The 225,134-nt window shown below is 72.1% G+C and carries 207 protein-coding genes and 4 pseudogenes (1 of these 211 cut by a window edge); 110 read left to right on the top strand and 101 right to left on the bottom strand.

The genetic code is table 11. The annotated features are described in order from the left end of the window. A protein-coding gene (locus ABZ833_RS19525) for an amidohydrolase (RefSeq protein WP_361048227.1) crosses the window boundary here: on the top strand, positions 1–175 show its final stretch. It extends 1,073 nt beyond the left edge of the window; 175 of the gene's 1,248 nt are visible here — the last part of the coding sequence; its start codon lies off the left edge, out of view; the stop codon is at positions 173–175. 16 nt (positions 176–191) lie between these two features. Here ABZ833_RS19525 and ABZ833_RS19520 read toward each other — a convergent pair whose 3' ends face one another. The 5 genes from ABZ833_RS19520 to ABZ833_RS19500 all read right to left on the bottom strand — a co-directional run bounded on the left by ABZ833_RS19520 (position 192) and on the right by ABZ833_RS19500 (position 6,792). After that, a complete protein-coding gene (locus tag ABZ833_RS19520) occupies positions 192–1,400 on the bottom strand; it encodes an acyl-CoA dehydrogenase family protein (RefSeq protein WP_361048225.1) in 1,209 nt (402 codons plus the stop codon). Between the two features lie 2 nt (positions 1,401–1,402). Next, positions 1,403–2,647, bottom strand: a complete 1,245-nt coding sequence (locus tag ABZ833_RS19515; protein ID WP_361048222.1) for a CoA transferase — start codon at positions 2,645–2,647, stop codon at positions 1,403–1,405. Further along, the gene (locus ABZ833_RS19510) at positions 2,640–4,313 is read right to left on the bottom strand and encodes an acyl-CoA dehydrogenase family protein (RefSeq protein ID WP_361048219.1); all 1,674 of its coding nucleotides are present in this window, start codon (positions 4,311–4,313) and stop codon (positions 2,640–2,642) included. Before ABZ833_RS19510 ends, ABZ833_RS19515 begins: the two co-directional genes overlap by 8 nt. Positions 4,314–4,326: 13 nt before the next feature. Further along, on the bottom strand, positions 4,327–5,712 hold the full coding sequence (locus tag ABZ833_RS19505) for an MFS transporter (protein ID WP_361048216.1): 1,386 nt from the start codon (positions 5,710–5,712) through the stop codon (positions 4,327–4,329). A gap of 165 nt (positions 5,713–5,877) precedes the next feature. Next, positions 5,878–6,792 carry a LysR family transcriptional regulator gene (locus ABZ833_RS19500; protein WP_361048213.1) on the bottom strand — a complete coding sequence of 305 codons (915 nt, stop codon included), beginning with the start codon at positions 6,790–6,792 and terminating at the stop codon, positions 5,878–5,880. Positions 6,793–6,928: 136 nt separating this feature from the next. Between ABZ833_RS19500 and ABZ833_RS19495 the strand changes: the two genes are divergently transcribed. Further along, positions 6,929–8,152, top strand: coding sequence for a metallophosphoesterase (locus ABZ833_RS19495; RefSeq protein WP_361048211.1), 1,224 nt, complete (start codon positions 6,929–6,931; stop codon positions 8,150–8,152). On the opposite strand, the gene ABZ833_RS19490 is transcribed toward ABZ833_RS19495, so the two are convergent. Continuing rightward, positions 8,149–8,523, bottom strand: a complete 375-nt coding sequence (locus tag ABZ833_RS19490) for a DoxX family protein (RefSeq protein WP_361048209.1) — start codon at positions 8,521–8,523, stop codon at positions 8,149–8,151. The two genes, ABZ833_RS19495 and ABZ833_RS19490, sit on opposite strands and share 4 nt — an antisense overlap. A gap of 56 nt (positions 8,524–8,579) precedes the next feature. Continuing rightward, on the bottom strand, positions 8,580–9,155 hold the full coding sequence (locus ABZ833_RS19485) for a TetR family transcriptional regulator (protein ID WP_361048206.1): 576 nt from the start codon (positions 9,153–9,155) through the stop codon (positions 8,580–8,582). Between the two features lie 209 nt (positions 9,156–9,364). On the opposite strand from ABZ833_RS19485, the gene ABZ833_RS19480 reads away from it, so the two are divergent. Further along, the gene (locus tag ABZ833_RS19480) at positions 9,365–10,099 is read left to right on the top strand and encodes an SDR family oxidoreductase (RefSeq protein WP_361048204.1); all 735 of its coding nucleotides are present in this window, start codon (positions 9,365–9,367) and stop codon (positions 10,097–10,099) included. Between the two features lie 11 nt (positions 10,100–10,110). On the opposite strand, the gene ABZ833_RS19475 is transcribed toward ABZ833_RS19480, so the two are convergent. Then, on the bottom strand, positions 10,111–10,773 hold the full coding sequence (locus ABZ833_RS19475; RefSeq protein WP_361048201.1) for a M23 family metallopeptidase: 663 nt from the start codon (positions 10,771–10,773) through the stop codon (positions 10,111–10,113). Between the two features lie 82 nt (positions 10,774–10,855). Next, positions 10,856–12,379 (bottom strand): phosphatase PAP2 family protein, encoded by a 1,524-nt coding sequence (locus ABZ833_RS19470; protein ID WP_361048199.1) that lies wholly within the window; start codon positions 12,377–12,379, stop codon positions 10,856–10,858. Between the two features lie 79 nt (positions 12,380–12,458). Here ABZ833_RS19470 and ABZ833_RS19465 point away from each other — a divergent pair, with 79 nt between their 5' ends. From ABZ833_RS19465 to ABZ833_RS19455, 3 genes are all read left to right on the top strand, one after another. Further along, positions 12,459–13,085, top strand: a complete 627-nt coding sequence (locus ABZ833_RS19465; RefSeq protein ID WP_361048196.1) for a PadR family transcriptional regulator — start codon at positions 12,459–12,461, stop codon at positions 13,083–13,085. Positions 13,086–13,162: 77 nt separating this feature from the next. Next, positions 13,163–13,297 (top strand): hypothetical protein, encoded by a 135-nt coding sequence (locus ABZ833_RS19460; RefSeq protein ID WP_283779131.1) that lies wholly within the window; start codon positions 13,163–13,165, stop codon positions 13,295–13,297. A gap of 74 nt (positions 13,298–13,371) precedes the next feature. Next, positions 13,372–14,055: a glycerophosphodiester phosphodiesterase family protein gene (locus ABZ833_RS19455; RefSeq protein ID WP_361048193.1), complete on the top strand. Its 684-nt coding sequence runs from the start codon at positions 13,372–13,374 to the stop codon at positions 14,053–14,055. Between the two features lie 26 nt (positions 14,056–14,081). On the opposite strand, the gene ABZ833_RS19450 is transcribed toward ABZ833_RS19455, so the two are convergent. Then, the gene (locus tag ABZ833_RS19450) at positions 14,082–14,633 is read right to left on the bottom strand and encodes a GNAT family N-acetyltransferase (RefSeq protein ID WP_361048190.1); all 552 of its coding nucleotides are present in this window, start codon (positions 14,631–14,633) and stop codon (positions 14,082–14,084) included. Positions 14,634–14,726: 93 nt separating this feature from the next. Here ABZ833_RS19450 and ABZ833_RS19445 point away from each other — a divergent pair, with 93 nt between their 5' ends. Beyond that, on the top strand, positions 14,727–15,113 hold the full coding sequence (locus tag ABZ833_RS19445; RefSeq protein WP_361048187.1) for a VOC family protein: 387 nt from the start codon (positions 14,727–14,729) through the stop codon (positions 15,111–15,113). Positions 15,114–15,410: 297 nt separating this feature from the next. Next, positions 15,411–15,686, top strand: coding sequence for a hypothetical protein (locus tag ABZ833_RS19440; protein ID WP_361048773.1), 276 nt, complete (start codon positions 15,411–15,413; stop codon positions 15,684–15,686). Positions 15,687–15,742: 56 nt separating this feature from the next. Here ABZ833_RS19440 and ABZ833_RS19435 read toward each other — a convergent pair. Next, positions 15,743–15,844 (bottom strand): annotated as a pseudogene (locus tag ABZ833_RS19435) (IS5/IS1182 family transposase); the annotation flags it as partial. A gap of 89 nt (positions 15,845–15,933) precedes the next feature. On the opposite strand from ABZ833_RS19435, the gene ABZ833_RS19430 reads away from it, so the two are divergent. The 5 genes from ABZ833_RS19430 (at position 15,934) to ABZ833_RS19410 (ending at position 21,851) form a co-directional block, all read left to right on the top strand. After that, complete coding sequence (locus ABZ833_RS19430; protein ID WP_361048184.1) at positions 15,934–16,530, top strand: TetR/AcrR family transcriptional regulator; 597 nt, start codon at positions 15,934–15,936, stop codon at positions 16,528–16,530. Next, positions 16,527–17,339 carry an MBL fold metallo-hydrolase gene (locus ABZ833_RS19425; protein WP_361048181.1) on the top strand — a complete coding sequence of 271 codons (813 nt, stop codon included), beginning with the start codon at positions 16,527–16,529 and terminating at the stop codon, positions 17,337–17,339. The genes ABZ833_RS19430 and ABZ833_RS19425 overlap by 4 nt, the downstream gene beginning before the upstream one ends. Positions 17,340–17,473: 134 nt before the next feature. Beyond that, positions 17,474–18,862 carry an NAD(P)/FAD-dependent oxidoreductase gene (locus tag ABZ833_RS19420; RefSeq protein ID WP_361048178.1) on the top strand — a complete coding sequence of 463 codons (1,389 nt, stop codon included), beginning with the start codon at positions 17,474–17,476 and terminating at the stop codon, positions 18,860–18,862. A 57-nt stretch (positions 18,863–18,919) separates the two neighbouring features. Further along, on the top strand, positions 18,920–20,782 hold the full coding sequence (locus tag ABZ833_RS19415) for a hydantoinase/oxoprolinase family protein (protein ID WP_361048175.1): 1,863 nt from the start codon (positions 18,920–18,922) through the stop codon (positions 20,780–20,782). Further along, entirely contained in the window at positions 20,775–21,851 is a 1,077-nt protein-coding gene (locus ABZ833_RS19410; protein ID WP_361048172.1) for a DUF917 domain-containing protein, read from the top strand. The genes ABZ833_RS19415 and ABZ833_RS19410 overlap by 8 nt, the downstream gene beginning before the upstream one ends. Here the strand turns inward: ABZ833_RS19410 and ABZ833_RS19405 are convergent. The 7 genes from ABZ833_RS19405 to ABZ833_RS19375 form a co-directional block, all read right to left on the bottom strand. Continuing rightward, the gene (locus ABZ833_RS19405) at positions 21,824–24,748 is read right to left on the bottom strand and encodes a penicillin acylase family protein (RefSeq protein WP_361048169.1); all 2,925 of its coding nucleotides are present in this window, start codon (positions 24,746–24,748) and stop codon (positions 21,824–21,826) included. The two genes, ABZ833_RS19410 and ABZ833_RS19405, sit on opposite strands and share 28 nt — an antisense overlap. Before the next feature lie 7 nt (positions 24,749–24,755). After that, positions 24,756–26,378 carry an amidohydrolase gene (locus tag ABZ833_RS19400; RefSeq protein WP_361048166.1) on the bottom strand — a complete coding sequence of 541 codons (1,623 nt, stop codon included), beginning with the start codon at positions 26,376–26,378 and terminating at the stop codon, positions 24,756–24,758. Further along, entirely contained in the window at positions 26,375–27,919 is a 1,545-nt protein-coding gene (locus ABZ833_RS19395; protein ID WP_361048163.1) for a sodium:solute symporter family protein, read from the bottom strand. Before ABZ833_RS19395 ends, ABZ833_RS19400 begins: the two co-directional genes overlap by 4 nt. Then, complete coding sequence (locus ABZ833_RS19390; RefSeq protein ID WP_361048160.1) at positions 27,916–28,287, bottom strand: DUF3311 domain-containing protein; 372 nt, start codon at positions 28,285–28,287, stop codon at positions 27,916–27,918. The genes ABZ833_RS19395 and ABZ833_RS19390 overlap by 4 nt, the downstream gene beginning before the upstream one ends. Before the next feature lie 84 nt (positions 28,288–28,371). After that, entirely contained in the window at positions 28,372–29,178 is an 807-nt protein-coding gene (locus ABZ833_RS19385) for an SDR family oxidoreductase (RefSeq protein ID WP_361048158.1), read from the bottom strand. An 81-nt stretch (positions 29,179–29,259) separates the two neighbouring features. Beyond that, on the bottom strand, positions 29,260–30,711 hold the full coding sequence (locus tag ABZ833_RS19380) for an aldehyde dehydrogenase family protein (protein ID WP_361048155.1): 1,452 nt from the start codon (positions 30,709–30,711) through the stop codon (positions 29,260–29,262). After that, a complete protein-coding gene (locus ABZ833_RS19375; protein ID WP_361048152.1) occupies positions 30,708–31,985 on the bottom strand; it encodes a M20 family metallopeptidase in 1,278 nt (425 codons plus the stop codon). The genes ABZ833_RS19380 and ABZ833_RS19375 overlap by 4 nt, the downstream gene beginning before the upstream one ends. Positions 31,986–32,142: 157 nt before the next feature. Between ABZ833_RS19375 and ABZ833_RS19370 the strand changes: the two genes are divergently transcribed. After that, complete coding sequence (locus ABZ833_RS19370) at positions 32,143–32,919, top strand: FadR/GntR family transcriptional regulator (RefSeq protein ID WP_361048149.1); 777 nt, start codon at positions 32,143–32,145, stop codon at positions 32,917–32,919. 15 nt (positions 32,920–32,934) lie between these two features. On the opposite strand, the gene ABZ833_RS19365 is transcribed toward ABZ833_RS19370, so the two are convergent. Both ABZ833_RS19365 and ABZ833_RS19360 read right to left on the bottom strand, forming a co-directional pair. After that, on the bottom strand, positions 32,935–33,615 hold the full coding sequence (locus tag ABZ833_RS19365) for a MarR family winged helix-turn-helix transcriptional regulator (protein WP_361048146.1): 681 nt from the start codon (positions 33,613–33,615) through the stop codon (positions 32,935–32,937). A 37-nt stretch (positions 33,616–33,652) separates the two neighbouring features. Continuing rightward, the gene (locus ABZ833_RS19360; protein WP_361048143.1) at positions 33,653–35,335 is read right to left on the bottom strand and encodes an FUSC family protein; all 1,683 of its coding nucleotides are present in this window, start codon (positions 35,333–35,335) and stop codon (positions 33,653–33,655) included. A gap of 167 nt (positions 35,336–35,502) precedes the next feature. On the opposite strand from ABZ833_RS19360, the gene ABZ833_RS19355 reads away from it, so the two are divergent. The 4 genes from ABZ833_RS19355 (at position 35,503) to ABZ833_RS19340 (ending at position 39,195) form a co-directional block, all read left to right on the top strand. Continuing rightward, positions 35,503–36,066: a DUF5134 domain-containing protein gene (locus tag ABZ833_RS19355; protein WP_361048140.1), complete on the top strand. Its 564-nt coding sequence runs from the start codon at positions 35,503–35,505 to the stop codon at positions 36,064–36,066. Between the two features lie 165 nt (positions 36,067–36,231). Beyond that, positions 36,232–37,167, top strand: a complete 936-nt coding sequence (locus ABZ833_RS19350; RefSeq protein ID WP_361048137.1) for a M56 family metallopeptidase — start codon at positions 36,232–36,234, stop codon at positions 37,165–37,167. A 95-nt stretch (positions 37,168–37,262) separates the two neighbouring features. After that, entirely contained in the window at positions 37,263–37,961 is a 699-nt protein-coding gene (locus tag ABZ833_RS19345; RefSeq protein ID WP_361048135.1) for a phosphatase PAP2 family protein, read from the top strand. 532 nt (positions 37,962–38,493) lie between these two features. Beyond that, the gene (locus ABZ833_RS19340; RefSeq protein WP_361048132.1) at positions 38,494–39,195 is read left to right on the top strand and encodes an HAD-IA family hydrolase; all 702 of its coding nucleotides are present in this window, start codon (positions 38,494–38,496) and stop codon (positions 39,193–39,195) included. A 4-nt stretch (positions 39,196–39,199) separates the two neighbouring features. Here the strand turns inward: ABZ833_RS19340 and ABZ833_RS19335 are convergent, their stop codons facing one another. After that, positions 39,200–39,622: a (4Fe-4S)-binding protein gene (locus tag ABZ833_RS19335; protein WP_361048129.1), complete on the bottom strand. Its 423-nt coding sequence runs from the start codon at positions 39,620–39,622 to the stop codon at positions 39,200–39,202. A 48-nt stretch (positions 39,623–39,670) separates the two neighbouring features. Then, on the bottom strand, positions 39,671–39,916 hold the full coding sequence (locus ABZ833_RS19330) for a DUF2630 family protein (protein WP_361048126.1): 246 nt from the start codon (positions 39,914–39,916) through the stop codon (positions 39,671–39,673). Between the two features lie 192 nt (positions 39,917–40,108). On the opposite strand from ABZ833_RS19330, the gene ABZ833_RS19325 reads away from it, so the two are divergent. Further along, positions 40,109–40,789 carry a TetR/AcrR family transcriptional regulator gene (locus tag ABZ833_RS19325; protein ID WP_249591439.1) on the top strand — a complete coding sequence of 227 codons (681 nt, stop codon included), beginning with the start codon at positions 40,109–40,111 and terminating at the stop codon, positions 40,787–40,789. Here ABZ833_RS19325 and ABZ833_RS19320 read toward each other — a convergent pair. Then, positions 40,777–42,279 carry a hypothetical protein gene (locus ABZ833_RS19320; RefSeq protein ID WP_361048124.1) on the bottom strand — a complete coding sequence of 501 codons (1,503 nt, stop codon included), beginning with the start codon at positions 42,277–42,279 and terminating at the stop codon, positions 40,777–40,779. The two genes, ABZ833_RS19325 and ABZ833_RS19320, sit on opposite strands and share 13 nt — an antisense overlap. Positions 42,280–42,456: 177 nt before the next feature. Here ABZ833_RS19320 and ABZ833_RS19315 point away from each other — a divergent pair, with 177 nt between their 5' ends. Beyond that, positions 42,457–43,110 carry a DUF305 domain-containing protein gene (locus ABZ833_RS19315; RefSeq protein WP_361048121.1) on the top strand — a complete coding sequence of 218 codons (654 nt, stop codon included), beginning with the start codon at positions 42,457–42,459 and terminating at the stop codon, positions 43,108–43,110. 46 nt (positions 43,111–43,156) lie between these two features. Here ABZ833_RS19315 and ABZ833_RS19310 read toward each other — a convergent pair whose 3' ends face one another. Beyond that, on the bottom strand, positions 43,157–44,407 hold the full coding sequence (locus ABZ833_RS19310; RefSeq protein ID WP_361048119.1) for an MFS transporter: 1,251 nt from the start codon (positions 44,405–44,407) through the stop codon (positions 43,157–43,159). A gap of 141 nt (positions 44,408–44,548) precedes the next feature. Here ABZ833_RS19310 and ABZ833_RS19305 point away from each other — a divergent pair, with 141 nt between their 5' ends. After that, complete coding sequence (locus ABZ833_RS19305; RefSeq protein WP_361048117.1) at positions 44,549–45,478, top strand: LysR family transcriptional regulator; 930 nt, start codon at positions 44,549–44,551, stop codon at positions 45,476–45,478. Between the two features lie 43 nt (positions 45,479–45,521). On the opposite strand, the gene ABZ833_RS19300 is transcribed toward ABZ833_RS19305, so the two are convergent. Continuing rightward, positions 45,522–46,067, bottom strand: a complete 546-nt coding sequence (locus ABZ833_RS19300) for a DUF6214 family protein (protein WP_361048115.1) — start codon at positions 46,065–46,067, stop codon at positions 45,522–45,524. A 179-nt stretch (positions 46,068–46,246) separates the two neighbouring features. On the opposite strand from ABZ833_RS19300, the gene ABZ833_RS19295 reads away from it, so the two are divergent. Continuing rightward, positions 46,247–47,596 carry an FAD-dependent oxidoreductase gene (locus ABZ833_RS19295; protein ID WP_361048112.1) on the top strand — a complete coding sequence of 450 codons (1,350 nt, stop codon included), beginning with the start codon at positions 46,247–46,249 and terminating at the stop codon, positions 47,594–47,596. A gap of 118 nt (positions 47,597–47,714) precedes the next feature. Here the strand turns inward: ABZ833_RS19295 and ABZ833_RS19290 are convergent, their stop codons facing one another. Then, positions 47,715–48,080 carry a helix-turn-helix transcriptional regulator gene (locus ABZ833_RS19290; RefSeq protein WP_361048110.1) on the bottom strand — a complete coding sequence of 122 codons (366 nt, stop codon included), beginning with the start codon at positions 48,078–48,080 and terminating at the stop codon, positions 47,715–47,717. 136 nt (positions 48,081–48,216) lie between these two features. On the opposite strand from ABZ833_RS19290, the gene ABZ833_RS19285 reads away from it, so the two are divergent. From ABZ833_RS19285 to ABZ833_RS19270, 4 genes are all read left to right on the top strand, one after another. Then, on the top strand, positions 48,217–49,314 hold the full coding sequence (locus ABZ833_RS19285) for an NADH:flavin oxidoreductase/NADH oxidase (protein ID WP_361048107.1): 1,098 nt from the start codon (positions 48,217–48,219) through the stop codon (positions 49,312–49,314). A gap of 134 nt (positions 49,315–49,448) precedes the next feature. Beyond that, positions 49,449–49,658 (top strand): hypothetical protein, encoded by a 210-nt coding sequence (locus ABZ833_RS19280; RefSeq protein WP_249591431.1) that lies wholly within the window; start codon positions 49,449–49,451, stop codon positions 49,656–49,658. Positions 49,659–49,813: 155 nt separating this feature from the next. Next, complete coding sequence (locus ABZ833_RS19275; RefSeq protein WP_361048103.1) at positions 49,814–52,654, top strand: AAA family ATPase; 2,841 nt, start codon at positions 49,814–49,816, stop codon at positions 52,652–52,654. 140 nt (positions 52,655–52,794) lie between these two features. Then, the gene (locus ABZ833_RS19270) at positions 52,795–53,541 is read left to right on the top strand and encodes a BTAD domain-containing putative transcriptional regulator (RefSeq protein ID WP_361048100.1); all 747 of its coding nucleotides are present in this window, start codon (positions 52,795–52,797) and stop codon (positions 53,539–53,541) included. 334 nt (positions 53,542–53,875) lie between these two features. Here the strand turns inward: ABZ833_RS19270 and ABZ833_RS19265 are convergent, their stop codons facing one another. The 6 genes from ABZ833_RS19265 to ABZ833_RS19240 form a co-directional block, all read right to left on the bottom strand. Beyond that, positions 53,876–55,297: a hypothetical protein gene (locus tag ABZ833_RS19265; RefSeq protein ID WP_361048097.1), complete on the bottom strand. Its 1,422-nt coding sequence runs from the start codon at positions 55,295–55,297 to the stop codon at positions 53,876–53,878. Beyond that, the gene (locus ABZ833_RS19260) at positions 55,281–56,351 is read right to left on the bottom strand and encodes a caspase family protein (protein ID WP_361048094.1); all 1,071 of its coding nucleotides are present in this window, start codon (positions 56,349–56,351) and stop codon (positions 55,281–55,283) included. Before ABZ833_RS19260 ends, ABZ833_RS19265 begins: the two co-directional genes overlap by 17 nt. Positions 56,352–56,383: 32 nt before the next feature. Then, positions 56,384–57,895 (bottom strand): hypothetical protein, encoded by a 1,512-nt coding sequence (locus ABZ833_RS19255; RefSeq protein WP_361048091.1) that lies wholly within the window; start codon positions 57,893–57,895, stop codon positions 56,384–56,386. 63 nt (positions 57,896–57,958) lie between these two features. Further along, positions 57,959–58,789 (bottom strand): transporter substrate-binding domain-containing protein, encoded by an 831-nt coding sequence (locus ABZ833_RS19250; protein WP_361048088.1) that lies wholly within the window; start codon positions 58,787–58,789, stop codon positions 57,959–57,961. A gap of 98 nt (positions 58,790–58,887) precedes the next feature. Next, positions 58,888–60,486, bottom strand: coding sequence for a M81 family metallopeptidase (locus tag ABZ833_RS19245; RefSeq protein WP_361048085.1), 1,599 nt, complete (start codon positions 60,484–60,486; stop codon positions 58,888–58,890). Then, positions 60,483–61,715, bottom strand: coding sequence for an ROK family transcriptional regulator (locus ABZ833_RS19240; protein ID WP_361048083.1), 1,233 nt, complete (start codon positions 61,713–61,715; stop codon positions 60,483–60,485). Before ABZ833_RS19240 ends, ABZ833_RS19245 begins: the two co-directional genes overlap by 4 nt. Before the next feature lie 169 nt (positions 61,716–61,884). On the opposite strand from ABZ833_RS19240, the gene ABZ833_RS19235 reads away from it, so the two are divergent. The 9 genes from ABZ833_RS19235 (at position 61,885) to ABZ833_RS19195 (ending at position 72,614) form a co-directional block, all read left to right on the top strand. Next, the gene (locus ABZ833_RS19235) at positions 61,885–63,756 is read left to right on the top strand and encodes a peptide ABC transporter substrate-binding protein (protein WP_361048081.1); all 1,872 of its coding nucleotides are present in this window, start codon (positions 61,885–61,887) and stop codon (positions 63,754–63,756) included. Next, entirely contained in the window at positions 63,753–64,703 is a 951-nt protein-coding gene (locus tag ABZ833_RS19230; RefSeq protein ID WP_361048079.1) for an ABC transporter permease, read from the top strand. The genes ABZ833_RS19235 and ABZ833_RS19230 overlap by 4 nt, the downstream gene beginning before the upstream one ends. Next, entirely contained in the window at positions 64,700–65,614 is a 915-nt protein-coding gene (locus ABZ833_RS19225; RefSeq protein WP_361048076.1) for an ABC transporter permease, read from the top strand. The genes ABZ833_RS19230 and ABZ833_RS19225 overlap by 4 nt, the downstream gene beginning before the upstream one ends. 15 nt (positions 65,615–65,629) lie before the next feature. Beyond that, positions 65,630–67,708: an ABC transporter ATP-binding protein gene (locus tag ABZ833_RS19220; RefSeq protein ID WP_361048073.1), complete on the top strand. Its 2,079-nt coding sequence runs from the start codon at positions 65,630–65,632 to the stop codon at positions 67,706–67,708. After that, positions 67,705–68,610, top strand: a complete 906-nt coding sequence (mmuM, locus tag ABZ833_RS19215) for a homocysteine S-methyltransferase (RefSeq protein ID WP_361048070.1) — start codon at positions 67,705–67,707, stop codon at positions 68,608–68,610. The genes ABZ833_RS19220 and mmuM overlap by 4 nt, the downstream gene beginning before the upstream one ends. Positions 68,611–68,743: 133 nt before the next feature. Continuing rightward, a complete protein-coding gene (locus tag ABZ833_RS19210) occupies positions 68,744–69,835 on the top strand; it encodes an exo-alpha-sialidase (RefSeq protein ID WP_361048067.1) in 1,092 nt (363 codons plus the stop codon). Positions 69,836–69,868: 33 nt separating this feature from the next. After that, positions 69,869–70,546, top strand: coding sequence for a uracil-DNA glycosylase (locus ABZ833_RS19205; RefSeq protein WP_361048064.1), 678 nt, complete (start codon positions 69,869–69,871; stop codon positions 70,544–70,546). After that, positions 70,543–71,550, top strand: coding sequence for a BadF/BadG/BcrA/BcrD ATPase family protein (locus ABZ833_RS19200; RefSeq protein WP_361048061.1), 1,008 nt, complete (start codon positions 70,543–70,545; stop codon positions 71,548–71,550). Before ABZ833_RS19205 ends, ABZ833_RS19200 begins: the two co-directional genes overlap by 4 nt. Positions 71,551–71,669: 119 nt before the next feature. Next, positions 71,670–72,614, top strand: a complete 945-nt coding sequence (locus ABZ833_RS19195) for a hypothetical protein (RefSeq protein ID WP_249591416.1) — start codon at positions 71,670–71,672, stop codon at positions 72,612–72,614. Between the two features lie 94 nt (positions 72,615–72,708). On the opposite strand, the gene ABZ833_RS19190 is transcribed toward ABZ833_RS19195, so the two are convergent. From ABZ833_RS19190 to ABZ833_RS19175, 4 genes are all read right to left on the bottom strand, one after another. Beyond that, positions 72,709–73,764: a lactonase family protein gene (locus ABZ833_RS19190; RefSeq protein WP_361048058.1), complete on the bottom strand. Its 1,056-nt coding sequence runs from the start codon at positions 73,762–73,764 to the stop codon at positions 72,709–72,711. Positions 73,765–73,852: 88 nt separating this feature from the next. Continuing rightward, a complete protein-coding gene (locus tag ABZ833_RS19185; RefSeq protein WP_361048055.1) occupies positions 73,853–75,166 on the bottom strand; it encodes a nitric oxide synthase oxygenase in 1,314 nt (437 codons plus the stop codon). A 171-nt stretch (positions 75,167–75,337) separates the two neighbouring features. Next, a complete protein-coding gene (locus ABZ833_RS19180) occupies positions 75,338–75,571 on the bottom strand; it encodes an XRE family transcriptional regulator (RefSeq protein ID WP_361048053.1) in 234 nt (77 codons plus the stop codon). A gap of 89 nt (positions 75,572–75,660) precedes the next feature. Continuing rightward, positions 75,661–76,074 carry an ATP-binding protein gene (locus tag ABZ833_RS19175; RefSeq protein WP_361048050.1) on the bottom strand — a complete coding sequence of 138 codons (414 nt, stop codon included), beginning with the start codon at positions 76,072–76,074 and terminating at the stop codon, positions 75,661–75,663. Positions 76,075–76,287: 213 nt separating this feature from the next. Between ABZ833_RS19175 and ABZ833_RS19170 the strand changes: the two genes are divergently transcribed. Further along, entirely contained in the window at positions 76,288–77,133 is an 846-nt protein-coding gene (locus ABZ833_RS19170; RefSeq protein WP_361048048.1) for an RNA polymerase sigma factor SigF, read from the top strand. A 106-nt stretch (positions 77,134–77,239) separates the two neighbouring features. Then, on the top strand, positions 77,240–77,662 hold the full coding sequence (locus ABZ833_RS19165) for a DUF6003 family protein (RefSeq protein ID WP_361048045.1): 423 nt from the start codon (positions 77,240–77,242) through the stop codon (positions 77,660–77,662). A 6-nt stretch (positions 77,663–77,668) separates the two neighbouring features. Here ABZ833_RS19165 and ABZ833_RS19160 read toward each other — a convergent pair whose 3' ends face one another. The 4 genes from ABZ833_RS19160 to ABZ833_RS19145 form a co-directional block, all read right to left on the bottom strand. Continuing rightward, positions 77,669–78,229 (bottom strand): VanZ family protein, encoded by a 561-nt coding sequence (locus ABZ833_RS19160; protein WP_361048042.1) that lies wholly within the window; start codon positions 78,227–78,229, stop codon positions 77,669–77,671. Between the two features lie 93 nt (positions 78,230–78,322). After that, positions 78,323–78,715: a DUF2267 domain-containing protein gene (locus ABZ833_RS19155; RefSeq protein ID WP_361048039.1), complete on the bottom strand. Its 393-nt coding sequence runs from the start codon at positions 78,713–78,715 to the stop codon at positions 78,323–78,325. Next, positions 78,687–79,442: a GAF domain-containing protein gene (locus ABZ833_RS19150; protein WP_361048036.1), complete on the bottom strand. Its 756-nt coding sequence runs from the start codon at positions 79,440–79,442 to the stop codon at positions 78,687–78,689. The genes ABZ833_RS19155 and ABZ833_RS19150 overlap by 29 nt, the downstream gene beginning before the upstream one ends. A 191-nt stretch (positions 79,443–79,633) precedes the next feature. Continuing rightward, positions 79,634–81,142: an FUSC family protein gene (locus ABZ833_RS19145; protein ID WP_361048033.1), complete on the bottom strand. Its 1,509-nt coding sequence runs from the start codon at positions 81,140–81,142 to the stop codon at positions 79,634–79,636. A gap of 283 nt (positions 81,143–81,425) precedes the next feature. Here ABZ833_RS19145 and ABZ833_RS19140 point away from each other — a divergent pair, with 283 nt between their 5' ends. After that, a complete protein-coding gene (locus tag ABZ833_RS19140) occupies positions 81,426–81,572 on the top strand; it encodes a hypothetical protein (protein ID WP_361048030.1) in 147 nt (48 codons plus the stop codon). Between the two features lie 33 nt (positions 81,573–81,605). On the opposite strand, the gene ABZ833_RS19135 is transcribed toward ABZ833_RS19140, so the two are convergent. Together ABZ833_RS19135 and ABZ833_RS19130 are read right to left on the bottom strand one after the other, a co-directional pair. Further along, positions 81,606–82,295 carry a response regulator transcription factor gene (locus ABZ833_RS19135; protein WP_361048027.1) on the bottom strand — a complete coding sequence of 230 codons (690 nt, stop codon included), beginning with the start codon at positions 82,293–82,295 and terminating at the stop codon, positions 81,606–81,608. After that, positions 82,292–83,626, bottom strand: coding sequence for a histidine kinase (locus ABZ833_RS19130; RefSeq protein ID WP_361048024.1), 1,335 nt, complete (start codon positions 83,624–83,626; stop codon positions 82,292–82,294). The genes ABZ833_RS19135 and ABZ833_RS19130 overlap by 4 nt, the downstream gene beginning before the upstream one ends. A 217-nt stretch (positions 83,627–83,843) precedes the next feature. Here ABZ833_RS19130 and ABZ833_RS19125 point away from each other — a divergent pair, with 217 nt between their 5' ends. Together ABZ833_RS19125 and ABZ833_RS19120 are read left to right on the top strand one after the other, a co-directional pair. Further along, positions 83,844–84,536 (top strand): ABC transporter ATP-binding protein, encoded by a 693-nt coding sequence (locus ABZ833_RS19125; protein WP_361048022.1) that lies wholly within the window; start codon positions 83,844–83,846, stop codon positions 84,534–84,536. Continuing rightward, complete coding sequence (locus ABZ833_RS19120) at positions 84,533–86,908, top strand: FtsX-like permease family protein (protein WP_361048020.1); 2,376 nt, start codon at positions 84,533–84,535, stop codon at positions 86,906–86,908. The genes ABZ833_RS19125 and ABZ833_RS19120 overlap by 4 nt, the downstream gene beginning before the upstream one ends. 31 nt (positions 86,909–86,939) lie before the next feature. On the opposite strand, the gene ABZ833_RS19115 is transcribed toward ABZ833_RS19120, so the two are convergent. After that, complete coding sequence (locus ABZ833_RS19115) at positions 86,940–87,335, bottom strand: STAS domain-containing protein (RefSeq protein ID WP_361048017.1); 396 nt, start codon at positions 87,333–87,335, stop codon at positions 86,940–86,942. A gap of 89 nt (positions 87,336–87,424) precedes the next feature. Continuing rightward, the gene (locus ABZ833_RS19110) at positions 87,425–88,318 is read right to left on the bottom strand and encodes an RNA polymerase sigma factor SigF (protein ID WP_361048014.1); all 894 of its coding nucleotides are present in this window, start codon (positions 88,316–88,318) and stop codon (positions 87,425–87,427) included. A gap of 322 nt (positions 88,319–88,640) precedes the next feature. On the opposite strand from ABZ833_RS19110, the gene ABZ833_RS19105 reads away from it, so the two are divergent. The 8 genes from ABZ833_RS19105 to ABZ833_RS19070 all read left to right on the top strand — a co-directional run bounded on the left by ABZ833_RS19105 (position 88,641) and on the right by ABZ833_RS19070 (position 93,945). Beyond that, entirely contained in the window at positions 88,641–89,228 is a 588-nt protein-coding gene (locus ABZ833_RS19105; RefSeq protein WP_361048011.1) for a PRC-barrel domain-containing protein, read from the top strand. After that, complete coding sequence (locus ABZ833_RS19100) at positions 89,225–89,662, top strand: PRC-barrel domain-containing protein (RefSeq protein ID WP_361048009.1); 438 nt, start codon at positions 89,225–89,227, stop codon at positions 89,660–89,662. Before ABZ833_RS19105 ends, ABZ833_RS19100 begins: the two co-directional genes overlap by 4 nt. A 68-nt stretch (positions 89,663–89,730) precedes the next feature. Continuing rightward, positions 89,731–90,159, top strand: coding sequence for an FhaA domain-containing protein (locus ABZ833_RS19095; RefSeq protein ID WP_361048006.1), 429 nt, complete (start codon positions 89,731–89,733; stop codon positions 90,157–90,159). A 284-nt stretch (positions 90,160–90,443) separates the two neighbouring features. Next, the gene (locus ABZ833_RS19090) at positions 90,444–90,647 is read left to right on the top strand and encodes a cold-shock protein (RefSeq protein WP_249591397.1); all 204 of its coding nucleotides are present in this window, start codon (positions 90,444–90,446) and stop codon (positions 90,645–90,647) included. 292 nt (positions 90,648–90,939) lie between these two features. Next, a complete protein-coding gene (locus tag ABZ833_RS19085) occupies positions 90,940–92,493 on the top strand; it encodes a DEAD/DEAH box helicase (RefSeq protein ID WP_361048003.1) in 1,554 nt (517 codons plus the stop codon). 159 nt (positions 92,494–92,652) lie between these two features. Then, positions 92,653–92,832, top strand: coding sequence for a hypothetical protein (locus ABZ833_RS19080; protein WP_361048745.1), 180 nt, complete (start codon positions 92,653–92,655; stop codon positions 92,830–92,832). 47 nt (positions 92,833–92,879) lie between these two features. Next, positions 92,880–93,188 carry an SCO5918 family protein gene (locus ABZ833_RS19075; RefSeq protein ID WP_361048000.1) on the top strand — a complete coding sequence of 103 codons (309 nt, stop codon included), beginning with the start codon at positions 92,880–92,882 and terminating at the stop codon, positions 93,186–93,188. Positions 93,189–93,606: 418 nt separating this feature from the next. After that, positions 93,607–93,945 carry a MerR family transcriptional regulator gene (locus ABZ833_RS19070; RefSeq protein ID WP_361047997.1) on the top strand — a complete coding sequence of 113 codons (339 nt, stop codon included), beginning with the start codon at positions 93,607–93,609 and terminating at the stop codon, positions 93,943–93,945. A gap of 11 nt (positions 93,946–93,956) precedes the next feature. Here the strand turns inward: ABZ833_RS19070 and ABZ833_RS19065 are convergent, their stop codons facing one another. Beyond that, on the bottom strand, positions 93,957–94,538 hold the full coding sequence (locus ABZ833_RS19065) for a PAS domain-containing protein (RefSeq protein ID WP_361048743.1): 582 nt from the start codon (positions 94,536–94,538) through the stop codon (positions 93,957–93,959). A 187-nt stretch (positions 94,539–94,725) separates the two neighbouring features. On the opposite strand from ABZ833_RS19065, the gene ABZ833_RS19060 reads away from it, so the two are divergent. Beyond that, the gene (locus ABZ833_RS19060) at positions 94,726–97,956 is read left to right on the top strand and encodes a cytochrome P450 (RefSeq protein WP_361047994.1); all 3,231 of its coding nucleotides are present in this window, start codon (positions 94,726–94,728) and stop codon (positions 97,954–97,956) included. Positions 97,957–97,994: 38 nt separating this feature from the next. Here the strand turns inward: ABZ833_RS19060 and ABZ833_RS19055 are convergent, their stop codons facing one another. Both ABZ833_RS19055 and ABZ833_RS19050 read right to left on the bottom strand, forming a co-directional pair. Next, the gene (locus ABZ833_RS19055; protein ID WP_361047991.1) at positions 97,995–98,645 is read right to left on the bottom strand and encodes an HAD family phosphatase; all 651 of its coding nucleotides are present in this window, start codon (positions 98,643–98,645) and stop codon (positions 97,995–97,997) included. An 11-nt stretch (positions 98,646–98,656) separates the two neighbouring features. Beyond that, positions 98,657–99,232, bottom strand: coding sequence for a PadR family transcriptional regulator (locus ABZ833_RS19050; RefSeq protein ID WP_361047988.1), 576 nt, complete (start codon positions 99,230–99,232; stop codon positions 98,657–98,659). Positions 99,233–99,333: 101 nt separating this feature from the next. On the opposite strand from ABZ833_RS19050, the gene ABZ833_RS19045 reads away from it, so the two are divergent. Further along, positions 99,334–99,726 carry a nuclear transport factor 2 family protein gene (locus ABZ833_RS19045; RefSeq protein WP_361047985.1) on the top strand — a complete coding sequence of 131 codons (393 nt, stop codon included), beginning with the start codon at positions 99,334–99,336 and terminating at the stop codon, positions 99,724–99,726. Positions 99,727–99,739: 13 nt separating this feature from the next. On the opposite strand, the gene ABZ833_RS19040 is transcribed toward ABZ833_RS19045, so the two are convergent. Further along, the gene (locus tag ABZ833_RS19040; RefSeq protein WP_361047982.1) at positions 99,740–100,741 is read right to left on the bottom strand and encodes a LysR family transcriptional regulator; all 1,002 of its coding nucleotides are present in this window, start codon (positions 100,739–100,741) and stop codon (positions 99,740–99,742) included. Positions 100,742–100,850: 109 nt separating this feature from the next. Between ABZ833_RS19040 and ABZ833_RS19035 the strand changes: the two genes are divergently transcribed. From ABZ833_RS19035 to ABZ833_RS19015, 5 genes are all read left to right on the top strand, one after another. Continuing rightward, on the top strand, positions 100,851–101,546 hold the full coding sequence (locus ABZ833_RS19035) for a type 1 glutamine amidotransferase domain-containing protein (RefSeq protein ID WP_361047980.1): 696 nt from the start codon (positions 100,851–100,853) through the stop codon (positions 101,544–101,546). 5 nt (positions 101,547–101,551) lie between these two features. Then, positions 101,552–102,118 carry a TetR/AcrR family transcriptional regulator gene (locus ABZ833_RS19030; protein ID WP_361047977.1) on the top strand — a complete coding sequence of 189 codons (567 nt, stop codon included), beginning with the start codon at positions 101,552–101,554 and terminating at the stop codon, positions 102,116–102,118. Positions 102,119–102,187: 69 nt separating this feature from the next. Beyond that, entirely contained in the window at positions 102,188–103,531 is a 1,344-nt protein-coding gene (locus ABZ833_RS19025) for an aldehyde dehydrogenase family protein (RefSeq protein ID WP_361047974.1), read from the top strand. Positions 103,532–103,669: 138 nt separating this feature from the next. After that, entirely contained in the window at positions 103,670–105,994 is a 2,325-nt protein-coding gene (locus ABZ833_RS19020) for a molybdopterin cofactor-binding domain-containing protein (RefSeq protein ID WP_361047971.1), read from the top strand. Between the two features lie 28 nt (positions 105,995–106,022). Beyond that, on the top strand, positions 106,023–106,499 hold the full coding sequence (locus ABZ833_RS19015; protein ID WP_361047968.1) for a (2Fe-2S)-binding protein: 477 nt from the start codon (positions 106,023–106,025) through the stop codon (positions 106,497–106,499). Positions 106,500–106,614: 115 nt separating this feature from the next. On the opposite strand, the gene ABZ833_RS19010 is transcribed toward ABZ833_RS19015, so the two are convergent. Beyond that, a complete protein-coding gene (locus ABZ833_RS19010) occupies positions 106,615–107,409 on the bottom strand; it encodes a TetR/AcrR family transcriptional regulator C-terminal domain-containing protein (RefSeq protein ID WP_361047965.1) in 795 nt (264 codons plus the stop codon). 123 nt (positions 107,410–107,532) lie between these two features. On the opposite strand from ABZ833_RS19010, the gene ABZ833_RS19005 reads away from it, so the two are divergent. From ABZ833_RS19005 to ABZ833_RS18975, 7 genes are all read left to right on the top strand, one after another. Beyond that, on the top strand, positions 107,533–109,362 hold the full coding sequence (locus tag ABZ833_RS19005; protein ID WP_361047962.1) for a glycosyltransferase family 2 protein: 1,830 nt from the start codon (positions 107,533–107,535) through the stop codon (positions 109,360–109,362). Positions 109,363–109,368: 6 nt separating this feature from the next. Next, the gene (gene galE / locus ABZ833_RS19000) at positions 109,369–110,433 is read left to right on the top strand and encodes a UDP-glucose 4-epimerase GalE (RefSeq protein ID WP_361047960.1); all 1,065 of its coding nucleotides are present in this window, start codon (positions 109,369–109,371) and stop codon (positions 110,431–110,433) included. Positions 110,434–110,458: 25 nt separating this feature from the next. Then, positions 110,459–111,823 carry a UDP-glucose/GDP-mannose dehydrogenase family protein gene (locus tag ABZ833_RS18995; RefSeq protein WP_361047957.1) on the top strand — a complete coding sequence of 455 codons (1,365 nt, stop codon included), beginning with the start codon at positions 110,459–110,461 and terminating at the stop codon, positions 111,821–111,823. Further along, a complete protein-coding gene (locus ABZ833_RS18990) occupies positions 111,820–112,782 on the top strand; it encodes a UDP-glucuronic acid decarboxylase family protein (protein WP_361047955.1) in 963 nt (320 codons plus the stop codon). The genes ABZ833_RS18995 and ABZ833_RS18990 overlap by 4 nt, the downstream gene beginning before the upstream one ends. 5 nt (positions 112,783–112,787) lie before the next feature. Next, complete coding sequence (locus ABZ833_RS18985) at positions 112,788–114,464, top strand: right-handed parallel beta-helix repeat-containing protein (RefSeq protein WP_361047953.1); 1,677 nt, start codon at positions 112,788–112,790, stop codon at positions 114,462–114,464. Positions 114,465–114,623: 159 nt separating this feature from the next. Next, positions 114,624–119,066, top strand: coding sequence for an aminotransferase class I/II-fold pyridoxal phosphate-dependent enzyme (locus tag ABZ833_RS18980; protein ID WP_361047950.1), 4,443 nt, complete (start codon positions 114,624–114,626; stop codon positions 119,064–119,066). Between the two features lie 6 nt (positions 119,067–119,072). Continuing rightward, the gene (locus ABZ833_RS18975) at positions 119,073–119,810 is read left to right on the top strand and encodes a class I SAM-dependent methyltransferase (RefSeq protein WP_361047947.1); all 738 of its coding nucleotides are present in this window, start codon (positions 119,073–119,075) and stop codon (positions 119,808–119,810) included. 9 nt (positions 119,811–119,819) lie between these two features. On the opposite strand, the gene ABZ833_RS18970 is transcribed toward ABZ833_RS18975, so the two are convergent. Together ABZ833_RS18970 and ABZ833_RS18965 are read right to left on the bottom strand one after the other, a co-directional pair. Beyond that, a complete protein-coding gene (locus tag ABZ833_RS18970) occupies positions 119,820–121,616 on the bottom strand; it encodes a glycoside hydrolase family 15 protein (protein WP_361047944.1) in 1,797 nt (598 codons plus the stop codon). 94 nt (positions 121,617–121,710) lie between these two features. Beyond that, positions 121,711–121,797, bottom strand: a pseudogene (locus tag ABZ833_RS18965) (DNA-binding response regulator); the annotation flags it as partial. Positions 121,798–122,148: 351 nt separating this feature from the next. On the opposite strand from ABZ833_RS18965, the gene malX reads away from it, so the two are divergent. Together malX and ABZ833_RS18955 are read left to right on the top strand one after the other, a co-directional pair. After that, a complete protein-coding gene (gene malX, locus ABZ833_RS18960; protein WP_361047941.1) occupies positions 122,149–123,768 on the top strand; it encodes a maltose/glucose-specific PTS transporter subunit IIBC in 1,620 nt (539 codons plus the stop codon). 3 nt (positions 123,769–123,771) lie between these two features. Beyond that, positions 123,772–124,974: a MalY/PatB family protein gene (locus ABZ833_RS18955; protein WP_361047938.1), complete on the top strand. Its 1,203-nt coding sequence runs from the start codon at positions 123,772–123,774 to the stop codon at positions 124,972–124,974. A gap of 80 nt (positions 124,975–125,054) precedes the next feature. On the opposite strand, the gene ABZ833_RS18950 is transcribed toward ABZ833_RS18955, so the two are convergent. Then, on the bottom strand, positions 125,055–125,879 hold the full coding sequence (locus ABZ833_RS18950) for a hypothetical protein (protein ID WP_361047935.1): 825 nt from the start codon (positions 125,877–125,879) through the stop codon (positions 125,055–125,057). Positions 125,880–126,259: 380 nt separating this feature from the next. On the opposite strand from ABZ833_RS18950, the gene ABZ833_RS18945 reads away from it, so the two are divergent. Together ABZ833_RS18945 and ABZ833_RS18940 are read left to right on the top strand one after the other, a co-directional pair. Then, complete coding sequence (locus ABZ833_RS18945; RefSeq protein WP_361047932.1) at positions 126,260–126,742, top strand: Lrp/AsnC family transcriptional regulator; 483 nt, start codon at positions 126,260–126,262, stop codon at positions 126,740–126,742. A 49-nt stretch (positions 126,743–126,791) separates the two neighbouring features. Then, positions 126,792–127,481, top strand: coding sequence for an HAD family phosphatase (locus ABZ833_RS18940; protein WP_361047929.1), 690 nt, complete (start codon positions 126,792–126,794; stop codon positions 127,479–127,481). Here ABZ833_RS18940 and ABZ833_RS18935 read toward each other — a convergent pair. Together ABZ833_RS18935 and ABZ833_RS18930 are read right to left on the bottom strand one after the other, a co-directional pair. Then, a complete protein-coding gene (locus tag ABZ833_RS18935; protein WP_361047926.1) occupies positions 127,432–129,189 on the bottom strand; it encodes an AMP-binding protein in 1,758 nt (585 codons plus the stop codon). The two genes, ABZ833_RS18940 and ABZ833_RS18935, sit on opposite strands and share 50 nt — an antisense overlap. Positions 129,190–129,201: 12 nt before the next feature. Next, positions 129,202–129,828 carry a helix-turn-helix domain-containing protein gene (locus ABZ833_RS18930; RefSeq protein WP_361047923.1) on the bottom strand — a complete coding sequence of 209 codons (627 nt, stop codon included), beginning with the start codon at positions 129,826–129,828 and terminating at the stop codon, positions 129,202–129,204. A 70-nt stretch (positions 129,829–129,898) separates the two neighbouring features. Here ABZ833_RS18930 and ABZ833_RS18925 point away from each other — a divergent pair, with 70 nt between their 5' ends. Continuing rightward, positions 129,899–133,108: a carboxyl transferase domain-containing protein gene (locus tag ABZ833_RS18925; RefSeq protein ID WP_361047920.1), complete on the top strand. Its 3,210-nt coding sequence runs from the start codon at positions 129,899–129,901 to the stop codon at positions 133,106–133,108. A gap of 115 nt (positions 133,109–133,223) precedes the next feature. On the opposite strand, the gene ABZ833_RS18920 is transcribed toward ABZ833_RS18925, so the two are convergent. Beyond that, a complete protein-coding gene (locus ABZ833_RS18920; RefSeq protein WP_361047918.1) occupies positions 133,224–133,844 on the bottom strand; it encodes a TetR/AcrR family transcriptional regulator C-terminal domain-containing protein in 621 nt (206 codons plus the stop codon). Positions 133,845–133,907: 63 nt separating this feature from the next. Between ABZ833_RS18920 and ABZ833_RS18915 the strand changes: the two genes are divergently transcribed. After that, positions 133,908–135,374 (top strand): FAD-dependent monooxygenase, encoded by a 1,467-nt coding sequence (locus ABZ833_RS18915; protein WP_361047915.1) that lies wholly within the window; start codon positions 133,908–133,910, stop codon positions 135,372–135,374. A 38-nt stretch (positions 135,375–135,412) separates the two neighbouring features. Here the strand turns inward: ABZ833_RS18915 and ABZ833_RS18910 are convergent, their stop codons facing one another. After that, a complete protein-coding gene (locus tag ABZ833_RS18910; protein WP_361047912.1) occupies positions 135,413–136,018 on the bottom strand; it encodes a hypothetical protein in 606 nt (201 codons plus the stop codon). 351 nt (positions 136,019–136,369) lie between these two features. On the opposite strand from ABZ833_RS18910, the gene ABZ833_RS18905 reads away from it, so the two are divergent. Continuing rightward, positions 136,370–136,837: a DNA-binding protein gene (locus tag ABZ833_RS18905; protein WP_361047909.1), complete on the top strand. Its 468-nt coding sequence runs from the start codon at positions 136,370–136,372 to the stop codon at positions 136,835–136,837. Here the strand turns inward: ABZ833_RS18905 and ABZ833_RS18900 are convergent. Continuing rightward, entirely contained in the window at positions 136,818–137,285 is a 468-nt protein-coding gene (locus ABZ833_RS18900; RefSeq protein WP_249591364.1) for a MarR family transcriptional regulator, read from the bottom strand. The two genes, ABZ833_RS18905 and ABZ833_RS18900, sit on opposite strands and share 20 nt — an antisense overlap. Before the next feature lie 143 nt (positions 137,286–137,428). On the opposite strand from ABZ833_RS18900, the gene ABZ833_RS18895 reads away from it, so the two are divergent. After that, positions 137,429–138,046, top strand: coding sequence for a hypothetical protein (locus ABZ833_RS18895; RefSeq protein WP_361048741.1), 618 nt, complete (start codon positions 137,429–137,431; stop codon positions 138,044–138,046). Between the two features lie 35 nt (positions 138,047–138,081). Further along, complete coding sequence (locus ABZ833_RS18890; protein WP_361047904.1) at positions 138,082–138,666, top strand: NAD(P)H-dependent oxidoreductase; 585 nt, start codon at positions 138,082–138,084, stop codon at positions 138,664–138,666. Here ABZ833_RS18890 and ABZ833_RS18885 read toward each other — a convergent pair. Continuing rightward, positions 138,626–139,108 carry a GNAT family N-acetyltransferase gene (locus ABZ833_RS18885; protein ID WP_361047901.1) on the bottom strand — a complete coding sequence of 161 codons (483 nt, stop codon included), beginning with the start codon at positions 139,106–139,108 and terminating at the stop codon, positions 138,626–138,628. The two genes, ABZ833_RS18890 and ABZ833_RS18885, sit on opposite strands and share 41 nt — an antisense overlap. Positions 139,109–139,125: 17 nt before the next feature. On the opposite strand from ABZ833_RS18885, the gene ABZ833_RS18880 reads away from it, so the two are divergent. Then, positions 139,126–139,905: an SGNH/GDSL hydrolase family protein gene (locus ABZ833_RS18880; protein WP_361047899.1), complete on the top strand. Its 780-nt coding sequence runs from the start codon at positions 139,126–139,128 to the stop codon at positions 139,903–139,905. Positions 139,906–139,949: 44 nt separating this feature from the next. Here the strand turns inward: ABZ833_RS18880 and ABZ833_RS18875 are convergent, their stop codons facing one another. Both ABZ833_RS18875 and ABZ833_RS18870 read right to left on the bottom strand, forming a co-directional pair. Beyond that, positions 139,950–140,375 (bottom strand): hypothetical protein, encoded by a 426-nt coding sequence (locus ABZ833_RS18875; protein ID WP_361047896.1) that lies wholly within the window; start codon positions 140,373–140,375, stop codon positions 139,950–139,952. 254 nt (positions 140,376–140,629) lie between these two features. Next, positions 140,630–140,980, bottom strand: coding sequence for a hypothetical protein (locus ABZ833_RS18870; RefSeq protein WP_351172320.1), 351 nt, complete (start codon positions 140,978–140,980; stop codon positions 140,630–140,632). A 206-nt stretch (positions 140,981–141,186) separates the two neighbouring features. Between ABZ833_RS18870 and ABZ833_RS18865 the strand changes: the two genes are divergently transcribed. Further along, positions 141,187–141,591 carry a DUF4259 domain-containing protein gene (locus tag ABZ833_RS18865; protein WP_361047891.1) on the top strand — a complete coding sequence of 135 codons (405 nt, stop codon included), beginning with the start codon at positions 141,187–141,189 and terminating at the stop codon, positions 141,589–141,591. Positions 141,592–141,728: 137 nt separating this feature from the next. Further along, the gene (gene purB / locus ABZ833_RS18860) at positions 141,729–143,171 is read left to right on the top strand and encodes an adenylosuccinate lyase (protein WP_249591359.1); all 1,443 of its coding nucleotides are present in this window, start codon (positions 141,729–141,731) and stop codon (positions 143,169–143,171) included. 99 nt (positions 143,172–143,270) lie between these two features. On the opposite strand, the gene lysA is transcribed toward purB, so the two are convergent. Together lysA and ABZ833_RS18850 are read right to left on the bottom strand one after the other, a co-directional pair. Then, positions 143,271–144,611 (bottom strand): diaminopimelate decarboxylase, encoded by a 1,341-nt coding sequence (gene lysA, locus ABZ833_RS18855; protein WP_361047888.1) that lies wholly within the window; start codon positions 144,609–144,611, stop codon positions 143,271–143,273. A gap of 82 nt (positions 144,612–144,693) precedes the next feature. Continuing rightward, positions 144,694–145,098: an SAV_915 family protein gene (locus tag ABZ833_RS18850; RefSeq protein WP_361047885.1), complete on the bottom strand. Its 405-nt coding sequence runs from the start codon at positions 145,096–145,098 to the stop codon at positions 144,694–144,696. Between the two features lie 241 nt (positions 145,099–145,339). On the opposite strand from ABZ833_RS18850, the gene ABZ833_RS18845 reads away from it, so the two are divergent. From ABZ833_RS18845 to ABZ833_RS18810, 8 genes are all read left to right on the top strand, one after another. Then, positions 145,340–146,275, top strand: coding sequence for a GNAT family N-acetyltransferase (locus ABZ833_RS18845; protein WP_361047882.1), 936 nt, complete (start codon positions 145,340–145,342; stop codon positions 146,273–146,275). A 100-nt stretch (positions 146,276–146,375) separates the two neighbouring features. Continuing rightward, positions 146,376–146,933 (top strand): hypothetical protein, encoded by a 558-nt coding sequence (locus tag ABZ833_RS18840; RefSeq protein ID WP_361047880.1) that lies wholly within the window; start codon positions 146,376–146,378, stop codon positions 146,931–146,933. Between the two features lie 142 nt (positions 146,934–147,075). Further along, entirely contained in the window at positions 147,076–148,938 is a 1,863-nt protein-coding gene (gene mutA / locus ABZ833_RS18835; protein WP_361047877.1) for a methylmalonyl-CoA mutase small subunit, read from the top strand. Then, positions 148,938–151,154, top strand: coding sequence for a methylmalonyl-CoA mutase (scpA, locus tag ABZ833_RS18830; protein WP_361047874.1), 2,217 nt, complete (start codon positions 148,938–148,940; stop codon positions 151,152–151,154). Before mutA ends, scpA begins: the two co-directional genes overlap by 1 nt. A gap of 2 nt (positions 151,155–151,156) precedes the next feature. Further along, a complete protein-coding gene (meaB, locus tag ABZ833_RS18825; RefSeq protein WP_361047872.1) occupies positions 151,157–152,170 on the top strand; it encodes a methylmalonyl Co-A mutase-associated GTPase MeaB in 1,014 nt (337 codons plus the stop codon). Positions 152,171–152,255: 85 nt separating this feature from the next. Further along, entirely contained in the window at positions 152,256–153,557 is a 1,302-nt protein-coding gene (locus tag ABZ833_RS18820) for an alpha/beta hydrolase (protein WP_361047870.1), read from the top strand. Between the two features lie 120 nt (positions 153,558–153,677). Further along, positions 153,678–154,757 carry an enoyl-CoA hydratase/isomerase family protein gene (locus ABZ833_RS18815; protein ID WP_361047867.1) on the top strand — a complete coding sequence of 360 codons (1,080 nt, stop codon included), beginning with the start codon at positions 153,678–153,680 and terminating at the stop codon, positions 154,755–154,757. Next, positions 154,748–155,290, top strand: a complete 543-nt coding sequence (locus ABZ833_RS18810) for a GNAT family N-acetyltransferase (protein ID WP_361047865.1) — start codon at positions 154,748–154,750, stop codon at positions 155,288–155,290. The genes ABZ833_RS18815 and ABZ833_RS18810 overlap by 10 nt, the downstream gene beginning before the upstream one ends. On the opposite strand, the gene ABZ833_RS18805 is transcribed toward ABZ833_RS18810, so the two are convergent. The 3 genes from ABZ833_RS18805 to ABZ833_RS18795 form a co-directional block, all read right to left on the bottom strand. Continuing rightward, the gene (locus ABZ833_RS18805; RefSeq protein ID WP_361047863.1) at positions 155,268–155,747 is read right to left on the bottom strand and encodes a hypothetical protein; all 480 of its coding nucleotides are present in this window, start codon (positions 155,745–155,747) and stop codon (positions 155,268–155,270) included. The two genes, ABZ833_RS18810 and ABZ833_RS18805, sit on opposite strands and share 23 nt — an antisense overlap. 87 nt (positions 155,748–155,834) lie before the next feature. Further along, on the bottom strand, positions 155,835–156,572 hold the full coding sequence (locus ABZ833_RS18800) for an ABC transporter permease (protein WP_361047860.1): 738 nt from the start codon (positions 156,570–156,572) through the stop codon (positions 155,835–155,837). A gap of 2 nt (positions 156,573–156,574) precedes the next feature. Continuing rightward, a complete protein-coding gene (locus ABZ833_RS18795; RefSeq protein ID WP_361047858.1) occupies positions 156,575–157,507 on the bottom strand; it encodes an ATP-binding cassette domain-containing protein in 933 nt (310 codons plus the stop codon). 108 nt (positions 157,508–157,615) lie between these two features. Between ABZ833_RS18795 and ABZ833_RS18790 the strand changes: the two genes are divergently transcribed. The 3 genes from ABZ833_RS18790 (at position 157,616) to ABZ833_RS18780 (ending at position 160,774) form a co-directional block, all read left to right on the top strand. Further along, a complete protein-coding gene (locus ABZ833_RS18790) occupies positions 157,616–158,833 on the top strand; it encodes a histidine kinase (RefSeq protein ID WP_361047855.1) in 1,218 nt (405 codons plus the stop codon). A gap of 14 nt (positions 158,834–158,847) precedes the next feature. Further along, positions 158,848–159,510, top strand: a complete 663-nt coding sequence (locus ABZ833_RS18785) for a response regulator transcription factor (protein ID WP_249591344.1) — start codon at positions 158,848–158,850, stop codon at positions 159,508–159,510. A gap of 106 nt (positions 159,511–159,616) precedes the next feature. Continuing rightward, positions 159,617–160,774, top strand: a complete 1,158-nt coding sequence (locus ABZ833_RS18780; RefSeq protein WP_249591343.1) for an ROK family transcriptional regulator — start codon at positions 159,617–159,619, stop codon at positions 160,772–160,774. 21 nt (positions 160,775–160,795) lie between these two features. Here ABZ833_RS18780 and ABZ833_RS18775 read toward each other — a convergent pair whose 3' ends face one another. Next, complete coding sequence (locus tag ABZ833_RS18775) at positions 160,796–161,557, bottom strand: GntR family transcriptional regulator (RefSeq protein WP_361047852.1); 762 nt, start codon at positions 161,555–161,557, stop codon at positions 160,796–160,798. Positions 161,558–161,824: 267 nt separating this feature from the next. After that, positions 161,825–162,718 (bottom strand): RNA polymerase sigma factor SigJ, encoded by an 894-nt coding sequence (sigJ, locus tag ABZ833_RS18770; protein WP_361047850.1) that lies wholly within the window; start codon positions 162,716–162,718, stop codon positions 161,825–161,827. A 182-nt stretch (positions 162,719–162,900) separates the two neighbouring features. On the opposite strand from sigJ, the gene ABZ833_RS18765 reads away from it, so the two are divergent. Next, positions 162,901–163,746, top strand: a complete 846-nt coding sequence (locus ABZ833_RS18765) for an alpha/beta hydrolase (protein ID WP_361047848.1) — start codon at positions 162,901–162,903, stop codon at positions 163,744–163,746. 24 nt (positions 163,747–163,770) lie between these two features. On the opposite strand, the pseudogene ABZ833_RS18760 reads toward ABZ833_RS18765, so the two are convergent. After that, positions 163,771–164,607 (bottom strand): annotated as a pseudogene (locus ABZ833_RS18760) (EamA family transporter); the annotation flags it as partial. A gap of 112 nt (positions 164,608–164,719) precedes the next feature. Between ABZ833_RS18760 and ABZ833_RS18755 the strand changes: the two are divergent. After that, positions 164,720–166,177: a PLP-dependent aminotransferase family protein gene (locus ABZ833_RS18755; RefSeq protein ID WP_361047845.1), complete on the top strand. Its 1,458-nt coding sequence runs from the start codon at positions 164,720–164,722 to the stop codon at positions 166,175–166,177. Here the strand turns inward: ABZ833_RS18755 and ABZ833_RS18750 are convergent, their stop codons facing one another. Beyond that, on the bottom strand, positions 166,178–166,588 hold the full coding sequence (locus ABZ833_RS18750) for a VOC family protein (protein ID WP_249591339.1): 411 nt from the start codon (positions 166,586–166,588) through the stop codon (positions 166,178–166,180). A 298-nt stretch (positions 166,589–166,886) separates the two neighbouring features. Between ABZ833_RS18750 and ABZ833_RS18745 the strand changes: the two genes are divergently transcribed. Beyond that, positions 166,887–168,470 carry an alkaline phosphatase D family protein gene (locus tag ABZ833_RS18745; RefSeq protein WP_361047843.1) on the top strand — a complete coding sequence of 528 codons (1,584 nt, stop codon included), beginning with the start codon at positions 166,887–166,889 and terminating at the stop codon, positions 168,468–168,470. 153 nt (positions 168,471–168,623) lie between these two features. Then, positions 168,624–170,087, top strand: a complete 1,464-nt coding sequence (locus tag ABZ833_RS18740; RefSeq protein ID WP_361047840.1) for a GNAT family N-acetyltransferase — start codon at positions 168,624–168,626, stop codon at positions 170,085–170,087. Here ABZ833_RS18740 and ABZ833_RS18735 read toward each other — a convergent pair. Continuing rightward, positions 170,035–171,309, bottom strand: a complete 1,275-nt coding sequence (locus ABZ833_RS18735) for a PLP-dependent transferase (protein ID WP_361047837.1) — start codon at positions 171,307–171,309, stop codon at positions 170,035–170,037. The two genes, ABZ833_RS18740 and ABZ833_RS18735, sit on opposite strands and share 53 nt — an antisense overlap. A gap of 60 nt (positions 171,310–171,369) precedes the next feature. On the opposite strand from ABZ833_RS18735, the gene ABZ833_RS18730 reads away from it, so the two are divergent. Both ABZ833_RS18730 and ABZ833_RS18725 read left to right on the top strand, forming a co-directional pair. Beyond that, entirely contained in the window at positions 171,370–171,882 is a 513-nt protein-coding gene (locus ABZ833_RS18730; protein WP_361047835.1) for an Lrp/AsnC family transcriptional regulator, read from the top strand. Between the two features lie 35 nt (positions 171,883–171,917). After that, positions 171,918–173,636 (top strand): DUF885 domain-containing protein, encoded by a 1,719-nt coding sequence (locus ABZ833_RS18725; protein WP_361047832.1) that lies wholly within the window; start codon positions 171,918–171,920, stop codon positions 173,634–173,636. 99 nt (positions 173,637–173,735) lie between these two features. On the opposite strand, the pseudogene ABZ833_RS18720 reads toward ABZ833_RS18725, so the two are convergent. Next, positions 173,736–173,858: pseudogene (locus tag ABZ833_RS18720) on the bottom strand (3-ketoacyl-ACP reductase); the annotation flags it as partial. A 41-nt stretch (positions 173,859–173,899) separates the two neighbouring features. After that, the gene (locus tag ABZ833_RS18715; protein ID WP_361047829.1) at positions 173,900–174,472 is read right to left on the bottom strand and encodes a rhodanese-like domain-containing protein; all 573 of its coding nucleotides are present in this window, start codon (positions 174,470–174,472) and stop codon (positions 173,900–173,902) included. Positions 174,473–174,566: 94 nt separating this feature from the next. On the opposite strand from ABZ833_RS18715, the gene ABZ833_RS18710 reads away from it, so the two are divergent. Then, positions 174,567–175,013, top strand: coding sequence for an Lrp/AsnC family transcriptional regulator (locus ABZ833_RS18710; RefSeq protein ID WP_361047827.1), 447 nt, complete (start codon positions 174,567–174,569; stop codon positions 175,011–175,013). Between the two features lie 10 nt (positions 175,014–175,023). Here the strand turns inward: ABZ833_RS18710 and ABZ833_RS18705 are convergent, their stop codons facing one another. The 3 genes from ABZ833_RS18705 to ABZ833_RS18695 form a co-directional block, all read right to left on the bottom strand. Continuing rightward, complete coding sequence (locus tag ABZ833_RS18705; protein WP_361047824.1) at positions 175,024–178,140, bottom strand: SMC family ATPase; 3,117 nt, start codon at positions 178,138–178,140, stop codon at positions 175,024–175,026. Continuing rightward, positions 178,137–179,300 (bottom strand): exonuclease SbcCD subunit D, encoded by a 1,164-nt coding sequence (locus ABZ833_RS18700; RefSeq protein ID WP_361047822.1) that lies wholly within the window; start codon positions 179,298–179,300, stop codon positions 178,137–178,139. The genes ABZ833_RS18705 and ABZ833_RS18700 overlap by 4 nt, the downstream gene beginning before the upstream one ends. 127 nt (positions 179,301–179,427) lie before the next feature. Next, entirely contained in the window at positions 179,428–180,609 is a 1,182-nt protein-coding gene (locus ABZ833_RS18695) for a DUF6777 domain-containing protein (protein ID WP_361047820.1), read from the bottom strand. Between the two features lie 325 nt (positions 180,610–180,934). On the opposite strand from ABZ833_RS18695, the gene ABZ833_RS18690 reads away from it, so the two are divergent. Next, positions 180,935–182,134, top strand: coding sequence for a streptophobe family protein (locus tag ABZ833_RS18690; protein WP_361048739.1), 1,200 nt, complete (start codon positions 180,935–180,937; stop codon positions 182,132–182,134). Here the strand turns inward: ABZ833_RS18690 and ABZ833_RS18685 are convergent. From ABZ833_RS18685 to ABZ833_RS18670, 4 genes are all read right to left on the bottom strand, one after another. Then, a complete protein-coding gene (locus ABZ833_RS18685; RefSeq protein ID WP_361047817.1) occupies positions 182,131–183,153 on the bottom strand; it encodes a serine/threonine-protein kinase in 1,023 nt (340 codons plus the stop codon). The genes ABZ833_RS18690 and ABZ833_RS18685 overlap by 4 nt on opposite strands. Further along, a complete protein-coding gene (locus ABZ833_RS18680) occupies positions 183,153–184,091 on the bottom strand; it encodes a hypothetical protein (protein ID WP_361047814.1) in 939 nt (312 codons plus the stop codon). The genes ABZ833_RS18685 and ABZ833_RS18680 overlap by 1 nt, the downstream gene beginning before the upstream one ends. Before the next feature lie 11 nt (positions 184,092–184,102). Continuing rightward, positions 184,103–186,460 carry an FHA domain-containing protein gene (locus ABZ833_RS18675; RefSeq protein ID WP_361047812.1) on the bottom strand — a complete coding sequence of 786 codons (2,358 nt, stop codon included), beginning with the start codon at positions 186,458–186,460 and terminating at the stop codon, positions 184,103–184,105. A 113-nt stretch (positions 186,461–186,573) separates the two neighbouring features. Beyond that, the gene (locus tag ABZ833_RS18670; RefSeq protein ID WP_361047810.1) at positions 186,574–187,200 is read right to left on the bottom strand and encodes a YigZ family protein; all 627 of its coding nucleotides are present in this window, start codon (positions 187,198–187,200) and stop codon (positions 186,574–186,576) included. A 112-nt stretch (positions 187,201–187,312) separates the two neighbouring features. On the opposite strand from ABZ833_RS18670, the gene ABZ833_RS18665 reads away from it, so the two are divergent. After that, entirely contained in the window at positions 187,313–187,981 is a 669-nt protein-coding gene (locus tag ABZ833_RS18665) for a 4'-phosphopantetheinyl transferase superfamily protein (protein ID WP_361048737.1), read from the top strand. Here ABZ833_RS18665 and ABZ833_RS18660 read toward each other — a convergent pair. Then, complete coding sequence (locus ABZ833_RS18660; protein WP_361047809.1) at positions 187,956–189,584, bottom strand: amidohydrolase; 1,629 nt, start codon at positions 189,582–189,584, stop codon at positions 187,956–187,958. The two genes, ABZ833_RS18665 and ABZ833_RS18660, sit on opposite strands and share 26 nt — an antisense overlap. A gap of 17 nt (positions 189,585–189,601) precedes the next feature. Further along, positions 189,602–191,050, bottom strand: coding sequence for an APC family permease (locus ABZ833_RS18655; protein ID WP_361047807.1), 1,449 nt, complete (start codon positions 191,048–191,050; stop codon positions 189,602–189,604). Positions 191,051–191,176: 126 nt separating this feature from the next. Here ABZ833_RS18655 and ABZ833_RS18650 point away from each other — a divergent pair, with 126 nt between their 5' ends. Beyond that, the gene (locus ABZ833_RS18650) at positions 191,177–191,821 is read left to right on the top strand and encodes a TetR/AcrR family transcriptional regulator C-terminal domain-containing protein (protein ID WP_361047804.1); all 645 of its coding nucleotides are present in this window, start codon (positions 191,177–191,179) and stop codon (positions 191,819–191,821) included. 38 nt (positions 191,822–191,859) lie between these two features. On the opposite strand, the gene ABZ833_RS18645 is transcribed toward ABZ833_RS18650, so the two are convergent. After that, complete coding sequence (locus ABZ833_RS18645) at positions 191,860–192,537, bottom strand: transcriptional regulator (RefSeq protein WP_361047802.1); 678 nt, start codon at positions 192,535–192,537, stop codon at positions 191,860–191,862. Between the two features lie 92 nt (positions 192,538–192,629). Here ABZ833_RS18645 and ABZ833_RS18640 point away from each other — a divergent pair, with 92 nt between their 5' ends. Further along, the gene (locus tag ABZ833_RS18640; RefSeq protein WP_361047800.1) at positions 192,630–193,085 is read left to right on the top strand and encodes a TerB family tellurite resistance protein; all 456 of its coding nucleotides are present in this window, start codon (positions 192,630–192,632) and stop codon (positions 193,083–193,085) included. An 86-nt stretch (positions 193,086–193,171) separates the two neighbouring features. Here the strand turns inward: ABZ833_RS18640 and ABZ833_RS18635 are convergent, their stop codons facing one another. Further along, positions 193,172–193,567: a BlaI/MecI/CopY family transcriptional regulator gene (locus ABZ833_RS18635; protein WP_361047797.1), complete on the bottom strand. Its 396-nt coding sequence runs from the start codon at positions 193,565–193,567 to the stop codon at positions 193,172–193,174. 218 nt (positions 193,568–193,785) lie between these two features. Between ABZ833_RS18635 and ABZ833_RS18630 the strand changes: the two genes are divergently transcribed. After that, on the top strand, positions 193,786–194,361 hold the full coding sequence (locus tag ABZ833_RS18630; RefSeq protein ID WP_361047795.1) for a TerD family protein: 576 nt from the start codon (positions 193,786–193,788) through the stop codon (positions 194,359–194,361). A 45-nt stretch (positions 194,362–194,406) separates the two neighbouring features. Further along, positions 194,407–194,814 (top strand): CoA-binding protein, encoded by a 408-nt coding sequence (locus tag ABZ833_RS18625; RefSeq protein WP_361047793.1) that lies wholly within the window; start codon positions 194,407–194,409, stop codon positions 194,812–194,814. Between the two features lie 105 nt (positions 194,815–194,919). On the opposite strand, the gene ABZ833_RS18620 is transcribed toward ABZ833_RS18625, so the two are convergent. Beyond that, positions 194,920–195,777 carry an ABC transporter permease gene (locus tag ABZ833_RS18620; protein WP_361047790.1) on the bottom strand — a complete coding sequence of 286 codons (858 nt, stop codon included), beginning with the start codon at positions 195,775–195,777 and terminating at the stop codon, positions 194,920–194,922. Continuing rightward, complete coding sequence (locus ABZ833_RS18615) at positions 195,774–196,670, bottom strand: ABC transporter ATP-binding protein (protein WP_361048735.1); 897 nt, start codon at positions 196,668–196,670, stop codon at positions 195,774–195,776. The genes ABZ833_RS18620 and ABZ833_RS18615 overlap by 4 nt, the downstream gene beginning before the upstream one ends. Before the next feature lie 202 nt (positions 196,671–196,872). On the opposite strand from ABZ833_RS18615, the gene ABZ833_RS18610 reads away from it, so the two are divergent. Then, positions 196,873–197,736 carry a MarR family transcriptional regulator gene (locus ABZ833_RS18610; RefSeq protein WP_361047788.1) on the top strand — a complete coding sequence of 288 codons (864 nt, stop codon included), beginning with the start codon at positions 196,873–196,875 and terminating at the stop codon, positions 197,734–197,736. A 78-nt stretch (positions 197,737–197,814) separates the two neighbouring features. Here ABZ833_RS18610 and ABZ833_RS18605 read toward each other — a convergent pair whose 3' ends face one another. Continuing rightward, positions 197,815–198,402: a hypothetical protein gene (locus ABZ833_RS18605; protein ID WP_361047786.1), complete on the bottom strand. Its 588-nt coding sequence runs from the start codon at positions 198,400–198,402 to the stop codon at positions 197,815–197,817. A 293-nt stretch (positions 198,403–198,695) separates the two neighbouring features. Here ABZ833_RS18605 and ABZ833_RS18600 point away from each other — a divergent pair, with 293 nt between their 5' ends. Continuing rightward, complete coding sequence (locus ABZ833_RS18600) at positions 198,696–200,336, top strand: BTAD domain-containing putative transcriptional regulator (RefSeq protein WP_361047783.1); 1,641 nt, start codon at positions 198,696–198,698, stop codon at positions 200,334–200,336. 41 nt (positions 200,337–200,377) lie between these two features. Here the strand turns inward: ABZ833_RS18600 and ABZ833_RS18595 are convergent, their stop codons facing one another. From ABZ833_RS18595 to ABZ833_RS18575, 5 genes are all read right to left on the bottom strand, one after another. After that, complete coding sequence (locus tag ABZ833_RS18595; protein ID WP_361047780.1) at positions 200,378–200,971, bottom strand: sigma-70 family RNA polymerase sigma factor; 594 nt, start codon at positions 200,969–200,971, stop codon at positions 200,378–200,380. 163 nt (positions 200,972–201,134) lie between these two features. Then, positions 201,135–201,872, bottom strand: a complete 738-nt coding sequence (locus tag ABZ833_RS18590) for a hypothetical protein (protein WP_361047778.1) — start codon at positions 201,870–201,872, stop codon at positions 201,135–201,137. Between the two features lie 150 nt (positions 201,873–202,022). Next, on the bottom strand, positions 202,023–202,529 hold the full coding sequence (locus tag ABZ833_RS18585; RefSeq protein ID WP_361047775.1) for a copper chaperone PCu(A)C: 507 nt from the start codon (positions 202,527–202,529) through the stop codon (positions 202,023–202,025). Further along, positions 202,526–204,829, bottom strand: coding sequence for a heavy metal translocating P-type ATPase (locus ABZ833_RS18580; RefSeq protein WP_361047772.1), 2,304 nt, complete (start codon positions 204,827–204,829; stop codon positions 202,526–202,528). Before ABZ833_RS18580 ends, ABZ833_RS18585 begins: the two co-directional genes overlap by 4 nt. Continuing rightward, positions 204,826–205,047, bottom strand: coding sequence for a hypothetical protein (locus tag ABZ833_RS18575; RefSeq protein ID WP_361047770.1), 222 nt, complete (start codon positions 205,045–205,047; stop codon positions 204,826–204,828). Before ABZ833_RS18575 ends, ABZ833_RS18580 begins: the two co-directional genes overlap by 4 nt. A gap of 175 nt (positions 205,048–205,222) precedes the next feature. On the opposite strand from ABZ833_RS18575, the gene ABZ833_RS18570 reads away from it, so the two are divergent. Next, positions 205,223–206,170, top strand: a complete 948-nt coding sequence (locus tag ABZ833_RS18570) for an erythromycin esterase family protein (protein ID WP_361047767.1) — start codon at positions 205,223–205,225, stop codon at positions 206,168–206,170. A 24-nt stretch (positions 206,171–206,194) separates the two neighbouring features. Here the strand turns inward: ABZ833_RS18570 and ABZ833_RS18565 are convergent, their stop codons facing one another. From ABZ833_RS18565 to ABZ833_RS18550, 4 genes are read right to left on the bottom strand one after another with little or no spacing between them, the layout of a single operon-like run. Further along, the gene (locus ABZ833_RS18565; protein ID WP_361047764.1) at positions 206,195–207,010 is read right to left on the bottom strand and encodes a lysophospholipid acyltransferase family protein; all 816 of its coding nucleotides are present in this window, start codon (positions 207,008–207,010) and stop codon (positions 206,195–206,197) included. Then, on the bottom strand, positions 207,007–207,807 hold the full coding sequence (locus ABZ833_RS18560) for a GNAT family N-acyltransferase (protein WP_361047762.1): 801 nt from the start codon (positions 207,805–207,807) through the stop codon (positions 207,007–207,009). The genes ABZ833_RS18565 and ABZ833_RS18560 overlap by 4 nt, the downstream gene beginning before the upstream one ends. Positions 207,808–207,837: 30 nt before the next feature. Next, positions 207,838–208,626, bottom strand: a complete 789-nt coding sequence (locus tag ABZ833_RS18555) for an ABC transporter permease (protein ID WP_361047760.1) — start codon at positions 208,624–208,626, stop codon at positions 207,838–207,840. Continuing rightward, a complete protein-coding gene (locus ABZ833_RS18550; RefSeq protein WP_361047757.1) occupies positions 208,623–209,540 on the bottom strand; it encodes an ABC transporter ATP-binding protein in 918 nt (305 codons plus the stop codon). The genes ABZ833_RS18555 and ABZ833_RS18550 overlap by 4 nt, the downstream gene beginning before the upstream one ends. Positions 209,541–209,717: 177 nt before the next feature. Between ABZ833_RS18550 and ABZ833_RS18545 the strand changes: the two genes are divergently transcribed. The 3 genes from ABZ833_RS18545 (at position 209,718) to ABZ833_RS18535 (ending at position 213,263) form a co-directional block, all read left to right on the top strand. Beyond that, a complete protein-coding gene (locus ABZ833_RS18545) occupies positions 209,718–210,374 on the top strand; it encodes a response regulator transcription factor (RefSeq protein ID WP_361047754.1) in 657 nt (218 codons plus the stop codon). Between the two features lie 72 nt (positions 210,375–210,446). Beyond that, positions 210,447–211,985 (top strand): histidine kinase, encoded by a 1,539-nt coding sequence (locus ABZ833_RS18540; RefSeq protein ID WP_361047751.1) that lies wholly within the window; start codon positions 210,447–210,449, stop codon positions 211,983–211,985. A 60-nt stretch (positions 211,986–212,045) separates the two neighbouring features. Continuing rightward, complete coding sequence (locus ABZ833_RS18535) at positions 212,046–213,263, top strand: CaiB/BaiF CoA-transferase family protein (RefSeq protein ID WP_361048733.1); 1,218 nt, start codon at positions 212,046–212,048, stop codon at positions 213,261–213,263. Positions 213,264–213,284: 21 nt separating this feature from the next. Here ABZ833_RS18535 and ABZ833_RS18530 read toward each other — a convergent pair whose 3' ends face one another. Both ABZ833_RS18530 and ABZ833_RS18525 read right to left on the bottom strand, forming a co-directional pair. Continuing rightward, positions 213,285–213,842 carry a YbaK/EbsC family protein gene (locus tag ABZ833_RS18530; RefSeq protein WP_361047747.1) on the bottom strand — a complete coding sequence of 186 codons (558 nt, stop codon included), beginning with the start codon at positions 213,840–213,842 and terminating at the stop codon, positions 213,285–213,287. An 86-nt stretch (positions 213,843–213,928) separates the two neighbouring features. Then, on the bottom strand, positions 213,929–214,513 hold the full coding sequence (locus ABZ833_RS18525; protein ID WP_361047744.1) for an XRE family transcriptional regulator: 585 nt from the start codon (positions 214,511–214,513) through the stop codon (positions 213,929–213,931). 94 nt (positions 214,514–214,607) lie between these two features. Between ABZ833_RS18525 and ABZ833_RS18520 the strand changes: the two genes are divergently transcribed. Continuing rightward, complete coding sequence (locus tag ABZ833_RS18520) at positions 214,608–215,471, top strand: DMT family transporter (protein WP_361047741.1); 864 nt, start codon at positions 214,608–214,610, stop codon at positions 215,469–215,471. Positions 215,472–215,488: 17 nt separating this feature from the next. On the opposite strand, the gene ABZ833_RS18515 is transcribed toward ABZ833_RS18520, so the two are convergent. Further along, positions 215,489–216,226, bottom strand: a complete 738-nt coding sequence (locus tag ABZ833_RS18515) for an acyltransferase (protein ID WP_361047738.1) — start codon at positions 216,224–216,226, stop codon at positions 215,489–215,491. A gap of 133 nt (positions 216,227–216,359) precedes the next feature. Here ABZ833_RS18515 and ABZ833_RS18510 point away from each other — a divergent pair, with 133 nt between their 5' ends. After that, entirely contained in the window at positions 216,360–216,890 is a 531-nt protein-coding gene (locus ABZ833_RS18510; RefSeq protein ID WP_361047736.1) for a gamma carbonic anhydrase family protein, read from the top strand. Between the two features lie 3 nt (positions 216,891–216,893). On the opposite strand, the gene ABZ833_RS18505 is transcribed toward ABZ833_RS18510, so the two are convergent. From ABZ833_RS18505 to ABZ833_RS18495, 3 genes are all read right to left on the bottom strand, one after another. Further along, on the bottom strand, positions 216,894–217,589 hold the full coding sequence (locus ABZ833_RS18505) for a DedA family protein (protein ID WP_361047734.1): 696 nt from the start codon (positions 217,587–217,589) through the stop codon (positions 216,894–216,896). Between the two features lie 82 nt (positions 217,590–217,671). Continuing rightward, the gene (locus ABZ833_RS18500) at positions 217,672–219,369 is read right to left on the bottom strand and encodes a carboxylesterase family protein (protein WP_361047731.1); all 1,698 of its coding nucleotides are present in this window, start codon (positions 219,367–219,369) and stop codon (positions 217,672–217,674) included. Between the two features lie 214 nt (positions 219,370–219,583). Then, complete coding sequence (locus tag ABZ833_RS18495) at positions 219,584–220,036, bottom strand: DUF4442 domain-containing protein (protein WP_361047728.1); 453 nt, start codon at positions 220,034–220,036, stop codon at positions 219,584–219,586. An 81-nt stretch (positions 220,037–220,117) separates the two neighbouring features. Between ABZ833_RS18495 and ABZ833_RS18490 the strand changes: the two genes are divergently transcribed. The 4 genes from ABZ833_RS18490 (at position 220,118) to ABZ833_RS18475 (ending at position 224,776) form a co-directional block, all read left to right on the top strand. Then, on the top strand, positions 220,118–221,086 hold the full coding sequence (locus tag ABZ833_RS18490) for a hypothetical protein (protein ID WP_361047726.1): 969 nt from the start codon (positions 220,118–220,120) through the stop codon (positions 221,084–221,086). A gap of 77 nt (positions 221,087–221,163) precedes the next feature. Continuing rightward, the gene (locus tag ABZ833_RS18485; protein ID WP_361047724.1) at positions 221,164–222,207 is read left to right on the top strand and encodes a hypothetical protein; all 1,044 of its coding nucleotides are present in this window, start codon (positions 221,164–221,166) and stop codon (positions 222,205–222,207) included. A 99-nt stretch (positions 222,208–222,306) separates the two neighbouring features. Continuing rightward, a complete protein-coding gene (locus tag ABZ833_RS18480; protein WP_361047722.1) occupies positions 222,307–223,344 on the top strand; it encodes a hypothetical protein in 1,038 nt (345 codons plus the stop codon). A gap of 100 nt (positions 223,345–223,444) precedes the next feature. Next, a complete protein-coding gene (locus tag ABZ833_RS18475) occupies positions 223,445–224,776 on the top strand; it encodes an MFS transporter (RefSeq protein WP_361048731.1) in 1,332 nt (443 codons plus the stop codon). Positions 224,777–225,134: the final 358 nt, after the last annotated feature.

Raw genomic sequence — 225,134 nt, 5'->3', positions numbered from 1 at the left:
GTTCGTGCCCTCGACGCCGAAGGACGCCTGGGAGGCGGCCGCGGGCCAGGAGCTCAGCCAGAAGATCACCGGGGTGCCGGCCAACCACAGCCCGCTGTTCGCCCCGCACCTCTCGGTCCTGTTGCCGGGCGTGCGGACGCTGGTGGGCGCCGCGCTGCACAAACTGGGCGCCTGAGACCTGGGCCCGGCGGTCAGCGGAAGGCCGCGTGGCAGGTGAGCGCCTGGCCGAGGGCCAGCGTGTGCATCTCGCTCGTGCCCTCGTAGGTCAGCACCGACTCGAGGTTGTTGGCGTGCCGGATCACCGGGTACTCCAGCGAGATGCCGTTCGCGCCGAGGATCGTGCGCGCGGTGCGGCAGATCTCGATGGCCTCGCGTACGTTGTTCAGCTTGCCGAAGCTGATCTGTGCCGGGTGCACCCCGGCCGGTGAGTCCTTGAGGTCGGACAGGTGCAGGGCGGTCAGCGTCGCCTTGTGCAGTTCGAGGGCCATGTCCACCAGCTTCTGCTGCGTCAGCTGGAAGCCCGCGATCGGCCTGCCGAACTGCTCGCGCTGCAGGGCGTAGTCGCGGGCCGACCGCCAGGCCGAGCGTGCGGCGCCCGTGACGCCCCAGACGATGCCGTAGCGCGCCTCGTTCAGGCAGGTGAGCGGGGCGCCGACACCCCTCGCCCCGGGGAGCAGCGCGGATGCGGGCAACCGGACGCCGTCCAGGACGAGTTCACTGGTGACGGACGCGCGCAGCGACATCTTGTGCTTGATGACCGGCGCGGAGAATCCGGGGGTGTCGGTGGGCACGACGAAGCCGCGTACGCCGTCCTCGGTCCGCGCCCAGACGACGGCGACGGCCGCCACCGAACCGTTCGTGATCCACATCTTGCGGCCGTCGAGGATCCAGTCTCCCCCACTCTTCGAGCGGGAGGTGCCCCCACCGTCACGCCGGGCGCGGGTGGTCATGGAGGACGGGTCGGAGCCGTGGTCGGGCTCGGTCAGGCCGAAGCAGCCGATGGCCGATCCTTCCGCCATGCGCGGCAGCCACTCCTGCTTCTGCTCGTCGGAGCCGAAGCGGTGCAGGGCGAACATCGCCAACGACCCCTGCACGGAGACGAAGGAGCGCAGGCCGGAGTCGGTCGCCTCCAGCTCGCGGCAGGCGATGCCGTAGGCACGCGCCGACATCCCGGCACACCCATGGCCCTCCAGGTGCATGCCGAGCAGGCCCATCTTGCCGAATTCCCGGGCGAGTTCGGGAAGGCCGGGCAGCTCGCCGGACTCGAACCAGCCGGCGATGTGCGGCTCCACCTCGGCGTCGAGGTACTGGCGGACCGTGTCGCGCACGGCGCGTTCCTCGTCGGTGAGGAGGGCCTCCAGGTTCAGCGGGTCGACGGCGTCGAGGGCGGGGAACGGCATGGTCAGGCTCCTTGCGGGTTCTTCGGGCTGTTCGGGTTATTCGAGTGCTGCGGGTGGTCGAGCAGACGGTCGATGGCCGCGTCGTCGTAGCCGAGTTCGGCGAGTACGTCCCTGCTGTGCAGGCCGAGGGTGGGCGGGGCGGTGCGTACGGCGGGGCGCTCGCCGCGGAAGCTGACGGGGAAGGCGACCTGCTGGAGCGGGCCCACGTCCGGGTGGTCGACCTTCTGGACCATGCCGAGCGCCTCGGTCTGCGGGCAGTCGTAGACCTCGTCGAGGGTGCGGATGGGCGCGACGGGCACGCCGCGCGGCTTGAGCAGCGCGCACCAGTGGGCCACCGTCTCGTCGGCCAGGACCGCCTCCAGCTTGGCGTTGAGGGCCCTGCGGTGGGTGACGCGGGCGCGGTTGGTGGCGAAGCGCGGGTCGTCGGCCCACTCCGGGTGCCCGAGTGACTCGCTGAGGCGACGGAAGAGGCCGTCGCTGCCCACGGCGATCACGAAATGCCCGTCGGAGGCCGGGTAGGCCTGGTACGGGACGAGGCTCGGATGCCCTGAGCCAAGACGGGTGGGCCGTTCCCCGGTGGCGAAATAGCCGGTGGCCCAGTTGATGTGCAGGGCGAGTTGGGACTCGTACAGGGAGGTCGTGACGTACTGGCCGCGTCCGGTGCGTTCGCGCTCGACGAGGGCCGAGGTGACGCCGATGAGCCCGAAGAGGGCGGCGCCCAGGTCGCCCATCGCGTAACCGGCCTTGACGGGCGGTCCGTCCGGTTCGCCGGTGAGGGACATCAGGCCCGCGCTCGCCTGGGCGACCATGTCGTACCCGGGCTCGTCGCGCAGCGGTCCCGTGTCGCCGAACGCCGAGATGTGGAGCAGGACGAGGCGCGGGTAGCGCTCGCTGAGGGTGCGGTAGTCGAAGACGTCGGCCAGGGAGCTGCCGGGGCGGAAGTTCTCCACCATCACGTCCGCGTCGGCGAGCATCCGGTGGACGGCCTCCTGCCCCTCGGGGGACTTGAGGTCCAGGGTCACCGAGCGCTTGTTGCGGTTGGCCGCCAGGTAGTAGGTGGCGTCCGGGCCGTTGAAGGGCGGGCCCCAGGCGCGGGTCGGGTCGCCGCCCTGGGGGTGCTCGACCTTGATGACGTCCGCGCCCAGGTCGGCGAGGGACATGGTGACGTAGGGCCCGGCGAGGATCTTGGAGAGGTCCACGACCTTCATTCCGGCCAACGGGGATGCGGGGCGGGTCTCATCAGGCATGTGCGGCGGCCTCCTTGGCCGTGGCGAGCGGGACCTGCCCACCCTCGGCCAGCTCGGCCAGGTGGTCCAGGGCGGTGCGGGGCAGGGCGTCCGGGTCGTCGAGGAGCGTCGCGTAGGTGCGGGCGACCAGGAGGGCGCGGCCATTGCCGGTCGTCCGCTCCTCGTGGTCGGCCTGGTCGTACAGAAGGGTCGCCATGACGGCGCGCGTGAGCCGGTCGGCGTACCGGCCGATGCTCATCTCCTGTTCCTCTTCCGGGAGTTCGAGAAGAGCGTCACCCTGCTTGCGCAGGAGTTCCCAGCGGTGCCTCACCGGACCGCGGTCGCCGTAGGTGTCGGCGAGGGTGCGGTGGGAGCCGAAGCGGCGCATGCAGCGCAGCACGTCGAGCGCGATGACGTTCGAGGAACCCTCCCAGATGGATCCGAGGTGGGCGTCGCGCACGAGCCGCGGGTTGACCCAGTCCTCGATGTAGCCGTTGCCGCCGCGGATCTCCATGGCCTCGCCGGTGACGGTGCGGGCGCGCTTGCACAGGGTGTGCTTGGCCAGCGGCGTGAGGACGCGGACCAGCGCCTTGGCCCGCTCGTCCCCGTCGTCGGCGGCCGTGAGCCGGGCCGCCGCCTCCAGGACGAGGCCGAGTGCGGCCTCCGTGTCGAGGATCAGCGGCAGGAGCGTGGCGCGCATCAGGGGCTGGTCGAAGAGGGGCTTGCCGAAGACGTGGCGGGTGCGGGTGTGGTCGACGGACTCGCAGACGGCGCGCCGCATCAGAGCGGTGGCGCGCATGGCGTTGGAGAGGCGGGAGACGTTCAGCATCTCGGCCATCTGCCGGAATCCGCCGGAGAGTTGACCGACCGGGGTCGCGTAGGCCTCCTCCAGCGTCACCTCGCCGCTGGCGATGGACCTCGAACCCAGCTTGTCCTTGAGGCGGTCGATGCGGACGGCGTTGCGGGTGCCGTCGGGCCGCAGCCGCGGCACGAGGAACATCCCGAGCCCGCGGGTGCCGTCCCCCTGTCCGGGGACGCGGGCGAGGGTGAGGATCACGTCGGCGGCGGGGTTGGACGCGAACCACTTCTTGCCGGTGAGCGTCCAGTGCGTGCCCCGGTCGGTGGCGACGGTCCGCGTCAGGCCGACATCGGTTCCGCCCTGCTGCTCCGTCATGAACATCGCTCCTGTGGAACGGAGTTGGGGATCCGTCGAGGAGAGCGCGGCGATCTCGGCCGCGTACCGCTCGGGGTCGAACAGGCGCAGGATGCGGGCGGCCGAGTCGGTCATCGACAGCGGGCAGGCCATGCCGAACTCGGACTGTACGTAGAGGTAGGAGAGGGCGTACTTGACCGTGTGCGGGATCTTGGTGGGCCAGCCGTGGACGCCGGGCCGGTGGGACATGGCGGCGAGGCCGAAGCGTTCGTAGGCGAGGGCGGCGGCGCGGTCGTGGGCCGGGTGGTACTCGATCGCGTCGACACGGGTGCCGTCCGGGGCGTACGGGAACAGGCGCGGCGGATGGGCGTCGGCGAGGGCGGCCTGCCGGTCGAGGTCGCCCGCCGCCAGCTCGCCCAGTTCCGTGAGCAGGGGCTCGACGCGGGCGCGGTCGTCGGCGGGCAGGAGGCGGTCGAGCAGGGGGCGCAGGGCGGGGTCACGGTCGGCGAAGTTCACGGGAGACGGCGAGGACACAGGTGGCTCCAGGTCAGGCGGGCTGTGCGGTACGGGAGTCGGCGACGTCGGCGGTGTCGTCGGCCGCGTCGCCGGTGCGGGCGAGGAGGGGCAGCACACCGGCGAGGGTGAGCGCGGTGTAGCCGAGGCCGAGGGCGACGACGGGCCAGATCGAATGGAAGGTCGTCAGCAGGTACTGCGAGACGATCGGCGCGGTCCCGGCGAACAGGGTCGTGCACAGCTGGTACGAGAGGGACATGCCGGTGTAGCGGACCTCGACGGGGAAGACGCGGGCGAGGATTCCGGCGAGCGCGGCGTAGTACATGGCGTGCGGGAAGGTCGCGAGGCCCATGCCGAGGACGGCGAGCCAGAAGTCGCCCGTCCCGACGAGGACGAACATCAGCGGCAGCAGGACGAATTCCGGCAGGAGCATCCACAACACGGCTTTGCGCACCGGCCACTTGGTGGCGAGCACGGCGCCGAAAGGCTGCACGATCACCTGCACGACCAGGGCGAGCGAGATGACCGTGAGGAACGTCGTGCGGTCGAAGTCCAGGTCGGCGGTGGCCCAGGAGAGCGCGAAGGTCGTCTTGACGTAGGTGATCGCGACGCCTGCCGTGCCCGCGAGCACGCCGAGGAACACGAGCATCGGGGAGCGCGTGAGCACTTCCTTGATGGGCAGCTTGATGGTCTTCTTGCGGGCGAGCGCGGCCTGCATCTCGGGGGTCTCCGCGAGCCTGAGCCGGATGAAGAGCCCGACGGCGACCAGGACGGCGGAGAACAGGAACGGCACGCGCCAGCCCCACGACTCGAAGGCGGCGTCGGGGAGTTGGGCCATGCCCAGGAAGGCGAGGGTCGCCAGGAGGTTGCCGACCGGGGAGCCCTGCTGGGCGAAGGCGCCGTAGAGGAGCTTGCGGCCCGGCGGGGCGTACTCGGTGGCGATGAGGACGGCTCCGCCCCACTCGCCGCCCATCGCCACGCCCTGGATCATGCGCAGCAGGACGAGGAGGACCGGCGCCGCGGCGCCGATCTGCGCGTACCCCGGGAGCAGTCCCACGCAGAACGTGGCGCCGCCCATCATCGTCAGGGTGGTGACCAGGGCCTTCTTGCGGCCGTACTTGTCGCCGAAGTGCCCGAATATCAGCCCGCCGAGGGGGCGGGCGAGGAAGCCGACCCAGAAGGTGGCGAAGGCCGCGAGGGTGCCCACGGCGGGTGAGGCCTCGGCGAAGAAGATCTTGCCGAGGACCAGGGCCGACGCGGACCCGTAGATGTAGAAGTCGAACCATTCGATGGTGGTGCCGACGAACGCGGTGACGCCCGCGCGGCGCGCCTCGCGGACGAGTCGTGGATCGGGGGCTTCCTGTGCCCCCGGGGCCGGGGCACCGTTCGGGTCCCCGGAAGCCGGGGCGTCTTGCTGCATGACGAGCGTCCTCTCGTGGCGGCAGATCCCGCGACGGAGGGCGACGAGGTGGGGATGGGGAGCCGAGCGGCCGGCTGCCGGTCCTCGCTCCGTCGCGAGACGTGGATCACTCTGCCTTCCGGCATTAGGAGGTGTCCAAGACCAATAACGGCCCGCACTGAGACGTCATCCAGCAGAATCAGGGGCGTCGGCGGGTACGGGCAGGACCTCGTCGGCCACCCGGAGCACCGCGTGCAGCGCCGCCGACCGGTTGCCGGTGCGCCAGCCGAGCGCGATCGGAAGGACCGGCACGTCGTCCCCGGCGAGCGGCCGGAACACGACGTGCTCCAGGTGGATGTTGCGGGCCGACTCCACCACCACCGCGAGGCCCACGCCCGCCCCCACCAGGGCCAGCATGTTGTACGAGTCCGGCGCCTCCTGCACGATCCGGGGCGCGAACCCGGCCTCGTGGCAGGCCTGCACCATGGCCTCGCGCACCGCGGACTCGCGGGACAGCGGGAACGTCACGAGCGGCTCGCCGGCCAGTTCGCTCACCGGGACCTCGGGCCGCGCGGCCAGCGGATGACTGTCGGGCAGGGCGAGCACGAGCCGCTCCATGCGCACCACGCGGGCCGTGATGCCGCGCCGCACGGGAAGCGCCACGAACCCGATGTCGAGCGTCCCGTCGGCGACCCGGCGCAGCGCCTCGCCCGTGTACGTCTGGCCCTCGAGGACCAGCTCGATGCCCGGGAGCTGGGAGTTGACGGCGCGGGTGAGCAGCGGCAGGGCCGAGTAGCTGCTGGCCCCTGCGAAGCCGACGCTGACGCGGCCGACCTCGCCCAGATGCGCGGCCCGCACCGTGCGCCGCACCGCCGAGGCGTCGGCGAGCAGCCGCCGGGCGGGCTCCAGGAGCGCCTGGCCTGCGGGGGTGAGGCGGACGGTGCGGGTGGTGCGGTCGAACAGCTTGACCCCGAGGTCGCGCTCCAGGAGCTTGATCTGCTGGCTCAGGGGCGACTGGGCGATGTGCAGGCGGTCGGCGGCGCGGCCGAAGTGCAGTTCCTCGGCGACGGCGACAAATCCGGACAGGTGTCTGAGCTCCACGCCGGTGACCCTACGGCGCCGGTCGGGGGCCCGCCGGGCAGGGGCGCGCGGCCCGCACCACCCTGATGGCCAGGTCGCCACCGGCAATTCGCCTGATCGTCTTCCCCTGTCCGCGCCGATGTGGGAGAACGCTCTGATGTGCGATGACGAACTGATACCGCCCCGCGCGGACTTGACCGAGAAGCAGTGGCTGCGGGCCGACGCGCCGCTCGCCCGGGACCTCGCCGACCGGTGGGGGCCGCAGGCCCTCACGCTGCACCGGCGCACGCTGCTGGGCGGTGCGGCCGCCGGAGCCGCGCTCGCGGTCCTGCCGTTCGGCGGGCGGCAGGCCACGGCGGCGCAGGGCGTGGCGAAGTTCCCGTTCCCCGACGGGCCGAACCAGAAGGGGGAGTTCGCCGTCCTGGTGACCGGCGACGCGGGCACGGGCGGCGAGGAGCAGCTTGCCGTGACGGAGGCCGCCCGGCGGGTCTGCCGTGACGAGGGGATATCGCTGGCCGTCGGCCTGGGCGACAACATCTACGAGAACGGGCCCGAGTCCGACCACGACTCCGAGTTCCGGACCAAGTTCGAGACCCCCAACACCGGCATCGACGTCCCCTGGCTGATGGTCCTCGGCAACCACGACTGCTCGGGCCTGATCCCGGGCAGCGGCGGCGATCCCTCGCGCGGGGACCGCGAGGTCTCCTACGCGGCCTCCTCACCGCGCTGGTACATGCCGAGCCGCTACTACAACGTCACGCTGCCGTCCTCCGAGGGCCAGGGTGCCGGTGACGACCCGGTGGTGGAGTTCTTCGCCCTCGACACCAACCCCGTCGCATCGACCGTCGCCCAGATCTCGCCCCACTACCGGTGGGACGGCCCCTACATGCGCGCCCAGCGCCAGTGGCTCGACGCCGCGCTGTCCGCGTCCCGGGCCCGCTGGAAGGTGGTCCTCGGCCACCACCCCTACCTGAACAACGGGAAGCACGGCAGCGCCGGTTCGTACGACGGATTCGTCATCGGCCACTACACGAGCGGGATCCACCTCAAGGAGCTGTACGAAGAGGTGGTGTGCGGCAGGGCCGACCTGATCCTGTCCGGGCACGACCACACCCTCCAGGTCCTGGAGCCCACGACCCGTACGGCGGGCACCCGCCAGATCGTCTGCGGGGCCGCCGCCAAGTCCGGTGACGGAAAGGCCCACTTCGACCACCCCGCCGCCTGGCAGAACTTCTCCGACGTGGGCTTCATGGTGCTCAAGGTCTCCGAGCGGGCCATGACCGTGGACACCTACACGGTCGACGTCCCGGCACAGACCGCGCACCTCGCGCACACCACGACGACCTCCACCGCGGTCGCGGGCCGGAGCAGCGTGGGCTAGGAACGGGCGTTCCCCGCCACGTTCCTGGCCCACAGCACGAGCGGGACCTGGAGCGGGAGGCGGCCGATCGCCGCGGCCCTGAGCGGGGCGGGGCGGCGCCGCCAGTCCACCGCCATTTGTACGTTGGCGGGGAACACGCCCACGAAGAAGGCCGCCGTGGCGAGCGCCGCCGTGCGCCGGGTGCGGGGCAGCGCCACTCCGGCCGCGAGCGCCAGCTCGACCGCGCCGCTCGCGTACGTCCAGCTGCGCGGCGATCCGGGCAGGACGCGCGGAATGGTGGCGTCGAACGGCTTCGGGACGGCGAGATGGGCGACCCCGGCCCCGGCGAGCAGACCGGCAAGGAGCAAGGGGGAACGGGGCGCCGGCGGCATGCTGCCTCCTCGAGCGGGGACGGGAAGGCCGACCTTACTCGACAGTAAGTACCGAGTCACCGGTCCCTGGGCGTCAGTCCGTCCAGCGTGAGGTCGACGAGGCGCTCGGCCTGCTCCCGCTGTTCGGGCTCGGCCGAGGTGAGGCCGATGCCGGCCAGTGCGGCGAACAGGTCGGTCGGACGGATGTCGGAGCGGATGGCACCGGCGGCGACCCCCGCATCCATGAGCGAGGTGAGGGCCGCCTGGATCATCTCGCGGCTCTCGCCATAGGGGTTGACCCCCGAGGCGACGACGGACCGCAGCGCTTCGGCCATACCGAGCTTGGCGGTCACGTAGTCGAGGAAGCGGCGCATCCACGCGTGCAGGGCGTCCCGCGGCGGCATCGTCGCCAGGAGGTCGGGGACCGCGTCGCACAGCCGGGCCACTTCGTTGCGGTAGGCGGCCTCGATCAGCGCCTCCCGCGTCGGGAAGTTCCGGTACAGGGTGCCGGTGCCCACGCCCGCCTCCCGTGCGATGCGCTCGAAGTGCGCGTCGAGCCCCTCCTCGGTGAACACCCGCACCGCGGCGGCCAGGATCTTGTCCCGGTTGCGCTGCGCGTCCGCCCTCAGCGGGCGGCCTGCCTCTCGGACCATCGGCGGTTCTCCCCTGCCTTCCTTCGGCTTCCCAAGTCTCCGCGCACCGTCGCACGCCTGCGTACGCCGTCGCTTGCTAAGTGGAGGCGCCTCCACTTAGCCTGGCCGAGCGAAGTGGCGGCGCCTCCACTTTAACCATCCCAGGGCACAGAACTGCCCCGCACCTCCCCATTTCCGCGGGAGGACCCCTCAGGAAAGGACTGCCGATCATGTCGGGAATCGCAGGCAAGGTCGTGGCGATCACGGGCGCCAGCAGCGGCATCGGCGAGGCGACCGCACTGCTCCTCGCCGAGCGCGGCGCGAAGGTCGCCCTCGGGGCGCGCCGCCCCGAACGTCTCCAGGCGCTCGCCGCCCGCATCGAACAGACCGGCGGCGAAGCCGCCTGGGCGCGCACGGACGTGACGCGGCGCGCGGATCTGACCGGCCTCGTCGAGCTGGCACGCGAACGGTTCGGGCGGCTCGACGTCCTCGTCAGCAACGCCGGGGTCGGGCCCATCTCACCCCTCGACGACCTCCGCGTCGAGGACTGGGAGCAGATGATCGACGTGAACCTCAAGGGCGTCCTCTACGGGATCGCCGCCGCCCTGCCCGTCTTCCGCGAACAGGGCTCCGGACACTTCGTCAACACCGTCTCCACCGCCGGGCTGCGCATCGTCCCGCTCCAGTCGGTGTACGCCGCCACCAAGAACGCCGTCCGCACCGTCTCGGAGGGCCTGCGCCAGGAGGCCGGTGACAGTCTGCGCGTCACCGTCGTCTCCCCCGGCTTCGTACGGACGGAGTTCGCGGACCACATGGACCCCGAGGTGAAGGCCCAGATCCGCGACAGCATGGACACGGTCGGCCTCTCGCCGGACGCGGTGGCCCGCGCCATCGCCTTCGCCGTCGAGCAGCCGGACGGTGTCGACGTGGGCGACATCGTCGTCCGCCCCACCGCGCAGGCCTGAGCCCTCACGCCTCAGAGCAGCCGGGCACCTCGCCTCGCGAGATAGCTGACCGGATTGACGTCCGATCCGTAGCCGCGCCGGGCCCGGATCTCCAGGTGGAGGTGGGGTCCGGTGGCCCGCCCTGTGGCCCCGCTGCTGCCGAGCCGGTCGCCGGTGCCGATGCGGGCTCCTGGGCGTACCGAGAGGCGGGAGAGGTGCGCGTACACGGCGTAGTGACCGTCCTTCAGGCGCACGGTCACCGCCTTGCCGTACGCCCCCGACCAGGCCGCGAGGACCACGGTGCCCGCGCCGACGGCGTGCACCGGGGTTCCCGAGGGGACGGCGAGGTCGATGCCGGTGTGGTGCCCGGCGAGCCAGTTGCCCCGTACTCCGTACCGGGCGGTGACGCGGAAGCGTCTGCGGAGCGGCAGCGCGAATTTTCCGGGAGGCCCCTGGGGGGCGAGCGCGCGGTCCTCGGGGATCGCCTCGTCCGCCTCGGCGAGGGCTTCCTCGAACTCCTCGTCGTAGCCGGCGCCGCAGCCGCCGTCGCCGCCGTCATCTTCGGATTCCGCGGCGGCGTGCGGCGCGGGTCCCGCCACCGTGAAGGCGCCGCCGGCCAGGAGGACCGCGGCGACGCTCAGTACGTCACGTCGTGTGGTGCCCGCTTCACGCGGGCTGTCTATGTCGTAGCCCATGCCCGCCAGCACACGCGCGACGGGCCCGGCGCGCACGCCGAATGCGCCGCTTGGCGTAACGCTTTCGGCGCGCGCGACGCGGTCAGTCGGAGCTCGGCCGGTACACGGTGAGCGCTTCGGGGAGCTTGTCGAGGAGCAGCGCGGCGGGCGCGGGGGCGAGTTCGCCGTCGTACGCCATTTGTGTGTCGTCGGGCAGGCCGGAGATGACCAGGCGCTGGGCCTTGGCGGACGCGTACACGCGGGTCTTGGCCAGCTGCCCTGCCAGCGCCGCGACCAGCAGGCGGGTGCGCGCGAAGTGCCCGCCGTGCGCGATGCGTACGTCGAGCACGCCGTCGGCCAGGTCGTGCCTGCGCACCGGGGCGATGCCTGCGCTGCGGTAGGCGCCGTTGCCCGCGAAGAGCAGCCACATCGAGCGCGCCTTGCCGTTCACCACCGCGCGCAGCGGCTGTCCGGTGTGCAGGATCTGGGCGACGCCGAGCAGCGCGGCGGGCGGACCGCCGACCTTCGGGGACCATTCCTCCCTGATGCGTACGAGCTCCGGGTAGGCGCCGAGGCTGAACGTGTTCAGGAAGTACACCGGCTCGGAGTTCGTCCGGCCGTCAGGTCCTGTCCCGGCCAGGGACTTGATCCGGCCGACGTCGGCCCGTACGGCGCTGCCCTCGGCGAGCGCGGCGCAGGCGTCCGCGACCGTGTCGACGCCGAGGTCCGCGGCGAAGTGGTTGAACGTTCCGCCGGGCAGCACCATCAGGGGCACGTCGTGGCGCAGGGCCGGTGTCACGGCGGCGTTCACCGTGCCGTCTCCCCCGCACACGCCGAAGACTCCGCCGCGCCGGGCCGCGTCCCTGGCCGCTTCCTCCAGGACCTTGGGCAGCGGCCCCGCGTCCTCCTCGTACAGCACGACCTCCGCACGGGGCAGGGCCGTCTTCAACTGCCGGACGGGGTCCAGGAGTTGCGGCTGGGCGCCGGAGGAGGGGTTGACCACCACGACGAGGCCCTCGCCGTCCGGCAGCGCGGGCGCGTCCGTCCGGGGCCGCGCGGGCGGCGGCATCTGCGCCCTGGAGGGCACCATGCCGCGCACGGCGTAGGCGGCGCCCACGCCGAGGGCCGCGCCGACCAGGACGTCACTGGGGTAGTGCACGCCGGTGTAGACGCGGGAGAAGGCCACCGACGCGGCGACCGGGGCCACGGCCGCGCCGAGCCCCCGTGACTCCAGTGCCACGCCCGTGGCGAAGGCCGCCGCCGATGCCGAGTGCCCGGAGGGGAAGGAGCTGGTGATCGGCTGGCTGGAGAGGTGCCGTATCACCGGCACCGCGTCGAGTACGGGCCGCGAGCGGCGCACCGCGCTCTTGCCCAGGGTGTTCACCGTGCCCGACGCGAGGGCGAGGGAGGCGACGCCGCGCACCGCGGCACGCCTGCCGCGCGCACCGCCGAACGCCCACATCCCCGCGGCGATGCCGAACCACAGCAGTCCGTGGTCGGCGCTCCGGCTCAGCCGTGGCAGGACGGGCTGCGCCGCCGGCCAGGAGCGGGCGGCCACGCGGTGGAACGCCAACCGGTCGGTGGCCCCGAACAGTCTGCGGATGTGCGGTCGCGGAAGATCACTCATGAACCCCCTATACCCCCGCACGCCCTTCGCACTGCACACATCTTGCGCGGGCGCTGTGACGTTCACTTCAATCAGTCATATGGCAGCCCCTCACCCCACCCCGCAGCGCCCCTCCGAGCTGCCCCCGACCGCGTGGGCCGTGCTCGGCCTGCTCTCCTTCCCCGGGGAGCGGACCGGGTACGAACTGAAGAAGTGGGCCGACGCGTCGCTGCGCCACTTCTACTGGTCACCCGCCATCAGCCAGATCTACGCCGAACTGCGCCGCCTCGAAGCGCTCGGGTACGCCACGTCACGGCGCTCGGGCCCCGAGGAGCCCCGCGCGAAGCGGTCGTACGCCATCACCCCCGAGGGGCGCGCGGCGCTCGTCGGATGGGCGGGGGGCGCCGAGGAGGCGGGGCCGCCCGTCCTCAAGCACCCGCTGCTGCTGCGGGTCTGGCTCGGGCACCTCGCGGCGCCCGATCACCTGCGGGCCCTGGTGAGCGAGCACATCGCGCACACGCGGGGCGAGCTGAAGGAGGTGCACGACGCGCTCGCCCGAGCGGACGGGCAGGAGGCGTGGACGCACCCGCAGATCGCGCTCCGGTGGAGCGGGCGGCGGTTGGAGGCCGAGATCGAACTGGCGGAGGCGATGCTCGCCGATCTCGCTCGCGCCGACCTCGCGGAAGCCCCCGGTCAACCCTCCGAGGACTCGCCCACCCACGGGTGATGTGGCTCGCGGCGCCGGGCCCTCAGCCGGTAGGACGGGCGGGGTCAGCCGACCCCGCCGTATGGAGCAGTGCACCTGTGACCACCCGTGCCGTACTTGTCGCCGCCGTCATCACCGGGCTCCTCCTCGGGATCGTGGGAAGCAGAGCGGACGACTCCGATTCTTCGGGGCACCCCGGTACGGGCGGTTCCTTCACGGAGGCGGGCCGTTAGGCTGCGACCGCCGCGTGGCACCTCCGTCCTCGCCGCGTGGCCACCGAGCCGCCGTCGACGGAAGCGAGTGAACCTTGAACTTCCTCACCATCGGTCATCGCGGGGTCATGGGTGTCGAACCCGAGAACACCCTCCGGTCCTTCATCGCCGCGCAAGCCGCGGGCCTCGATCTCATCGAGCTCGATCTGCATCTGAGCAAGGACGGCGCCCTCGTCGTCATGCACGACGCCGACGTGGCCCGTACGACCGACGGCAAGGGACCGATCGCCGAGAAAACCCTGGCCGAGCTGCGGGAGCTCGACGCGGGACGCGGCGAGCGCATCCCCGTCTTCGAAGAGGTCCTCGACGCCGTGAAGGCGCCGCTGCAGGCCGAGATCAAGGACGTGGCCGCCGCCCGCGCCCTCGCCGAGGTGATGCACCGCCGCGATCTGGTCGGCCGCGTCGAGGTGATCTCCTTCCACGACGAGGCGATCGCCGAGATCGCGCGCCTCGTCCCCGGCGTACGCACCGCACTCGTCGCGAGCCGCTACGGCACCGACGTCGTGGAGCGCGCCACGGCGGTCGGTGCCACCACTCTCGTGCTGAACATCAGGCGCCTGACGCTGGAGATCGTCGAACGTGCCAAGAAGGCCGACCTGCGGATCATCGGCTGGGTCGTGAACACGCAGGACGATCTGCGACTCGTGCGCGCGCTGCAGCTGGACGGCGCGACCACGGACTACCCGGAGATCAAGCGGACGGGCCGCTTCACGGCCTGAGCGGCCCCGCGCTCGGACCAGGGACCTCAGCCCAGGGACTTGACCAGCAACTCGAACTGCAGGTCGTCCCGCTGCGGAATGCCGAAGCGCTCGTCGCCGTACGGGAAGGGAGTCATCTTTCCCGTACGGCGGTAGCCGCGCCGCTCGTACCAGGCGATGAGGTCATTGCGTACGGAGATCACGGTCATGTGCATCTCCTGCGCGCCCCACGCCTCGCGGACGGTGCGCTCGGCCTCCGCCATGATCACCTTGCCGAGGCCCGCGCCCTGGAGCGCCGGGCTCACCGCGAACATGCCGAAGTAGGCGTGCTCGCCGCGGTGTTCGAGCTGGCAGCAGGCGACGACCTCGCCGTCGCGCTCGACGGCGAGCAGCTTGCTCGCGGGCGACTTGATGACGTCGACAACACCCTGCGGGTCGGTCCGCTGCCCCTCCAGGATGTCCGCCTCCGTGGTCCAGCCCGTCCGGCTGGAGTCACCGCGGTACGCCGACTCGATGAGTGAGACGAGCACGTCGACGTCAGCGTCGGTGGCATCCCGGAAGGTGAGGTCGCTCGTGCTGGGGCGCGGTGCGGTGTCCATGGGACGGATTCTCCGATCTCTCTGGCCCACCGCTGTCGGCCGCGGCGTGGGCGAGGCACCGCCGAGCGTATCGCCCCACTAAGGTGCGGCTGCATGGTGCATGTACTGAGCAGCAGGATCCTTCTCCGCCCCACCGACCCCGAGCGCTCACGTGCGTTCTACGGCGAGGCGCTGGGCCTGGCCGTCTACCGCGAGTTCGGCACGGGCCCCGAGCGCGGCACGGTCTACTTCCTGGGCGGCGGCTTCCTGGAGGTCTCCGGCCGCTCCCAGACACCGCCCGCCCCCGGCCTTCAGCTGTGGCTGCAGGTGGCGGACGCACGGGCGGCACACGCGGACCTCGTGGCGCGAGGGGTGGAGGTGGTGCGGGAGCCGGTGAAGGAACCCTGGGGCCTGGTCGAGATGTGGATCGCGGATCCGGACGGCGTCAAGATCGTCATCGTCGAGGTGCCGGAGGACCACCCGTTGCGGTACCGCCCATAGCTCAGAAATCACGGCTCGCGCAGAGCCCTCACCGCCCCCGGGCTGGGGACGCTCATCACGGATGGCGCGCGGCGGGGCGGCAGGGGCCCGGCGACGCTGGTGGGTACGTCAGTCCCAGCGGTACACGCCGCCGCCAGCAGTCAATGGTGGCGATGGCCGGGATCGCAGACTGCCGCACCCTCAAGAACCGCGTCATGTCCCGCAGTCGGGCTGCCCGTATCACCCTTTAGGCCAATCAGGGGAAGGCGGAGCGGTCTCCACCGATGTGGGCCCGCCGGCTGCGGAAGGATGCGTTCCATGCGAACCATGAAACGCGTTCTCCTCGCGGCTGCGGCCGTGTCACTGCTGGTGGCGAGCCACGGCGCAACTGCCGCGGCCTCCGCGCCCGCACCCACGCCCGCACAGTCCACGCCGGCAGCCGGGCCGGGCTGGCACCACGTGGCGGACTTTCCTCCGGCCGAGGAGAACCGCTGCCATGAGCGCGGCCGGTGGTACTTGGAGAACGGCGTACGCGCCTACGAGTGCCGAGCCGCCGGAGTCTGGGAGTTGTGGGTTCTCACCGAGCCCTCCTGACCAGGGGGCGGGGCCGGATCGTTGCCCTCAAGGCGGTGCAGTCCGCGGCAGCCGGTGAGCCAGGCGAGGGACCGCTCGACGACCCGGCGGTGTCGGCCCCGCCCTGCTGAGTTCTCGATGCCGCGCCTGGCGATGCGTGGCGTGATGCGGCGTGAGCGAAGACGCGGAAGGCCGTTGCGGTCGCGGCTTTCGGTCATGCACTCTGACCTCTTGTTCTCTCTAGACCGGTCGGTCTAGAGTCTCCTGTGTGACCAAGACACGCGGCGACACCCGCGCCCGCATCCTCCGTACAGCCGCCGATCTGTTCCAGCGGCAGGGGTACGGCGCGACGGGACTCAATCAAGTGCTTGCGGAGAGTGGCGCCCCCAAGGGGTCGTTGTACTTTCACTTTCCGCAGGGCAAGGAGCAGTTGGCCGCCGAGGCCGTGGCGCTTGCCGGGGGTGAGATGGGGGCTCGTATGGCCTCCGTCGTGGGCTCCGCGGGCGGGGCGGCCGATGCCGTCGTCGGGGTCGGCGAGTTGCTCGCCGGAGGGCTGCGGGCGTCCGACTTCCGGGACGGGTGTCCCGTCGCCACCGTCGCGCTCGAACAGTCCGGGGGCGACGGGCCCATCAGCGATGCCTGTCACGCCGCCTATGACTCCTGGCTTGCGGGGCTCGCCGAAGCCTTGCGGGGGTGGGGGGCCGCCGATGACGAGGCCGCCGAGCTCGCCGAGCTCGTGATGTCCTCGTTGCAGGGGGCGCTCCTCCTCGCACAGGTGCGGCGTGACACCGCGGTCATCTCGTCGGTCGCCCGGCGTGTCGGCTCGGTCGTCGCGCAGAGCCTTGAGAAGGGGAGGGACGCATGAGGGTTCACCATCTCAACTGCGGGTCCATGATGAAGATCGAGGCCACCTATGACGGGCCGCCTCCGCTGCACGCCGTATGTCACTGCCTGTTGGTGGAGACCGACACGGAGGGGCTCGTGCTCGTCGAGAGCGGGCTCGGCCGTGACGATGTGCGCAGGCCGCTCGAGTCCCTCGATCCGGAGTGGACCGAACTCGCCGCTCCTGAACTGGACTTCGCCGAGACCGCGCTTTCCCAGGTCGAGCGGCTCGGGTATGCGGCGTCCGACGTGCGGCACATCGCCCTCACGCATCTCGACGTCGACCACAGCGGCGGTCTTCCCGACTTCCCCGAGGCGCGGGTGCACCTCATGGCCGCCGAACTCGACGCGGCGCTCACCGAGGCGCCCAGCCGTCGCTACCGGCCCGCGCACTGGGCCCACGGCCCGCGCTGGGAGACGTACGAGGAGAACGCGGGCGAGGAGTGGGCCGGGTTCTCCGGAGTGCGCCAACTGGCCGGGCTCAGTGAGGATTTCCTCATCGTGCCGCTCGGCGGGCACAGCGCCGGGCATGCCGCCGTGGCGGTGCGGGATCGCGGGCGGTGGCTCGTGCACGCCGGGGACGCGTACTTCTACCACCGCGAGATCGCGCAGGACGCCCCGCACTCGCACCCCCTGATGGACATCATCCAGCTGGACGCCCAGGTGGACGCCGAGCTGCGGGTCGCCAATCAGGAGCGGCTGCGGGAGGCGGCAACCCGGACGGACGAGTTCACCGTGCTCAACGCCCACGATCCGTGGGACTATCTCCGGCTCGCGGGGGCAGGGGGCTGATCCGACGGTTCGGGTGTGGTCGTCCGGCGGTTCGGGGGTACTCGGGTTCCTCGCCCGGCGCATCCGACGTGCGCCGGGCCACCCCTCGTCGGAGGATTGACCGGACCCCTCGCCCAACCCTGGAGCGATCTCTTATGCAACGTCCCCGGATTCTGATCATCGGCGGCGGTTTCGCCGGTATGGAGTGCGCGCACAAGCTGGAGCGGACGCTCAAGGCGCAGGACGCCGAACTGCGGCTCATCAGCCCGCAGGACCATCAGCTGTATCTCCCGCTGCTCCCCCATGTCGCCTCAGGCGTCCTCACCCCGCAGTCGGTCGCGGTGCCGCTGCGCCGCATGCTGCGCCGTACGGCGATCGTGCCGGGCGGGGCCATCGGGGTCGACCCGCACGCGAAGGCCGTGATCGTACGGAAGATCAATGGCGAGGAGGTCGTGGAGCGCTACGACTATCTCGTCCTGACCCCGGGCAGCGTGACCCGGCAGTTCGACATCCCCGGTGTCGACCGGCACGCCGTGGGCGTGAAGACGCTGGCCGAGGCCGCCTGGATCCGTGACCACGTGATCTCGCAGCTCGACCTGGCGTCGGCGAGCTCGGACCGCGCCGAGCGGGAGGCCCGGCTGCAGTTCGTGGTCGTCGGCGGCGGGTACGCGGGTACGGAGACGGCGGCCTATCTGCAGCGTCTGACGAGCGCCGCCGTCAAGCGGTACCCGGGGCTCGACGCCTCGCAGATCAAGTGGCATCTGGTCGACGTGGCGCCGAAGTTGATGCCCGAGCTGGGCGACCGGCTCGGGGAGAAGGCCCTCGCCATCGTGCAGCGGCGCGGGATCGAGGTGTCGCTCGGGGTCACGGTCGACAAGGCGACGGAGGACACCGTCACCCTGACCGACGGGCGCACGCTGCCCTGCCACACCCTGATCTGGACCGCAGGCGTGGCGCCGAGCCCGCTCATCGCCACGCTGGGCGCCGAGACCAACCGGGGGCGCCTGGTCGTCGACCCGGAGCTGACGGTGCCCGGCCTCGACGGCGTGTTCGCGCTCGGCGACGCGGCGGCCGTCCCCGACCTCGTCAAGGGCGGCGACGCGATCTGCCCGCCGACCGCGCAGCACGCGATGCGGCAGGGATGGGCCGCCGCGAAGAACGTCACCGCGGCACTGCGGGGCGCGCCGCTGACCCCCTACCGGCACAAGGACATGGGTCTGGTCGTCGACCTGGGTGGTATTCAGGCCGTATCGAAGCCGCTGGGCGTGCAGTTGACCGGGCTCCCAGCTCAAGTCGTGGCGCGCGGCTACCACTTGGGTGCCCTGCGCACCGTCACCGCGCGTTTCCGCACGGCCGCGAACTGGGGGCTCAACGCCCTCGCCGGCGACGACTACGTACGCACCGGGTTCCAGACCCAACGGCCCGCCACGCTCAAGGACTTCGAGATGACGGACGTCTATCTCTCGCCCGAGGAGATCCACGCGCGAGTTTCGGCGGAGGTGGCGGGACGTTCGATGGCCCCGGAGAAGCCGCTGCTCCCGTAGCGGCGGCAACCGGAGAGGCCGCCGGGCAGTGGCCGGGGCCGCACCACCGAGGAACACGTGCACGCCGGGGCGGTCGCCGCCTCCCTGGTCGTGCGGCTGAGCGGCGACTACCAGTGGTGGGTGGTCGCCGCTCTCAACGTGCCCCGGTTCCGGCTGCGTCGGAGCGAAGGGCGCACGCGCAGGGCTCCGGAAAGGGGCGGCCGTCGTCTGAAGGTCGATGCCGCCGTCAGGTGGCTGATGGACGCCCCTCCAAGGCGCCGTCTCGCCGCCTGGTTGATCACGGCGTGCGTCACGTCCGTACTACGCATCACCCGTCGTCACACGAAGGACTCCACCACCATGCGTATCGGCATCGATGTCGGTGGGACCAACACCGACGCCGCCCTCCTGGGGCACGACGACCGCGTGCTCGCGGCCGTCAAGTCACCGACCACCCCCGACATCACCTCCGGTGTCACCGCCGCGATCCGGGCGCTCGCACCGCCCGTCGAATCCGTCACCGCGGTGATGATCGGCACGACGCACTTCGTCAACGCGCTCGTCGAGGGCGCCCGGCTCACTCCCGTGGCGGCCGTACGCCTCGGCCTGCCCGCCACCGCCGCCCTGCCCCCCATGGCGGACTGGCCCGCGCGGCAGCGGGACGCCGTCGGCGGGCACGGCTACCTCTGCCACGGCGGGCGGGAGTTCGACGGGCGGCCGCTCTCGCCGCTCGACCCGGACGAGCTCAAGCGGACGGCCGCCGACATCGCCGCGCGCGGGCTCACCTCCGTCGCCGTGTCGTCGGTGTTCTCGCCGGTCGCGAAGGCCGACGAGCAGCGCGCCGCCGAGATCCTGCGGGACGAGCTGGGCGAGGGCGTGCACTTCTCGCTCTCGCACGATCTGGGCCGGGTCGGGCTGCTCGCGCGGGAGAACGCCACGATCATCAACGCCTCGCTGCGTGACCTGGCCACCGTCATCGTCGAGTCGTTCGGGAAGGCGCTGGCCGAGATGTCGATCACGGCGCCGTTCTTCCTGTCGCAGAACGACGGAACGCTGATGGACGCCGACTTCGCGCGCGCGTGCCCGGTGGCGACGTTCGCGTCGGGGCCGACCAACTCGATGCGGGGCGCGGCCTTCCTCTCCGGGCTCAGAGACTGCGCGGTCGTCGACGTGGGCGGCACGACGGCCGACATCGGCATCCTCGCCGGCGGCTTTCCTCGCGAGGCGGCGGGCGAGAGCGAGGCCGCGGGGATCCGCACCAACTTCCGCGTCCCCGACGTCCTTTCGCTCGGCATCGGCGGCGGGTCCTGGGTGTCGCCCGACGGCGAGAGCGGGCCCCGGTCGGTCGGCTACCTGCTCACGGAGGAGGCGCTCGTCTTCGGCGGCACGCGGCTCACGGCGACCGATCTCGCGGTGGCCGCGGGCCGGGCCGACATCGGGGACAGCTCCCATGTCGCCCATCTGGACCGGGAGTTCACCGAGCGCGCCCTGGAGCGCATCGCCGAGCGGCTCGCCGAGGGCATCGACCGGATGCGGACCTCGGCCGCGGTGCTTCCGGTGGTCGCCGTCGGCGGCGGTTCCATCCTCGTCCCCGACGGGCTGCCCGGCTTCGCCGATGTGCGCAGGCCCTGGCACTTCGACGTGGCCAACGCGGTGGGCGCGGCGATCGCGCAGGTCGGCGGCGAGGTCGACCGGGTCTTCCACGTCCCCGAAGGGCGCCGGGACGCGGTGCTCGCCGGGGCCCGCGAGGATGCCGTCGGACGTGCGCTGGATGCCGGGGCACGGCCCGGCAGCGTACGCGTCGTCGACATCGAGGAGGTGCCGCTCGCCTATGTGCCCGGCGGTGCGACGCGCATCCGCGTCAAGGCGGTGGGCGATCTCGACCTGGGGCGTCTGCCCGCGGCCACGGGGGCCGGTGCCGGGGCGATCCGCGATGCGTGAGGTCAGCCTCGACAACCTCGACGACATCGCCCGGGGCGCGGGCATCCTCGGCACGGGCGGCGGTGGTGACCCCTACATCGGAAAGCTGCTCGCCCGCGAGGCGATCCGCGCGCACGGTCCGGTGCGGGTCGTGCACATCGACGAGGTCGACGCCGACGCGACCGTCGTCCCCATCTCCGGCATGGGTGCACCCACCGTCCTCCTGGAACGCATACCCAACGGAAGCGAGGAACTGGCCGCGCTGCGCGCCCTGGAGAGACACCTCGGGCGCCGGGCCACGCACCTCACCGCGCTGGAGGTCGGCGGGGTCAACTCGATGCTGCCGATCGCGTGTGCCGCGCGGGCGGGGCTTCCCCTCGTGGACGGGGACGCGATGGGGCGGGCGTTCCCCGAGGCGCAGATGGTGCTGCCCGGCCTCGCCGGGATCACCAACTCGCCGATGGCGCTGGCCGACGACAAAGGCAACACGGTCATCGTCGAGGCCGTCGACAACCACGCCGCCGAGCGGATCGCGCGCGCGGTGTGCGTGGAGCTCGGCTGCCAGATCAGCTGCGCGGACACGGTGCTGCGCGGCGATCAGCTCGCCGACGGCCTTGTCCCGGCGACGCTGACGCTCGCCGCGCGGCTCGGCGCCGTGGTGCGCGAGGCGCGCGCCGCGCACGGCGATCCGGTGGAAGCGGCGCGGGCGACGCTGGACGGCAAGGTCCTCCTGGCGGGCAAGGTGCTCGACGTCGACCGTCGCACGGAGGGCGGCTTCGCGCGGGGTCACGCCCGCGTCGCAGGGACGCGGGACGACGCGGACCGGGTGCTCGAACTCGGCTTCCAGAACGAGCACTTGATCGCCACGCTCGACGGGGCGACGGTGGCGACCACGCCCGACCTCATCTGTGTCCTGGACAGCGACACCGGTGACCCGGTGACCACAGAGGGCCTGCGCTACGGCCGGCGCGTGAGCGTCGTCGCCGCCCGCTGCGATCCGCGCTGGACCACTCCGGACGGCCTCGCGCTCGCCGGTCCCCGCTCCTTCGGGTACGAGGTGGACTACCTGCCCTTCGGGTCGGCCGCCTGAGCCGCCCCTTGAGCCGCTCCCTGTGCGTCCCCGGCGGACGGTCGCAGCGTGATCGTCCGCCGTGTGTGCTTCTCCACCGCCTCCCGCGAGTAGAGCAGCGGGAAGGACCCGTCGGCGGCCCAGCTCGCGAACAGGTCGTCGTAGTGCGGGCTGCCCGGAACGCCGGACTGCCCCGGTGAGTTCATCGCCACGGAGTCGTCCCAGGAGCCGACGTCCACGACGATCCGGAAGGTGGCCCCCGCGGTCTGCCGGAACCCGGCACCGTAGGCGGCGGCCCCCACGGTGTCCCCGCTGCCGCCGCGCGGCACGGGGCCCACGGAGGCCCACCGGGGGGCGGGCCCGTCGAGCAGGGCGGCGATGGGGTGGTGCGGGTGGGCGTGGTGGAGCGCGCCCCAGGACCAGGCGTCCGGATCGGCGCCCAGGAGCCCGGTGAGTTCCTCCACGGCCGCGGCGAGCGTGCCGAGCAGCAGTTCGGGATCCGGGTCGCCGTCCAGGAGCTCCAGATCGACGCGGGCGTCCGCCGCCGCGTCCTCGGCGGGCAGGATCCGCGCCAGGGCCCGCTCGCGCTGCCCCTCGTCCACGACCGCGTCGAGGGCCCGCGTGAGGAGGGCGGGGCGCAGATGCCGCCGGTACCAGACCTCGAAGAGGGCGGCGGCCGGGGATTCGGCGGTGAGGCGGGCGTCCCAGCCGCGGAGGAGGGCGAGGGCGGCGGCGAGGCGGACGCCGGGGGTGGTCGCGCGCCCCAGGGAGGTCGCGTGCCCCGAGCCGGTCACGTGCCCCGAGCCGGTCACATCCGCCGCCATACCGATCCCCCTGCCGCCAGCACCCTCCACCGCCGCGGTGCCCGTGCCGGCACCACCACCGGTCGCCCCGCCCGCCGCCGCACGCGGACCGCCACCAAGGGCGGCGGAACGGCCGCGCACGGCCGCGCCCGCCGCCGTGCCGATACCCCTGCCGCCAGCACCCTCCACCGCCGCAGTGCCCGTGCCGGCATCACCACCGGTCGCCCCGCCCGCCGCGGCAGCCCCGCCCGCCGCCGCACGCGGACCGCCACCAAGGGCGGCGGAACGGCCGCGCACGGCCGCGCCCGCCGCCGTGGCGGTGCCCCTCTCGGCAGCACCCGCCACCGCCGTGCCGTCGCCTGCATGACCGCCCCTCCGCGCGGGCGCGGGCGCGACGTCGCCGGTCATGCTCCCCGCCGTCACTCCATCACCGGACGGGACTCGGCCCGGCGCAGAGGCATCGGCCGACGGATCGCCGGGCGCACGAGCACCGGCCATCGAGTCGCCCTCCGCGCCCGCCTCCCCCAACCCGGCGAGCAGACGCTGTATCCGTCGCCCCGGCAGGCTCACGTAGTCGGTCTGCAGTTGTACGCACTCCTCGACCGTCCAGGCCTCGTGCGCGCTCAGTTCCTCCGTGATGCGGTCGTGGCGGGTCGGTGCGTACCAGTCGTACGTCACCGTCTTCTCCGCGTTCGGGTACGTCGGCGGCAGGTTCAGCTCGTTGGCCGTGGCGAACCAGCCCTGGGCCGGGTCGCGGACCGAGGGGAGTTCCTCCACGTCCAGGAAGCCGTCCCATTCGTAGCGGCCGTCGCCCGGCACGGGGAGTGTGCCGTCCCAGCCGGGGCGGACGGGGACGCGGCCTGCGGGGCGCCAGCCGATCGTGCCGTCGGGTGACGCGTAGACCTGGTTCTCGCCGGGGGCTCCCCAGCGGCGCATCGCCGCCACGAACGCGTCGGGGCTCGCCGCCCGCATGTAGTCCATGCTGCCGAGGTAGGGGGCCATACCGGGGCCGAGCCAGGCCGCGCGGACCGCGAACGCGGCGTTCCGGCCGGGGAGTTCGCGGATGACCGGGCCGTGGCGGGTGAACCACAGCTCTGCCTCGACGGGTTCGCCGCCACGTACCGGGATCGGCTCCGTGACACGCGTCATCGGCTCCCAGTGGTCCTGGTACCAGTACTCGTGCGGGTTCGCCGGGTTCGTGCGGTAGACGTACAGGTCCTCCTGGTCGATCGGGAAGATCGTCAGGCCGAAGGCGACGTGGCCGTTGTGGCCGATGGAGATGCCGGGCAGGGCCGGTTCGCCCGCTCCGACGGCGTCGATGCCGGGTGCCGAGAGGTGTGCGAGGTAGCGAAGGGCGGGCAGGGCGATCCCGCGGTGCGGGTCGTTCGCCAGGAGCGGGCGGCCGGTGGCCGTGCGGGACGGGGCGATGACCCAGTTGTTGGAGCCGTCGAGGCCCTGGCGGGGCGCCGCGCCCGCCGCCCACGGGGGCGTGGTGGCCATCTCGTACACGCGCAGGACGTCGGCCGGGATGACGGACAGGTCGAGGCCCTCGGGGACGCGCAGCCGGTGCGGGGCGGGCTCGCGGCGGCGGCGCAGCTCCTCCGCGTCGGGGCCGTGGTCACGCAGGGTGAAGGCGCGGGCGACCTCGTCGCGGAGGTTGTACTGCAGGCCGTGGCTGCGGATGCGGGCCACGTCGGAGGGCTGCCAGTAGGCCGGTTCGTACTTCAACAGGGCAAATTCGGGCGGGAGTTGTATCGCGTCGGCGCGGCACAGCGCCACGAACGCGTTGATGCCGTCGACGAACGCCGTCGTCACCCGCTCCGTGTCGTCCCCGTACGCACGCCACTCCTCGGCCATGTCCCCGCGGTAGAGGAACAGCCGTGCCGCACGGTCGTGTTCGGCGTACTTCTCCCCCAGCACCTCGGCGAGCAGACCGAGTCCGCGGCGCCGCCACAGGTCGAGCTGGAAGAGCCGGTCGCGGGCGGCGTTGAAGCCCTGGGCCAGGAAGAGGTCGTCCTGCGATGCGGCGTACAGGTGCGGGACGCCCCACTGGTCGATCCGGATCTCCACGGGCTCCCGGAGGCCCGGCACCTCGTAGACGTCCCTGTCGGTCATGCGCGCCTCACTCCCCCTTCATCGCGTGCACCCGCTCGCCACCCACATAGGTGGCCCGTACCGCGATCCCCGCGATGCCGTGCGGATCGATCATGAGCGGATTCTCGTGCAGTACGACGAAGTCCGCCAACTGCCCTGCGGTGAGGCGTCCCTTGTACTGTTCGGTGCCCTCCGCCTCGGCCGATCCGAGCGTGAAGATCCGCAGCGCTTCCGCGGCGGAGACCCGCTGGCCGGGGCCCACGGGCACGCCGTCGTCCATGCCTTCGCGGGTGACCATCGACTGGAGGCCGAGCAGCGGCTGGTAGGGACCGCAGGGGTAGTCGGAGGATCCGGCGACGGCCACCCCCGCGTCCAGGAACGAGCGGTGCGCGAACATGCGCTCGGTGCGGTCCGCGCCGTACCAGGTGTTCAGGGCACCTCCGTGGTAGCCGGGGTATCCGGCGAACGGCACCGCTATCGCGCCCAGTTGCCTCATCCGGCCGAGGATCTCCTCGTCCACGAGGCTGCAGTGCTCGATGCGGTGGCGCAGGCCCGGCCGCGGCAGTTCGCGTGCGGCTTCCTCGAAGGCGTCGAGCACGAGACGGATGGCGGCGTCGCCGTTGGCGTGCACGCCGATGCGGTTGCCGTCGCGGTGGACGGCGCGCACGTGGGTGAACAGTTCCTCGGTGGAGGTGGTCTGCAGGCCGTGCCCGCCGTGATCGGCGAAGGGCTCGCTGAGCAGGCAGGTGCGGCCGCCGACGGCACCGTCCAGGAAGGCCTTCACCCCGACGAGCCGCAGCAGATCGTCGCCGAAGCCGCTGCCGACGCCGAGCGCCCGCGCCTTGGCGTAGTGATCGATGGAGAGCAGCATGCCGACGCGCAGGGTCAACTCCCCCGCCGATCTGGCACGTTGCAGGAGCGCGATGTCGTCCGGAGCGATCAGCGCGTCGCACACCGAGGTGAGCCCGGCGGCGTGCCACAGCTCCTGCGCGCGGCCAAGGCCCCGCAGTTTGTCCTGGACCGAGCTGGGCGCGAGCGCGGTGTCGCCGCGTGCGGTGGCGGGGTAGACGACGTTCATCAGGGCCCGCTCGACCAGCCGCCCGTCGAGACGGCCGTCCGCGCCCCGCCCGTACGCGCCGCCGTCCGGGTCGGGCGTGTCCTCGTCGATCCGCAGCTCGCGCAGCGCCGCGGAGTTGACGACGCCCCAGTGTCCGGCGACGTGCACGACGAGCGCGGGGTGGTCGGGGGCCACGCGGTCGAGTTCGGTGCGGGTGAGGGGGCCGGTCTTCACGTCGTCGTAGCGGCTGCCGCGCACCCAGGCGCCCGCGGGTGTCCTCGCCGCCTCGGCGGCCACGGTGGCTAGCAGGCCGTCGACGCCGTCCACGGCCGCCGCCGACAGGTCGAGGTGGAGCAGGTCCTCGGCCGTCATGACGAGGTGGATGTGCGCGTCGTTCAGGCCGGGTACGAGGGTGGCGTCCCCGAAGTCGACCTCCTCCGCGCCGGGGAACCGGTCCCGCAGCACGGCCACCGAACCGGTCGCCCGGACGCGGCCGTCGGCGACGGCGATCATCTCCGGCTCGGGGCGCCCGTCGGCGCGCTGGCTGACGATGTGGGCGGCGCGGTGGAGGACGGGTGCGGTCTCGTCGATCATCGGGACTCCTTCACCGAGGCCTGCGCCGAACTCTCGCCCGGAACGGCCGGGTCGGCGGCCGCCGCCGCGGCCGGTCCGGGCCCCGGTGCCAGCCAGACGACCCCGAGCAGCACGACGAGGTTGGCGGCGAGCGCGATGATGCCGCCGTTCACGCCGTGGTACGGGTCGTTGTCGGTGGCCCACAGCGCGGTCATCACCACGAGCCCGGTGACCATCCCCGCGACGGCGGCCCTGGCGGTGAGACGCCACCAGAACAGGGCGAGCAGCACGACCGGCACGAGCTGCGCCAGACCCTCGTACGACAGGACGGAGAGCTCCACGAGGGTGTTCGGGTAGAAGAGACTGCCCGCGAGGGCGATCAACCCCGCGATGACACAGACCAGTTGGGAGAGCCGCTTGGTGCGCATGTCGTTCGCGTCGCCGGACTTCCCGGGCGCGCGGCGGCGCGCCCGCGGGTCCGCGCCGTTGCCGCCGCCGAGGACCGTGCGGCCCCACAGCGTGCCGATGGAGAGCATGAAGACGCTCATCGGCACGATCGCCGAGAGGGCGCCCGCGACGCCGATGAGCGCGACGACGGGCGAGGGCAGGGAGTCGGTGACGAGGCTGAAGAGGGCCAGGTCGGGATTGCCCAGGGTCGGCATCACGAACAGCGCCGTGGCGCCGACCACCATCGGGACGAACAGGAGCAGCTGGTACCAGGGCAGGAGCAGCGCGTTGCGGCGCAGCGCGTTCGGGCTCTTCGCGCTGAGGTAACCGGCCACGGTGGTCGGGAAGATGGTGATCGTCACGGCGTTCAGGACCACGGTGCTCAGGAACCACATGGCGTTGCGCCCGCCGGACTCGTGCCCGGGGAAGGTCAGCCACTCGGGCTTCTCGGTCACCATGCGCTGCATGAAGTCGCTGAACCCGCCGAGGTAGTGCATCGGGATGTACACGGCGAGGAACACGACGGCGGTGATCACCAGCATGTCCTTGAGCGCGCTCACCCACGCGGAGCCGCGCAGACCGGACACGAGGATGAACACCTCGGCCACGACGAAGGAGATGACGGCGGCGACCTTGAGGTCGACGCTGCCGTACGTCATCGCGTTCACGACGACGCCCATGCCCTGAATCTGCACCTGGATGTAGGGGACGATGAAGACGGTCGCGACGACGGCGACGAGGATCCCCACCGGGCGTGAGCGGAACCGGAATTCGGCGATGTCCGCGATCGAGATGAGGCCGTGCCGGGACGCGTACGTCCACAGGGCGGGGCCGACGACGTACGCGACGGCGAAACCGACGGTCAGATAGGCGACGAGGTAGAGGATCGGCGCGCCGAAGGAGTACGACCAGCCCGCGGTGCCGAGGAACGAGAAGCTCGTGTACGTCTCGCCGGCCATGAGCAGCCAGATGAACAGGACGCCGAGCCCGCGGCTGGAGACGGACCACTCGGCGAGGCCCTTGGACCGGCCGCGGGCGCTCCATACGCCGATCCCGATGGTGGCGACCATGGCGATCCCGAAGATGGTGGTCGCCACTGCTGCGGAGCCGTTCATCGGCGGCCTCCTTCGGTGTCGGGGCCGGTGCCCGCGAGGTCGTCGGCGAGGTCGTCGGCCGGGATGGGCTCGACGGCGTTCGTGCGGTACGCCGGGTCGAGCCGGGCGGCGAGCCAGATGACCAGAGGGCTGATCACCGTGGCGGCGATGACCCAGGCCAGGAGGAAGGGGACGCCGAGGATGCGCGGCTCGATGCGGTTGGCCACGAGCGGGGCGGCGCCGTAGAGCAGGACGGGGACGAGGAGCAGCCAGAGGGAGGGGCGGGCGACGCCGCGGACGGTGGGGAGGCCGTCGAGGGGCGAGGCCGCGTGGTCGCTCGTGCCGTCTCCGGCGCTGTCTTTCGCGCCGTCATCAGCTGTCGGGGGCATGGGGGGACTCCTTGTGGGGTGGCATCAGGGGCACACCCGGGGGAAACGGAGGGGGAAACGGGGGGAGAAGCAGCAGGGGGAGGGCTACACGGAGGGGTCGTAACGGCCGTCGACCGCGGTCCAGCCGCCGTCGACGCTCAGCACGGTGCCGGTGACGAACGTGGACGCGTCCGACACGAGATACGCGACGGCGCCGGCGAGTTCGTCGGCACGGGCCCACCGCTTGAGCGCGGAGGCCTGGGCGTAGGCATCGAACCATGCGGGGTCGGCGGCGATCTGATCGGTGAGCGGGGTACGGACGACGCCGGGCGCGACCGCGTTGAAGCGCACGCCTTGCGGCCCCCATTCTGCGGCGGCGGTCCGCAGCAACTGGACGAGGCCCGCCTTGGACGCGGCGTAGGGCCCCTGCCCCGGCTCCACCTGGAAGGCCCGCATCGAGGCGAACCCGACCACGCTCCCGCGGCCCCGCTCGGCCATGCCGGGGGCGACGGCCTGGATGAGCGTGAGATAGGAGCGCAGGTTCAGTGCGATGACGCGGTCGAACTCGTCGAGGCTGTAGTCGGCGATGCGCTTGCGCACGTTGGCCCCGACGGTGACGACGAGCCCGTCGAGCGGCCCCCATGCGGCGACCGCGGCACGGACGGCTTCCGGGTCGAGCACGTCCAGGGGGTGGGTCTCGGCGGTACCGATGCCCTGGGCCGCCGCCTCGCCCTCCCCCTCCCCCACCGCGAGCGCCGCCGTCCGGGCCGCGCCCTCCGTGTCCCGGTCGGCGACGACGACGTGCGCGCCCTGGGCGACAAGGGCGCGGACGGCCTCGCGGCCGATGCCGCTCGCGCCGCCCACGACCGCGACGCGGCGGCCGTCGAGCCGGAACAGATTGCCGTAGTCCATGGTGGTGATGCCTCTCTTGCCGGGCCGTCGGTCCGTGGGGTCGGTCGGGTCGGTCGGGTGCCTGCTGTCGCTGCTGAAGGCCTAGGGGCGTACGACGACCATCCGCGTGACCGTCAGTTCCTCGATGGCGAACCTGGGACCCTCGCGGCCGATGCCCGAGTCCTTGACGCCTCCGTAGGGGGCGATGTCGCTGCGGTAGCCGGGGACTTCGTTCACCACGACACCGCCGACCTCCAGGCGGTCCACGGCGCCGAGTGCGGCCCGCAGGTCGCGGGTGAAGACGGCCGCGTGCAGGCCGTAACGGCTCGCGTTGACGAGGTCGTACGCGGTGTCCAGATCCGGCACCGCGCGCAGGCAGACGACCGGGCCGAAGATCTCCTCGTCCCAGGCGGGTTCGCCGTCGGGGACCTCCGCGAGCAGGGTCGGGGCGATGCACCGGCCACCCGCGTCACGGACTCCCCCGGCCACCAGGCGTGCTCCCGCCGCCCGCGCCCGCTCGACCCAGTCGAGCACCCGCCGCGTCGCCGTCTCGTCGATGAGCGCTGAGACGCGGGTCCCGGGGTCCCGGGGGTCGCCGACCACCACGTCCGGCAGCCGCTGCGCGAGCAGCTTCTCGAACTCCTCCGCCACCGCGTCCACGACGATCACCCGCTGTACGGAGATGCAGGCCTGGCCCGATGCGTAGAACCCGCCGCGCACCACCGCGTCCGCGGCCGCTTCGAGGTCGGCGTCCGCGGCCACGACGAGGGCCGCGTTGGAGCCGAGTTCGAGGACCACCTTGCGGGGAGCCGCGTCGCGCGCGATGTGGTGGCCGACGGCCGCGGACCCGGTGAAGGAGACCGCGGCGACCTCAGGGTGCGTGGTGAGCGTACGGCCGACCTCCGCGTCCCCCGTGACGAGTTGCACCGCCCCCGCGGGCGCGCCCGCCGCCACGAGCTGCTCCCGTACGAGATGGACGAGCCGCAACGTGGCGAGCGGTGTCGCGGGGGCGGGCTTGACGATCACCGGGCAGCCCGCGGCGAGCGCCGGTGCGATCTTGTGGGAGGCGAGCAGGACCGGGTAGTTGAAGCCCGCGATGCCGACGACGACGCCGACGGGCTTGCGCGTCCAGAAGCCGAAGAGGCCCTCCCCGGAGGGCTGGAGGTCCAGCGGCACGGTCTCCCCGTGCAGATGGGCCACCTCGTCCGCGGCCGACTGCCAGGTGGCCACGGCCCGTTGCATCTCGACCCCGCAGTCGACCCGCGGCTTCCCGGTCTCCAGGACGAGCAGGTCCACCAGCTCCGGCGCCGTGTCGGCGAGGGACGCGGCGACCCCGGCGAGCACCTGCCGCCGCACCCCGGCGGTCAGCCTGCCGACCTCCACCCGCACCGCCGCGGCGTGCTCGACCGCGCGCCCCGCGAGGTCCTGGTCACCGACAGGCGCCACGGCGATCTCACTGCCGTCGTACGGAAAACGGACGGGCTGACCGGCGGGCGCTGTCACCCAGCCGTCCCCGACCGGCAGCCCTTCGGGGCACGTCCCGGGGCGGGTCATCGCGCACCTCCGGTGGCGCCGTTCAGGAACGAGCGCGCCGCGGCGGCGTACACCCGCGTGTACTCGACGATCTCGCGCACCTCGACGAACTCGTCCTTCTGGTGCGCGATCCACTTCCCGCCGGGTCCGTAGACGACGGTCGGCAGACCGGCGTCGCGAGTCAGGATGGTCCCGTCCGTGGTGCCGGGCACGGCCCCGAACGGCGGTGGCTCACCGTGCACGTGACGGTGTCCGTCGACGAGCGCGGCGACCACCGGGTGGTCCTCGGGGAGCTCGATGGCGGGCCGGTCGTCGACGACGGTGAGCCCGACGCCCACCCCCACGCTCCCGGCCGCCTCGACCGCGAACTGCCGTACGCGCTCGATGAGTTCCGCGTGATCGGTGCCGGGGATCGTGCGTACGTCGATGCCGACGAGCCCATGGGCGGGGATCACGTTGAGCTGGTCCGGGTCCCCGCCGAGCAGCACGGTGGGCGTGACCGTCACGCTCCCGGCGTGCGGGTGAGTGCCGTACCGCTCCCGGGCCCAGTCCTGCGCGCAGCCGAGCGCCTCGACGATGCGCGCGCCTGCGACGATCGGGCTCTTGGCCTCCTGCGGCATGGCGCCGTGGGCCATCACCCCGTCGAGATCGAGCCGGAGCCGGATGCCGCCACGGGCGGAGGTGCACACCTCGTACCCCTCCGGCTCGCAGACGATCACCCCGTCCACCTCGCGCGCGAGCGGGGTGGCGGCGAACGCCTTCGCGCCGAGCATCAGCCCTTCCTCGTCGCAGAGCACGCCGAGGACGACGCGGCCCGGGAAGGGACCGGCGAGCTGCAACGCCCGCACTCCGTAGATCATCGCCGCGACACCGGACTTCATGTCGGCGGAGCCGCGGCCCCACAGCTTGCCGTCCCGGATCTCGGCCCCGTAGGGATCGACGCTCCAGTCGCCCGGATCGCCCTCCGTGACGACGTCGATGTGCCCTTCGAACATCAGGGTCGGCCCGTCGCCTCCCCCGCCCTCGATGACGGCGACGGTGTTGGGCCGGCCCGGCGCGACCTCCGCCACGTCGTAGGTCCAGCCGAACTCGGTGAAGAGCCGGGCGACGAGTTCGGCGGCGGGCCGCTCGACCTCGGTGGCCCCGGCCGCGTTGACGGTGCGCAGCCGGACCAGGTCCTGGGTGAAGGCGACGACGGCGGCGGAGTCGACGGCCGGGTCGGCGAGGGGCGCGGCGGATCCGGTGTGCCCTGAGCCCGTGTCCCGTGAGCCGGTGTGCCGTGAGCTGGTGTGCATGGAACCTCCAAGTCGGCCGACCACGAGGCCAGTCGACTGGTCAGACCAGTTGAGTTCCCGTACTCTGCCTCCACGTTCACGGCCGGGTCAACCACCAGATCTTGGATTTCCCGCGCCGATGTCGCGTATCAGCTACGTACGTGGAGGGGGCGGGCCGATGGCCGCCGACGACACCGGCCTGTTCCGGCCGGTCACACCGGTCCGCGCCTATCAGCGGGTGGCGGAGCAGATCGAGGAGCGCATCCTCAGCGGTGATCTGCCGCCGGGCTCCCGGCTGCCCGCCGAGCGCGAGCTGGTCAACCGCTTCGGCGTGGGCCGCTCCACGGTCCGCGAGGCGCTGCGTGTCCTGCAGTCGGCGGGTCTGATCCGCTCCCGGCCCGGCGATCCGCTGGGTGCCGAGGTGCTCGGCGTCTCGCCCGACAACCTCAGCCAGGCCCTGGGCCGCCTCACCCGCTCCAGCGTGTCCACGCTCGGTGAACTGGTGCAGTTCCGCATGGTGTTGGACGCCGAGAGCAACCGCCTGGCGGCGCGCCTGCACGGCGCGGATGACCTCGCCCGGATGCGCGAGCAGATCACCCGGATGGAATCCCTCAGCGGCGGCGGTCCCGCGTCCCTGCACGCGTTCAGCGAGGCGGACGCGCTCTTCCACCGCGCGATCGCCGAGGCGAGCGGCAACTCCCTCCTCGGCCTGTGCGCACGCGCCGTGCACGAGGCGGTGGTCGAGGTCATCGAGAAGAAGATCGCGGGCGTCACGGACACGACGGCCTGGATGGAGCGTTCCATAGCCCATCACCGCGAGGTCCTGGCGGCGATCACCGCGGGCGACGGCCCCCTCGCGGCCCGCCTGGGCCGCACCGCGCTGCACGAGTACTACGCGGATCATGTCGAGCCCGAGACAAGGGAGTTGCTGGCGGCTTCGGCCGAGGATCACTGACGACGGAAGACGCCCCTACCCCCGGAAGCCCGGCGAGAGCCCGAGCCGTCCCTCCAGCTGCGCCAGCAACTCGCCCAGCAGGTCGCTGAGTTGCCCCTGGCCGTTCTCGTCGAGCCCCGCGAGGACCACCGTCTCGTACGCCAGTTGGTCGGGCAGGATCGAGTCGACCAGTTCGCGGCCCGTGTCGGTCAGACCGACGTGCGAGACACGGCGGTCGCGGGTGTCGGCGCGCCGGTCGACCAGGTCGCGCTCCTGGAGCTGCTTGAGGCGCTTGGTGACGGCGGCGCCCGACGAGAAGGTCTCGCGGGCCAGTTCGCCGGGCGTCAGCTCGTGGCCGGTGCGGCGCAGCGCGCCGAGGAGGTCGAACTCGGGGCGGGTCAGGCCGACGCGGCGCAGCGGGGCGTCCTCGGCCTGCTGCAGGAGGGCCGCGCAGCGGTTGATGCGGCCGATGACCTCCATGGGGCCGGTGTCGATGTCCGGCCGCACCGCCTGCCACTGCCGTACGACGGCGGCGACGGTGTCGCGGGGCACGCCCGGGGCACTTCCCGTCGCGCCCGCGGCACTGCTCGCGGTGCTGCTCGCGGCACTGCTCGCGGGACCGCCCGCGTCGCTCGCACCGCGTACACCACCCGCGCCCCCGTCTCCCGCACGAGCCGCGGCGTCCGCCGCCGTGTCCCGTTCGCTCCCGTTCCTCATGTGCCCCTGTCCTCGCCCTTGCGCCTCGCCCGGCTCGTCACACCCGTACGCGCTCGCCGCGCTCGCCATGCTCCATGCCGCGTACCGTCGCCGCGAGCGTACGGTGTCCTGCCTGCTCGGCGACCATCACCCGCTGCTCCGGCAGGGCGCGCTGCCACCATTCGCCCGCCGCCGCGTCATGGGCGGTCCGCAGGTCCACGAGGGCGGCCGTCAGGCCGCGGCGCGCCGGGCGCAGGGGGTCGGGGCCGGTGAGCGGGGCCGCCAGGGCCTGCTCGGCGCGGGCGCGGGCCCGGTCGGTGGCGTCGATGGCCAGCTCGATGTGGTCGGCGGCGCGCCGGTTGGTGACGGCGATCGCCGCGACGATGCCGAGCAGCGCCCCCACGAAGGTGTCCACGACCCGGTCGAGGATCAGCTCTCCGGGCTGCTGGAACCGCGCGAACTCGGTGACCAGGAGCGCCATCGGCGTGACGCACACGCTGCCCATCCAGTAGTTGCGGCCGATCAGCGCCTCCGCCCCGAAGGCCAGGGCCAGGCAGCAGACGATCAGCGCGGCCTGGCTCAGATGGGCCAGCGGGACGATCGCGGCGAAGGCGAGCACCCCGACGAGGTTGCCGACCACGCGCTGCACCCCCCTGTTCCAGGTGAGCGTGACGTTGGCCTGGTAGAGCGAGGCCGCCGTGACAAGCGCCCAGTAGGGGCGGCCGACGCCGAGCGCCAGCGACGCGTACCCCGCGAGCGCGCAGCCGACCGCCGTGCGCAGCGCGATGGGCAGCAGCGGCGATCCGGGGCCGAGGCGCCGCCACAGGGAGCCCTTGGCCGAACCCGCCGCCAACTCGGCTTCCACTCCCAGGAGTTCGTCCTCCGCTTCAGGCCGTACGTCGCCGGGGCGCGGCACCGCGCCCGTGCCGCGCAGGCCCGCCGCCCAGTCGCGCAGCTGGGCGGGGTCCGCCGCCGCGGGGGCCGCCAGGGCCTCCTCGGCGCGGATCACCAGGCGCTCCAGGGCGCGGCGGGCCGCCGTGCGGGCACCGGTGGCGAGCAGTGACTGCCAGGCCGCGTGGACGGCTGCGGCCGCCCCCGGCCGGGCGCGCTCACGGCCGGGGCCCGAGGCCTCGGCGTAGGCGGCCGCCGCGCGCAGGGCCCGCGCGGTGGCCCTGCGCTCGGGGCCGTGGGGCCGGATCAGGGCCGGGGCCATGCCGACCAGCCAGGCCACGGCGCCCGCGCCGAGCGTCAGGGCCAGGTGGCCGGGGACCTGCCCGATGGCCTGCGGTGCGAACAGCGTGGCGGAGCTGATGAACGTGAAGATGAGGTGGCCGGGCGGGCCGATGCGGGTCGCGTCGCAGAGCGTCTTCTGCGCGGCGGCGAGCAGCGCCCCGATCGCCACGAGCACCACCGCCGACGTGGTGAGCGAGGCGGCGACCATCGCGATCCCGACGCTGGCCAGCATGCCGACGACGACTCCGGCGAGGGCGCGGGCCCGCGCGGCGTAGGGGAGGTTGTGGGTGTAGAGCGCGCAGAACGATCCGGCCATCGTGTACATGACGAGGTCGAGGCGGCCGATCGCGAGGAGCGTCAGATTCGGTATCGCGGTGGCGACGACGACGCTGGACGCGGGCTTGAACCAGATGTCGGAGGGCTTGCCCGGACGCAGCACACCGGCGAGCGGGAGTCGGCGGACGCGGGAGTGGCTGAGGGTGCGGGGCGTACTGGGTGTCCTGCTCATACCGAGAACCTTAGCAAGTGTTTTACTCGAAAACGATTTAGGTCACTACGGCTCACCGCGGCCCCGTCCGCTCCCCTCCGCGCTCCCCGCGTACACCCATGCGCTCGCGTACGAGGCCCCGTGCGAGGGCATCGACCCGACGACACCGTCGATCGGGGAGGTGCGCGGTGCACGGACCGGTGCAGGCCGGCTGGCTGCTCGTCGCGCTGTGCGCGGCGACCGGGTCCTACTGCCTGCTGCGGATGCGCAGCAGGATCGAGGAACAGCGCCGGGCGGCCGGCGGCGAGGCGCTCATGGGGTTCGGGATGGCCTTGATGGCCCTGCCCGCAGCCGCGCTGACCCCACCGCGGTGGTCCTGGCTCGCCTACGCGGCCGTGTTCGGCGCGGCGGCTCTCCGCGCGCTCTGGGCGGCCCGGCAGAACCGGCACCACCTGCATCATCTGGTCGGCGCCTGCGCCATGGTCTACATGGCGGTGGCCATGGCCGCGACCCCCACCGCCCACGCGGGCCACGGCGGCGGAGGCACACCGGCGCTCACCGGAGCACTGCTGCTCTACTTCGCCGGGTACGTGCTCTGGTCGGGGGTGCGCCTCCTGCCCGTACCGGCGCTCGCGGCGGCGGAGGGAGGTGGCGGCGGTACGGTCACGGGGTGGGCCGATCGCACGGAGCTCGCGATGGCGTGCCGTCTCTCCATGGGGATCGCCATGATCGCGATGCTCCTGACGCTGTAGACCGCCACGGATGACGCCGCGGCCCGCCGGGGAAGGCCCAGGAGCGCGGAAGGCGCGAGGCCGTGCGGGCCCGTAAGGGGTGATATCCCGCGATCGGCCGTGGCGTGCGTCACTTGAGGCGATAGGCCATACCCTCCGGCAGCGCCGCCCTCATAGTCTTGACGCATGTTGCTCCCCGTTGCGCTGTTGCTGCTGGGCGCCCTCACCGCCGTCGTCGCCCCGCGCCTCCTCGCACGCGCCGACTGGCCGGAGCGCGAACCGGTGGTCGCGCTGTGGGCGTGGCAGTGCGTCGTGGCGGGTGTGCTCATGTGCTGTGCCCTGTCGATGACCCTGAGCGCCGCCGCCGCGTGGCAGGCCGTGCGGGGTCACGTCTTCGCCCCCGCGCCGCACGACGTGGTCGACGCGTACGCGCTCGGGGCGGGCGGCGTCTGGGCGCCCGCGACCGCCGTGGCGCTGGCGCTGGGCGGCGTGTGGACCGCCGCGATGCTGACCCGGGAGATCGCCCGCGCGCGGGCCAGGCGCCGCAAGGGGCGCAGCGAACTGCTTCTGCGCGCACCGCTGTTGCCCGGCGAGGAGCCCGGCGCCGACCGTCTCGTCGTCCTGGAGGGCGAGCGCCCCGACGCCTGGTGGCTGCCGGGTGCGGCGCCCCAACTGGTCATCACCACAGCGGCGTTGCGCCGCCTGAAGGGCCGTCAGCTCGATGCGGTGCTCGCCCATGAGCAGGGGCACGCGCAGGCGCGGCACGACTGGCTCCTGCACTGCTCGGGCGCGCTGGCCACGGGGTTCCCGCAGGTGCCGGTCTTCGCCGCGTTCCGGGGCGAGATGCACCGCCTGGTCGAGCTGGCCGCCGACGACGTGGCATCGCGGCGCTTCGGGCGCCTGACGATCGCCCTCGCGCTGATCGAGCTCAACGAGGACCGGGGCGTGTTCGGGCCCTGCCCGACCCCGCAGGCGCACGTGCCGCAGCGGGTGCACCGGCTGCTGTCCGCACGGCCGCGGCTCACGGCGGGGCGGCGGCTTCGGCTGACCGCGGCCGCGGCGCTGGTGCCGGTGGTTCCGCTCCTGGTGACGTTCGTGCCGGGGCTGCGCGCGCTGGGCTAGTGGCCCGCCGCCGGAGAGCGAGGCCACCGGGGCTCACCCCAGGGGAGCACGCCCCGGGATGGCCTCCGGCACCGCTCGTCGGCGAGGATCTCCCCATGCACTCCGCCGCGCCCCTCGACTCGCCGCCCAGTCCGCCCCGCCCGCGAAAGTCCCGTGCCGCGCTCGTCGCCGCGGTCCTGTGCGTCCCCTCGCTCCTGCTGATCCTCCTGGTGGAACTGGAGTGGGGCCCGTTGGGCACCCTCGACGGCGACATCGCGCGCACCACGCACCGCTGGGCCGTCGCGCACGACGGCCTCACCCATGCGAGCCGCATCCTGACCGACTGGGTGTGGGACCCGTGGACGATGCGCGCGCTGTGCGCCGTGGCCGTGGCGTGGCTCGCCCTGCGCGGGGCGTACCGGCTGGCGCTGTGGATCGCCGCCACCTGCGCGGTGGGCACCCTGGCGCAGCAGGGCCTCAAGGCCGCGGTCGACAAGCCGCGCCCGTCATGGCCGGACCCCGTGGACTCCGCGCACTTCGCGGCCTTCCCCTCGGGGCACGCCATGACGGCGACGGTCGCCTGCGGGCTGCTCCTGTGGCTGCTGCGCATGTACGGCGCCGGGCCCGCCGTGTGGCGCACCGGGGTGACGGTCTCCGTGGTCTCCGTGGTCGGGGTCGGCGTGACCCGGATCTGGAACGGCGTGCACTGGCCGTCGGACGTCGTGGGCGGCTGGCTCCTGGGCGCACTGATGGTGGCCCTCGCGATCGCGACGTACGCACACCGACCGGGCACGCACACACCAGAAACCACGTAGCCAGCACACCCACCCACAGCCGCCCCGCACCCCGGGCCGGACCGGGACCGAGAACAGCGCACACCGCCCGCCCAGCGACACCGGCAGCTGACTCCTGGGCACCGCTGATGGCGGCACTCACGAATCCCGACGCACGCACACCGACCGGGCACCCACACACCCGAGACCACGTAGCCAGCACACCCACCCACAGCCGCCCCACACCCCGGGCCGGACCGGAACCGAGAACAGCGCACACCCCCCGCCCAGCGACACCAGCGGCTGACTCCTGGGCACCGCTGATGGCGGCACTCACGAATCCCGACGCACCCGCACCGGACCGGCGCCCGCATGCCCCCGCCCCCCGGCGCGCCCGTGCAGCCGAGCTCTTTTCCTCTCCCCACGGTCGTGACGCGAAGGCAGCTCCGTCGCGGCGGCGCTCGCCACCGCCTCGTACGCCGACGGGCGGGAAGGTGTGCGGCCACAACCGCTTAACGCGCCTGCCGCCGACCGCACTTGACTGCTCATCGGGCGGTCCCGGAGGATCCTTGCCATGACGATCAAGGGCGCGCTCTTCGACTTCTCCGGGACCCTCTTCCGCATCGAGTCCGCCGGGTCCTGGCTGCGCGCGGTGCTCCAGGAGGCCCGGGTTCCGCTCCCCGTGGCCGAGTCGGAGCGTCTGGCCGCCGACCTGGAGCGAGCGGGCGCACTGCCGGGCGGGGCGCGTCCCGATGTCGTGCCCGACCGGCTCGCCGAGCTGTGGGGCAGGCGCGACCGCAGCGCCGCGGAGCACCGCGCGGCGTTCACAGCCATGTCGCGCGAGGTCCCGCTGCCCGATCCGCGGCTGCACGACGCCCTGTACGAACGCCACATGCGGCCCGAGGCCTGGCGTCCCTACGCGGATGCCGCCGAGGTGCTCACGGCGCTCCGTGAGCGGGGCGTCCGCGTCGCGGTGATCAGCAACATCGGCTGGGACCTGCGTCCCGTCTTCCGTGCCCACGGCCTTGACGGATACGTCGACGCGTACGCCCTGTCGTACGAGCACGAGATCCAGAAGCCGGACCCGCGCCTGTTCGCGCGCGCCTGCGAGGAGCTCGGCGTCGATCCGGCGGACGCGCTGATGGTCGGCGACGACCGGCACGCGGACGCCGGCGCAGCCGCGCTCGGCTGCGCCGTGCACTTCGTGGACCCGCTGCCCGTGGACCGGCGGCCGGACGGACTGCGCCCCGTCATCGGCCTCGTCGACCGGGGCTGAGGCATCAGGCCTCGCCGGACGTTCCGCAGGGGCCCGAGTGATCGCAGTACGGCTGGTTCCCGCTCGCGCCGCAGCCGCACAGCATCACGCGCGTCTCCCGCACCTCGGGGCCGCCCGCCGCCGCGATCCGCAGATCGCCGCGGAGCACGAGCGTGCCGTCGGCCGTGCGCTCCACGGTGGTGGGCCCGGTCGGCCGCTCCGTCGTCCCGTCGGCCTCCTCGTACTGCAGCGCCCCGGACGGACAGCGGCGCACCACATCGGCGACCTCGTCCGCGGGGGCCGCGTCGGGGGAGATCCAGGGGCGGCGCCCGGTGTCGAAGACCTGGGGCAGCCCGCGTACGCACTCCGCGGCGTGCAGACACCGCCGCGCGTCGAAGCTGACGGTGATGCGCTGTCCTCGGTACGGCTTGCCCCGCTCGGCGCCCATACGGCTCCTCGGCCTGCGGTTCGGCTGACGGCTAGAGCGCGGGGCTGTTCATGAGCGGTAGCCCTCGACCTCGGCGGCGGGCCGCACCCGCGCCTCGTCCGGGTTCTCGCCGAACTCCGCCTTCGCGCGCCGCTGGCGCAGCAGGTCCCAGCACCGGTCCAGTTCACGTTCGAGCACGCCGAGCCTCGCGCGCTCCGTCGCCTCGTCGATGGCTCCCGACGCCAGGGAGTCCCGCAGCGTCCGCTCGTCGTCGACCATCGACGAGATCCGGGACAGAATCTGCTCTTGATCCATCTCAGTACGCCTCCTCGGCCCCCCGGCCCACTGTAAGGAGGGTTCGGCCGATCGGCACCTGTGAGCAGGCAACACTCCCCCGCGGTGTTGCCTGCCCCAGGCCACACCGGACCATGAGCGACCCACTGGGGGTCTTGGTCCGAGACACGCTGAGTATACTGGCTCGAAGCCAGTCAACGCAGGAGTTACAGGATGTCCCCGCGTAGCGCATCGGTCAATGAAGAGTTGCGAAGGCGTTCCAGGGAACGGCTCCTGCAGGCCACGGTCGAGCTGGTGAGCGAGCGCGGCTATGAGGCGACGACACTCGGCGACATCGCGGACCGCGCGGGCTCGGCCCGAGGTCTGGTGTCGTACTACTTCCCCGGCAAGCGCCAGCTCCTGCAGTCGGCGGTGCACCGCCTGATGCACCGCACGCTCCAGGCCGCCCTGGAACGGGAGCCGCGGACGACGGACGGGGACGAGCTCCTGGCCCGCGCCATCGACGCGATCCTGGGCCTGGCCCGGGATCAGCCGCTCCTCATGCGCACGCACATGGCGGGGATCCTCCAGGCGGACGGGTTCGTGCGCTGCCCGGAGCAGCAGCACCTCGCCGAACTGCTCCGCGACACCGTCGTACGCCATGGCTCGCCCGACGTGGACACCGACTATCCCTTGCTGCGCGCTCTGTTGATGGGCGCGGTCTTCGCGGTGCTGCTCCCGGGGGCGCCGATGCCCGCGGGCGCGCTGCGGGGCGAGCTGTTCCAGCGGTACGGGCTCGCGTGGGAACTCGGCGTCCCGCCGGGCGATGAGCCGCCCGACGGGACGCATGCGCGAGTGGACGATCAGGCCGCGCAGGAGACGCGGTCCGCTCGGCGGCCGACTCAGTCGAAGTAGTCCGGCTGGGTCTGGACGTTGAGCTCACGGACGCGGACCCGCTCGGCGGGATCCGTCCGCTTGTCGTCGATCTTCAGGACGTCGAGGCCCTTCTCGATGTCGTTCGAGTAGACGTAGCCGTTGTAGTAGTACGCCGACCAGGAGCCGCCGATCTGGATCGCGTCAGTGGTGAGGGGACCGCGCTCGAAGTAGCCGATCTCCTTCGGCTTCGAGGAGTTGGTGAAGTCCCAGACGGAGACGCCGCCTTGGTACCACGCCTGGACCATCAGGTCCTTGCCCTTGACCGGGATCAGCGAGCCGTTGTGGGCCACGCAGTTCTCGGTCGCGGCCTGGTGGCGCGGGATCTTGTAGTAGCTCTTGAAGACGAGCTTGCGGTGGTTGCCCTTGCCGGTGACGTCGTAGATGCCGTTGGCGCCGCGCTCCGGGCCGGTCGCCTCGTCGCAGGTGGCGCCGCCACCGCCGCCCAACTCATCGGTGAAGACGACCTTGTTGGCCTTCTGGTTGAAGGTCGCCGAGTGCCAGAACGCGAAGTTCTTGTTGTCCTGGACGCGGTCGATGACCTTCGGGTTCTCCGGGTCCTTGATGGAGAACAGGATGCCGTCACCCATGCAGGCGCCCGCCGCGAGGTCCTTGGAGGGCAGCACGGTGATGTCGTGGCAGCCGGTGGTCTTGGAGACACCCGGGTTGGTGGGTCCGCCCGGGTTGCCGCCGCCGTCGGGGCCTTCACCCGGGAAGAGGACGGGGAAGTCGACGACCGCCGCCTTCTGCGGGGCCTTGCGGGGCACCTTGATGACGGAGATGCCGTCGTGCGGCGGCTGGCAGTCCGGGAACGTCGCGCTCGGGGAGTACGAGGAGACGTACACGTAGACGCTCTTCTTCTCCGGCACCAGGGTGTGCGTGTGCGAGCCGCAGGCGGTCTCGACGGCGGAGACGTACCTCGGGTTGGCCTTGTCGCTGATGTCGAAGACCTTCATGCCCTCCCACGAGGACTTCTCGGTCGCGGGCTGCGTGGTGCTGCTGCAGGAGTTGTCGCTGCGCGAGGAGTCGGTGGAGAGGAAGAGCAGGTTCCCGGAGACGGAGACGTCGTTCTGCGAGCCGGGGCACAGGACCTGGGAGACGGTCCGCGGCTTCTTCGGGTTGCTGATGTCGTAAATACGGAAGCCGTCGTAATTGCCCGCGAAGGCGTACTTCCCCTGGAAGGCGATGTCGGTGTTGAGACCCGGCAGCGCGTCCTTGGGGATGTTGGCGAGATGTTTGATGTTGTCCGAGTGCACGATCTCGTCGGGCGCCGGTATCTTGCCGCTCTTGATCGCCGCCTTCGCGTCGGCGGCGTCACTCTTCGACACGCTCTTGGGCGCGGCGGGCGAGTCGCCCGGGTCGGGCGTCGCTCCGGCGGGCGCCGCGCTGAACAGCGCGGCAATCAGACCGAGCGCGGCCGCGCCGACGCCGAAGCGTCTGCGCCGTGTTCGGGGGTTGTTCAACAGGGTCACTGCGTCCTCCCTAGTCGCCGTTCGTAGTTGAACGGTTCACGGACACCCCGCAGTATCGTGCTCATCATGCACAGATCAACAGATGGCAACGCATCTGTAATGAAAGTTTTTGATCATCCACGCACGTAAGCGTGCTAGGACGGTCCCCAACTCCCCCGCGCGCCACAGGAGGCAGCCGTGCTCAACCGTCGTACGCCCGCCGTCACCGTGTTCCTCACGGCCGCCGTTCTCGCGCTCGGCGCCTGCGATTCAGGTGGTTCCGACGCCGGCTCGGAAACAGCCGAGAAGGCCGCGCCAGGACCCTCGGTGATCGCTCCGGGCAAACCGGGCGAGACGGCCGCGACGATGTCCGCCGAGGACGCGGCCAAGAAGAGAACCGACGACGACAGCCCCAACTCGGCCGACTTCACCTACACACAGATGATGATCACGCACCACGGCCAGGCCCTGACGATGACCGAACTCGCCCCGAAGCGCGCCGATTCCGCGAAGGTCAAGCGTCTGGCCGACCGCATCGCGGCCGCGCAGCGCCCGGAAATAGGCGCCATGAAGGGCTGGTTGAAGAGCCACGGCGGCGCGAAGAAGCAGCAGGGGCACGACCACGGGACGATGCCCGGCATGGCCACGGCGGGCCAGCTGAAGCAGTTGCGCGCCGCGGAGGGCAAGACGTTCGACGAGCTCTTCCTGAAGCTGATGATCACGCACCACAACGGCGCGATCACGATGGCCACGGAAGCGCTCACCGACGGCAACAACATCCAGGTCGAGGAGATGGCCAACGACGTGATCGCGCAGCAGACGGCGGAGATCGGCCGGATGCGCAAGATGTGAGGTGCCCGTCGGGAGAGCCGCCGGGAGAGCCGTAGGGCGCGGGACGTCAGGCGTGGCTTCGGGCGGCGGCGTCCCGCTCGTCGTGCGGCGCGTGGTCGCGTCGCGGCAGCAGCAGCGGGGTGGCCAGGATGAGGATCCCGGCGATCCCGACCGCGGTGCGCGGGCCGGTCGCGGCGGCCAGCAGGCCCCACAGGCCGGTCATGGCCGCGATGCTGAGCTTGCTGGTGACCGACCACGCGGACAGGGTGCGGGCGACACGGTCAGCGGGGGTGTGGTCGAGCCGGTAGGTGGCGAACACCGGGTTGAAGACCCCCGAGCAGGTGATCAGGCCGAACTCGACGACGATGACCAGGACGAGCCCGGCGGCACCGGGGCCGATGAAGGCAAGGCCGATCAGCCAGCACGCCCGCAGCGTCCCGGCGGTGCGCAGGACCCGGTGGCGCCCGAACCGCTCGACGAGCGGCCGGGCGAGCCGCGAGCCGAGCAGGCCGCCGACGCAGGGCACGGCGAAGGCCAGGCCGTACTGCCAGGGCGCGAAGCCGAGTTCGCCGACCATCAGGACGATCAGCAGGGGCGATGTCGCCATGATCAGGCCGTTGTTCAGCACCGTGTTGAAGAACAGCGGGCGCAGCGCCGGGCCCGCCAGGATGTAGCGCCAGCCGGCGAGCAGATCGCCCGCCCGGAACCGGGCTTGCGGCTCGGTGCGTACGGGGTGCGGCTCCTTGCCGCCGATCGCGCGGATCCCCAGGGCCGAGAGCAGGAAACTGACCGCGTCGGCCACCACGGTCATCACCGGGCCGAAGAGCCCGATCACCGCCCCGCCCAGCGGCGGCCCGATCACCAGGGCGGTCCAGTTCGTCGATTCGAGGCGGCCGTTCGCGACGAGCAGGTCCTGTGGCTCCACGAGCGCCTTGAGGCACGCACCGCTCGCCGAGCTGAAGGCGATGTCGGCCGCGCCGACGACGACCGCCACGAGCAGGAGCTGGCCGAAGCCGAGCAGGCCGAAGGCGTACGCGGCGGGGATGCTGAGCAGCGCCACGCACCGGACCAGGTCCGTCGCGATCATCACCGCCCGCTTGCGGCGGAACTCCACCCACGGCCCGAGCGGCACCGCCACCACCGCGCCGACCGCGAACCCCGCGGCCGCGAGGACCGACACCTGCGTCGGCCCCGCGTCCAGGGCGAGGATCGCGATCAGGGGGAACGCGTCGAACGCGAGCCGTGTCCCGAACGCACTGACCGTGTAGGCCGCCCACAGCCATCCGAACTGCCGCCCGAGGGACCTCCTGGCTCCCATGCCCGGTGCCACCCCTCGCCGTCACTCTCGAACAACCTCACCTTGACCTGCGGCATCCAATCCGGCGGCGGGTCCGCGGGTCAAACAACCGCATCGCGTGGGCGGCCACAACCGCTGGTTGTACCTCTTAGGATGTCCGGCGTGGACCTTCATGCCGTGCGCACCTTCGTCGCCGTCGCGGACGCCGGTCAGTTCCAGGAGGCGGCCTCCACGCTCGCGGTGACCCAGCAGGCCGTCTCCAAGCGTGTCGCCGCGCTGGAGAAGGACCTCGGTGTGCGGTTGTTCACGCGGACCGCGCGCGGGGCGCGGCTCACCATCGACGGGCAGGCGTTCCTGCCCCATGCCCGCGATCTCCTGCGGGCCGAGCAGCGGGCGGCGGACTCCGTGCGGCCCGGCCGCCGGGCGCTGCGCGTCGACGTGATCGGCCGGCGGCTCGCGCCCGCGGGGCTCCTGAGCGGCTTCCGCCGTGCGCATCCCGGCACCGAGCTCGACGTCGTGACGCTCTTCGACGCCGACACGGCGCTCGCCGCCGTCCGGTCGGGCACGATCGACGCGGCCTTCCGCGCCCTCACCCTGCCCGCGCGGCAGCTGCCCGACGGCGTCGAGGCGGCCCGGGTGTACGACGAGCCGGTGCAGCTCCTCACCGGGCCGGACCACGCGTTCGCGGCTGCCCGCGCGGTGACGCCCGCCGAGCTCGCCGGGCACAGGATCTGGATGCCCGGCATCGTCGCCGGCACGGAATGGGCCACGTACTACGAAGATCTCGCCGCGGCGTTCGGGCTCACCATCGAGGTGACAGGACCCGATTTCGGCACCGAGCCGCTCCTCGACACGATCGCGGGATCCTCGGTCATCGCGACGTTCGTCGGCGAGCGGACCCGCCTCGTCTGGCCCGCCGACCACGACCTGCGGCGCGTCCCGGTGCACGGCCCGACCCCGGTCTACCCGCACTCGCTGATCTGGCGCGGCGACAACCCGCACCCCGCGCTCACCGCGCTCCGCGACCACCTCGCCGCCACGCGGCCCGAACGCCACGACGCCGATACATGGACGCCGAGATGGGCGCGGTGATCAGCGCGGAGACCGCCGCGGCGTTCGGCGCACCGGGCGCGGGCTAGCGGCGGTTGTGGCGCGGGGGCAGGGCGCCCGCGTCCCGCGCGGAGGCGATGAGCTTGAGTGATCTGCGGCGGCTGCGGCCGGTCGCGTACATCACGGCGAGCACGGGATCCCGGCCATCGGCCTGCGCCGCGCGGTACTCCTGGGCCACCATGAGGCGCCCTTCGCGCCCGCGCGGCCACGACGGGCGGGCGCGCTGCACGGCGGGCGGCTGGTCCTGGGTGGGCGCGAGCACGTGCGGATACGGATGCGGATGCGGATGCGTGTACGCCGGTTCGCAGCGCGGCTGCGCGGTGACGTCGTGACCGGGCAGGGCAGAGAAGTCATGTCCCGACGGAGCGGGAAAGTCGTCGGCCGGATGCGGATGCGGCGGCCGGGCGTGCAGGCCCTCCAGGGTGATCCGCCCTTCCGACACCACGGCCCGTGCGTCGACGGCGGCTCCGTCACCGAAGGTCAGCCGTACATGGAATGAGGGCGAGCCAGTCGAACAGGCAGGATTCGGTCGATAGTGATCAGAAACGCCAAGAAAGGGGCTCTCAAGCACAATCAAAAGGTAGCCGTGCGATCGCATTAGGTCACGAACGGCACGCAGAGCCGCGCGGCGGTCCGCGCTGGAGCGAGGCACCCGGATCAACGCGCCCCCTCACCGCATCTCCCCCTCGACGCACCTTGGTGCGATGCTGAACCCATCCCCCGAGGCCGCCTCGCGGAAGGAGCACCGCCGTGCTGCAGGTCGCCGTCGTCGGATCGGGCCCGAGCGGGGTCTACACCGCGCAGTCCCTCGTCCAGCAGGACCGCGTGCCGGGGGTGCGCGTCGACGTCATCGACCGGCTGCCCTGCCCCTACGGCCTCGTGCGGTACGGCGTCGCACCCGACCACGAGAAGATCAAGTCCCTCCAGAACAACCTGCGTACGGTCCTGGAACACGACCGCGTCCGCTTCCTCGGCGGCATCGAGATCGGCCCCGGCGGCTTCCCCGTCGCGCGGCTGCTCGACCTCTACCACGCGGTGGTCTACTGCGTGGGCGCGGCAGCCGACCGCAGGCTAGGCGTACCGGGCGAGGATCTGCCGGGGAGCCACTCGGCCACGGAGTTCGTGTCCTGGTACAGCGCGCACCCGGACGCGGCGACCGACGGTTTCGTGGAGGGCGTGGAGTCCGCCGTGGTCATCGGAGTGGGGAACGTCGCGGTGGACGTCGCGCGGATGCTGGCCCGCGGCGCGGCCGAGCTGCGGCCCACCGACATGCCGCAGGCAGCGCTCGGCGTGCTTGCCGAGAGCCGGGTGCGCGAGGTCCACATGGTGGGGCGGCGCGGACCTTCGCAGGCGCGCTTCACCACCAAGGAGCTGCGCGAGCTCGGTTCCCTCCCGGACACCGAAGTGATCGTGGATCCCGCGGAGTTGGTGCTCGATCCCGCGTACGCCGACCCCTCAGGACTGCCCCCGGCGGGCCGCCGCAACGTCGAGGTGATGCGCGGCTGGGCCGAGCGCCCGGCGCAGCACCTGCCGCGCAGCATCCGGCTCCGCTTCTTCCTGCGCCCCGTGGCCGTCACGGAGACGGCGGGCCGCGTCGGCGGGGTGCGGTTCGAGCGGACACTGCCGGACGGGCGGGGCGGGGTGACGGGGTCGGGGCAGTACGAGGACATCGCGGGGCAGCTCGTCCTGCGCTCGGTCGGCTACCGCGGGGTGCCGATCGACGGACTTCCGTTCGACCCCGGGCTCGGCACGGTTCCGCATGCGGCGGGGCGGGTGCTGCGGGAGGGCGCGGCATCCCCCGGCGAGTATGTGGCGGGCTGGATCAAGCGGGGCCCGACGGGCGTCATCGGGACCAACCGCCCGTGTGCCAAGGAGACGGTGCTGTCCTTGCTCGACGACGCCCCTGCCCTCGTACGCAGAGGGGTACCCGAGGATCCGCTGCCCGCTCTCCTCGACGCGGGGCTGCACCCCGTCGAGTGGCAGGGCTGGCTGGGGATCGAGCGTGCGGAGGCCGCGGTCGGCGCGGCGCTGGGGCGCGGGCCCGTGAAGATCCCCGACTGGCCGGGGCTGCGGGCCGCTGCGCGGGGCGTTGAGCACTGAGCCCTGAGCCTGGACTGTGCAGTGAGGGTGATCTGCGGGTCCGTGGGGGCTGGGCGCGCAGTTCCCCGCGCCCCTTACGGGGCGTCCTCCCCCGCGCTCCCTTCGTGCCGCGTCCCCCTTACGGGGCGCCCGTGCGCTCCGCCTGCGCCGTCGCCGCGGCCAGGACGCTGTCGAGGAGCCCGGGGAAGAGCGCGTCCAGGTCGTCGCGGCGCAGGCCGTTGAGCTTGGCCGTGCCGCGGTAGATCTGCTGGATCACGCCGCTCTCGCGCAGCACCCTGAAGTGGTGGGTGCTCGTGGACTTCGTGACGGGCAGGTCGATCTGCGAACAGGAGAGACCGTCGAGGCCCGGCTCGCACCCGGCCAACTGCCGTACGACCCGCAGGCGCATCGGGTCCGACAGCGCGTGCAGCACACCCTCGAGCCGGATCTCCACCCGCGCCGGATGGTCGAGCGCGCGGGTGCTGATCGGTGCGGCGGTCGTCATGACGGCTCCACTTCGTCCGGGCTTCACGTCTTCTCGAAGGCCTCCATAGTACGAGAGTCATCGTAGTTTGACATCCGGCGTACTACGAGGGCTACCGTACGAGCCGTACCGAAGTCCGTCACGAATGGAGTCCGCCGTGAGCGCGCTGTTCGAGCCCTGCACCCTGCGATCCCTGACCGTCCCCAACCGGGTGTGGATGGCGCCGATGTGCCAGTACTCGGCCGAGGTGTTCGGGCCCGACGCGGGTGTGGCGAACGACTGGCACTTCGCCCACTACGGAGCGCGCGCCGCCGGCGGCACCGGCCTGATCCTCGTCGAGGCGACGGCCGTGAGCCCCGAGGGCCGCATCAGCCCCGCGGACCTCGGCATATGGAACGACACCCAGGTCGATGCGCTGCGCCGCATCACCGGATTCCTGAAGACCCAGGGCACCACTCCGGGCATCCAGATCGCCCACGCGGGCCGCAAGGCGTCCACCGACCGCCCCTGGAAGGGCGGCGGACCCGTCGGCCAGGAGGAGAATGGCTGGCAGCCGCTCGCGCCCAGCGCGCTCCCCTTCGACGAGGGCCACCACCTGCCGCACGAGCTCACCACGGACGAGATCCACGACGTCGTCGGCCAGTTCGCCGCCGCGGCCCGGCGCGCCCTTGACGCCGGATTCCAGGTGGTCGAGATCCACGGCGCCCACGGCTACCTCATCGGCGAGTTCCTCTCGCCGTTCACCAATCACCGCACGGACGAGTACGGCGGCTCCTTCGAGAACCGCTCCCGGCTCGCCCTCGAGGTCGTCGACGCCGTCCGCGCCGTCTGGCCCGAGGAACTGCCCCTCTTCTTCCGGATCTCCGCGACCGACTGGCTGACGGAGAACCCCGAGGACGAGCGCGACGGCTGGACCGCCGACGACACCGTCCGCCTCGCCAAGGAACTGCACGCCCACGGCGTGGACCTTCTCGACGTCTCCAGCGGAGGCAACGCCCCGAAGGCACGCATCAAGACGGGCCCTGGTTACCAAGTCCCCTTCGCAGCGCGGGTGAAGGCCGAGACGTCCCTCCCCGTGGCGGCCGTCGGCCTGATCACCGACCCCGAGCAGGCCGAGAAGATCCTCGCCAACGGAGAGGCGGACGCCGTGCTCCTGGGCCGCGAACTCCTGCGCAACCCCTCGTGGGCCCGGCACGCCGCGAACGAACTCGGCGGCGATGTGGCCACTCCCCAGCAGTACCACCGCATGGTGTGAGCCTTGGCCAAGGGTTGCCGACTGGGGACATCCCTAGGTGACTCCCCGAAGCGACGGGCGGGCCAGGGTTCGTACCGTGGCGCTGTCGCGATGTGTCACGGTTCGGGGCCCGTACCGGCCCTCAGGAGGGCGTTGTGCGCTACGTCATCGAGGTGTTCCGCTCGCCTGCGGGCGTGCACGGGAACGTGGTGGATGAGTGTGAAGAGGAAGGGGACACGGGCCGCTGCACGCCGTTCCACGGCTGGCTCGAGCTGCTCTCGCTCCTCGAACCGCCACCGGACCCGGCGTCCACGGAGACCGGAGAGCCGGCCTCCGCGACGGATGGCGACTCCTGTGACGCCTGATCCCACGGCACGGCAAACAGCTCCGCGGGAGCGGGGAATCTGCTTGTACCGGGACCCGTTCGGGCATCATCGTGGACGTTCGGGGCCATGCGCCCGGCACGGGCCGCCGTCACAGTCCTGGCGTCCGTACCGGGTGCCGACATGTGGGGGCGGTGATGACGTCCGGCGGCATTCTGAACGACCATGCCCACACACCGGCGCCCCATGAGGCGTTCTCCGGTCGCCGCCACGAACTCGCGGCGCTCCAGGAGGAGTTCCGCCAGGCGTGCGACGGTGTGCCGCGGCTCGTCCTGATCGACGGCCCTGGCGGCATCGGCAAGTCCGCGCTGGTGCGCAGGTTCCTCGACACGGCGGGCGACGCCTGTGTGCTCCAGGCCAGCGGCGAGGAGAACGAGAGCGCGCTGCCCTGCGGGGTGCTCGCCCAGTTCGTCGGACAGAGCCCCATCCCGCTGCCGGACTGCCTCGGCTCGCTGGTCCGCACGCCCCGCTCGGCGCCCGGCACCCTGCCGCCGCTCGCGGCGGGCTTCGGGCTGCTGGACCTGCTGAGCGAGCTGCAGGACAAGGGTCCCGTCATCCTGGTGCTCGACGACGCCCACTGGGCCGACTCCGCCTCGCTGAACGCGCTGACGTTCGCGCTGCGGCGGCTGCGCGTCGACAAGGTCCTCGCGATCGTGACGGCCCGGGACCCGCAGGCTCCCCAACTCCCGGACGGCATCCGCAGGTTGCTCTCCGACGTCCGCACCCGGCGGATCCCGCTGCACGGGCTCACACCGGACGAACTGGGCTCCCTCAGCGCGCAGATGGGCTCCGACCGGCTGCCGCACTCCGCTTCCGTACGCCTCCACAGTCATACGCACGGCAATCCGCTGCACGCCCGTGCGCTGCTCGACCAGGTGCCCGCGCACGTCCTGCGGGACGTCGCCACGCCCCTGCCCGCGCCCCGTTCGTACGCCATGCTGGTGCTCGCCAATCTCGCGGAGTGCGGCTCCCAGGCGCAGCGGCTCGTCCAGTCGGTCAGTGTGCTCGGGCTCTGCTGCCCGCTGGGCGTGGCCGCCTCGCTCGCCCGTGTCACCACGCCCCTGCCCGCGCTCGAACGGGCCGTCAAAGCAGGCCTGTTGAAGGAGACACATCCGGGGGCCGCGCCCGAGATCGCCTTCCCGCACCCTCTCGTGCACGCCGCGGTCTACCAGGACATCGGGCCCGCGCACCGGGCCGACCTGCACACGCGGGCCGCGGCCCTGGTCGACGACGAGTACGCGAGCCTGCGGCACCGCGTGCTCGCGGCCACCGGCCCCGACGAGCATCTCGCCGCCGCCCTCGCCGCGTGCGCCCGGCGCGAGGCGGCCACCGGACAGTGGGCGGTCGCGGGCACGCACCTGCGGCACGCCTCACGGGTGGCGACGACCGGCATGGAACGCGACCGGCTCGCCGTCGAGGCCGTCGAGGCGCTGCTGCTCGACGGCCGGGTGCACGAGTCGGCCGAGCTCGCGACCGGTCTTCCGGCCGGCGCTGACCCGGCGCTGCGCGGGTACGTACGCGGTTATGTGGCCCGCGTCCAAGGGCGCATGGAGCAGGCGCAGACGCTGCTCGTCGACGCCTGGAACCAGTGCGATCACGAGAGCGATCCCTCGCTGGCCGCGCGGGCTGCCGAGCAGCTGAGCTACGCCGCCGTGATGCGGGGGCGCTCGGCCGACGCCGCCCAGTGGGCGGAGCGCGCACAGCGGCTCTCCACCCTCCAGGGGCCGAGCCGGATGCTGCGCTTCAACCACCTCCTCGCGCTCGGCCTCAGCGGGTTCGCCAAGAAGGGCATCGAGCTCGCCGGCGACCTTCCCGACCCCCTCCTCGTCCCTCCCGTGAGCATCGATCTGCTGCTCGCTCGCGGCCAGTTGAGGCTGTGGTCGGACGATCTCCTCGGCGCGCGATCCGACTTGCTGGGGGCTGTGGCCAACTGCCGCAGGGGAACAGTGCCGTTGCGCCTGCTTTCCGCCTCCGCTCTCGCGCAGACCCTGCACCGGCTCGGCGACTGGGACGAGGCGCTGATCCACGCCGAGGCGTCCGCGTCGATCGCCGACGACACCGAGCAGTCCTGGCTCAAGCCCGTCACGCACGCCATCGCCAGCTGGATCCTCTCGGCACGCGGCACCTGGGACCGCGCTTCGGCGCACCTGCGGCTCGCCCTGGACGCGCCGGGCTGCGACGAGAGCGCCCTCGCCTACGCGTACGCGGCATCGGCGCACGGCGCCTTCGCCGAGGCGCGCGCGGAGCCGGAGCGGGTCGTCGAGGCGCTGCGCCCGCTCCTCGACTTCGCCTCGCACGACGGCGTGAACGAACCCGGCGTGGTGTCCTGGCGTGAACTCCTGGTCGACGCGCTCATCCAGCTCGGCGACTTCGACGAGGCGGAGGCGGTGCTCCTCCCCTACGAGGAGCGGGCATCGGCGCGCGGGCAGCACTCGGCGCTGTCCGCCGCGGCCCGGGTGCGCGGCAATCTGCACGCGGCGCGCCGGGACACGGACCGCGCCCAGGCCTCGTTCCTGCGCGCGCACGACCAGGCGGCGCAGATCCCCTCGCCTTTCGGCCGCGCCCGCGTGCAGCTCGACCACGGGGCGTTCCTGCGCAGGATCGGCCGCCGCTCGGTCGCCGTGGCCCAGCTCCAGGCGGCGTACACGACCATGCGTGAACTGGACGCCGCGCCCTACCTCGCGCGGTGCGAAAGGGAGTTGGACGCCTGCGGGCGTGCGGCGCCGCCGCGGCCCGCGCACGATCCGGCGGCCGCCGACCCCGCCTCCGCGGCCGAGGGGCTCACGCCGCAGGAGCTGGCCGTCGCGCGTCTGGCGTCGCAGGGCTTCACCAACCGGCAGATCGCCACCGCGCTCGCGCTGAGCGTCAAGACCATCGAGTACCACCTGGGCCACACCTATACGAAGCTCGGCATCGCCTCGCGCATCGGGCTCGTGCAGCACTTCGCCCCTCAGGAGCGGCGCACGTCCTCCTCCTAGCCCGACCTCCTAGCCCGTCCCCTGGCCGGAGCCCTGGCGCACCGGGGTTATCCCTGGGCGGTTCCCTGAGGCACCCCTGCCCTGCCCGGCGTAGGTTCTTGGCTGGTCAGGGCACGGAATGCACAACTGGGGGTGCACAGATGGCTGTCACGGAATGTCCGGCGGTACGCGACGACGCGCCACCGGTCCTGCGTCTGCGGCTGCTGGGGGGATTTCACCTCAGCCGCGGCGAGGGCGACGGCGGCGAGCAGGTCGACGTGTCCGCCAGCGGACAGCAGTTGCTGGCCCTGCTCGGGCTTCGTGGCCCCACGACGCGTTCGGTGCTCGCGGGGACGCTGTGGCCCGAGGTCACCGAGGAACGTGCACGTGCCTGCCTCCGTACCGCCATCTGGCGCCTGAACGCGGCGGGTTCGGCCGTCTGCGACCCCCGGCCCGGGGTGCTCGCGCTCAGCCGGCGCGTCCGGATGGACATCGAGGACTTCACCGCCACGGCACACCACATACTCGCGGCCTCGGCAGAGGGGACCGGGGCCGCGTGCGCCTCGCTGATGGGCATGGGTGAACTGCTGCCCGGCTGGTACCAGGACTGGGTGGTCTTCGAGCGTGAGCGGCTGCACCAGCTGCGGCTGCACGCGCTCGAGGCCCTCTCGGCCCGCCTTGTCGAGCAGGAGCAGTACGCCCCCGCCCTGGAGGCCGCGTTGGAGAGCACCCGGATCGATCCGCTGCGCGAGAGCGCGCGGCGGGCGGTCGTGACGGTGCACCTCGCCGAGAACAACCTCGCGGAGGCGGTGCGCCACTTCAAGGCGTTCCGCGGCCTGCTCCGTACGGAGCTCGGCATCGAACCCTCGGAGCAGTTCCTCACGATGGTGCGCCACGCGCTGACCTGATGTGCACGACGGGGAGGCGAGGCAGCCATGGTGACCGTGACCGCGGCGGGATTTCCCGCAACCGGAGTTCCCGCGACGGGGGTTCCTCAAGAACGGGTGACGCGCCATCACGTCACCGCAGGCCTGGCTGTCCGTGCGCGCTCGGGGGCGCACGGGCCGCAGGTCGGCCCACCCACCCCTGCCGGCCGTGTTGGGGGACGCGGCCGGCAGGCCACCGACGCTCCACCACGCACGGACACGGGGGTGCCGCGCGCGGCGAAGGAGCCGTCGGGAGCCGCGACGGCCGGGGCACGACTTCCCGGCCGTCGCGGCCTCACACCGCCCCTTGTGGGCCTCACTCTCCTTGCGGCTTCCCCTGCGGGCGCCTGAGCTCCCCGATGGCCTTGTCCACGGCCTTGTGCGGCATGCCGGTCCTGCGGGACAGGTCCTTCGGCTCCATGGTCCGCAGGACGTCGTCGACGCTCTTGTCCTCGACGCTCGCGATCTCCCGTACGTAGCGCTGGACCCGCTCGACCGGATCGGCGGCCCGCGGTCGCCGGACTCCACCGACAACCCCCGGCACCGGCGGGACCAGGCCGCCACGTGCCGCGATGCCCGGCCCGTGCTCCCGTTCCTGCTTCTGCTTCAGCTCCTGTTCGAGCCAGGTCGTCCAGACGCCGCGCCCGACCATGTGTTCCGCCGCGCTCTCGGCCACCGAACCGTCCTGGAGGATCCCCGGGTCGGCCGAGTCCGCCCGGACGAGCAGGCGGCAGGAGGCCGCCAGCATCGGCGGCGACGCGACCGGCGGCACCGGCTCGCCGAGCAGGGTGCACAGCGCGGCGATGTCCGGCTGGGCGGGGGCGTGGTGGACGAGGCGCTCCAGGATGCTGCCGATCCGCCCCAGGTCGGGGGTCGGGTGCAGCAGCAGGGCGTGCGCCCCGATGATGCCGAGGAAGGGGTTGACGCTCTTGGCGTCGAGCAGGCCCAGCAGCTGCCGCGTCGACACGAGGTCGATCCCCTGCCGCAGCCCCGAGAGCGCTGCCTCCAGGGCGAGGTCCAGGGTGCGGTCCGCCGGCTGCCAGCCGACGCCTCGGGGCACCATCTGGATCGAGGCGAACTGCGGCTGCGGGCCCTGCGGTCCGTTGCTCACGAACACCAGCGTCGTCCACCCGTCGAGCACGTGCAGCGCCTGCGCGAGGGTCAGCCCGTCGGCGGGCTTCCTGCGCGTCCTCAACCGGTAGCCGCCGGGCGGCAGTTCACCGCTCCAGGCCGACCACTCCTGCCCGCCGGCCGGCTCCCAGCCCCCGGCGCCGCCGTCCACCGGAGTACCGCACTCGTCGGCGATCTCCAGGGCGAACGGGTCGAGCTGCCAGCCCCTGCGCAGATTGCGGATCAGGACCATCAGCGTCGGCGGGCCCCCGCCGTGCGTCGCCTCGGTGCTCCAGCGCACCGCCGCCGCGCGGTGGTCCTCACGGGTCGTGGGGGTGCCTTCGACCGGGGTGGCCGTGGGCATGTCGGGCAGCGCGAGCCGCTCGACGAAGGGCTCCGTGCCGACCTCGACGAACCGGCTCTCCACCGCGCCGCCGAAGCGCTGCTCGATGCGGTAGATGCCGGGCGGCAGCGTGGTGTCGATGGTGCCCATCGCGTGCGCCACCTCGCGGAACGCGGAGTCCGTGACCGTGACGAGGACCGACGGGGTGTCCGGTATGACGACGAACGGCACGCGCTTGGCCGTCTCCTCCCGTGAGCGCCGCCGCTCTTCAGAGCTGGACACCATTCCCACCGCCCGTCATTACCTCGAAGAATCCACCGTTCTGGAAGTCATCCGCCGCCCAGCTCTCCGGCGTGACCCGGTACAGGCCGGGAGCGAGCTTCTCGACGTGTTCCGCGGCATCGACGTGCCACCTCAGCGGCGGCTCGTCGGGGTCGCCGCCGCGCAACTGCACCCAGCCCCGGAATCCCTCCGGGAAGCACAGCGTGACGAAAGGCATCCCGTTCTCCACGTCCCGCACGAAGACCATCGGAGCACTGCCCTTGACGAACCTGGGCTGCTGCGGGACCAGCAGGTGCCGGGTGCGGTCCTCCACATGACGTACGACGTAGTCCGCGAGGCTGTCGGAGGTGATGAGCCCCTTGCGGGTGACGCTGCGCCCGCCGAGACCGTCCAGGAGCGCGGTCGTGAAGTGCCCGCGCGCGAGGTCGGGGTCGGCGTTCTGCTCCTCGTAGGCGGGGTCGCCTTGCGAAGTGGCGTACCCGACGAAGCAGTCGACCTTCTCGAGCGCCCCCACGGTGGTGGTGAAGGGCGGCCCGAAGGGGAAGACGGAGCCGTTGCCGTTGCTCGTGCGGCAGCAGTCCGCGAAGCAGACGATCTCGCGGAACGGCGACGACGACTCGTACCAGTCCAGGTACTGGCCCACGGCGAGGTGATTGCCCAGGAGGTCGAACGCGGCGTTGGCCATGAGCAGCGCGGTGCTGTTGGGGGGCGTCATGAAGCCGTGCCCCGCGAGGAAGAAGTAGAGCCGGGTCCGCTGCCTCGCGGCCTCCCACTCCTCCTCGGGCCGGTCCTCGATCGCCCGCTGGACCGCGGTGTTCGTCCGGTAGAGCGCCAGGTCGACGTTCTCCCTGGTCGGTACGGCCGTCATGAAGTCCGCGGTGCGCTCCTGCTCCTCGGTGGCGGTCACCAGCGTGACGTTGCCTTCGGGCACATCGCCTCCCTTGGGATCGACGAGCCAGTCACGGAACCGGACCGCATCACCCCGTGCGGCCTGCAGGTCACCGATGGCGGGATAACGGTTGATGCCGACGACCACGGCGTAGTGCAGGTCGTTCATCGGGCTCTCCCCCTCGTTCAGCCTCGCGCCGTTCAGTCGGCGAGCATGGCGGCCACGCTCGCGAGGACCTGCGGGTCGTCGTCGAACGCGACGTGGCTGCGCGCCCCCGCGCGCAGACCGGGGCCGACGTCGCCGGGCGACCAGACCGTGCGGGCGGGGTCCGCCCGCAGGAAGCCGCGCAGGTCGTCGGAGTCGGGTCCCGTGGCGGCAGGATCGAGGTACCAGTGCTGCATGCCCGCGATCGGGGTGACGACGGACCGCTGGGCGGGCCCGCGCTCCAGGACTCCGGAGATGAAGTAGAGCAGCGACCTCGGATACAGGAAAGGCACCAGGTGGTCGGCCTGCTCGGCCGCGTCGGTCATGGTGAACATCCGGAACCGGTCGAAGAGTTCGGCCTGGCGGCGGACGACGGGCGCCAGCTGCGCCACGGTGCAGGCGGGTGCGAGGAGCACCACGTCCCGCAGCCGGAAGTCGGCGGGGACGGGGTCGTCGTCCTCGGCGCGCCTGCGCGCGAGGTCGTCAAGGAGGTGGGAGATGAACACGGCGCCCGCGCTGTGGCCGACCACGGTCACCTGGGGGCGGGTGCCGGAGGCGAGCAGCTCGGCGAACCGGTCGAGGAAGTACCGTCCGGCGCGGGCCTCGTCGCCCGCGGCGGCGAACGTGTCGGCGGTCTGCCGCTTCATCGCGCCCCAGATCGCGGCGCCCGCGTTGGCGAGGTAGAACTCGCGGAGGATCTCCTCGACGACCGTCGGATAGAGGCCGTGGTCGTTGCGCTGCCGGAAGCGGCCCACGACGGCGGCCACCACCCGCACGGTCTTGCGCACGACCAGCGCGGTGCTCACCAGGGCACGTTCCCCCGTGCCCGCCCTGGCCGCGAGATCGGCCACGACGTCAGGTGACATCAGTGTGGCCGCCGCGGCACGCCCCCCGATGACTTCTCGCGCCGCGGCGACCGGCTCTGTGGGGTGGACCTGGGCGGGTGGCACCACCGAGTTCACGATCTCCCGGGTGCGCTCAGCCAGTTCGGTGTCCGCCGAGAGCTCGGCGGCGATCTGCTTCTGCTCAGCCTCGCTCAGCGGCGGCACGTCCGGCGGCGCGGTCAGCCGCGCGTACGGCTCCTGCCCCGCCCGCACCTGGGCGAGTTCGGCTGCTACCGCCCTCGGGGAAGGGGTGGCCACCACCCCGAGGGCGCGCTGTCCCGGCTGCCGGAAGACGGTGCCGGTGGCGTAACGGGTGACGCGGTTGAGCAGCGTACGGAAGACGCTCTCGTTCAGGATCTGCGGAAGGTTGCCCCGCAGGGTCTCCAGGAGTCCGCTGCTCCAGACGAAGAAGACGGGATCGGCGCCGGCCGCCTCGTACACGGGTGTGAGCCGCTCGGCGGTGGCGAACCCCAGCGTGTCGTCGATGAGTCCACCGTGGAAGTGCAGCACGACGCGCGGCCGGTCCTTGAGCCCGGCCACGAGCTCGTCGATGTCGGCGGTGGTGGTCGAGGCGAGCCGACCACCCTGCCGGCTGTGGATGCACCGTTCACGGAAGGAAGTCATGCCCAGGAAGGTAGGACGGCCGCGCCGCCCGGACATCGGGGGCTGGCTCAGGGAAACCCCTGGCTAGGAACCCGAGGGGGCGCCCATCCACTCGGCCTCGTACCCGGCGTACGTCCCGTCGTGCGTCGCCAGGTGCGTGAACTGGTCGACGTACTCCTTGAATTCCTCGTCCCCGCGCGGCAGTGCGTAGGCCTTCTCGGAGAAGGTGAAGGGCTTCTCCGGGTGAAGGGAGCAGAGTTCGGGGTGGATCTTGGCCTGGTAGCGGGTCTCGCTCGCGTCCGTCATCATCACGTCCGCGCGGCCCTCGATGATCTCCTGGAAGATCGTGGTGTTCTCCGGGTGCTGCTTGATCGTGGCCTGCTTGATGTGGGCGCGTGCGAACTGCTCGTTCGTGCCACCGGGGTTGACGATGACGGTGGTGCCCGTCTTGTCGATGTCCTTGAGTGTGCCCTCGCCGAACTTCTCCTTGTCGGCGCAGCGGATGATCGGTGTCTTGCCGTCCTCGCGCGTCGGCTCGCCGAAGTAGACCTGGCGGGCGCGCGGCAGGGTGATGGAGACGCCGCCGACCGCGATGTCGCAGCGGCCCGCCGCGACGTCCTTGGTCAGGTTGGCCCAGGTCGTGGCCACGTACGTGGGCTTGGCGTCCAGGCTCTTGGCCAGGTCTTCGGCCATCTTGATGTCGACGCCGCTGTAGGTGCCGTCGGCGGGGTCGAGGTGGGTGAACGGGCGGTAGTCGCCCGTGGTGCACACCTTCAGGACGCCCTTCTTGGGCACGGAGTCCAGCAGGCTGCCGTGGTGGCGGTCCTTGCCGCGCCCGGCGTCGGGGGACGCGGGCGCGGCAGCCGTGACGGCGAGCAGACAGACCAGGGCGGACAGGGTGGCGGCACGCTTCACGGGGGCTCCTCCGGGCGGGTTCGCGGCTCGAAGGGATCACCCTCGCAGAACCGTTCTGGCCGGTGAAGCCCCTTCTCATCAGGCGATCACCGGGTTCTTCAGGCGAGTGGCGTCAGCCGGGCCGCCGTCAGGACGGGGCCGTCCCCGCCCTCGCCCCCGTCCTCGTACGCGTCCTCGTACGCGTCCTCGTCGAACGGGTACAGCGGGCGCTCCACCCGGTGGTGGCCGAGCCGCAGCAGGTCCTGGTCGACGCCGCCCGGGGTGAGGGCGAGGAGCCAGTCGGCGGCCATGTCATGGAGCTCGGGCTCCAGATAGCCGATCTTGACCACGACCAGGTCGAAGGTGCGCGGGTCGATGCCGAGGCCGCCGTCCGCCGGTCCCATGAAGTCCGCGAGGGTGTGGAAGGGCTTGCGGCGCTCGACCAGGATCACGGTCAGGCCGCCGGTCTTCACCGCCGCCATGTCGACGCCCCGGTCGTACGCGCCGCCCTCCGCCCGGTCCTTCTGCTCGGCCGCGCGCTGCAACGCCACGACGGTGCCGGCGAGTTCGTAGGGGCCCCCGTGGTTCGCGTCGACCTTGCCGCCGACGCTCAGGGCGACCTCGGCGCCCACTCCGGCCTCGAAGCAGCGGGCGACGGCCACGGGGTCGGTGATGCCGGGGTGGACCGCGGTGACCTTCCCGGAGCGGATCGCGTCGTTCTCCAGGAGCTTGCCCAGCATGTACGCCAGGTCTCCGGCGCCGCCCGCCGTGGGGTTGTCGCCGGAGTCGCTGATCAGGAAGGGCCGCCGCGTCGAGGCCACCGCCTGGGCGATGCACTCCTCGGCCCCGCCGGTGGGGCCGACGAAGAGGAAGTCGCGGCGCGCGTCCCAGTAGCGGCGCGCGAGCTTCTCGGCCTCGGCGGCGGCCAGTTCGGCGTCGTCCCCGGTGACGACGATCGCGGCCTTGCAGCGCGGCTCGTCCGCCCAGGCGTAGCCGACCCACATCGCCGCGTCGAGGATGCCGGGCAGCTTCTCGATGCCGGCGAGCGAGGCGTAGAGGGACTTGGCGGGCTCCAGGCGGGTGCTGGTCTTCTCGCCGGGCAGGAGCACCGGCACCTGCACCCAGGCGCGGTGCGGCCGGGTGCCCTCGCGCAGGCAGCGCACGAGATTGCGCGCGGCGCGCTCGCGGGTCTCCCAGGCGTCCTCGTGCGGGGCGAGGCGGTGGGCGGTGAGCAGGTCGATCGGCTCGGCGAACCGGCGCGAGACGTTGCCGTGCAGGTCCATGGCGGTGGAGATCATCGGGCGTCCGCCGTCGGGGGTGCCGACGGCGTCGAGTGCGGCGCGCACCGCTTCCGTCAGGTCTGCTTCGGCGTCGGTCAGGCCGACGACGCTCATCGCGCCGTGGATGTCGTAGACCAGGCCGTCCAGGGGGCCCGCTTCCCGTATGCGCGTGACCAGTTCGTCCTTGAGGACCAGGTACGACTGGGCCTCCACCGGGCCGCCGGGCAGCGAGGTCGCGTGCAGGAGGGGCACCCACTCGACCGTGTAGGCCAGGTCCGAGTCCGGCTGGGTCCAGGTGTAGCGGTCCAGGAGGTCCTGGCCGCGGGTCTGGCGGAAGTCGTCGGTGGTGGAGCGGTGCGGGCAGAAAGTGGAGGACTCGATGCCGATGCCGCCGATGCCGATGCGGAGGCGACGCTGGTTCGTCGCGGGGGTGGTCATGCCTGGACGCTCTCTTCCTGGGACGACGGGTCCTGGGGTGCCGGGGAGCCCGGGAGGTTCTGGCGCAGGGCGGTGAGTCCGGCGCCGAGGAGGCCCGCGTCGCGGCCGGTCACGGTGGTGGTGATCTCCAGGTCCGCGGTGGCCAGGGGCAGGCAGCGCTCGTAGAGGACGCCTCGTACGGCGGCGACGAGCGGTTCGGCGGTGGCCAGGACTCCGCCGAGGGCGACGGCCTGGGGGTTGAAGAAGTTCACGACGACGGACAGGACCGTGCCGATGTGCCGCCCCGCGGTGCGGACGAGGGTGGTGGCCTGCGGGTCGCCGTCGGCGACGAGGCGCAGGAGTTCGGTGGTGTCGGCCACCTCGACGCCCTGTGCGGCGAGTTCGCGGATGAGGGCGGCGCCGCTGGCCACGGTCTCCAGGCAGCCGATGTTGCCGCAGCTGCACGGGCGGTCGCCCGCCGCCTCGATGCGTACGTGACTGATGTCGCCCGCCGAGCCGTTGGCGCCGTCGTGCGGGCGGCCCGCCACGATGACGCCGCTGCCGATGCCGCGGCCCGCCTTGACGACGACCATGTGGTCGAGGCCGGGGCGTGCGGTGCGGTGCTCGCCGACGGCCATCATCGTGGCGTCGTTGTCGACGGTGACGGGGATGCCGAGGCGTTCGGCGAGGACGTCACGCAGCGGGTAGCGGTGCCAGCCCGGCATGCGGGACGGGCTCAGGACACGGCCCTCGGCGGGCTGTACGGGTCCGGGGAAGGCGACCCCGAGGGCGCGGACGGCGCGGCCCGCCTCGCGCTGGCGGGCGCCCATCTCGGCGACCTGGCCGCAGAGCCAGTCGACGGCGGACTCGGGGCCCGCGGTGATGTCGTGCGGCAGGTCGACGGCGTCGAGGACCGTGCCGCCGAGGTCGACGACGCCGATGCGCGCGTGGTGGCTGCCGAGGTCGGCGGCGAGTGCGACGCCGCCCTGCGCGTGGACGCGGAGCAGCCGGGGGCGGCGGCCTCCGCGTGACGCGCCCTCGCCGGACTCGGTGAGCACGCCGGCGCTGACGAGTTCCTGCACGCGCAGCGACACGGTGGAGGGGGCGAGCCCGAGCTCCCGCACGAGATCGGCCCGGGAGGAGGCGGCGCCCGAGGAGACCAGTTGCAGGATGTGCTGCGCCGACCCCGGTTCGCCGCGCGGTGTACCGGCCATGCCGCCCCCAGTTGCTTCGATCAGTTCGTTCGACATCGGGACGAACACTAAGTCCCTTCAAAGCAAGTTGGCCAGACCCTCCCGATTTTGAAACTTCTTGCCGAACGAAGCTCTTGACTTGATTTTGTCGCCAGATCTAGCGTTCAGGCGCCGCCCGTCGATCTCCGGCACGGTCCGGCTCTCGCATCCTTGGAGGCCCTTCGCCATGCGCTCAAGGCGATCACGTCCCCGCGCGCGGCGCCGCGCTCTCATAGCCGCCGCGGCATCCGTCGCCGCGCTCGCCCTCACGGCAGTGACCGGCTGCACGAAGGAGGGCGGCCGCGTCGACATGGGCCCCACCGGCGGCACTCCGGTCGAGGGCGGCACCGCCACGATGGCGCTGCCGCCCGCCGCGACGCCGAACTGGATCTTCCCGATCGGCGCCCCCGGCTACGGCGCCTCGTACAACTACGGAATCCAGTCGCTGCTCTTCATGCCGGTGTACGACGCCGTGCAGGACAAGGGCGAACTGACCACGCACGGCCCGAGCACCCTCGGCTCGGAGCCGAAGTTCAGTGACGGCAACAAGACCGTGACGGTGCCGCTGCGCGAGGGCGTGACGTGGTCCGACGGAAAGCCGGTCACCTCACGCGACATCGAGTTCTGGTTCAACCTCGTCAAGGCCAACAAGGCGAGCTGGGGCAACTACTCGGTCGGCACGATGCCCGACAACGTCAAGCGCTTCGAGACGGTCGACGACCACACCGTGCGCCTGCACCTGAGCCGCGCGTACAACCCCGACTGGTTCACCGCCAACCAGCTCACCCTGATGCGGGCTCTGCCCCAGCACGCCTGGGACGCCAGGACCGACGGCGGCGAGGTCGGCGACTGGGACCGCACCAAGGACGGCGCCAAGACCGTCTTCGCGCGGCTCACGCGGCACGCCAAGAGCCTGGGTTCCTACGGCTCCGACCCGCTGTGGAAGACGGTCAACGGCCCGTGGAGGCTGGCGGGCTGGCGCGACAGCGGCCAGGTCACCATCGTCCCGAACGAGAAGTACACCGGCCCCAAGTCGCAGCGCCCGCACCTCGACAAGGTCGTCTTCAAGCCCTTCACCACCGCCGACTCCGAGTACAACGTGCTGCGTTCGGGCGGCGTCGACTACGGCTACATCCCGCCGTCGGTGATGGCGCAGAAGGAGAAGTTCGAGGAGAAGGGCTACCGCGTCGATCCGTGGGAGGGCTGGGCGGCGACGTACATCGTCTACAACTTCAACTCCACGCACGCGGGCCCGATGATGGACCAGCTCTACATCCGCCGGGCGATGCAGCACCTCGTCGACCAGAAGGCGATGAGCGACGTCATCTGGCAGGGCAGCGCGACACCGACGCTCGGACCGGTGCCGGTGACACCGAAGAGCCAGTACCTGTCCAAGGCGATGGAGAAGAACCAGTACCCCTTCGACGTGAAGAAGGCTCAGCGGCTGCTCACCGCGCACGGCTGGCGGACCACGGACGGCACCGCACGCTGCGTACGCCCCGGAACGGGCTCCGACGAGTGCGGCAGGGGCATCGCGAGGAACGCCCCGCTCGAACTCACCCTGCTCTCCCAGTCGGGCTCCACCGAGACGACGAACATGATGCAGGAGCTCAAGTCCTCGCTCTCCAAGGGCGGGATCGACCTCACCGTGCGCCAGCAGCCGCTGAACTCGGTGCTCGGCAACTCCGTGCCCTGCAAGGCCCAGGACCCCGGCTGCGACTGGGACATGTCGTTCTTCGGGACGGCGGGCAGCTGGTACTACCCGCTCAACCCCAGTGGTGAGCAGCTCTTCTCCACCGGCGCCTCCGCCAACTTCGGCAACTACAGCGACAAGAAGGCCGACCGGATCATCCGCGCCGTGCAGTACTCGCCCGACATGAAGGCGATGCACGCGTACGGCGAGTACCTCGCCGAGCAGCTCCCGGTGATGTGGATGCCCAACCCCGCCTACCAGGTCTCCGTGATCCGCAACGACTTGCGGGGCATCGGCCAGAACCCGACCGTCACCTTCGCGCCGCAGGACTGGTACTACGTCAAGAAGAAGGGAGCCGACAAGTGACCGGCTTTCTGGTCAAGCGCTTCCTTCAGGCGCTCGTCGTGCTGTTCCTGGTCTCGATCATCGTCTTCACCCTGCTCCACATGCTGCCCGGCGGCCCCGCGCGCGCCATCCTCGGCCCGAAGGGCACCCCGCAGCAGATCGAGCACTTCAACCACCAGCAGGGATACGACCGTTCACTGCCCGCGCAGTACGTGATGTATCTGAAGCGGCTGTTCACCGGCGACCTCGGTGAGTCGTTCAAGCTCAACTCGCCGGTCTTCGACCTGCTCAAGCAGCGCCTGCCCAAGACCCTGCTCCTGACGGTGCTCTCCACCGCGCTCGCGGTCGTCATCGCCGTCCCGCTCGGCCTGCTGCAGGCCGTGCGGCGCGGCAAGGCGTCGGACTACGCCCTGACGGGGCTCGCCTTCCTGCTCTACGCGACGCCGGTGTTCTTCCTCGGCCTCATCATGATCATCCTGTTCGCGCAGGTGATGCCGATCCTCCCGGCGGAGGCACCGCAGGGCGAGAGCGTCGGTGAACTCCTCGGTGACTTCACGGGGTTGGTGCTTCCGGTCGTCACCATGGCGTTCGGCATCGTGGCGATGTTCAGCCGCTACATGCGCTCGGCGGTCCTCGACAACCTCACCGAGGAGTACGTCCGTACGGCGATGGCCAAGGGCCAGTCGAGCCGCCGCATCATGGTCCGCCACGTCCTGCGCAACGCGCTGATCCCGCTGGCCACCCTGCTCGGCCTGTATCTGCCGACGCTCTTCAGCGGCGCGCTCGTCGTCGAGTCGATGTTCAACTACCCCGGCATGGGGCTGCTGTTCTGGAACGCGGCGCAGGGCTCCGACTTCCCGGTCCTTCTCGGCGTGACGCTCGTCGTCGGCGTCGCCACCGTCGTCGGCTCGCTGCTCACCGACATCCTGTACGCCGTCCTCGACCCCCGGATCCGGAGCGTGGCATGAGTACCGCGACCGCAGACGTCACCCCCGAGGCCGCTCCGGGGAACGAGGCGGCGGCACAGGCCACGCCCTCGCTCGCCCGCCGCACCCTCCAGGTCTTCACCGGCAACAAGCTCGCCCTGACGGGCGTGGTGGTCCTGGTCCTGCTCCTGGCCTTCAGTTACCTCGGACCGCTCCTGCACCCCACCGAGCAGGTGCACACCGACCTCACCCAGGCGAACCTCGCGCCGGGCAGCCCCGGCCACCTCCTCGGCACCACCGACCTGGGCTACGACATGGTCGGCCGGCTGATGGTCGCCGGGCAGACGTCGCTCGAAATAGGCCTGGCGGCAGGCCTGTTGGCGACGCTCTTCGGGACCGTGTACGGCGCGGTCGCGGGGTATTTCGGCGGCTGGGTGGACGCGGCCATGATGCGGATCACGGACGCCGCGCTCGCGATCCCGGCGATGTTCCTGCTCGTCGTGGTCGCCGCGATCATCACGCCCAGCAAGGGCGTCCTCATCGTCATCATCGCCTCGGTCGCCTGGCTCTCCCCCGCCCGCCTGGTGCGCGGCGAGGCGCTCTCGCTGCGCGACCGCGAGTACGTCCAGGCGATGCGGATGATGGGCGGCGGTGGCGCGCGAGCCGTGTTCAAGCACATCGTGCCGAACGCGATCGGCACGGTCATCGTCAACTGCACCTTCCAGATCGCCGACGCCATCCTCTACGTCAGCTATCTGGCCTTCCTCGGCCTGAGCATTCCGCCGCCCTCGGCCGACTGGGGCTCGATGCTCTCGGCCGGCATCACCTACACGCAGAACGGCTACTGGTGGCTGATCTTCCCGCCGGGCATCGCGATCGTCCTGGTCGTCGCCGCGTTCAACTTCATCGGTGACGGGCTGCGGGACGCGTTCGAAGTACGGCTGCGGAAGTAAGGGAGAACCGACAAGATGACCGAGCCTCTGCTCAAGAACGAGTCCCTGATCAAGAACGAGCCTCTGCTCAAGATCGACGATCTGCGCGTCGACATCGCCTCGCGCGACCGCACCGTCCACGCCCTCGACGGCGTCAGTCTCGAACTCGCCCCGGGTCAGGCCCTGGGCATCGTCGGCGAGTCGGGCTGCGGCAAGACGATGACCGCGCTCAGCGTCCTCGGCCTTCTGCCGCCCGGTGGTGAAGTCACCGGCGGACGCGTCCTGTTCGACGGCCAGGACCTGGCCACGGCCCCCGCCCCGGCTCTTCAGGAAGTACGGGGCAACACCATCGGCATGGTCTTCCAGGACCCGCTCACCTCACTGAACCCGACGATGACCATCGGCGCACAGGTGGCCGAGCCGCTCGTCCTGCACCGCCCCGACCTGAGCAGGAAAGAGGCGTGGGCGCGGGCCGAGGAGATGCTGCGCCTGGTCGGCATGCCACAGCCCGCCGAGCGCATGAAGGCCTATCCGCACCAGCTGTCGGGCGGCATGCGCCAGCGCGTGGCGATCGCCATGGCCCTGGTCTGCGAGCCGAAGCTGCTCATCGCGGACGAGCCGACCACCGCCCTGGACGTCACGACGCAGCACCAGATCCTGGAGCTGATCGACGGCCTGCGCGAGCGGCTCGGCATGGCGATGATCCTGGTCACGCACGACCTGGGCGTCATCGCCAACCGGGTCGACCGGGTCGCGGTGATGTACGCGGGCAAGGTCGCCGAACAGGCAGACGTACGCGGCCTGTTCGCGAGACCCCGGCACCGCTACACGGAGGCGCTCTTCGCCTCGCTCCCCGAGCGCGCCGCGGACAGCGGCACCGCGCTCCACACGATCCCGGGCCTGCCGCCGAACCTGGCGGCGCGCCCCACGGGGTGCCGCTTCGCCCCGCGCTGCACCTTCGCGACGGACGAGTGCCGCACGAGCGAGCCGCAGCTCACGGACGACGAAGTGCGCGGCGGCGAGCACCGGTTCGCCTGCTTCCACCCGGTGCCGGACAACGCCATGGAGGCGGAGGTCGTGATCCCGCCAGTCGTGCCGGCGCCGCGCGCCCCCGGCGACGTACTCCTCGAACTCGACGCCCTGGCCAAGGACTTCCCCCTCAAGGGCGGCGCCTTCTCGCGCAGCCGCGGCACGGTCAGCGCGGTGGGCGGGGTGTCCCTGGAGATCCGCAGGGGCGAGACCTTCGGCATGGTCGGCGAGTCCGGGTGCGGCAAGACCACGCTCGGGCGGATCGTCGCGGGCCTGGAGGAGCCGACGGCCGGACACGTGCGCTTCGACGGGCACGACCCCGCCCGCATGTCACGGACCGAACGGCGGGCGCACCGGCGGCGCGTGCAGCTGATGTTCCAGGACTCCACGGCCGCCATGGACCCCCGGATGCGGGTGGGCGAGATCCTGCGGGAGCCGCTCGTCATCCAGGGCGTCGGCAGCCGCGCCGACCAGGAGAAGCTGATCGGCGAACTCCTGGACGCGGTCGGCCTGCCGCGCGGCGCCGTGCACCGCTACCCGCACGAGTTCTCCGGCGGTCAGCGTCAACGCCTCGGCCTGGCGCGGGCGTTGACGCTCTCCCCCGACCTGGTGGTCGCGGACGAGCCGGTCTCCGCGCTCGACGTCTCCGTCCAGGCGCAGATCCTGAACCTGATGCGGGAGCTGCAGCGGGAACGCGGCCTGACGTATCTGTTCATCTCGCACGACCTGGCGGTGGTGCGCCACCTCGCGGACACGGTCGGCGTGATGTACCTGGGCAAGCTGGTCGAGTCGGGCCCGGCCGCGCAGGTGTACGCGCACCCGCTGCACCCCTACACACGGGGGCTGCTCGACACGGTCAATCTGCCGGACCCACAGGCCGCGGACGGCGTGGACCGCACTCCCCTGGAGGGCGAGACACCGTCGGCCGCGAAGCCCCCGTCGGGCTGCCGCTTCCGCACCCGGTGCCCCGTCGCCCAGGAGGTGTGCGCCACCACGGAGCCGCTGGTGAGCACCCCGAACAGTGCGGGACACCAGGTCGCGTGCCACTTCCCCCTGTCCGCGCCTCGGCTAGCGTCGGCAGTGTGAAACTCGCGGATGCACTGACCCGCCGCCCGCTCGTGCTCGACGGCGGCCTCTCCAACCAGCTGGAGGCCGCCGGGCACGACCTGAGCGATGCCCTGTGGTCGGCGAGACTGCTGGCCGACGAGCCGGGAGCCATCGCGGCGGCGCACCGGGCGTACTACGAGGCGGGCGCGGACATCGCCACCACGGCGAGCTATCAGGCGACGTTCGAGGGCTTCGCGAAGCACGGCATCGACGCGCTGAGCACTGCTGAACTGCTGCGCCTGAGCGTGGAGTTGGCCCGCGAGGCGGGCACGGACGTGGGGCGCGAGGTGTGGGTGGCCGCGTCGGCGGGCCCGTACGGGGCGATGCTCGCGGACGGCTCCGAGTACCGGGGCCGCTACGGCCTGACGGTGGCGGAACTCGAACGCTTCCACCGCCCGCGTCTGGAGGTCCTGGCCGACGCGGAACCGGACGTCATCGCCCTGGAGACGGTCCCTGACACGGACGAGGCGCGGGCCCTGCTGCGGGCGGTGCGGGGCCTCGGGGTCCCCGCCTGGCTCTCGTACACCGTCTCCGGCGGCTACACACGGGCGGGCCAGCCCCTGACGGAGGCCTTCGCCCTGGCGGCCGACGCCGAGGAGATCCTCGCGGTCGGCGTCAACTGCTGCGACCCGCAGGACGCGGACGCGGCGGTGCGCCTCGCCGCGCGGATCACGGGCAAGCCTGCGGTGGTCTACCCCAACAGCGGCGAGACGTGGGACGCGACCGCCAGGGCGTGGCGGGGCCCGGCCCACTTCACCGCGGGCCGGGCCACAGGCTGGCGGGACGCGGGGGCACGGCTGATCGGGGGGTGCTGCCGGGTGGGGCCGGAATCGATCGCGCAGGTGGCCGCGGAGCTGTCCGGCGGCGACGGGCCGCAGTGAGGGCCCAAGGACGCGCGCCACATCCGTCACTCCCGACCTGACCTGCGAGAACGCCCGGCCCAGGGGTGGCTGTCAGTGCCGAGGTGCAGACTGAGCCATACCTGTGACAACGACGTCCCGGAGGTGGCTCACCATGGCCGAGATCATTCTCACCGTAGGCACCCGCAAAGGCCTCTTCATCGGCCGCAAGCGCAGCGGCGCGAGCACCTGGCAGTTCGACGAAAGTCCGTACTTCAATGCCCAGGCCATCTACTCGGTGGCCATCGACACCCGCGGCAGCTCCCCCCGCCTCCTGGTGGGCGGCGACAGTTCCCATTTCGGCCCATCCGTCTTCCACTCCGACGACCTCGGCAGGACGTGGACGGAACCGCCCAAGGCGGCCGTCAAGTTCCCCAAGGACACCGGGGCCTCCCTGGAGCGGGTCTGGCAACTGCACCCCGCCGCAGCCGAACCGGACGTGGTGTACGCGGGCACCGAACCGGCCGCCCTGTACAAATCGCGGGACCGCGGCGAGACGTTCGAGCTCGTGCGCCCGCTCTGGGAGCACCCCACACGCGACAAGTGGGTTCCGGGCGGCGGCGGAGAAGGCCTGCACACGGTGCTGACCGACCCGCGCGACCCGGACGCGGTGACGGTCGCCGTCTCCACCGCCGGAGTCTTCCGCACCCTGGACGGCGGCAAGAGCTGGGCCCCGTCGAACAGCGGCGTCTCCGCGGTCTTCCTGCCGGACCCGGACCCGGAGTTCGGCCAGTGCGTGCACAAGGTCGCGCGGGACGCGGTCGATCCGGACCGGCTGTATCTGCAGAACCACTGGGGCGTGTTCCGCAGCGACGACGCGGGTGCGCACTGGACGGACATCGGCGAGGGCCTCCCCTCCGACTTCGGTTTCGCGGCCGTCGCCCACCCGCACCGCGCGGACACCGCCTATGTCTTCCCGATCAACGCCGACATGGACCGCGTCCCCGCCGACCACCGATGTCGCGTCTACCGCACGAGCGACGCGGGCAAGAGCTGGGAGCCGCTCAGCGCGGGCCTCCCGGCCGGCGACCACTACGGCACGGTGCTGCGCGACGCGATGTGCAGCGACGACCAGGACCCGGCGGGCATCTACTTCGGCAATCGCAACGGCGAGGTGTACGCGTCGGCGGACGACGGGGACAGCTGGCAGGAGTTGGCCTCCCACCTGCCCGACGTACTGTGCGTCAGGGCGGCGGCCATCGGTTGATCGGCGCCCCCGTTACGGCAGTAGGGTGACGCCGTGGCACCACGACCCTTGCATGAAATCGTCGAAGCGGGCTGGGCGAAGGCCCTGGAACCCGTCGCCGGGAAGATCACCGAGATGGGCGGCTTCCTGCGCTCGGAGATCGCCGCGGGACGCACCTACCTCCCGTCCGGGCCGAACGTCCTGCGGGCGTTCCAGCAGCCCTTCGACGAGGTGCGGGTGCTGATCGTCGGCCAGGATCCCTACCCGACCCCCGGGCACGCGGTGGGTCTGTCGTTCTCGGTCGCGCCCGAGGTGCGCCCGCTGCCCGGCAGCCTCATCAACATCTACCGCGAGCTCGGCTCGGACCTGGGGCTCCCGCCGCCGACGAACGGCGACCTCACGCCCTGGACCCAGCAGGGCGTCCTGCTGCTCAACAAGGCACTCACCACGGCCCCGGGGCGTCCCGCCGCGCACCGGGGCAAGGGGTGGGAGGAGGTCACCGAGCAGGCCATCAAGGCGCTCGCCGCGCGTGGACGCCCCCTCGTCTCCATCCTGTGGGGGCGTGACGCCCGCAATCTGCGGCCGCTCCTGGGCCCGCTGCCGTCGGTCGAGTCGTCGCACCCCTCGCCGATGTCGGCGGACCGGGGTTTCTTCGGCTCGCGCCCCTTCAGCCGGGCCAATGACCTCCTTGTCCAGCAGGGCGGGCAGCCGGTGGACTGGCGGCTTCCGTGACGGACGCCTCGTGTGTCATCGGGGTCGACTCGGGCGGCTCCGGGATGCGGGTCGCCCTCGCCGGTGCGGACGGGTCGGGCCTCTCTGCCCAGGTGAGCTCGGAGGAGCCGGTGCGCACCGGTGCGCGCGGCATCGATGCCGGGCACTTCACGGAGCAACTGGTGCCCATGGCCCGGGAGTTGCTGGAGCGGTCGGGCAACGCCCGGATCACTGCCGTGGCCATCGGCGCCGCGGGCATGGCGACCCTCGGAGGTGACCTGCGCGCGGAGCTGCCGTCCGCGCTCCGCCGGGCCCTGGGCGTCGGTCGCCTGGCGCTCGCCGCCGACGCCGTCACCGCGTACGCGGGCGCGCTGGGTGATCGCCCCGGCGCGGTCGTCGCCGCGGGCACCGGCATGATCGCGATCGGCACGGATCTGACCGCCTGGCACCGCGCCGACGGCTGGGGGCATCTGCTCGGCGACTGCGGTGGCGGCGCGTGGATCGGCCGCGCGGGCCTCGAGGCGGCGATGCGCGCGTTCGACGGCAGAGGTCGCGGCTCGAAGGCGCTGCTCGCCCGCGCCGAGGAACTCTTCGGCCCGGCGCCCGGTCTGCCCGGGCAGCTCTATCCCCGTACGGACCGGCCCGCGATGCTCGCCTCGTTCGCGCCCGAAGTGGCGCGCTGCGCCCCCGACGACCTCGTGGCCCAGGCGATCCTGCGGGACGCCGCCCGGCACATCGCCGAGGCCGCGGCGGCCGTCTGCCCGGCGTCCGACGCGGTGGGACTGGGCGAGCGGCCCGAAGTCGCCCTGACCGGAGGCCTGTTCAAGATGGGCGACGCGCTGCTCGGCCCGGTGCGGGCGGAACTGAAGGACCGTCTGCGGCACGTGCGTCTCGTTCCGGCCGCGGGCGACCCGCTGGACGGCGCCGTGCGCATCGCCCGCACCATCGCCGCGCAGCGGTTGCGCCTGCCGCTCGACCCGCGCATGCTCAGCGTCCACATCGAGCACACCGGGTACGACAGTTGACCACTTACATAGTGTGACAGTTGACCACTACGTAACTCATAAGACAAAAGCGGACTTATACCGCCCACCTGTACCCTCCCCGAACAGCGAAGCCCCGAAGACCAGTAGCATGCGGGGCCATGAGCTCCCCCACCGGGCCCGCATCAGGCCTGCCCGTACGAATGCCGCGACCCCGCCAGCCCGGTCGGCACCGCCGCCCGGAGCCCGTGGCGGCTCCCGAGAACGCGCCCGCGCTCGTTCTCGCCGTACCGGGCGTACCCAGCACCGCCACGCGCAGCCTCGCCGAAGAGGTCGTGAGCATCGCCCGCTCCGAGCTGCCCGGCCTCGACGCACGCATCGGGTACCTCGACGGAACCGAGGACGCCACGACCACCTCGTTCCCGGAGTTCCCCTCGCTGCAGTCCGTGCTCGCGCACGCCGCGACCGAGCGCACCGCCCGCTATGAGCAGGCGCGTGCCGCGGGGTCGGACGCCGCCGAGCCCGACGGCCCCGTCGCCGTCGTGGTGCCCCTCCTCGCGGGCCCCGACAACGCGCTGATGCGGCGCGTGCGGCAGGCCGTGATGGACAGCCGGGCCCCGGCCGAGCTGACGGACGTCCTCGGCCCGCACCCGCTGCTCGCCGAGGGGCTGCACGTGCGTCTGTCGGAGGCCGGGCTCGCCCGCGCCGACCGCGCCCGTCTGTTCACGGTGGCCACCGCCGCGGACGGCATCGTCCTGGCCACGGTCGGCGGCGAGGAGGCCGTGCAGGCCGCCGGGATCACCGGCATGCTGCTCGCGGCCCGCCTCGCGGTGCCGGTGATGGCCGCCGCGCTCGACCAGGAGGGCGCCATCGCGAACACCGCGGAGGAGCTGCGCGGCTCCGGCTCGACGCAGCTGGCGCTCGCCCCTTACCTGATCGGCCCCGAGATCGACGGCAGCCTGCTCGACGCCGCCGCCAAGGAGGCCGGCTGCTCGGTCGCCGAGTCGCTCGGCGCCTACCCGGCCATCGGCAAGCTGGCCCTCTCCAAGTACACGTCGGCGCTCGGGATCGCCCCGCAGCAGCCGTCGGGCGCGCCGGTCCACTGACCGCACCGCGCCGGCAGACCTGATGCCGTCACGCCGTTGGGCCCGCCCCCTGATGCAGGGGGCGGGCCCAACGGCGTGAGCAGGGCGCGGCGGCTCAGCCGAAGATCACGCAGGACGCGGCAGGGGCCTCGACGGAGCCCGCGCGGCGCGGGATGCCCGTCGCCGGGTCGATCGCGAACCAGGTCACGTCGCCGGACCGCTCGTTGGCCGCGTACAGGAACCGCCCGGACGGGTCGATGGCCAGGTCACGCGGCCAGTGGCCGCCGCAGGGGACGGTGGCGGTGAGCCGCGGCCTGTCCCCCGCCTCGTCGAGCGCGAGCACCGAGATGACGTCCTGGCCGCGGGTGGCGGTCCACAGGAACCGGCCGTCGGGTGCGATGACGGCCTCCGAGGGGAAGGCCTCGCCGTCGCCGTCCGCGGGGCCCGGCAGGACGGCCGCCTCGCCAAGCGGCTTGAGGGCGCCATCGGCGGCGTCCCAGGCGCAGATCGTGACGGTGGGGGCGAGCTCGTTCAGGACGTACGCCCGGTCGCCGCGCGGGTGGAACACGAGATGCCGCGGGCCGGATCCCGGCCGCAGCGCGATCTCGCGGTGCAGGGCCGGCGCGCCGTCCGCGGTGAGCTCACAGACGCGTACGGAGTCGGTGCCGAGGTCGACGCTGACCACCCAGCGGCCGCTCGGGTCGGGCAGGACCTGGTGGGCGTGCGGCCGCTGCTGGCGCTGCGGGTGGGGGCCCGCGCCGGTGTGCCGCAGGACGCCGGAGAGGGCGGGGGCGAGACTGCCGTCGGAGCGCACGGGCACGGCGGTGACGCTGCCGGAGCCGTAGTTGGCGGTGAGGACGTGCCCGGCGTGCAGGGCGATGTGGGTGGGCGCCTCCCCGCCGACCGCCACCGGCGGCCCGGCCTGCTCGGCCTTGTCGCCGCTGAGGCGGTACGCGGCGACGGCGCCGTCGGACGTCTCGCTGACGGCGTAGAGCATGTCGCCCGCGGCCGACAGCGCGAGGTACGAGGGATCGGCGACCGTGTCCGTGGCGCCGAGGACGGTCAGCGCACCGCTGTCCGTGTCGACGGCCGCGGTGAGGATCCCGGACCCGCCCGCCGCGGTGAAGGACCCGATGTACGCCCGTTGACTGCTCCCGTGCCTGCCGACCACTGCGTTCCCCTCTCGACTCTCGACCGAGCGCCGCCTCCAGGGGGCACTCGTGCGGCAGACGCTAGCAGGCGGTCTAGACCAAGGCGCTCTAGACCGGGGCGTCCTGGACCAGGGATTCGCCGTACTCACCCCGCGTCCTGGCGAGGGCCCCGGGGTGGTGGACGTAGGCCGGATGCCGCTCCACGGTGTCGTACGTGCGGTGGAAGACGGGGGTGGTGCTGCCGGAAAGGGGCGGCACGATCCAGGACCAGTCGGCGCCGACGGCGCGGCCCTTGCTCTCCTCGCGGCCGAGGTGGGTCAAGAAGCGCCGGGACTCGGTGTGGTGGTCGGACATGGTGACACCGGCCCGGTCGAAGGAGTGGAGCACCGCACGATTGAGCTCGACGAGGGCGCGGTCCTTCCAGAGCGAACGGTCGCTCGCCGTGTCGAGCCCGAGCCGTTCGGCGACGCGCGGCAGCAGGTCGTAGCGGTCGCTGTCGGCGAGGTTGCGGGCGCCGATCTCGGTGCCCATGTACCAGCCGTTGAAGGGCGCCGCCGGGTAGCAGACGCCGCCGATCTCCAGGCACATGCAGGCCAGCGCGGGCACGGCGTGCCAGCGCAGGCCGAGCCCCGCCCACCAGACGTGATCGGGGTGCTCGATCGGGACCTCGAGCACGGCGTCGGGCGGCAGCCGGAACCAGCGGGGCCTGTCCCCCGAGCCCTGGATCACCAGGGGCAGTACGTCGAAGGGGGTGCCGGGACCGCCCGGCCAGCCGAGGCTCCGCGCGAACGCGGTGATCCCGGCGTTGCGCGGGTCGCCGACGACACCTCCGCCGGGGTGCGCGTACCCCGCGTACCGGATGAGCTGCTCGTTCCAGATGCGGGGCCCCGGACGGCCTGGTGCGTCGGGCGCGAAGACGGTGATGAGGGGCCTGATCCGCCGTCCGTCGCTGACGGCCGCCCGCAGATGATCCGCCGACGCGGCCGCCACGTCCTCGGCCGCGGTCAGCTCCCTGCGGTCCAGGACGCGCAGCGAGCGCCAGTAGAGGCGTCCGATGCAGCGGGCGGCGTTGCGCCAGGCGAGCCGGGCGCCGAAGACGAGCTCGTCGTGGGTGTGACGGTACGTCCCCGTCTCCGCGATCTCGGCGAACACCTGGGCGATCCTTGGCGCGGGGTCACCGCGGTGGGCCTCGCCGTGGTGGAGGCGGACGAAATCTGCCGCGGCCCGGCGCAGGGCGGGCCCGGCCGGCGCGCCGTCCGCGGGGCGCGGCGCCGACGGGGCGGCGGGCTCCTCGTGGCCCGCGGCACGCTCCGGGCAGACCATGTCGGCGGCACGCTGATGGAGGTCGGCGGGGATGTCGGCACCCCGCGTACCGCGGTCCGCAGGGGCTTCGTGTCCGGCCCTGCGCAGGTAGTTCCGCATGGTGCACCCCCTGGGGCGGCTCGGGGGCACGGACCGCTCCCGCGCGGTCCGCACGTCTGTTAGCCGCGCAGTTACCCCTCCCGCGGGGTGATCCACCCTGTGCGTGCCCGGTGAACATGCCTCAGACGCGGGCGAATTGTCCACCGCGACCGCGAACAGCAGGTCGGGGGGTCAAGGAGAGGTCGCCGCGGCCGTGGGCCGCGCGGCGTCCTTGATGGCGGGCAGTGCGAGGGCGCCGGCCAGCTCGGCCAGTTCCTCGTCGGTCGGGCGGACGGGCCCTTCGGCGCCGTCCTCGGCGAAGGCCCGGATGCGCGGGGTACGGATCCCGGTCTTGTCCGCGATCGCCTGCGGCGTCAGATGACGGCGGCGCATGGTCTGTTGGAGTAGCTGAGACAGGTCGTCCATTGAGCTCTCCTGCCCCGGCCGCGTGCTCTCATGCCCCGCACCTCACCGCGCGGCGTCCACCGCACGGCGGGCGGCCGTCGGAGCCGCCGTCACCGGGGCAGGACGGCCCGGATGGTCTTGCCGTGCGGCCCGCTGGTCACGGTGACCGCCTTGGCCATGTGCTGGACCATGGGCCAGCCGAACCCGCCGGTGCCGCCGGCCAGGTCGGGCGCCCGCTCCTGCGGCGGCCGCGGATCGGCGTCGCCGACCACCACCGCCACGCCGTCCGGCTGCGCCTGCAGGCGCAGGGAGCACGACGTACCGAGTGCGTGGCGTACGGAGTTGGTGACGAGTTCGGACACCGCGAGTTCGATGCTCGCGGCGTCCTGGCTGCCCACCGGGGGGTGGAGCCTGTCCACGAAGGTGCGGGCGAAGTCCCGCGCGTGGGCGACGGCTTCCGGCCGCTTGTCGAAAACCGCCCGGTCCGACGGTCCTGTGTCCAGTCGCATCCCGTGCGTCTTCATGAGCCCTCCTCGTACGGGGTGGCCTCTGTCCGAATATGGGGTGGCCGCTGTCAGAGATGCACACTTGCCCGGCAATGCGGAACCTATAACGCTCGAACACATAACGGATCTTGTTGCACGGCAGGGTGCATGAAGCACCGGCGTCTGGGTACGTGCGCTTCACCGGCCGGTCGGGGGACGACGGAGGGCCGGTACGGACAGGGGAGGGCAACCATGACTACGGCCACCGGGACATCCACGGACACGGGCATCGCGGAACTTCCGGAGATCGTCTCCCCGCAGGGGGTCGAGCCCAAGGACGCCCGCGATCTGTCGAAGCTGTTCTTCACCAGGCTCTCCGTGCTCGAAGAGGGCACACCCGAGTACCAGTACGCCCGCAACACCCTCGTCGAGATGAACATGTCGCTGGTCCGGTACGCCGCCGGGCGGTTCCGCCACCGCAGCAACGACATGGAGGACATCGTCCAGGTCGGGACGATCGGTCTGATCAAGGCCATCGACCGCTTCGAGCTCTCCCGCGAGGTCCAGTTCGCCACGTTCGCCGTGCCGTACATCGTCGGTGAGATCAAGCGGTTCTTCCGCGACACCTCGTGGGCCGTGCACGTTCCGCGCCGCCTCCAGGAGGCCCGCGTCGAACTGGCCAAGGCCACCGACGAGCTCAGCTCCCGCCTCGGCCGCGCCCCCAAGGTCGGTGAACTGGCCGAGCTGATGGATCTCACCGAGGACGAGGTCATCGAGGCCCGCACGGCCTCCAACGGCTACAACTCCACCTCCCTCGACGCCACGCTCCACGGCGAACGCGACGACAGCGAGGCGGCCCTCGCCGACTTCATCGGCGCGGAGGACCCCGCCATGGAACTCGTGGAGGACTTCCACGCCCTGGCACCGCTGCTCGCCCAACTCGAGGACCGCGACCGGCAGATCCTGCGCCTGCGGTTCGTCGACGAACTCACCCAGTCGCAGATCGGCGAACGCCTCGGCGTCTCCCAGATGCACGTCTCGCGCCTCCTGTCCCGGACCCTGGCCCGCCTGCGCGCCGGGATGCTCACCACGCGCTGACGCTCCCCGGTCGGGGGACGGCGGAGGAAAGGCGGGGTTTGGACCGCTCACGGGGCGTTAGCATCACTGCGCCGCTGATGTCCGACCGAGAAGGCGAATTCCCGCGATGGCCGACGACGCTTACCTCTTCCTCCTTCCTGACCGGCACCCCCGGCTGGGGACCGCGCTGGCTGCCGTCGGCGCCCTTCAGTGCGCGGAGACCCCCGCCGTCCACGGCTGGCTGCAGGCTCACGACGTGTCGGCCTCGTCCGAACTGGTCAGGATCCTGCCCGCCGACGCGGAGGCGTTCATCCCCGAGGACGCCGAGCGCCTGCCCATTCCGTTGAGCGAGGAGGAGGCGCTGCGGGTCCAGCAGGGGTGCGCGCCCCAGTCCGTCACGGACATGGAGGGTGAACTGCTGCGGTTCCGCGAGACGACCCAGGACTGGGAGGCGCTGGTGCACAGGGCGCTGGCCGCGGGTGTCCCGGGGCCGCGCATCGCCCAACTGACCGGCCTCGACCCGCAGGTCATCGGCCGTCTGACCGTCTGACCTCCCCTAGCCGGCGGCGGTGGGCCGCTTGGTGAAGCGGTGCCACCAATGCCGGCGGCGGGGATGCACGGCCCGGCCGAGCCTGCGGCCGAGGAGCAGGTAACCCAGCACGGCACCCGACGTGTTGAGCAGGACGTCGTCGATGTCGAAGGCCCGCCCGGTCACGAGGAAGCCCTGGGCCAGCTCGACAAGGAGCATCACCAGCGCCGTGACGGCGATGACGCGCAGGAGACCCCGGGCCCGGGGCACGAGCACCGGCAGCAGCATGCCGAACGGCAGGCCCAGGACGATGTTGCCGCCGAGCTGCTTGACGGTGTCGCGGAACGCGGGCTGTGCGAGATAGTCACGGATCGAGTCGCCGGGGCGCAGATTGCTGTGCGTCAAGGGCTCGGAGGCGGCCGACGGCTCCAGTGTCAGCCGGGCAAGGAGCACGGCGAAGACCAGCGTCCCCGCGAAGGCCAGCAGCATGGCCACGCCACGCGCCCATCGGGAGAGCGGCGGCGCACCGGGAGCGCTTCGGCTCCCCGTTTCCTTCACGGTCTTGCCCTGCGGAACTGTCCGTGCCATCACGAGCCTCCATTCAGGGGGTGTCTTGTCTGCGCTTTCGGCTGCCCGTCGGGCGGGGGCGCACTCGGTGGGGCGGCACTGGGTGCGCGGGGGTCACGTGGGGTCCGTACGGCCGAACAGACCGGCGTGCCCCGGCGGAAGCTGCGTGAGGATGCGGCGCAGCAGCGCGTCGTCGGCGACCTCCGCGACCGTGGCGAGCACCGCGGTGACGGCACGGCGGGCCTGCCCCGCGTCGACGTCTACGTGGGCGCCCACCGCCGCGATGAAGGCCGCGGGCGTCAGGGGTTCGCTGGCCGGTGAGCCGTCGGTGAGCAGCGGGCCGCACGGCCGGGGCAGCAGCCGGGCGAGATCCATGCGGTCGTCCCCCACCAGGTGCGCGCCCAGGACCTCCAGAACGCTCTGCACCGCCCCTGCCGCCTCCTGCCGTTCCGCATAGCCTCCGCGGTCCTGGACGCGGTCAAGCAGCACTTCCACGGACGCGTTCATGGCCGCTCCTTCCTTCGGACTCGTCGCCGTGGTGGGCACGGGAGGGCTGCAGGACGGTGTCGGCCACGTCGAGCAGCGAGAGGCCGTCGCGTGCGCTCACCCCCTGGAGCCATGCCAACGCCTCGGCGACGGCGCAGTCTTCGCGGGCGGCGACGTAGTCGGCCGCCTGGTGGATGCGCTCCCAGCGCGCCGCGCGCGTGCTGGTGGTCCACACCGGGCGGCGGCTGCCCGCACCCGCGTGCACGGGCCGCCAGCGCATCAGTGCCTCGAGGGCGAGACCGGCGGCGCGCTGCGCGTAGGTGATGTGGGTGGAGGTCACGTCGGTGTGCTCGGTGTAGTAAAGGCACAGCACGCCGACCGGTGTGTGGCGGGAGTGCAGCGGCAGGGCCAGCACGCGCCGGGTGTCGGGCAGTTCCTCGGTCAGGGGCGGTCCGGTGCGGCACGGATAGTCGCGCAGGTCCGGCACGAACACGGGCTGCATGCCCAGTGCGGCGCTGACCGAGGGGCCGTCGGCGCGGGTGAACTGCGCGGCCTCGGCCTGAAGTGCGGGTTCGTCGGTGGCGTGCAGCAGCTGCCAGTGCTCAAGCCGGGGCAGCCAGGACAGGGCCGCCCGCTGCGCGCCCAGGGACTCCGTGAAGGCGGTGCAGAGCCGGTTGGGCAGCGCGCGTCGCCCGACAGCCGCCGCTACCGACACGTCGTGCACGATCGACGGTGATTCCTCCGGCATGGTCAGCATCCCTCTCAGTCGCGCGCCTCACGGTCCGGCAGCACCCTCCGGACTGAGGCGCACGGCTGGGCCCGGCGCCCGGAGGAGCGGAAGTTCGTCTACCACGCGACGGGCCAACCATGTGTCATCGGCCGGAGTCATCGATCGATGTGACCGGTCCGGCATCGGGCGACCGAGGGAACGGTGCCTGCTCAGGCCCCGATCAGAGGCGTACGCGTCGGACTGCGCAGCGGCACGGCCAGTTCGACGAGTGCCTTCTCCAGGCCGTGCAGATGGGCAAGCACGGGCTCGACGGTGGAGGGATGCGGCAGGGCGACGGCGTCGGTGGCCGGTCCGCCCGCGGCCTCCGGCGCGGTGAGCGCCTCCACGGCGGCCTCCACGCGCCAGCAGGCGGCGGCGAGCCGGTCGTCGTGCGAGGCCTCGGGGTCCGCGGCGATCGAGGCGAGCCCGCGCACCTCGCGGGCGCAGGCGTCGAGCAGCGCGAGCACCTGCCGGGCGCGCTCCTTGCGGGCCCGCAGCGGGCTGAAGGGGTGCACCAGCGGGGCGAGCGAGAACCGCACCTTCCCGAGCAGCTGCTCGAGCTCGGCGACGCGCGGCGCGGGATCGGCGCTCTCGGACCCGGCGAGCCGGGCCGCGGCCTCCGCCGTGCAGGTGTGCACGCACCGCAGGGCACGCTCGATCCAGGCGTTCGTCGTGGCGTGCGTGGTGACGGGCAGGACGAGGAGCACGGCGAGTACGGCGCCGAGCGCCCCCACGCCGGTCTCCGCGACCCGCAGCGCGAGCAGCCCCGGGTTCAGCACTCCGAGCAGTCCGTAGAGCACCCCGGCCATGACCGTGACCGCGAGCATCATCCAGGTGTACGAGACCGCGGCCGTGTAGAAGATCCCGAAGACGCTGACGGCGACGATGACCGCCGAGGGCACCGGCGCACCGTGCAGCGGGACCGCGAGGACGAAGCCCGCGCCGATGCCGATGACCGTGCCGAGCACCCGCCGGAAGCTCCGCACCAGCGTCTCCCCGCTCGACGCGGTGTTCACGAACACCCACCAGGTGGCGCCCACGGCCCAGTACCACCGCTCGTGGGAGAGCACCTGTCCCGCGGCGAGCGCGAAGGCGCCGCCGAGTGTCGCCTGGACCGCCTGCCGGGTGGTCGTCCTGGCAAGCCCCCTGCCCCCCGGCACGGTGGGCGCGAGGACGGGCGGCAGGCGGCGCTCGTAGCACCAGAGCCCGAACCGGACGGTCGACGACGCGCACAGCGACAGCAGGATGGCGGCGAACAGCTCGGGCAGCTGCTCCGGCACCGTGTGCAGGAACTGCGTCGCGAAGAAGGTCATGAACGCGAAGACCCCGAGCGAGTGCCCGCGCGGCCCCCACCGCCGCGCGTACACGCCCGCGCCGAGCACGGCGAGGAAGGCGACGTCCCGGGCGACGGGTACGTCGTGCAGGAACGCCGCGAGAGCGAGCACGGGAAACCCGACGACGGGCAGCAGAGCCGTGGTGACGGCCTGGCCCCGCACGGTCGCGTCGCCCACGGTGAAGAGGGCGAGCAGCGCCGCGAGCCCACCGGTGATCGCCGCGACGAGCGAGTGCCCGGCCAGACCGCACACGGTCACCGCAAGACCGATGCCGATGACGGCCCGCGCGGCGAACCGCAACCGCACCCGCCCCGGATCCGGCGCCACGAACACCCTCTTCAGCACGGCTTCCCCGCCCCTTTCGCGTCCAGCTCGACCTGCCCACATGGAAAAGGCGCCGCGGGGATCCGCAGCGCCATCGACAGACACATCACACCATCCAGGGCCCTACTGGCTCAACCGACACCAGTTTCACTGAGCCATTGGTTCACTCTCACGCCGCCATGCCGAGCCACAGGAGGACCAACGGACCATTCCCGCCACCGTCGCTCGCCGCAGTGGCAGCACGTCGGGGTACCGCACGAACACCCCGTCGTAGGCTGTCAGTTCTCACGACTGAGGAGTCGACATGGCCGGAGTCTTCAACCGCATCAAGCAGTTCGTCCGAAGCCCCCAGGGACAGCGCGCGGTCCACCAGGCCCGCCGGGCATCGGCCGACCCCAAGAAGCGCGCCCAGGCCAAGCGGATGCTCGGCAAGTTCCGAGGGCGCCGCTGAGCCCGTGGGAAACGGTGTGAGACGGCGCCGAGGTCAGGCGCCCTCGCCCCGGCCGCCCGGTGAGATCAGTCCCGTCTCGTAGGCGAGCACGACGGCCTGGACGCGGTCCCGGAGGTCCAGTTTGGACAGGATGCGGCCGATGTGCGTCTTGACCGTGGTCGGGCTCAGGAACAGGCGGTCGGCCAGCTCGGCGTTGCTCAGGCCCGTCGCGAGCAGCCGGAGCACCTCCAGCTCGCGGGGCGTCAGGCCGGACAGGTCGCGGTGGAGGGTCGCCGCTTCGCCCTCCTCCTGGTGGGCGAAGCGTTCGATGAGGCGGCGGGTGATCGCCGGCGCGAGCAGGGCGTCACCGGACTGCACCAGGCGTACGGCGGCCACCAGGTGCTCGGGCGTGACGTCCTTGAGCAGGAAGCCGCTGGCACCCGCGGTGAGCGCCGCGTAGACGTAGTGGTCCAGGTCGTACGTGGTGAGGATGATGACCCGCGTCGCGTGCGGGCCCTCGCCGCCCAGGATCCGCCGGGTGGCCTCGATGCCGTCCATCTGCGGCATGCGGATGTCCATGAGGACGACGTCGGGCCGGGTGCGCCGGACGGCGGCGACCGCATCGGCCCCGTCGGCCGCCTCGGCCGTCACCTCGATGCCGTCGGCGGCCAGGATCATCCCGAAACCGGTGCGCACGAGGGCCTGGTCGTCGGCGATGACGATGCGCAGCGGGGACCGGCTCATGCGGTGCGCCAGGGTATGAGGGCCTTGATGCGGTAGCCGCCCGTGAGGGTCGGTCCTGCGGTGAGTTCGCCGCCGTAGACCGCCAGGCGCTCGCGCAGGCCGATGAGACCGCGGCCGTTGCCGTCCGCCGGCGGGGCGTCGCGCACGCCGCCGGTGTCGACGACCTCGATCTCCAGGCGGTCGTCGGCGCAGCCGATGGTGACGGACGCCTCGGCGCCGGGCGCGTGCTTGATCGTGTTGGTCAGCGCCTCCTGGACGACGCGGTACGCCGCGAGGTCCACGCCGGGTGACAGCGGGTCCTGCGGCAGGCCCACCGAGACGCCGACCGGCGTCCCCGCGGCACGGACCCGTTCGATCAGGGCGTCGAGCTGACCGAGGCCGGGCTGTGGTTCGAGCCCGTCCGCGGGGCTGTCGGGCCTGCCGGTGTCCGGGGCCGCCAACAGGCCCATCACGTGCCGCAGTTCGGCCATCGCGGCCCGGCCACCGGCCTCGACCGCCAGGAGCGCCTGCTTCGACCGTTCCGGTGCCGCGTCCATCACCTTGCGTGCCGCGCCCGCCTGGATCACCATCACGCTCACATTGTGGGTCACCACGTCGTGCAGCTCGGCGGCAATGCGGGATCTCTCCTCGTCCACCGCTCGGCGCATGGCCTCCGCCTGCGCCCGCTGAAGCTGTGCGTACCGGTCCTTGCTCGCCGTCAACTGCCGCTGCCAGAGCCGGACCAGGCCGGCCAGCACCCCCGCCACCAGGAGCACGACCGCCGGGCTCGACCAGCCCGGCAGGACGGGCTCCGTGTCCCGGAAGCCGATGCCCGCCAGGATGGCGGCGATGAGCAGCACGACCAGCGCCCACATCCGGTGGCGGCTGTACGTGACCGCGCTGTAGGCACCGATGACGCAGGTCAGCACATTGATCCAGGAGGTCCTGTCCTCGCCGACGACCAGCGCGAGGCCCAGCACCGCCGCGAACGCGGCCAGCGGATACCGGCGCCGGTATGCCAGCGGCAGCGCCGAGAGGGCGACGAGCGGCCAGGGCGCGGCGTAGGTCTCGTGGTCCGGTATCCCGGGCCCCGGAGGCGGCGGTTCGGGCATCGGAGGCGGCTCCCCGGGCTCCGGAGGCGGATCCACGGGCCCGGACGAGACGTCCTGCCCGATCGTGACCGGCCCGCTGTCGGGGTACCGCGCCGCCACGATCAGGGCGACGACGGTCAGCAGGACCGCGAGGGCCACATCGATCCATACCGCCCGGCGCGACAGCGGTGCGGGCCTCGCCTCCGGCCGGAACGCGTCCCGCAGTTGCTGACGCCGTCCGCGCCGCTCTCCCGTCTCCACCGGCTCATTGTGCGACCCGCCCCCGCCGGTCCGCATCAGCCTGCGCGGCCGGGCTCCCGTACCACGGGAGTACGTCGCTGTGATGACCCAGCGGCCGGGTCATCCGCGGGGAGCACCGCATGTCGGTGCCGCGGCCGACGCGCCCTGACGGCGCCCGCTCCTACGTTCGCTGGGCCGGAACCGCATGAGCCATCGACCGTAAGGACGGACACCCGCCATGACTCACGTGATCGAACTGAAGGCCGTGGCCAAGCGCTACGACAGCTCGGGCGCGCCCGCGCTCGGCCCGCTCGACCTCGGCGTCGCCCCGGGCGAGGCACTCGCGGTGACCGGCCCCTCCGGCAGCGGCAAGTCCACGCTCCTGAATCTCGTCGCCGGTCTGGACAAGCCGACGGACGGCACGGTCACGGTGGCGGGGCGGCGCATCGACCGGCTGAGCGAGCACGCGCTGGCCCGCTTCCGCCGCGAACAGGTCGGCATGGTCTTCCAGTTCTTCAACCTGCTCGACGACCTCACCGTCGCCGACAACATCCAGCTCCCCGCCCAACTGACGGGAACGGCACGGAAGAAGGCGGCGGCCCGCACCGTCGAGCTCATGGAGATCCTCGGCATCCAGAAGCACGCCCGCGCCTACCCGGGCCGTCTCTCCGGCGGCGAACGCCAGCGCGTCGCGGTCGCGCGGGCGCTGGTCAACCGCCCCGCGCTGCTCCTCGCCGACGAGCCGACCGGTGCGCTCGACACCGCGTCGGGCCACGACGTCCGGGAGCTGCTCGTGGATCTGCACCGCGGCGGGCAGACGATCGTCCTCGTCACGCACGACCTGGCGCTCGCACAGGCCTGCGCGAGCCGCACGATTCACCTGGTCGACGGCCATCTCGCCCTCGACACGCATGCGCAGGCGCTGCGGTGAGCGGCTTCGGCAGCGGCGCGCTCGGCCGCGTCGTGCGCTCCGGGGTGGGCCGGCGCCGGGTACAGACCCTGGTGATCGCCGTGGCCACGATGATGGCCGTGGCCTCGGCCGTGGTCGCCGGGTCCCTCATGGTCGCCGCGAACGCCCCCTTCGACCACGCCTTCGCACAGCAGCACGGCGCGCACCTCACCGCCCAGTTCGATCCGGCGAAGACGAGCACGGCACGGATCGGGGCCACCGGGCGCCTCGACGGCGTCACCGCGAGCGGTGGCCCTTACCCGCTCACGACGATCCGCCCGGTGACCCCGGACGGCGGTCACCTGCCGGCCACGACACTGGCGGGGCGCTCCGAACCGACGGGCGCCGTGGACGACCTGGACCTCAAGTCCGGCCGCTGGGCGACGAAACCGGGCGAGATAGTCCTTGACGAGTCCTTCGCCGGACCCGCCTTCGAGCCCGGCTCCACCCTGAAGACGTCGGACACCGCCGACAGCAGGACCCTCAAGGTCGTCGGCCTCGCGGTCTCGGTCAGCAAGACCGCGGGCGCCTGGGCGACGCCCGCACAGGTCAGGGCGCTGGCGTCCAAGGACAGTCCCGTCACGAGCCAGATGCTCTACCGCCTCGACTCCGCGGGCACGAACGCACAGATCACCGAAGCCCGGAAGGAGATCGCCGCCGCGGTGCCGTCCGGCGCTCTGCTCGGCACCCAGTCCTATCTGGACACCAAGCGCGCCGCCGATCAGGGCGCGGCGCCGACCATTCCGTTCCTGATCGCGTTCGGTGTGCTCGGCATCGCGATGTCCGTGATCATCGTCGGCAGTGTGATCAGTGGAGCGGTCGGCACGAGCCTGCGCAGGATCGGCATCCTCAAGGCCATCGGCTTCACCCCGCGCGAGGTCGTGCGCGCCTATGTGGCCCAGGCCCTGATCCCTGCGGGCGTCGGCATCGCGCTGGGGGTCGTGCTCGGAAACGTGCTGGCCGTCCCGCTCCTGGACGGCACCGAGGAGGTGTACGGCACGGCGTCGCTGTCGGTGGCCTGGTGGGTGGACGTCGTGGTGCCCGCCGCGGCGCTGCTCGTCGTCGGCGTCGCGGCGCTCGTGCCCGCGCTGCGGGCCGGGCGGCTGCGCACGGTCGAGGCCATCGCGGTGGGCCGGGCCCCGCGCACGGGGCGCGGCCAGTGGGCACACCGGGCGGCGGGGCGGCTGCCGCTGCCGCGGGCGGTGACCTACGGTCTCGCCAGCCCCTTCGCGCACCCGGTCCGTACGCTCGCGATGCTGCTCGCGGTGGCCTTCGGCACGGTCGCGGCGACCTTCGCGGTGGGTCTCACGGCGTCGCTCAACGCGGTCGGTGCCGCGTCGGACCCCGAGGAGCGCGCCGCCGTCACCGTGTTCAGCGGGGGCGGGCCGCCCCAAGGCCCCGCCGAACCCCGCTCCTCGGGGGCCGAATCGGCTCCCCCGGCCGCCGACCCCGCGAAGGTGCGCGCCGCCGTCGAGGCGCAGGCGGGCACCGCCTCGTACTACGGCCTGACGGAGACCGAGGCCACCGTGGGCGGGATCTCGGGACCGGTCCGGGCCAGCCTCTACCGGGGCGACATGGGATCGGGCGGGTACGAGATGATCGCCGGCCACTGGATCAGCGGTGCGGGGCAGCTCGTGGTGTCCACGCGTTTCCTGGAGAGGACCGGGACCGGGATCGGCGACACCGTGCGGGTGACCCTCCGGAAGGAGAGCCGGACCCTGCGGATCGTCGGCGAGGCCTTCGACACCTCGGACGACGGTCTGCACCTCCACGCGGGCCTCGCGGACTTCCCCGCGGTCGAGCCCCAGACGTTCCTCGTCGAGGTGAAGGCGGGCGTCTCCCCTGCCGCGTACGCCGAGAAGCTCTCCGCGACGCTCGAACCGCTGGGCGGCGACGCCGTGGCCAATTCCCCGTCGGAGCAGGAGGGCACGATCCTCGTCCTGAACACGATGGCGGTGCTGCTCACCTTGATGCTGGTCTCCGTGGCGGGCCTCGGCGTGCTCAACTCCGTCGTCCTCGACACCCGGGAGCGCGTCCACGACCTCGGCGTCTGCAAGGCGATCGGCATGTCACCGCGGCAGACCGTGAGTCTCGTACTGGCCTCGGTGGCGGGGATCGGTGTGGTCGGCGGCCTGGTGGGCGTGCCCGCCGGGTTCGCGCTGCACGGCTTCGTGCTGCCGGTGATGGGGCGCGCCGCGGGCACCGCTCTGCCGCCGTCGGTCCTCGACGTGTACGCGACGTCGCACCTGGTTCTGCTGGGGCTCGCCGGGGTGGTCATCGCGCTCCTGGGCGCGCTGCTCCCCGCGGGCTGGGCGGCCAGGGCCCGCACGGCCACGGCTCTGCGCACGGAGTGAGGGCCCCGCCCGCCGCGGACTGCCGAGGGGGCTAGGGCTCCCTCGGCGGCCACTGGGGACGCTCGTCGTCGGGCAGGGTCAGCAGGGCCTGGCCGACCGTGCGGTGGGCGGGGAGCAGTTCCGTGCTGCCGGTCAGCGTCAGCATTTCCGAAAGGCGCCGGCCCGCCCCCGCGAGCAGCAGCCTGCCCTCGCGGCGGGCGAGCAGCCAGCGCACGGCGAGCAGGCAGTTGAGCCCGCGCGAGTCGCAGAACATCAGCGCCGTCACGTCGAGGACCAGGTGCCGGTGGCCGGCCTCGACGGAAGCGCCGAGGGTACGCAGAAAATACTCCTCGCAGGACTGGTCGAGCTCGCCGCTGACCCGCAGCACCGCGGAGTCGGAGCAACTCGCGAGCTCGGTGATGGTCAGGCGATGGGTCTCAGTGGACATCGCACCCCCATGAGCCATCGTACCGAGATCAACCCAGTGGCCTCTCCCGAAACAGCCCGGCGCGGCTCGCGCGCTGCCGCGTGGCGCTCCTACCTCTTGTCGAGGAGCTTGGCCCGCAGCCGCCCGAGGATCTTGGTGAGGATGCGCGAGACGTGCATCTGGGAGATGCCGAGCTCCGCGCCGATCTCGCTCTGCGTCATGTCGGCGGCGAACCGCATCGCGAGGATCCTGCGCTCGCGTTCCGAGAGGGCGGCGATGAGCGGCTTCAGGCTGTGCAGGTCCTCGACCTTGTCCAGCTCGGGATCGCGGTAGCCCACGTGGTCGGCCAGCGTGTCGTCGGAGTCGACCCCGTCGGCCGGAAAGTCCAGGGAGGCCGTGGTGTAGCCGTTGGCCGCGGTGAGGCCTTCGCTGATCTCGGCCTCGTCCAGGTCCAGGTGCTCGGCGAGTTCGGCCGTGGTCGGGGCGTGCCCGTTGGTCTGCTCGAGATCGGTGGTGGCCTTCACCAGGTCGAGGCGGAGCTCCTGGAGCCGGCGGGGAACGCGCACGGCCCAGGTGGTGTCGCGGAAGAAGCGCTTGATCTCGCCCATGATGGTCGGCAGCGCGAAGGTCGGGAACTCCACGCCCCGCTGCAGGTCGAAGCGGTTGATCGCCTTGATCAGACCGATCGTGCCGACCTGGACGACGTCTTCGTACGACTCGTCGCGGGGGCGCATCCGGTGCGCGGCGTACCGCACGAGGTTGAGGTTCAGCTCCACCAGCGAGTTGCGTACGTAGGAGTGCTCGGGGGTGCCTTCCTCCAGCGCGTCGAGGCGGGCGAAGAGCGTCTTGGACAGGGCCCGCAGATCGGCCGTGCGCTGCCCGCCGCCCAGGGGCAGGGGGTGCTCGGTGGCCGTCGGCTCGGCTGCGGCGACGTCGGGGCCGGCGGTATGTCGCTCGGCGAACGCCACCGTGGCTGCTGGGCTGCTGGGCGTCGGGGCCACCATCGTCACTCCCGGAACACATGGCGCCCTCGGGGTGAGAGCGCGCCGTGCAACGGCTCTTACCCGCCATCTGCCGTTACATTCCCGTGACTTGACTCTCCGTATAAGAAACCGCTTCGGGATAAGAAGCCCCTTCCGGGGAACTCGGTCGGAGCGCGGGATGACTCGGGAGGTGGACGGCTGTGATCTGGTGGATGTGGCTGACCGTCGTAGTGGTCGCACTGCTCCTGCTGGCCGGTGCGGCCTTGGGAACACAGGCCCGGCGCCGGGGCGGGGGCGCGATCGTGGTCCGTCGAGGGCGTCGTGCGGGACGCGGGAGGATCCGATGACCACGCTGATCCTCGCCGCCGGGCTGACCAAGCGCCCCGTGGTCACGCTCGGCGGGGAGGCGGTGGCCCAGGTCAAGGACACCGTCTTCGACGCGGCGGGCGGACGGATCACCGGCTTCACGCTGGCGGGCCGCGGGCTGCTCTCCGGTCCGCTCAAGCAGAGCCTGCCCTGGTCCGGCGTCCACGCCTTGGGACCTGACGCGGTGATGATCTCCGCCGTCGAGGTCCTGCAGGCCAGGGACGCGGTGGTGGACAGGGGCGAGGCGGACACCGGGCAGGTGCGCGGCGCCCGGGTGCTGAGCGATGCCGGTCTCGAGTTGGGCACGGTGCTCGACGCGGTGGTCGAAGGCGGCGCCAGCGGCCGGGTGGTCGGCTTCGAGGTCGCCACCACCGAGGCGATGGGACGCCATGAACGCCGGGCGTTCCTGCCCGCGCACGGCCAACTGGCCATGACCGGCGACACCTTGGTGATCCCGGCCCTGCTCGCCGAGCAGGCGGTGGACGACCTCGGCGCGCTGACCGCCGCCTGGGAGCGGATCCGCGCCACGGGTGAGGCGGGGTTACGGAAGGGGGACGACCGATGATGCTGCTCAGTCAGGTACTGGGTCACCCGGTGATCAGCGCCGAGGACGCGCGCCCCGCCGGGGAGGTGGCCGGAATCGGCATCGATCCGCGGACCCGCCGGATCACGGAGCTGTATCTGCGGGACACCAAGAGCGGCGACAGCGTTCCGTGGACCGCGGTGCGCGGGGTGGGCCCGGACGCGGTGATCATCGACACGGGCGCCGCGGCCGAGGACTCCCGGAGCAGCTCGCACTCCCGGGCGCACAAGAGGCTGTTGGGCAAGCGGGTCCTCACCGAGTACGGCGAGGACATCGGCACCCTCACCGAGGTCACCTTCGACCCGGACACCGGCACAGTCGGCGACCTCTACGTCGGACGCGAACAGACTCCCGGCAACCGCCTGATCGGCATCGGCCCCTACGCGCTGGTCCTCGGCACCGGGCCCGCGCTCTGATCAAGACCCATGGGCCACCACCCCTTTGGGGGAGTGTGCGCCAGCGGGCCCGGGGCACCCGAAGCGCCATGCGACTCATCAGCCTGATCGAACACACCATGGAGCGATGGACGACGACCCTGTGGACCCTGTTGCTCCCGACCCGGCACCGGCGCGGGGAAGTGGTGGCCACCCTTTGCCGTCAGTGCGACGACAGCGCGTTGATCCTCGGGCACGAGCGCGTTCTCGTCCCCAACGCGTTCGTCATCGAGCTGCCGCCGGAGAGCCACCGCCGGCTCACGACCACCGGCGCGGAGCTGGGTCGCCACCTCGCCGCACAGGTCCACCGGCACGCCGCCGAGCAGGGCTACACGTTCGCGGGCCCCGTCGCGGTGAGCCTGCGTCCGGCCGGCGGGGACGCGGTCGGCAGGTTCCGGATTCATGGCCGTATCGACCCGCACACCGCGGGGCGATCACCCGGCCGAGCCGCTGCGGCAGAAACGCTGTGTTTTGAGTGAAGCAATATGTGTGTCGGCCGTGAGAGAAATCAGCGTGAGGCGCTCTGAGAGTTTCTTGCATGCCAGCCGGAACGGCATTTTTTACCACACGGAGCCGACCGTGGCGTGCTACTGTCGATCTCAGTTGCAGTTGTGGTTCCCAAAAAACTTCAAGTGCCCTCACCGCTCTTTTGTGCAGGTGAGAGCACTTTTGTATTTCCGGTCATTTCCGGCGGGGCGATCATCGCGGCGACACGGAGTGCGCACAGTGCGGACTCCGGGCACTGCCCCGAAGGAGATTTGACATGGCTATTGGCACCGTGAAGTGGTTCAACGCTGAAAAGGGCTTCGGCTTCATCGAGCAGGACGGCGGCGGCCCCGACGTCTTCGCCCACTACTCGAACATCGCCGCCCAGGGCTTCCGTGAGCTCCAGGAAGGCCAGAAGGTGAACTTCGACATCGCCCAGGGCCAGAAGGGCCCGACGGCCGAGAACATCGTTCCCGCCTGACGCTCACGCGTACTTCGCAGCTGGGGCCCGCACCTTGGGGTGCGGGCCCCAGCTCGTTCATTTCCCGCACTATCCAGGGCCGCACATTCTCTGTGCGAACACCGTGTCATCGACCTTTTGTTCGCCGTGCCCCTGTCCGGAACGTCACTCGTTCCCGCGCATCCGCCCGCAGAACACCTGCCGCCGGCCGGATTCGCTTTACGCATTTTCTCCGGCCCGTTCTCGTGATTCTCCGCGCTGCGTTCTCGCTGCGGAATTTCCTTGGTACGTGCCGCATCAAGGAAGGTTCCGCATGAACCGCACACGCACGAACGACCGCTCTTCCCGCGCACGCTCCGGCGGCTACGGCTCCGGTTCCGGCTCGAGCTACGGCTCCGGCTCGGGCGGCGGCAGGAGCGGAGGCCGCTTCGGCGCCCCGTCCGGCGGCGGCCGCTCCGGCGGCCCGAACCGTTCGGGTGGCTACGGCCGCCGACCGTCCGCACCCCAGGGCGAGTTCGCCCTGCCGGTCACGGTCACCCCGGCGCTCCCGGCCGTCGAGGCGTTCGCCGATCTCGTGATGCCGGCGCCGCTGCTCGCCGCGCTCGGCCGCGAGGGCATGAGCGTGCCGTTCCCGATCCAGGGGGCGACGCTGCCCAACTCCCTCGCGGGCCGCGACGTACTCGGCCGTGGCCGCACCGGCTCGGGCAAGACCCTCGCCTTCGGCCTCGCACTGCTCGCCCGTACGGACGGCCAGCGCGCCGAGCCGCGCCAGCCGCTGGCCCTGGTCCTGGTCCCCACCCGCGAACTGGCCCAGCAGGTGACCGACGCGCTCACGCCGTACGCCCGCGCCCTGAAGCTGAAGCTCGCCACGGTGGTCGGCGGCATGTCCATCGGCAAGCAGGCCGGTGCGCTGCGCGCCGGAGCCGAGGTCGTCGTCGCCACGCCCGGCCGCCTCAAGGACCTCATCGACCGCGGCGACTGCCGGCTGAACCAGGTCGGCATCACCGTCCTGGACGAGGCCGACCAGATGGCCGACATGGGCTTCATGCCCCAGGTCACCGCGCTGCTCGACCAGGTGCGCCCCGAGGGCCAGCGGATGCTGTTCTCGGCCACCCTGGACCGCAACGTCGACCTGCTGGTCCGCCGCTACCTCAACGACCCGGTGGTCCACTCCGTCGACCCCTCGCAGGGCGCGGTCACCACGATGGAGCACCACGTGCTGCACGTGCACGGCGCGGACAAGCACCAGACGACCACCGAGATCGCGGCCCGCGACGGCCGCGTGATCATGTTCCTGGACACCAAGCACGCCGTCGACAAGCTGACCGAGCACCTGCTGAACAGCGGTGTCCGCGCGGCGGCGCTGCACGGCGGCAAGTCCCAGCCGCAGCGCACGCGGACCCTGTCCCACTTCAAGACCGGTCATGTGACGGTGCTCGTGGCGACCAACGTCGCCGCGCGCGGGATCCACGTCGACAACCTCGACCTGGTCGTGAACGTCGACCCGCCCACCGACCACAAGGACTACCTCCACCGCGGCGGCCGTACGGCACGCGCAGGTGAGTCCGGCAGCGTCGTCACCCTGGTGACGCCGGGTCAGCGCCGCGACATGACCCGCCTGATGGCCGCCGCGGGCATCACCCCGCAGACCGCCCAGGTGCGCTCCGGCGACGAGGAGCTGAGCCGCATCACCGGCGCCCAGGCCCCTTCGGGCGTCCCGGTCACCATCACCATGCCGGCCGCCGAGCGCCCCCGGCGCGGCAGTGCCGCCTCTTCCCGTGGCCGCCGCAGCCGCAGCGCCCAGGACCGGCGCACCGACCGCGCCCCGCGCCGCGCCGCTCAGGGCCCGTCCGCCTCGGCGGCCTAGGCTCCGCGCGTTCACCCAGCTCATCCATCCCTGCAGGAGGCACCTTTGACACCGGTTCAGACGCAGCCCCGCCCGGCGGATCCCGCCACCGTCCCACTGACTGACGGCGCCGAAAGCGCCGGCGGCACGGACGCGAGCGGACCTCAGGTCCGTGACGACATGACCGTGGAGCTGGCTCTTTCGGTCATGTCCGGATCGGGCGCGGGCCATCTGTTCCTGTGCGACGAGGACGACCAGTGCACGGGCCTGATCACTCGGGCCCAGCTCATCGCCGTCCGCGAAGGCCCCGCCTACACGGACCAGGTCCGCCTACGGGACGTTCTCGCTCTCGCGCGTTGATCGCCCCACCCCTCTCAACCGGCCCCTCTCCTCACCTGTGAGGCATCATGCGCTGCGTCATCGCCCGTTTCCCGTTCGACCTCACCAAGAGTGGGGTGCTGGACGCGATGAAGGGCATCAAGCCCGAGCCCATCACGGGCGACTCCGTCATCGTCGGCCGCCGCCACTACCCCATCAAGCAGGTGGGAGCGGTCATCACCCGCCAGGACCGTCGTGACTTCAGCGCCGGTGAGGTCACCCGCGCCATGACGCTCCTCGGCTTCACCTGCCGCACCCCCTCCGAGGACGTCGCCCCGCGCGACCTCACCCCGCTGCAGACCGCGTCGGCGATGCTCGGCGCCTCCACGCCCGTGTAACGACGAGGAACAGCCAAGAGGGCCCTGCCGGCGCGCGCCGGCAGGGCCCTCTTGCGTGCCCGCAGCGCGCGCACCCGGGCAGCAGCACACAAAATCTGTCCTCGCGAGAGTAGACATTGAGCGGTCGCATGATTAGGGTTTCTCTCGTACCCATAGACCAGAGGAGAACGGAGGAGCAGACGCCATCAGGATCGCCCGGCCCGAGCTCGATTCGGCCCGGGTGCCGCAAGACCCCGGATTGGAAGGTGGTCCCCGGTCACGCATCAGCGATCCCCGCAATCCCGCCCTGTTCTCGGGCCGGACGGCGGAAACAAGAGGTCGGCGCAGCATTAGAGCCGACAGATGGTGTTGAATTTCCTTCGGGGCCTTGGTGCCGTACGGCGCCAGGGCCCCTCGACGCGTTGGCACAAGAGGTGACATGACTGCAGATATTCCGCTCAGTGGTCGTCTGGACGACGACGACTACCCCGCCTACACCATGGGGCGGGCCGCCGAGATGCTCGGCACCACACCCGGCTTCCTGCGGGCCATCGGCGAGGCCCGGCTGATCACGCCGCTCCGCTCGGAAGGCGGGCACCGGCGGTACTCCCGCTACCAGCTGCGGATCGCCGCGCGCGCCCGCGAACTGGTGGACCAGGGCACCCCCGTCGAGGCGGCGTGCCGCATCGTCATCCTCGAGGACCAGCTCGAGGAGGCCCAGCGCATCAACGCCGAGTACCGCCGCGCCTCGGCCGACACCAGCGACGCCCCGGGCTGACCCCGCAGGCTTCACGCGGCAGGAGGCCACACCCCCGGGACGAGAACCCCCAGCGCGTACGCCCGCGCCACCAGTTCCGTCCGGTTCGCCGCGCCCCAGCGCTCGGTCAGGCGGCGCAGGTGGTAGGTGACGCCGTCGCGGGTGAGGCCCGTCTCGCGGGCCGCCTGAGCCGTGGTCGCGCCGCCGGCCAGCAGGGCCAGGATGCGGGCCTCGGCCGCCGTGGCGGCCTCGGCGGGTGCCGGAGCCGGGGCGCACTCCTCGCCCAGGACGCGCAGCAGCACGAGCAGGCCGGGCACCGCCTCGACCGTGTCGCTCACCGGCTCCGCCGTCAGCTCGCCGTGGCGCCGCACCCCGTCGGCCGCCTCCCAGTGCACGGCGACCGGGTAGCGCGAGCGGTGGCGCAGCCGGACCGCCTCGGCGATCCGCAGGACCTGGGTCTTCTCCTCGGGGCGGAACAGCTCAAGGACGTTGCGGCCCCGCAGGGTCCCGGAGGTCTCACCCCACTCCGCAGCCATCGCCGGATTGGCGAGGATGATCGCCCCGCTCGCGTCGCAGACCGCGACCGGCATCGGGATGCGGTTGAAGAGGAGCATGGCGCGGTTGCGCCACAGCACGGAGTCCGCGGAGTCCACAGGGCGACTCCTTCCAGCCAGGGGCAGTCAAGAGCGGGGCATCATTCGCCACTACACAATCATGTAGCGCCGCGGCGCCGACCCGCGGGGACCGGCGATCAAGCTGGGGATCAGTGACTTCCGTACGGCGAAAGGCAGTTGTCACGCCATGCCCCCCACCACCACCGCACCGCTCCCCCAGGACGCCGGGTCCGGCCTCGACGGTGTACCGCTGATCGACATCTCCGCCACCGGGCCGGGGCCCGCCCCGGTGCAGCAGGCCATGGAACTGGTCCGCCGTCACGGGCCCGTGGTGCGGCGGCGGCTGCACGGCCGCGACGCGCTGTTCGTGAGCGATCTCGATCTCGTCACCGAGCTCGCCGACGAGACCCGCTTCGCCAAGCACGTCGGCCCCGCCCTGGAGAACGTGCGCGAGTTCACCGCCGACGGCCTGTTCACCGCGTACAACGACGAGCCCAACTGGGCCCGCGCGCACGACATCCTGATGCCCGCGTTCGCGCTGGGCTCGATGCGCACCTACCACCCGATGATGCTGCGCGTCGCCCACCGCCTTATCGAGTCCTGGGACCGCGGCGCGTGGGACGGGCGCCCCGTGGACGTGCCGGGCGACATGACGCGGATGACGCTGGACACGATCGGGCTCGCCGGGTTCGGCTACGACTTCGGTTCGTTCGAGCGGGCCGAGCCGCATCCCTTCGTCGACGCCATGGTCCGCTGCCTGGAGTGGAGCATGACGCGGCTGAGCCGCACGCCGGGCAGTGACCACTCGGCGGCGGACGCGGCCTTCCGGGCCGACGCCGACTATCTGGCGCAGGTGGTCGACGAGGTCATCTCCGCGCGGGCCGGTGGCGCCCTGGGCGCCGAACCCGCCGATGACCTGCTCGGCCTCATGCTCAGCGCCGCACACCCCGGCGACGGCTCCAAGCTGGACACCGCCAACATCCGCAACCAGGTCATCACCTTCCTGATCGCGGGGCACGAGACGACGTCCGGCGCGATGTCGTTCGCGCTGTACTACCTCGCCAAGCACCCCGCCGTCCTCGACCTCGTACGGCGCGAGGTCGATGCCCTGTGGGGCGACACGGCCGACGTCGAGCCGACCTTCGACGAGGTCGGGCGGCTCACCTACACACGTCAGGTACTCAACGAGGCGCTGCGGCTGTGGCCGACGGCCGCCGCGTTCGGCCGGCATGCCCGCGAGGACACGCTGCTCGGCGGCCGGATCCCGCTGCGCGCGGGCCAGGGCGTCACCGTGCTCACGCCGATGCTGCACCGGCAGCCCGTGTGGGGCGACAACCCGGAGCTCTTCGACCCGGAGCGCTTCACCGCCGAGGCGGAAGCCGCGCGTTCCCCGCACGCGTTCAAGCCGTTCGGCACCGGTGAACGGGCCTGCATCGGGCGGCAGTTCGCGCTCCATGAGGCGACCATGCTGCTCGGGATGCTGGTGCACCGCTACCGGCTGCACGACCACGCCGACTACCGGCTCACCGTCAAGGAGACGCTCACCCTCAAGCCCGACGGCTTCACGCTCACGCTGACGCCGCGCACCGCCGCCGACCGCGTGCACGGCGAGCTGCCGGGCAAGGCAGCGGGCCAGGCCGTCGCGGAGCCCGACGCCACCGTGCTGCCCGCACGCGTCCTGCCGGGCACGCGCGCGCTCTTCCTGCACGGCAGCAACTACGGCACCTGCCGGGACTTCGCCGCCCAACTCGCCGACGAGGCCGCTTCGGTGGGCTGCGAGACGCAGGTCGCGCCGCTGGACGCGTACGCGGGCGCGCTGCCCGCCGACCGCCCGGTCGTGATCACCGCCGCCTCCTACAACGGCCGGCCCACCGACGACGCCGCCGGGTTCGCCTCCTGGCTCGACGGCGCCCCCGCGGGCACCGCCGAGAACGTCACGTACGCCGTCCTCGGTGTGGGTGACCGCAACTGGGCCGCCACCTACCAGCACGTCCCGACGCGCTTCGACGAGCGGCTCGCGGAGCTGGGCGGCGCCCGGCTCCTGGAGCGGACGGCGGCCGACGCCTCGGGCGATCTCGGCGGCTCCGTACGCGAGTTCACGGCGCGGCTGCGCAGGGCGCTTCTTGAGCGGTACGGCGATCCCGACGCGCTGGATGCCCCGGGGGCCACGGCTGCCTCCGATGCGTACGAGGTGCGGGAGGTGACCGGCGGCCCGCTGGACGCGCTCGCCGCGCGGCACGGGCTCGTTCCGATGACGGTCAGCGAGGCCCACGACCTCACCGCGCCCGGTCACCCCCGCACGAAGCGCTTCGTACGGCTCGCCCTGCCCGACGGCGTGACCTATCGCACCGGCGATCATCTCACCGTCCTTCCGGTCAACGACCCGGCGCTCGTCGACCGGGCCGCCGCCGCGCTCGGCGTCGACCTGGACGTGGTGCTCGACATCCGCGCGGGCCGCCCGCGCCGCGACGGCCTCGCCGTGGACCGCCCCCTGACGGTGCGCCAACTCTTCTCCCGTCATGTCGAGTTGCAGGACCGGCCCACCGCAGGCCAGCTGGCCGTGCTCGCCGCCGCCAACCCCTGCCCGCCCGAACGGGCCACTCTCACCGCCCTCGCCGACGACGCCGAGGCCCGCGCGGCCGACGGGCGCACGCTGCTCGAACTGGTCGAGGCCTGCCCGGCCCTGCGCGGCGCGCTTGAGTGGGCCAAGCTCCTGGACGTGCTCACGCCCCTGCGGCCCCGTCATTACTCGGTGTCCTCGTCGCCGGGCGTGCGCCCCGGCCACGCCGACCTGATGGTGTCCCTCCTGGAGGCCCCGGCCCGCTCGGGCAGCGGGCTGCTGTACCGCGGCACGGGCTCCGGACACCTGGGCGGGGTGCGTCCGGGCGACACCGTCCTGGCCCGCGTCCAGCCCTGCCGCGAGGCCTTCCGCATCGACCACGCGGACACGGTGCCCGTCATCATGGTCGCCGCGGGCACCGGCCTCGCCCCGTTCCGCGGCACGATCGCGGACCGCGCGCGACTGATGGCCGGGGGAACCCAACTCCCGTCTGCTCTCTGTTACTTCGGGTGCGACGCGCCGGACGCGGACTTCCTGCACGCCGATGAACTGCGCGCCGCGGAGGCCGCAGGAGCGGTCTCGCTGCGCCCGGCCTTCAGCGCCGCCCCCGTCGACGGGGTGGCCTTCGTCCAGCACCGCATCGCGGCGGAGGGCGACGAGGTGTGGGGCCTGCTGGCCGCCGGAGCCCGGGTGTACGTGTGCGGCGACGGCTCACGCATGGCGCCGGGCGTGCGTGACGCCCTGCGCACACTGCACCGGGACCGTACGCCGGGAGCCACGGCGGCGGACTCCGAGCGGTGGCTGGACGAGCTGACCGCGCAGGGGCGTTACGTCGAGGACGTGTACGCGGCCGGGTGAGGGAGGCAAGCGGCTCACGTACCGGCTTACGTACCGGCTTACGTACCGGTGGCGAACAACTCCCCCAGGGCGCGGGCCGTTTCGTCGCTGTCCACGTGGTGCAGGCTCCGGATGCCGAGGCGTGCCGCCCCGCGCAGATTGTGCTCCAGGTCGTCGATCATGACGCAGGCGGTCGGTTCGACGCCGAGGCGGTCGCAGGCCGTCTGGAAGATGCGGCGGCCCGGCTTGCGCGAGCCGATGTCGCTGGAGATCACGACGATGTCCGCGAGCGCGTCCAGGTCGTATCCCTGGTAGCAGTCGTCGCCCAGCGCGTTCGACACGATCGCCACCGGGACGCCCTGGGCGCGCAGCCCCTTCAGCGCGGCGAGCATCTTCTCGTCCGGTCGCATCCCCGCCCCGATCGCGGCGACGAGGCCCGCCGCCACCACCTCCGTGCCCTTCTCGCGCAGCCGCCCCGAGATGCCCCGCTCGAACTCGGCCTCGCTCATGCGCCCGCACTCGTGCTCCACGAGGAGCGCCGACGCCTCCGCGTCCTCCCGGAACAGCCGCTCGATCAGCAGCGGATCGTCGCTCACCCGCGCGGAGTACGAGCGGAACGAGTCGAGCACGCTGGTGGTCAGCACACCGCCGAAGTCGGTGAGCACCGCACGCGGCGACGCGTCGGGCCGCACCTCAGGCGCGTCATCCACTTCTGTCTCCTCTACATCCCGCCCTTGTCGGCGTAGTTGAATCGTCGGTCGAGGATCTCAAGGACCCGCTCGCCCCAGCGTAGGTTCGACTCCTCCAGGGACCGGCCCGCCATCAGCGTGAGGTAGGGGCCGATGCGCTCGGCCTCGCACAGGTACCGCGCCTCGTCGCGGCCGCCGAGGAGGTGGAGGCGCAGCCGTTCGTACCGGGCGAGTTTGCCGCGCGACCACTCCATGCGCTCCTCGATCAGCGCGCGGGTGGCCGACGGGTCGCCGCCGTCCATCGCCTGCACCTTGACCATGAGTTCGTCCCGGATGGCGATGGGCCGGGGCGGCTCGGCGGCGAAGGCGTGCAGGTCGCGCAGGCCCGCCTCGGTGAGCGTGAACATCCGCTTGTTGGGCCTGCGTTCCTGCTGCACCACGCGTGCGTCGATCAGGCCGTCGCCCGCGAGTCGCTCCAGCTCGCGGTAGAGCTGCTGGGGAGTCGCGGACCAGAAGTTCGACACGGACACGTCGAAGATCTTGGCCAGGTCGTAGCCGGACGACTCGCCCTCCAGGAGCGCCGCGAGCACCGCGTACTTGAGAGACATCTGGACACCGTACACCGATGTGATTACTCTCCTCCGCACCTACTCAACAAATTGACTATCAGCACGATCAAGCACGATCAACGATGATGCGAGGTGTGGGCATGCAGGCTTTCCGCAAGGCCGTCGAGGCCGACGATCACGAGGCCATCGAGGCGCTCCTGGCCGACGACGTGGTCTTCTCCAGCCCGGTCGTGTTCCGGCCCTACCCGGGCAAGGCGACGACCGCGGCGATCCTGCGCGGCGTCACGCGGGTCTTCGAGGACTTCCGGTACGTACGCGAGATCAACGACGCCGCGGGGCGCGACTCGGCGCTCGTCTTCGAGGCGCGGGTCGGCGACCGGCAGATCACCGGCTGCGACTTCCTTCACGTGAACGAGGACGGACTGATCGACGAGTTCATGGTGATGGTCCGCCCCCTGTCGGCCGCCCAGGCGCTCGCCGAGGCCATGGGCGCCCAGTGGGAGCGGATCACGCAGGAGGCGGCGGGCGCGTAGCCGGTGCCCGCGGCTACCAGCCGCGGGCCGACCGGACGAGGTGGTCGCGCACGAGGGCGACGTGCGGGTTGTCCGCGGATCCGGGGCGCTGCACGAGGTGGCCGGTGTTGATCGGGGCGTCCTCCGGGTCATGGAGGAGCACCAGGGTGCCGGCGGCCAGTGCGTCGCGGCAGAGGTAGCGGGGCAGCACGGAGAATCCGGCGCCCGCGACGACGGCCGCGAGGACGCCGCGCAGATCGGGGACCGTCACGGAGGCCTCGCAGGCCAGCCGCTTGCCGAAGACGTGACGCCAGTAGCGGCGGGCGATCGGCAGGTCATCGGCGTACGTGATCAGCGGGACGCCGTGCAGCACCCCGGGCCCATCGGCGGCGATCCGCGCGGCGCCGCCGATGCGCTCGGCCCACGAAGCCGAAGCCACGAGCACGAACTCCTCGTCCGCGAGCGGCACGGAGCTCAGGGAGCGCCCGCGGGGGCGGGCCGTGGCGATCACCAGATCGTGCCGCCCCGCCCGCAGCTCGTCCAGGAGCCGGTCGGTCAGGCCCGTCGTCACGCGCAGCCGGACCCCCTTCTCGACCAGCGGGGCGAGCGCGGGCAGCGCGCAGTGGCAGAGCATCTCCGCCGGGCCCGCCAGATGGACGGGCTCCGCCGGGGCGCCGCCCAAGGGGCCGCCGTGCCCGGTGACCGCGGCGAGGGCGTCGAGGGGATCGACGACACGGGCGGCGAGCGCGTCCGCGTACGGCGCCGGGGCGACGCCGCGCGGCAGCCGCTCGAACAGCTCCCGGTCGACCTGGCGCTCAAGGGCCCGGATCTGCGTGGTGACGGTGGGCTGCGAGAGGCCGAGCAGACGGGCCGCGGCGGTGAAGGAACCCGACCGGTACACGGCCAGGAACGTACGCAGCAGGTTCAGGTCCAGTGGGCCCCCGGCGGCGCTCTGCGCCACGGCCGCCCCGTCCGGCGCCTCCGGCGCGGGCCCCGGAGCCATTCCCGCCGACCCATCGGAATTCCTATCTCCCATATGGGTCAGCCTATTGGATTTCGTTGGGTACGCCCACCTACCTTCGAGGACAGCACCACCTGACGCTCTGAGCACAGAACGTCAGAGATTCCAGCCTCGGAGAGACACCATGGCCAAGATTCTGTTCGTCGTGACCGGCGCCGACCACTGGACGCTGGCCGACGGCACCCAGCACCCGACCGGCTTCTGGGCCGAGGAGGCCGTCGCGCCCTACGAGGCGTTCAAGGCCGCAGGACACGAGATCGTCGTCGCGACACCGGGCGGCGTCGTGCCGACCGTCGACCAGGCGAGCCTGGCGCCCGAGTTCAACGGCGGCCAGGAGGGCGCCGACAAGGTCGCCGTGACCCTGGCGGAGATCAGCGAGTTCCTGCGGCCGCTCAAGCTGGCGGAGGTCGACCTCGCCGACTACGCCGCCGTCTTCTACCCCGGCGGCCACGGCCCCATGGAGGACCTCGCCGTCGACGCCGAGTCCGGCAGGCTCCTCACCGCCGCCCTGAAGTCCGGCAAGCCGCTCGGTGTCGTCTGCCACGGCCCGGCCGCGCTGCTCGCCGCCACCGGACAGGACGGCTCCAACGCGTTCGCCGGGTACGAGGTCACCGGCTTCACCAATGTCGAGGAGACGCAGTCCGGCTTCGCCGAGAAGGCCAAGTGGCTGCTCCAGGACCGGCTCGTCGCGGCGGGCGTCGACTTCCAGGAGGGCGAACCCTGGGCCCCCAAGGTGGTCGTCGACCGCAATCTGATCACCGGTCAGAACCCGGCGTCCGCAGCCCCGTTGGCGGCCGAGCTCGTCAAGAAGCTGGCCTGACCCTCATGGGCACCGACCGGCTCGACGAGGTCCTCGACGCCGCCTACGACTCCCTCACGCGGTATGGCGTACGGCGCACGACGATGGACGACATCGCCTCCACGATGGGCGTGTCCCGGTCAGCCGTCTATCAGTACGTCCGCAACAAGGACGACGCCTTCCGCAAGCTCGCCGAGCGCCTGCACGCCGAGGCGCTCGCGCGGGCCCGGCAGGCGGCGGCCGATGACGCCCCCGGCGCCGAGCGCATCCGCGGTGTCCTCGCGGCCAAGCTCGACCTGGTCCTGCGCCTTGCCGGGGACTCGCCGCACTCCGCCGAGCTCCTCGATGCCAAGGCCCGCCTCTTCGGCGACATCTGCCACGGCTTCACCGGATCGCTGCGGCGCCTGCTCGTCGACCTGTTCACCGAGGCGGGGACCCCGGCATCGGTGGAGCCCGCCGAAGCGGCCGACATCTGCATCGCCCTGGTCATTGGCCTGGAGTCCGTGGCCGACGCCCGCGAACTCTTCGGCCCGGCCACGGACGCGCTCCTGACCGGCCTCCTCGGCTCCCCGGTCTCCACGGCGACCGACTGACCGATCCCCCCTGCCTCTCCCCCACCCCCCATGCACCGGCTCATCTGAGACCTCCCGAGGAGACCCCTCATGCACCACCCCGAAGCACCCGCCTCCGAAGCTGTCGCCCCCGAGGCGCTCGTCGCCGGGCTCCGCGCCACCTTCGCCACCGGCCGCACCAGGCCGCTGGCCTGGCGGGAGGAGCAGCTCACCCAGCTGCGCTCCCTGTTCACCGAGCACCGCGAGGACATCGCGGACGCCCTGTACGCCGATCTGCACAAGCCGCGCACCGAGGCCTACACCGCCGAAGTCGACTTCCCCGTAAGGGAGATCGACCACACGCTGGCCCACCTGGAGGAGTGGCTGCGCCCGCAGCCGCTCGCGTCCGGCGCCCTCGCGGGGCTGCCCGAGGGATCGACCGCGGGTACGCAGTACGAACCGCTCGGCACCGTCCTGATCATCGCGCCGTGGAACTACCCCGTGCAGCTCCTCCTCGTGCCCCTGGTGGGCGCGCTGGCGGCGGGCAACACCGCCGTCCTGAAGCCGAGCGAAGTCACCCCGGCCACCTCGGAGTTGATCGCCCGCCTGATCCCCGAGTACCTGGACACGGACGCGGTCGCCGTCGTCGAGGGCGGCGTGCCGGAGACCACCGCGCTGCTCGCCCAGCGCTACGACCACATCTTCTACACCGGCAACGGCGCCGTCGGCCGCATCGTGATGCGCGCCGCCGCCGAGCACCTCACCCCGGTCACGCTCGAACTCGGCGGCAAGTCGCCGGTGTTCGTGGACCGGGACGTCGACGTGGCCGCCGTCGCCACGCGGCTGGCCGAGGCCAAGTTCCGCAACGCCGGGCAGACGTGCGTCGCCCCCGACTACGTCCTCACCGACCCGGACACCGCCCCCGCCCTCGCCCGGGAGCTGCGCACGGCCGTGGAGCGGGTGTTCGGCGCGGACCCGAAGTCCTCGGACACCTACGGACGCATCGTCAACGAACGGCACTTCGACCGGGTCTCCGCCCTCCTCGGCTCCGGGACGACCGCGTTCGGCGGGCAGAGCGACCGCGATGACGTCTACATCGCGCCGACCGTGCTCACGGACGTGAAGCCCGACGAGCCCGTGATGCAGGAGGAGATCTTCGGTCCCGTACTGCCGATCGTGAACGTCGACGGCCTTGACGAGGCCATCGCGTTCATCAACGACCGCGACAAGCCGCTCGCCCTCTACGGCTTCACCGAGAACGAGACGACACGGCGGCGCCTGGCCGCGGAGACGTCGTCGGGCGGGCTCGGCTTCGGCCTTCCGATGGCCCATCTCCGCGTTCCCGAGCTGCCGTTCGGCGGCGTCGGCGAGAGCGGCGTGGGCAATTACCACGGCCCGCACTCCATCGCCACGTTCAGCCACCGCAAGGCGCGGCTCGACGTGCCGCTGGGCTGAATCCCGGCCACTGGCTGTGGCGGCCCTGTGCAGTTTCCGCCCTCCCTGTGCTCCTCTCGGCTGCCGCGCCATAAGCTGCGCGGTCGATCAACGCAACGCCGCCGTCCAGGTCGTTCGCGTTCCCCGGGAGGAGCACACATGGCAGAACAGCGCCGTTCGGCACAGGAGGACGAGCCCGAGGAGCCGGGCCGCCGCAGGGTCCTCGCGTATCTGCTCGCGGCGCCGACACTGGCCGTCGGCGTACGGCTCGGCGTCGACTCGGCCGGCGGGGAGTCCGCCGAGGCCGTTGTTCCGTCACCGCCGCAGCCCGAGAACCTGCTCGACCTGGGCGACCTGCAGAACCTGGCGGCGGCGCCGACATCGGGCCTGATCTCCGTCCAGGTGCACGCGGACGGCACCGCGTCGTTCGCGGTGCCCCGCGCGGAGGTGGGCCAGGGCATGACCACGGCGGTCGCGATGATGATCGCCGAGGAGATGGACCTGCCGCTCGCCAAGGTCAAGGTCACACTGGCCGACGCCCGCCCCGAGCTGATGATGAATCAGCTGACCGGCGGCTCGAACTCGATGCGCAGCATCTACCGCCCCGTGCGCGTCGCGGCGGCCGTCGCCCGGCAACGCCTCGTCTCGACGGCCGCCGGGCAGTGGGGCGTCGCGGCGTCCGAGCTGTCCACGAAGGACGGCGTCATCTCGTACGGCTCCGCGAAGAGCGCCACGTACGGCTCGCTCGCCAAGGCCGCGGCCAGCGCCCATGTCGTGGCGGCGTCGGCGCGGTTGAAGGAGCCGTCGGAGTTCACCGTCATCGGCACCCCGCGAAGCCGTGTCGACGCGCTGGCCGCCGTGACCGGCCGCAAGACGTTCGGCATGGACCTTCAAGTCCCCGACGCCAAGCCGACGATGGTGCGCAGGCCGCCGACGATCAACGGCACCGTCGTCTCCGTCGCCAACGCCGAAGCGGTGCGCGCCATGCCGGGCATCACCGATGTCGCGACCGTCAGGCACGGGGTGGCGGTCCGGGGCGAGACGTTCGGCCAGTGCATCGACGCGCTCCGGGCGCTGGAGGTGAACTGGGGCCCCGGCACGGTGGACAAGGAGTCGGACGACACCGTCCTGGCCAAGCTGAAGAAGGCCGCGCTGCCTCTCGTCGTGCCCCCGCTCCTGACGAAGAAGGTCGAGGCCGAGTTCACCTTCGCGTTCGCCAGCAACAGCCCGCTGGAGCCGGACAACGCGATCGCCGACGTGCGCTCCGACCGGGCCGAGATCTGGTCGAGCCTGAAGGTGCCGATCGTGGCGCAGCGCGAGATCGCCGCTCAACTGGGCCTGCCCCAGCGGGCCGTGACCGTGCATGTGGTGGAGGGCGGCGGGTCGTTCGGGCGGCATCTCTTCCACGACGTGGCCGCCGAAGCCGCCGAGATCTCGCGGAAGATGGGCAAGCCGGTCAAGCTCTCGTGGTCCCGTACGGACAACTTCCGGCAGGGCCGCACCCACCCCATGTGCATCTCGCGGGTCCGCGCCACCTACGCCCTCGGCAATGTCCTCAGCTACGAGCAGCGGCACACCAGTTCACGGACGGACTTCGGCCACGGCCTCGGTGAGGTGCTCACGTCGACGGCCGCGAAGCTTCCCGTGGTGGGCAATCCGACGTTCGCCCAGACCATCTTCCAGCTCACCCAGTCCTCGCCCTACCACTTCGGCGCCACCACGCAGCTCCTGAACGAGGTGCCGCTGAAGTTCAACACGGGCAGCATGCGCAACATCTACTCGCCGAACGTGGCGTGTGCGCGGGAGCTCGTCGTCGACCGGCTCGCGGCGAAGATGGGCAAGGACCCGGTGGAGTTCCGCCGCGAGTTCGTCAAGGAGAAGCGGCTGCGCGCCGTCCTGGACAAGGCTGCCGAGGTCGGCGAGTGGGGCAGGGCGCTGCCCTCGGGCGTCGCGCAGGGGATCGCGCTGCACGCCGAGTACCGGGGAGCGGTCGCCTCGCTCGTCGAGATCGACTGCCGTCCCGAGACGGTGAACCGCGAGGTCAGGGACGGAGTCACCGGGCCGCGCGTCACCAAGGCGCTGATGGTCGTGGACGCGGGCTTCGCCATCAACCCCCGCGGCATCGAGGCCCAGATGATGGGCGGGATGAACGACGCCATCGCCATGGCGCTCACCTCCAGCCTGCACATCAAGGACGGCATCCCGCTGGAGGGCAGCTGGGACAACTACTTCTACACGCGCCAGTGGAACACCCCGCCCGAACTGGACGTCGTCGTGATGGGGACGACCACCGGAAAGCCCGCAGGCGTGGGCGAGTTGGGGGTCGCGCCCGCGTTCGGCGCGATCGCCTGCGCCTACGCGCGCGCCACGGGGACGATGCCGACCAGCTTCCCGATCAACCACGGCACGCTCTCCTTCGAGCCGCTGCCGCTCGAACCGTCCACACCGCAGTCCCCGACCGACGGTCTCGACCGTGCCTACTGACTCGCCCGTGCCTACTGAGGAGCCTTCCGTGCCGCGCCACACCTTCAAGCTCAACGGCGAGCAGATCACCGTCGAGGCGGAGGACGACGTACGCCTCCTGTGGGTCCTGCGTGACCTGCTCGGCGTGACCGGGCCGAAGTACGGCTGCGGTCTCGGCGTCTGCCAGGCCTGTACGTCGCACATCAACGGCAAGGCGTTCAACCCCTGTTCGGTGCCGGTGTCGAAGATCGGCACCGACGACGAGGTCACCACCATCGAGGGCCTGCCGGGCACCGTCGGCAAGGAGCTGCACCCGATGCAGGAGGCCTGGCTGGAGCTGGATGTCTCGCAGTGCGGGTACTGCCAGCCGGGCCAGATCATGGCCGCCGTCGCCAAGGTAAGGCAGGCCGCCGCCGCTGGTCGTGAGATCAGCGACGGCGACCTGGACGAGATCCGCAACATCTGCCGGTGCGGTACGTACACCCGGATCCGCGAGGCCATCAAGGCCGGGGCGAAGCGGATGTGAACTCCCTTGCCTCCACGGCGGGTTCCGGCGCCTGCGCGGCGTCGGGGCCCGCCGCCGCGCGCCGGGCGGGGAAGCCGTGCCCGCGGGCGGCGAGCATGCCCGGGTGTCCGCCGCCTCATGTCCCGAGCAACGCGTCGAGCCCCGCGGCCAGTTGCTCCGGCCCGCCCTGCCCGTCCAGGGAGATGGCGGTGGCCCGCAGCCGCGGGAACTCCTGGGCGGGCATGCGGTGCAGGCCGAGCCGGAAGGCCGGGTCCGGTTCGCCCGGCTCGTCGTCCATGGCCCGCAGTTCGACGAGGAGATAGCCGAGCAGCCACGCCGTGAACGCCCGGTGGACCTGGACCGAGCGGCGGTCGCCCAGACCGGCGTCATGGAGCAGGGCCAGGATGCGCTCGTCACTGCGCAGCACGGCAGCGGGGCGGCGGGCCAGCGGGGTGGACAGCAGGCGGGTGGCGAGCAGCGGGACCATGTTCGGGTGCCGCTGGGCGACGCGGTAGGTGGCGAGTGCGATGCGGTGCAGCTCCCGTCTCCAGTCGTCGGCCTGGGGCTCGGCTTCGGGCTCGGCTTCGGGCTCGGCTTCAGGCTCGGCTTCGGCTTCAGGCTCGGCGGCGACTGCGGGCTCGGCAGCGGCCAGATCACCCTCCAGCTCCTGGCAGAACGCCTCGACCAGGCCGTCGAGCAGAGCCCCCTTGCCGGCCGCGTACCGGTACAGGGCCATCGCCTCCACCCCCAGCTCCGCGCCGAGCTTGCGCATGCTCAGGCCCGAGAGCCCGTCGCGGTCGACGACGTCCAGGGCCGTGGCCAGGACGCGCTCCCGGCTGAGCCGTCCATAGCGCCCCCGGTCGCTGGCGCGCCGTCCCTCGGTCGCGGCCGCCCCTTTCCCCTTCGGCTTGTCCGCCGCCTCTTTCGGCATGTCCGCCGCCTCCGCCTCTCTGGCCCCCTTGACCTCAGGGAGCATCGGGTGCAAAGTCGTACATATACGACGTAAACGTACGTAGTCAGCGTACAGCGTCAGACCTCTCAGGAGCGTCTCGCCATGACGCACAGCGAGCCGATGTCGGCGGATCTGGTCCAGGTGGAGCGCGAACTCGCGCGGATGTCGGACGGCAACGTCGTCCGCGTCACCGCCGGCGGCCCCGTCTTCGGACATCCGTTCCCGGTGCGCACCGTCCGGCCGACGACCTTCGTGCCCGCACTCCCCCGGCGCGACCGGGCCGCCCTCATGGTGATCGCCGCGGGCTGGGCGCTGAGCTTTCTGTGGTTCTGGGTCTGGTGGCTGCAACCGGAGCACCGCGTCGGCTGGGCGGGCCTGATCGTCAACAGCGCCCTCCTGCTCTACCTCACCGGCCTGCCCTGCTACTTCTTCGTCACCGCCCTGCGCCTGCGCCGCGTCGACCCGGATCTTCCGGTGCCCGCGCTCCCGGTCGCCTTCGCCGTGACCCGCGCCCCCTCGGAACCGTGGCCCACCGCCCGGCAGACGCTGGAGGCGATGCTGGCCCAGGACTTTCCGTACCCCTACGACGTGTGGCTGTGCGACGAGGACCCCACCGAGGAGATCACCGGCTGGTGCCGCACGCACCGGGTGCGGATGTCCTGCCGCCGCGGCGTGGACCCGTACCACCGCAGCGACTGGCCGCGCCGCACCCGCTGCAAGGAAGGCAATCTCGCCTACTTCTACGACAACTGGGGCTACCGCTGCTACGACGTGGTCGCGCAGCTCGACTGCGACCACGTGCCCGCGCCGACCTACCTCTCCGAGATGGTCCGCCCCTTCGACGACCCCGCCATCGGCTACGTGGCAGCGCCCAGCATGTGCGACGCCAACGGCGCGGTGTCATGGGCGGCCCGGGGGCGGCTGCACCGGGAGGCCGTCTGGCACGGCGCGGTGCAGCTCGGCCACAGCGACGGTCTCGCCCCCATGTGCATCGGCTCCCACTACGCCGTGCGCACCCGCGCGCTGCGGGACATCGGCGGCCTCGGCCCGGAGCTCGCCGAGGACTTCTCGACCACGTATCTGCTCAACTCGGCGGGCTGGCACGGTGCGTTCGCCATCGACGCCGAGGCGCACGGGGACGGACCGCTCACCTTCGCCGACATGATCACGCAGGAGTACCAGTGGTCGCGGAGCCTCACCACGATGCTCCTGGGTCTGCTGCCGCGCCATCTGCGCCGGCTGCCCCTCCTGCTGCGGCTGCGCTTCGCGTACGCCCTCGCCTACTACCCGCTCCTCGGCCTGATGATCACCGCAGGACTCACCCTGCCGCCGATCGCCATACTCACCGGCCTGCCGTGGATGAACGTCAACTACTTCGACTTCCTGATCCACTTCTGGTCCATGCCCGTGTGGCTGCTCCTGACCCTGTACCTGATGCGTCGCCGCGGAATGCTCCGCCCGCGCACCGCCCCGCTGATCAGCTGGGAGACGTGGCTGTTCGCGCTCGCGCGCTGGCCGTTCGTCATCCTCGGCCTGTTCGGCGCCGTCGGACAGAAGCTGCACCGACGGCCCGTGACCTTCAAGGTCACACCCAAGGACACCGGCGGACCCCGGCCGCTGCCCGCCCGGCTCATCCTGCCCTTCGTCGCACTGGCCGTCTCCCTGTCCTCGATCGCCCTGATCGGCGAGCTGACAAGCCCCTCGGCCGGCTACGTCTTCCTCTGCCTGCTCGCCGCCACGACCTACGCGGCCGTCGCCCTCGCCATCCCGCTGCTCCACGTGCGGGAGGCGGCACGGGCCGCGGACGTCCGCTTCACCCGCGCGCTGGCGCCCGCACGGCTGCCGCTGGCCCTCGGCCTCCTTGCGACACTGCCGGTCGCCACCGCCCTCGTCTTCTACCCGGCGTACGCCGCCGCCGTCCTGAGCTGGTGAACGGCCATGAGCGCACCCTCCACGATCCTCGTCACCGGCGGTGCCGGCTTCATCGGAAGCCACACCTGCGTCGAACTCCTCGACCACGGCTACGAATTGATCGTGATCGACGACTACTCCCACAGCACCCCGCAGGTCTTCACGCGGGTGGAACGGATCGCCGACCGCTTCGTCGGCGCCGTCTATGAGCTGGACATCCGTGATCGGCGCGCCCTGTCGGCCGTATTCGACCGCCACTCCGTGGATGCCGTCGTGCACTTTGCCGCGCACAAGGCCGTGGGCGAGTCGACACGGATGCCCATCGAGTACTACGACACCAACGTCGGCGGCACGACCGCGCTGCTGCAGGTCATGCGCGAACACGGCGTGCACCAGCTGGTGTTCTCCTCCTCCTGTTCCATCTACGGCGACGCCGGGCGCGGGCCGCTCGACGAGTCGACCCCCGCCGGGCCCACCAATCCGTACGCCGCCTCCAAGTGGATGTGCGAGCAGGTGCTCGCCGATGTCTGCGCACGCTGCCCGGAGTTCACCGTGCTCGCGCTGCGCTACTTCAACCCCGTCGGCGCCCACCCCAGCGGCCTCCTCGGCGAGGACCCGGGCGGCGTCCCCGACAATCTGATGCCGTACGTGGCGCAGGTCGCCGTCGGACGGCGTGAGCGGCTCCCCGTGTTCGGCGACGACTACCCCACGCCCGACGGCACCGCGATCCGCGACTACCTCCATGTGATGGACACCGCAGAGGCCCACCGCATCGCCCTGGACCACCTCGCCGACGGACCGGGCCTGCGGGTTTTCAACCTCGGTGTGGGCACGGGCCGTTCGGTCCTCGACGTGGTCTCCGCCTTCGGCGCGGCCTGCGGCAGGGCCATCCCGTACCAGATCATGCCGCGCCGCCCCGGCGACGTCACCGAACTCGTCGCCGACGCGGGCGCGGTGGCGCGCGCCTGGGGCTGGCGCCCCACCCGGGACCTGCACGACATGTGCCGGGACGCATGGCGGTTCCAGCAGCTCAACCCCCATGGATACGCCGGTCCCGGCCGGCACATCAACAGCAAGCACCACAGCCCGTGAGGCACGACCCGTAAGGAGCGACGTCATGCGGATGACAGTGATCGGCACCGGTTACGTGGGAACGGTGCACGCCGCGTGCATGGCCGACATCGGCCACCAGGTCCTCGGCATCGACATCGACGCCGAACGGATCGCATCCCTGTCGGCGGGCCGGGCGCCCATCCACGAGGACGGACTCGACGAACTGCTCGCCAGGACCGTCGCCTCGGGCAGACTGCGCTTCTCCACCTCGCTCGCCGAGGGCGCCGCGTTCGCCGGGACGCACTTCATGTGCGTGGGCACCCCGCAGCGCCCCGACAGCAAGGCGGCCGACCTCCGGTACGTGGACTCCGTCGTGGACGGCCTGGCCCCGCACCTGCGGCCCGGCAGTCTGATCGTGGGCAAGTCGACCGTGCCGGTGGGCACGGCGGCACGGCTCGGCGAGCGCCTCGCCGACATGACGCCCGGCACGGAGGTCGCCTGGAACCCCGAGTTCCTGCGCGAGGGATCCGCCGTCGAGGACACCATGCGTCCCGAGCGGCTCGTCGTGGGCGTCACGTCGCAGCACGCCGAGGCCGTGCTGCGGGCGATCTACGCGCCGATGATCGCCGCCGGAGTGCCGTTCTTCTGCACCGACCCGGCGACGGCGGAGCTGGTCAAGGTGGCGGCGAACTCCTTCCTCGCCACCAAGATCTCCTTCATCAACGCCATGGCCGAGGTGTGCGACGCCGCGGGTGCCGACGCATCGGTCCTGGCCAGGGCCATCGGCGCGGACTCGCGGATCGGCCCCCGCTTCCTGGCACCCGGGCTCGGCTTCGGCGGCAGCTGCTTCCCCAAGGACATCCGGGCCTTCGCCGCCCGCGCCGAGGAGATCGGCGCCGGTGAGGCCGTGGCGTTCCTGCACGAGGTCGACCGGATCAACACCCGGCAGCGGCAGCGGACCGTCGAGCGGGCCCGCCGTCTGCTCGGCGGCTCGTTCACCGGGCGCAGGATCGCCGTGCTCGGCGCGGCGTTCAAGCCGGGCAGCGACGACGTCCGCGACTCGCCCGCCCTGGTCGTGGCCGCGGCCCTGCACCAGCAAGGCGCGGAGGTCCGCGTGCACGACCCGGAGGCCGTCGACAACGCGCGCGCCGTCCACCCCGAGCTCGCCTACGCCCTGGACGTCGACAAGGCGTGCGAGGACGCCGACCTGGTCCTGCATCTGACCGACTGGCCCGAGTACCAGGACATCGACCCCGCCGCGCTCGCCGCGCTGGTGCGCTCCCCGGTCCTCCTGGACGCGCGCAACAGCCTCGACCCGCGGTCCTGGTCGGCCGCCGGCTGGGCCGTGCACGCCCCGGGCCGGCCGCGGCTCTCCCCGCCCGTCCCTTCCCAGGCCAAGGTGGCCGCGCTCGCCGGAGGTGCGTCATGAAGGTCGTGGTGACGGGCGGCGGCGGATTCGTGGGATCCCATCTGTGCGAGGCCCTGCTGCGCAGAGGAGACACGGTCTGCTGCCTGGACAACTTCTGCACCGGTGAACCGGAGAACGTCGCCCACCTGCGCGGCGCGCCCCGCTTCCGGCTGATCCGCGCCGACGTGACGGAGCCGTTCGACGTGCCGGGCCCCGTGGACGCCGTCGCCCACCTCGCGAGCCCCGCGTCCCCGCCGGACTACCACCGCCTCGCCCTGGAGACCCTGGCCGTCGGCAGCCGCGGCACCGAGAACGCCCTGCGCCTGGCGCAGCGGCATGGTGCCCGCTTCCTGCTCACCTCCACCAGCGAGGTCTACGGCGACCCCGAGGTCCACCCGCAGCCCGAGGAGTACTGGGGCCACGTCAATCCGGTCGGCCCGCGCAGCGTCTACGACGAGGCCAAGCGGTTCGCGGAGGCGCTCGCCATGGCGTACCGGCGCAGCCTCGGCGTCGACGTCGGCATCGTACGGATCTTCAATACGTACGGTCCGCGGATGCGGCCGCACGACGGGCGCGTGGTCTCCACCCTCGTCCGCCAGGCCCTGGCGGGCAGGCCGCTGACCCTCTACGGCGACGGCAGCCAGACCCGCAGTTTCTGCTACGTCGACGACCTCGTCCGGGGTCTGATCGCGATGCTGGACAGCGACCGCAGCGGACCGGTGAACCTGGGCAACCCGAGCGAGCGCACGGTCCGCGAGCTCGCGGAGCTCGTCCTGCACATCACCGGATCGCCCTCGCGCATCGCCTACCGCTCGCTGCCCGTCGACGACCCGACCCGCCGCCGCCCGGTGATCAACCGGGCCGTGGAACAGCTCGGCTGGATGCCGCGCGTCCCCCTCGACGAGGGGCTGCGGCGCACGGTGGCGTGGTTCGCCACGCGGTCCGGACCGCCGCTCACGCGGATACCGGTGGAGGCCTGATCCCCATGCGCAGGAAAGCCGCCACCGCCGCCGCCAGGCGCTGCACCGGCCCTGGCGTCCTCACCGCCGCGGTCGTGCTGATCGGCGCGAGCGGCTGTGCGGCCACGCCCCACTACGCGCCCGAGACGAAGGCCGGCACGTACTACGTCAGCTCCGAGGGCGACGACCAGAACGACGGCTCGTCGCCCGGTCAGGCCTGGCGGACCCTCGCCCGTGCCGAGCGCGTGGCGCTCGAACCCGGCGACCGGCTGCTGCTCGAAGGCGGCGCCCGGTTCACCGGCACCATCACCCTGAACGACACCGAGGCGGGCAGCGCGGACCGTCCCGTGGTGGTCGGGTCGTACGGCGAAGGGCGGGCGACCGTAGAGGCCGAGGACTCCCCCGGCATCTCCGTGCACAACACGGCGGGCGTGCAGATCCGTGATCTCACCGTCAAGGGGGACCGCGCCGCCTACGCCCGCGACGGCGGCATCAACCTCTACGCCGACCGTCCGGGCGGCGGAAAGCTGGACCGTGTCTCCGTCTCCGACGTCACCGTCTCCGGATTCCAGGTGGGCATCGCGGTCGGCGGCATCGAGAAGGGCAACGGATTCAAGAACGTGACGATCCGTCAGGCACAGCTGCACGGCAACAAGGACGCAGGTCTCCTGACGTACGGCCCCCAGTTCGACCCCGGCCAACCCGCCTACGCACACGAGGACTTCGACATCTCGGACGTCGACGCCTACCGCAACAGCGGTGATCCCGAGGCGGTCGAGCGCCACACCGGCGACGGCATCATCCTCGGCGCCGTGCGCCACGCCACGGTGCGCGACTCCAGCGCCCACGACAACGGATCGGCATCGGCGACCGAGGCGCCGTCGGGTCCGGTGGGCATCTGGGCCTACGACGCCACGGACGTGCTCCTGGAGCACAACACCGCCTACCGCAACCACACGGGCTCCGACGTCGACGGTGCCGGGTTCGGATTCGACGAGAACGTCTCGGACTCGACGATCCAGTACAACCTGGCGTTCCACAACGACGGCCCCGGCTTCTACGCCTACACCCGCAAGGCGAACGGCGCGCACACCGACAACACGATCCGCTACAACATCACGTCCGACGACGGCCGCAAGCTGCCGCGCTTCGGCGGACTCGCCGTCTACGGCCACGATGTGCGCAACCTGCGGATCTACCAGAACACCGTGGTCATGACGGCTCTGGAGAACGGAAAGAGCGGTCCCGCCCTGCGCCTGATGGACGGCCAGACGGGCGTCACCGTGCGCAACAACACCTTCGTCACCGACGGCTCCCCGCTGGCCCTGGTGGACCGCGGCCTCACGGCCAAGAACGTCCTGGTGCAGGGCAACAACTACCGTGCGCCGCAGGGACAGTGGGCCCTGCAATGGGGCGACCACGCCTACACCGGCCTCGACGCATGGCGGAAGGCAACCGGCCAGGAACGCGTCGACGGAGAGCCGTCCGGCCTGACCGTCGACCCCTGCTTCGCCGGGGGCGAGCTGCCCGCCGTCGAATCCCCCGGCGACGCGCCCCGGCTCGCACCGGACTGCGCCGCCCTCGCGGACAAGGGCCTCGACCTGCGCAAGCTGTTCGGCATCGACCCCGGTTCCGTCGACTACTTCGGCCGCACCGTCGGTACGCCTCCGCCGGTCGGGGCCGCGCTGCCCGCGCCGGACTAGAGCCGGTTGAAGATGCAGGCGTCCACCGCCCGTGCCTACGATCGAGGGAGCGAGACCCCAGGTTGACGCGTTTCTCGGCCGGGTGTCCCTGCCACGCAGGGAGGCGCTTTGCCATTGCTTCGGGCACATCCTCGGGGACACCTGCGCGCCCATCGGCTCATGGCCGCCTACCTCGCCCTGGTCGCCGTTCTCACCGCCGTCTACATGACGCTGCCGGGCCTGCGCGCCCCGCTCTGGGCGCTCATCGGGCTCGGCGGCGTCGCGGCCGTCCTCATCGGGGTGCACGTTCACCGCCCCGCGCACCGCTGGCCGTGGTGGGTCCTTGCGGCCGGGCTGTTGGCGTTCGCCGCGGGCGACACGTACTACAACGTGGTCGAGCAGTACTTCCAGGCGTCGAATCCCTTCCCCTCCCCGGCGGACGCCTGCTACCTCGCGGTGTATCCGCTGCTCGCGGCGGGCCTCTTCGGCCTCGTCCGCTACCGCTGGGCGGGCCGCGACCTGCCGAGCCTCCTGGACGCGCTGATCATCACCGGCGGGCTCGCGCTGCCCGTCTGGGTCTACCTCGTCCAGCCGCTCACCGAGGTCGAGGGCCTGACCTGGCCGCAGCGCGCCATCAGCATCGCCTACCCGCTGGGTGACGTGCTGGTCCTGGCCCTCCTGGCCCGGCTGCTCACGCCGGGCTTCGTGACCGGTCACAATCCCGCCGTACGCCTGCTCGTCCTCGGCACGCTCACCCTGCTCGCCTTCGACATCGCGTACGGGATTCTGCAGCTCAACGGCCTGTGGCAGGCGGGCACCCTGCTGGACACCGGCTGGATCGTGTTCTACACGGCGTGGGGCCTCGCCGCGCTGCACCCCTCGATGGTGGAGCTGACCGCCTACACGCATCAGCGCCAGACCCTGCTCCCGCCGCCGCGCAGGCTCGTGCTGCTCGCCGCGGCCACTCTCATCGCCCCGGCGATCCTGTTCGCGGAGGGCCTGCTCGACAGCGCCCATGACGCGGCCGTGATCGCCGCCTTCTCCGGCACGCTGTTCCTCCTGGTGATCTTGCGGCTCGCGGGCATGGTCGTGGTGCACCGCAAGGCCGTGGACCGTGAGCTCGCGCTGCGCGGCGCGGCCTCGTCGCTGGTGTCCGCGATCACCACCGAGGAGATCGCCGAGACCTGCGAGACGACGGTCGCCGCGCTGTCCGGTCCCGACACCCGCTCGTGGACCCTGATCCTGGAGCCGGGCGACGCACCACCGGCCCCCTACGCCGCCCTCGGCCTGCGCCGCACGCATCTGGTGCAGGCCGCCGACCTCGGCCCGGAGATCACCGCCCGCTTCGGGGCCGAGCAGCATGCGCTGGTGTGCCCGATGATCCAGCGCGACCGCCCGGCCGGGGAGGAGCCGCCGGGTGTGCTGATCACGGGCGGCTCCGAGAAGCAGCTCACCGAGATCTGGGGCTCCCTGGAGATCCTCGCCTCGCACGCGGGCCTGGCGAAGGAGCGCATCACACTGCGCCAGGAGATCATCCGAAGGGAGAGCGAGGCGTACTTCCGTACCTTGGTGCGCAACGCCTCCGACGTCATCCTCATCGTCGACGACGACGACACCGTCCGGTACGCCAGCCCCTCCGCCCAGGCCGTCTTCGGGGACGCCCCGCTGATCGGTGCGGAGCTGCCCGCGCTGGTGGACCCGCGCGACAGCGACCGGGCGGCGCGGGTACTCGCGGCCATGCGCAGCGGCGCGCGGCACGAGCCCCACGACTACTGGTGGATGCCCCGGGACGGCGGGCGCATCGAGGTGGAGGTGCGGTGCAGCGACCTGCGCGAGGACCCGACCGTCCGCGGGCTCGTCGTCACGCTGCGGGACGTGACGGAGCAGCGTCAGCTGGAGCACGAGCTCACCCAGCGGGCCTTCCACGACGCGCTGACCGGCCTTCCCAACCGGACGCTGCTCCTGGAGCGCATCGAGCGCGCGCTGCTGCGAGGCCGCCGCGAGTCGGCGCTGACCTGCGTGCTCTTCATCGACCTCGACGACTTCAAGGTCGTCAACGACACGCTGGGGCACTCGGTCGGCGACCGGCTCCTGACCGCGGTGGGATCGCGCCTCTCGCGGTCGCTGCGCCGCAGCGACACCGCGGCCCGCCTCGGCGGCGACGAGTTCGCCGTCCTGATGGAGGACGCGAAGCGGCCCGTCGACGCCGAGATCCTCGCCGCGCAGGTGGTGCAGGCGCTCAGCAGGCCGTTCCACCTGTCCGGCGACAGCGTGAGCGTCTCGGCGAGCGTGGGCGTGTCCACGGCCGCGGACAGCGCGAGCGCCGAGGAACTCCTCGCCCACGCCGACCTGGCGCTGTACGCCGCCAAGGCGGCGGGCAAGCGCCAGTGGCGCCGCTTCCAGCAGCGGCTGCACGTACGCATGAGGGAGCGGCACGACCTGCAGGCGGGCCTGGACCGGGCCATCGCCGACGAGGAGTTCGCGCTGCGCTATCAGCCCGTCGTGGACATCAGCGCGAACGGCGGCCGGGCGGGCGGTGCGGCGGGCGCGGCCGAGATCGTCGGCTTCGAGGCCCTGGCCCGGTGGCCGCACCCCCGGCGCGGCCTGGTGCCGCCACAGCAGTTCATTCCGCTCGCCGAGGAGACCGGGCACATCACGCCGCTGGGCGCCTGGGTCCTCGGCAACGCCGCCGCGGACATCGCCGGCCTGCAGGGCGTGGGGCCCTCCCGGGCCCGTCGCCCCTACATCAGCGTCAACGTGTCCGCGCGGCAGTTCCGTGACGCGGGCTTCCTCGACGAGGTGCGCAAGGCCCTGGACACGCCCGGACTCGCCCCGGGTTCCCTGCAGCTGGAGCTCACCGAGTCGGTGCTGATGCGGCGGGACGGACAGATCCAGGCGGTCATGCAGGCGCTGAAGGACCTGGGCGTGCGGATCGCGGTCGACGACTTCGGCACGGGCTTCTCCTCGCTGCGCTACCTCCGCGAGTTCCCCATCGACGTACTCAAGATCGACAAGACGTTCATCGACGACATCACCGACGACGCCCGGCAGCTCGCCCTCGTCGAGGGAATCGTGCACCTCGCCGACACGATGGGCCTGCAGGTCATCGCCGAGGGGATCGAGCAGTCCGCGCAGCGGGACCTGCTGGCCGGGATGGGCTGCGGGTTCGGGCAGGGCTATCTCTTCGCACGGCCGCTGACGGCCGAGCAGGGGGAGCGGCTGCTGCGCCGGCGCCGGGGCGACAACGGTGCCGCCACGGGGCCCAGGGCCGCGCGGGGCGGCCGGGTCGTGCCTGCCGCCCCCGCTGTCGCAGTCGCCGTCACCCCACCGGCCGCCCCGACCGCCCCGATCTCCTCGGAGAGGCAGAGCACCATGAGCGAACCGGACACCGAACTCCTGGAAGCACCGCGCGATCCGCGCTGGGGCGATCTCGACCACCTGCGGCGGACCAGCCCGATGAGCGACTGCGTCCTGGACGAGGTCCGCGGCCGGCACATCCGCAGCGGGGACCACTGGCTCATCGACTTCGCCTCCTGCAACTACCTGGGCTTCGACTGCGATCCGGAGATCATCGACGCCATCGAACCCGCCGTACGCCGCTGGGGAACGCACCCCAGCTGGTCCCGGCTGCTCGGCAGCCCCCGGCTGTACCCCGAGATCGAGGAGCGGCTCGCCGCGCTGCTCGGAGCACCCGACACCCTGCTGCTCCCGACGGCCACGCTGATCCACTCCTCGGTGATCCCCGTCCTCGCCGGCAAGGGCGAGGTCTTCGTCGAGGCCACGGCGCACCGCACCGTGTACGACGGCTGCGTGGCGGCCCGCGGGCAGGGCGCCACCCTGCGGCGGTTCCACGCGGAGCGCCCCGACGAACTGGCCGCCCTGCTGCGGGCGGCGCCCCGCGGCGCGGCCCGCCTGGTCTGCGTCGACGGCGTCAACAGCATGAGCGGGAACATCGCCGACGTACCCGAACTTGCCGGGATGTGCCGGGACTTCGACGCCACGCTGTACATCGACGACACCCACGGATTCGGCGTCATCGGAGAGCGCGGCGCCGACGAACCGTGCCCGTATGGACTGCGCGGCAACAGCGTCGTACGGCACACCGGCGAGACGTACGACAACATCGTGCTCGTCGGCGGCTTCTCCAAGGCCTATTCGTCGCTGCTCGCCTTCCTCGCCCTGCCGTCCTGGCTCAAGGACCATCTGAAGGTCTCCACCGCCCCCTACCTCTACTCCGGGCCCTCGCCCACGGCCTCGCTCGCCACCGCGCTCGCCGGCCTGGAGGTCAACGACCGGCGCGGCGACGCCATCCGCGCCGATCTGCACCGCAAGACCGTCCGGGTGCTCGACCACGTGGCCGGGCTCGGCGTCGACACGCTCAACTCCGATCAGCTGCCGATCGTGGAGATCCCCCTGGCCGACGGATCCGACCTGGACGCGGTGGCCGGATTCCTGTGGGAGCAGGGCATCTACGTGACCCTGGCGGCCTATCCGCTGGTGCCGCACGACCGGGTCGGCTTCCGCGTGCAGCTCACGGCGCTCAACTCGGACGAGGACATCGACCGGCTCAACGCGGCCCTGACGCGCCTGTCCGAACGGTTCCCGCTGCGACCGGGGAGCTGACACCCCATGGCTCCGACCCGCAACGACGACGTGGACTGGGACAGCTGGCCCGTGCAGGACTATCTCGGCGAGAACTACCGCGAGCTGCATCCGTCCGACGCCGCGGTCATCGCCCACCACTGCGCCTTCTACCGGCAGTTCGCCCCGGGGAGCGCCGCACGCTCCCTGGAGTTCGGGGCCGGGCCCAACCTCTATCCGCTGATCGCCGCCGCTGCCGCGAGCCGCCGCGTCGACGCCGTCGAGGCGAGCGCGGCGGGCGTCGCCTATCTGACCCGGCAGCTCGAACAAGGGCCGGACGAGAGCTGGTTGCCGTTCCACGCGCTGTGCCGCCGCCTCAACCCCGATCTGCCGCCGACGCTTGTGGAGGCGCTCGCGGGTGTGCGCGTCGTGCACGGCGACATCAGGGCGCTGCCGCCCGGGACGTACGACATCGCGTCGATGAACTTCGTGGCCGAGGGCGTCACCGAGGACTTCGCGGAGTTCACGGACTTCTGCCACCGCTTCGTGCGCTCCGTCGCGCCGGGCGGACATCTCGTCGCGGCGTTCATGGAGAACATGCCGACGTACCGCATCGGGCCAGCGTCGCGCTGGCCCGGCTGCCCGGTGAACCCGGCCGTCGTCACCGAGGTGTTCGCCCCGCTCACCGAGCGCCTCACGGTCACGAGGATCGACGCCGACCCGACGCTGCCGGACTACGGAGACTCCGGAATGGTGCTCCTGACGGCGGCGAGGCGCGGTGCGTGACCCCGCTCCTCAGGCGCCCGCCTCCTGGAGTGCGAACGCCGTCTCCACCAGCGCGATGTGGCTGAACGCCTGCGGTGCGTTGCCCAGTTGGCGACGGCCGTCCGGATCCCACTGCTCCGCGAGCAGGCCCACGTCGTTGCGTACGTCCAGGACGCGCTCGAAGGTCTCGCGCGCCTGCCGGAGGTGGCCGGTCGCCGCGAGCGCGTCGGCGTACCAGAGGGAACACGCCACGAACGTGCCCTCGGATCCATGCATTCCGTCCACGTCGGGCGTGCCCCTGCCGTCGTGTGCGTACCTCCGCACGAACCCGTGGTGGTCCAGTGCCTCCATCGCCCGGACGGTGTCGCGCACGCGCACGTCGTCGGGGGGCAGGAAGCCGACCTTGGGGATCAGCAGGGCCGACGCGTCAAGGGCGGGCGATCCGTAGGCCTGCACGAACGACCTCCGCCCGTCGTCCCACCCCTCGCGGCACACCTCCCGGTGCACCGCGTCCCGCATGGCGCGCCACTCCCCCGCGGACTCGTTCCTGCCGAGCAGCTCGCCCATGCGCAGGGCTCGGTCGGCGGCGACCCACGACATGACCTTGGAGTGGACGAACTGCCGCCTGCCTCCCCGGACTTCCCACAGGCCCTGGTCGGGTTCACGCCAGTGCTCGCGCAGATGGCTCATCAGGGATTCCACCAGGCTCCACAGGTGGGGCTGCATCGGGATGCCCGCCCGCAAGGACAGGTAGAGCGTGTCGAGAACCTCGCCGTAGACGTCGAGCTGGAGCTGATCGACCGCGGCGTTCCCGAACCGTACGGGCCGCGACCCCTCATAGCCGGGCAGCCACGGCGCCTCGGCCTCCGGCAGCCGCCGCTGTCCCGCCACCCCGTACACCGCCTGCAGACCGGCGGGGTCTCCGGCCACGGCACGCACCAGCCAGTCGAGCCAGGCCGTCGCCTCGTCGCGGTAGCCGCTGCGCAGCAGGGCGGACAGGGTCAGCGTGGAATCGCGCAGCCAGCAGAAGCGGTAGTCCCAGTTGCGCTCGCCGCCGACGCACTCGGGCAGGGAAGTCGTCGGTGCCGCGACGATGCCGCCCGTGGGCGCGTAGGTGAGGGCTTTCAGCGTGATCAGCGAGCGGGTGACGGCCTCCCGCCAGGGGCCCTGGTAGCGGCACTGGGCCGTCCAGCGCCGCCAGAAGTCGCCGGTCGCCTTGAGTGCCGTCTCCGCCGGGACGCTCAGGGGCGCGGGCGGATCGGGCAGATGCGAGGGCGCCCACACGAGCTGCAGCGTGAGGCGCTGGCCCGCCGATACGGTGAAGTCAAGGACGGTGGAGGCGGTGTGGTCGCCGCCGCGTATCTCCATCGGGCCATCGGCGCTCAGCCACAGGCTGTCCGGCCCGGCCACGGCGACCGTGCAGTGCTCCTGGGCCCGCACCCACGGGATGACGCGGCCCTGGTTGAAGCGCGGCCGCAGTTCGCTGCGCATGGCCACGGCGCCGGAGACGCCCTCGACGACGCGCACGATGCAGGGCAGCTGTGCGCGGGGCGGCATGAAGTCCGTGACGCGAACGGCACCGGTGGGGCACTCCCAGTGGGAGTCCATGACCAGGGTGTCCTGGCGGTAGGCCCGCCGGTCGCACGGGCCTGCGCCGACGGGGGAAACCCGCCAGAATCCGTTGTCCGCCGTGCCGAGCAGCGCGGCGAAGCAGGCCGGTGAGTCGAAGCGCGGCAGGCAGAGCCAGTCGATCGACCCGTCCGTGCCGAGCATGGCAGCGGATTCCAGGTCACCGATGAGGGCGTAGTCCTCGATGCGTGCGTTCATGATCGAGTCACGCCGTCATGCACATTGCCGCCCTTCCAGTGTACGGCGGGCAGGCGCTGCACGGCGGGCGCGCAGCCGGGCCTGGGGCCTGGGCTCAGGACCCCGCCCTCGGCACCACGAGCCCCGATTCGTACGCCGCGACCACCGCCTGGGTGCGGTCGCGCAGCCCGAGTTTGGCGACCGTCGACCTGGACCAGCTGCCGATCGGACCGCGGGCGGGGATCGGGGTGCTCGCCGCGTACGCGGGCGCGGCGCTCGTCGCGGGTGGGGCGCTCGTCGCGGGCGCGGCGGTGCTGCGGATGCGGGACTCCTGAGGCGTTGCGCGGGCCGCTTGCCCCCATGGACAGCGCCCGAGCTGCTGTGATCTCATCCGTCCGGGCGGATCGATCGACCTTCGGCGTGGATCGACGGACCTGCCACGCCGGTCAGCAGGCGATCCCTGCGTGCGGCGTGTGACCGGCCACCGTCCTGGCCCGCGCGCCCGTGGGCCGGTCATTGCACGCCTCCGCTCAGGCCCGAAAGACCCCCACACATGCAGAAGACCAAGTCCGCGCTCTGGGAATTCCTCCAGGGCCTCGGCAAGACGTTCATGCTCCCGGTGGCCCTGCTCGCGTTCTGCGGCATCATGCTGGGCATCGGCTCGTCGCTCTCCAGCGAGGCCGTCACCGACAATCTGACCTTCCTCCAGGGCGAGGGGTTCCACCTCGTCTTCACGTGGATGGCCAGCACCGGCCTCGTCGCCTTCAAGTTCCTCCCCGTGATGTTCGCGATAGCCATCCCGCTGGGCCTGGCCCGCGAGGACAAGGGCGTGGCGGCGTTCTCCGGTTTCGTCGGGTTCGCCGCGATGAATCTGGCGGTGAACTTCTACCTCACCGCCAAGGGCGTCGACTTCGATGACAACGATGCCATCGCCCATTACGGCATCGCCGACGTCATCGGCATCCAGTCCATCGACACGGGACTGCTCGGCGCCGTGGCCGTTGGCATCGTTGTCAGCGTCCTGCACCGGCGCTTCCGTGGCCAGCGGATGCCGGACGCGCTTGCCTTCTTCGGCGGCCTGCGGTTCGTGCCGATCATCTCCACGCTCACGCTCAGCGTGCTCGGCCTGCTGATCCCGCTGGTGTGGCCGACGTTCAACGGCTGGATCACGGACCTCGGGCGCGCGATCGGTCACGCGGGCGTCTTCGGCCCGTTCTTCTTCGGCATGGGAGAGGTGCTGCTGCGCCCGATCGGCCTGCACCACATCCTCGTCGCGATGTTCCGCTTCACGGACGTGGGCGGCTCCGGCGCGGTGTGCGGAGACAACGTCTCCGGCGCGCTCAACCTCTTCTACGCGCAGCTCAACTGCTCCCACGCGCCCAACGAAGCGGTCACCAGCGCCACCCACTTCCTGTCCCAGGGCAAGATGGCGGTCTACCTCGGCGGGCTGCCGGGCGCGGCCCTGGCGATGTACCACTGCGCGAACAAGAAGATGCGCCCCGAGATCAAGGCGCTCCTGATCTCCGGCGTCGTCGCCTGCGTGGTCGGCGGCATCACGGAACCGCTGGAGTTCCTGTTCCTGTTCATCGCGCCGTGGCTGTACTTGATCCACGCCGTGCTGGTCGGCCTCGGGTTCCTGACCGCCGCCGTGCTCGGTGTGTTCATCGGCAACACGGACGGCAATGTCATCGACTGGCTCGTCTTCGGCGTTCTCCAGGGCACGACCACGAAGTGGTACTTGATCCCCGTCATCGCGGCGGTGTGGTTCGCCGTGTACTACTTCCTCTTCCGCTGGGCCATAGTCCGCTTCGACCTCAAGACGCCGGGCCGCGACGAGTTGGCGACGGAGGAGGCAGACGCGGAGGGCTCCGGCCCGGTCGGGACCGAGAAATCTGGCACCAAGGAGGCTCCGCGCGAGCTGATCGCCGGAAAGTACGACGCGGTGGCGATCCTGAAGGCGATCGGCGGCGCCGAGAACATCCAGTCGCTCGACAACTGCATCACGCGCCTGCGCATGACGGTCGCAGACGCCGAACAGGTCGACGAGACCCGCCTCAAGAAGCTCGGCGCGGTCGGCGTCATCAAGCTCGACGCGCACAACGTGCAGGTCATCATCGGCCCGCAGGTGCAGTCGGTGAAGGACGCGATCGCGTCGCTGGTAGGGGTGGGCTGAACAGTGCACCACCCGTCACGCGCCGACCAGTCCTGCGACGCCTTCGACTTCGACACCCCCGTGGACCGACACGGCACCTGGTGCACGCAGTGGGACTACGTGGAGGACCGCTTCGGCGTCCCCGGCCTCCTGCCCTTCACCATCTCGGACATGGACTTCGAGACGGCACCCGAGGTCCTGTCCGCACTGCGCGGCCGCCTGGATCACGGTGTGCTCGGCTACTCCCGCTGGCGCCAGGACGACTTCCTCTCGGCGATCGTCGACTGGTACGGCACGCGCCACGCGACCGAGGTGACCCCGGAGTCGATCGTCTACGGCCCGTCCGTGATCTACCAGATCTCCCGGCTCCTGGGACTGTGGTCAGCCCCCGGCGACGGCGTCGTCGTCCACACGCCCACGTACGACGCGTTCCCCAAGACCATCGCCGCGAACGAGCGGCGCCTGCTCGGCTGCCCGCTCGGCGACTGGGCCGCGCTGGAACGGCTGCTCGCGCTGCCCGACACGTCGGTCCTGCTCCTGTGCTCGCCCCACAACCCCACGGGCCATGTCTGGACGGAGGCGGAACTGAACCGCATCGCGGGACTGTGCGCGCGGTACGGCGTCGCGGTGATCAGCGACGAGATCCACTCGGACCTCGCACACCCGCCGCACGTCCACCGCCCATGGGCCCTGCACGGCGGCCTCGACGAGCGGTGGGCGGTGGTGACGTCGGCGTCCAAGTCCTTCAACATCCCGGCCCTGACCGGCAGTTACGGAATCATCGGCGACGCCGCCACGCGCGAGGCGTACCTGCGCCACCTCAAGGAGGCCGACGGCCTGTCATCCCCGGCGGTGCTGTCGCTGGTCGGACACATCGCGGCGTACCGAGAGGGAGCCCCCTGGCTGGAGGCACTCGGCACCTACCTCCGCGGCAACCTCCAACTGGTCGCCGACCACCTCAACAAGGCGTTCCCACCCCTGAACTGGACTCCGCCCCAGGCCGGCTACCTGGCCTGGATCGACGTACGCCCCCTGGAAGTGGACGACGAAGCACTGCAGCGCGAACTCATCGAAACGCAAAAGGTGGCCATCATGCCGGGCACCCCATACGGCTCCCCAGGCCACCTGCGCCTGAACGTGGGCTGCCCTCGGGCCAAGGCCGAGCGGGGGGTCACCGCGCTGATCGAGGCGGTACGGGCGGTTCAGAGGAGGGCCGACGCTGCCTGACGGCCCTCATCGCACAGGTTCACTTTCCTGGGCGAGCAATACCGAGATCCTTGACAGGGCCTCAGCGGAAGGAAGCGCCTTCATCGATAGTCTGGATGGACCCACGTCTTCGCTTCACGAGAGGGAGGCCCTGCCACACGGAACGGCTTTCCGCCGTCCCGAAGAGGAATACTGGCTTCCTCTCCACCGATCAAGACCTCAAACTCGCCGGTCCATTCGTACACGGATCCTGGCGTACTCACCGTCACCACCAAGTTGATCTCCGCAGCATCACCCTTGCCTATATTGATACGAAGGCTGTCGATCTCCTTGGCGTCTTCATCATAGAACTGAAGTTCGAATGGAATTTTGTCGACCACTATTGATGCACCTCTTACAACTATTCCATTCCCACCCTCGCAAGCGGTCGCGACAGTGCGCGCAGGGAGATCAAGTTTTCTTGCTTTAACGTTGATCCCCGTGATGACCATAGATTCCGGTCGCTCACTGGTCAGATATGCGCGAATGTGATCACCGATAGGCACCCCGCGAATCGAGTCCGATTCGAGCCAGTCGCCAAGCTCTTCACTGCACGCTTCCGCTCCGACCGGGGCCGTCAATTGATCTATTGGCCGAGAAACGTAATACCTGGTCTCAACGCCACTTGCGATTATATTGCTCTCCACTTTCACTTTGGGGCTCGGCAGCTCTCCCTCTTGCCGCGGCCAGACGCCGGATGGCCAGAGAGCCACAGCAAGGCTGGCAACGGTCAGGACCGCAACAAGCGTTCCAAGCACCTCTGCGATGCGAAGGGATTTCCCCTTCGAACGCTCGGCATGCATCTCCCTGGTGGCACGTCGCGCATTCCTCATACGGTTCCCCCGATCGCGACACGTCCGCAGCAGCTTGAAGCGAAGCGCGCTCATGGCTCTACCCCTCTTCAGGAAAGGATGCCACTGGCATGCCATGCCGGCCAGAGCCGCGCAGATATCCGGTGAGGTGCGACCTGCCCGAACGTCGATTCCAGAACGCGCCAGTTGATAACTCGTCGGCGGATGCTCCTCGTTCGTTTGCGCGTTACTCATACGCCCCAAAATCTTGATGCGTAATGCACGTCACGCTGCACCAGAAGCCCACCCTCGCGGGAGCGGTGCAGCCGCCGGCGTACACGCAGATCCCTCTGCCACTGCGATCGAGCGCCGCGCCAGGGTGGTTGGCCTGGTCAGCGCTTCGACGTCGGACGCGCCGGACTGTGCCATTGGTACAGTCACGAGGTTCATCCCTCGTACCCGGGAGACCCCGCACCATGGCCGTCGACGAACTCGACACCCGCATCCTGCGTCTCCTCCTGGAGCAGCCCCGCACCAGTGTCCGTGAGTACGCGCGTGTGCTCGGTGTCGCCCGCGGGACCCTGCAGGCCCGGCTCGACCGGCTTGAGCGGGGTGGAGTCATTACCGGGACGGGGCCGTCCCTCTCTCCTGCCGCGCTCGGGCATCCCGTGCTCGCCTTCGTGCACATCGAGGTCACTCAGGGGCATCTGGACGAGGTGGGCGATGCGCTCGCCGCCGTGCCGGAGATCATCGAGGCCTTCTCGATCACGGGTGGCGGCGATCTCCTGACCCGCGTGGTCGCACGGGACAACGGCCACCTGGAGGACGTCGTCCAGCAGCTGATCCAGATGCCCGGCGTGGTCCGTACCCGTACGGAGATGGCCCTGCGCGAGCGCGTCCCGCACCGGCTGCTGCCGCTCGTCGAGTCGATCGGGCGGGCCTCCGCGGCGCAGAAGTGATCCTGGTGCCCGTGCGGCGGTGATCTGCGGCTTTGGCATGCTGGAGGGCATGAGCAACCTCGGCACCATCTCGGTCATCTTCGATCTCGACGGCACACTCGTGGACAGCGAGCCGAACTACTACGAGGCTTCGCGCGAGCTGCTGGCCGAGCACGGCGTCGAGTACACCTGGGCCGACAACGAGCAGTACGTGGGCATCGGCACCCAGGAGACCCTCGCCACCTGGAAGGACCGGTACGGCATCGGCGTACCGGTGGCCGAGCTGCTCACCGAACTCGACCGGCGCTATCTCGCGCTCGCACGCGCCGACACGCACGTCTTCCCGGAGATGCGGAAGCTCGTCGAGCAGTTGCACGAAGCGGGGGTGCCGATGGCCGTGGCCTCCGGGTCCTCGCGGGCGGCCATCGACGCGATCCTCGCGGGCACCGGCCTCGACACGCACCTGACCAGCGTCGTCTCCGCCGACGAGGTCGCGCAGGGCAAGCCCGCGCCCGACGTCTTCCTGGCCGCCGCCGCGCTCCTCGGCGCCGAGCCGGCCGACTGCGTGGTCCTGGAGGACGCCGCCCCGGGCGCGACTGCGGCGCACGCGGCGGGCATGCGCTGCATCGCGATCCCCTACGTCACCGCCCACGCGGACGCACCCGCTTTCACCGCGGCGGATCTCTTCCTGCCGGGCGGACAGGCCGAGTTCACCGCGCGGGCGGCCTGGGACTACCTGGCGTCGGTGTCGCGACCGTAGCCGTCGCCGGACGCGTAGGCGCAGACGTAGGCATCGCCGCGGCCCGTTCCGCCAGTTCCGTCTTCTTGATCTTGCCGGTCGCCGTGAGGGGCAGCTCGTCCAGGATCTCCACCACGGGCACCTTGTACGTCGCCATGGAGGCCGCCGCCCAGGTCCGCAGCTCCTGCGCCGTGACCGCGCTGCCCGCCACCGTGCGGATGTACGCATGAGGCCGCTGGCCCGTCTCCGCGTCCTCGACGGCCACGACGGCCGCGGCGACGACATCGGGGTGGCGGGCGAGCAGGGTCTCGACCTCGGCGGGGAAGACACTCATGCCCTTGACCTTGATCATGTCCTTGTCGCGGCCCAGGTAGTGCAGGCAGCCGTCCTCGTCCAGGCGCCCGATGTCGCCGGTGTGCAGCCGGCCGTCGCGCAGGGCGGCCGCCGTTGCCTCGGGGGCCCGCCAGTAGCGGGTGAGGACCGAGGGGCCGCTGACCGTGATCTCGCCGGGCTCCCCGATCGGCAGCGGTTCGCCGGTCGCGAAGTCGAGGATCAGGAAGTCGGTGCCGGGCACGGGAAGGCCGCAGAACGTCGCGTCGCCCGACAGGTCGTGGTCGCCGTCCTGGAAACCGAGCGTGTTGGTGTCACTGGTGTGGGTCTCGGTCATTCCGTACGAAGCCTCGCGCAGCACGCTGTCCGCGCCGACGGCCGCGCGCCAGCGGGCCCGCAGTTCGGGAGTGAGCCTGCGGATGAAGGACACGGTGAGCGGGGACGTCAGCGAACTCAGGTCGTGGCGCGCGAAGTCGGGGTGGGCGAGGAGTTCGAGGTAGTTCTCGACCGTTCCCGCCATGGTGGTGACCTTGTGGCGCGCGACCGCCGCGAGCACGGCGGACGGGTCCCAGCGCGGCAGCAGCACGCTGGTGCCGCCGGAGACGAGCGGGGCGAGGATCCCGAGGTTCTCCCCCGCGATCCAGAAGACCGGCAGGAAGCAGAGCGAGACGATGCCGTCGTCCGACGGCCGTGGCCCGCGGCCGTTGTCGAGCGCGGTGGCCGTGTAGACCATGTGCCGCTGGGTGTGTTCGCAGCCCTTGGGCATTCCGGTGGTGCCGCCCGTGTAGTTGAGGGCGGCGAGCGCGTCCAGGTCGTCGGCCGTCCGGCCGAGCGGCGCGTGCCCGACGGCGGCATCCCAGGCCGCGCTGTCGTCGGCGACGAGGACGTCCCGTACGGCCGTCCCCGCGCGCACCTCGTCGAGCAGACCGACCAGTGAGCTGTGCGTGACGACGATCTCGGGCCCGGCATCCCGCAGTTCGTGGCTCAGCTCCGCCGCGCGGAACATCGGGTTCACCGGCACATGCACCGCACCGGCCCGCAGCACGGCGAGCATCGCGATCACGAACTGCGGGCAGTTGGGCAGCTGCACGCCCACCCGGTCACCGGGCCGCACACCCCGCGCGTCGAGCCAGCCCGCCAACCGGTCGGTGCGCTCGTCGAGTTGGCGGTACGAGATGACCTCGTCACCGAAGACCAGCGCGGCCCTCTCCGGCGCGGTCCGCGCCCAGTGCTCCACATGCCCCGGCACGGTGCGCAGTCCCGCGCGGTGCTCCGCGGTGTCCTGCTGACGTCCGCGCCGCGCCCTGTCCTGGCGGGCCCGCAGGTCGCGCAGCTGGTCCTCGGCGCGCAAGCGCAGCGGCCGGTCACCGGCAGGCAGCGGCTGGTCATCTGTACGCATGGGGGCGGCTCCTCAGCGTGGGGGATCGACTCCGAGCAGGTGCAGGAACATGGCGGTCACATCGCGCACGGCCGCGTCGTACGTCTCCGGGGCGGCAGCCGTGAGCCGGGCGAACTGGATGCTCATGCCGCCGACCGCGCGGGCCACGGCGAGCGGATCGGCGACGGGCCGGGCCTTGCCCTCGGCCGCGAGCCGCCGGATGTAGCGGGCGGAGCGGTGGACGGGGCGCTCCTGGGTCTCCTCCCACAAGGCGCGCACGTCGTCGTCGGTCTGCGCCTGCTGCTCCAACAGCCGCAGCAGCGGCAGGTGTTGGGCGTACGCGGCGATGAAGGCGGCGGTGGAGGCCGCGACGACCTCGCGGGCGTCGTCCCGGTCGACGCCCGGCACGTCCTGCGCGGCGAGGAACGCGTCCCGTACGCGCACCGCGAGGACGCGGAAGATCTCCTCCTTGGACGCGAAGTACACATAGAAGCCCGCCCGCGAGACCTCCGCCTCCGCCGTGATGTCGGCGATCGTCGTCGCCCCATAGCCGCGCCGCGCGAACACGGCCTCGGCGGCGTCAAGGAGCCTCCCGTGGGCCGGGGCGTCGGTGCGGTCGCGGGCGGTGCGGGTCGCCCAGGGCTGCTGATGTCGTGCCACGCGGCGAGCTTATTGACGTTGACGCCAATGTCAATGAGCATGGCGGCGCCGGATACTTCAGGAGGGCTTCATGGGTGCTGCCGCCGTACTCGTCGCGAACCGCGGGGAGATCGCCGTCCGCGTTCTGCAGGCCGCCGCGGAGGCCGGACTGCGGACCGTCGCCGTGTACGCCGAGGACGACGCCGCCGCGCGGCACGTTCAACTGGCCGACGAGGCGCAGCCGTTGGGCGGCACGGGTCCGGCCGCGTATCTGGACGCGGAGGCGGTGCTCGCGGCGGCCCGGCGCTCCGGGTGCGAACTGGTCCACCCCGGCTACGGCTTCCTGAGTGAGAACGCGGACTTCGCGGCGCGGTGCGCGGAGGCCGGACTGCGGTTCGTGGGGCCGTCCCCCGAGGTGCTCGGCCTGTTCGGGAACAAGGGCCGGGCGCGTGCGCTCGCCGAGCGGCTCGGGGTGCCCGTCCTGGCGGGCACCCAGGGACCGACGAGCCTGGCCGATGCCGCCGCGTTCCTTGCCGGGCTCGGCCCTTCGGGCGCGGTGATGGTGAAGGCCATCGGTGGCGGAGGCGGGCGCGGCATGCGGGCCGTGCGCCACCCGGACGAGCTCGCGGACGCCTGGGAGCGCTGCCGCTCCGAAGCCCTGCAGGGCTTCGGGCGTGCGGAGTTGTACGTGGAGGAGCTGCTGACCGGCGCCCGCCACATCGAGGTCCAGATCCTCGGCGACGCGACCGGCGAGGTCACCCACCTCTGGGAGCGCGACTGCAGCGCCCAGCGCCGCCACCAGAAGCTCGTCGAGATCGCTCCGGCGCCCGGACTCCCCGTGGCCGTCCGGGAGCAGCTCCTTTCCGCCGCCCTCCGCATGGCCCGCGCGTGCGGTTACGTGGGCCTCGGCACCTTCGAGTTCCTGCTGCACGGCTCGGAGTTCCACTTCATCGAGGCCAACCCGCGCCTCCAGGTCGAGCACACGGTCACCGAGGAGGTGACGGGCGTCGACCTCGTCGTGACGCAACTGCGCCTGGCCACAGGCGATTCGCTCGCGTCACTCGGCCTCTCGGGCCCTCCGCCCGAGCCCCGCGGCTACGCCCTCCAGGCGCGCGTCAACGCCGAGTCACCGACGGCCGACGGCACCGCGCTCCCCTCCACGGGCACGCTCACCCGCTTCGACGTGCCGACGGGCCCGGGGGTGCGTGTGGACACCGCGGCGCGCAACGGCACGGAGATCGGGGCGCGTTACGACTCGCTGCTCGCGAAGGTCATCACGCACGCGCCGCACGGGGACTTCGCGGCGGTCTGCGAACGCGCGTCGCGCGCGCTCGCGGACTTCGCAGTCGAGGGCGTACACACCGGAATTCCGCTGCTCCGCGCGCTGCTCGCCCACCCGGGTTTCACCGCGGGCGGCGCGCACACGGGCTTCGTGGCCGAGCACATCGCGGAGCTGCTGCCCGAAGAGCCTCCCCAGGTGCCGCCGCAGGCGTTCTCGGGCGATGCGCCGATCACCGCCCCCATGACGGGGACGGTCGTCGGTGTCGACGTGGCGGTGGGCGAACAGGTGTCGGCAGGGCAGCAGTTGCTCGTGCTCGAAGCGATGAAGATGGAGCACGTGCTGCGCGCGGACGCCTCCGGAACCGTGACCGCCCTGCACGCGCGCGTGGGCGACACGGCGGCAGAGGGCCACCCCTTGGTGACGGTGGACGCGTCGGCCGCGGGCGAAGGATCCATGGCACACGCCGAGGAGGCCGCCGACCCGGACACCATCCGCCCCGACCTGGCCGCGACCCTGGCCCGGCACGCATTCGGCCTGGACGAGCACCGCCCCGACGCCGTCGCCAAGCGCCACCGCATCGGGCGCCGCACGGCACGCGAGAACATCCAGGACCTGTGCGACGACGGCACGTTCACGGAGTTCGGCGCCCTCGCGATCGCGGCACAGCGCCGCCGCCGCTCCCTCGACGACCTGATCGCGTCGACGCCCGCCGACGGCATGGTCACCGGCACGGGGCGGATCGACGGCGTGCGGTGCGTGGCGATGTCGTACGACTACACCGTGCTGGCCGGCACCCAGGGCCTGCAGAACCACCGCAAGACGGACCGGATGCTCCAGCTGGCCGAGGAACGCCGGCTGCCCGTGGTGCTGTTCGCGGAGGGCGGCGGCGGACGCCCCGGGGACACCGACACGACGTCCGTCGCCGGACTCGACGTGACGACGTTCCACCAGATGGGCCGCCTGAGCGGCCAAGTCCCTTTGGTGGGCATCGCGTCGGGGCGCTGCTTCGCGGGCAATGCCGCCCTGCTCGGCTGCTGCGACGTGGTGATCGCGACGCCGGAGGCGAGCATCGGCATGGGCGGCCCGGCGATGATCGAGGGCGGCGGCCTCGGTGTGTACCGCCCCGAGGAGGTCGGCCCCCTGTCCGTCCAGGTGCCGAACGGCGTCGTGGACATCGCGGTGGCGGACGAGGGCGAGGCGGTGCGGGTGGCGCGGAAGTACCTCGCCTACTTCTCGCACGGCGACCTCTTGTACTCCCCTGGGGCGGGCCCCGGTTGGGAGGCGCCGGACCCGCGGCTGCTGCGGCACGCGGTTCCGGAGAACCGGCGGCGCGCCTATGACGTGCGGGCCGCGATCGAGGGCATCGCGGACACGGACTCGGTCCTTGAACTGCGGCGCGGTTTCGGCGTCGGCATCGTCACGGCTCTCGTACGCGTCGAGGGCCGGCCGATGGGGCTGCTCGCCAACAACCCGGGACACCTGGGCGGGGCGATCGACCGCGACGCGGCGGACAAGGCGGAACGCTTCCTGCGGCTGTGCGACGCGTTCGGGCTCCCCGTCGTCTCGCTCTGCGACACACCGGGCTTCATGGTCGGCCCGGACGCCGAACGGACCGCCACCGTACGGCACTTCGCCCAGCTCTTCGTGACCGGCGCCCAGCTGCGCGTGCCCCTGGTGAGCCTGGTGCTGCGCAAGGCGTACGGGCTCGGCGCGATGGCCATGATGGGCGGCTCCACCCGCGCACCCGTGGCCACGGCGGCGTGGCCCAGCGGCGAGTTCGGGGGCATGGGGCTCGAGGGCGCCGTCCGTCTGGGCTACCGCAAGGAACTGGCCGCGATCGCCGATCCCGAGGAGCGCCGGCGGGTGTTCGACGCCCATGTCGCGGAGTTGTACGAGCACGGCAAGGCGGTGAACGCCGCGGCCGCGCTGGAGATCGACGCGGTCATCGACCCGGCGGAGTCGAGGAGTTGGATCCTTGCGGCGCTGGAGGGGGCGGGCGGGGGCGGGACTCGGGCGTAGTCGCTTGGCGGGGGCGGAGGCTCGGGCGTCGTCGCTTGGCGGGGCGGAGGCTCGGGCGCCACGGCGCCGCGTGTCCTGTCGCCCACAGCGTCGCTGACCAGCTGAATCTTGCTGGTCAGTCCACCCCCAGGATGCGGGAGAGTCCGTAGTCGAAGCGCTCGTCGAAGGAGGTGTCCTCGAAGTACGCGGCGGCTCGGGACAGTGAGGGGTACTCGCCCGTGTCCAGCCGTCGCGCGAACGCCTGACCCATCGCGTCAGGAAGCGCCTGTTCCTCCTGAGCCAGCCCCAAGGCGAAGTAGACAAGGCTCCAGCCGGTCCAGACCGCCTCACGTTCCGCAAGACCACCGGCCAGCAGCGCCTCGGTCATCAGGTCGGCGAAGCGGAGCGTGGCGGGTTCGGCGGCGTACGTACCGGCCACGATCCTGGCCCCGTCCCGGTGGGCCAGCAGGGCGCGGCGGTAGCGGTGGAGCAGTTCGCGGACCCGTGGTTCCCAGGGCTCGGGCAGTCCGTCCACCGGCGCCCCGGCCACGATCGCGTCCGCCATCAACTCCGACAGCCGCGCCTTGGTCTTCGCGTGCCAGAGCACCGTGTTCATCCGGACGCCGAGCCGGTCCGCGATGCCGCGGATCGAGAGCCCGTCCGCGCCTTTCTCCTCCAGCAGTTCCAGGGCCGCTCGCACCACCGTTGCGGGGTCGAGCCGGGTCCGGGCGAGATCCGCCGCTTGCTTCTTGGTCACCGACCTAGTCTACTGGGCGCACCGCGTCTTGGTCACTGACCAAGAGATTCATGAGGAGCTGCCATGGAGCACGAGCACGTAGTCATCGCAGGAGGCGGCCCCACCGGGCTGTGGCTGGCCGCCGAACTGCGGCTCGGCGGGACGCCCGTCACCGTCCTGGAAACTCGCCGCGAGCGGGATCCCCACTCCAAGGCCCTCACCATCCATCCGCGCACGCTGGAGGCCCTGGCCACCCGGGGCGTGCTGGAGCCCTTCCTCGCGGAGGGGCGGCGCATCCCCAGCGGCCACTTCGGCGGGCTCGACGACCGGATGGACTTCGGGGTCCTCGACACCCCCTACCCCTTCACACTCGCCCTGCCGCAGGCCCGCACCGAGGAGCTGCTGGAGGAGCACGCGAATGCGGCCGGAGCCACCATCCGGCGCGGGCACCAAGTGACCGGACTTGCCCAGGACGAAGACGGGGTGAGCGTCGAGGCAACCGGCCCTGACGGCCCGTACACACTGCGCGCCGACTACATCGTCGGCTGCGACGGCACCCGAAGCACCGTGCGCGAGGCGGCGGGCATCGACTTCCCCGGCAACGACGCCACCACCTGGGGCTTCCTGGGCGACGTCGTCCTGGACAACCCGCCGCAGGAAGCGGTGCTGGCCATGTCAGGCCCGACCGGCGGCGTCATGATCGTCCCGCTGCCGGGCGGCATCCACCGGATCGTCGGCGGCGACCCGGACAGTACCGGCACCGGCCACCCCGGCGAACTCACCCTCGACGTGCTGCGCGCCAAGGTGACCCGGATCGCCGGCACCGACTTCGGCATGCGTGACCCGAGCTGGCTCTCCCGGTTCGGCAACGCCACCCGCCAGGCCGCCGAGTACCGCAGGGGCCGTGTCCTCCTCGCGGGCGACGCGGCGCACATGCACTACCCGGCCGGAGGCGTGGGCCTCAACGTCGGCATCCAGGACGCCACGAACCTCGGCTGGAAACTGGCCGCCACCGTGGCAGGCACCGCCCCCGCCGGACTCCTGGACAGCTACCACGCCGAACGCCACCCGGTCGGCGCCGACCTGCTGCGCAGCACCCGCGCCCAGACGGCACTGATGAACGCCTACTCGACGGAGGGCCAGGACCTGCGCGCACTCCTGAGCCAACTCATCGTCACCGTGCCCGAGTTCTCCCGAAGCCTGGCCGAACGGCTCTCCGCACTGGCCGTCACCTACCCGGGCCCCGCACACCACCACCCCCTGACCGGTCACCGCGCACCCAACCTCGCACTCGGTGACAGCACGGACCTCTTCACACTGCTCCGGACCGGCCGCCACGTCCTGCTGCACTTCACCGGCACCCCGGCGCCGCCCGCCACCCCGCACATCGTCACGCACACAGCACACCGGCCCGACCCACGCCCTGCCTGGTCCACCGTGCGTGCCGCGCTCATCCGCCCCGACGGCCATGTCGCCTGGGCGAGCGAACAGCCCGACGCCGAAGTTCTGCGGGCCGAGGCGCACGCGGCGGCAGCCGCGACTCACCGCTGACCAGGACGCCGTCGACGTCCACGGCGCGCGGCCGCAGCTCAGTACATGATCCCCACGAGGCCGTCCCCCTGCTCGGCGCAGACGAGCCCTCCCGCACAGCAGGCGCCCCAACCGCCGGATCCAGGACCGACCAGGGTCACCCGCTCCCAGTGCTCCGCCGTCGGCGTGGCCCGCGAGAGGCGCAGGCCCAGCTCGTCCACCGCCATCTCGGCCGGCGGCGGGCCGCCGGGCGAGGGGATCCCGGGCAGCACGGCCGCGATCTCCGCGGCGGGATAGCCGAACAGGTCGATGTCGTCCCAGGCCACGGGAGTCGACTCCGGGCCGTCCGCCTGGGCCCGCGCCTGGATCTCCACGCGGGCGAGCCGGTCCGTGGCCCCGGGCCCGCCACCGCCGAATCCCAGGACGACGCCGCCGAGCTCGGCGTCGAAGCTCCAGTCCGGTTCGAAGAGGAGGCCGCCGAGCCAGGCGTCGTGCGCGTGCCGAAGCTCCGCGTACTGGTCCAGGGTCAGCCCCATGCACTGCCGGTGGTGCGTGACCCTGTCGGGCGGCAGCAGTTCCAGGACCTCGCCGGGTGTCATCCCGAACTTCAACAGTCCAGCGCCGCCCGGCAGTTCTACGCCGACTTCTCGCAACAGCTCCAACATTGCACCATTGTTCACCCGTTGACCCAGGTGGCAAGGGTGTTCACGGGATCACACAGAAACCGGTGCGCGGTCGCAGATCAGGACTGGGGACGGCTGCCGTGGTTGGCCGCGTGCTTGCGGCGTGCCTTCTTCTTGCGGCGTCGCTTCGATGACATGCGATTCCCCTCTCACCAGGTTCGCCAGGCCAGTATCGGCATTTAGGACATTTTCTACCGTTTCATACGACGCCACGACCGGCGACTGGGCTGGCTCCGGCCGGGTCGGGCTGGGCCGAGATCACCTCGCCGCATGCGAACAAACTGTTCACAACGAAGCGTTGACAACATGGCGAGTGCCATCGACGCTGATCTCATGTCCTCGACTCCGGAACAGCAGCACGCCGAGACCGACCCCTTCAGCCCCACCCACCCGGACCAGGTGCGCGCGGGCCGCGCCCACACCTCCCTGTTCCGCATCGCGGAGCGGCACGCGGCCACCGACGAGCAGCGGCGCCGTCAGGCCCACGCCACCACGATCGGCCCGTACGAGGCGGCGCGGCTCGTGACGTTCCTGCTGAGCGGGATCGCGCAGCCCGATGAGGACGAACCGGAGGTGGACCACGCGGACATCACCGCGGCGCTGACGCTCATGCCGACGGCGCGCGGCGAGATGGACGAAGTGGAGGCCGGGCTCCTTCAGATGGCGCGCGGTCGCGGCATGACCTGGCCGGAGATCGCCTTCGGGCTCGGCCTCGGCACTCCGCAGGCGGCGCGGCAACGCTACGAACGGCTGGTCGGCCGTACGTCGATCGACCCGGAAGCTACTCCCCAGGGCCAGTAAGACGCTCCACGACGGTCTCCCCGATCCCGGCGAACGCCTCGATCTGCTCCGGGGTCAGGAGATCCACGAAGTGCCTGCGCACGGACTCGACGTGCGGCACGGCCGCGGCCTCGATGGTGCGCACCCCCTTGTCCGTCAGCGCGACGAGAGCACCCCGGCCATCGGTCTCGCACTCCTCGCGCACGACGAGACCGCGCTGCTGCATGCGGGCCAGGTGGTGGGACATACGGCTTCTGGACCAGAGCATGCGGTCCGCCAGTTCGGTGATCCGGCGGCGGTGACCGGGGCTCGCGCCCAGGTTGGACAGCACGTCGTAGTCGGGCTCGGAGAGGCCGCTGTCCTTGGCGAGGTCGCGCGCAAGCTGGGCGTTGAGCAACAGCGTCATCCGCCGGTACGCCTGCCAGGCGCGCTGCTCGCGATCCGTCAGCCACCGTGGGTCCTGGTTCACGGGTCCACCCTACCCAGCAACGGTTGACACGTCACCTACATCGCCTAGAGTCATAGGTGACACGTCAACTAGGTAGCCCTGACCGGCTGGAGGCAGAGGGTGGTGCAGTCGCCGTGACCACTGCCCAAGCGTCGACGTCCAGAATGACGCGCCGCCTTTCGCGGCTGTTCACGGGCCTCGTCCTGTTCGGCGTCAGCCTCGCCCTGATGATCGACGCGGGCCTGGGCGTCCCGTCGTGGGACGTCCTCCACCAAGGCGTGGCGCGCAGCTCCGGCCTGCCCTTCGGCTGGGTGGTGAACGGCGTCGGCGCCCTGGTCCTGCTCGCCTGGATACCGCTGCGCGTGCGTCCGGGCATCGGGACGATCAGCAACGTCCTCGTCGTCGGCCTGGTCGCCGACGCGGCACTCGCCGTGCTGCCTTCGCCCGGTGACATCGCGGTGCGTGTGCCGCTGCTCCTGGCGGGCATCGCGCTCAACGCGGTGGCGACCGGACTGTACGTGGGAGCGGGGCTCGGCCCCGGCCCCCGTGACGGCCTGATGACCGGCCTCGCGCGGCGTGGCATCTCGATCCGGGCCGCGCGCACGGCGATCGAGGTCCTCGTGCTCGCGACCGGCTGGCTGCTCGGCGGCACGGTCGGCGTGGGAACGGTCCTGTTCGCCGTGGCCATCGGCCCGCTGACCCAGCTCTCGCTGCGCCGTTTCGGCCTGACCTCACCTGACGCCCTGACGCCCTCACCTGGCGACCCAGCCGTCTCCGCCTGACCTCACTCACCTGACGACCCAAGGGATCCGCGACCATGGCCACGCACCGCCTGCACATCGTCTCCGCCAGTACCCGCCCTACGTCGGCGGGGTGCCCCCTGGCCCATTGGGTGACGGAACGCGCCCGCGTACACGGGGAGTTCGAGCCCACCCTGATCGATCTCGGCGAGGTCGCCCTGCCCTTCCTCGACGAACCCGAGCACCCGTCCGAAGGCCGTTATCTCCACCAGCACACCAAGAACTGGAGCGCGACGGTCGGCGCGGCCGACTCCTTCGTCTTCGTCATGCCGATGTACAACGGCGGCTTCAGCGCCCCGCTCAAGAACGCCATCGACTTCCTCCACCAGGAGTGGCAGGGCAAGCCGGTGGGCCTGATCAGCTACAGCGCGGGAACCTCCGGCGGCGCCCCCGCCGTCGAGATGCTCCGCCCCGTGCTCGACCGGGTGGGCCTGCGCCCCGCGCCGAGGTCCCTGTCGGTCCCCGGCATCGAGGACCACCTCACGCCCGACCGGCGGTTCCGCGCGACGCCCGCCCTCACCGGGGACGCCGACGCGGTGCTCGACGCGGTGGCGACGCTGCTCACGCCGCCGCGTCCGCGTGCCGGAGCCACACGTAGCTGACGGGCTGCGGGGCGTTCCACTCCGCGGCCAGAGCGGGGTCGACCTGCCGGAACCCGGCCGCGCGATAGCAGCGCAGGGCCGCGGAGTTCTCCGGATGGACACGCATGAAGATCTCCGCGAACCCGGCCCGCAGGGCCAGCTCGGTCAGCCCCCGCACCAGCACGCGCCCGGCTCCCTCGCCACGGGCGCCCGGCGCGACGATGATCCGGGCAAGCTCCGCTTCCCCCTCCTCGGCGTCGCACCAGACCTCCCCGTAGCCGACGAGCCGCTCCCCTGCCGTGAGCACGCACCCGCGCACATCCCCGTCCAGCTGCCACCCGGCGATCACCCGCGCGGCCACGGGAAAGTCCCGCAGCCCGCACCACAGGGCCACCTCACCGGCCGAGGCCGGCCAGCTCGCCACGGTGGCCGCATCCGCCACGGCGAAGGGCCGAAGCTCCATGTACGATCGCTCCCGCCATGCAGATGAATGACAACTACACCAGTCTCGTCGCGGTCGGCGACTCCTTCACCGAGGGCATGTCGGACCGGCTGCCCGACGGCAGCTACCGCGGCTGGGCCGATCTGCTCGCCGCCCGGATGGCTGCCGCCTCCCCCGGTTTCCGGTACGCGAACCTCGCGGTGCGCGGGAAACTCATCGGACAGATCGTGGCCGAGCAGGTGGACGTCGCCGCCGCGATGCAGCCCGATGTGATCACCCTGGTGGGCGGCCTCAACGACACGCTGCGCCCCAAGTGCGACATGGTCCGCGTACGCGACCTCCTGGAGGAGGCGGTGGAACGCCTCGCCCCGTCGTGCAAGAAGCTCGTCCTGATGCGCAGCCCCGGCCGGAACGGGCCCGTGCTGGCGCGTTTCCGCCCGCGCATGGAAGAGCTCTTCGCGCACATCGACGAGCTGGCGGTGCGGCACGGCGCCACGGTCGTGGACCTGTACGGATCGGCCGCGCTCGGCGACCAGCGCCTCTGGGACGTGGACCGGCTGCATCTGACGCCCGAGGGACACCGCCGGGTCGCGGAAGCGGTGTGGCAGTCGCTCGGCTACGCCCCCGAGGACGACTGGAACTCCCCGCTCCCGGCCACCGCCCCGCCCAACTGGACGGCGCGCCGCATCGCAGACGCCCGCTTCGCCAGGCAGCACCTCGCCCCATGGATCGCCCGCCGCCTCACCGGCCGCTCCTCCGGCGACGGCCTCCCGGCCAAGCGACCGGATCTGCTGCCTTACGAGGATCCGTTCGCGTAAGCGGGCTCCGCGAGGCGACGCGATGATGTTGCGGCTCGGAGGCGCTAATCGGCTTTCTTCCAGTCCTTACAGTCACCCGTCTGAAACGCCTTGTCCCCGGGTGAGATCGTTACGGTTGCCGGCCCCTTGGTGACGCCACTGGTGATGATGTCGCCGGCGTCCCCGGAGGTGCCTTTCAGGCGTGCCCAATAGCAACTGTCGATGTCACCGTCGGCGGGTCCCGCCGTGCGGTAGGTGCCCGGCTTGATCTCAGTTCCGACGACGAATGTGCCGTCGCCGGGTATCCCGTCGCCGGCCGATTCCTCTTCTTCGGACGCGGAGGCGCTGGGCTTCGGCGTGGATTCGGGCATCACGCTCCCCGTCACCGTCTCCGTCGCGGTGACCGTTGCGGACGACTTCGCACCCTCACCGGAGTCCGACCCTCCAGTCACCGCGGCCACGATGACGGCGCCGATGGCGAACCCGGCCACGGCCGCAGCGCCATGGGTGAGCCAGCCTCGCCGAGAACGCGGCGCTCCCGGCGGTACCGCTGCTCCCCAACGCAGGGGCCCTCCGGGCGGCCCCGGAGGCGAATCCCCCTGGCTTCCCCGCGGCGTCTTGTCACTCATTCCTTCAGGTTCCGCCCCGCCCTGCCATCCCGCACGCGGAGCCCTTCGCAGACTCTGACGAGCAGGGCGGGGTACCCATCTCCGTCAGCCGCAGGCACATCGCGCACGACAGCGCTCTACTCCTCCACCTCGTCCTCGAAGTGCAGGGCGATGGACTGCAGCACGTCCGCCGACGTCACGTCGGTGCGGCCCTCGTCGTGCGCCTCCGCGAGCTGCGCGAAGGAGAAGGCGAAGGCCGATGTGATCTGCTCGATGACCGGGCTCAGTTCGCGGCCCACCACCTCGGCGACCTCGATGGGGGTGGCGTCGGCGGGGATTTCGATGCGCGGCAGCATCTCCTCCAGCATCGTGCCGACCGCGCCGCTGGGTTCGACCTCGCCGTCCGGGTTCTCGCGTACCTGTCGGCGCATCTCGATCGCCTCGGTCAGGATGCCGACGACTCTTTGGATGATCTCGCGCTGCTCCATACGTCGAAGCCTAGACGTACGTGGATCACGAGAGCCGGAGCACGCCCGGGTGGACCGCCCGCCATCCCCGCCATCGGTGGGCCCTGAGGGCGAGTTGGGTGGTGGCGTGGTCCATGTGCCCCGGTCCGGTGAGCGGCTTGGGGCGACCGGCCGTTGTCAGTGCCGGGTGACACGATCTCCGGACCTCAACACATTCGGGAGCGCGCATGGGTACCTGGGACGTCGGACCGTTCGACAACGACACCGCGGCTGATTTCTGCGGGGCTCTCGACGACGCGTCTGACGGTGACCGGCTCGGCCTTGTCCGTGCCGCTCTGAGCGACGCCGCCGGTGCCGACGAGGATCTGGACGCCGACGTCGCGCAGACAGCCGTGGCCGCCGCCGCTCTGGTGGCCGCGCAGTGTCCCGGCGGGGAGCCCGTCGACCCCGTCTACGGGCCGGAGCAGCCGCTTCCCGGCCTCCTGTCGCTGCGCACGTCGGCGCACCAGGCTCTGGACCGCGTACTGTCCGACGACTCGGAGCTCCTCGAGCTGTGGTCGGAGTCCGACGGGGAGCCCTGGCGAAGGAGCGTCGAGGCGTTGCGGCGAGTCCTCAGGGCGCCTGCCGAATAGTCGTCACGGCGCGCACGCACTGCGCGCTCTTCTCGCACACCGCGCACCGCGGCCTGGACGATGCTCCAATGACCTGCGCTTTCCGGACTGTACGGACGGTCAAAGAGCAGGTCGGACGGCAGGTAAACTCCGTACACGTGACTGCCGCGCCTGCAAAGCCCCGTATCCCGAACGTCCTCGCCGGGCGTTACGCCTCCGCCGAGCTCGCCACCCTCTGGTCGCCCGAGCAGAAGGTCAAGCTGGAGCGTCAACTCTGGCTCGCCGTCCTGCGGGCCCAGAAGGATCTGGGCATCGAGGTGCCGGACGCCGCCCTCGCCGACTACGAGCGCGTCATCGACGACGTCGACCTCGCCTCGATCGCCGAGCGCGAGAAGGTCACGCGCCATGACGTGAAGGCCCGCATCGAGGAGTTCAACGCACTCGCCGGGCACGAGCAGGTCCACAAGGGCATGACCTCCCGTGACCTGACCGAGAACGTGGAGCAGCTGCAGGTCCGGCTCTCCCTGGAGCTGGTGCGCGACCGCACCGTCGCGGTGCTCGCGCGGCTCGGGAAGCTCTCGGGCGAGTACGCCGAGCTCGTCATGGCCGGCCGCTCGCACAACGTCGCCGCGCAGGCGACGACGCTCGGCAAGCGTTTCGCGACGACCGCCGACGAGCTGCTCGTCGCGTACCGCCGCGTCGACGACCTGCTGCGCCGCTACCCCCTGCGCGGCATCAAGGGCCCCGTCGGCACCGCCCAGGACATGCTCGACCTGCTCGGCGGCGACGCCGAGAAGCTCACCGAGCTGGAGCAGCGGATCGCCGGGCACCTCGGCTTCGACCGCGCCTTCACCTCGGTCGGCCAGGTCTACCCGCGCTCGCTCGACTACGAGGTCGTCACCGCCCTGGTGCAGCTCGCGTCCGGGCCCTCCTCGATGGCCAAGACGATCCGGCTCATGGCCGGGCACGAGCTCGTGACCGAGGGCTTCAAGCCGGGCCAGGTCGGCTCGTCCGCGATGCCGCACAAGATGAACACCCGCTCCTGCGAGCGCGTGAACGGCCTCACCGTCATCCTGCGCGGCTACGCGTCGATGACCGGCGAGCTCGCGGGCGACCAGTGGAACGAGGGCGACGTCTCCTGCTCGGTCGTACGCCGTGTCGCCCTGCCGGACGCGTTCTTCGCGCTCGACGGGCTCCTGGAGACCTTCCTGACCGTGCTTGACGAGTTCGGCGCCTTCCCTGCCGTCGTCGCACGCGAGCTGGACCGCTACCTCCCCTTCCTCGCCACGACCAAGGTCCTGATGGCCTCGGTGCGCGCGGGCGTCGGCCGCGAGGAGGCCCACGAGGCCATCAAGGAGAACGCCGTCGCCTCCGCGCTCGCCATGCGCGAGCAGGGCGCCGAGCGCAACGAACTCCTCGACAAGCTCGCCGCCGACTCGCGGATTCCGCTGGACCGTGCCGAGCTCGACGAGCTGATGGCCGACAAGCTGTCGTTCACGGGCGCGGCCGGTGACCAGGTCGCCGTCGTCGTCGCCCAGATCGAGGCGCTGCTCAAGGAGCACCCCGAGGCCGCTGCCTACACCCCGGGCGCGATTCTCTAGTTCCGTCCGGAGTCTGGAGTTCCGTCCGGAGTTCCGGACGGGACGCCGCTCGTCCGCTGCCGCAGCGGGAGCCGAGGCCTGATGGCCTCGGCTCTTCCGCTACAGGCCGATGTCCCTGCTGCGGAAGTCCTCCAGCGACTCGCGCCGCACCAGGAGCCGCGCGTGCCCGTCGGCCGCGGCCACCACGGGCGGGCGCCCGACGAGGTTGTAGCCGGACGCCATGGAGAGGTGGTAGGCACCCGCCACCGGCACGCCCAGGATGTCTCCCGGCCTTACGTCGCCCGGCAGTTCGATGTCGGAGGCCAGCACGTCGCCCGCCTCGCAGTGCCGCCCGACGACGGTCACCGGCGCGGACGGCACCATGGAGCGCCGGCCGATCAGGCGCGGTGCGTACCGCACGCCGTACAGCGCGGGCCGCGGGTTGTCGCTCATCCCGCCGTCCACGGCGACGAAGGTGCGTCCGCCGGTGCGCTTGACGGCGAGCACGCGGTAGAGGGCCACCCCTGCGGGGCCCGCGATGGCACGCCCCGGTTCGATGAGCAGCTTGGGCACGGTGAGCCCGGCCGCCGCGCAGCTCTCGATCAGTTCGCCGCGCACCTTGCGGGCGAGCGCGGTGATGTCGAGGGCCGCCTCGCCGGGCCGGTAGGCGATGCCGTGGCCGCCGCCCAGGTCCAGCTCGGGGAGGGTGACGCCGTGCTGTTCCTTGATGCGGGCCATCAGGCCGACCAGTCGGCGTACGGCGGCGAGAAACGGCTTGTCGGTGGTGATCTGCGAGCCCACGTGGCAGTGCAGTCCGGTCAGTTCGAGGCCGTGCTGGTCGATGATGCGGGCGATGGCGTGCTGCGCCGAACCGTCGGTGATCGACAGGCCGAACTTCTGGTCGTCGGTCCCGGTGCGGATCTTGGCGTGGCCGCCCGCCGCGATCCCTGGCACCACCCGGACCATCACCTTCTGGCGGCTGCCCGGCGGCACGGCCGCGGCGAGCCGCGCGATCTCGGAGGCGCTGTCGATGACGATGCGTCCGACGCCGAGCCGCAGCGCGGCCTCCAGGTCGTGCGGGCTCTTGGCGTTGCCGTGCAGCACGATGCGCTCGGCGGGGAAGCCCGTGGTGACGGCCAGCTCCAGCTCACCGGCCGAACAGACGTCGAGCCCGAGCCCTTCCTCCGCCACCCAGTGGGCCATCGCGCGGCACAGGAACGCCTTGGCGGCGTAGAGCACTTCGGCGTCGGGGAAGGCGTGCAGGTAGGTGCGGCAGCGTGTGCGTACGTCGCCTTCGTCGATGAGGTAGGCCGGGGTGCCGAAGCGTTCGGCGATCTCGGTGAGCGGTACGCCGCCGACGGCGAGGTCGCCGTGGGCGAGACGCACGGTGGACGCGGGCCAGACGGACAGGTCGTCGTCGGCGGTGGCGTCCGGGGTCACGGGTTCGTGCAGGGTGGTCATGGGCAGGCTCTCTCTTCGCCTCGTCCTGTGGCTGATGCTGTGGTGGCTGCTGCTGTTCCTGTGCCGCTGGTGCTCAGCGTCCTCAGCCGATCCAGGTGGTCAGGGCGCCGACCAGCGCCGCGGCCCCGGTGACGCGCAGCGCGCCGACCGCCTGCGGGTCCCACTCGCGCCAGGCGGGGGTGCGCCGCCGGGGTGCTTCGACGGGGTGCGCGGCGAGCCGCGGGTCGACGGTGACTTCCTGGACCCCGAGCGGCTCGGTGAGCGCACGCAGCGCGGGCTCCGAGAGCCTGATCCAGGCCTGGCGGTCGCCGAGGGCCGCGCTCAGGCGCTGAGGGGTCGTGAAGGCGACGGCGGTACGGCCGCCGACGGGCGTGCGGAACAGGCGGGCGACGCAGCCCGCGGGTCCCGGCCGGACGGGGACGAAGAGCGGTCCGGCCGGGCCGGGTTCGGAGGGCTCGGGGTCCTCGCCGCACTGGGGCTCTGCCATGGGATTCCTCCTTGAGGGTCCTGGCCCCCGGGCCCGGGCAGAACCCGGGGGCATGTGGTGACGCTATGCCCGGCGCCGGGTGTCTCCTGCCCCTCCATGACGCGACATTGACGGTCATACGACCCCCGTTGACGAGGGCTTGACACCAGGACGTGCGGGGATGCGGCACACTCCGCATGACTGTGCCGCAGAGGCCCCGTTCCGGGCGCCCGCGCCGCAACACACCCTGGAGGACCGTCCCGTGATCCAGCTTCCGCCCCACAAGCTGCCCGCGCTCGCTCGCTGGTTCCCCGCCGGGTCACCCGGTGTGGCCTCCTTGCCCGAGCACGCGTTCACCACCGGTGTGGGCACGTGGTGGGCGGACCGGGTGCTGAATCCGCGTGTCGTGGCCGTCAGTTGTGCGGGGCACGTCCTGCTGCGCGGCGCCCCGGAGGCCGTTGACCCCGCGGGCCTAGCTCCCTTCGCCGGCAGCCATGTCGGGGCCCTGGCCCGCTTCCTTCCCGTACTCGGCGCCGCGTTCGACCGCATCGTGCCCGCCGAGCGCATGCTCTACGTGCACCGCGAACCCGTGTCCGCGCCCCAGCCGCCGCGGAGCTTTGCCGTGCGGCGGCTGGTCGGCGCCGACGCCCCCGCTCTCGCCGCGCTCACCGGTCAAGTTCCCGACACCTCCTGGATCCACGACAGCTGGGGCGGTCCCGAAGGGCTCGCCGCCTCCGGCCACGGCTGGGCCGCCTTCGACCGGGACGGCCGGATCGCCACCGTCGCCTGCGGCTACTTCGCCGGTGACACGTACGAAGACGTCGCCGTCGTCACCGCGCCCGAGCACCGCCGCGAGCGCCTCGCCCTGGCCTGCGTCACCGCCCTGTGCGGGGACATCGCCGCCCGCGGCCACACCGCGAGCTGGTCCTGCGCGCGCGACAACCGGCCGAGCCGCCTCCTTGCCTGGACCGCGGGATTCCGGCTCCATCGCGAGTACGTCCACTACGTCACCGGAAGACCGGCGGCGCACCCCGCGTCCAAGGCGAGCGCGAGCCCGAAGCCGAGCCCGAGCCCAAAGCCGCAGCCGCAGCCGCTGCCGCACCAGGATCTCGGCGTGAAGCCCTTCCGCGAGCCTGTCGGCGGACGTCCCACCCTTGCCCTGCCCGACAGCCTCAGCACCCCGGAAGGCGTCGCCTGACATCAGGCGGACGTCAACGCGGCCGGGCGCGGCATCAGCGGTGCGTCAAGGGTCGAGCGCGGCGGCACGGGGCCCCGCGAGGCGCCCCTAGCGTCGCCTCATGGCCCGACGTACGACGCGCCCCGCACGGCGCATCCCCGGCGCTCCCCCGGAACGCGTTCCCTGGGCGCACGACAGCACCTGGGCCGGTGACGCCCGCTCGGCGGCCGCCTGTTCGCTCCTGCTCCTCGGGCTGCTGCTCGCGCTCGACGCGGCGGTCGGCAGGCTCACCGTCTGGCGTGCGCTGCTCTGGCTGGGTCTCGGCGTGCTCCTGTTCGCCGTCCTCACTCCGCCGCGCGTGGCGGCGCGGGACAGGACCCTGGTCTCGCGCGGGCCGCTGCGTGTCCGGTCGGTGCGCCTCGATCAGCTCGTCGCGGTGCGCCGGTCCGACGGCATCTCGCCCCGCCTTGCGCTGCGGGACGCGGCCGGTGGCGAGGTCGTGCTCGATCCCGAGGTGCTCGTCGTCAACCCGGAGCTCTGGCACCTCGTGTCCGACGGCGCCCGCGCATCAGTGGCCTGCGGCTCGCTCCTGTGCGGGGCGACCGCCCTGCGCCGGCTCTCGGAACGTATCGACCGCGATACGGCCGAGGGGGTCTTCAGGGCCTCTGGCCTGGAGTGACTCCGGAGCGGGCACGGAGAGGCCGGGGTCCGCTCCCCGCCGTAGCCGCCCGCCCGTTCGAGATCAAGAGCGTCCGGAGGAGGCCAAGGTCACAGCCCCACACGGCACCGGGTGCCAGGGGTTCCGCCCTAGCATCATGCCCATGACGGTCCTGCCTGACGACGGGCTTTCCCTGGCCGCCGAGTTCCCTGATGCGACCCATGAGCAGTGGCAGCGCCTGGTGGAAGGCGTACTGCGCAAATCGGGTAAGGACGTATCGGGGTCGGCCGCGGAGGAAGCGCTGTCCACCGCACTCGAGGACGGGCTCAGCACCCGCCCCCTGTACACCGCCCGCGAAGCCGCGCCCGACGCCGGCTACCCGGGCTTCGCCCCCTTTGTCAGGGGCGGCACCGCCGCAGGCAGTGCCGCGGCCGGCTGGGACGTACGGCAGCGGCACGCGACCGCGGATCCCGCGGGCACGAACGAGACCGTGCTCGCGGACCTGGAGAACGGCGTCACCTCGCTGTGGCTCGGCGTGGGCCCCGGCGCGCTCCCGGTGTCCGGCATCGAACGCGCCCTCGACGGCGTCTTCCTCGACCTGGCGCCCCTCGCCCTGGACGCGGGCAGCGAAGTCGGCCCCGCGGCACGCGAGTTGTTCCGTCTCTACGAGGAGCGTGGCATCCCGAAGGACACCGCGCGCGGCACCCTCGGCGCGGACCCCCTCGGCCACGAGGCCCGCACCGGCGAGCGGCTCGACCCGGCCGCCGCGGTCGAACTGGCCCGGCAGTGCGGGCAGGAGTACCCGAACCTCCGCGCGCTGGCCGTCGACGCCCTGCCCTACCACGAGGCGGGCGGCTCGGCCGGGCAGGAGCTCGGCGCCTCGCTCGCCACGGCGGTCGCCTACCTGCGCGAGCTGACCGAGGCGGGGCTCACGGTCGAAGCGGCCTGCGCCCAGCTGGAGTTCCGGTACGCGGCCACCGCCGACCAGTTCCTGACCATCGCCAAGCTGCGGGCCGCGCGGCGGCTCTGGGCCCGGGTGGCCGAGGTCTGCGGCGCCCCGGACGCGGGCGCGCAGCGCCAGCACGCGGTGACCTCGCCCGTGATGATGTCGCGCCGCGATCCGTGGGTGAACATGCTGCGGACGACGGTGGCCTGCCTCGGCGCGGGCGTCGGCGGCGCCGACTCCGTGACGGTCCTGCCCTTCGACCACTCGCTCGGCCTGCCGGACGCGTTCGCGCGCCGCATCGCCCGCAACACCTCGACGATCCTCCTGGAGGAGTCGCACCTCGCCCGCGTCATCGACCCGGCGGGCGGCTCCTGGTACGTGGAGCGGCTCACCGACGAACTGGCCCACGCGGGCTGGGAGTTCTTCCAGGAGATCGAGCGCGCGGGCGGCCAGGCCGCGGCCCTGCGCTCCGGCCTGATCGGTGAGCGCCTCGCCGCCACCTGGGCCAAGCGCAGCGCGAAGCTGGCCAAGCGGCGTGAACCGATCACCGGCGTCAGCGAGTTCCCGAACCTGACGGAGCGTCCGGTCGAGCGCGTGGCCCCGCCCGCCCCCGAGGCGTCGGGCGGCCTGCCGCGCGTCCGCCGCGACGAGGCGTACGAGATCCTGCGCTCCCGCTCGGACGCCCACCTCGCGTCGGCGGGGGCCCGCCCGCGGGTGTTCCTCGCCGCGATCGGCCCCGCCGCGGCGCACACCGCACGGGCCTCCTTCGCCGCGAACCTCTTCCAGGCCGGCGGCATCGAAGCCGTCCACGACCCGGTGTCGGTGGACGCGACGACGGCCGCCGACGCGTTCAAGGCGAGCGGTGCCACGGTGGCGTGCCTCTGCTCCAGCGACGCGCTCTACGAGGAGCAGGCCGAAGCGGTCGCCGAAGCGCTCAAGTCGGCAGGCGCGCAGCGGGTGTTCCTCGCGGGACGCCCCGCCGAGACCACCGAGTACACAGCCGTCGACGCGTACGTCTTCGCGGGCTGCGACGCCGTGTCCGTGCTCTCCTCCACCCTCGACCACATGGGAGTGGCGTAATGGCGATCCCCGACTTCTCCGGCGTCGGCCTGACGCCGGACGCCTCCCCCGAGGTCTCCAAGGAGCAGGTCTCCAAGGACCAGTGGCGCAGCGCCGTCAAGGAGACCACCGGCAAGGCGGACGACGACCTCCTGTGGGAGACCCCGGAGGGCATCGCGGTCAAGCCGCTGTACACCGGCGCCGACCTCGAAGGCCTCGACTTCCTGGAGACGTATCCGGGTGTGGCGCCGTACCTGCGCGGCCCCTACCCCACGATGTACGTCAACCAGCCCTGGACGATCCGGCAGTACGCGGGGTTCTCCACCGCCGAGGAGTCCAACGCCTTCTACCGCCGCAACCTCGCGGCAGGCCAGAAGGGCCTCTCGGTGGCCTTCGACCTGCCGACGCACCGCGGCTATGACAGCGATCACCCGCGCGTGACAGGTGACGTCGGCATGGCGGGCGTCGCGATCGACTCGATCTACGACATGCGTCAGCTCTTCGACGGCATCCCGCTGGACAAGATGACGGTGTCGATGACGATGAACGGCGCGGTGCTCCCCGTACTCGCCCTCTACATCGTGGCCGCCGAGGAACAGGGCGTGGCGCCCGAGAAGCTGGCCGGGACCATCCAGAACGACATCCTCAAAGAGTTCATGGTCCGCAACACCTACATCTATCCGCCCAAGCCCTCGATGCGGATCATCTCCGACATCTTCGCGTACACCTCGCAGAAGATGCCGCGCTACAACTCCATCTCCATCTCCGGCTACCACATCCAAGAGGCGGGCGCGACGGCCGACTTGGAGCTGGCGTACACCCTCGCGGACGGCGTGGAGTATCTGCGGGCCGGTCAGGAAGCGGGCCTGGACGTCGACGCGTTCGCGCCCCGGCTCTCCTTCTTCTGGGCCATCGGCATGAACTTCTTCATGGAGGTCGCCAAGCTCCGCGCGGCGCGCCTGCTGTGGGCGAAGCTGGTCAAGCAGTTCGACCCGAAGAACGCCAAGTCGCTCTCGCTGCGCACCCATTCGCAGACCTCGGGCTGGTCGCTCACCGCGCAGGACGTGTTCAACAACGTCACGCGTACGTGCGTCGAGGCGATGGCGGCGACCCAGGGCCACACCCAGTCGCTGCACACGAACGCCCTCGACGAGGCGCTCGCCCTGCCGACCGACTTCTCCGCGCGCATCGCCCGCAACACCCAGCTGCTCATCCAGCAGGAGTCGGGCACGACGCGGACGATCGACCCGTGGGGCGGCAGCGCGTACGTCGAGAAGCTGACGCACGACCTGGCGCGCCGCGCCTGGCAGCACATCGAGGAGGTCGAGGCGGCGGGCGGCATGGCGCAGGCCATCGACGCGGGCATCCCGAAGCTGCGCGTCGAGGAGGCCGCGGCCCGTACTCAGGCGCGGATCGACTCGGGGCGCCAGCCCGTCATCGGCGTCAACAAGTACCGCGTGGAGACCGACGAGCAGATCGACGTCCGCGCGGTCGACAACTCCTCCGTCCGCAACCAGCAGATCGCCAAGCTGAAGCGCCTGCGCGAGGAGCGCGACGAGCAGGCTTGCCAGGACGCCTTGCGGGCTCTGACGGCGGCGGCCGAGCGTGACCCCGGTCCCGGCCTTGAGGGCAATCTCCTCGCCCTCGCGGTCGACGCGGCGCGCGCGAAGGCGACCGTGGGCGAGATCTCCGACGCCCTGGAGGCCTCGTACGGGCGTCATGCGGGCCAGATCCGTACGATCTCCGGTGTGTACCGCACCGAAGCAGGCTCGTCCCCGTCCGTGGAACGCACCCGCACGCTCGTCGGGACCTTCGAGGAGGCCGAGGGGCGCCGTCCGCGCATCCTGGTCGCCAAGATGGGCCAGGACGGCCACGACCGCGGCCAGAAGGTCATCGCCACCGCCTTCGCCGACCTCGGCTTCGACGTGGACGTCGGCCCGCTCTTCCAGACGCCCGCGGAGGTCGCGCGCCAGGCCGTCGAGGCGGACGTGCACATCGTCGGCGTCTCGTCGCTCGCCGCCGGACACCTCACCCTCGTACCGGCGTTGCGTGCGGAGCTCGCCGCCGAGGGCCGCGAGGACATCATGATCGTGGTGGGCGGCGTGATCCCGCCGCAGGACGTGCCGACCTTGCTGGAGATGGGCGCCGCGGCCGTCTTCCCGCCCGGCACGGTGATCCCGGACGCCGCGTACGACCTGGTGAAGCGGCTGGCGGCCGACCTCGGCCACGAGCTGTGAGCATGGCGGCGCCGCGGATCGACATCGACGCGTACGTCAAGGGCGTGCTCGACGGGAAGCGGGCGCAGATCGCGCGCGCGATCACGCTCGTCGAGTCGACCCGGCCCCAACACCGGGCCCTGGCACAGGAGTTGCTGACCCAGCTGCTTCCGCACAGCGGGCGGGCGCGGCGGATCGGCATCAGCGGCGTGCCCGGCGTGGGCAAGTCGACGTTCATCGACGCCCTCGGCACGATGCTGACCGGGCTCGGGCACCGGGTCGCCGTCCTCGCCGTCGACCCGTCGTCGACCCGTACGGGCGGCTCGATCCTCGGCGACAAGACGCGGATGGAACGCCTCGCGGTGGACCCGTCCGCGTTCGTACGCCCCTCCCCGACCGCCGGGACGCTCGGCGGTGTCGCGAAGGCGACGCGCGAGTCGATCGTGGTGATGGAGGCGGCGGGCTACGACGTGGTGCTCGTGGAGACGGTGGGCGTGGGCCAGTCGGAGACGGCGGTCGCGAACATGGTCGACTCGTTCCTGCTGCTGAGTCTGGCCCGCACCGGCGACCAGCTGCAGGGCATCAAGAAGGGCGTACTCGAACTGGCGGACGTCCTCGCCATCAACAAGGCGGACGGCCCGCACGAACGCGACGCGCGGTCGGCGGCGCGTGAACTCGCGGGCGCCCTGCGCCTGATGCACCCGGCGGACGCCGCGTGGACCCCGCCGGTGCTCAGCTGCAGCGCACGGGAGTCCAGCGGCCTCGACGAGGTCTGGGACCGCCTGGAGCAGCACCGCACGCTTCTGGACTCCACGGGACGTCTGGCCGCCAAGCGGCGTGACCAGCAGGTCGACTGGACGTGGACGATGGTGCGGGACGAGCTGCTTGACCGGCTGCGGGGGAACGGGGCGGTGCGGGATCTGGCCCCCGATCTTGAGCAGCGGGTACGGGAGGGCACGTTGACGGCCACTTTGGCGGCCGAGCGGATTCTGGAGGCGTTTCAGGGTCGGGGGGATGGGGATTCCAGGGCCGGCTAGGGCGGCAAACCCCCTACGAAAGTAGTGGGTTGCTCCACACCTTCGTCTGTACCGGACGTCTCCCGCGGTCCCTACGCTCCTGTGCATGATCAGAATCCGCACACGGCGCAGCGCCGTCACCGCCCTGTTGGCCGTCTCCCTCCTCACCCCGACCGTCGCGGCCTGCGCCGAGGCCGACGGCTCGTCCCCGCCGGGGCAGGCTTCCCCGTCGGCACCATCAGCACCGTCGGCAGCCTCGGAAGCCGCGCTCTCCCTTCCCCGTCCTTCCGGCTCCCACGAGATCGGACGGGACACCCTCCACCTCGTGGACCAGAAGCGCCGTGACCCGTGGGTGCCTTCAGCGGGGCCCCGAGAGCTGATGGTGTCCGTCTTCTATCCGGCCCGGCCCGGCGCCGGCGGCACCGACCGGGACGGTGGCCGTGCTCCGTACCTGGCGGCCGAGGAGGCGGAACTGCTCCTGAAGGGGCTGAAGCTTGACCAGAGGATCGACGCCGGTCAGCTGACCTCCGTCCGTACGAACGCCCGCCCCGCCGCCCGTCCCGCCGGGGGCAAGCACCCTCTCGTCGTCCTCTCCCCGGGGTTCACACTGCACCGCGCCACCCTCAGCACACTCGCGGAGGAGCTGGCCTCGCACGGTTACGTGGTCGCCGTCGTCGACCACGCGTACGAGTCCTACGGAACGGAGTTCCCGGACACGAAGGACTCCTCCGACTCCCCGGACTCCCCGGACTCCTCGCGCATACGCACCTGTATCGCGTGCGAGAAGGTCGAGCAGGCCCCGGGCGGAGACGCCGGGGAGAAGAGGATGCTGGCCAAGGCCGCACGGACCCGGGCAGCGGACATCTCGTACGTCATCGACGCGTTGACCGGCCGATCCCGCCCGGCCGGCGGGCACCACCCCGACTACGCGGCGCTCGTCGACACCCGGCGCATCGGGGCCGCGGGCCACTCGCTCGGCGGGAACGCGGCGGCCGTGGCCACCGGGACGGACCGCCGGATCCGCGCCGCCGCCAACCTAGACGGCTCGTTCTTCGCCCCGGTCCCGGCCGCGGGCACCGGCCGCCCCGTCCTCATGCTCGGCACCCGCAAGGATCACAACCCCCTTGCCGATGACGTCACCTGGCCACGCCAGTGGCGCGGCCTGCACGGCTGGAAGTGCTGGCTCACCGTCGCGGACTCCGGGCACCTCACCTTCACCGACATGCCCGTACTCGGCGCCCAGCTCGGCATGACCGACCCGGAGGCGCCCCTCTCCGGCGAGCGCTCGGGACAGATCACCACCGCCTACGTCAGGGCCTTCTTCGACAAGCACCTCGACGACCGGCACCGCCCCTTGCTGAACGGCCCCTCACCGGCCAACCCGGAGGTCGCCTTCCACTCGCCCTGACGGAACCGGACGGCCCCCGCCGCCGCTCGCCGGGCCCACGACGTAGATTCGATCTGTGCGGGCACAGCCCTCGCGTGCCCGACGAGCGAACCATCCGCCTTCGAAGGAGCCACTCGCCCCATGCCCACCGCCGACTCCGACGAAGCTCCCGTTCTCCTGCGTGTCCAAGGCCGCGCGGGGCACATCACGCTCAACCGCCCCCGTGCCATCAACGCCCTCAATCACGAGATGGTCCGCTTGATGGACGGCGCCCTGACCGGCTGGGAGCAGGACGACGCCGTCGCCACCGTGGTCCTCACCGGCGCCGGTTCCCGCGGGCTCTGTGCCGGGGGTGACATCCGTTCCATCCACGACGACATCCGGGCGGGCGGCGGCGCCGCGTCCGTGGCCTTCTGGCGTGACGAGTACCGGCTCAACGCCCGCATCGCCCGCTTCCCGAAGCCGTACGTCGCCGTCATGGACGGCATCGTGATGGGCGGCGGGGTCGGCGTCTCGGCGCACGGCAGCGTGCGGATCGTCACCGAGCGCTCCCGGATCGCCATGCCGGAGACCGGGATCGGCTTCGTGCCGGACGTCGGCGGTACGTATCTGCTGACGCGGACGCCCGGTGAACTGGGCACCCACCTCGCGCTGACCGGCTCGGCGGTGGGCGCGGGCGACGCGCTGCTGTGCGGCCTCGCCGACCACTACGTGCCCTCGGAGCGGCTCGCGGAGTTCACCGCGGCGCTGGCCGACACCGAGGTGAGCGAGGCGGTCGCGCGGTACGCCGTCGCCCCGCCCGAGGGTGAACTCGCCGCCCACCGCGAGTGGATCGACGCCTGTTACGCGGCCGACTCCGTGGAGGAGATCGTCGACCGGCTGTACAACTCCGGTGACCAGGCCGCGAAGGAGACGGCCGAGACCATCCTCGGCAAGTCGCCGACCTCCCTGAAGGTCACCCTCGCCGCCCTGCGCCGGGCCCGCGCCCTCGCCTCGCTCGAGCAGGTGCTCGACCAGGAGTACCGCGTGTCGGCCACCGCGATCACCGCGCCGGACATGGTGGAGGGCATCCGCGCCCAGGTCGTCGACAAGGACCGCAATCCGCGCTGGTCCCCCGCCGGGCTCACGCAGGTGACCGACGCGGAGGTGGCCCGTCACTTCGCGCCGCGCGACGGCGACGAGCTCGGCCTCGCCCCCGAGGCGGCCCCGCGATGCCCCTGATCCTGACGCCCCGCCTCGTCCTGCGGCGCTGGCGCGAGTCGGACATCGCCCCCATGACCACCATCAACGCGGACCCTGATGTGATGCGGTGGATCGGCGACGGCTCCGTCCACGACGCGGAGCAGACCCGGTCCACCATGGCGAGGTGGGAGCACGGGTGGGAGACCGAGGGCTTCGGGCTCTTCGCGGTGGAGGTCCGCGCCACCGGTGAACTCGCCGGGTTCACCGGTCTGTCCGTGCCGCACTACCTCCCCGAGGTGCTGCCCGCGGTGGAGATCGGCTGGCGGCTCGGGCGCTCCTTCTGGGGGCAGGGCCTTGCCACCGAGGCCGCACGGGCCGCCCTCGACTTCGGCTTCGCCGACCGCGGTCTGGAGCGGGTCGTCAGCATCGCCCAGGTGGGCAACGACGCATCGGAGCGGATCATGAACAAGCTCGGCATGCGCGTCGAGCGCGCCACCCTCGACCCCTACTGCGGCCGCGCCATCCGCGTCCACGCCCTGAACGCTCCCGCTACGGCGGATCGATCTCCGTGACGACGGCGAGCAGTTGGAACGGCAGCTCCTTGTCCCACTGGGAGACGCCGAGAGCGATCCACCGTCCGTCGACCCGCCACAGGTGGAGGTCCGGCACCGAGGAGCTCAGTGAGCCCCACGGCTCCGGTATGTCCTCGCCCGCCCCTTCATCGCTTTCGCTGTCGCCTTCGCCGTCACCGTCGCTCAGCGTCCGCTCGAAGAGGCTCGCCAGGCTGAACATCTGGGGCGCTCCCCAGCGCTCGGTCAGCAGGACCGTCAGGCCGTCGCGCTCCGCCTCGTACTGATCGGCGGTCGCCTCCCACTGCGTGCCGTCGTCCTCCCAGAAGTCGCCACTCGTCAGCAACTCGGCGATGTGATACCCCGGACCGCCGGTGCCGCACGACGACCTGCCGTGCTCCGCGGGGAACTCCCGTGAGCGCAGCAGGTCGATCGCGGCGAGATGCTGTGCGGTACTCATGACACCCAGTAAAGCGGCCGACACTGACAACTGGCCCGCCGTCAGGCCCTCGGCGTCACCATCCGGACACGTGCCCCGCTCGGCGCCTCAGGCGTCGCGCCTGCGCACCGCCCACCAGCCCGCGAGCAGCGCGGCGGCGGCCCACGCCGCCGAGACGGCAAGTCCCGCCCAGGGGCCGAGAGTTCCCGACGGGTTCTCGTGCAGCACCTGCTGTCCCGCCTTGTCCGGCAGGAACTGCGCGACACCGCTCGCGACATCCCCGACCACGAAGGACACGATGAGCGTGAACGGGATGAGGATGCTCAGGACGGCGACACCGCTGCGCAGCACCATGGTGAGCCCGGCGGCGAGCAGCGCCATGAGCGCGAGGTAGATGCCCCCGCCGACGCATGCCCGCAGGGCGCCGTCATGGCCGAGCCCGATGGCGTACTCCCCCATGAAGGCCTGACCGGCCAGGAAGCCCACGAAGCTGGTGAGGAGCCCCACGCCGAGCGCCAGGGCGCCCACCACGGCGACCTTGGACCCGTAGAAGAGCCCTCTGCGCGGCACCGCGGAGAGCGAGATCCGCAGGGCGCCGTTCAGGTACTCGGACGACATCGCCGTCGTACCGAAGGCGATGGCGGCGATCTGGCCGAAGTTGAGCGCGTAGAAGGCGCCGAAGAGGGGCTCGAAGTCGGCGTTGTCCGCCTCCGCCGTGCCGACCGCGGCGAACGCGAGCACGGTGATGGCGACGGTGGCCACGAAGACGGCGATCAGCGAACCGAGGCTGGCGCGCACCGACTTGATCTTGATCCACTCCGAGCGGAGCACGGCGGTCGTCGACATGGTCAGGCCTCCTGGCGGGACATCGGGGTGGCGGCGGCGAACTCGGTGTCGTCGGCCGTGAGGGCGAGGTAGGCCTGCTCCAGGGAGGCCTGCTCGTCGGAGAGTTCGAGGAGGGGGATGCCGTGTCCGGCCGCGATGGACCCGATCTCCCCTGCCTTCGCGCCCTCCACCGTCCAGCGGCCGTCGTCCCCCGCGGCCATCGCGTACCCCTTGTCCGTCAGGAGGCCGCGCAGCCGGTCGATCGAAGGGGTGCGCAGCCTCACCCGCGGGCTGCTGTGCGCCGCGATGAAGTCCGGCATCGAGGTGTCCGCGAGCAGCTTGCCCCGGCCCAGGACCACCAGGTGGTCGGCGAACGTGGCCGTCTCGTTCATGAGGTGGCTGGACACGAGGACCGTCCGGCCTTCGCGGGCGAGGCGCCGCATCAGTTCGCGGATCCAGATGATGCCTTCGGGGTCGAGGCCGTTGGAGGGCTCGTCCAGCATGACGACGCGCGGGTCGCCGAGCAGCGCGGCGGCGATGCCCAGGCGCTGGCGCATGCCGAGGGAGAACGTCTTGATCCGGCGCCCCGCCACGGTGGCGAGTCCGGCCTCTTCGAGGACCTCGTCCACGCGCCGCACGGGGATGCGGTTGCTGACGGCGAGGGCGAGGAGGTGGTGGTGGGCGGTACGTGATCCGTGCGCGGCCTGGGCGTCGAGCAGGGCTCCCACGTGGCGCAGGGGTTCCTCGATGGCCGCATAGGAGCGGCCGCCCACCGTCGCGGTGCCCGAGGTGGGCCGGTCGAGGCCGAGCACGAGGCGCATGGTGGTGGACTTGCCGGCGCCGTTGGGCCCGAGGAAGCCGGTGACCTTCCCCGGGCGGACGGTGAAGGTCAGTCCGTCCACCGCGCGGGTGGTGCCGTACTCCTTGGTGAGGTCTTGGACGTCGATGCTGGTCATGGCTTCAGCCTCGCGGTGGGGGGTGTGCCGGGTCTTCCCCCGCCCGGGGATGCGCTCTCCCCCGCACGGGGGAACCGTGCGGCCGGGCGCGGCTGGCACGATGACGGGATGCCCCGCTTCCTCAGGCCGCTCACGCAGGCGGTGACCTACACGCGCTGGCTGCATCTGCTGATCGGCTCGGCCATCGCCTTGATCGGCGCGTTCGTCACGCCGGGTCTCAGCAGTCCCTCGACCGGGGACTGGGTCCTGATCGCGCTCCAGCCGATCCCGCTCGTGGCGGCGGCTCCTCTGCTGCTGCCGTCGCTGCGCCGGGCGGAGGGGCTGCAGGCCCGGCTGATGCTGTTCGCGGGGCAGCACGCGCGCGTGCCGGGCGGCCAAGAGGATCACGGCATCTCCGTGGCCCCCTCGGCCTCGTGGCGCGACCGGAGCAGGACCGCGCTGTGGGCCGTGCTGCGCCTGGAGGCAGGTTGCGCGGCGATGCTCGTCACGGTGCAGCTCCTGGGGATCGCACTGGCCCTGCTGGGATCGACGTCCGAGCCCGGCGACGCCTCCGGTCTGTTCGTTCCGCTGCCGGACCAGAACCCGCTGAACGCGCTGTTCGTGCCCATCCCTGTCGCGGCGCTCCTTGCGGTCATGGTGGTCGCGGGCCGGCTGATGGCCTCGGCCGCCCGGCACCTGCTCGGCCCCTCCCCCAAGGAGCGCCTCGCCGCCCTGGAGGAGCGCACCGAGCAGCTCCTCGAACGCAACCGCATCGCGCGGGAACTGCACGATTCCATCGGGCACGCGCTGACCGTCGCGGTCGTCCAGGCGGGCGCCGCGCGGGCCGCCGCGGACCCGGAGTTCACCGACCGCGCGCTGGACGCCATCGAGGAGACCGGCAGGGCCGCCCTCGAAGACCTGGAGCGTGTCCTGCGGGTGCTCCGTGAGGACGAGCGGCCCGCGAGCCGGCGGCCCACGCTCGCCGACGCCGACCGCCTCCTGGAGTCCGCGCGCGCCTCGGGCGCGAAGGTCGAGACCGAGGTGACGGGTCCCCTGGAGAGCGTCCCTGGCCCGGTGTCCCGCGAGGGCTACCGCATGCTCCAGGAGTCGCTGACCAATGTGCTGCGCCACTCCGGTCCTGTCCCGGTGCGGGTGCGGATCGCCGTCGGCGACGGCGTGCTCGGCATGGAGGTGCTCAACACGCTGCCCGAGGGGAGACCGCCGACCGGCCGGGGCGGCAGCGGCCTTCGCGGCATCCGGGAACGGGCCACGCTGCTTGGCGGCCGGGCCACCACGGGCCCCCGCGAGGGCGAATGGCAGGTGCACGTCGAGCTGCCCCTGAGGTGATCTAGGCTGACCGGATGCCGGTCACTGTCCTCCTCGTCGACGACGAACCCCTCGTACGCGCCGGTCTGCGGGCCGTCCTGGAGGCGCAGCCCGACATCGAGGTGGTCGGCGAGGCGGCGGACGGCGCCGCGGTGATTCCGCTCGTGCGCCGACTGCGGCCGGATGTGGTCGCCATGGACGTGCGGATGCCGCTCCTCGACGGCATCGAGGCCACGCGCGCGGTCCTGCGCACGGTGCAGGACCCGCCGAAGATCCTCGTGGTGACGACCTTCGAGAACGACGAGTACGTGTACGAGGCGCTGCGCGCGGGTGCCGACGGTTTCCTGCTCAAGCGCGCCCGTCCCGCGGAGATCGTGAACGCCGTCCGTCTGGTCGCCGAGGGCGAGTCGCTGCTGTTCCCCGCCGCGGTGCGGCAGTTGGCGGGCGAGTACGGGCAGCGCCCCGGAAACGCGCAGGCCAGGGCCGCCCTGGAGCGGGCGGCGCTCACCGAGCGCGAGGCGGACGTACTGCGTCTGATGACGCGCGGCCTGTCGAACGCGGAGATCGCCGCGGAGCTGATCGTCGGCGCCGAGACCGTCAAGTCCCATGTGAGTTCCGTGCTCGCGAAGCTGGGGGCACGCGACCGGACGCAGGCCGTCATCGCCGCGTACGAATCCGGTTTCGTCGCGCCCGGGTGAGCACTCCTGATCGGCACTCTCCGTCACAGGTGGGCCCGGCACTCGCAGCGGTCGGCCCCGGCGAGTACGATCCGCCCATCATGCGCACGAGCTGGGAGGACGGACGTTGGGGCGGCTGACCGGCGGGGATCCCTCTCTGCTGCGGCGGATCAACTCCGCGGTGGTGCTGCACGCGCTGCGTGGGGCGGACTTCGCGACACTCACCGAGGTCACCCGGGTGACCGGGCTCTCCCGACCCACGGTCGAAGGCGTGGTCGAGGGGCTCATCGATGCCGGGCTCGTGGTGGAGACCGCCGCCGAGGAAGGCGCGGCCAGACGCCAGGGACGGCCCGCCCGGAGGTTCCGCTTCCGGGCCGAGGCGGGGCATCTGCTCGGCCTGGAGATCGGCCCGCACCGGGTGGCCGCGGTCCTCTCGGACCTGGACGGCCGGGTGCTCGGCACGACCGCCAAGGACGTGGACGAGACGGCCCCCGCGGACGAACGCATCGAGCGCCTGCGCACCGCGGTCGCCGATCTGCTGCGCCGTGGCGGGATCGCCCGCAGCTCACTGCGCGCGGTGGGCGTCGGCAGCCCCGGCATCGTCGAGGCGGACGGCACGGTCCGGCTCGGCACGGCGCTGCCCGAGTGGACGGGACTCCCCCTGGGCGAGCGCCTTCGCCGGTCCTTCAAGTGCCCGGTCCTGGTGGAGAACGACGCGAACACGGCGGCCGTGGCCGAGCACTGGAAGGGCGCCGCGACCGAGGTGGACGACATGGTGTTCGTCCTCGCGGGCCTCAGCCCGGGGGCCGGGGCGCTGATCGGCGGCCGGCTGCACCGCGGGTACGGCGGCGCCGCCGGTGAGATCGGTGCCCTGCATCTGCTGGGCCGTGACGTGACGCCGGAGACGCTTCTTTCGACCACGGACGAGCCGCTGCACCCGCTCGACGAGCAGGCGGTGGCGGAGGTGTTCGCCCACGCGCGCGAGGGCGACGAGCGGGCGCGGCAGGCCGTGGAGCGGTTCATCCAGCGCCTGGTGCACGACGTGGCGGCGCTGGTGCTCGCCCTGGACCCCGAACTGGTCGTCGTGGGCGGCTGGGCGGCCGGTCTGGACGGCGTACTGGAGCCGCTGCGCCGGGAGTTGGCCCGCTACTGCCTGCGGCCGCCCCGGGTGGCCCTTTCGGTGCTCGGCGAGGCCGCCGTCGCGACGGGCGCGCTGCGGCTTGCCCTCGACCATGTCGAGGAGCAGCTGTTCGCGGTCGAGGGGACCGTCACGGCGCGGCGCTGAGGCGCCGCGCCGGCGCCGGGGTCAGGAAGCCCGGCGCTCCGGGCCGTGGTGGATCTCGACGCCGCCCGCGTCACCGAACGTGAGGCGGCAGGTGTCCGCGCGGTACGTCGCCACGGATACCGCGGCGGTGCGCCCCTCGGCGAGGAAGCGGGTCGTCACGACGAGGACCGGGGCTCCGGGGAGACGGTCGAGCGCCTTGGCGTCGTCCGCGCGGGCGGAGCCGAGCTCGACGGCGCGGTCCTGTCCTTCGAGGCCGAGCCGGTGCAGTTCGCGCAGCACGCCACGCGCGCGTGACGGTCCGGACGGGGCGTCGATGGCGGAGAGCTCCGGGACGGACGACGTCGACACGTACAGCAGCTCGGCGGCCACGGGCTGGCCGTGCGAGACGCGCGTACGACGCACCACGTGCACCTGCTCGTCGGGGTCGGTCTCCAGCATGCGGGCCACCTCGGTGGGCGGGACCGCCGGTGCGCAGTCAGCGGGCTGCCAGGCGTCGCCGACCTCGCCCGGCCACGTGCCTTGTGCGGATCCGACGGCCACACCCATCCGCGGCGGGGCGACGGTCGTGCCGACCCCGCGGCGGCGCTGCAGCCTGCCTTCCAGCTCCAGCTGCTCGAGTGCCTGGCGGAGCGTGGCGCGGGCCACGCCGAACCGGGCCGCGAGATCACGCTCGTTGGGCAGGATCTCGCCGACGGCGAACTCTGAGTCGAGTGCCTCGCTGAGCACGGTCTTGAGGTGCCAGTACTTCGGCTCCGGTGCCGTTTCCAGCTGCGTGGTCCCCACCCTGTCCTCCGCAATCGCCGTGTGCCGGCGGCTTTTTAGCGCCCTTGTTTATTAAAGGTTCCTGCACTATCTCTGCGACGATAGAGCGGCACCCACCCTTGGTCAAGACCAATCCTCGATCCGTTACAGCCCGCACAGGGACGATGCCACAGAGCATTCACGCGGTGTTGGTGTCGGGTCACGCGCGCGTAGCGAACAAGACAAAACCCCCGCCCTGCGTGGACGGGGGTCTGCCACCTGATGACCAGGAGGCTGCCGGGGAGCCCTCTAGGAGGCGAACCCGACCAGCTTGTCCGGGTTGCGGATGATGTAGACGCTCGCGATCTGCCCGTCGACGACGTCCAGTTGGAAGACGGAGTCCGGTTTGCCGTCCACCAGGAGAAGCACGGAGTCCGCGCCGTTGAGCTCCAGGAACCGGACCTCCAGTTCCGCCCCCTCCCGCAGGCCCGAGCGGGCCACGCCGTCGAGGAAGCGGCCCACCTTGCCGGCCGTCTCGATGACGCGCAGCGGTGCCTTGGCCTTTCCGCCGCTGTCGCCGACCAGGCGTACGTCCGGCGCGAGCAGGGACATCAGTCCTTCCAGGTCGCCGCTCGCCGCCGCGGCGAGGAACCGCTCGGTCAGGTTCCGGCGTTCGTCCGGATCCACCTCATAGCGCGGCCTTCCCTCGTCGACGTGCTTGCGGGCCCGCGCGGCGAGCTGCCGCACGGCCGGCTCGCCGCGGTCCAGCGTGAGGGCGATCTCCGAGAACGGGAACCCGAAGGCCTCCCGCAGCACGAACACCGCGCGCTCCAGGGGCGAGAGGGACTCCAGGACGACCAGGACGGCGATGGACACGGAGTCGGCGAGCACGGCCTGCTCGGCGGTGTCCGGGACGGTCGGCCCGTAGTCGGTGACGAGCGGTTCGGGCAGCCAGGGACCCACGTAGTACTCGCGCCGCGACTGCACGTGGCGCAGCCGGTCGATGGCGAGCCGTGTGGTGACGCGCACCAAGTAGGCACGCGGTTCGCGCACGTGCGCCTGGTCGGCCGCCGACCAGCGCAGCCAGGCGTCCTGCACGACGTCCTCCGCGTCGGCCACCCTGCCGAGCATGCGGTAGGCCACGCCCATCAGGACGGGCCGGTGCTCTTCGAAGACGTCGATAGCGGTGTCGGTTGCTGCCACGTCTCCATCCCAGCCGACGGGCCACCGGCTGTCCAGGCAGTACAGGTGCGTCGCGCCCCACATCGGACCGGCGACCGTTGCCCTCACCCTCTTGAACTGGGGGCTACTGAGCGGTAATTGTTGCTGACAACGTGTCTAAAGTGTCTGAGGGCCGTCGCAAGGCGGCGGGGACTGGAGCAGCAATGGCCGCAGAGGTGTCCTTCAGCGTCGAATCCCCCGGCGGCCCGCGGACACTGTCCGTCGCCTACGAACGCGCGGGCAAGGGCGAGCCGCTGCTCCTGCTGCACGGCATCGGCCACCACCGCCAGGCGTGGGACCCGGTGTTCGGCATTCTGGCCGCCGAGTACGACGTGATCGCCGTGGACCTGCCGGGCTTCGGGGAGTCCCCCGCGCTCCCCGAAGGGCTGCCGTACGACATATCGACCGTGGTGTCCGTGCTCGGCGCGCTGTGCGAGGCGCTGGAGGTCGAGCGTCCGCACGTGGCGGGCAACTCGCTGGGCGGTCTGCTCGCCCTGGAGCTCGGCCGGGAGAAGCTCGTGCGCTCGGTCACCGCGCTGTCCCCCGCCGGTTTCTGGACGCCCGGGGAGCGGCGGTACGCGTTCAACACCCTGCTCGCGATGCGGCACGGGGCGCGGCTGCTTCCGCTGCCGCTGATCGAGCGGCTCTCGCGGACGGTGGCCGGGCGGGCGGCGCTCACCAGCTCCATCTACGCCCACCCGGGGCGCCGTTCACCCGAGGCCGTCGTCGCCGAGACGCTCGCGCTGCGCGACGCCGAGGGGTTCGAGCAGACCCTCGCCGCCGGGCGCGACGTGTCCTTCAGCGACGACGTGCCCGGACTCGCGGTCACCGTCGCGTGGGGCACGCGCGACCGGATCCTGCTGCGCCGCCAGGGCGTCCGCGCCAAGCACGCCGTGCCCGATGCCCGCCTGGTGCGCCTTCCCGGCTGCGGGCACGTCCCGATGAACGACGATCCGGCGCTCGTCTCGCGCGTCGTCCTCGACACGTGCCGCCGCGTGCCGTCGGCGTAGCACTCCGGAGCCCAGGGCCACCCCGGCGCCGACGAGCGCACTGCCCACGGCCTGCGGGGCGCCGTAGGTGCCGGTGCCGACCAAGGGCGCGGTGAAGGCCGCCGCGACGGGGATCAGACCGGAGAAGAGGGTGGCCCGCTCGGCGCCGATGCGCTGGATGCCCGAGTACCAGCAGACGAAACCGATGACGGTGACGATCGCCGCCTGCCACAGCAGGGCCGCCGCCTCGGTGGTGTCGGGCACCCGCAGCCACTGGCCGCCGTCGGCCACGACGCCGATGACGGCGGACTCGGCGGCGGCGATCCCGCACACCGTGGCGGAGAGCAGCTTCGGGCCGAGCGGTCGCAGCACGGGGACGGCCAGGACCGCGAAGCCGACCTCGCCCGCCAGCGCGCCCACGGAGAAGAGGATGCCGAGCGCGTCCGTACGGCCCCACCCCTGCACGGTGAAGGCGCCCGCGGCCACGATCAACGCCCCGTACATGACGGCCCGTTGAGGCTGCCGCCCCTCAAGGAGCGGCACGATGACCGCCACGACGACCGGGGCGCAGCCTACGAAGACACCCGGTACGGCAGGTTCCGCCGTGCGTTCGGCGGCGAGGATCGCCAGGTTGAAGCCGACCATGCCGACGGCGGCGAGGACCGAAAGGCGCCCCCACTGGCGCCGCGTCAGACGGCGGAGCGGCGCCGTGCCGCCCCGCCCGAGCAGCGGCAGGAGCAACAGGCAGGCCAGGCCGTAGCGCAGGAACTGGCCGCCCGCGTACGGATAGTCGCCCAGGAGGCTGTTGGCGGTGAAGGAGCCGCCTACGAGGAGGCAGGCGAGGGCCGCCAGCAGGGACCCGCGTGTGAGGTTCGCGTTCATGTCCCTGACGCTAGGAAGAGAAGCGGACCGGTTTAAGGTCCACTTCCGGGGCTGGTTCGGGGACCACTTCGGGGAACCACTTCCTCCCTTCTCTCCTCTGGAGGCGCATCCGGTGACATCGAGATCGGTCCAGGCCGGTACAGCCGCCTGGGAGCTGCTGCTCCCCGCCGCGTCCGCGCCCGCCCGCAGCCGTGGCCGCAGCCTCCGTTCGGCGCTGCGCGACGCGGTCAGGTCGGGGCGGCTCGCACCGGGCACGCGGCTGCCGTCCAGCCGTGAGCTCGCCGCCGATCTGGGGGTGTCACGGGGGCTTGTCACCGAGGCGTACGAGCAGTTGACGGCCGAGGGCTATCTGCGCAGCGACCGCGGTGCGGGGACCTGGGTGGGCGGCGCCGCGCGCACGGCCGCGCGAGGCACACGCGATCTGGCGCCGCGTCCCGTCCACGCGCGCGTGGACTTCATCGCGGGCACCCCCGACCTCTCCCTGTTCCCGCGCGCCGCGTGGGCGGCCGCTCACCGCGGCGTCCTGGCCGAACTGCCCCACGACGCTCTCGGCTACCCGGATCCGCGCGGGCTTCCCCGGCTGCGTACGGCCCTGGCCGAACTGCTCGTACGCCGCCGTGGCGTGGTCGCGGACCCCGAGTCGATCGTCGTCTGCTCCGGAGTGGCGCAGGCCATGGCGCTGGTCGGATTCGTGCTCCACGCGCGCGGGGTGCGCGCCGTGGGCGTCGAGGATCCCGGAAGCCCCCAGCACGGCGAGCTGTTCGCGTCGGCGGACGTCGCCACGGTGCCGGTCCCCGTCGACGACGAGGGCGTCGTCACGGGCGTGCTGAGGGAGCGGGGTCTGCGCGCGGTGGTCACCACGCCCGCCCATCAGTTCCCCCTGGGGATCGGCTACTCGGCACGGCGGCGCACCGAACTCCTCGACTGGGCGCGCTCCGTGGACGGCCTGGTCGTCGAGGACGACTACGACGGGGACTTCCGCTACGACCGCGCCCCGGTGGGCGCGCTGCAAGGGCTCGACCCCGGGCACGTCGCGTACACGGGCTCGGTCAGCAAGTCGCTCGCTCCGGGGCTGCGCCTCGGCTGGCTGCTCGTGCCGGAGTCGATGACCGACGAGGTCGTCGCGCGCAAGCGCATGATGGACCTGGGCAATCCCGCGCTCGACCAGGCGCTGCTCGCGCGTTTCGTCGAACGCGGGGACTACGACCGCCAGTTGCGCCGCTGTCAGCGCGCCTACCGGGAGCGCAGGGACGTGCTCGTCGCGGCGCTCGACGAGCACTTTCCCGGCACGGAGGTGACCGGCATCGCCGCCGGTCTGCACGTCATCGCCCGGCTGCCAGGACGCTGTGGGCCGCAGGAGGCCTTCCTGCGGCGGGCCTCGGCGGCCGGGGTCGCGGTCCGGCCGCTGAGCGATTACGCCGACGGCCGGGGCCCGGCGTCCTGCTCCGGAGTGAGACACCGCCCGGCGGTCGGCCCGGAAGTGAGCCTTGTCCTCGGCTACGCCCACCTGACGCCCGCCAGGATCACCGAGGGAGTGCGGCTGCTCGCCGATGCCGCCCGGACGGCCTGATCAGGAGTTGGACCACGCGCGCGTGCAGAGCACCAGGCGGTAGCCGTCCGGGTCCTCGACGGTGACGCCCCACTCGTTCCAGTACGGGTTGGGCGACGGGACGCGTGTGCCGCCGTGCGCCTCGAGGCGGGCCACCAGCGCGTCCGGGACGGGCTCGTCGAGATAGATGACGAGCAGGTCCTCCTCCGTGGGGCGGGGCAGGACCGGCTTGTCCGCATCGTGCACGAGTTCGAGATGCCAGGAGGCGTCGGGCCATCCGGCCATGAGCAGGTCGTGCTCGCCCGGAGCGGCGCCGCCCTCCGAGCGCCATACGACGTCCAGGCCGAGGCCCGTCACCCAGAAGCGCTCAGCCGCCGCGAGGTCGCGGGACGGGCGGGCGATGCGGATGTGGCTCTGACCGTTGACCGGCATGGGACTCCCCCTTCGCGCGCGGCGCGCTCGGGCGCGCACCGCTGCCGCCGAGCCTAGACAGCGAACGATCTTCGGGCATCGGCCTTCCGGCCCGGTCGCGGGCCCGGAACCTACAACCGGGGACCTCCGACCGGAGATGTAGTCGGCGCCTCGGGCGACGTTGTGGGCGACATAGCGTTCGCACACCGGTTCCCTTGCACCCATGGGCAGTTGTTCACTTGTGGTTTGTGTGTGCGCCGCCGCGCACCACTAGTTGTGGCCCTGCACACTGGTCTGACCTGTCACTGGAGGCGCATTCATGTCACACCCTCAGCCGAGCCCGTCCCCTCGCCGCCGCAGTGTGCTGCGCGGCTCGCTCGCCGTTCCGGCGGCGCTGGCCGTGCCGTCCCTGGCCGGGGCCGCTCCCGCGTTCGCCCTGTCGGGCCGTCCGCGGGCCGAGTGGGGTGTGCAGGCCGGTGACGTGACCGCGCACGCGGGCCTGGTGTGGGTGCGTTCCGACCGTCCGGCCCGCATGATCGTGGAGACGTCCGCCACCGAGTCGTTCCGCAACCCCACCCGCTGGAAGGGCCCGGTGCTCGGCCCGGACACCGACTTCACGGGGACGACGCGGCTGCGCGGGCTGCCCGCGGGCGAGCAGATCCACTACCGCGCGATCCTGGCCGACCCCGACGACCCCAGACGCACCGGGGAGCCGGTCACCGGCACGTTCCGTACGACTCCGAAGGGACGCAAGGAAGGGGTGCGCTTCCTGTGGTCGGGCGACATCGCGGGCCAGGGATGGGGCATCAACCCGGACCGCGGCGGCTGGCGCATCTTCGAGGAGATGCGCCGCAGGGACCCGGACTTCTTCCTGTGCAGCGGCGACAACATCTACGCCGACGGGCCCATCCTGCCCAGCGTCACCCTGCCCGACGGCAACGTGTGGCGGAACGTGACCACGGAGGAGAAGTCGAAGGTCGCCGAGTCGCTCGCGGAGTTCCGCGGCGCCTTCCGCTACAACCTGCTCGACGAGAACCTGCGGCGCTTCAACGCGCAGGTGCCCTCCATCGTCCAGTGGGACGACCACGAGGTGAAGAACAACTGGTATCCGGGGCAGATCCTGACCGACGCCCGCTACACGGAGAAGAACGTGGACGTCCTCGCCGGGCGCTCCCTGCGGGCGTTCAGCGAGTACTTCCCCATTTCGACGCTCCAGCCGGGCGACGAGGACGGCCGTGTGTACCGCGTGCAGCGGCACGGACCGCTCCTCGACGTGTTCGTCCTGGACATGCGCTCCTACCGCAACGCCAACTCGCCGGGCCGGCAGCCCGACGACACCACCGGCATCCTGGGCGCCCGGCAACTGCAGTGGCTCAAGCGCGAGTTGTCGCGCTCGCGCGCCACCTGGAAGGTCATCGCGTCCGACATGCCGCTTGGCCTCGTCGTGCCGGACGGCTCGGCGAACTTCGAGGCCGTCGCGCAGGGCGATCCCGGCGCGCCGCTCGGCCGCGAGCTGCAGATCGCCGAGCTGCTGCGGCACATCAAGCACCGCAAGGTCACCGGAACGGTGTGGCTGACCACCGACGTGCACTACACGTCGGCCCAGCACTACGACCCCTCGCGCGCCGCCTTCAAGGACTTCGCGCCGTTCTGGGAGTTCATTTCCGGACCGCTTGCCGCGGGCGGGTTCCAGGCCCTCAAGCTCGACGGAACGTTCGGCCCCGAGCAGCGCTTCATCAAGGCGCCCAGCCGCGCCAACACCTCACCGGCCGAGACCCCGCAGTACTTCGGCGAGATCGACATCGACGGCGACAGCGGCGAGCTGACCGTGCGGCTGCGGCAGGAGGGCGGCGGAGTGCTGTTCACCAAGGTGCTGCAGCCGGGCCGGGTGGGACAGCAGTGATTTCGCCCCCGAACGCACACCAAGGAGTCACGCCCGCACTCCAAGCGCGAGCAAAGAGGAATTAAACGGGCAGAAGGCCTCTTAACTCGTCAGTCACAAAACGTTCGTGATCACGCAACACCCTTCCTCCACAGTGGCTGTATGAGTGCAGACATGTCTGATGTGACGCGAACCAAACACGGCCGTCCCGTTCACCACTGGCGGCGGGATCTGGTGGAGCTCGCCGCCCTGTTCACGGCCGTGGCCGTGGCCGACGCGGTGGCGAACATGATCGGGCACGGCCCCGACGGCCCCGCCCTGCTCGTGATCTCGGCCGTGGTGCTGTGCGCCACGGTCGGGTTCCACACATGGTGGGCACGCCGCCACAACCACGCACCCCCGACGGCGGACGATACCGGCGCCCGGCCGGACACCGCCGGGCAGCGGACCGGGTCCCCGACGGCCATGGAGCGGGCCGGGGCCCTCGCCACGGAGTCGTCCGCAGGGGCGACGACGCTGTGGCGGATGCGCACCACCGTGCGGGACGAGCCAGGCTCGCTCGCCGCCCTGTGCACGGCGCTCGCCCACGGCAAGGTCGACATCCTGAGCCTCCAGGCGCACCCGCTGGCCGAAGGCACCGTCGACGAGTTCCTGCTGCGCGCCCCCGCCGATCTGCCCGCGGCCGAGATCACCCGGGGCGTCGCCCACGCGGGCGGCTCGGGCACCTGGATCGAGCGTGCGGACGCCCACGACCTGGTGGACGCCCCCACCCGCATCCTCGGCCTGGCCACCCGCACCGCCCTGGACGCCGCCGAACTGCCGCTCGCGCTGCGCCAGTTGCTGGGCCGCTGCACCATCCGCTCGCTGCCCGCGAAGGCGCAGGGCACCGCGTCCGGGCCACGGCCCGACAAGCCCGCGGACGGCGCGCCCGTCGAGGGCGGTCTCGAAGGTGAGGGGACGGTGCTGCGGCTGCAGGCCCCGGACGGTGAAGTGATCACCGTGGAGCGGCCGTACCTGCCGTTCACGCCCACCGAGTTCGCCCGCGCGCGTGCCCTGGTCGAGCTCGACACCCGGCTCGGCCCGCGCATCCCGCGCAGTCAGGACGTACTGACGCTCGCCGAGGGCAGCTCCATCACCGTGCGCCGGGCCGACACCGCCGACGTCGACGCGGCCAAGGCCATGCACGAGCGCTGCTCCCAGCGCACGCTCGGCATGCGCTACCACGGCCCCGTGCGGGACGCCGACCGCTATCTCAACCACCTGCTCAGCCCGCGGTTCGGCCGCACCCTCGCGGTGCAGACCGCGTCCGGGCGCATCGTCGGCATCGGCCATCTACTGTGGGACGGCGACGAGACCGAGATCGCGCTGCTCGTCGAGGACGACTGGCAGCGCCGCGGCATCGGCAGCGAACTGCTCGGCCGTCTGGTGACGCTGGCGGTCGAGGCGGGCTGCGAGAGCGTGTACGCGGTGACGCAGGCGTCCAACACGGGCATGGTCGCGGCGATGCGCGGCCTCGGCCTTCCCCTCGACTACCAGATCGAGGAAGGCACGCTGGTCATCACCGCCCGCCTCGAAGCCACGCCGGTCAACTCCCGACTGCCGTACGACCAGCCGCAGGGTCGGTCGGAGCAGCGCTGACCCGAGGAGCTGAGGCCCGCACGTCGGTGCGGGACGGCTGCGGGCCGAGGGCGCCGTCGAGGTCCCGCCACAGGTCGTCGACGTCCTCGAGCCCGGCCGACAGGCGCAGCAGGCTGTCGCTCACGCCCGAGGACCGCCGGTCCACTGCGTCCACGACCCGGTGGCTGATGGACGCCGGATGCTGGATGAGCGTGTCGACGCTGCCGAGGCTGACCGCCGGGGTGATCAACCGCACCCCGGCGGTCACCGCGTGCGGGTCGCCGATGACCTCGAAGGCGACCATGGCGCCGCCGAGCCGCGGATAGTGCACGCGGCGCACGCGCGGGTCGGCGGCAAGCCGGCGGGCCAGTTCCGCCGCGTTCGCGGAGGCGGCACGCACCCGCACCGGCAACGTGGAAAGGCCGCGCAGGAGCAAATACCCGGCGAGCGGATGCAGCACCCCGCCGGTGGCGAACCGGACCTGCCGCAGCCGGCGCGCGAACTCCTCGTCGCACGCGACCACACCGCCGAGTACGTCGCCATGGCCGCCCAGGTACTTGGTCGCGCTGTGCAGCACGAGCCGCGCCCCGCTCTCGGCGGGCCGTTGCAGGACGGGCGTCGCGAAGGTGTTGTCGGCGAGCAGCGGCACCGTGCCGCAGTCCTTGGCCACCGCGCGCAGATCGAGTTCGGCAAGCGTCGGATTGGCGGGCGACTCGACGAGCACCAGGCCCGTGTCGGGGCGGATGGCGTCGGCGATCCCCGCGGGGTCGACCCAGGTCACCTCGGAGCCCAGGAGCCCCGCCGTCAGCAGGTGGTCGCTGCACCCGTACAGCGGGCGGACCGCGACGACATGGCGCAGGCCTGCCGCTCCCCGTGCGAGAAGGACCGCGGTCAGCGCCGCCATGCCGCTCGCGAACGCGACAGCGCTCTGTGTGCCTTCGAGCCGGGCCAGGGCGGTCTCGAAGCGGGCGACGGTCGGGTTCGCGAGGCGGGCGTAGACGGGCGGCCCTTCGTCCAGGGCGCCGTCGGCGGCGAAGGCGTCGATGCGCGCCGCCTCGCCGCGGGTGTCGTACGACGGGTAGGTGGTGGACAGGTCGATCGGCGCGGCGTGCAGGCCGAGCCCGGCGAGGTCGTCGCGTCCGGCGTGCACGGCCTCGGTCGCGAGGGCGCGCGGCCCCGACTGTGCTGACGCCGGTGCGGCCCGGTGGCCGGATCCGGTGCGGGATGCGGTGTTCGTGTCCATGCCGTACAGCCTGAACAAAGGCCGGTCTCTGGTAGTTGAACCCCGTGCTACGTTCGGCGAGTGGCCGAATCTGTCGTACTTGACCCGGTGGATCTCCGCATACTGCGGCTGCTGCAGAACGATGCCCGGATCACCTACCGCGATCTCGCGGTCCAGGTCGGCGTCGCCCCGTCGACCTGTCTGGACCGGATCTCCCGGCTGCGCCGCTCCGGTGTGATCCTCGGGCACCAGCTGCGGCTCGACCCGACGAAGCTCGGTCGCGGCCTGGAGGCGCTGCTCTCCGTCCAGGTGCGACCGCACCGGCGGGAGCTCGTCGGGCCGTTCGTGGAGCGGATCAGGGCGCTGCCCGAGTCCCGGTCGGTGTTTCATCTCGCGGGGCCCGACGACTATCTGGTGCATGTGGCGGTGGCCGACACGGCCGACCTCCAGCGGCTCGTCCTCGACGAATTCACGTCCCGGCGCGAAGTGGCCCGCGTGGAGACACGGTTGATCTTCCAGCAGTGGGAGTGCGGGCCGCTCCTGCCGCCGGGCGCCGGGGCCGATGACCAAGGGCGGGCCCCCGGCCCATCCTGATGACGCGGACGGGTCCCTCGTACGAGGATGTCCGCATGTCAGACACGAAGATCCCGAACGCGAGCGAGAGCAGGAGCCCGCTGCCTCGCCAGGTCGCCGACGCCTACGTCGACGAACTCATCGCCCTCGACCCCATCAACGGCACGTTCCTCGGCGTCAAGGCCAGCCACAGCAGACTCCCGGACACCTCACCGGCGGGCCAGGACGCCATCGCGGAGCTTGCCCGCACGACGCTCGCCCGGCTCGACGACGCGGAGCGTGTGCCCGGAGCCGACAGTGACGCCGAGCGCCGGTGCGCGCGTCTGCTGCGCGAAAGGCTCACCGCCGAGATCGCCGTGCACGAGGCCGACGAGGGGCTGCGCGCGGTCGGCAATCTGCACACGATGCCGCACGCGGTGCGCGAGATCTTCACGGTGACGCCCATGGAGACGGACGAGGACTGGGCGGCGATCGCCGAGCGGCTGCGGGCCGTGCCGGCCGCGTACGAGGGGTATCGGGCCTCGCTCGAACTGGGCCTGGAGCGCAAGCTGTTCGCGGCTCCGCGCCCCACCGCCACCTTCATCGGGCAGCTCGGCGAGTGGGCGGGTCCCGGCGGCAGCGAGGGCCGCGGCTGGTTCGAGGAGTTCGCCGCGGACGGCCCCGACGCGCTGCGCGCCGAACTGGACGACGCGGCGCGGGCCGCCACCGCTTCGGTCGTGGCGCTGCGCGACTGGATGCGGGACGTGTACGCGCCCGCGATCGAGGGCGCTCCGGACACGGTGGGCCGCGAGCGCTACGCCCGCTGGTCCCGCTACTTCAACGGCGCCGACCTGGACCTCGACGAGGCGTACGCGTACGGCTGGTCCGAATTCCACCGGCTCCTGGCCGAGATGCGCACCGAGGCCGAGAAGATCCTGCCCGGCGCGGCCACGCCGTGGGTGGCGCTCGCGCACCTCGACGAGCACGGCACGCACATCGAGGGCGTGGAGGAGGCACGGGTCTGGCTCCAAGAGCTGATGGACGAGGCGATCGAGGCGCTGGACGGCACCCACTTCGAACTCGCCGAGCGGGTGCGGAGGGTGGAGTCCCGCATCGCCCCTCCGGGCGGCGCGGCGGCCCCGTACTACACCGGCCCGTCGGAGGACTTCTCGCGCCCCGGGCGGACCTGGCTGCCGACGATGGGCGAGACGCGTTTCCCCGTCTACGACCTGGTCTCCACCTGGTACCACGAGGGCGTGCCCGGCCATCACCTCCAGCTCGCCCAGTGGGCGCACGTCGCGGAGAACCTCTCGCGCTACCAGGCGACGATCGGCCTCGTCAGCGCCAACGCGGAGGGCTGGGCGCTCTACGCGGAGCGGCTCATGGACGAGCTCGGCTTCCTTAACGACGCCGAGCGCAGGCTGGGCTATCTGGACGCCCAGATGATGCGGGCGCTGCGCGTCATCGTCGACATCGGCATGCACCTGGAGCTGGAGATCCCGGCGGACGCGCCCTTCCACCCGGGCGAGCGCTGGACCCCTGACCTCGCGCAGGAGTTCTACGACGCGCACTGCAGCCGCCCCACGGAGTACGTGGAGAGCGAGATGACCCGCTATCTCTCCATCCCCGGCCAGGCCATCGGCTACAAACTGGGCGAGCGGGCCTGGCTGCTCGGCCGCGAGAACGCACAGCGGCGCCTGGGCGAGGCGTTCGACGCGAAGGCGTGGCACATGGCCGCGCTGTCGCAGGGGTCGCTGGGGCTCGACGACCTGGTGGACGAGTTGTCGGCGCTCTGAGGAACAGGGCCGCCTCAACGGCGGAACCCGCCTTCGGAGTCGATCACCTGGCGGCGATGGCCGCGCAGTCGTCGCCCGTCAGGTAATCCGTGTCCACGGGGCCGGGGCTGCGGGGTCCGCCAGATAGACGGGCCCGTGGTGGACGTCCGCCGCCGGATCTCCGAGCGCCTCGCGCACTCCGGCGGCGACGTCGGCGGGGCGGTCGGCGCCCCGGGGCACGGCCACGCAGCGGCAGAGGATCGCGCTCGCCCCGCCGTCCCCTCTCAGCAGCCGCAGTCCTCCGCGTCCAGCGGGGCCGTCAGGGGGTCGGGCGTGCGGCGCTCGGCGCCCTCCCAGGTCTCGAACCCGAAGCCCTCGCGGGCCCAGTACTCGAAGCCGCCCAGCATCTCCTTGACCTGGAAGCCCAGTTGGGCCAGGGCGAGGGCGGCGCGGGTGGCGCCGTTGCAGCCGGGGCCCCAGCAGTACGTGACGACGGGGACGGCCTTGTCGAGGAGTTGCTCGGCCTGCTCCGGGATGAGCGCGGTGGGCAGGTGGACGGCGCCGGGGATGTGCCCCTGGTCCCAGGACTCGGTCGAGCGGGAGTCGACCACGACGAAACCGGGGTCGCCGTCGGCGGCGAGCGCCGAGGCGACGTCGGACACGTCGGCGTGGAAGGCGAGGCTCGCGCCGAAGTACGCGGCGGCGGCAGCCGGGGATGCGGGGGCGACCCGCAGGACGGAGTTCGGGGCGCCGGCGGGGGCGGCCAGGGCGCCACCGGCGCTACCGGAGGCGGTGCTCGCGGCCGTGCTCGTGGCGGTCTTCGCTTCGGTGTGCTGTGTCTTCGTCGTTGCGCTCATGGCCAAAAATCTACGGGCGACGCCGCGGACCCAGAAGAGCCGATCACCGGCGTACCCCTTGATCAGCCGGGGATTCCCCTGTTACCTCTCAGTCATGACCGGTTATTCCACGGACGCCACCGACTGGCGCATCCTCGATGTCCTCCAGCGTGAGGGCCGCGCCAGCTACGCCGAGCTGGCGCGTGCCGTCTCCATGTCCGCAAGCGCCGTCACCGAACGGGTCCGCCGCCTGGAGGAGGCGGGCGTGATCCAGGGGTACGCGGCCGTGGTCGATCCGGAGCGGCTCGGCCTGCCCATCCTGGCGTTCGTGCGGCTGCGCTACCCGAACGGCAATTACAAGCCGTTCCACGACCTGGTCGAGACGACCCCCGAAGTCCTCGAGGCGCACCACGTCACCGGCGACGACTGTTTCGTGATCAAGGTCGCGGCACGCTCGATGAGCCACCTGGAGGAGGTCGCGGGGAAGATCGGCGCGCTGGGGTCCGTGACCACCAGCATCGTCTACTCCTCGCCCCTGCCGAGGCGCCCGCTGGGCCGCTGACCGCGCTCCCTCACACCCCGCCGCGCTGCCGTACGACTGAGCCCGCGCGCCCCTTCTCGACCTCCAGCTGCGCGTGGACGCGGCGCCGCAGGTCCGCCACGTGGCTCACGATGCCGACACTGCGGTCCCGCTCGCGCAGTGAGTCCAGGACGTCGAGCACCTCGTCGAGCGTCTGGTCGTCCAGGCTGCCGAAGCCCTCGTCGATGAAGAGGGTGTCGAGCCGTACGCCGCCCGCCTCGTCGGTGACGACGTCCGCGAGGCCGAGGGCGAGGGCGAGCGAGGCGAAGAAGGTCTCGCCGCCGGAGAGCGTGGACGTGTCGCGCTCGCGGCCCGTCCACGCGTCGACCACGTGCAGGCCGAGGCCCGAACGGCCGCGCCCCGTGCGGTCGTCGGAGTGGACGAGGGTGTAGCGGCCCGACGACATGCGCCGAAGGCGTGCGGTCGCCGCGGCGGCTACCTGTTCGAGCCGGGCGGCCAGGACGTAGGACTCCAGGCGCATCTTGCGTTCGTTGTCCGCCGACGTGCCCGCGGCGAGGCCCGCGAGGCGCGCCACGCGGTCGTACTCGGCGCGCAGCGGCGCGAGCCGCCGGGCCCCGGCGGCCGACCGCTCGGAGAGCCGGTCGAGTTCGGTGCAGCGCCGCGTGGCCGCGTCGAGCGCGGAGGCGGCAGCTCGGGCCAGCCCGTCGGCCTGCTCGGCGGCTTCCTGGGCGGCTCGCAGGTCGGCGGGCGGCTGCTGGGCCGCGGCGGCCGCGTCCGGCTCGGCGAGGAGCGAACGCACCGCCGCCTCTTCGTTCTGCCACGCGTCGATACGGTGCTGCAGCTCGCGGTGGCGCGCGTCGTCGAGCAGGGCTTCGGCCGCGGCCCTCGGCGTGTCGAACCCGGCGCGGAAGGCGGCGTCGGCGAGTCGCGCGTCGGCGTCCTTGAGCCGCTGGGCGGTGTCGTCGGCGACGCGTGCGGCTTCCGCCGCCTCGCTCAGGAGCGCGGTCTGCCGCTCCAGCTGGGAGGCGCGGGCGGCGACGCTGCCGCTTGCGCCCCGCGCCCGGGTCAACTCGACGTCCAGGGACGCCTGTTCGCGGTCGAGGGTGTCCCGAAGGGCGGCACGCGACGCGGCCCGCACGGCGGCCTCCTGCTGCACGGCGACCCTGCGGTCGTGCTCACGCTCGACCTGGGCGAGGGCCTCCCGGGCGGCGTGCAGGCCCGATGCGCGGCCCCGCGCATCGGCGTGTTCCCCTCGCACCTTCTCGACAAATGCGGCGAGTTGCTCGGCCGAGGGGCCTTCCGGGAGCGCCATGACCGCCGATCGCCCGGCGTCCGCCTCCTCGGTGGCGGCATCCACCCCGGTGGCGGCGTCCCCGCCGGACGACCCGAGCGCCGCCGCCCCGGCCGCCGCCAGCGACTCGCGCACCTCGCCGAGGTGCCGCTCCCGCTCCGTGCGCCGCTCCTCCGCCTGCCGGTACGCGGCGAGCGCCGACTCCTCCGTGGCGCGGTCGACGTGACCCGCGGTCTTCGGTGCGGGCGCGGGGTGTTCGGTGGCTCCGCAGACCGCGCAGGGGGTGCCGTCACTCAGGCCCGCGGCCAGCTCCGCGGCGATACCGGTGAGGCGCTGTTCCTTCAGGGTCAGCCAGTGTTCGTGGGCCGTGGTGGCGTGCTCGCGGGCCGCGAGTGCGCGCTCGTGGGCGACGGTCGCCTCCTGGGCGAGGCGGTCGCGGCGGCGGGCCGCGTCCAGCCTGCCCTGGGCGGGCTCCAGTTGGCCCGCGAGGTGCTCCGCACGCGTGGCCGCCTCCTGGGCGGACTCGATGCGCTCCTGGAGCGCGGTCCGATTCGCGTCCCAGCCCTCCAGCCAGTCCGCCGCCTCGCGCAGCAGCTCGTCGTCGGCCCGCTCCTCGCGCTCCAAGGAGGCACGTTCCGTGGTGAGTTCGGCGAGGCGGCGCTCGGCGCGCCGGGCGGAGTCGAGGCCGCCGAGCTCTTCGGCGGCCTTGCGCGCGGCGGCGGCGAGTCCCGACGCGCCGGAGTCGGCGAACGTGGCGGGCAGGTGGCCGCGCGCGCGTGTCTCTTCGACGGTCGCGCGGCGGTGCTCCTCCTCGGCGGCCCGGCGAAGGCCGAGCGTGGGGGCGACCCTCTCGGCCTTGCGCGCCCGGTCCATCCGGGTCTGCCTCTCCCGGTGTTCCTCCGCGCGCCCCTCAAGGCGCGCGGCCCGCTCCCGCGCCTGGCCGAACCGCCTTTGCAGCCGGTCGAGTTCGCGTACGTCGTCCAGTCGGCGCCCCGCAGCGGCCTGCACGGATTCCGCGGCCGTGAGAGCGCACCCGGCGATCGTGCGCCGTTCACGGGCGCCGGCGCGGGCCACGGCGGCCCAGGCGAGGACGGACTCGGCGAGCCCGGGATCGCCGGGCGAAAGATCGGGCAGCGGCGACTCCGCGTACTCAAGGTCCTCAAGGGTGCCCCCTGCGGCCTGCTGCATCCGGTGCGCGTCGGCGAGGAGCTCCCTGTCCCCTTCCCGCACCGCACCCTCGGCATCGCGCCGCTGATCGGCGAGTCGCTGCTCGACCGCGGCGAACCTGCGCGTGTCGAAGAGCCGCCCGAGCAGTTTGCCGCGGGCCTCGGCGTCGGCCCGCAGGAAGCGCGCGAAGTCGCCCTGGGGCAACAGCACCACCTGGCAGAACTGCTCCTTGCTCATGCCGAGCAGCTGTGTGATCTCCTCGCCGATCTCCTGGTGGGAGCGGCTGAGGTCCTTCCACGCGCCGCCGTCGTCGGCCGCGTCGTACTCCCGGAGCCAGCTCTGCGCCTTCTCCATGGTGGTGCCGGTGCCGCGCTTCTTCGGGCGCTCCCACGGCGGCTGCCGGGTGACCTCCAACCGGCGTCCCGCGACGGTGAGTTCGAGGCACACCTCCGTCCGCACGGCGGGCTGCGCGTGGTCGCTGCGCAGGGTCACGCCCTGGCCGCTGCCCTGCCGGGGTCCCGGCACCGAGCCGTACAGGCCGTAGCAGACGGCGTCCAGGACGGAGGTCTTCCCGGCGCCGGTCGGCCCGTGCAGCAGGAAGAGCCCGGCGGCGGAGAGCTCGTCGAAGTCGATGTCCTGGGTGGTGCCGAAGGGGCCGAACGCGGTGATCCGGAGCCGGTGCAGCCTCATCGGGCCACCTCGCGCACCGTGTCGTCGGTGCGCACGGTGTCGAACGCCGCCCGCAGCACCGCCTGTTCGGGCACATCGGGTCCCGCGCCCCGCACATGGGTCACGAAGTCCTCCGCGATCTGCTGGTCGCTGCGGCCCTTCAGGCGCTGGGCGTACGAGACGTCCGGGTCCTCGGGGCTGCGTTCCGGGTCGAAGGCGAGGCTGAGGGTGTGCGGGAAGCGCTCGCAGAGGCGGGCCATGGGGTCGTCGGGGCGCACCGGGTCGGTGAGCGTCGCCTCGACCCAGGCCTCCTCGTGGCGGGCGAGCTCCGGGTCGGCGAGCAGCGTCTCGATGTCGCCCCGGACGCGGGCGAGCGGGCGCGGCACCGGGCAGTCGATCCGCTCGGCCTCGATCTCTCCGCTTCCGCCGAGGTCGACGAGCCACATGCTCTTGCGGTGCGCGGACTCGGAGAACGAGTACGGCAGCGGGGAGCCCGAGTAGCGGACGCGCTCACTGATGGCCTGGCTGCCGTGCAGGTGGCCGAGCGCCACGTAGTCGACGCCGTCGAAGACGCCGGAGGGCACGGCGGCCACCCCGCCGATCGTGATGTCCCGCTCGCTGTCGCTTGCCTCGCCGCCGGTGACGAAGGCGTGGGCGAGGACGACGGAGCGGGTGCCCAGCGTCCGGGCGGCCAGGTCGGCGCGCACCCGGTCCATGGCGGCGCCGAGCACCGCCTCGTGACCGGCCCGCTTCACCCCGAACTCGTCCTTGACCAGCGCCGGTTCGAGGTAGGGGAGGCCGTAGAACGCCACGTCCCCATGGTCGTCGGCAAGGACCACCGGGTCCGCGCAGGCGGCGGGCGCGGTGCGCAGGTGGATGCCCGCGCGGCCGATGAGTCCGGCACCGACACCGAGGCGGCGCGCCGAGTCGTGGTTGCCGGAGATCATCACCGTCGGGACGCCGAGGTCCGCGAGCCGGTGCAGCGCGTCGTCGAAGAGCTCGACGGCGGCGAGCGGGGGCACCGCCCTGTCGTACACGTCCCCGGACACGACGACGGCGTCCACCTCGCGCTCCCGCGCCGTGGCGACGAGGTGGCCGATGAACTCGGCCTGGGCGCCGAGCATGTTCACGCGGTGGAACGACCGGCCCAGATGCCAGTCGGACGTGTGCAGAATTCTCAAGACGCCGCTCCGGCCCGCATGCTCGCTCAACCCCTCCTGTGCCGCGGATCCAGCACCGCCCCAGCACGGGCCTCGCCGACAGCACCCACCACGCTAGCGCCTGTCGGCACCTGCGCGATCACGAACCTCAATCTGCCACCGGCGACGACGGCGGTTGCGCGGACTGCGAGGTCGGCGGCTGCTCCTGTTGCGAGGAGGGTGTCTGCGGCTCGGACGAGGCAGGCGGTGAGGAGGGCTCGCCGGAGGACGGGGGCGGGGACGAGGAGGAGGACGAGGAAGTGGAGGCCGACGGAGACGGCTCTGTCACCGGCGGTTCGGTCTTCGTGTCACCGGCGCCCGTGTCGCCCTTGTCACGTTCGAACCAGTCGCCGCTCTTCGGGTCGTACATGACGAACACGTTCACGACCTGAACGGCGGGCGCCACGACCACGACGTTCGAGGACTGGTACCCGGGCCACGCGTCGCCCGTCCGCTTCGGGGTCTTCTGCGCGACGGGAGGAAGCAGCGGGTTCCCGCAGGCGCAGCGCACGCGCGGCACGCCCCGGTCGTCGACGAGCACGGCGGTGCCCGCCTGGAGGACGGCCTGGTAGGAGGTGGGGGCGCCGTCGCGGTATCCGTGGTTGGTGACGCGCGTGTCCATGCGCAGTTGCACGGGCGTGAGCGCCCGCAGGTAGGCGGGGACTGCTGACGCGTCGATGTCGAGGACCGAGGCGAACGCCTTGTTCTTCGCCGGGTCCCCCTTGAGGGCGGTGACCTGCTTCTCCACGTCGCAGCTTCCGACCTTGCGCGTCCCGCCGTAGAGGCCGGGGGCGGAGCCGTCGACGCCGCGCGTCACATTGGCCGATGCCGATGAGCTCGGCAGCGCGCTCGGTGACGAGGGCGTGGAGTCGTCCCGTGCCGTCGACTCGGTGAAGGGGTCGGGGCCCGACTTCCCCGCGGGCTGGAGGATGACCTCGCCGCCCGCGTCCTTGGTGCCGTCCGAGCTGTCGGGCCGCGTGAGCACGACGGTCAGCACGACAGCGGCCACGAGCACGAGGGAGATCGCCGCCACGCGCGGCGCCGACCTCCACCAGGGGCGGTCCGGCTCCGGACCCCCGCCGGGACCCTCGTCCGGGCTCGCGCCTCCGGGAGGGCCACTCGGAGTGTCACCCGGAGGACCGCTCGGCGGACCGCCCGGGGGCGGCGACGGCCGGTCCCCGCTGGTCGGCGGCGTCGAACCTGCCTGGGTCTCCCCCGGCTGCGAAGGGCCCGAGAGCGGGCCTGACGGGGGTCCTGTGGGGCGTCCTGACGACGGCGGTTCGACGCTCACGAACACTTCTTCCCTGTGTCGGGGCCTGCTGCGGCACACGTTCCCTGTGTAGGGCCCTGCTGCGGCACACGTCTGCGGTCACCCTTCGACCGCTCTGCACGCATAAATCCGTTACGCGCCTATTGTGTGTCCCGGCTCCCGGGGACCCGCAAGCCGACGCGGTCGGCCCTCCCGACGGGCGGGCAGCCCCGGCGCTGCTTAGCGTGACAACGTGAGCGACCAGACACCGCCTGAGCGGGCAGGAGCGCAACGCGCCCAGCAGAGCCGGCGGGCCCCCCACGGCTGGCCCCACGCCTTGGTCGCCGTGCTCGCCGCACTGGTGGCCATGGCCGTCGTCGCCGCGCTCGGCCTGTGGGCCGCCGGGGCGGCGGACCTGCCGGACGGCGCGTTCCCCAGTGTCGTCGCGGCCGTCGTCGTGATGGCGGTCGGCGGCTCCGTCGGGCTCTCCGGCGACGCCGGGGCCATCGCCGAGACGAACGCGGGGCTCTCCGTGCTCCCCCTCTCGGTCACCCTCGCCGGAGCTCTGGTGGTCGGCGCCGGATTCCTCAGGCCGCTGCGGCACCGGGCCGTCGCCGACGCGAAGGAACTCCTCGGCTGGGCCGCCCGGTTCGCGGTGCTGTGGGTCCTGCTCCTCATCGGCCTGGGCCTGCTGGCGCGCCACCGGTTCACGATCTCGCTCGGGGAGGGGGACGCGGCCGACGTGGGTGACCTGCTGGGCGCGGGATCGCCCAAGGTCGGCTTCGAGACCGATGTGCCGCTGACCCTCGTGTTCGGGCTGCTGTGGCTGGTGGGCGTCCTCGCCGTGGCGCTGCTGGTCTCGCGCGGGGCCCCGCTCCCCGCCCGCCTGGTGCGGTTCCAGGAGTCGGTGCGTCCGGCCGCCTACGCCATGGTGGTCCTGCTGCTCGCGTACGTCGCCCTGGGGCTGGTCATCGGCCTGGTCGTGGCGGCGGCCAAGGGGCATGCCGCAGAGACGCTCGCGGTACTGCTGCTCGGGCTGCCCAACCTCGTCTGGCTCGCGTTCACCCTGGGGCTCGGCGCGTCCTGGGAAGGCCGCGTGGACGGGCCGTTCGGACTGCCCATGCCGCGCGTCCTGGACGACGTACTGCGTACTCCGGAGGACTCCACGCTCAGTCTGCGGACGCTCTCCGACTACGACGGCCGGGTGTGGTGGCTCCTGGTCGTCGCGGCGGTCATGGTCCTGGGGGCCGCGTTCCTCATGGCCGCGCGCTCGCCCGCCCGGATGCGGGCCTGGCAGCACGCCGTGCACATGGCGGTGGCGCTGGCACTCACCGTGCTCGCCGTCTGTCTGCTCGCCCGCCTCTCCGCCCACTACGGCCTGTCGCTCCTGGGCATCGGGGATCTCGGCGGCGGCCTGTCCGGCCTGGTGAAACTGGATCCCCAGCTGGGTACCGCGCTGATCCTCGCCGTGGCCTGGGGCCTGGTCACCGGGTTCATCGGCGGCCTGCTCGCGCGGCGGGTCCACCGGCGCGGCGACGTGGCGGACGACGGGCCCGCAGAGCCCTAGCCGGGCAGCCGCCGGAAGACGGGACGTGCCCAGTTCGGCGGCTCCGGAGGCGCTCCCGGGTCCTGGCGGGCGCCCACGACGTGGAGGTCCACCTGCGTCGGGGGGTGCCCCTCCGCGCTTCCGGTGACCGCCGCTCGCAGCGCGGCCGCGAACTCCAGGCAGGAGCCGTACCGGTCGTCCGGGCTCTTGGCCAGCGCCTTCGCGAGGACGCCGTCGAGGGCCGCGGGGACCTCGGGGCGCTTCTCGGTCAGGCGGGGCGGCTGGTCGTACTGGTGGGCCCAGAGCAGGGCCATGTCGTCGTCACGCTGGAAGGGCGGGCCGCCGGCCATGGTCTCGTGGACGACGCAGGCCAGGCTGTAGACGTCGCACCTGCCGTCCACGGGACGGCCCGAGATCTGCTCCGGCGCCACGTAGTCGAGGGTGCCGACGAACTGGCCCACGGTGGTGAAACCGGTCAGCGAAAGGGACTTCTTCGTCAGGCCGAAGTCCGTGAGGTAGACGTGCTCCGGGTGGTCGCTGTCCGTGCCCTTGGCCACGAGGATGTTGCCGGGCTTGACGTCGCGGTGGACCAGTCCGTGATCGTGGGCCGCGTCGAGCGCGGAAGCGACCTGCGCGGCGATGCGGAGAGCGGCTCCGACGGGGAGCGGACCCGATTCGTCGAGCAGGTGGCGCAGGTCGAGCCCGGGAACGTACCGCATGGCGATGTAGAGCAGACCGTCCGTCTCGCCCGCCTCGAAGACCGGCACGATGTGCGGATGCTCGATCGCGGCGGCCACGCGCGACTCGTGCGTGAAGCGCTGCCGGAACGTGTCGTTGCGGGCGAGCTCGGGGGCGAGCAGCTTCAGGGCGACGGTCCGGTCGAGCCGCAGATCCTTGGCGCGATAGACGACGGCCATGCCGCCGCGCCCGATCTCACGCTCGACGCGGTAGCCCGCGATCTGCCTCCCGACGAGGTCGGAGGGCCGCCCGGAAGGGGGACTCGCGCTCGCCGACACGTCGTCGCGCGGTGCGGTCCCCATCAGGCGTCACCGGGCCGAAGGGGCGGATCGGAGTCGACCGTGACGGGCGGAATGCGACGGGTGGCTTCTTGACCGTACGGATCAGGAGCGGAAGCGGAGGCGGAATCGGAATCGGAATCGAGAAGGGCCCCCGCCCCGGGAACGGCTTCAACCACCTGCGTGGGCTCCGCCGCGCCACTCACGGGCGGGTCACGACGGGCGCTGTCTTCACGGGGTGACGCGTGCGCCGCGTCCGGGTCCGCCGCGCCCACGACCTGCGTCGCCTCCGGCACCCCGGCGCCGGACAGCTCCTGCGCCTGCCCGGGGTCACGGGCGGCCTCCACCACCCGCGTCGGCTCCGGGCCCACCGCACCCCCGCCGCTCACCGGCCCCGCCCCGCCCTGCTCCGCCGCGGCCTCGGACTGCGGTGGCTGTGGGTCGCCCTTCGGTGTCCCGTCCGCGGCGGGCTGCGCGCTCGGGGTCTCCCCCGCCGCGTACGTGCTCAGGCGTGTCCCGTCGCAGTACACCCACCGCTCGTGTTCCGCGTCGTAGAGCCACATCGACTCGCCGTCCACCACCATGCCCACCCGCAGTCCGCGCGTCCGGCTGCGGAAGGACTCTCCGTCGGTGTCGCCGGTCGACAGGTCCTGCGTCGCGCGGCGATAGCGGCTCAGCGCCTCCTCCGTTCTCGCCAGGAGCGGACCGGGATCCGCCGTGCGGGTCAGGGGGTGGCCCGCGGCCGGGGGGTCGCGGGGTACGGCGATCAGGAGGCGGGCGTCGATCCAGGCCGACCAGCCGTTGGCGCAGACGATCCGGCCCCAGTCGCCGAGCCGGTCGGCCAGGTGCACGGGCAGCAGCGCGTCGAGCGGCGCCGTCGGGCGGTTCACGTCCGGCGCCTCCCAGGCGGGCAGCCCGTCCTGGGGGACGACATGTGTGGGCCGGAAGTCGGCGGTGGTCATCCCGTCCGCCCCTACTTCCGCATGACGGCGGGTTCGTGCCGTCGCAGGAGCCTGGCGACCGCGTATCCGAAGACGACGCAGAGAGCCACCAGCATGCCCATGTTGAGCAGCCAGACACCCGCCGAGTGGCGGAACAGCGGATCGGCCGTCAGCTCACCGGGCACGATCCTGCCGAGCCCGATGGTCCCCGCCATCGCGCCCAGCGCCCACCGCGAGGGCACGAGCCACGCCAGCTGCTCGACGCCGGGCACTCCGTTGAGCTTCAGGAGCGCGCCGCAGAACACCACCTGGACGATCGCCAGGAGCACGAGCAGCGGCATCGTCACCTCTTCCTTGCGCACCAGGGCCGAGACCAGGAGCCCCAGCATCATGGCCGTGAACGCCAGGAGGGCCACCGCCAGGGTGATCTCGACGAGCGGCGGCAGCAGCACGCCCTCGCCGCCGGGTGCGTTGAGATCGACGCCGAGCAGCGCCACCAGGGTCAGCACGACGGCCTGCAGCACGGTGATCGTTCCCAGGACGACGACCTTGGACATCAGGTACGCCGATCTGGAGAGCCCCACGGCCCGTTCGCGCCGGTAGATGACACGCTCCTTGACCAGTTCCCGCACGGCGTTGGCCGCGCCGGTCAGGACTCCGCCCACGCACAGGATGAGCAGCGCGTTCATCGCCGTCTCCTGCGTCAGCTTGCTCCCGGCCAGCGCGCGGGCCATGGCGCCCATCACGAACGGCAGCGCGACCATGATCGCGAGGAACGTCCGGTCCGCGCCGAGCGCGGCCGCGTACCGCCGCACCAGCGTCCGCAGCTGGGACCCCCAGCTCTGTGCCTTCGGCGGCGGCGCGTAGCCGGCGGCCGGAGCCGCGGCCCCCTGCGGCAGGTACGGCTGCGCGGAGGAGTTGACGATGTACTGCTGGTGGAACGGCGAGCGCCGGTACTCTTCCGCCCAGTCCCGGTCGCGGTCCCCCTCGAAGGCCTCGAACGCCTCGGGCCACTCCTCGAAGCCGAAGAACGGCAGCGCGTCCTGCGGCGGCCCGTAGTAGGCGATTCTGCCGCCCGCCGCGAGCACGAGGAGCCGGTCGCACCCGTCGAGGCTGAGCACGCTGTGCGTGACGACGATGACCGTGCGGCCGTCGTCGGCGAGGCCGCGCAGCATGTGCATCACCGAGCGGTCCATGCCGGGGTCGAGCCCGGACGTCGGCTCGTCCAGGAAGAGCAGGGACGGCTTGGTGAGGAGTTCGAGTGCGACGCTCACGCGCTTGCGCTGTCCGCCGGAGAGGCTGTGGATGGGCTGGTCGACGCGCTGCTCGAGGCCGAGCTCACGGATGACCTCGTCGACCCTGGCCCGGCGTTCGGCCTTCTCGGTGTCCTGGGGGAAGCGCAGTTCGGCGGCGTATCCGAGGGCACGGCGCACGGTGAGCTGCGCGTGCAGGATGTCGTCCTGCGGCACGAGACCGATGCGCTGGCGGAGCTCGGCGTAGTCGCGGTAGAGGTCGCGGCCGTCGTAGAGGACGGTGCCGTCGTCGGCGGGGCGCAGACCGGTGAGGGCGTTGAGGAGGGTCGACTTCCCGGCGCCGCTGGGACCGACCACGGCGAGCAGGCACTTCTCGCCGACGGGGAAGGAGATCTTGTCGAGGAGCGTCTTGCGGCCCTTGTCGACGGCGACCGTCAGCTCCTGGACGTCGAGCGACACCTCGCCGGTGTCGACGTACTCCTGCAGCTCATCGCCCACGAGGCAGTACGCGCGGTGGCCGACGCCGACGATGTCCCCGGGCAGGACCGGGGCGCGGCCGACCGGCTGGCCGTTGAGGTAGGTGCCGTTGTGGCTGCCGAGGTCGACGATCTCGTACGTGCCGTCCGCGAGGACCCGCAGTTCGGCGTGGCGGCGGGAGACGACCAGATCGTCGATGACCAGGTCGTTGTCGGCGGCGCGGCCGATGCGGACGGTACGGGCGGGCAGCGGGCGCACGGTCGTGGGCTGCCGGAAGGTGCCGGTGGCCGACGGGGTGCGGACGGCGGAGGGGCGCTCGGGGGCGGCCGGCGGGGGTGGCGCACGGCCGACGAGCACCGCGCGCGGGCCGTCCGCGACGCTGCCGAAGCGGAGGATGCTGCCGGGTCCGACGCCCCACTCGTGGATGCGCCGCCCGTCGGCGTACGTGCCGTTCGTGCTGTGCTCGTCCTCGATCGTCCAGTGGTCGAGCTCGGCGTGGAGGACGGCGTGGTGCCAGGAGACGCGGGCATCGTCGATGACGATGTCGCTCAGTGGATCGCGCCCGACGTGATAGTCCCGGCTCGGACTCATCACGGTGGAACCGGTGTCGGTCTCCAGGACGAGTTCGGGCGCAGTCGGCGTTACAGGCCGCTCTCCCATGCCCGAATTCTACCCATTCGGACGCATTCACGCCTGGGGTCGATGGCCTCACCCTGGGCCGAGCGCCCCTCCGGGAGTCCTGCCGGGAGCCCCGCCGAGCTCCCCGCCGCGCATCAGGCGTCCCCGTACGCCTCCCCGCCGAGCTCGAACACCGCGCTGCCCGCGGTCGCGTCCGCGAGCCAGGCCGTGAAGGCCTCCACGTCGGCGTCGGGAAGGCCGATCTCGATGGTCACCGCGTCCCCGTAGCGGACGTCACGCACCGTGCGCCCCGCCGACCGCAGGTCGTTCTGGATCTTTCCCGCCCGCTGGTGGTCGACCGTGACGGTGGCGAGCCTGAAGCGCCTGCGGGTCAGCGTGCCGACCGCGTCGAGCGCCTCGCCGACCGCTCCTCCGTAGGCCCTGATCAGTCCGCCCGCACCGAGCTTGACCCCTCCGTAGTAGCGGGTCACGACGGCGACGACGTACCGCATGTCGCGGCGCAGCAGCATCTGGAGCATCGGCACACCGGCGGTCCCGCCGGGCTCGCCGTCGTCGCTGGCCTTCTGCACCCCGGCGTCGGCCCCGATGACGTACGCGAAGCAGTTGTGCGACGCGGACGGGTGCTCCTTGCGGATGCGCGCGACGAAGTCCTGGGCCTCCCCCTCGGTGGCCGCGGGCGCGAGGGCGCACAGGAAGCGCGAGCGGTTGATCTCGGTCTCGTGCACGGCCTCGCGGGCCACTGTGCGGTACTCGTCGTGCATCACGCCAGCGTAGGCCCCCGCGCAGACCACGGCCCCGGTACGGTGATCCGTTGTGACGTCACCTTCGAATCACTTGAGCCAAGTCCCCCGCGGCACCGACGTGTTGGAGTCGCTGCTCGCCGCTGCGCCCGTCACCGTCGTGGAGACCCGCGAGGACCCGGCCGACCCCTTCCTGTTCCCCGAGGAGGCGAACGTCGTGGCGCGGGCCGTGGACAAGCGGCGCCGCGAATTCGCCACGGTCCGGCAGTGCGCCCGTACCGCCCTGTCCGAACTCGGCATACCGCCCGTGCCGATCCTGCCGGGTCCCAAGGGCGCACCGCGCTGGCCCGACGGCATCGTCGGCAGCATGACGCACTGCGTGGGCTACCGCGCCGCGGTCGTGGCCCGCTCCTCGGCGGTCCGGTCCATCGGCATCGACGCGGAGCCCGCCGCTCCGCTCGCCGACGCCGACGTCCTGAAGCTTGTCTCGGACGAGACGGAGCGCGCGGCCCTCGCCGGACTCGGCATCCGGCACCCGGACGTCCCCTGGGACCGGCTGCTCTTCAGCGCCAAGGAGTCCGTCTACAAGACGTGGTTCCCGCTCACCGGGCGCTGGCTCGGCTTCGAGGACGCCCGCCTCGACCTCGATCCGGACGGCACGTTCAGCGCGGCGCTCCTCGTCCCCGGACCGCGCGTGGCGGGCCGCGAGCTGACGGGGTTCCGGGGCACCTGGCAGATACGCGACGGCATCGCCGTCACCGCCATCGTCCTGCCCCTCACTCCTGCGGAGTCCGGTACGTAGGGACGCCGCCCAGCCACGTGCCGAGCACGCGCACGTGCCGGATGGCCATCGGGTCGACCGCGCGCGGGTCGGCGGAGAGCAGGACCAGATCCGCGGGCGCGCCGGGCACGAGCGCGACGCGGTCGTCGGCGCCCGCCTGGTGCGCGACGCCGCTGGTGGCCGCGGCCAGCGCCTGTTCCACGGTGAGCCGCTGGTGCGGGGTCCAGCCGTCCTGCGGAATCCCGTCGAACGTGCGCCTGGTGACGGCGACTTGGATGCCCTCCAGCGGCTCGTGCGAGCTGACGGGCCAGTCGCTGCCGAAGGAGAGCCGCACCCCGTCGCGCGCCAACTCCCCCATGGGGTACTGCCGGTCGGACCGTTCGGCGCCGATCCGCGGCATCGACAGATCGGTCTGGAGCGGGTCGGGCTGCGCCCACAGGGGTTCGAAGTTGGCGATGACGCCGAGCGCGGCGAAGCGCGGCAGGTCGGCCGGGTCGACGAGCTGGACATGGGTGATCACGGGCCGCCGGTCCCAGGCCGGATTGGCGAGGACCGCGGACTGAACCGCGTCGAGCGCGGCCCGTACGCCCGCGTCCCCGATGGCGTGGATGTGCGTCTGGAAGCCGTCGGCGTCGAACGCGCACACCGCTTCGGCGAGCGCGCGCGGCTCCCACACCGGCATGCCGCAGCTGTGCGGCGCGTCCAGATAGGGGTCGAGCAGCGCGGCCGTACCGCCCTCGATCACGCCGTCGCTGAAGTACTTCACCGTGCGCGCCGACAGCAGCGGGCCTCCCTCGGCCGCCACGCGCCCGCGCGCCGCGTCGAACTGCTCCCGCTGTTTGCGCCAGTGGTCGGGGTCGGCGCGCTGGGCCAGGTCCACGCGGACGCTCAGGGCGTCGTGCCGGACCGCCGCGAGGTAGGCATCGACCATCTCCGGTTCGACCCAGGCGTCCTGCACCCAGGTGATGCCCGCACGCGCGTACGCCTGACCGGCGCGGCGCACGGCTTCGACCAGTTCGGCCTCGTCGCGGGCCGGCACCTGATCGAGCACCAGGTCGCAGGCGTGCCACTCGCGCAGCGTGCCCAGGGGCGAGCCGTCGGGGCACCGGACGATCCAGCCGAGGCGCGGATCCGGCGTCGCGTCATGCACGCCTGCCCGGCGCAGCGCCTCCGTGTTGCACCACACCGTGTGGTAGTCGTACGCCCGCAGCACGACGGGCCGCCCGGCCACCGCCGCGTCGAGCCATCGCGCGTCGAACTCGCCGCCGGGCGCGAGCGCGGGGTCGTAGGAAGCGCCGACGATCCACTCCGCGTCCGGGTGCGCGGCGGCCCACCGTCCGACCTCCGCGACGATCGCGTCGACCGAGGTGAGGTCCTTGATCTGCGGCCCGAAGCTCTCCAGACCGCCGAAGAGCGGGTGGGCGTGCCCGTCGCCGAAGGCGGCAAGGAGCAGCCCGTCACCCAACTCGACCACGTCGTCCGCCACTTCGGCGAGCGCGCGGGCCTCATCCCCGAGTGCGACGACGCGTCCGTCGCGCACCGCGAGTGCCGTCGTGTCCGGATGGGCGTCGCTTCCGGTGCGCACCGCCCCCAGGAACACCCGCGTTCCCGTCTCTTCCCTCATGCCGCCCTGCCCCTCCGTCACACGCTCTCCGCGTCCACCGTCGTCAGCCGTTCGTACGCCCGCGGATCACGCCGCCGGATCCACCGGGCCCTTGCCACCCCCGCCGCGAACAGGACGGGCAGCGGTGCGACGAGTGCCGCGTTGACGCCGTTCGAAGCCCCCGTCAGGAGATCGAGGTTGGCACACACCAGGGCGATCAGTACCGCGAGGCCCGCGCAGGCGGTCAGCGGGGCCGCGACCACCCGCCAGGCGGGCATGCCCCGGCGCTCGCGCCGGAAGAATCCGTACACCGCGAGCGCGGCGAGCGCCTGCAGCAGCATCACGCCGAGGATTCCGGAGCCGTTGCTCCACAGAAAGGTGACGGTGTACGGATCCGCGCCGGAGGCGACGGTCACGGCGACCACGGCCAGCGCGATGACCGACTGCGTCACGACCGCTGTCACGGGGGCCCGCGTCTTCGGCGACACGGCGGCGAGGCGGCGCGGCAGCAGCCCTTCGCGGCCCAGGGCGTAGAAGTAGCGGGCGGCGCCGTTGTGGAAGGCGAGGGTCGCGGCGAAGGCGCTGGTGATGATCAGTACGTGCAGGGAGTCGGCGGCCCAGGCCCCGGCGAACCGCTCGGTGGCCGTGAAGACCATGTCGGCACCGCCCTCCCCATTGGCGATGTCCTGGGCGCGGTCGGATCCATAGGCGTTGATGATCATCCACACCGTGAAGGTGTAGAAGAGCGCGAGGAACGCCACGGCGATGTAGGTGGCGCGCGGCACCGTGCGCTCCGGCTCCCTCGCCTCCTCCGCGTAGATGGCCGTCGCCTCGAACCCGACGAAGGCGCCGACGGCGAGCACGAACATGCCGCCGACGCCCGATCCGCCCAGGTGCTCCGGGGAGAGCGTGCCCAGGTCGAGCCCGCGCGGCCCGCCGCCGTGCGCGAGCAGCCCGGCCTCGAAGACCAGCAGCACGAGGACTTCGAGGACCAGCGCGACACCGAGGACCTTGGCGCTGAACGTGACCTTCAGATAGCCGAGCACACCGATGGCGACGAGCCCGGCGAGCGCCCAGATCCACCAGGCGACGCGCACCCCGGTCAGGTCGTCGAACCCGGACTCGGTGAACCACCCGAAGGCGACGAGCAGTCCGACCTCGATGGCGTTGTACGAGAAGAGCGCGACGTAGGCGGACCCCGCTCCCGCCGGGCGTCCGAGACCGCGGCCGATGTAGGCGTAGAAGGCTCCGGCGTTGCGGACGAAGCGGCTCATCGCGGTGAATCCGGCCGCGAAGACGATGAGCAGCAGCCCCGACATCAGGTAGCCGAGCGGCGCCGCCTCGCCCGCCATGCCGATCGCCAGCGGGGCCACTCCGGCCATCACGGTCAGCGGCGCGGCCGCGGCCACGACGAAGAAGACGAGATCTCCGGTGCCGACGGCGCCGCCGCTCAGGCCCTTGGCGGCGCGGGAGGTGGGTGCGGTCACGCGGACACTCCAAGCGGTCAGGCACGCAGGTCCGAAAACTAAAGCCTTTAGTCCGGCCTTGGCAGGACCGTACTCTGCACACGGGCGGCTGTGAAGACCCCGTCCGGAGAAGGGAGTTGCCAGGCCATGGGCAGAGGGAGACCTCGCATACCGGTGCTCAGCGCGGACCTGATAGCGCGGGAGGCCCTCGCGCTGATCGACGCCGAGGGGGCCGACGCGTTCAGCCTGTCCCGCCTGGCCGAGCGGCTCGGTGTGAAGACCGCCTCGCTCTACAACCATCTGGACGGCCGCGCGGAGGTCATCGAGGGCGTACGGCGCCTGATCGTGGAGGAGATGGACGTCTCCGCCTTCGACACGCTGCCGTGGCCCGACGCCCTTGCCGCGTGGGCCCGTTCGTACCGCGACGCCTTTGCCGGGCACCCGCACTCGATCGACCTGCTGGCCACGACGACCATCAGCTCGCCTGCCACGCTCAGCATGTACGAGGCGGTCGTCGCGGCGCTGGCCCGTGGCGGCTGGCCGCAGGAACGCCTGGTCGCGGCGCTGACCAGCGTCGAGTCCTTCCTTCTCGGCTCGGCGCTCGATCTCGTGGCGCCGCCGCTGATGATCGACCCCGCCGGGCACGCGCCCCGGGTGCCCGTCCTGGCCGCCGCGCTGGACAGTGCTGTCGGCGGCGACAAGGCGGGGCGGGCCGATGAGGCGTTCGCGGCGGGGCTCGACGCGCTGGTCCGCGGCCTCGTGGCTCAACTCGCGGAGTTCCGCGGGGAGTAGAACGGTGAGTTCCGGGGGGGGCGGACGGTCAGAAGCGGTCAGAGGCCGCGCGTGGGATCGGCGAGTGTCTCCCAGAACATCGCCTCGTAGCGCTGCAACAGCTTGCCGTGGCGCAGAGCGGTCCCTGTCGCGTCCAGGCCCCGGTCCATGCCCGCGTGCACCGCGGCGAGCGCCTGCCGCTCCAGGTCGGGCGCGGGCTCCGCGAAGAAGGCGAAGAACGCGCAGGCCTCGTCGCTGAAGCCGTAGTGGACGGGAAGCGCCTGGGCCAGCGTCGCACAACAGGCGCCCCAGGCAGCGAAGTTGGCGTTCAGGGCGAGGACCACGTCGACGGGGGTGCCGTTCAGGGCGAGCCAGGCCACGTACGCCGGATAGGCCTGGCAGCCGACGCTCGGTTCGTACGCGTCGGCGTCGGCCTTGTCCACGCCGCACGCCGCGACCAGGGCGCCGAGCCGTTCGAAGGCGAGCGTCTCGCCTTCGGCGAGGGTGCGGAAGAAGGCCGCGCACTCGGCTTCCCCCGCGGCGGCCGAGCGTTCGGCCAGGTGCAGGAAGGAGCGGCGGTCGGCGGGGATCACGGAGCGCTGCTCCAGAGCGAGAGCGGCGATCGCGGAACGGTGCGCGGTGCCGTCCGCGAACCGCGGGACGAGCGGGTTGGCCGCCGGGTCGGGTGCGAGCCGCGCGGCCACGGCGTCGAGCAGCTCCTGTGCGGTCCGTGTCATCGTCCGTCCTCCCTGCCGTCGGCGGAACTTCTCGGCACCCCTGTTAGTTTCTACACTACTGTAGAAACAAGAAATCAACGTACGGAGCTCTCATGGCCCTGTGGGACCGCGTCAAGGAATCCGCATCGACGATGCAGACCCAGCTCATGGCGAAGAAGAACGACCTCAAGAGCGGCGCCTTCCGCGACTCCAGTATGGCGATGTGCGCCCTCGTGGCGGCCGCTGACGGCTCGATCGATCCGTCCGAGCGACAGCGCGTGGCCCAGCTCATCGCCACCAACGAAGTACTGCAGAACTTCTCCGCCGACGAGCTGCGCCGCCGCTTCGAGGAGTACGTCGACAAGCTGACCGCCGACTTCGCGTTCGGCAAGGTCAGCGTGTTGCAGGAGGTCGCCAAGGCGAAGAAGAAGCCCGCCGAGGCGCGCGCCGTGATCCAGATCGGCATCGTCATCGGCGGCGCGGACGGCGACTTCGACCAGACGGAGCGGGCCGTCGTGCGGGAGGCGTGCTTCGCGCTCGACCTGCCGCCGCACGAGTTCGACCTCTGAACCACCGCCGCCGGAGGGGCTCGCGGTGCGGCGGCCCAGGTGGCGGGCCGCCTCCGTTCACCGCGAGCCCTCGGGTCGCAGGCCCGCTACACCGCGCCCGCCGGCCCCAGGAGCCCCCGCAGCATCCGCTCGTCGTCGGCCGAGAGCGTGGTGACGAAACTGGCGAGGACGGCCCCCCGGTCGCGTTCGCCGTCGAGCACCTTGCGCATCCGCAGCGCGGCGAGCCCCGCCCCGCCCGCCGCCGAACTCCACGCGAACGACCGGCCCACGCGCTCGCGCGTGACGGCGCTCTTGGCCAGCAGCCGGGTCAGGATCGTCATCACCGTGGTGTACGCGAGATCCCCGCCGATACGTTCCTGCACCCAGGCCGCGTTCACCGGCCCCGCCGCGCCGTGCAGCACCGCGAGCACCTGCGCCTCCAACTCGCCCTGCGCACGCCGACGGAGGCGGGGCTGCCGCGCTTCGTGTTCGTGCCGCTCCATGCCCGCGTCCCTCCCGGATGCCCGGCCATCTGTCCCGACGGCTGTCTTGACGGCTCTCTTGACGGCCCCTTGAGGAGCGCCACATCGTAACGGGACGCAGTACCGGGACGAGGTGCCGGGACGCGACACACCCGCTACTTCTACAGTGCTGTAGATTTTCCACTCCGGCCCTGACCAAGGCCGGTACGCACTTCACCTCAGGACATCAGGAGGACATCGTGGGAGTTTCCCTGGCCAAGGGCGGCAATGTCTCGCTCAGCAAGGAGGCCCCCGGCCTCACCGCCGTCCTGGTCGGCCTGGGCTGGGACGTCCGCACGACCACCGGCACGGACTACGACCTCGACGCGAGCGCACTGCTCTGCGACGAATCGGGGAAGGTCGTCTCCGACGAGCACTTCATCTTCTACAACAACCTCAAGAGCCCCGACGGTTCGGTCGAGCACACCGGCGACAACCTCACCGGTGAGGGCGAGGGCGACGACGAGGCCGTGAAGGTGAACCTCGCGGCGGTCCCCGGCACGATCACGAAGATCGTCTTCCCGGTCTCCATCCACGACGCCGAGAACCGCGGCCAGAGCTTCGGCCAGGTCCGCAACGCCTTCATCCGCGTGGTCAACCAGGCCGACAACGTGGAGATCGCCCGCTACGACCTCTCCGAGGACGCCTCGACCGAGACCGCCATGGTCTTCGGCGAGCTCTACCGCCACGGCACGGAGTGGAAATTCCGCGCGGTCGGCCAGGGTTATGCCAGTGGGCTGCGCGGCATCGCGTCGGACTTCGGCGTGCATGTCTGACGCACGCGCCCATCCACCCACCATCGGCGGCAGAAGGAGCGGGACGTGTACGGCGATCCGGCAACAGTGCGCAAGATCCTGACGGAGCTCGGGGACACCTGGGCGGTCGTGGGCCTTTCCACGAACGAGGAACGAGCGGCGTACGGGGTCGCGGGCGTCCTGCAGCGCTATGGCAAGCGCGTCGTCCCCATCCACCCGAAGGCCGAGACGGTGCACGGCGAGAAGGGCTACCCGTCCCTCTCCGCCGTGCCCTTCAAGATCGACGTCGTGGACGTCTTCCTCAACAGCGCCCTCGCGGGCCAGGCAGCCGAGGAAGCCGTCGCGATCGGCGCACAGGCGGTCTGGTTCCAGCTGGGCGTCATCGACGAGGCGGCGTACGAGCGGACGCGGGCGGCAGGCCTGGACATGGTGATGGACCGCTGCCCGGCGATCGAACTGCCGATGCTGGGGTAACGCTCCGCCGGGGGTGCGGTGCGGGTGCGCGGGCCCGGTGACCGGCCCGCGGGCCGGTGGTCGTGGGGTTCCCCGCGCCCCTGACGGGCGCGGGGAACCCCACCGTCAACCCACCCGCCGCAGCGCCCTCTCCCGTCGCGCCGCCACGCTGGAGCCCGACTCCCTGCGTGCCATGCGGCGCAGCACGACCGGGGCCACGAGCAGGCCGAGCACGGCCCAGGCGCCCAGCACCCCGGCCGTCTCCCAGTGCCGCCAGGATGCGGCGATCTCGATCCCGGCCGCGCCGTCCGGCAGCAGCGCCGAGCGCATGCCGAGACCGAGCCAGTAGATGGGGAACGCCTGAGCGACCCATTGCAGCCAGTCCGGCATCGCGGTGATCGGGTAGAAGATGCCGGAGATCGCGATCATGCCCAGGACCGGCAGCTGGATCAGGCCCTGACTGCGCGCGCTGGTGAACACCGAGCCGAGGACCGCGCCGATGGGCAGGGTCGCGACCATGCCCAGGAGAAGGACCCAGGTCAGCGTCGCCCAGGAGCCGGGGCCGCCGATCGCGAGGCCCCCGACGACGAAGATCCCGGGGATCAGCAGGATCGCCAGGTCGGCGAGAAGGCCGCCCGCCACGGAGACGACCTTGCCGATGAGGTAGCCCGGCATCCCGTGCGGCGTCGCCTTGGCGCGCAGCAGGGTGCCGTCCTCGCGTTCGGCGGTGAGCGCCTGGCTCATGCTGACCATGCCCATCGCGGCGTTCATGCCCAGGATGCTCGGCAGGGCGAGGGTGCCGAGCAGGAGTCCGCTGGTGCCGAACGCCGTGTCCCGCATGAAGAACATGACGGTCAGCATCAGGACCGGCCAGAGCAGATGCGACAGCACGTCACCGCCGTTGGTGAAGGACTGCCGCAGTTCGATCAGGCCACGGCTCCAGCCCGCCCGGACCGCCACGCTCGTCGTACTCGTCGCGTTCACAGGGCCACCGCCTTCGCGGTCCCGCGCGTCGTGCCGGTCCCGTACGCCGTCCCGGTCTCGCCCTCGCCTCGGACCAGCGCCAGATAGGTGTCCTCCAACGAGGCCCTGCGGACCTCCAGTTCGCTCACGCCATCGCCGTACTCGCGGAACAACTCACGGACAAAGGACGTCGATTCGGCCGTCGACTTCACGAACTGCCGCCCCTCGCACGTCCAGCGCACCTCGTCCTCGCCCGCGATCCGCCGCGCCAGCTCGTCCGCCGAACCGTCCGCGATGATCCGTCCCCCGGAGAGGATCATGATGCGGTCGGCGAGCCTGCCCGCCTCGTGCAGGTCGTGCGTGGTGAGCAGGATCGTGGTCCGGTGATCGTCGGCGAGGCGGTGGACGAGTTCGTGGAACTCCTGCCTGGCCTCCGGGTCGAAGCCCGCGGTGGGCTCGTCCAGGAACAGCAGTTCCGGGCGGCCCACGATGCCGATCGCCACGTCCAGCCTGCGCCGCTGGCCGCCGGACAGCGTCTTGACCTTCTTGCCCGCGTGCGCGGTCAGGCCGACCGCCGCCATGAGTTCGTCGGTGTCCCACGGCCGCCGGATCGTACCGGTGGAGTAGGGGGCGTAGTACGTCCCGAGGTGCGCGAGCAGCTCGCGCACCCGCCACTTGCCGTGGTCGCGCCAGGACTGCAGGACGACCCCGATGCGCGCACGCCATGCCTCGGTGCCGAGCGCCGGATCCGTGCCGAGCACCCTGACCCGGCCCGCCGAGCGCATGCGGAACCCTTCCATGATCTCGATGGTGGTGGTCTTGCCCGCCCCGTTGGGCCCGAGCAGGGCGACCACCTCGCCGTGCCGGGCCCGGAACGTCACGTCGCGCAGCACGTCCGCCGTGCCGTAGCGCATGCGCAGCCCCTCGACATCGAGCACGACGTCCTCGCTCGTCGTCGTCACGTCAACTCCTCGCCGTATCCGTGCAGATGTCGGCGAAGCTACGTTGCGTTCAGTGAGCCATCAATGAATAACTGACCTGGAAACCGTCCCCAGTAGGGGATTTCAAGGATCTGTTGCAATGAACTTGCCGATGAACGCAAGGAGGTCCACGCGTATGCCGGGAGGCAGGCTGACCCACCAGGACCGCAGGCACATCGGCGCGGGGCTCGCCGAGGGGCTCAAGTACACCGAGATCGCCAGGAGCCTCGGCAGACCGACGTCGACCATCAGCCGTGAGGTGACCCGCAACGGCGGCCCCGACGCGTACCGCGTCGACCACGCCCACCTCGCCACCGAACGACGCGCCCGCCGGCGCAGGCAGATCCCTCGCCGCGAGCCGGCCGCACCCGCCGACGCGTACGGACGCGACCCCGATGCCGTACGCGACTTCGCCGAGCAGCTCGCGGCGCTCATGGTCAGGACCGGGGTGCCCCGCATGGCCGCGCGGGTCCTTGCCCGCCTGATCACCGATGACTCGGGCAGTCTCACCGCCGCCGACCTCGTCCGGCGGCTGCGGGTCAGCGCCGCTTCGGTGTCCAAGGCCGTGGGCTATCTGGAGGGCCTTGAGGTGATCGGCCGCGTACGCGATCCGGGGCACCGTCGCGAGCGGTACGTCATCGACGACGACGTCTGGCTCAGCGCCTGGATGGCGAGCGCCCAGAAGCACGCGATGTGGGCCGAGACCGCACAGCGAGGGGTCGACGTCCTCGACGCGGCGACCCCCGCGGGCTCGCGGCTGGCCCAGATGAGCCAGTTCTTCGCGACGCTCAGCGACGACATGAGCGGCGGCACGGAAACCGTCGACGACGCCCTGACCGTGCTGGCCGCACTGCGGCACGCGGGCGCATCCCTGACGGAGCACCAACTGGCCGCAGCGCTGGGCTGGCCCCGGGATCGCGTCACCGGTGCACTGCTCCTCACCGGACCGGACCGGCTCACTCCGGAGCAGCTCAAGGCCTTGGGGCGACCTGCCTCCTAGCCGTGGCCGCCGGGGAGAAGGGGGGAAGCGCCCCGCACGCCGGGCAGTCAGGGTGCGGGGCACTTCGTGCGGGGGCCGCTACGGGATGTCCGCGCGGAACTTCTCCGTCAGGTCCGCGCCGCGGATCACGTCGCCCGAGTGGTACTTGAGACCCCACGCGTCGATCACCGAACCGTCGGCGAACATGCAGGCGGAGACGACGTTCGAGGGGTTGGTCTCGCCCTTCTTGGCCCAGCCTCCGCCGTCCGTCGGCTTCGGGCCGTACAGGGCGGTGCCGTTGATGGACTTGCAGTAGCCGAGGGACGGGTTGCCGGGGTGGCCGCCCGGGTCGGCGGGCTTGTGGACGTAGGCGAGCGCGGCCAGCGTGGGCTTGTCCGCGGCGAGGCTGTCGGCGCCAATCGTGATCTTGGTGCCGTCCTCGCCGGTGAAGACGCACATCTCGCGTTCGCCGCCGAGCCGGACGATCTGCGTTCCGGTCTTGGTGTAGTACGGGACCTGCTTCTGTGCGGCACCGCCCTGCTTCTTGCACCAAGTGGCGTCGGCGGACGCGCGCTTGGCGGCGGGCCCGGCCGCGGGCGCGGCGGGGCTGTCGGCGGCGTTGGCCGCGACGGCACTGCCCGAGAGCAACAACGCGACGCCCACGGAAAGGACTTGGGAACGCTTCACGCTTCCTCCAGAGAGGGGACACAGGGGACGGCAGCTGTGATCGGCAATATCTTCGGGAGGCTTTCCGCGCAGGTCAACGCGTTGCCGCAGGCTCGCGGGCGGCTGAGCGAAGTCGACGCGATCGGCTGAGCGGGACCCGTCTGACGTGGGGCGACGAGGGGCGTGATCCGGCCAGTAACGCACCGGTAACAGGCCGGTGGGAGCGAGCGGTTAGAGTGACTGGCCTCATGGGCGGCACGGGCGGAACGGCACACGCGTACGACACTCAGGGGAGCCCAGGCACCTCTCCCCCCGTGCTCCGCATCCAGTTGCTCGGCGGCTTCCGTGCGGAGCGGACCGACGGGGTGCAGCCCGCCGAGCGGTGGCCACGCCCCAGCGCCCGGACGCTGGTGAAACTGCTCGCCCTCGCCCCGGGGCACCAGCTGCACCGCGAGCACATCATGGCGGCGTGCTGGCCGCACGCGGAACTCCCGGCCGCCCAGCGGAACGTGCGGGTGGTGGTGCACGCGGCACGCCACGCCCTCGAGCCCGAACTGACGCCCCGGTCGGCATCCTCGTACCTGGTGACCGACGGGGCACTGCTGCGCCTGGCCCCGGGCGCGGTCCAGGTCGACACGGACCGCGCCCAGACCCTGGCCGAAAGTGCGCTGTCCGACGGTGACACACCCCAACTGGCCGCCGCGCTGGCCGCGTTCACCGGAGAGCTGCTCCCCGAGGACCGCTACGCCCCCTGGGCCGAACCGCACCGCACCCGGCTAGCCGAGCTGCGCGACCGGGTCGTGCTCGCCCTCGCGGAGGCGCAGCTCGCGGCGGGCGAGGCGCAGGAGGCCTGCGCGAGCGCGCGCCTCCTCCTGGAGTCCGCCCCCGCGGACGAGCGGGCCCACCGCGTGCTGATCAGAGCCTGGCTGCGGCAGGGGATGCGGCGCGCGGCGATCCGGCAGTACGAGCTGTGCGCGCAGGCCCTCGACGCCGCCGACCCGGGAGCGCGTCCGGGCCCCGAGACGGCAGCGCTCCACCGCGCTGCGCTCGACCGGCCCGCCGAGCCCGAGGCGGATGCCGCACGGGTGCGCGTGGCCTTGGCCCGCACCCTGGAGCGTTCGGGCCGCTACGCCGAGGCGATCCGCGTCCTGCGGGAGGCGCTGACGGCGTACGAACTCCAACACAGTGCCGACGCCCGTACGTTGACGGCCACCCGCCTCGCGGAGATCCTGGCCCACACCGCGACGCCGCGGGAGGCCCGCACGGTCCTCGACGCCCACCCGCCGGGTCCTGACGCCGCGGCGGACGTGCGGGCGGCGCACCGCATGGCGGAGTCGATGATCCTTTTCCACGAGGGGCGGTACGAGGCGGGGCTCGCGGCGGCGCGCGGCGCGCACGTGGTTCTCGGGCCGGACGCGGACGGCACCCTGCTCGCGCGATGCCTGGCCCAACAGGCCATCTGCCACGGCCTGTTGGGATGCCACGAGGACGCCATCGAGCCTGCCGAGCAGGCGCTCGCACCGGCCGAGGAGTCCGGCGACCCGGCCCTCCTCGCCACCGTCCTGTCCGTCCTGCGCGAGAACGCGCGCCGCGCGGGGCTGCACCGCAAGGCGCTCGGCCACGGGCGGCGCGCCCTCACCCTCGCCGAACAGGCCGGGCGGCCCACGGCCACCGCCTTCGAGCGCGCCAACCTCGCCGAGATCCATCTGCTGCTCGGCGAGGCGGACGAGGCGGAGCAGCTCGCGGACGCGGCCGTCGGCCTGGCCGAGCCGTTCGGCGGCACGGTCCTCGCGTTCGCGCTCACGGCGCTCGCCCGGGTGCGGACGGCCGTCGATCCGGACCGTGCCCGCGCCCTCCTCGACCGGGCCGAGCGCTGTGCCGCCGACGGCGGGCACCAGCAGGCCGTGGACGAGGTGCGGGCGGCGCGCGCGGAGCTGGCCGCCCGCACGGGCTGAGGCCGCCCGGCGTCTTGACCGGGCGGCCTCAGGGCGGCGCGTCAGGCTGCGGCGCCCGCGAGCGCGGGGCGCTCCGCCTCCCGCAGCCGCTCCATCAGCGCGATGCGGGCCCGCGCCACACGCGAGCGGACCGTGCCCACCGGACAGCCGGTGAGCAGCGCGGCCTCCGCGTAGGGCAGCCCCAGGAGCTGGGTGAGGACGAAGGCCTCACGCCGCTCGTCGGGCAGCGTCGCGAGCAGGTCGGCGAGGACCACGCCGTCGTCGAAGCCCGGCAGCCCTCTGGGCTGGGCGCGCTCCGCGGCGGACTGCCAGTCGTCCGTGTCGGACAGACGGGGCCGGGCCGCGGCGTGCCGCAGGCTGTCGATCACCGCGCGCCGGGCGATGGAGAGCAGCCATGTGCGGGCGGACGAGCGCCCTTCGAAACGGTGCAGGCTGCCGAGGGCCCGCAGGAACGTGTCCTGCGTCAGGTCGTCGGCGGCCTGCGGGTCGCCGCCGAGGTACGTCACGTACCGGCGGACGTCCCGGTGCAGGGCGCGTACGAAGTGCTCGACCGCTTCGGGGTCTCCGGTGCGGGCGGCGAGCGCCCAGGCCGTTATCGACTCGTCGGGTGAGCTGGGCAGGGCAGGAATGATCACCTGGTGTCCTTCTCGGGATCCGGGATCCGGGTACGCCGCACCTACATGCGTCCGGCGTATCCGGTGAGGGGGGTACGGCCGCGCGCGAGTGCGTACGACCGATGCCCGAGCCGCCCGGCCGCGCGCGATGCGGCGCGCGGGAACGGCGTCGGGGAACCGGCTGTCAGGCGACAGCGGTCCCCGCGGGCGGACCCCGAGAAGTGATGGCGTGCACGAGGAGCAACTGCCGCGGCCGGCCCGCAGCGCGCGGGCGATGGCGCCGGATGCGGGGGCGGTGGGCGGGTGCCGGGAGCGCGAGAGGCACCCGCAGCGGGGCGACGAGCCACCCCGCGAAGGCGCGCGCGACGCGGAAGACCGCGCGTTCGCCGTGCGCGAGCCAGAGGCCGCAGAGGAGCGCGGCGAGAAGGTGGGCGGCGAGCATGCCGGTCGGCGACATGCCGCTCATGTCGTGGCCGCCGCCCATGTGTTCCATGTGCTCCATGGAAGAGGCCGAGGCCGAGGGCATCGGCGTCGTCCCCGATGCGGTCATCGGCGCTGCCATGGCCGAGCCCTGGCCCGTCCCCGTCGCGTCGGCGCCCATCGGCGCCGCGCAGAGCATGTGCTGCACCCACCGCCGCGAGAGCGTGGCTCCGCCCGCGGGCTGCGCGGCGGCCTGCGCCAGGGAGAACCCCGAGTGCAGCGCGGCCTGTGCGGCCACCGTCACGGAGACGACCAGCGGCAGCCCCCGCTCGCGCCCGGCCAGCGTCCACGCCGTGCCGCCGACCGCGACGGCTCCGGCACCCAGCGTCCACGAGGGCACCGCGGTCCCGGACATCAGCACGTGCCCCAGGGCAGCGAGCAGTACACAGGCGGCGGCGAACACCGCAGCCCGTACCGCGCGAGAACACCACCCGTCAGTCATGGCGGGGCCATCTTTGCATTCGCGCCCCTCCTTTCACGGAGGGGTACGCGAATTCGACCCGGACCGCTCACCCGCCCCGTACGTGTGAGTCACGACACAACGACCCCCGGGAACTGGGCGGCCCTCCGCTCCGACCTCTGGGGAGGACCGCTAGCGCGGCCGGACCACGACCGCGTCGGCGCGGATGCTGCCCCCGTCCCGGAAGTGCAGCGTGAACGGCACCGTGTCGCCCGCCTGCCACCGGCCGCGCGCCCGCAGCATCACGTTGGTGCCGAGCGGCGACATCGCAAGGGTCCCGTGCGCCGGAACCTCCACCGACGCGGCGCCGCTCATGTACGCAGCCCGGCCTTCCGTGGTCCGGTGGCGGCCCAGCATGGTCTGGTCGGCGGCCGGGGAGTCCGAGGTGATGCCGGTGAGACGGTCCGCCGATCCGCCCCTGTTGGTGATGCGGAAGTACGCGGAGGTGTCCCTCGTGTCCCCGTACGGCAGGAACACCCGCCCCGTCCCGACCTCGATCCGCGCGGGCCTGCCCGCACCGCCCGCGCCCACCCACGTGGTGAGCCCGCCGAGCGCGACGGCACACGCCGTGACGGGTGCGAGCGCCGCGAGCAGGGGTGCGCGCAGGCGGCGGGCCGCCGACCGGAGGTCCTCGCTCATCGCGTGCCGCCCTTCCGCGCCCGCGCCGGACCCGGCCGCCAGGTGCGCAGCCGCAGGCTGTTGCCCACCACCAGGAGCGAGCTTGCCGACATCGCGGCGGCCGCGACCATGGGGTTCAGCAGGCCAACCGCCGCCAGGGGCACGGTGACCGCGTTGTAGCCGAAGGCCCAGCCGAGGTTCGTCCGGATCGTGCGCAGGGTGCGCCGGGCCAGCAGGACCGCGTCCGCGACGGTCTCGATGTCGCCGCGTACGAGCGTGATGTCGGCGGCCCCGATGGCCGCGTCGGTGCCGCCGCCCATGGCGATGCCGAGATCCGCTCCCGCGAGGGCCGCCGCGTCGTTCACGCCGTCCCCGATGACCGCGACACGGTGGCCCTGCTCCCTCAACTCCCTTACGAGATCGGCCTTCCCCTCGGGTGTACAGCGTGCGTGGACCTCCTTGATGCCCAGGTCGGCGGCGACCGCGCGGGCGGTCGGCCCACTGTCCCCCGTGGCGAGCACCGGACGTACGCCGAGGCGGCGGAGCCGGTCGACGGCTCGGTAGCTCCCGGGGCGCACGACGTCGCCGATCGCGATCAGGGCCTGGGCCGTGCCGTCCACGCGGACCACGACCGGGGTGTGCGCGGCGGCCTCGGCGGCGCTCAGCGCACGGGACAGCTCTTCGGGCAACTCACCCTCGGGGGCACCGACTTCCACGAAGCGGCCCTCGACGCGGCCGCTCACCCCGCTGCCCGGAGTGGCGTGGAACTCGGTCACCTGCGGCAGCGGATGCCCCGCATACGCGACGACCGCCCGGCCCAGCGGATGTTCCGCACCCCGCTCCACCGCACCGGCGAGCCGCAGTACGTCCTCGCGCCCGACGCCGTCCGCCGTCACGGTGACGCGGGCGACGCTCATCCGCCCGGAGGTGAGCGTGCCGGTCTTGTCCAGGACGACGGCATCGACGTCCCGCAAGGTCTCCAGGGCGCGCGGTCCCCGCACCAGGACGCCGAGTTGGGCACCACGGCCCGTGGCGGCGAGCAGGGCGGTGGGGGTCGCGAGGCCGAGCGCGCAGGGGCAGGCCACGACCAGGATCGCCACGCATGCCGTCACGGCGGACTGCGGGGCGGCTCCCGCGCCGAGCCAGAAGCCGAGCACCGTGACGGCCAGCGCGAGCACCACCGGCACGAACCCGCCCGCCACCGTGTCCGCGAGCCGCTGGGCGCGCGCCTTGCCGGCCTGGGCCTCGGTGACCAGACGGGTGATGCGGGCGAGCCGGGTGTCGGCGCCGACCGCCGTGGCGCGCACCAGGAGCAGCCCGCCGACGTTGACGGCGCCACCGGTCACCGACGTCTCGGGGCCGACCTCGACGGGCTCGCTCTCCCCGGTGATCAGGGAGAGGTCCAGGGCCGAACTGCCCTCCCGCACCACCCCGTCGGTGGCGACCCGCTCCCCCGGGCGCACGACGAAGCTCTGGCCCACGCGGAGGCGGGCGAGGGGGATGCGCCGTTCCGTGTCGCCGTCGCGGACCTCGACGTCCTTGACGGTCAGGCCCGCGAGCGAGCGCAGCGCCGCGCCCGTCCCGTGCCGGGCGCGCGCCTCCAGATACCGCCCCGTCAGGACGAACAGCGGTACGGCGACCACCGCTTCGAGGTAGATGTGTGCGGCCCCGTCCGGCGCGGACGGCAGCAGGCTGAACGGCATCCGCATGCCGGGGTCGCCCGCGCCGCCGAGGAAGAGCGCGTACGAGGACCAGGCGAAGGAGGCGACGACGCCGAGCGAGACGAGGGTGTCCATGGTCGCCGCCGAGTACCGCAGGCCCCGCAGCGCGCGGGCGTGGAAGGGCCAGGCACCCCAGACGGCGACCGGCGCGGCCAGCATGAAGCACAGCCACTGCCAGTTGCGGAACTGCAGGGCGGGCACCATCGAGAGGATGAGGACGGGGGCCGCCAGCAGGGCCACGATCAGCAGGCGGTCGCGGTCGCTTTGCGCCTGTTCTCCTTGCGCCGCCTGCTCTCCTTGCGCCTGTTCCGGCTCTCCAGGCCCCGCAGGCGCGGGCTCGGGGAGCGGTTCCGGCTGCCGGACGGGTTCCGCCGTGCAGCCCGCCCGCTCCACCGCCGCGACGAGTTCGCCGAGGGGGACGGTGCTCGGATGGGTCACCCGGGCCCGCCCGGTGGCCAGGTTCACCACCGCGCTCACGCCGTCCAGTCTGCCGAGCCGCTTCTCGACGCGCCCCACGCAGGCACCGCAGGTCATCCCCCCGACGGTCAGATCGGTGATGACGTCGGTGTCCGCTCCGGCGGCGGCCGCGGACCCGCTCATCGGCCGCCGCCGGAGTGCATGTCCCCCATGTCGCCGCCCCCATGCGATCCGCCGTCACCGCCGCCGGGCCCCTTGTCCGTCCCGGTCTCGGTCTCGGTCCGCTGCATTCCGGGTGCGACAGGACCGACGGCCTCCCCCACGGCGTACGACACCGCGAAGATCACCGCGAGCAGCGCGAGAAACCCGCAGAGCAGGGGAAGTTGGGGGCGATCGCTCATCGCCGCTCTCCTGACACTCGTGAACGCGACAGCGCGGATCCGTCGCGCCCGCGCCTCTTCAGGTCAGGAGTCGGCCGCGGAGGAGCCCCAGTTCCCGTGAGGCACGAGACCGGCGCACGAGACCGACGCACGAGACGCTTGACCTCAACCAAGCTTCAGGAATGAGGCTTGCCCCATGAACAGGACATCGGCGACAGCCGCGGAAGCCGTCGCGGACTGGTTGACCCAGCACGCTCACCCCATCAACTCCTTCGACACCAACGCGACGTCGGACGACCTGCGCCCACTGGCCGACGCGGTGGCGGATGCCGAGATCGTCGCGCTCGGCGTGGGATCCCGCGCCACGCACGAACTGTCCGTCCTCCAGCACCGGATGCTGCGCCTGCTGGTCGAGGAGCACGGGTTCAGGTCCCTCGTCCTCGAAGGGGACGATCCGGCACGCCTCGGCCTCGACGCGTACGTCCTGACCGGGGCGGGCGATCCGGAAGCGGTGCTCGCCGAGGCCCGTCCCTTCTGGCGGACGGGGGAGAGCCTCGACGTGCTGCACTGGATGCGCGCCCACAACGAACGCAACCCGCACGACCCCGTCCAACTGGCCGTGCCCTCCTCGCAGTCGCCGCCGCCCGGCGCGGGTCTCGCGGAGATCGAGCGGGACATGGCCGACGAGGCGATCCGGTGGCGCGAACGCACTCGCCAGAAGACCGTCTACTGGGGTGGCCTCGCCCACACGGCCGTCGGCGACCCCCGGTCGGTCTCCTCCCCGGCGCCCCAGACCCACCGCAACGTGGGCGGCCACCTACGCGAGCACTTCGGCAGCGGCTACGCGTCCGTCGGGCTGACCTTCCACCACGGCATCGACCACCCGGTTCCGCCCAGGGAGTTCGCCGAAGCGCTGCTCGGCGCGGCGGACCTGCCCGCGTACTCCCTGGACCTGCGCGCGCGCCGCCCCGCCGCCGTCGACGCCTGGCTCGGCGCCCCGGCCATGACCCGCGTCGTCGGTCCTTTCTACGACGCGCGCGAGGACGCCGACCACCACCTGTCGGGCGGCTCCCTCGCGGAGTGGTTCGACGCCGTGGTGCATGTCCGCGAGGTGACGCGGGCCAGGCCCCTCCAAGGTTCCTGAGGGGCCCAGCGTCATTCGAGCAGGTCAGACATGGGCGGGCATCTCATGGGCGCCGACTACCGCTTGGGCCTCGGCGGCCAGCTCCCGGCGGTCGGACCCGTGCAGCGGGGCGTGCGCGGTGACCCGCACGGTCAGCCCCCGGGCGCGGGCGACTCGGTGCAGCGAGGCCCCGAAGGTCTCGTCGCCGAGGAAGGCGGCGGCGGTGCTTCGGGTGCCGTGCTGGTAGTAGCGGATGGTCACGGGCCGCACGGGTGCGCCTGCATCGGCCGCCGCCTGGAAGGTGGCCCGACGGAACCGGCCGCCGGGCACGGAACACCAGGTCGTCGCCTGCGGGAAGACGAGGACGGAGCGGCCCGAGCGCAGGGTCGACGCCAGATCGGCCACCGCGTGCGGCAGTTGGCGCAGCCCGTCGCGGTCGATGAACTGGGACCCTGCCCGCCGGGCGAGCGCGCCGATGACCGGCCACTGGCCCACCTCCCGCTTGGCGAGGACCGTCACGGGCTCGACGGCCAGCAGGCTGACGACGTCCAGCCAGGAGATGTGATTGGCGACGATCAGGGTTCCGGGCCGCGGGCCGTTCACCGTGCTGGGCCACGGGCCGTTCACCGTCAGCCTCTCCGGCCCCTCCTCGACGCGTACGCCGAGCGCGCCCAGGATCCCCCGGGCCCGCACCCGCAGCGCGTGGGGCTCGGCGAGGCGCTCGCCCTGCGCCACGCCCAGGCCGATCTCGTACGCCAACGCCGCGTACCGGCGGACCAGTTCGGCCCGCGGCACCCGTGGCACCGGGCCCGTGACGCAGGCCGGGGTGCACAGCGCGCCCGTGGCTCCCGCGGGGCTCATGGCGTCTCCCCCAGGAAATAGCGGCGGTAGCGGTCGCCCAGCCGGTCCATGTCGAGGAGGACGAAGAAGTCCGCGACGTCGAACTCGGGGTCGTGCGTGGGCGCCCCGCACATCCACGCGCCGAGGCGGAGGTATCCCCTCAGGAGCGGCGGCAGATCGGCATAGGTGGGCCGGTCCACTGTCGGCCCGGTGGGCACCCACGGGCGCCGGGGCTGCACCCGCAGCTCGGGCGGCGACGCGTGCTTGGACGTGCCGAGCAGCCAGGCACCGGCCGCCGCCTTGCCGCCGTCGGACAGCGGCACCGAGGCGCAGCCCGCCAGATAGCGGTGGCCGGAGAGCAGGACGTAGCGGGCGAGCGCCGACCACATCAGGTTGATCACCGCACCGGAGCGGTGGTCCGGGTGCACGCAGGAGCGGCCCGCCTCGATCATGGAGGACCGCAGCCCCTCCAGCGCGCGCAGATCGAACTCGCTGTCGGAGTAGGACCGCTCGGCCCGCCCGGGAGGCAGCAGGCGGTAGGTGCCGACGACCTCGCCGGTGGTGGTGTCGGTGACGATCAGGTGGTCCGCGAGGTCGTCGTAGGGGTCCACGTCGTGGCCGGGCAGGGAGGTGTGGAGCGTGGCGCCCATCTCCTCGCCGAAGACGCGGTACCGCAGGCGTTGCGCGGCCCGGATCTGCTCCTGGGAGTCGGCGATGGAGGTGACGTACGCGCTGGAGACGGCGGGGCTTGCGTGAGTGGCGGGAGCGCTGGGAGTGGCGGGAGCGGTGGGCGTCGAGGCAGCGGATGTCGAGGGCATGACAGATCCGGTCTCCGTTCGGGGAGGGGCTCAGGCGTCGCGGCGCCCGAGGATCACCGTGGACAGGGTCAGGGAGGCGGCCGTCCAGGCTGCGAGGAGCAGCAGCCCGGTCGCGGGGCCGTAGAGATCCGCGTCGGCCGTGAGGAACTGCGTGCCCGCCGCCTGGGGCAGGAACTGCGCCAGGTTCGTGAGGAAGTCGAGGGGAATCGATTGGAGGATCGTCGGCACGATGAGCAGCAGCACGAACAGCACGGTGATGGCCCCGGCTGAACTGCGCACGATGGCCGCGAGGCCGACGGTCAGGACACTCATGAGCATCAGGTGAACGGCGACCGCAAACACCCGGCCCGCCACCTGCGCGCCATCGGACGTCGACTCCTCCAGGGCCGCCGCCCCCGCCACGACCCCGAGCACGGCGAGCACGATCCCGGCGGCGAACGCGACGGCCCCCACCGTGAGGCTCTTGGCGATCATCAGGCGTGCGCGGTCCGGCACGCACTGGAGGGTGTTGGTGATGCTGCCGGTGGCGTACTCGCCGGTGACGCAGAGCAGGGCGAGGCCGGCGACGACGAACTCGACGCCGTAGACGGTGGCGAGCGTCGCGGGATCGGCGACCGACGCTCCCGCGTCATGGGTGACCACACCGACGCACGTGGCCGTCACTCCCATCACGGCGGCAGCAGTCAGCAGGAAGTACCAGGTCGAGCGGAGCGAGAACAGCTTGGTCCACTCGGCGGCCACGGCCCCGCGAAGACCGCCGCCGCCTGCCGTACGCAGCGACGCCCGGCCGCCCCGTGCGGATGTCTGGATGCCGTTCACAGCCGTGCCTCCCCGAACTCGACGCTGCCTGCGGTCAGTTCCATGTACGCCTCTTCCAGTGACGCCTCGACGGCGCGCAGCTCGTGCAGTCGTACGTGGCCCTCGTGAGCCAGATCGCCGACGCGCTCCGGCGTCAGGCCCGTCACCACCAGCTCGTGCGCCGAGACCCACTGGATGTCGTGCGCCTCCGGCACGAGCCGCTCCGCCAGGGCGTGCAGGCCTTGCGCCTCGGGCCCGCGCACGCGGACCGCGTTGCGGGAGCCGCGCGCGAGGATGTCCTCCATCGGCGCGTCCGCGATGAGCCGTCCCCTGCCGATCACGACAAGCCGGTCGGCGGTGACCTCCATCTCGCTCATCAGATGGCTGGAGACGAACACCGTCCTGCCCTGCGCGGCGAGCGACCGCAGGAAGCCCCGGATCCAGAGCACGCCGTCCGGGTCGAGCCCGTTGACCGGCTCGTCGAGCATCAGCACCTCCGGATCGCCGAGCAGCGCTGCCGCGATGCCCAGGCGCTGCCCCATGCCCAGCGAGAAGGAGCCCGCCTGCTTGCCCGCCACATCGCCGAGCCCCGTGGCCTCAAGGACCTCCTCGACGCGGCGGGCGGGGATGCCGTGGCTGCGCGCCATGGCAAGGAGGTGCTTGTACGCGGTGCGCCGGGGGTGGACGGCCTTGGCGTCCAGGAGCGCGCCGACCTCCCTGAGGGGATGCGTGTGGTCGGCGTACCGCTTGCCCTTGATGAGGGCGGTGCCCGATGTGGGGTGGTCAAGGCCCAGGATCATGCGCATCGTGGTGGACTTGCCCGCGCCGTTCGGCCCGAGGAAGCCGGTGATCTTCCCGGGCGCCACCTCCAGGGACAGTGCGTCGACGGCGGTCTTCTCGCCGTATCTCTTGGTCAGGCTCCGCAGCGTGAGCATCGTTCCCCAAGTCCCTCTCCGTGCCCACGCATTCGGTTCGCGTCGGCGGTGATGACAGGGACGCTACGAAGCGGGGCGGCCGGGGACAGGGGACCTTGGTCAGCACCTGCCCTGCACTTTCGTCAGGTCCCCGGCACACGTCCCTCACGGTCCACGGCGGCCGGGTAGCGTGCTCGCATGATCCGAGTGCTGCTTGCCGACGACGAGGCGATGATCCGGGCCGGGGTGCGGGCGATCCTGGGCACCGCCGAGGACATCGAGGTCGTCGCCGAGGCGACCGACGGCCGCGAGGCGGTCGACCTCGCGCTCAAGCACCGCCCCGACGTCTGCCTCCTCGACATCCGGATGCCCCGGCTCGACGGCCTCCAGGCCGCGGCCGAACTGCACAAGACCGCGCCCGGGACGGCGGTGGCGATGCTCACCACGTTCTCCGAGGACGAGTACATCGCGAGCGCGCTCGGCTCGGGCGCCGCCGGTTTCCTCCTCAAGTCCGGCAATCCGCGCGAGCTGATCGCCGGGGTCCAGGCCGTCGCCGGGGGCGGCGCGTATCTCTCCCCGTCGATCGCACGGCGGGTCATCTCCCACCTCGGCGCGGGGCAGCTCGGCAAGCAGGCCGCCGCGCGGGCCCGCGCCGAGGAGCTGACGGCGCGCGAGCGCGAGGTGCTCGCGCTGGTCGGGGCCGGTCTGTCGAACGCGGAGATCGCCGGACGGCTGCATGTCGTCGAGGGCACGGTGAAGGCGTACGTCAGCCAGGTCCTCGCCCGTCTCGGCTTCAAGAACCGCGTGCAGGCCGCGATCCTGGCGTACGAGGCGGGACTCGTCGGCGAGGAGTGAGCCGGGCGCCACGAGGCGATCCCCTACTTTCGTCAGGGGCGCGGGCCGGGGGTGATCGGCGATGCTTGGCGGATGCGCGGCGTACACGGCTGGCTTCCCCGGCTCTTCGACATCGGACTGTGGCTCGTGGTGTGCGCACCGCCGGTCTCGGCCGCCATCGGCCTGGACGGACCCGACGCGGTCGTGGCGGCCGTGGGCGTCCCGCTGCTCGGGGGCGCCGTGGCGGTCAGCAGGCGGTGGCCGCTGGTGGCGCTCGCCGTGCCCGTCGCGCTGAGTCTGATGACGGACGCGGAGATGCTGACGCCCGTGTACTGGGCCGCCCTTGCCGTCCTCGGGTATCTCGCCGGCAGCCGCAGCGTCGCGGTGCGTCCCGCGCTGTGGTTCTTCGGGGCGGTCTCCGTGGCCGGGCTCGTGCTGTGCGCGGTCGTGTCGAACGATCTGTGGGGCTGGCCGTCGATGCTCCTGACGCTGCTCATCGGCGCGGTGCTGCCCTGGCTGCTCGGCCGCTACCGCCGCCAGTACGCCGACCTGACGGCCACCGGCTGGCGGCTCGCCGAGCACATGGAGCACGAGCAGCAGGCCGTCGCGGACCGCACCCGCATCCGCGAACGGGCCAGGATCGCGGGCGACATGCACGACTCGCTCGGCCACGACCTGACGCTCATCGCGGTCCAGGCGGGCGTCCTTGAGGTCGATCCCACTCTCGACGCCCGGCAGCAGGCTGCCGTCGGCGAACTGCGCGAGGCGGCCGGGGCGGCGACCGAACGGCTGCGGGAGATCATCGGCGTGCTGCGGGCGGACGACGAAGTGCCGCCCAGGGCGCCTTCGGAGGAGAGCGCGGACGCCGTGGTCCAGCGCGCGCGGGCCTCCGGGGTCGAGGTCACGCTCGAACGGTCGGGGGCCACGGACGACCTGCCGCCGATGGTCGGGCTCGCCGTGCACCGCGTGCTCCAGGAGTCCCTGACGAACGCGGCCAAGCACGCGCCCGGCGCGGCGGTGCGGGTCCGCCTCGCACGGGACGGCGACACGTTGCGCCTGACGGTGGCGAACGATCCGGCCGGGGCGGGGCGCCTGCCCGGGGTGGCGTCGGGCGGCAGCGGCCTCGTCGGCCTCGACGAGCGGGTGCGCCTGGCGGGCGGCACGCTGCGCGCGGACCCCACGGACGACGGCGGCTTCGCGGTGACCGCCGAGCTGCCCGCGGCGGGTGCCGCCCCGCGCGCCGTCGACGCACCCCGGCCGACCACATCCGCGCGGGAGTTGGAGCAGGCCAGGCGGCAGGTCAGACGGCGGCTCGTCCAGGCGGTCCTGGCCCCGCTCGCGGTCCTCGCCGGGATCCTGCTGCTCATGATCCCCCTCAGCCTGATCAGCTCCGTCTTCTCGGTCCTCGACCGTGAGGTGTACGACGGCCTGACGGCCGGGGAGCCACGCGACGAAGTGGAGTCCCGGCTGCCGGACTTCACCAGGGACGGCCCGCCGGACGGCGCGCCCGCGACGCCGCGCGGCCAGGACTGCGCGTACTACAGCACGCGCTTCATGTCGTCCGACGGCTACCGCCTGTGCTTCGCCGACGGGCGGCTCGTGTCCAAGTCGGTCGTGGGTGAGGGCGACTGAGGGAGCGCCCGTGTGACCGTACAGAATCAGGCAGGCAGCACCCGCGAACGAGAGGCAGTCATGGCGACGACGCACCACGAACCGGCAGGCCGGCTCCCCCTGGAGGGCATCACCGTCGTCAGCCTCGAGCAGGCCGTCGCCGCTCCCTTCGCCACCCGTCAGCTGGCCGACCTCGGCGCCCGCGTGATCAAGGTCGAGCGCCCCGGCGGCGGCGACTTCGCCCGCCGCTACGACACCACGGTGCACGGCCAGGCCAGCTACTTCGTGTGGCTCAACCGCTCCAAGGAGTCCCTCACCCTGGACCTCAAGTCCGCGGAGGGCATGGAGATCCTGCACGAACTCCTCGCGGGCGCCGACGTGTTCGTGCAGAACCTCGCCCCCGGCGCGGCCGACCGCCTGGGCCTGGGCGCGGACGAACTCCAGTCCCGCTACCCGTCCTTGATCCCCTGCACCGTCAGCGGGTACGGAACCAGCGGCTCCTGGGCAGACCGCAAGGCCTACGACCTGCTCGTGCAGTGCCAGACCGGGCTGCTCTCGCTGACCGGCACACCGGACGAGGCCGTGCGGGCGGGCATCTCGGTCGCGGACATCGCGGGCGGGATGTACGCCTACACCGGCATCCTCACCTCGCTCTTCACCCGGGCGACCACCGGACGCGCACCGGCCGTCGAGGTCTCCCTGTTCGACGCGCTCGGCGAGTGGATGAGCCAGCCCGCGTACTACACGCGCTACGGCGGCACGCAGCCGCCGCGCGTCGGCGCACGGCACGCGACGGTCGCGCCTTATGGCCCGTTCACCGCGTCCGACGGCAAGGACGTCCTGCTGTCCGTGCAGAACGAGCGCGAGTGGGCCGCCCTGTGCGAGCAGGTCATCGGGCGGCCCGAGCTGACCGACGACCCGCGGTTCGCCACCGGATCCGACCGTGTCGCGCACCGCGACGAACTCGACGCGATCATCTCCGCACGCTTCGCCGCGCTCGGCAGCCAGGAGGCGATGGAGCTGCTCGACCGCGCCAACATCGCCAACGCGGGCGTCAATTCGGTCGCCGAGTTCCTCGACCACCCCGCGCTCGGCGAACGTGACCGCTGGCGGGAGGTCTCGATCCCGGGCAGCCCGTCCCCCGTGCAGGCGCTGGTGCCGCCCGCGGACCTGAGCGGCGTGGACCCGCGCATGGATCCGGTACCGGCCGCGGGCGAGCACACCGAGCGGATCCTCGGGGAGCTGGGGCGCGGCCCGGACGACATCGCCCGGCTGTGCGCGAAGGGCGTCTGCGGGTGAGCCTCACCCGCCCGAGCCCCCTCAGGCGACGCCGAGCCCTTCGAGCACGACGGCGCCCGGCAGCTCGGCGAACGCCTTGCCCGGCACGATGAGCTTGCCCCTGCGGCGGCCGCTGCCGATCAGGACGTACGGCAGGTCGACGACGGCGGCGTCCACGAGCAGCGGCCAGTCGGCGGGCAGGCCGACCGGGGTGATGCCGCCGTACTCCATGCCCGTCTCGCCGGTCGCCGTGTCCATGGGTGCGAACGAGGCCTTGCGGGCGCCGAGTTGGCGGCGCACGGCGCCGTTCACGTCGACGCGGGTCGTGGAGAGGACCAGGCACGCGGCGAGCGAGGCCTCGCCGCCGCGCTTGCCCGCGACGACGACGCAGTTCGCGGACTGCTCCAGGATGTCCTGGCCGTAGTGCTCCACGAAGGTGGCGGTGTCGGCCCACTGCGGGTCGGTGTCGACGTACAGGATCTGTTCGGCCGGTACGGTCCCGCTCCAGCCGCGCACGGCGTCGGCGACGGGCCCGACCAGGAGGTCGAGGGCCTCGGGCGCGGGGCGGACGTCGTCGAAATCTCCCATGGGTGCACGCATGGCCGCACGCTAACAGGCGCCCTGGCCACGGGCCTTGGCGTCTCACTGCGCGGGCGCCGGTACGGCTCAGTGCACCTTGGTACGACTCAGTAGGACGAGGCGTGCGCGGGCGGCACGGACACCGACATCGTCAGCTCGACCGGCTCGGCGCCGTTGTTGTGATAGCCGTGCGGCACGTTCGCCTCGAACGTCGCGGACGACCCCGCGGCCACCAGATGCTCCACGCCGTCCACGAGGAGCGTCAGCTCGCCCGCAGTGACGTGCAGCAGCTCGATGGTCCCCGGCGGGTGCGCGTCGGAGTCGCTGCCCTCACCGGGCACCAGCTTCCACGCCCACAGCTCGAAGGGCCCGCGCGCCTCGGCCCCGACGAGGAGCGTCGTACTGCTGCCCGCTTCCGTGGACCACATCCGCACCGCCTGCTCCGGCGGCACGAGCCGGACGTGCGAGCCCTGCTCGTAGTCGAGGAGCGTGGTGATGCTGACGCCCAGGGCGTCGGCGAGCTTCACGGTGATGCCGACGCTGGGGTTGGTCCTGGCCTGCTCGATCTGGATGATCATGCCGCGGCTGACGCCCGCGCGGGCCGCGAGCGCATCGAGCGTGAAACCGCGTTCCGAGCGCCAGCGCTTGAGGTTGCGCGCGAGCGACTGAGTGAGCTGGTCGAGGTCCGACACATTCCGTCCAATATTTTGGATGACAGAGTTCAGGATATTGAACTACGGTGTGGTGCACTTAAGGGTTCACCACACTGTACTGCGAGGATCTCCGATGACAGCACTGTTCGCGCTGGCCACCAGCCTGATGTACGGGCTTGCCGACTTCGGCGGCGGACTGCTGACCCGGCGCATCCCCGCGCTCACCGTGGTCGTCGCCTCGCAGACCATCGCCGTGACCGTGCTCGGCGTGATCGTGGTCGCCACGGGAGGCTGGACGGAGTGGGGGCCGCAGCTGTGGTTCGCGGTGGCCGCGGGACTCCTCGGCCCGGTGGCGATGCTCGCCTTCTACAAGGCCCTGGCCATCGGCCCCATGAGCGTCGTCTCACCGCTCGCCTCCGTGGGCGTCGTCGTACCGGTGGCGGTGGGTCTCTTCCTGGGCGAGCGGCCGGGAGTCCCGCAGTTCGCCGGGCTCACCGTCGCCATCGTGGGCATCGTGCTCGCGGGCGGCCCCGAGCTGCGCGGCGCCCCCGTGCAGCGCCAGGCGGTCCTGCTCACCCTGCTCGCGGCCTTCGGCTTCGGCGCGGTCCTCGCCCTGATCTCCGAGGCGTCGAGCAACCTCACCGGCCTGTTCCTCGCCCTGTTCGTGCAGCGCGTGACGAACGTGGCCGCGGGCGGGGCCGCGCTGTTCGTCTCCGTGCAGCGGGGCGGCGCCGCACTCCCCGAGGGCATGGGCATGGGCGTGCTCTGGGCGGCGCTCCCGGCGCTCGCCTTCGTCGGCCTGGCCGACGTCGCGGCCAACGGCACGTACTCGATGGCCGCCCAGAACGGCCCGGTCACCCTGGCCGCGGTGCTCTCCTCGACCTACCCGGTCATCACGGCACTCGCGGCACGCGCGGTACTGAAGGAGCGGTTGCGCGGGGTGCAGGCAGCCGGGGCGGGCCTGGCACTGGTGGGCACGGTACTGCTGGCCAGCTGAAACGAGCCAAGCCGCGCCTACCCCTCCAACTCCCCCAGAGCAAGCAACTGTTCCGGCGTGACCCCATCAGGAATGGGAACAGGCGCAGGCGTACGCAACGGCGGCTGCCACCCGGCCTCCGCGTCCCAGCGCCGCACCACGCGCGCAGGCGCCCCGGCCACCACAGCGTGGTCGGGAACATCGCCGCGGACGACCGCACCCGCCGCGACCACGACATTGCGACCGAGCCTCGCACCCGGCAGGATCACCGCGTTCGTGCCGATCCAGCAGCCGGGGCCGATCTCGACGGGCTCCATGCGCGGCCACTGCTTGCCGATGGGCGTGTGGGGATCGTCGTACGAGTGGTTCGTGGACGTCACGTACACCGTGGGCCCGAAGTAGCAGTCGTCGCCGATCGTCACCGTCGTGTCGGCGATGACATGGCTGCCGCGGCCGAGCACGACGCCGTTGCCGATGCGCAGGATCGGGTCGGGGCCGAGGTCCAGATCGGGCATCATCCCGGCGGTGAGGGTGACCTGCTCGCCGATGATGCAGTGGTCCCCGATGCGGATCCAGGGCTCACCGAAGACGGTCCCCAGCGGGAAGGCGAGCTTCGTGTCCTGGCCGATGGCGCCGAACCGCAGCCGCCCCGGCCGCTGCGCGGTGACGGCGCCCGTGCGCTGCACCCACGCCCAGCCCGCGTGGACGACGCGCTGGGTCGCGCGGCGCCGCCAGTCGGCGACCGCGGATGAGAACGTGTTCCTGTTCTTCGGCACGCGCTCACGTTACTCAGCCCCGGGCGGCCCGGTGAGCCCGGCCCCCTGTGATCTTCACCCCACACGGCGTCGCGCCTGCCGCCGTCCCGTACGGTTCCGCCAGGCGCGAGACACGTACGAATGGAGAAATCCGATGAGCCACGAGGCACTCATCACCGGGATCGGCGGCAAGGACCCGAAGATCGATCAGGACGCCTTCACCGCGCCCACCTCGGTCGTCATCGGCGAGGTGACGCTGCACGCCGGGGCGAGCGCCTGGTACGGGGCGGTGCTCCGCGCGGACGGCGGGCCCATCGTCGTGGGCGCCGACAGCAACATCCAGGACAACTGCAGCCTCCATGTCGACCTGGGCTTCCCGATGACCATCGGCGAGCGGGTCTCGGTCGGCCACAACGCCGTCCTGCACGGCTGCACGGTCGAGGACGACTGCCTGATCGGCATGGGCGCGACGGTCCTCAACGGCGCGGTGATCGGCGCCGGTTCGCTGGTGGCGGCGCAGGCGCTGGTGCCCCAGGGGATGGTCGTACCGCCAGGCTCACTCGTCGCGGGCGTGCCCGCCAAGGTGCGCAGGCCGCTCACCGACGAGGAGCGCGCGGGCATCACGCTCAACGGCACGATGTACGTCGAGCTCGCCAAGGCCCACCGGGACGCCCACGCCAAGTGACGTTCAGTCGGCGGCCGGAACGGCAAACGGCTCGGCCGCCGTCTTCTCACCGCTTCCGGCCTGTGCCGCGTCGGCCTGTGCCGCGTCGCGGGCCGCCGCCGACTTCTTGGCGCGGCGCTTGACGAGCAGCATGGAGCCGACGCCGATCAGCACGGCGATGGCAAGGCCGAAGTACGAGAACCGCTTGAGCCAGTCCTCGGCGACGACACCGATGTAGTAGATGACGGCCGTGGTGCCGCCCGCCCAGACGATGCCGCCCAGGACGTTGGCGATGAGGAACTTCCAGTACGGCATGCGAAGGACGCCCGCCAGCGGCCCCGCGAAGATCCGGAGCAGGGCGACGAAGCGGCCGAAGAAGACCGCCCACATGCCCCACTTCTGGAAGGACTGCTCGGCGCTGCCGACGTTCGCGGCGCTGAAGTGCTTGGGAAACTTCCGTTCCAGCCAGGCCAGAAGTGGCCGGCCGCCCTTGCGTCCGATCGCGTACCCGATGGAGTCGCCGATGATGGCGCCCGCGGTGGCGCAGATCCCCAGGATGACGGGGTTGAGCTCGCCGTGCTGCGAGGAGAGCAGCGCCGCCGAGACGAGGACGATCTCGCCGGGCAGCGGGATGCCCAGGCTCTCCAGACCGATGACCACGCCGACCAGCGCGTAGATGCTGACGGCCGGTACGGTCTCCAGCCATTCCTGGACGTGCAACGCCGGTTCCTCCTGTGCTGGTGTGCCTGTACCCGGCGTGCGCGTTCCCCCCAAGATCGCGCACGCCGGGCAGCCTACCCGCTCACCCGGCGTCGGCCGGGGCGGAGCCCTTGAGGTCCTCGCGGTCCCACAGGTCACACCGGTGCTCACGGGCCACAGCGGCGCTCAGCTCGTTCCCGCCCGCGGACGCGGTGCGCAGCGAGAGCACCGTGCCGGGCCGGGTCCGCTGGTCGGGCGCGGTGGGCTGGCCGTCGGCGCGCGGGGCACCGCCGTGGATGAAGGAGCCCCAGTACTGGACCATCTGCCGCGCCAGAGTCCGCTGTTCCGCGTTGAGCGGCGTCGCGAGCCCGAAGTGCTTGAAGAGGTACTGCACTTCGTTGACGTGGGTCGCCCCGAAGTCGAACGTCCTGCCCGCCTCGCGGATCGAGGCGAAGGGCGGCGAGGTGCGGTCGGCGAACTCATAGGCGTAGACGGGGCCGCGCCCTGCGAGGGAGCGGTCCATGCGCAGCGCCGTGCAGGCGAACATCATGTCGCCCTGGGCGGCCGCGTACGCGTGCGTCGGCGAGGCGTACCCGGACACCGGATAGCGCTTGAGGACCTTGGCGCCGAGGTCCTCGCCGTACGCCCGGGTGAGCGCGCCTGGGTACTGCTCCTCGGTCAGCGGCTTGCCCTGTCCGTCGAACTGCCCGTAGGCGAAGAGCCGCCCTTCGTCGCTGTTCGCCCCGTTCAGGACGGGCACACGCGAGGCACTGCCGTCCTGGTACGCCTCCTCGGGCTGGACCGGCAGGAAGTCGCCGCCCGCCACCGGACCCCAGTCGAACCCGGCCTGCGCCGCGAGGATCTGGGCGGCGGGCTTCTTGCGCAGACAGGCGAGCGCCGTCGCCTGGTCCGGGCAGCCCGCCTTCTTCGCGAAGGCCGCGCCCTGCGTGAGCGCCTCCTCGCGCTCGCGGGCCGCGCAGTCCCCGTAGGCGCCGCTCTCCACGATGCCCGCGCGGTAGAGGCCCTCGGCGGTGGGCGAGGCGAGCTGGGTGCAGACGGAGCGGCCGCCTGCCGACTCCCCCGCGATGGTGACGCGCTGCCGGTCGCCGCCGAACGAGCCGATGTTGGCGCGCACCCAGCGCAGGGCCGCCTGCTGGTCGAGCATGCCGTAATTGCCCGAGACGCGGTCGGACGCCTCACCGTCGAGGCTCTTCCCGGCGAGGAACCCCATCGCGCCGAGGCGGTAGTTGACGGTCACGACCACGGTGCCGGTGCGCCGGGCGAAGGCGTCGGGCACGATGTCCTCGCCCGCGCCCGCGGTCAGCCCGCCGCCGTGCAGCCAGACCATGACGGGACGCTTCTTGTGCTGCCCGTCGGGTGCGTAGACGTTGAGGTCGAGGCAGTCCTCGGTGTGGCTGGGGTTCTCGTACCCGGGATCCCAACTCGCGCTCTGCACGCACCGGTTGCCGAAGGAGGTCGCACCGCGCACGCCCTGCCAGGACTTGGCGGGCCTGGGCTCCTTCCAGCGCAGGGCGCCGACGGGCTGCCGCGCGTACGGGATGCCGAGGAACTGCCGCCCTTCGGCGGTGGTTTCACCGCGCAGCCAGCCCGCGTCCGTACGGACGAGCGTGCCGCCGCCCGCGCGGGGCGCGTCCTCCCGCGCGGTGGCCTGCGCGGCGTGCGGGGTGAGCATCGCCGCGGCGGCTGCCGCCATGGCGACGAAGGCGGTTGCGGCGCGCCGCGCCCGGCCCGCTCCGCGTCTTCCCGTGCTGCTTCGACCTGTTCCTGTCGTGCGGCTCATGCGGCGACTCCCCTTGATGAGATGACGTCGACCCACTGGCGGCGGAAAACTATGGCGGTTACTGACTCGTGTCAATGAGTTGAACAGAAGACCGCCCGGAACGGCGGGATGAGGTCGGAAAGAACGGCGCCGCGCCGGTCGGGACCCCCGTGGCCCGGCCGACGCGACGCCGCTGTGTTCAATGAACGTACGGAAGCGAACGCCCCCGCGCGACTCAGTTATTGGGGCGCAGCGTCCACACGACGGTCATCTCGCCGGTCACGGCGCCGTCCTCGCGCTGGATCGCGATCGCCACCGGGAACTCGGGGCGCTGCCCCGCGTCCAGCTCGGCGACGACCTCGGCGGCCGGGCGGCCGAGGGTCGCGGTGGCGGTCACCGGCCCCATGGCGAGCTTCTTGTACGCGATGTCGGCGCGCACGGCGAGCGGCACGGCCCGCGAGAGCTGGTCCCCGAACGCGGCGAGCACGATCGCACCGCTCGCCGACTCCCCCAGCGTGAACATGGCTCCGGCGTGCGGCCCGCCGACGTGATTGTGGTACTCGGCCTGGTCGGGCAGGGCGACCACGGCCTTCTCGGGCGTGGTCTCACGGAACTCGAGGTTCAGGGTCCGGGCCATCGGCACGGTTGCGGCGAGCATCTCGCCTATCGACATCTGGTCAGCGCTCATGGCCGGGATGTTACCCACGAGTAGCGTTCTTTGGCCAGGAGCCCGCCCGGCGTAGATCGCCGTCACCTATGGTTGCTGCGCATGTGGCCAGGAGAGCAGCAGCCCGGGGGCGGGCCGAACCAGCAGCCGAACCCCTACCAGCAGCCGGGATATCAGCAGCCTGCGCCCTGGATCACGCCGACCGTTCCCGGCGGTTCGCCCCAGGCCCCGCAGGGCGGCGGAGGCAACGGCGACGGCAACGGCAACGGCAACGGCAACGGCAACAAGACCAAGGTCATCGCCATCGTGGCCGCCGCCGCTGTCGTGGTGGCCGCCGGTGTCACCGGCTTCCTGGTCCTGGGCGGCGACAAGGACGACAGCGCCGAGCCGGACCCGGCGCGGTCCGCGTCCACCTCCCCGAGCCCGGCCGAGTCCGAGGGGTCCGACGCGCGCGGTGTCGACGGCGGGCCGAAGCCGACCATTCCGGGCTGGAAGGCGGTCACGAACGCCGAGCGGGGCATCGTCTTCGACGCACCCCCCGAGTGGGAGCTCAAGGCGCGCGACTGGGTGGACGCCGTCGGGGAGGCCGACGACGAGGACAGCATCCTGATCGGGATGGTGGCACCCGCCGCGCTCCAGCAGCAGTGGTGCGCGAGCGATCCCGACCGGGACGGCGTCAAGGACTACACGCCGCTCGCGGAGGCGGGCAGCAAGGGCAACCGCGGCGCGAAGAGCACCGAGCAGATCGCCAAGGAGGACTCGGCGACGTGGGTGTACGGCCAGTACTCCCAGCCCGACCGGAAGAACATCAGGACCGGCGCGGTGGAGTCGTACACCACCAGGTCCGGCATCACCGGCAGCGTGGCCACGTCCTCGGTGTCCGGCGTCGAGAACGAGGACAAGTGCCGGACGGACGGCAAGGCGACCTCCTTCGGCTTCAAGGACTCCAAGGGGAAACTCGTCTCCTGGTCGTTCTTCGGCGCCCGGGGCGTGAAGGGGGAAGTCCCGGACGCGACCGTCAAGAAGATGCTCAGCACGGTGCGTGAGATCGAGCCCCGGCCCGAGTCCTGAGCGACCGCACGATCCGTCCGCCCGCGCCCGGGGCGGCCGTGACGTGTCCGCTCCAACACCCCGTATCGTTTCCCGCCATGTGGCCAGGACAGCAGCCGCCCGGGGGCGAGCAGAACCCGCAGGACCAGAATCCCAACCCGTACCAGCAGCCGGGGTACCAGCAGCCGAACCCGTACCAGCAGCCGGGATATCAGCAGCCGAACCCCTACCAGCAGCAGGGGCCGGGCCAGCAGCAGGGCCAGTGGAGCGCGCCGACCGCGCCCCTGGGCGTCACGCCGCAGCCGCCCGGCGGCAGCGGCGGCGGTGACAGCGGCAACAAGACCAAGCTGGTCGCCGTCGTCGCCGCGACGGCGGTCGTGGTGGCCGCCGGTGTCACCGGTTTCCTGGTGCTCGGCGGCGACAAGGACGACGAGGCGGACGCGAAGCCGTCCAAGTCCCCCGCCAAGTCCGCGCCCAAGAAGCCGGACCCGGCCACGGGCGGCGGTGGGAGCGAACGCGGCAACGACAACGGCCCGAAGCCGGTGGTCAAGGGCTGGCAGGTCGTGGTGAACCCCAAGTGGGGCACCGCCTTCGACGTCCCGGCCGACTGGGAGGTGGAGACGCCCGGCACCTTCATCGGCTTCGAGGACACCAAGAAGGGTGACGGCAGCACGCTCATCGGCATGTCGGCACCCGCGTACTACAAGTCCAAGTGGTGCTCGTCGGACGACGACAAGGACGGCACCAAGGACGACAGCGCCCTCGGCGCCGTCGGCACCAAGGGCGCGAACGGCGCGAAGAGCACCGACGAGGTCGCGGTCAACCAGGTGCCGTGGTGGGTCTACGGCGGGTACACGCAGCCGGACAAGAAGAGCCTCACCGTCCCCAAGAAGGCGGAGCCCTTCACCACGAAGACCGGCATCAAGGGCAGCATCGCGCGCGCCCATTCGACGAACACACCGCAGAGCGGCAAGTGCGACTCGGACGGCAAGGCGATCACCTTCGGCTTCAAGAACTCCGAGGGTGAGTACGTCGCCTGGAGCCTCTACGGCGCGAAGGGCGTCAAGGACGAGATCCCCGAGGCGACGATCATGAAGATCCTCAATACGGTGCGTCTGCACGGGGACCCCACGGAGTCCTGAGTCGTTTCGTACGCCCGCGGGGCTTGTGACCCGATGTGCCGGCCCCCCAGCGGGGGCAGCGATGACATCAGGCCACAAGCCCCTCTATGGTTACTGCCCATGTGGCCAGGACAGCAGCCGCCCGGGGGCGAGCAGAACCCGCAGGACCAGAATCCCAATCCGTACCAGCAGCCGGGGTACCAGCAGCCGAACCCGTACCAGCAGCCGGGGTACCAGCAGCAGCCGCACTCGGGTGCCTACTCGCAGCCGGAGCAGCCTCAGTGGGCCGCGCCCACTCCGCCGCCGATGCCGCCCCAGCCGGGCGGCGGGCAGGGCGGGGACGGGAACAAGACAAAGATCACCGCGATCGTCGCGGCGCTCGCCGTCGTGGTGGCCGCCGGTGTCACGGGCTTCCTCGTCCTCGGTGGTGACAAGGACGACGCGGCGGACGGCAAGCCGGACAAGAAGACTCCCGCCAAGTCCGCGGCTCCGAAGCCGAGCCCCACCGACGACGGCGGCACCGAGCGCGGCACGGGCAAGGGCCCGAAGCCGACGATCGAGGGCTGGCAGGTCGTGGTGAACCCCAAGTGGGGCACCGCCTTCGACGTCCCGGCCGACTGGGAGGTGGCGACCCCCGACACCTTCATCGGCTTCGAGGACAGCGAGAAGGGTGACGGCAGCGCGCTCATCGGCATGTCCGCGCCCGCGCACTACAAGTCCAAGTGGTGCTCGTCGGACGACGACAAGGACGGCACCAAGGACGACACCGCCCTCGGCGCCGTCGGCACCAAGGGCCAGAACGGCGCCAAGAACACCAAGGACGTCGCGCGCAACGACTCCGCGTGGTGGGTCTTCGGCGGCTACACGGACCAGAAGAAGGCCGACAAGAAGAAGATCAAGGTCGGCAAGGTGGAGTCGTACACCACCACGTCGGGCATCAAGGGCAGCGTCGCGACCTCCACGACCTCCGGCGTCACCAAGAACGACAAGTGCGACTCGGACGGCAAGGCCACGACGTTCTCCTTCAAGAACAGCGACGGAGAGTACGTCGCGTGGTCGCTGTACGGCGCGAAGGGCGTGAAGGACGAGATCCCGGACGCCACGGTGAAGAAGATCCTCAGCACGGTACGGCTGCAGGGCGAAGCCGAGGGGTCCTGAGCCGCTGAGCTACTCAGCTACTCAGCTACTGGGCCGCTGACGGGGTCCTGCCCCGGGCGGAAACGGTTTGGCAAGTCGGTGTTCCGGCGGGGATAGTCCCCTGGTGACCAAACCCGCCGCCGTGCGCCGCCCCGCCTGGGCAGGGCGCAACTACAGCCTGCTGACCGCCGCCGCGATCGTGACCAACCTGGGCAGCCACGGCGCCCTGATCGCGGCGGCGTTCGCTGTGCTCGACTCCGGCGGCGACGGCGGGGACGTGGGGCTGGTGGCGGCGGCCCGCACGCTGCCGCTCGTGCTCTTCCTGCTCATCGGCGGCGCCGTCGCCGACCGGCTGCCGCGCCACCACGTGATGGTCGCGGCCAACGCGCTCAACTGCCTCTCGCAGGCGGTCTTCGCCGTGCTCGTCATCTCCGGCACGCCCCCGCTGTGGTCGATGATGCTGCTCACCGCGCTCGGCGGTACCGGCCAGGCGTTCTTCGGCCCGGCGGCCGAAGGCATGCTGATGTCGACCGTCAGCGGAGAACAGGCGAGCCGCGCCTTCGCCCTCTACCGCATGGCGATGCAGGGCGCGGGCCTCGGCGGCGCCGCGCTCGGCGGCCTGATGGTCGCCGCGATCGGGCCCGGCTGGGTGCTCGCCGTGGACGCGGTGGCGTTCGCGGCGGCCGGAGCCCTGCGGTCGTTCCTCGACGTCAGCCACATCCCGAAGCGCGAGCCCGGCGGCGGACTGCTCTCCGATCTGCGGGAAGGCTGGCGGGAGTTCATCGGCCGGCCGTGGCTGTGGGCGATCGTCGCGCAGTTCTCCGTGGTGGTGGCGGTGGTCGGCGCGGCCGAAGCCGTCTTCGGGCCCCTGGTCGCCAGGGACGAGCTGGGCGGCGCGGGGCCCTGGGGTCTGGCGCTCGGCGCGTTCGGTGCGGGCACGGTCGGCGGCGCGTTTCTGATGATGCGGTGGAAGCCGCGGCGCCTGCTGCTCGCGGGCACCCTCTGCGTCTTCCCGCTCGCGTTGCCCTCGGCGGCGCTCGCGGTGCCGTTGCCGGTGTGGGGTCTGGCGGCGGTGATGTTCGTCAGCGGCGTCGCGATCGAGGTCTTCGGCGTCTCCTGGATGACGGCGATGCATCAGGAGATCCCCGAGGAGAAACTGTCGCGGGTCGCCGCGTACGACTGGTTCGGCTCGATCGCGATGGTCCCGCTCGCCACGGCGCTCGCGGGCCCCGCGGAGCTCGCCTTCGGGCGTTCGGCCTCGCTGTGGGGCTGCGCGGCGCTGGTGGTCGTGGTGACCGCGCTGGTGCTCTTCGTCCCGGACGTGCGCAATCTGACGCGACGCACGTCGTCGAAGGAGATCGCCAAGGTGGCCGCTCTCCCGGTCGAGCCCCCGCCCGGCCCCCCGCTCGGAACGTCAGCCGATGCTGAAGGCCCCGCCGGGCGGCTCGGGTGACGCGACCGCGTCCTCGTCCCGCACCGGCTTCGCGTGACCGGTGAAGGCGCACGGCGCCCAAGGAGATCGCCAAGGCGGCCTCTTCCTCTACTGCTCCCCCGGCCGCTCTCCCGATCGAGACCCCGCTCGGAACGTCAGCCGATGCCGAAGGCCCCGCCGGGCGGCTCGGGTGACGCGACCGCGTCCTCGTCCCGCACCGGCTTCGCGTCACCGGTGAAGGCGCACGGCGCCCAAGGAGATCGCCAAGGCGGCCTCTTCCTCTGCTGCTCCCCCGGCCGCTCTCCCGATCGAGACCCCGCTCGGAACGTCAGCCGATGCCGAAGGCCCCGCCGGGCGGCTCGGGTGACGCGACCGCGTC

Origin of the sequence: Streptomyces sp. NPDC047525 (assembly GCF_040643025.1) — a bacterium.
Taxonomy (GTDB): domain Bacteria; phylum Actinomycetota; class Actinomycetes; order Streptomycetales; family Streptomycetaceae; genus Streptomyces; species Streptomyces durmitorensis.
This window is presented reverse-complemented; position numbering and strand designations above follow the sequence as displayed.

Coding starts and splice junctions, on each gene's coding strand:
- ABZ833_RS19520 (WP_361048225.1), bottom strand. CDS start 1,400: ATGCCGTTCCCCGCCCTCGACGCCGTCGACCCGCTGAACCTGGAGGCC.
- ABZ833_RS19515 (WP_361048222.1), bottom strand. CDS start 2,647: ATGCCTGATGAGACCCGCCCCGCATCCCCGTTGGCCGGAATGAAGGTC.
- ABZ833_RS19505 (WP_361048216.1), bottom strand. CDS start 5,712: ATGCAGCAAGACGCCCCGGCTTCCGGGGACCCGAACGGTGCCCCGGCC.
- ABZ833_RS19495 (WP_361048211.1), top strand. CDS start 6,929: ATGTGCGATGACGAACTGATACCGCCCCGCGCGGACTTGACCGAGAAG.
- ABZ833_RS19490 (WP_361048209.1), bottom strand. CDS start 8,523: ATGCCGCCGGCGCCCCGTTCCCCCTTGCTCCTTGCCGGTCTGCTCGCC.
- ABZ833_RS19485 (WP_361048206.1), bottom strand. CDS start 9,155: ATGGTCCGAGAGGCAGGCCGCCCGCTGAGGGCGGACGCGCAGCGCAAC.
- ABZ833_RS19480 (WP_361048204.1), top strand. CDS start 9,365: ATGTCGGGAATCGCAGGCAAGGTCGTGGCGATCACGGGCGCCAGCAGC.
- ABZ833_RS19475 (WP_361048201.1), bottom strand. CDS start 10,773: ATGGGCTACGACATAGACAGCCCGCGTGAAGCGGGCACCACACGACGT.
- ABZ833_RS19470 (WP_361048199.1), bottom strand. CDS start 12,379: ATGAGTGATCTTCCGCGACCGCACATCCGCAGACTGTTCGGGGCCACC.
- ABZ833_RS19465 (WP_361048196.1), top strand. CDS start 12,459: ATGGCAGCCCCTCACCCCACCCCGCAGCGCCCCTCCGAGCTGCCCCCG.
- ABZ833_RS19450 (WP_361048190.1), bottom strand. CDS start 14,633: ATGGACACCGCACCGCGCCCCAGCACGAGCGACCTCACCTTCCGGGAT.
- ABZ833_RS19445 (WP_361048187.1), top strand. CDS start 14,727: ATGGTGCATGTACTGAGCAGCAGGATCCTTCTCCGCCCCACCGACCCC.
- ABZ833_RS19440 (WP_361048773.1), top strand. CDS start 15,411: ATGCGAACCATGAAACGCGTTCTCCTCGCGGCTGCGGCCGTGTCACTG.
- ABZ833_RS19425 (WP_361048181.1), top strand. CDS start 16,527: ATGAGGGTTCACCATCTCAACTGCGGGTCCATGATGAAGATCGAGGCC.
- ABZ833_RS19420 (WP_361048178.1), top strand. CDS start 17,474: ATGCAACGTCCCCGGATTCTGATCATCGGCGGCGGTTTCGCCGGTATG.
- ABZ833_RS19410 (WP_361048172.1), top strand. CDS start 20,775: ATGCGTGAGGTCAGCCTCGACAACCTCGACGACATCGCCCGGGGCGCG.
- ABZ833_RS19405 (WP_361048169.1), bottom strand. CDS start 24,748: ATGACCGACAGGGACGTCTACGAGGTGCCGGGCCTCCGGGAGCCCGTG.
- ABZ833_RS19400 (WP_361048166.1), bottom strand. CDS start 26,378: ATGATCGACGAGACCGCACCCGTCCTCCACCGCGCCGCCCACATCGTC.
- ABZ833_RS19395 (WP_361048163.1), bottom strand. CDS start 27,919: ATGAACGGCTCCGCAGCAGTGGCGACCACCATCTTCGGGATCGCCATG.
- ABZ833_RS19390 (WP_361048160.1), bottom strand. CDS start 28,287: ATGCCCCCGACAGCTGATGACGGCGCGAAAGACAGCGCCGGAGACGGC.
- ABZ833_RS19385 (WP_361048158.1), bottom strand. CDS start 29,178: ATGGACTACGGCAATCTGTTCCGGCTCGACGGCCGCCGCGTCGCGGTC.
- ABZ833_RS19380 (WP_361048155.1), bottom strand. CDS start 30,711: ATGACCCGCCCCGGGACGTGCCCCGAAGGGCTGCCGGTCGGGGACGGC.
- ABZ833_RS19375 (WP_361048152.1), bottom strand. CDS start 31,985: ATGCACACCAGCTCACGGCACACCGGCTCACGGGACACGGGCTCAGGG.
- ABZ833_RS19370 (WP_361048149.1), top strand. CDS start 32,143: ATGGCCGCCGACGACACCGGCCTGTTCCGGCCGGTCACACCGGTCCGC.
- ABZ833_RS19365 (WP_361048146.1), bottom strand. CDS start 33,615: ATGAGGAACGGGAGCGAACGGGACACGGCGGCGGACGCCGCGGCTCGT.
- ABZ833_RS19360 (WP_361048143.1), bottom strand. CDS start 35,335: ATGAGCAGGACACCCAGTACGCCCCGCACCCTCAGCCACTCCCGCGTC.
- ABZ833_RS19350 (WP_361048137.1), top strand. CDS start 36,232: ATGTTGCTCCCCGTTGCGCTGTTGCTGCTGGGCGCCCTCACCGCCGTC.
- ABZ833_RS19345 (WP_361048135.1), top strand. CDS start 37,263: ATGCACTCCGCCGCGCCCCTCGACTCGCCGCCCAGTCCGCCCCGCCCG.
- ABZ833_RS19340 (WP_361048132.1), top strand. CDS start 38,494: ATGACGATCAAGGGCGCGCTCTTCGACTTCTCCGGGACCCTCTTCCGC.
- ABZ833_RS19335 (WP_361048129.1), bottom strand. CDS start 39,622: ATGGGCGCCGAGCGGGGCAAGCCGTACCGAGGACAGCGCATCACCGTC.
- ABZ833_RS19330 (WP_361048126.1), bottom strand. CDS start 39,916: ATGGATCAAGAGCAGATTCTGTCCCGGATCTCGTCGATGGTCGACGAC.
- ABZ833_RS19325 (WP_249591439.1), top strand. CDS start 40,109: ATGTCCCCGCGTAGCGCATCGGTCAATGAAGAGTTGCGAAGGCGTTCC.
- ABZ833_RS19310 (WP_361048119.1), bottom strand. CDS start 44,407: ATGGGAGCCAGGAGGTCCCTCGGGCGGCAGTTCGGATGGCTGTGGGCG.
- ABZ833_RS19290 (WP_361048110.1), bottom strand. CDS start 48,080: ATGACGACCGCCGCACCGATCAGCACCCGCGCGCTCGACCATCCGGCG.
- ABZ833_RS19275 (WP_361048103.1), top strand. CDS start 49,814: ATGACGTCCGGCGGCATTCTGAACGACCATGCCCACACACCGGCGCCC.
- ABZ833_RS19270 (WP_361048100.1), top strand. CDS start 52,795: ATGGCTGTCACGGAATGTCCGGCGGTACGCGACGACGCGCCACCGGTC.
- ABZ833_RS19265 (WP_361048097.1), bottom strand. CDS start 55,297: ATGGTGTCCAGCTCTGAAGAGCGGCGGCGCTCACGGGAGGAGACGGCC.
- ABZ833_RS19260 (WP_361048094.1), bottom strand. CDS start 56,351: ATGAACGACCTGCACTACGCCGTGGTCGTCGGCATCAACCGTTATCCC.
- ABZ833_RS19255 (WP_361048091.1), bottom strand. CDS start 57,895: ATGACTTCCTTCCGTGAACGGTGCATCCACAGCCGGCAGGGTGGTCGG.
- ABZ833_RS19245 (WP_361048085.1), bottom strand. CDS start 60,486: ATGACCACCCCCGCGACGAACCAGCGTCGCCTCCGCATCGGCATCGGC.
- ABZ833_RS19240 (WP_361048083.1), bottom strand. CDS start 61,715: ATGTCGAACGAACTGATCGAAGCAACTGGGGGCGGCATGGCCGGTACA.
- ABZ833_RS19235 (WP_361048081.1), top strand. CDS start 61,885: ATGCGCTCAAGGCGATCACGTCCCCGCGCGCGGCGCCGCGCTCTCATA.
- ABZ833_RS19225 (WP_361048076.1), top strand. CDS start 64,700: ATGAGTACCGCGACCGCAGACGTCACCCCCGAGGCCGCTCCGGGGAAC.
- ABZ833_RS19220 (WP_361048073.1), top strand. CDS start 65,630: ATGACCGAGCCTCTGCTCAAGAACGAGTCCCTGATCAAGAACGAGCCT.
- ABZ833_RS19210 (WP_361048067.1), top strand. CDS start 68,744: ATGGCCGAGATCATTCTCACCGTAGGCACCCGCAAAGGCCTCTTCATC.
- ABZ833_RS19195 (WP_249591416.1), top strand. CDS start 71,670: ATGAGCTCCCCCACCGGGCCCGCATCAGGCCTGCCCGTACGAATGCCG.
- ABZ833_RS19185 (WP_361048055.1), bottom strand. CDS start 75,166: ATGCGGAACTACCTGCGCAGGGCCGGACACGAAGCCCCTGCGGACCGC.
- ABZ833_RS19180 (WP_361048053.1), bottom strand. CDS start 75,571: ATGGACGACCTGTCTCAGCTACTCCAACAGACCATGCGCCGCCGTCAT.
- ABZ833_RS19175 (WP_361048050.1), bottom strand. CDS start 76,074: ATGAAGACGCACGGGATGCGACTGGACACAGGACCGTCGGACCGGGCG.
- ABZ833_RS19170 (WP_361048048.1), top strand. CDS start 76,288: ATGACTACGGCCACCGGGACATCCACGGACACGGGCATCGCGGAACTT.
- ABZ833_RS19165 (WP_361048045.1), top strand. CDS start 77,240: ATGGCCGACGACGCTTACCTCTTCCTCCTTCCTGACCGGCACCCCCGG.
- ABZ833_RS19160 (WP_361048042.1), bottom strand. CDS start 78,229: ATGGCACGGACAGTTCCGCAGGGCAAGACCGTGAAGGAAACGGGGAGC.
- ABZ833_RS19155 (WP_361048039.1), bottom strand. CDS start 78,715: ATGAACGCGTCCGTGGAAGTGCTGCTTGACCGCGTCCAGGACCGCGGA.
- ABZ833_RS19150 (WP_361048036.1), bottom strand. CDS start 79,442: ATGCCGGAGGAATCACCGTCGATCGTGCACGACGTGTCGGTAGCGGCG.
- ABZ833_RS19140 (WP_361048030.1), top strand. CDS start 81,426: ATGGCCGGAGTCTTCAACCGCATCAAGCAGTTCGTCCGAAGCCCCCAG.
- ABZ833_RS19135 (WP_361048027.1), bottom strand. CDS start 82,295: ATGAGCCGGTCCCCGCTGCGCATCGTCATCGCCGACGACCAGGCCCTC.
- ABZ833_RS19125 (WP_361048022.1), top strand. CDS start 83,844: ATGACTCACGTGATCGAACTGAAGGCCGTGGCCAAGCGCTACGACAGC.
- ABZ833_RS19115 (WP_361048017.1), bottom strand. CDS start 87,335: ATGTCCACTGAGACCCATCGCCTGACCATCACCGAGCTCGCGAGTTGC.
- ABZ833_RS19110 (WP_361048014.1), bottom strand. CDS start 88,318: ATGGTGGCCCCGACGCCCAGCAGCCCAGCAGCCACGGTGGCGTTCGCC.
- ABZ833_RS19105 (WP_361048011.1), top strand. CDS start 88,641: ATGACCACGCTGATCCTCGCCGCCGGGCTGACCAAGCGCCCCGTGGTC.
- ABZ833_RS19100 (WP_361048009.1), top strand. CDS start 89,225: ATGATGCTGCTCAGTCAGGTACTGGGTCACCCGGTGATCAGCGCCGAG.
- ABZ833_RS19095 (WP_361048006.1), top strand. CDS start 89,731: ATGCGACTCATCAGCCTGATCGAACACACCATGGAGCGATGGACGACG.
- ABZ833_RS19090 (WP_249591397.1), top strand. CDS start 90,444: ATGGCTATTGGCACCGTGAAGTGGTTCAACGCTGAAAAGGGCTTCGGC.
- ABZ833_RS19085 (WP_361048003.1), top strand. CDS start 90,940: ATGAACCGCACACGCACGAACGACCGCTCTTCCCGCGCACGCTCCGGC.
- ABZ833_RS19080 (WP_361048745.1), top strand. CDS start 92,653: ATGACCGTGGAGCTGGCTCTTTCGGTCATGTCCGGATCGGGCGCGGGC.
- ABZ833_RS19075 (WP_361048000.1), top strand. CDS start 92,880: ATGCGCTGCGTCATCGCCCGTTTCCCGTTCGACCTCACCAAGAGTGGG.
- ABZ833_RS19070 (WP_361047997.1), top strand. CDS start 93,607: ATGACTGCAGATATTCCGCTCAGTGGTCGTCTGGACGACGACGACTAC.
- ABZ833_RS19065 (WP_361048743.1), bottom strand. CDS start 94,538: ATGCTCCTCTTCAACCGCATCCCGATGCCGGTCGCGGTCTGCGACGCG.
- ABZ833_RS19060 (WP_361047994.1), top strand. CDS start 94,726: ATGCCCCCCACCACCACCGCACCGCTCCCCCAGGACGCCGGGTCCGGC.
- ABZ833_RS19050 (WP_361047988.1), bottom strand. CDS start 99,232: ATGTCTCTCAAGTACGCGGTGCTCGCGGCGCTCCTGGAGGGCGAGTCG.
- ABZ833_RS19045 (WP_361047985.1), top strand. CDS start 99,334: ATGCAGGCTTTCCGCAAGGCCGTCGAGGCCGACGATCACGAGGCCATC.
- ABZ833_RS19040 (WP_361047982.1), bottom strand. CDS start 100,741: ATGGGAGATAGGAATTCCGATGGGTCGGCGGGAATGGCTCCGGGGCCC.
- ABZ833_RS19035 (WP_361047980.1), top strand. CDS start 100,851: ATGGCCAAGATTCTGTTCGTCGTGACCGGCGCCGACCACTGGACGCTG.
- ABZ833_RS19030 (WP_361047977.1), top strand. CDS start 101,552: ATGGGCACCGACCGGCTCGACGAGGTCCTCGACGCCGCCTACGACTCC.
- ABZ833_RS19025 (WP_361047974.1), top strand. CDS start 102,188: ATGCACCACCCCGAAGCACCCGCCTCCGAAGCTGTCGCCCCCGAGGCG.
- ABZ833_RS19020 (WP_361047971.1), top strand. CDS start 103,670: ATGGCAGAACAGCGCCGTTCGGCACAGGAGGACGAGCCCGAGGAGCCG.
- ABZ833_RS19010 (WP_361047965.1), bottom strand. CDS start 107,409: ATGCCGAAAGAGGCGGCGGACAAGCCGAAGGGGAAAGGGGCGGCCGCG.
- ABZ833_RS19005 (WP_361047962.1), top strand. CDS start 107,533: ATGACGCACAGCGAGCCGATGTCGGCGGATCTGGTCCAGGTGGAGCGC.
- galE (WP_361047960.1), top strand. CDS start 109,369: ATGAGCGCACCCTCCACGATCCTCGTCACCGGCGGTGCCGGCTTCATC.
- ABZ833_RS18995 (WP_361047957.1), top strand. CDS start 110,459: ATGCGGATGACAGTGATCGGCACCGGTTACGTGGGAACGGTGCACGCC.
- ABZ833_RS18990 (WP_361047955.1), top strand. CDS start 111,820: ATGAAGGTCGTGGTGACGGGCGGCGGCGGATTCGTGGGATCCCATCTG.
- ABZ833_RS18985 (WP_361047953.1), top strand. CDS start 112,788: ATGCGCAGGAAAGCCGCCACCGCCGCCGCCAGGCGCTGCACCGGCCCT.
- ABZ833_RS18980 (WP_361047950.1), top strand. CDS start 114,624: ATGGCCGCCTACCTCGCCCTGGTCGCCGTTCTCACCGCCGTCTACATG.
- ABZ833_RS18975 (WP_361047947.1), top strand. CDS start 119,073: ATGGCTCCGACCCGCAACGACGACGTGGACTGGGACAGCTGGCCCGTG.
- ABZ833_RS18970 (WP_361047944.1), bottom strand. CDS start 121,616: ATGAACGCACGCATCGAGGACTACGCCCTCATCGGTGACCTGGAATCC.
- malX (WP_361047941.1), top strand. CDS start 122,149: ATGCAGAAGACCAAGTCCGCGCTCTGGGAATTCCTCCAGGGCCTCGGC.
- ABZ833_RS18950 (WP_361047935.1), bottom strand. CDS start 125,879: ATGAGCGCGCTTCGCTTCAAGCTGCTGCGGACGTGTCGCGATCGGGGG.
- ABZ833_RS18945 (WP_361047932.1), top strand. CDS start 126,260: ATGGCCGTCGACGAACTCGACACCCGCATCCTGCGTCTCCTCCTGGAG.
- ABZ833_RS18940 (WP_361047929.1), top strand. CDS start 126,792: ATGAGCAACCTCGGCACCATCTCGGTCATCTTCGATCTCGACGGCACA.
- ABZ833_RS18935 (WP_361047926.1), bottom strand. CDS start 129,189: ATGCGTACAGATGACCAGCCGCTGCCTGCCGGTGACCGGCCGCTGCGC.
- ABZ833_RS18925 (WP_361047920.1), top strand. CDS start 129,899: ATGGGTGCTGCCGCCGTACTCGTCGCGAACCGCGGGGAGATCGCCGTC.
- ABZ833_RS18915 (WP_361047915.1), top strand. CDS start 133,908: ATGGAGCACGAGCACGTAGTCATCGCAGGAGGCGGCCCCACCGGGCTG.
- ABZ833_RS18910 (WP_361047912.1), bottom strand. CDS start 136,018: ATGTTGGAGCTGTTGCGAGAAGTCGGCGTAGAACTGCCGGGCGGCGCT.
- ABZ833_RS18905 (WP_361047909.1), top strand. CDS start 136,370: ATGTCCTCGACTCCGGAACAGCAGCACGCCGAGACCGACCCCTTCAGC.
- ABZ833_RS18895 (WP_361048741.1), top strand. CDS start 137,429: ATGACGCGCCGCCTTTCGCGGCTGTTCACGGGCCTCGTCCTGTTCGGC.
- ABZ833_RS18890 (WP_361047904.1), top strand. CDS start 138,082: ATGGCCACGCACCGCCTGCACATCGTCTCCGCCAGTACCCGCCCTACG.
- ABZ833_RS18885 (WP_361047901.1), bottom strand. CDS start 139,108: ATGGAGCTTCGGCCCTTCGCCGTGGCGGATGCGGCCACCGTGGCGAGC.
- ABZ833_RS18880 (WP_361047899.1), top strand. CDS start 139,126: ATGCAGATGAATGACAACTACACCAGTCTCGTCGCGGTCGGCGACTCC.
- ABZ833_RS18870 (WP_351172320.1), bottom strand. CDS start 140,980: ATGGAGCAGCGCGAGATCATCCAAAGAGTCGTCGGCATCCTGACCGAG.
- ABZ833_RS18865 (WP_361047891.1), top strand. CDS start 141,187: ATGGGTACCTGGGACGTCGGACCGTTCGACAACGACACCGCGGCTGAT.
- lysA (WP_361047888.1), bottom strand. CDS start 144,611: ATGACCACCCTGCACGAACCCGTGACCCCGGACGCCACCGCCGACGAC.
- ABZ833_RS18850 (WP_361047885.1), bottom strand. CDS start 145,098: ATGGCAGAGCCCCAGTGCGGCGAGGACCCCGAGCCCTCCGAACCCGGC.
- ABZ833_RS18840 (WP_361047880.1), top strand. CDS start 146,376: ATGGCCCGACGTACGACGCGCCCCGCACGGCGCATCCCCGGCGCTCCC.
- mutA (WP_361047877.1), top strand. CDS start 147,076: ATGACGGTCCTGCCTGACGACGGGCTTTCCCTGGCCGCCGAGTTCCCT.
- scpA (WP_361047874.1), top strand. CDS start 148,938: ATGGCGATCCCCGACTTCTCCGGCGTCGGCCTGACGCCGGACGCCTCC.
- meaB (WP_361047872.1), top strand. CDS start 151,157: ATGGCGGCGCCGCGGATCGACATCGACGCGTACGTCAAGGGCGTGCTC.
- ABZ833_RS18820 (WP_361047870.1), top strand. CDS start 152,256: ATGATCAGAATCCGCACACGGCGCAGCGCCGTCACCGCCCTGTTGGCC.
- ABZ833_RS18815 (WP_361047867.1), top strand. CDS start 153,678: ATGCCCACCGCCGACTCCGACGAAGCTCCCGTTCTCCTGCGTGTCCAA.
- ABZ833_RS18810 (WP_361047865.1), top strand. CDS start 154,748: ATGCCCCTGATCCTGACGCCCCGCCTCGTCCTGCGGCGCTGGCGCGAG.
- ABZ833_RS18805 (WP_361047863.1), bottom strand. CDS start 155,747: ATGAGTACCGCACAGCATCTCGCCGCGATCGACCTGCTGCGCTCACGG.
- ABZ833_RS18800 (WP_361047860.1), bottom strand. CDS start 156,572: ATGTCGACGACCGCCGTGCTCCGCTCGGAGTGGATCAAGATCAAGTCG.
- ABZ833_RS18795 (WP_361047858.1), bottom strand. CDS start 157,507: ATGACCAGCATCGACGTCCAAGACCTCACCAAGGAGTACGGCACCACC.
- ABZ833_RS18790 (WP_361047855.1), top strand. CDS start 157,616: ATGCCCCGCTTCCTCAGGCCGCTCACGCAGGCGGTGACCTACACGCGC.
- ABZ833_RS18785 (WP_249591344.1), top strand. CDS start 158,848: ATGCCGGTCACTGTCCTCCTCGTCGACGACGAACCCCTCGTACGCGCC.
- ABZ833_RS18765 (WP_361047848.1), top strand. CDS start 162,901: ATGGCCGCAGAGGTGTCCTTCAGCGTCGAATCCCCCGGCGGCCCGCGG.
- ABZ833_RS18750 (WP_249591339.1), bottom strand. CDS start 166,588: ATGCCGGTCAACGGTCAGAGCCACATCCGCATCGCCCGCCCGTCCCGC.
- ABZ833_RS18745 (WP_361047843.1), top strand. CDS start 166,887: ATGTCACACCCTCAGCCGAGCCCGTCCCCTCGCCGCCGCAGTGTGCTG.
- ABZ833_RS18740 (WP_361047840.1), top strand. CDS start 168,624: ATGTCTGATGTGACGCGAACCAAACACGGCCGTCCCGTTCACCACTGG.
- ABZ833_RS18735 (WP_361047837.1), bottom strand. CDS start 171,309: ATGGACACGAACACCGCATCCCGCACCGGATCCGGCCACCGGGCCGCA.
- ABZ833_RS18725 (WP_361047832.1), top strand. CDS start 171,918: ATGTCAGACACGAAGATCCCGAACGCGAGCGAGAGCAGGAGCCCGCTG.
- ABZ833_RS18715 (WP_361047829.1), bottom strand. CDS start 174,472: ATGAGCGCAACGACGAAGACACAGCACACCGAAGCGAAGACCGCCACG.
- ABZ833_RS18710 (WP_361047827.1), top strand. CDS start 174,567: ATGACCGGTTATTCCACGGACGCCACCGACTGGCGCATCCTCGATGTC.
- ABZ833_RS18705 (WP_361047824.1), bottom strand. CDS start 178,140: ATGAGGCTGCACCGGCTCCGGATCACCGCGTTCGGCCCCTTCGGCACC.
- ABZ833_RS18690 (WP_361048739.1), top strand. CDS start 180,935: ATGGCCGTCGTCGCCGCGCTCGGCCTGTGGGCCGCCGGGGCGGCGGAC.
- ABZ833_RS18685 (WP_361047817.1), bottom strand. CDS start 183,153: ATGGGGACCGCACCGCGCGACGACGTGTCGGCGAGCGCGAGTCCCCCT.
- ABZ833_RS18680 (WP_361047814.1), bottom strand. CDS start 184,091: ATGACCACCGCCGACTTCCGGCCCACACATGTCGTCCCCCAGGACGGG.
- ABZ833_RS18675 (WP_361047812.1), bottom strand. CDS start 186,460: ATGGGAGAGCGGCCTGTAACGCCGACTGCGCCCGAACTCGTCCTGGAG.
- ABZ833_RS18670 (WP_361047810.1), bottom strand. CDS start 187,200: ATGCACGACGAGTACCGCACAGTGGCCCGCGAGGCCGTGCACGAGACC.
- ABZ833_RS18660 (WP_361047809.1), bottom strand. CDS start 189,584: ATGAGGGAAGAGACGGGAACGCGGGTGTTCCTGGGGGCGGTGCGCACC.
- ABZ833_RS18650 (WP_361047804.1), top strand. CDS start 191,177: ATGGGCAGAGGGAGACCTCGCATACCGGTGCTCAGCGCGGACCTGATA.
- ABZ833_RS18645 (WP_361047802.1), bottom strand. CDS start 192,537: ATGACACGGACCGCACAGGAGCTGCTCGACGCCGTGGCCGCGCGGCTC.
- ABZ833_RS18640 (WP_361047800.1), top strand. CDS start 192,630: ATGGCCCTGTGGGACCGCGTCAAGGAATCCGCATCGACGATGCAGACC.
- ABZ833_RS18635 (WP_361047797.1), bottom strand. CDS start 193,567: ATGGAGCGGCACGAACACGAAGCGCGGCAGCCCCGCCTCCGTCGGCGT.
- ABZ833_RS18615 (WP_361048735.1), bottom strand. CDS start 196,670: ATGCGCTACGGCACGGCGGACGTGCTGCGCGACGTGACGTTCCGGGCC.
- ABZ833_RS18610 (WP_361047788.1), top strand. CDS start 196,873: ATGCCGGGAGGCAGGCTGACCCACCAGGACCGCAGGCACATCGGCGCG.
- ABZ833_RS18590 (WP_361047778.1), bottom strand. CDS start 201,872: ATGACTGACGGGTGGTGTTCTCGCGCGGTACGGGCTGCGGTGTTCGCC.
- ABZ833_RS18585 (WP_361047775.1), bottom strand. CDS start 202,529: ATGAGCGAGGACCTCCGGTCGGCGGCCCGCCGCCTGCGCGCACCCCTG.
- ABZ833_RS18580 (WP_361047772.1), bottom strand. CDS start 204,829: ATGAGCGGGTCCGCGGCCGCCGCCGGAGCGGACACCGACGTCATCACC.
- ABZ833_RS18575 (WP_361047770.1), bottom strand. CDS start 205,047: ATGAGCGATCGCCCCCAACTTCCCCTGCTCTGCGGGTTTCTCGCGCTG.
- ABZ833_RS18570 (WP_361047767.1), top strand. CDS start 205,223: ATGAACAGGACATCGGCGACAGCCGCGGAAGCCGTCGCGGACTGGTTG.
- ABZ833_RS18565 (WP_361047764.1), bottom strand. CDS start 207,010: ATGAGCCCCGCGGGAGCCACGGGCGCGCTGTGCACCCCGGCCTGCGTC.
- ABZ833_RS18560 (WP_361047762.1), bottom strand. CDS start 207,807: ATGCCCTCGACATCCGCTGCCTCGACGCCCACCGCTCCCGCCACTCCC.
- ABZ833_RS18550 (WP_361047757.1), bottom strand. CDS start 209,540: ATGCTCACGCTGCGGAGCCTGACCAAGAGATACGGCGAGAAGACCGCC.
- ABZ833_RS18545 (WP_361047754.1), top strand. CDS start 209,718: ATGATCCGAGTGCTGCTTGCCGACGACGAGGCGATGATCCGGGCCGGG.
- ABZ833_RS18540 (WP_361047751.1), top strand. CDS start 210,447: ATGCGCGGCGTACACGGCTGGCTTCCCCGGCTCTTCGACATCGGACTG.
- ABZ833_RS18535 (WP_361048733.1), top strand. CDS start 212,046: ATGGCGACGACGCACCACGAACCGGCAGGCCGGCTCCCCCTGGAGGGC.
- ABZ833_RS18530 (WP_361047747.1), bottom strand. CDS start 213,842: ATGCGTGCACCCATGGGAGATTTCGACGACGTCCGCCCCGCGCCCGAG.
- ABZ833_RS18520 (WP_361047741.1), top strand. CDS start 214,608: ATGACAGCACTGTTCGCGCTGGCCACCAGCCTGATGTACGGGCTTGCC.
- ABZ833_RS18510 (WP_361047736.1), top strand. CDS start 216,360: ATGAGCCACGAGGCACTCATCACCGGGATCGGCGGCAAGGACCCGAAG.
- ABZ833_RS18500 (WP_361047731.1), bottom strand. CDS start 219,369: ATGAGCCGCACGACAGGAACAGGTCGAAGCAGCACGGGAAGACGCGGA.
- ABZ833_RS18495 (WP_361047728.1), bottom strand. CDS start 220,036: ATGAGCGCTGACCAGATGTCGATAGGCGAGATGCTCGCCGCAACCGTG.
- ABZ833_RS18490 (WP_361047726.1), top strand. CDS start 220,118: ATGTGGCCAGGAGAGCAGCAGCCCGGGGGCGGGCCGAACCAGCAGCCG.
- ABZ833_RS18485 (WP_361047724.1), top strand. CDS start 221,164: ATGTGGCCAGGACAGCAGCCGCCCGGGGGCGAGCAGAACCCGCAGGAC.
- ABZ833_RS18480 (WP_361047722.1), top strand. CDS start 222,307: ATGTGGCCAGGACAGCAGCCGCCCGGGGGCGAGCAGAACCCGCAGGAC.